Origin of the sequence: Photobacterium satsumensis, assembly GCF_050336935.1 — a bacterium.
In the GTDB taxonomy this organism is placed as follows: Bacteria; Pseudomonadota; Gammaproteobacteria; order Enterobacterales; family Vibrionaceae; genus Photobacterium; species Photobacterium satsumensis.
The window spans coordinates 1382532-1613217 of the sequence record NZ_JAKJSK010000006.1 but is presented as its reverse complement, the minus strand read 5'-3'; the positions used below and the strand labels follow the sequence as shown (position 1 = coordinate 1613217).

General features: G+C 45.9%; 194 protein-coding genes, 1 tRNA gene and 1 pseudogene (2 of these 196 only partly in view). 121 read left to right on the top strand and 75 right to left on the bottom strand.

Annotation, left to right across the window (positions count from 1 at the left end):
• Positions 1-1365, bottom strand: partial view of a metallophosphoesterase gene (locus L4D79_RS07435; RefSeq protein WP_428649422.1) — the 5' portion only. The gene continues 762 nt to the left of window position 1, outside the view; the window shows 1365 of its 2127 coding nt (coding positions 1-1365); it begins with the start codon at positions 1363-1365; the stop codon falls past the left edge of the window.
• Positions 1366-1659: 294 nt separating this feature from the next.
• Here L4D79_RS07435 and L4D79_RS07430 point away from each other — a divergent pair, with 294 nt between their 5' ends.
• The 8 genes from L4D79_RS07430 (at position 1660) to L4D79_RS07395 (ending at position 9392) form a co-directional block, all read left to right on the top strand.
• Positions 1660-2502, top strand: a complete 843-nt coding sequence (locus tag L4D79_RS07430) for an alpha/beta hydrolase (RefSeq protein ID WP_428649420.1) — start codon at positions 1660-1662, stop codon at positions 2500-2502.
• A 307-nt stretch (positions 2503-2809) separates the two neighbouring features.
• Positions 2810-3070: a chaperone NapD gene (locus tag L4D79_RS07425; protein ID WP_428649418.1), complete on the top strand. Its 261-nt coding sequence runs from the start codon at positions 2810-2812 to the stop codon at positions 3068-3070.
• A 1-nt stretch (position 3071) separates the two neighbouring features.
• A complete protein-coding gene (gene napA, locus L4D79_RS07420) occupies positions 3072-5558 on the top strand; it encodes a nitrate reductase catalytic subunit NapA (protein WP_428649417.1) in 2487 nt (828 codons plus the stop codon).
• 17 nt (positions 5559-5575) lie between these two features.
• On the top strand, positions 5576-6343 hold the full coding sequence (gene napG / locus L4D79_RS07415) for a ferredoxin-type protein NapG (protein ID WP_428649415.1): 768 nt from the start codon (positions 5576-5578) through the stop codon (positions 6341-6343).
• Entirely contained in the window at positions 6343-7200 is an 858-nt protein-coding gene (gene napH, locus L4D79_RS07410) for a quinol dehydrogenase ferredoxin subunit NapH (RefSeq protein WP_428649412.1), read from the top strand. The genes napG and napH overlap by 1 nt, the downstream gene beginning before the upstream one ends.
• Positions 7190-7624 carry a nitrate reductase cytochrome c-type subunit gene (locus L4D79_RS07405; protein ID WP_428649410.1) on the top strand — a complete coding sequence of 145 codons (435 nt, stop codon included), beginning with the start codon at positions 7190-7192 and terminating at the stop codon, positions 7622-7624. Before napH ends, L4D79_RS07405 begins: the two co-directional genes overlap by 11 nt.
• A gap of 8 nt (positions 7625-7632) precedes the next feature.
• A complete protein-coding gene (napC, locus tag L4D79_RS07400) occupies positions 7633-8229 on the top strand; it encodes a cytochrome c-type protein NapC (protein WP_428649407.1) in 597 nt (198 codons plus the stop codon).
• 170 nt (positions 8230-8399) lie between these two features.
• A complete protein-coding gene (locus L4D79_RS07395; protein WP_428649404.1) occupies positions 8400-9392 on the top strand; it encodes a helix-turn-helix domain-containing protein in 993 nt (330 codons plus the stop codon).
• A 57-nt stretch (positions 9393-9449) separates the two neighbouring features.
• Here L4D79_RS07395 and L4D79_RS07390 read toward each other — a convergent pair whose 3' ends face one another.
• The gene (locus tag L4D79_RS07390) at positions 9450-10574 is read right to left on the bottom strand and encodes a multidrug effflux MFS transporter (RefSeq protein WP_428649401.1); all 1125 of its coding nucleotides are present in this window, start codon (positions 10572-10574) and stop codon (positions 9450-9452) included.
• A 296-nt stretch (positions 10575-10870) separates the two neighbouring features.
• On the opposite strand from L4D79_RS07390, the gene L4D79_RS07385 reads away from it, so the two are divergent.
• The 7 genes from L4D79_RS07385 to L4D79_RS07355 all read left to right on the top strand — a co-directional run bounded on the left by L4D79_RS07385 (position 10871) and on the right by L4D79_RS07355 (position 22196).
• Positions 10871-13078 (top strand): bifunctional metallophosphatase/5'-nucleotidase, encoded by a 2208-nt coding sequence (locus tag L4D79_RS07385; RefSeq protein ID WP_428649399.1) that lies wholly within the window; start codon positions 10871-10873, stop codon positions 13076-13078.
• 137 nt (positions 13079-13215) lie between these two features.
• Positions 13216-14673: an ATP-binding protein gene (locus L4D79_RS07380; RefSeq protein ID WP_489685938.1), complete on the top strand. Its 1458-nt coding sequence runs from the start codon at positions 13216-13218 to the stop codon at positions 14671-14673.
• Between the two features lie 19 nt (positions 14674-14692).
• Complete coding sequence (locus tag L4D79_RS07375) at positions 14693-15367, top strand: response regulator (protein ID WP_428649393.1); 675 nt, start codon at positions 14693-14695, stop codon at positions 15365-15367.
• 74 nt (positions 15368-15441) lie between these two features.
• Entirely contained in the window at positions 15442-17013 is a 1572-nt protein-coding gene (locus tag L4D79_RS07370; protein ID WP_428649390.1) for an Lcl C-terminal domain-containing protein, read from the top strand.
• 213 nt (positions 17014-17226) lie between these two features.
• Entirely contained in the window at positions 17227-17982 is a 756-nt protein-coding gene (locus L4D79_RS07365) for an SDR family NAD(P)-dependent oxidoreductase (RefSeq protein ID WP_428649387.1), read from the top strand.
• Between the two features lie 715 nt (positions 17983-18697).
• Positions 18698-20947 (top strand): bifunctional metallophosphatase/5'-nucleotidase, encoded by a 2250-nt coding sequence (locus tag L4D79_RS07360; protein WP_428649384.1) that lies wholly within the window; start codon positions 18698-18700, stop codon positions 20945-20947.
• Positions 20948-21008: 61 nt separating this feature from the next.
• A complete protein-coding gene (locus tag L4D79_RS07355; RefSeq protein WP_428649382.1) occupies positions 21009-22196 on the top strand; it encodes a YibE/F family protein in 1188 nt (395 codons plus the stop codon).
• Between the two features lie 100 nt (positions 22197-22296).
• Here the strand turns inward: L4D79_RS07355 and L4D79_RS07350 are convergent, their stop codons facing one another.
• The 4 genes from L4D79_RS07350 to L4D79_RS07335 all read right to left on the bottom strand — a co-directional run bounded on the left by L4D79_RS07350 (position 22297) and on the right by L4D79_RS07335 (position 27782).
• Positions 22297-23613: a DUF1501 domain-containing protein gene (locus tag L4D79_RS07350; protein WP_428649380.1), complete on the bottom strand. Its 1317-nt coding sequence runs from the start codon at positions 23611-23613 to the stop codon at positions 22297-22299.
• A 2-nt stretch (positions 23614-23615) separates the two neighbouring features.
• Positions 23616-25568 (bottom strand): DUF1800 family protein, encoded by a 1953-nt coding sequence (locus L4D79_RS07345; protein ID WP_428649377.1) that lies wholly within the window; start codon positions 25566-25568, stop codon positions 23616-23618.
• 381 nt (positions 25569-25949) lie between these two features.
• Positions 25950-26747, bottom strand: coding sequence for a GGDEF domain-containing protein (locus L4D79_RS07340; RefSeq protein ID WP_428649374.1), 798 nt, complete (start codon positions 26745-26747; stop codon positions 25950-25952).
• A gap of 156 nt (positions 26748-26903) precedes the next feature.
• Complete coding sequence (locus L4D79_RS07335) at positions 26904-27782, bottom strand: LysR family transcriptional regulator (RefSeq protein ID WP_428649372.1); 879 nt, start codon at positions 27780-27782, stop codon at positions 26904-26906.
• A 102-nt stretch (positions 27783-27884) separates the two neighbouring features.
• Here L4D79_RS07335 and L4D79_RS07330 point away from each other — a divergent pair, with 102 nt between their 5' ends.
• The 4 genes from L4D79_RS07330 to L4D79_RS07315 all read left to right on the top strand — a co-directional run bounded on the left by L4D79_RS07330 (position 27885) and on the right by L4D79_RS07315 (position 30859).
• Entirely contained in the window at positions 27885-28193 is a 309-nt protein-coding gene (locus L4D79_RS07330) for a putative quinol monooxygenase (protein ID WP_428651738.1), read from the top strand.
• Positions 28190-29191, top strand: a complete 1002-nt coding sequence (locus tag L4D79_RS07325; protein ID WP_428649369.1) for a Gfo/Idh/MocA family protein — start codon at positions 28190-28192, stop codon at positions 29189-29191. The genes L4D79_RS07330 and L4D79_RS07325 overlap by 4 nt, the downstream gene beginning before the upstream one ends.
• A gap of 162 nt (positions 29192-29353) precedes the next feature.
• Entirely contained in the window at positions 29354-30313 is a 960-nt protein-coding gene (locus L4D79_RS07320) for a VirK/YbjX family protein (protein ID WP_428649366.1), read from the top strand.
• 126 nt (positions 30314-30439) lie between these two features.
• On the top strand, positions 30440-30859 hold the full coding sequence (locus L4D79_RS07315) for a GNAT family N-acetyltransferase (protein ID WP_428649364.1): 420 nt from the start codon (positions 30440-30442) through the stop codon (positions 30857-30859).
• Positions 30860-30941: 82 nt separating this feature from the next.
• Here the strand turns inward: L4D79_RS07315 and L4D79_RS07310 are convergent, their stop codons facing one another.
• A complete protein-coding gene (locus L4D79_RS07310) occupies positions 30942-31325 on the bottom strand; it encodes a hypothetical protein (RefSeq protein WP_428649361.1) in 384 nt (127 codons plus the stop codon).
• Positions 31326-31588: 263 nt separating this feature from the next.
• On the opposite strand from L4D79_RS07310, the gene L4D79_RS07305 reads away from it, so the two are divergent.
• The gene (locus tag L4D79_RS07305) at positions 31589-32227 is read left to right on the top strand and encodes a hypothetical protein (protein ID WP_428649359.1); all 639 of its coding nucleotides are present in this window, start codon (positions 31589-31591) and stop codon (positions 32225-32227) included.
• 82 nt (positions 32228-32309) lie between these two features.
• Here L4D79_RS07305 and L4D79_RS07300 read toward each other — a convergent pair whose 3' ends face one another.
• The 3 genes from L4D79_RS07300 to L4D79_RS07290 form a co-directional block, all read right to left on the bottom strand.
• Positions 32310-33110, bottom strand: coding sequence for an oligogalacturonate-specific porin KdgM family protein (locus L4D79_RS07300; RefSeq protein WP_428649356.1), 801 nt, complete (start codon positions 33108-33110; stop codon positions 32310-32312).
• A gap of 283 nt (positions 33111-33393) precedes the next feature.
• Complete coding sequence (locus L4D79_RS07295) at positions 33394-34026, bottom strand: winged helix-turn-helix domain-containing protein (RefSeq protein WP_428649353.1); 633 nt, start codon at positions 34024-34026, stop codon at positions 33394-33396.
• Positions 34023-35405 carry a sensor histidine kinase gene (locus L4D79_RS07290; RefSeq protein WP_428649350.1) on the bottom strand — a complete coding sequence of 461 codons (1383 nt, stop codon included), beginning with the start codon at positions 35403-35405 and terminating at the stop codon, positions 34023-34025. The genes L4D79_RS07295 and L4D79_RS07290 overlap by 4 nt, the downstream gene beginning before the upstream one ends.
• A 364-nt stretch (positions 35406-35769) precedes the next feature.
• Here L4D79_RS07290 and pstS point away from each other — a divergent pair, with 364 nt between their 5' ends.
• From pstS to ureG, 17 genes are all read left to right on the top strand, one after another.
• The gene (gene pstS / locus L4D79_RS07285; protein WP_428649347.1) at positions 35770-36816 is read left to right on the top strand and encodes a phosphate ABC transporter substrate-binding protein PstS; all 1047 of its coding nucleotides are present in this window, start codon (positions 35770-35772) and stop codon (positions 36814-36816) included.
• Between the two features lie 56 nt (positions 36817-36872).
• Positions 36873-37802 (top strand): phosphate ABC transporter permease subunit PstC, encoded by a 930-nt coding sequence (pstC, locus tag L4D79_RS07280; protein ID WP_428649345.1) that lies wholly within the window; start codon positions 36873-36875, stop codon positions 37800-37802.
• Positions 37799-38629, top strand: a complete 831-nt coding sequence (pstA, locus tag L4D79_RS07275; protein WP_428649343.1) for a phosphate ABC transporter permease PstA — start codon at positions 37799-37801, stop codon at positions 38627-38629. Before pstC ends, pstA begins: the two co-directional genes overlap by 4 nt.
• Before the next feature lie 20 nt (positions 38630-38649).
• A complete protein-coding gene (gene pstB / locus L4D79_RS07270; RefSeq protein WP_428651736.1) occupies positions 38650-39453 on the top strand; it encodes a phosphate ABC transporter ATP-binding protein PstB in 804 nt (267 codons plus the stop codon).
• 440 nt (positions 39454-39893) lie between these two features.
• Positions 39894-41177, top strand: a complete 1284-nt coding sequence (gene urtA / locus L4D79_RS07265) for an urea ABC transporter substrate-binding protein (RefSeq protein ID WP_428649340.1) — start codon at positions 39894-39896, stop codon at positions 41175-41177.
• 119 nt (positions 41178-41296) lie between these two features.
• Complete coding sequence (gene urtB, locus L4D79_RS07260) at positions 41297-42922, top strand: urea ABC transporter permease subunit UrtB (RefSeq protein WP_428649337.1); 1626 nt, start codon at positions 41297-41299, stop codon at positions 42920-42922.
• A 10-nt stretch (positions 42923-42932) separates the two neighbouring features.
• Positions 42933-44081 carry an urea ABC transporter permease subunit UrtC gene (urtC, locus tag L4D79_RS07255; RefSeq protein WP_428649335.1) on the top strand — a complete coding sequence of 383 codons (1149 nt, stop codon included), beginning with the start codon at positions 42933-42935 and terminating at the stop codon, positions 44079-44081.
• On the top strand, positions 44078-44929 hold the full coding sequence (gene urtD / locus L4D79_RS07250) for an urea ABC transporter ATP-binding protein UrtD (protein ID WP_428649332.1): 852 nt from the start codon (positions 44078-44080) through the stop codon (positions 44927-44929). The genes urtC and urtD overlap by 4 nt, the downstream gene beginning before the upstream one ends.
• A gap of 1 nt (position 44930) precedes the next feature.
• Positions 44931-45626, top strand: coding sequence for an urea ABC transporter ATP-binding subunit UrtE (urtE, locus tag L4D79_RS07245; RefSeq protein ID WP_428649330.1), 696 nt, complete (start codon positions 44931-44933; stop codon positions 45624-45626).
• Positions 45623-46552 (top strand): urease accessory protein UreD, encoded by a 930-nt coding sequence (locus tag L4D79_RS07240; protein ID WP_428649328.1) that lies wholly within the window; start codon positions 45623-45625, stop codon positions 46550-46552. Before urtE ends, L4D79_RS07240 begins: the two co-directional genes overlap by 4 nt.
• 26 nt (positions 46553-46578) lie before the next feature.
• Complete coding sequence (gene ureA / locus L4D79_RS07235; protein WP_428649325.1) at positions 46579-46881, top strand: urease subunit gamma; 303 nt, start codon at positions 46579-46581, stop codon at positions 46879-46881.
• A gap of 45 nt (positions 46882-46926) precedes the next feature.
• A complete protein-coding gene (locus L4D79_RS07230) occupies positions 46927-47265 on the top strand; it encodes an urease subunit beta (RefSeq protein WP_428649322.1) in 339 nt (112 codons plus the stop codon).
• Positions 47266-47306: 41 nt separating this feature from the next.
• Complete coding sequence (gene ureC, locus L4D79_RS07225; protein ID WP_428649319.1) at positions 47307-49010, top strand: urease subunit alpha; 1704 nt, start codon at positions 47307-47309, stop codon at positions 49008-49010.
• Positions 49011-49054: 44 nt separating this feature from the next.
• Positions 49055-49507, top strand: a complete 453-nt coding sequence (ureE, locus tag L4D79_RS07220) for an urease accessory protein UreE (RefSeq protein WP_428649316.1) — start codon at positions 49055-49057, stop codon at positions 49505-49507.
• Between the two features lie 35 nt (positions 49508-49542).
• Positions 49543-50115 carry a HupE/UreJ family protein gene (locus L4D79_RS07215; protein WP_428649314.1) on the top strand — a complete coding sequence of 191 codons (573 nt, stop codon included), beginning with the start codon at positions 49543-49545 and terminating at the stop codon, positions 50113-50115.
• A gap of 1 nt (position 50116) precedes the next feature.
• Positions 50117-50830 carry an urease accessory protein UreF gene (locus tag L4D79_RS07210; RefSeq protein WP_428649311.1) on the top strand — a complete coding sequence of 238 codons (714 nt, stop codon included), beginning with the start codon at positions 50117-50119 and terminating at the stop codon, positions 50828-50830.
• Between the two features lie 38 nt (positions 50831-50868).
• Positions 50869-51495 carry an urease accessory protein UreG gene (gene ureG / locus L4D79_RS07205; protein WP_428649307.1) on the top strand — a complete coding sequence of 209 codons (627 nt, stop codon included), beginning with the start codon at positions 50869-50871 and terminating at the stop codon, positions 51493-51495.
• Between the two features lie 86 nt (positions 51496-51581).
• Here ureG and L4D79_RS07200 read toward each other — a convergent pair whose 3' ends face one another.
• Positions 51582-53237, bottom strand: a complete 1656-nt coding sequence (locus tag L4D79_RS07200) for an ElyC/SanA/YdcF family protein (protein WP_428649304.1) — start codon at positions 53235-53237, stop codon at positions 51582-51584.
• An 889-nt stretch (positions 53238-54126) separates the two neighbouring features.
• On the opposite strand from L4D79_RS07200, the gene proV reads away from it, so the two are divergent.
• The 4 genes from proV (at position 54127) to L4D79_RS07180 (ending at position 58030) form a co-directional block, all read left to right on the top strand.
• Positions 54127-55314, top strand: a complete 1188-nt coding sequence (gene proV / locus L4D79_RS07195) for a glycine betaine/L-proline ABC transporter ATP-binding protein ProV (protein ID WP_428649302.1) — start codon at positions 54127-54129, stop codon at positions 55312-55314.
• Positions 55315-55318: 4 nt separating this feature from the next.
• Positions 55319-56404 carry a glycine betaine/L-proline ABC transporter permease ProW gene (gene proW, locus L4D79_RS07190; protein ID WP_428649300.1) on the top strand — a complete coding sequence of 362 codons (1086 nt, stop codon included), beginning with the start codon at positions 55319-55321 and terminating at the stop codon, positions 56402-56404.
• Complete coding sequence (gene proX, locus L4D79_RS07185; protein ID WP_428649297.1) at positions 56397-57404, top strand: glycine betaine/L-proline ABC transporter substrate-binding protein ProX; 1008 nt, start codon at positions 56397-56399, stop codon at positions 57402-57404. The genes proW and proX overlap by 8 nt, the downstream gene beginning before the upstream one ends.
• Positions 57405-57541: 137 nt before the next feature.
• Entirely contained in the window at positions 57542-58030 is a 489-nt protein-coding gene (locus tag L4D79_RS07180; protein ID WP_428649296.1) for a MarR family winged helix-turn-helix transcriptional regulator, read from the top strand.
• Positions 58031-58205: 175 nt separating this feature from the next.
• On the opposite strand, the gene L4D79_RS07175 is transcribed toward L4D79_RS07180, so the two are convergent.
• Complete coding sequence (locus L4D79_RS07175; protein ID WP_428649295.1) at positions 58206-59921, bottom strand: polysaccharide lyase family protein; 1716 nt, start codon at positions 59919-59921, stop codon at positions 58206-58208.
• A gap of 360 nt (positions 59922-60281) precedes the next feature.
• Positions 60282-61439 carry a DUF819 family protein gene (locus tag L4D79_RS07170; protein WP_428649292.1) on the bottom strand — a complete coding sequence of 386 codons (1158 nt, stop codon included), beginning with the start codon at positions 61437-61439 and terminating at the stop codon, positions 60282-60284.
• A gap of 106 nt (positions 61440-61545) precedes the next feature.
• Here L4D79_RS07170 and L4D79_RS07165 point away from each other — a divergent pair, with 106 nt between their 5' ends.
• Entirely contained in the window at positions 61546-61959 is a 414-nt protein-coding gene (locus L4D79_RS07165; RefSeq protein ID WP_428649290.1) for an OsmC family protein, read from the top strand.
• A 99-nt stretch (positions 61960-62058) separates the two neighbouring features.
• Here L4D79_RS07165 and L4D79_RS07160 read toward each other — a convergent pair whose 3' ends face one another.
• On the bottom strand, positions 62059-62541 hold the full coding sequence (locus L4D79_RS07160) for a hypothetical protein (RefSeq protein WP_428649287.1): 483 nt from the start codon (positions 62539-62541) through the stop codon (positions 62059-62061).
• Positions 62542-63087: 546 nt separating this feature from the next.
• Between L4D79_RS07160 and L4D79_RS07155 the strand changes: the two genes are divergently transcribed.
• From L4D79_RS07155 to L4D79_RS07145, 3 genes are all read left to right on the top strand, one after another.
• Positions 63088-63567: a hypothetical protein gene (locus L4D79_RS07155; protein ID WP_428649285.1), complete on the top strand. Its 480-nt coding sequence runs from the start codon at positions 63088-63090 to the stop codon at positions 63565-63567.
• Positions 63568-63720: 153 nt separating this feature from the next.
• On the top strand, positions 63721-65109 hold the full coding sequence (dbpA, locus tag L4D79_RS07150; RefSeq protein ID WP_428649282.1) for an ATP-dependent RNA helicase DbpA: 1389 nt from the start codon (positions 63721-63723) through the stop codon (positions 65107-65109).
• A 149-nt stretch (positions 65110-65258) separates the two neighbouring features.
• Entirely contained in the window at positions 65259-65510 is a 252-nt protein-coding gene (locus L4D79_RS07145; protein WP_428649279.1) for an HPr family phosphocarrier protein, read from the top strand.
• 80 nt (positions 65511-65590) lie between these two features.
• Here L4D79_RS07145 and melB read toward each other — a convergent pair whose 3' ends face one another.
• The 6 genes from melB to L4D79_RS07115 all read right to left on the bottom strand — a co-directional run bounded on the left by melB (position 65591) and on the right by L4D79_RS07115 (position 71749).
• Positions 65591-67018 (bottom strand): melibiose:sodium transporter MelB, encoded by a 1428-nt coding sequence (gene melB / locus L4D79_RS07140; RefSeq protein WP_428649276.1) that lies wholly within the window; start codon positions 67016-67018, stop codon positions 65591-65593.
• A gap of 248 nt (positions 67019-67266) precedes the next feature.
• Complete coding sequence (locus L4D79_RS07135; protein WP_428649273.1) at positions 67267-68613, bottom strand: alpha-glucosidase/alpha-galactosidase; 1347 nt, start codon at positions 68611-68613, stop codon at positions 67267-67269.
• Between the two features lie 313 nt (positions 68614-68926).
• Positions 68927-69730 (bottom strand): ferredoxin reductase domain-containing protein, encoded by an 804-nt coding sequence (locus L4D79_RS07130; protein WP_428649271.1) that lies wholly within the window; start codon positions 69728-69730, stop codon positions 68927-68929.
• Position 69731: 1 nt separating this feature from the next.
• Positions 69732-70319, bottom strand: coding sequence for a cyclase family protein (locus tag L4D79_RS07125; protein WP_428649268.1), 588 nt, complete (start codon positions 70317-70319; stop codon positions 69732-69734).
• A 127-nt stretch (positions 70320-70446) separates the two neighbouring features.
• Positions 70447-70791, bottom strand: a complete 345-nt coding sequence (locus L4D79_RS07120) for a DUF6559 family protein (protein ID WP_428649265.1) — start codon at positions 70789-70791, stop codon at positions 70447-70449.
• 49 nt (positions 70792-70840) lie between these two features.
• On the bottom strand, positions 70841-71749 hold the full coding sequence (locus tag L4D79_RS07115) for a LysR family transcriptional regulator (RefSeq protein ID WP_428649262.1): 909 nt from the start codon (positions 71747-71749) through the stop codon (positions 70841-70843).
• A 153-nt stretch (positions 71750-71902) separates the two neighbouring features.
• On the opposite strand from L4D79_RS07115, the gene L4D79_RS07110 reads away from it, so the two are divergent.
• Positions 71903-72274, top strand: coding sequence for a DoxX family protein (locus L4D79_RS07110; protein ID WP_428649259.1), 372 nt, complete (start codon positions 71903-71905; stop codon positions 72272-72274).
• Here the strand turns inward: L4D79_RS07110 and L4D79_RS07105 are convergent.
• Positions 72262-72720, bottom strand: coding sequence for a GNAT family N-acetyltransferase (locus L4D79_RS07105; protein WP_428649256.1), 459 nt, complete (start codon positions 72718-72720; stop codon positions 72262-72264). The genes L4D79_RS07110 and L4D79_RS07105 overlap by 13 nt on opposite strands.
• Positions 72721-72837: 117 nt before the next feature.
• Here L4D79_RS07105 and L4D79_RS07100 point away from each other — a divergent pair, with 117 nt between their 5' ends.
• From L4D79_RS07100 to L4D79_RS07090, 3 genes are all read left to right on the top strand, one after another.
• The gene (locus L4D79_RS07100; protein ID WP_428649254.1) at positions 72838-73533 is read left to right on the top strand and encodes an aspartate/glutamate racemase family protein; all 696 of its coding nucleotides are present in this window, start codon (positions 72838-72840) and stop codon (positions 73531-73533) included.
• A gap of 371 nt (positions 73534-73904) precedes the next feature.
• Positions 73905-74672, top strand: coding sequence for a hypothetical protein (locus L4D79_RS07095; RefSeq protein ID WP_428649251.1), 768 nt, complete (start codon positions 73905-73907; stop codon positions 74670-74672).
• A gap of 139 nt (positions 74673-74811) precedes the next feature.
• Positions 74812-75198 (top strand): nucleoside triphosphate pyrophosphohydrolase family protein, encoded by a 387-nt coding sequence (locus L4D79_RS07090; protein ID WP_428649249.1) that lies wholly within the window; start codon positions 74812-74814, stop codon positions 75196-75198.
• Between the two features lie 168 nt (positions 75199-75366).
• Here L4D79_RS07090 and tyrS read toward each other — a convergent pair whose 3' ends face one another.
• On the bottom strand, positions 75367-76554 hold the full coding sequence (gene tyrS / locus L4D79_RS07085; RefSeq protein ID WP_428649246.1) for a tyrosine--tRNA ligase: 1188 nt from the start codon (positions 76552-76554) through the stop codon (positions 75367-75369).
• A 212-nt stretch (positions 76555-76766) separates the two neighbouring features.
• On the opposite strand from tyrS, the gene L4D79_RS07080 reads away from it, so the two are divergent.
• The 9 genes from L4D79_RS07080 (at position 76767) to L4D79_RS07040 (ending at position 82210) form a co-directional block, all read left to right on the top strand.
• On the top strand, positions 76767-77660 hold the full coding sequence (locus tag L4D79_RS07080) for a LysR family transcriptional regulator (RefSeq protein WP_428649243.1): 894 nt from the start codon (positions 76767-76769) through the stop codon (positions 77658-77660).
• A 93-nt stretch (positions 77661-77753) separates the two neighbouring features.
• The gene (locus L4D79_RS07075) at positions 77754-78224 is read left to right on the top strand and encodes a DM13 domain-containing protein (protein ID WP_428649240.1); all 471 of its coding nucleotides are present in this window, start codon (positions 77754-77756) and stop codon (positions 78222-78224) included.
• Positions 78225-78249: 25 nt separating this feature from the next.
• On the top strand, positions 78250-78498 hold the full coding sequence (locus L4D79_RS07070) for a Rho-binding antiterminator (protein ID WP_428649238.1): 249 nt from the start codon (positions 78250-78252) through the stop codon (positions 78496-78498).
• 213 nt (positions 78499-78711) lie between these two features.
• Positions 78712-79482 (top strand): DeoR/GlpR family DNA-binding transcription regulator, encoded by a 771-nt coding sequence (locus tag L4D79_RS07065; protein WP_428649236.1) that lies wholly within the window; start codon positions 78712-78714, stop codon positions 79480-79482.
• Positions 79482-80072, top strand: a complete 591-nt coding sequence (locus L4D79_RS07060; RefSeq protein ID WP_428649233.1) for a DUF1349 domain-containing protein — start codon at positions 79482-79484, stop codon at positions 80070-80072. Before L4D79_RS07065 ends, L4D79_RS07060 begins: the two co-directional genes overlap by 1 nt.
• A gap of 26 nt (positions 80073-80098) precedes the next feature.
• A complete protein-coding gene (locus tag L4D79_RS07055; RefSeq protein ID WP_428649230.1) occupies positions 80099-80488 on the top strand; it encodes a VOC family protein in 390 nt (129 codons plus the stop codon).
• A 51-nt stretch (positions 80489-80539) separates the two neighbouring features.
• A complete protein-coding gene (locus L4D79_RS07050) occupies positions 80540-81184 on the top strand; it encodes an HAD family hydrolase (protein ID WP_428649228.1) in 645 nt (214 codons plus the stop codon).
• 122 nt (positions 81185-81306) lie between these two features.
• Entirely contained in the window at positions 81307-82002 is a 696-nt protein-coding gene (locus L4D79_RS07045) for a DUF4336 domain-containing protein (RefSeq protein ID WP_428649226.1), read from the top strand.
• A gap of 117 nt (positions 82003-82119) precedes the next feature.
• Positions 82120-82210, top strand: a tRNA-Ser gene (locus L4D79_RS07040).
• 44 nt (positions 82211-82254) lie between these two features.
• Here L4D79_RS07040 and L4D79_RS07035 read toward each other — a convergent pair.
• From L4D79_RS07035 to L4D79_RS06985, 11 genes are all read right to left on the bottom strand, one after another.
• Positions 82255-83178, bottom strand: coding sequence for a ParB/Srx family N-terminal domain-containing protein (locus tag L4D79_RS07035; RefSeq protein WP_428649223.1), 924 nt, complete (start codon positions 83176-83178; stop codon positions 82255-82257).
• Positions 83179-83187: 9 nt separating this feature from the next.
• Positions 83188-84201 carry a manganese-dependent inorganic pyrophosphatase gene (locus tag L4D79_RS07030; RefSeq protein WP_428649220.1) on the bottom strand — a complete coding sequence of 338 codons (1014 nt, stop codon included), beginning with the start codon at positions 84199-84201 and terminating at the stop codon, positions 83188-83190.
• Positions 84202-84296: 95 nt separating this feature from the next.
• Complete coding sequence (locus L4D79_RS07025) at positions 84297-85331, bottom strand: HlyD family secretion protein (protein ID WP_428649217.1); 1035 nt, start codon at positions 85329-85331, stop codon at positions 84297-84299.
• Positions 85332-85334: 3 nt separating this feature from the next.
• Positions 85335-86648, bottom strand: a complete 1314-nt coding sequence (locus L4D79_RS07020; RefSeq protein WP_428649214.1) for a glycosyltransferase family 2 protein — start codon at positions 86646-86648, stop codon at positions 85335-85337.
• On the bottom strand, positions 86635-87993 hold the full coding sequence (locus L4D79_RS07015; RefSeq protein ID WP_428649212.1) for a TackOD1 domain-containing metal-binding protein: 1359 nt from the start codon (positions 87991-87993) through the stop codon (positions 86635-86637). Before L4D79_RS07015 ends, L4D79_RS07020 begins: the two co-directional genes overlap by 14 nt.
• A gap of 104 nt (positions 87994-88097) precedes the next feature.
• Positions 88098-90299, bottom strand: a complete 2202-nt coding sequence (locus L4D79_RS07010) for a type I secretion system permease/ATPase (protein ID WP_428649209.1) — start codon at positions 90297-90299, stop codon at positions 88098-88100.
• The gene (locus tag L4D79_RS07005; protein ID WP_428649206.1) at positions 90280-92334 is read right to left on the bottom strand and encodes a bifunctional diguanylate cyclase/phosphodiesterase; all 2055 of its coding nucleotides are present in this window, start codon (positions 92332-92334) and stop codon (positions 90280-90282) included. The genes L4D79_RS07010 and L4D79_RS07005 overlap by 20 nt, the downstream gene beginning before the upstream one ends.
• Before the next feature lie 17 nt (positions 92335-92351).
• A complete protein-coding gene (locus L4D79_RS07000; protein ID WP_428649204.1) occupies positions 92352-93050 on the bottom strand; it encodes a transglutaminase-like cysteine peptidase in 699 nt (232 codons plus the stop codon).
• 27 nt (positions 93051-93077) lie between these two features.
• Entirely contained in the window at positions 93078-93698 is a 621-nt protein-coding gene (locus tag L4D79_RS06995; protein WP_428649201.1) for an OmpA family protein, read from the bottom strand.
• An 8-nt stretch (positions 93699-93706) separates the two neighbouring features.
• Positions 93707-95044 carry a TolC family outer membrane protein gene (locus L4D79_RS06990; protein ID WP_428649198.1) on the bottom strand — a complete coding sequence of 446 codons (1338 nt, stop codon included), beginning with the start codon at positions 95042-95044 and terminating at the stop codon, positions 93707-93709.
• Between the two features lie 21 nt (positions 95045-95065).
• Positions 95066-96466 carry an HlyD family type I secretion periplasmic adaptor subunit gene (locus tag L4D79_RS06985; protein ID WP_428649195.1) on the bottom strand — a complete coding sequence of 467 codons (1401 nt, stop codon included), beginning with the start codon at positions 96464-96466 and terminating at the stop codon, positions 95066-95068.
• 277 nt (positions 96467-96743) lie between these two features.
• Here L4D79_RS06985 and L4D79_RS06980 point away from each other — a divergent pair, with 277 nt between their 5' ends.
• Positions 96744-110822, top strand: coding sequence for a retention module-containing protein (locus L4D79_RS06980; RefSeq protein WP_428649192.1), 14079 nt, complete (start codon positions 96744-96746; stop codon positions 110820-110822).
• 272 nt (positions 110823-111094) lie between these two features.
• Here the strand turns inward: L4D79_RS06980 and L4D79_RS06975 are convergent, their stop codons facing one another.
• From L4D79_RS06975 to L4D79_RS06965, 3 genes are all read right to left on the bottom strand, one after another.
• Complete coding sequence (locus tag L4D79_RS06975; protein WP_428649189.1) at positions 111095-112114, bottom strand: Gfo/Idh/MocA family protein; 1020 nt, start codon at positions 112112-112114, stop codon at positions 111095-111097.
• 39 nt (positions 112115-112153) lie between these two features.
• Positions 112154-113116, bottom strand: coding sequence for a Gfo/Idh/MocA family protein (locus L4D79_RS06970; protein ID WP_428649186.1), 963 nt, complete (start codon positions 113114-113116; stop codon positions 112154-112156).
• Positions 113117-113428: 312 nt separating this feature from the next.
• A complete protein-coding gene (locus L4D79_RS06965) occupies positions 113429-114289 on the bottom strand; it encodes a helix-turn-helix transcriptional regulator (protein ID WP_428649183.1) in 861 nt (286 codons plus the stop codon).
• A 142-nt stretch (positions 114290-114431) separates the two neighbouring features.
• Here L4D79_RS06965 and L4D79_RS06960 point away from each other — a divergent pair, with 142 nt between their 5' ends.
• Positions 114432-114608 (top strand): hypothetical protein, encoded by a 177-nt coding sequence (locus L4D79_RS06960; RefSeq protein WP_428649180.1) that lies wholly within the window; start codon positions 114432-114434, stop codon positions 114606-114608.
• Positions 114609-114749: 141 nt separating this feature from the next.
• Here the strand turns inward: L4D79_RS06960 and L4D79_RS06955 are convergent, their stop codons facing one another.
• The gene (locus L4D79_RS06955; protein ID WP_428649177.1) at positions 114750-115952 is read right to left on the bottom strand and encodes a LacI family DNA-binding transcriptional regulator; all 1203 of its coding nucleotides are present in this window, start codon (positions 115950-115952) and stop codon (positions 114750-114752) included.
• Between the two features lie 179 nt (positions 115953-116131).
• On the opposite strand from L4D79_RS06955, the gene L4D79_RS06950 reads away from it, so the two are divergent.
• From L4D79_RS06950 to L4D79_RS06925, 6 genes and pseudogenes are all read left to right on the top strand, one after another.
• The gene (locus tag L4D79_RS06950) at positions 116132-117322 is read left to right on the top strand and encodes a glycoside hydrolase family 88 protein (RefSeq protein WP_428649175.1); all 1191 of its coding nucleotides are present in this window, start codon (positions 116132-116134) and stop codon (positions 117320-117322) included.
• A 30-nt stretch (positions 117323-117352) separates the two neighbouring features.
• A complete protein-coding gene (gene dctP, locus L4D79_RS06945) occupies positions 117353-118339 on the top strand; it encodes a TRAP transporter substrate-binding protein DctP (protein WP_428649172.1) in 987 nt (328 codons plus the stop codon).
• A 57-nt stretch (positions 118340-118396) separates the two neighbouring features.
• A pseudogene (locus tag L4D79_RS06940) lies at positions 118397-118891 on the top strand (TRAP transporter small permease); the annotation flags it as partial.
• A gap of 138 nt (positions 118892-119029) precedes the next feature.
• Positions 119030-120331, top strand: coding sequence for a TRAP transporter large permease (locus L4D79_RS06935; RefSeq protein ID WP_428651735.1), 1302 nt, complete (start codon positions 119030-119032; stop codon positions 120329-120331).
• Between the two features lie 18 nt (positions 120332-120349).
• A complete protein-coding gene (locus L4D79_RS06930; protein WP_428649169.1) occupies positions 120350-122095 on the top strand; it encodes a DUF2264 domain-containing protein in 1746 nt (581 codons plus the stop codon).
• A 95-nt stretch (positions 122096-122190) separates the two neighbouring features.
• On the top strand, positions 122191-123942 hold the full coding sequence (locus L4D79_RS06925; protein ID WP_428649166.1) for a DUF4955 domain-containing protein: 1752 nt from the start codon (positions 122191-122193) through the stop codon (positions 123940-123942).
• A gap of 153 nt (positions 123943-124095) precedes the next feature.
• Here L4D79_RS06925 and L4D79_RS06920 read toward each other — a convergent pair whose 3' ends face one another.
• The 3 genes from L4D79_RS06920 to L4D79_RS06910 form a co-directional block, all read right to left on the bottom strand.
• Positions 124096-124902, bottom strand: a complete 807-nt coding sequence (locus L4D79_RS06920) for a hypothetical protein (RefSeq protein WP_428649163.1) — start codon at positions 124900-124902, stop codon at positions 124096-124098.
• Positions 124903-124980: 78 nt separating this feature from the next.
• A complete protein-coding gene (locus L4D79_RS06915; RefSeq protein WP_428649161.1) occupies positions 124981-126096 on the bottom strand; it encodes an HBL/NHE enterotoxin family protein in 1116 nt (371 codons plus the stop codon).
• 71 nt (positions 126097-126167) lie between these two features.
• A complete protein-coding gene (locus L4D79_RS06910) occupies positions 126168-127307 on the bottom strand; it encodes a hypothetical protein (protein ID WP_428649158.1) in 1140 nt (379 codons plus the stop codon).
• A 352-nt stretch (positions 127308-127659) separates the two neighbouring features.
• Here L4D79_RS06910 and trpB point away from each other — a divergent pair, with 352 nt between their 5' ends.
• A complete protein-coding gene (gene trpB / locus L4D79_RS06905) occupies positions 127660-128883 on the top strand; it encodes a tryptophan synthase subunit beta (RefSeq protein ID WP_428649156.1) in 1224 nt (407 codons plus the stop codon).
• Between the two features lie 127 nt (positions 128884-129010).
• Here trpB and L4D79_RS06900 read toward each other — a convergent pair whose 3' ends face one another.
• Positions 129011-129982, bottom strand: coding sequence for a S8 family peptidase (locus tag L4D79_RS06900; protein WP_428649153.1), 972 nt, complete (start codon positions 129980-129982; stop codon positions 129011-129013).
• Between the two features lie 101 nt (positions 129983-130083).
• Here L4D79_RS06900 and L4D79_RS06895 point away from each other — a divergent pair, with 101 nt between their 5' ends.
• Together L4D79_RS06895 and gltS are read left to right on the top strand one after the other, a co-directional pair.
• Complete coding sequence (locus L4D79_RS06895) at positions 130084-131907, top strand: coiled-coil domain-containing protein (protein WP_428649150.1); 1824 nt, start codon at positions 130084-130086, stop codon at positions 131905-131907.
• A gap of 226 nt (positions 131908-132133) precedes the next feature.
• Positions 132134-133360: a sodium/glutamate symporter gene (gene gltS / locus L4D79_RS06890; protein ID WP_428651733.1), complete on the top strand. Its 1227-nt coding sequence runs from the start codon at positions 132134-132136 to the stop codon at positions 133358-133360.
• A 59-nt stretch (positions 133361-133419) separates the two neighbouring features.
• On the opposite strand, the gene L4D79_RS06885 is transcribed toward gltS, so the two are convergent.
• Positions 133420-134991: an EAL domain-containing protein gene (locus tag L4D79_RS06885; protein ID WP_428649147.1), complete on the bottom strand. Its 1572-nt coding sequence runs from the start codon at positions 134989-134991 to the stop codon at positions 133420-133422.
• Between the two features lie 260 nt (positions 134992-135251).
• On the opposite strand from L4D79_RS06885, the gene L4D79_RS06880 reads away from it, so the two are divergent.
• Both L4D79_RS06880 and L4D79_RS06875 read left to right on the top strand, forming a co-directional pair.
• Positions 135252-136235 carry a SphA family protein gene (locus tag L4D79_RS06880; RefSeq protein WP_428649144.1) on the top strand — a complete coding sequence of 328 codons (984 nt, stop codon included), beginning with the start codon at positions 135252-135254 and terminating at the stop codon, positions 136233-136235.
• A gap of 564 nt (positions 136236-136799) precedes the next feature.
• The gene (locus L4D79_RS06875; RefSeq protein WP_428649141.1) at positions 136800-137510 is read left to right on the top strand and encodes a hypothetical protein; all 711 of its coding nucleotides are present in this window, start codon (positions 136800-136802) and stop codon (positions 137508-137510) included.
• 19 nt (positions 137511-137529) lie between these two features.
• Here the strand turns inward: L4D79_RS06875 and yidA are convergent, their stop codons facing one another.
• Positions 137530-138339 carry a sugar-phosphatase gene (gene yidA / locus L4D79_RS06870; protein WP_428649139.1) on the bottom strand — a complete coding sequence of 270 codons (810 nt, stop codon included), beginning with the start codon at positions 138337-138339 and terminating at the stop codon, positions 137530-137532.
• Positions 138340-138814: 475 nt separating this feature from the next.
• On the opposite strand from yidA, the gene L4D79_RS06865 reads away from it, so the two are divergent.
• The 3 genes from L4D79_RS06865 (at position 138815) to L4D79_RS06855 (ending at position 144118) form a co-directional block, all read left to right on the top strand.
• Positions 138815-141271: a family 20 glycosylhydrolase gene (locus tag L4D79_RS06865; RefSeq protein ID WP_428649136.1), complete on the top strand. Its 2457-nt coding sequence runs from the start codon at positions 138815-138817 to the stop codon at positions 141269-141271.
• A gap of 253 nt (positions 141272-141524) precedes the next feature.
• Entirely contained in the window at positions 141525-143003 is a 1479-nt protein-coding gene (yfcC, locus tag L4D79_RS06860; RefSeq protein ID WP_428651731.1) for a putative basic amino acid antiporter YfcC, read from the top strand.
• 110 nt (positions 143004-143113) lie between these two features.
• On the top strand, positions 143114-144118 hold the full coding sequence (locus L4D79_RS06855) for a succinylglutamate desuccinylase/aspartoacylase family protein (protein ID WP_428651729.1): 1005 nt from the start codon (positions 143114-143116) through the stop codon (positions 144116-144118).
• 108 nt (positions 144119-144226) lie between these two features.
• On the opposite strand, the gene L4D79_RS06850 is transcribed toward L4D79_RS06855, so the two are convergent.
• Genes L4D79_RS06850 through L4D79_RS06840 form a run of 3 tightly spaced genes read right to left on the bottom strand, consistent with a single transcriptional unit; the run spans position 144227 to position 147559 of the window.
• Entirely contained in the window at positions 144227-146434 is a 2208-nt protein-coding gene (locus tag L4D79_RS06850) for an FUSC family protein (RefSeq protein WP_428649133.1), read from the bottom strand.
• 9 nt (positions 146435-146443) lie between these two features.
• Entirely contained in the window at positions 146444-147325 is an 882-nt protein-coding gene (locus tag L4D79_RS06845; protein WP_428649130.1) for an HlyD family secretion protein, read from the bottom strand.
• Between the two features lie 18 nt (positions 147326-147343).
• Entirely contained in the window at positions 147344-147559 is a 216-nt protein-coding gene (locus L4D79_RS06840; RefSeq protein ID WP_428649127.1) for a DUF1656 domain-containing protein, read from the bottom strand.
• A gap of 150 nt (positions 147560-147709) precedes the next feature.
• Between L4D79_RS06840 and L4D79_RS06835 the strand changes: the two genes are divergently transcribed.
• The 3 genes from L4D79_RS06835 to dkgB all read left to right on the top strand — a co-directional run bounded on the left by L4D79_RS06835 (position 147710) and on the right by dkgB (position 150452).
• Positions 147710-148606 carry a LysR family transcriptional regulator gene (locus L4D79_RS06835; protein WP_428649124.1) on the top strand — a complete coding sequence of 299 codons (897 nt, stop codon included), beginning with the start codon at positions 147710-147712 and terminating at the stop codon, positions 148604-148606.
• Entirely contained in the window at positions 148602-149486 is an 885-nt protein-coding gene (locus tag L4D79_RS06830) for a LysR family transcriptional regulator (protein WP_428651728.1), read from the top strand. The genes L4D79_RS06835 and L4D79_RS06830 overlap by 5 nt, the downstream gene beginning before the upstream one ends.
• Positions 149487-149645: 159 nt before the next feature.
• Positions 149646-150452: a 2,5-didehydrogluconate reductase DkgB gene (gene dkgB / locus L4D79_RS06825; RefSeq protein WP_428649121.1), complete on the top strand. Its 807-nt coding sequence runs from the start codon at positions 149646-149648 to the stop codon at positions 150450-150452.
• 76 nt (positions 150453-150528) lie between these two features.
• On the opposite strand, the gene L4D79_RS06820 is transcribed toward dkgB, so the two are convergent.
• Together L4D79_RS06820 and L4D79_RS06815 are read right to left on the bottom strand one after the other, a co-directional pair.
• Positions 150529-151224: a helix-turn-helix transcriptional regulator gene (locus tag L4D79_RS06820; RefSeq protein WP_428649118.1), complete on the bottom strand. Its 696-nt coding sequence runs from the start codon at positions 151222-151224 to the stop codon at positions 150529-150531.
• Between the two features lie 88 nt (positions 151225-151312).
• Positions 151313-151945, bottom strand: a complete 633-nt coding sequence (locus tag L4D79_RS06815) for a D-Ala-D-Ala carboxypeptidase family metallohydrolase (RefSeq protein WP_428649115.1) — start codon at positions 151943-151945, stop codon at positions 151313-151315.
• Between the two features lie 217 nt (positions 151946-152162).
• Between L4D79_RS06815 and L4D79_RS06810 the strand changes: the two genes are divergently transcribed.
• Positions 152163-152873 carry a murein L,D-transpeptidase catalytic domain family protein gene (locus L4D79_RS06810; protein ID WP_428649112.1) on the top strand — a complete coding sequence of 237 codons (711 nt, stop codon included), beginning with the start codon at positions 152163-152165 and terminating at the stop codon, positions 152871-152873.
• A gap of 256 nt (positions 152874-153129) precedes the next feature.
• Positions 153130-154131, top strand: a complete 1002-nt coding sequence (gene argF / locus L4D79_RS06805) for an ornithine carbamoyltransferase (RefSeq protein ID WP_428649109.1) — start codon at positions 153130-153132, stop codon at positions 154129-154131.
• A 109-nt stretch (positions 154132-154240) separates the two neighbouring features.
• Here the strand turns inward: argF and L4D79_RS06800 are convergent, their stop codons facing one another.
• On the bottom strand, positions 154241-155392 hold the full coding sequence (locus tag L4D79_RS06800) for an iron-containing alcohol dehydrogenase (RefSeq protein ID WP_428649106.1): 1152 nt from the start codon (positions 155390-155392) through the stop codon (positions 154241-154243).
• Between the two features lie 251 nt (positions 155393-155643).
• On the opposite strand from L4D79_RS06800, the gene L4D79_RS06795 reads away from it, so the two are divergent.
• From L4D79_RS06795 to L4D79_RS06780, 4 genes are all read left to right on the top strand, one after another.
• Complete coding sequence (locus L4D79_RS06795; RefSeq protein WP_428649103.1) at positions 155644-156564, top strand: AraC family transcriptional regulator; 921 nt, start codon at positions 155644-155646, stop codon at positions 156562-156564.
• Positions 156565-156725: 161 nt separating this feature from the next.
• Entirely contained in the window at positions 156726-157304 is a 579-nt protein-coding gene (locus L4D79_RS06790) for a porin family protein (protein WP_428649100.1), read from the top strand.
• A gap of 389 nt (positions 157305-157693) precedes the next feature.
• Positions 157694-158203 (top strand): porin family protein, encoded by a 510-nt coding sequence (locus L4D79_RS06785; RefSeq protein WP_428649097.1) that lies wholly within the window; start codon positions 157694-157696, stop codon positions 158201-158203.
• A 174-nt stretch (positions 158204-158377) separates the two neighbouring features.
• Entirely contained in the window at positions 158378-158842 is a 465-nt protein-coding gene (locus L4D79_RS06780) for a hypothetical protein (protein ID WP_428649094.1), read from the top strand.
• 157 nt (positions 158843-158999) lie between these two features.
• Here L4D79_RS06780 and L4D79_RS06775 read toward each other — a convergent pair whose 3' ends face one another.
• Positions 159000-160049, bottom strand: a complete 1050-nt coding sequence (locus L4D79_RS06775) for an AraC family transcriptional regulator (protein ID WP_428649091.1) — start codon at positions 160047-160049, stop codon at positions 159000-159002.
• A 205-nt stretch (positions 160050-160254) separates the two neighbouring features.
• Between L4D79_RS06775 and L4D79_RS06770 the strand changes: the two genes are divergently transcribed.
• The 3 genes from L4D79_RS06770 to L4D79_RS06760 all read left to right on the top strand — a co-directional run bounded on the left by L4D79_RS06770 (position 160255) and on the right by L4D79_RS06760 (position 162800).
• Positions 160255-160641: an MFS transporter gene (locus tag L4D79_RS06770; protein WP_428649088.1), complete on the top strand. Its 387-nt coding sequence runs from the start codon at positions 160255-160257 to the stop codon at positions 160639-160641.
• Positions 160634-161857: an HlyD family secretion protein gene (locus tag L4D79_RS06765; protein WP_428649085.1), complete on the top strand. Its 1224-nt coding sequence runs from the start codon at positions 160634-160636 to the stop codon at positions 161855-161857. Before L4D79_RS06770 ends, L4D79_RS06765 begins: the two co-directional genes overlap by 8 nt.
• Before the next feature lie 232 nt (positions 161858-162089).
• Positions 162090-162800: a hypothetical protein gene (locus L4D79_RS06760; protein ID WP_428649082.1), complete on the top strand. Its 711-nt coding sequence runs from the start codon at positions 162090-162092 to the stop codon at positions 162798-162800.
• 38 nt (positions 162801-162838) lie between these two features.
• Here the strand turns inward: L4D79_RS06760 and L4D79_RS06755 are convergent, their stop codons facing one another.
• The 4 genes from L4D79_RS06755 to L4D79_RS06740 all read right to left on the bottom strand — a co-directional run bounded on the left by L4D79_RS06755 (position 162839) and on the right by L4D79_RS06740 (position 166973).
• Positions 162839-164011 carry a cation:proton antiporter domain-containing protein gene (locus tag L4D79_RS06755; RefSeq protein WP_428649079.1) on the bottom strand — a complete coding sequence of 391 codons (1173 nt, stop codon included), beginning with the start codon at positions 164009-164011 and terminating at the stop codon, positions 162839-162841.
• A 313-nt stretch (positions 164012-164324) separates the two neighbouring features.
• Positions 164325-164735 carry a DUF2541 family protein gene (locus tag L4D79_RS06750; RefSeq protein ID WP_428649077.1) on the bottom strand — a complete coding sequence of 137 codons (411 nt, stop codon included), beginning with the start codon at positions 164733-164735 and terminating at the stop codon, positions 164325-164327.
• Positions 164736-165057: 322 nt separating this feature from the next.
• Positions 165058-165927 carry a UilS family quorum-quenching N-acyl-homoserine lactonase gene (gene uilS, locus L4D79_RS06745; RefSeq protein ID WP_428649074.1) on the bottom strand — a complete coding sequence of 290 codons (870 nt, stop codon included), beginning with the start codon at positions 165925-165927 and terminating at the stop codon, positions 165058-165060.
• A gap of 176 nt (positions 165928-166103) precedes the next feature.
• On the bottom strand, positions 166104-166973 hold the full coding sequence (locus L4D79_RS06740; protein ID WP_428649072.1) for a MurR/RpiR family transcriptional regulator: 870 nt from the start codon (positions 166971-166973) through the stop codon (positions 166104-166106).
• Between the two features lie 335 nt (positions 166974-167308).
• Here L4D79_RS06740 and dcuC point away from each other — a divergent pair, with 335 nt between their 5' ends.
• The 7 genes from dcuC to L4D79_RS06705 all read left to right on the top strand — a co-directional run bounded on the left by dcuC (position 167309) and on the right by L4D79_RS06705 (position 176041).
• Positions 167309-168670: a C4-dicarboxylate transporter DcuC gene (gene dcuC, locus L4D79_RS06735; RefSeq protein WP_428649069.1), complete on the top strand. Its 1362-nt coding sequence runs from the start codon at positions 167309-167311 to the stop codon at positions 168668-168670.
• Between the two features lie 10 nt (positions 168671-168680).
• Entirely contained in the window at positions 168681-170042 is a 1362-nt protein-coding gene (locus tag L4D79_RS06730) for a class-II fumarase/aspartase family protein (RefSeq protein WP_428649066.1), read from the top strand.
• Positions 170043-170162: 120 nt separating this feature from the next.
• Entirely contained in the window at positions 170163-171176 is a 1014-nt protein-coding gene (locus tag L4D79_RS06725) for a helix-turn-helix domain-containing protein (RefSeq protein WP_428649063.1), read from the top strand.
• Between the two features lie 119 nt (positions 171177-171295).
• Positions 171296-172750 (top strand): TolC family protein, encoded by a 1455-nt coding sequence (locus L4D79_RS06720; protein WP_428649061.1) that lies wholly within the window; start codon positions 171296-171298, stop codon positions 172748-172750.
• A complete protein-coding gene (locus L4D79_RS06715; protein ID WP_428649058.1) occupies positions 172747-173736 on the top strand; it encodes an HlyD family secretion protein in 990 nt (329 codons plus the stop codon). Before L4D79_RS06720 ends, L4D79_RS06715 begins: the two co-directional genes overlap by 4 nt.
• A complete protein-coding gene (locus L4D79_RS06710) occupies positions 173733-174878 on the top strand; it encodes an ABC transporter permease (protein ID WP_428649055.1) in 1146 nt (381 codons plus the stop codon). Before L4D79_RS06715 ends, L4D79_RS06710 begins: the two co-directional genes overlap by 4 nt.
• Complete coding sequence (locus L4D79_RS06705) at positions 174875-176041, top strand: ABC transporter permease (RefSeq protein ID WP_428649053.1); 1167 nt, start codon at positions 174875-174877, stop codon at positions 176039-176041. The genes L4D79_RS06710 and L4D79_RS06705 overlap by 4 nt, the downstream gene beginning before the upstream one ends.
• Positions 176042-176098: 57 nt before the next feature.
• Here the strand turns inward: L4D79_RS06705 and L4D79_RS06700 are convergent, their stop codons facing one another.
• The 3 genes from L4D79_RS06700 to L4D79_RS06690 all read right to left on the bottom strand — a co-directional run bounded on the left by L4D79_RS06700 (position 176099) and on the right by L4D79_RS06690 (position 178600).
• Entirely contained in the window at positions 176099-176731 is a 633-nt protein-coding gene (locus L4D79_RS06700) for a heme-binding beta-barrel domain-containing protein (RefSeq protein ID WP_428649050.1), read from the bottom strand.
• Positions 176732-177004: 273 nt separating this feature from the next.
• The gene (locus L4D79_RS06695; RefSeq protein WP_428649047.1) at positions 177005-177838 is read right to left on the bottom strand and encodes a hypothetical protein; all 834 of its coding nucleotides are present in this window, start codon (positions 177836-177838) and stop codon (positions 177005-177007) included.
• A 285-nt stretch (positions 177839-178123) separates the two neighbouring features.
• On the bottom strand, positions 178124-178600 hold the full coding sequence (locus L4D79_RS06690; RefSeq protein WP_428649045.1) for a CreA family protein: 477 nt from the start codon (positions 178598-178600) through the stop codon (positions 178124-178126).
• A gap of 221 nt (positions 178601-178821) precedes the next feature.
• Between L4D79_RS06690 and L4D79_RS06685 the strand changes: the two genes are divergently transcribed.
• Positions 178822-180591 (top strand): bifunctional lysophospholipid acyltransferase family protein/GNAT family N-acetyltransferase, encoded by a 1770-nt coding sequence (locus L4D79_RS06685; RefSeq protein ID WP_428649042.1) that lies wholly within the window; start codon positions 178822-178824, stop codon positions 180589-180591.
• Between the two features lie 50 nt (positions 180592-180641).
• Here the strand turns inward: L4D79_RS06685 and L4D79_RS06680 are convergent, their stop codons facing one another.
• The 6 genes from L4D79_RS06680 to ovoA form a co-directional block, all read right to left on the bottom strand.
• Positions 180642-181745 carry a hypothetical protein gene (locus L4D79_RS06680; RefSeq protein WP_428649039.1) on the bottom strand — a complete coding sequence of 368 codons (1104 nt, stop codon included), beginning with the start codon at positions 181743-181745 and terminating at the stop codon, positions 180642-180644.
• Positions 181746-181826: 81 nt separating this feature from the next.
• The gene (locus L4D79_RS06675) at positions 181827-182273 is read right to left on the bottom strand and encodes an META domain-containing protein (protein WP_428649036.1); all 447 of its coding nucleotides are present in this window, start codon (positions 182271-182273) and stop codon (positions 181827-181829) included.
• Between the two features lie 104 nt (positions 182274-182377).
• On the bottom strand, positions 182378-182614 hold the full coding sequence (locus L4D79_RS06670; protein ID WP_428649033.1) for a hypothetical protein: 237 nt from the start codon (positions 182612-182614) through the stop codon (positions 182378-182380).
• A gap of 228 nt (positions 182615-182842) precedes the next feature.
• A complete protein-coding gene (locus L4D79_RS06665) occupies positions 182843-183148 on the bottom strand; it encodes a DUF1289 domain-containing protein (RefSeq protein ID WP_428649030.1) in 306 nt (101 codons plus the stop codon).
• 176 nt (positions 183149-183324) lie between these two features.
• Positions 183325-184452: a carbohydrate porin gene (locus L4D79_RS06660; protein ID WP_428651726.1), complete on the bottom strand. Its 1128-nt coding sequence runs from the start codon at positions 184450-184452 to the stop codon at positions 183325-183327.
• Positions 184453-184673: 221 nt separating this feature from the next.
• The gene (ovoA, locus tag L4D79_RS06655) at positions 184674-186794 is read right to left on the bottom strand and encodes a 5-histidylcysteine sulfoxide synthase (RefSeq protein WP_428649028.1); all 2121 of its coding nucleotides are present in this window, start codon (positions 186792-186794) and stop codon (positions 184674-184676) included.
• 205 nt (positions 186795-186999) lie between these two features.
• On the opposite strand from ovoA, the gene L4D79_RS06650 reads away from it, so the two are divergent.
• Complete coding sequence (locus L4D79_RS06650) at positions 187000-187548, top strand: hypothetical protein (protein ID WP_428649026.1); 549 nt, start codon at positions 187000-187002, stop codon at positions 187546-187548.
• A 68-nt stretch (positions 187549-187616) separates the two neighbouring features.
• On the opposite strand, the gene L4D79_RS06645 is transcribed toward L4D79_RS06650, so the two are convergent.
• Positions 187617-187925 carry a hypothetical protein gene (locus L4D79_RS06645; RefSeq protein ID WP_428649023.1) on the bottom strand — a complete coding sequence of 103 codons (309 nt, stop codon included), beginning with the start codon at positions 187923-187925 and terminating at the stop codon, positions 187617-187619.
• 635 nt (positions 187926-188560) lie between these two features.
• Here L4D79_RS06645 and L4D79_RS06640 point away from each other — a divergent pair.
• Positions 188561-189052, top strand: a complete 492-nt coding sequence (locus L4D79_RS06640) for a GNAT family N-acetyltransferase (protein ID WP_428649021.1) — start codon at positions 188561-188563, stop codon at positions 189050-189052.
• A gap of 22 nt (positions 189053-189074) precedes the next feature.
• Here the strand turns inward: L4D79_RS06640 and L4D79_RS06635 are convergent, their stop codons facing one another.
• From L4D79_RS06635 to L4D79_RS06625, 3 genes are all read right to left on the bottom strand, one after another.
• A complete protein-coding gene (locus L4D79_RS06635; protein ID WP_428649019.1) occupies positions 189075-189623 on the bottom strand; it encodes a GNAT family N-acetyltransferase in 549 nt (182 codons plus the stop codon).
• A gap of 124 nt (positions 189624-189747) precedes the next feature.
• Positions 189748-190212, bottom strand: a complete 465-nt coding sequence (locus tag L4D79_RS06630; RefSeq protein WP_428649016.1) for an SRPBCC family protein — start codon at positions 190210-190212, stop codon at positions 189748-189750.
• A 1022-nt stretch (positions 190213-191234) separates the two neighbouring features.
• The gene (locus L4D79_RS06625) at positions 191235-191807 is read right to left on the bottom strand and encodes a hypothetical protein (protein ID WP_428649014.1); all 573 of its coding nucleotides are present in this window, start codon (positions 191805-191807) and stop codon (positions 191235-191237) included.
• 482 nt (positions 191808-192289) lie between these two features.
• On the opposite strand from L4D79_RS06625, the gene L4D79_RS06620 reads away from it, so the two are divergent.
• The 5 genes from L4D79_RS06620 (at position 192290) to L4D79_RS06600 (ending at position 199439) form a co-directional block, all read left to right on the top strand.
• Positions 192290-192916 carry an NAD(P)H-dependent oxidoreductase gene (locus L4D79_RS06620; RefSeq protein ID WP_428649012.1) on the top strand — a complete coding sequence of 209 codons (627 nt, stop codon included), beginning with the start codon at positions 192290-192292 and terminating at the stop codon, positions 192914-192916.
• Positions 192913-194847, top strand: a complete 1935-nt coding sequence (locus tag L4D79_RS06615; protein ID WP_428649010.1) for a monovalent cation:proton antiporter-2 (CPA2) family protein — start codon at positions 192913-192915, stop codon at positions 194845-194847. The genes L4D79_RS06620 and L4D79_RS06615 overlap by 4 nt, the downstream gene beginning before the upstream one ends.
• Before the next feature lie 549 nt (positions 194848-195396).
• Positions 195397-196605 (top strand): NupC/NupG family nucleoside CNT transporter, encoded by a 1209-nt coding sequence (locus tag L4D79_RS06610; protein ID WP_428649007.1) that lies wholly within the window; start codon positions 195397-195399, stop codon positions 196603-196605.
• A 196-nt stretch (positions 196606-196801) separates the two neighbouring features.
• Positions 196802-198172: a S8 family serine peptidase gene (locus L4D79_RS06605; protein WP_428649004.1), complete on the top strand. Its 1371-nt coding sequence runs from the start codon at positions 196802-196804 to the stop codon at positions 198170-198172.
• A gap of 784 nt (positions 198173-198956) precedes the next feature.
• Entirely contained in the window at positions 198957-199439 is a 483-nt protein-coding gene (locus L4D79_RS06600; protein WP_428649002.1) for a hypothetical protein, read from the top strand.
• A 96-nt stretch (positions 199440-199535) separates the two neighbouring features.
• On the opposite strand, the gene L4D79_RS06595 is transcribed toward L4D79_RS06600, so the two are convergent.
• Positions 199536-200417: an NAD(P)-dependent oxidoreductase gene (locus L4D79_RS06595; RefSeq protein WP_428648999.1), complete on the bottom strand. Its 882-nt coding sequence runs from the start codon at positions 200415-200417 to the stop codon at positions 199536-199538.
• A 310-nt stretch (positions 200418-200727) separates the two neighbouring features.
• Between L4D79_RS06595 and L4D79_RS06590 the strand changes: the two genes are divergently transcribed.
• The 5 genes from L4D79_RS06590 (at position 200728) to L4D79_RS06570 (ending at position 206065) form a co-directional block, all read left to right on the top strand.
• Entirely contained in the window at positions 200728-201267 is a 540-nt protein-coding gene (locus L4D79_RS06590; protein WP_428648996.1) for a hypothetical protein, read from the top strand.
• Positions 201268-201513: 246 nt separating this feature from the next.
• Positions 201514-203334: a protein translocase subunit SecD gene (gene secD / locus L4D79_RS06585; RefSeq protein ID WP_428648994.1), complete on the top strand. Its 1821-nt coding sequence runs from the start codon at positions 201514-201516 to the stop codon at positions 203332-203334.
• Position 203335: 1 nt separating this feature from the next.
• Positions 203336-204232, top strand: coding sequence for a protein translocase subunit SecF (gene secF, locus L4D79_RS06580; RefSeq protein WP_428648991.1), 897 nt, complete (start codon positions 203336-203338; stop codon positions 204230-204232).
• 149 nt (positions 204233-204381) lie between these two features.
• Entirely contained in the window at positions 204382-205569 is a 1188-nt protein-coding gene (locus L4D79_RS06575) for a cystathionine beta-lyase (RefSeq protein WP_428648988.1), read from the top strand.
• A 148-nt stretch (positions 205570-205717) separates the two neighbouring features.
• Positions 205718-206065 (top strand): hypothetical protein, encoded by a 348-nt coding sequence (locus tag L4D79_RS06570; protein WP_428648984.1) that lies wholly within the window; start codon positions 205718-205720, stop codon positions 206063-206065.
• 146 nt (positions 206066-206211) lie between these two features.
• Here L4D79_RS06570 and L4D79_RS06565 read toward each other — a convergent pair whose 3' ends face one another.
• Complete coding sequence (locus L4D79_RS06565; RefSeq protein WP_428648981.1) at positions 206212-206493, bottom strand: PDDEXK family nuclease; 282 nt, start codon at positions 206491-206493, stop codon at positions 206212-206214.
• Between the two features lie 372 nt (positions 206494-206865).
• Between L4D79_RS06565 and L4D79_RS06560 the strand changes: the two genes are divergently transcribed.
• From L4D79_RS06560 to L4D79_RS06525, 8 genes are all read left to right on the top strand, one after another.
• Positions 206866-207444, top strand: coding sequence for a DNA-3-methyladenine glycosylase I (locus L4D79_RS06560; protein WP_428651724.1), 579 nt, complete (start codon positions 206866-206868; stop codon positions 207442-207444).
• A gap of 138 nt (positions 207445-207582) precedes the next feature.
• Positions 207583-208506 (top strand): cation diffusion facilitator family transporter, encoded by a 924-nt coding sequence (locus L4D79_RS06555; protein WP_428648978.1) that lies wholly within the window; start codon positions 207583-207585, stop codon positions 208504-208506.
• A gap of 169 nt (positions 208507-208675) precedes the next feature.
• Positions 208676-209062 carry a hypothetical protein gene (locus L4D79_RS06550; RefSeq protein ID WP_428648975.1) on the top strand — a complete coding sequence of 129 codons (387 nt, stop codon included), beginning with the start codon at positions 208676-208678 and terminating at the stop codon, positions 209060-209062.
• A gap of 164 nt (positions 209063-209226) precedes the next feature.
• Entirely contained in the window at positions 209227-209559 is a 333-nt protein-coding gene (locus L4D79_RS06545) for an SMR family transporter (RefSeq protein WP_428651722.1), read from the top strand.
• A gap of 305 nt (positions 209560-209864) precedes the next feature.
• Positions 209865-211199 carry an N-succinylarginine dihydrolase gene (gene astB, locus L4D79_RS06540; protein ID WP_428648972.1) on the top strand — a complete coding sequence of 445 codons (1335 nt, stop codon included), beginning with the start codon at positions 209865-209867 and terminating at the stop codon, positions 211197-211199.
• A 257-nt stretch (positions 211200-211456) separates the two neighbouring features.
• Positions 211457-211837 carry a hypothetical protein gene (locus L4D79_RS06535; RefSeq protein ID WP_428648970.1) on the top strand — a complete coding sequence of 127 codons (381 nt, stop codon included), beginning with the start codon at positions 211457-211459 and terminating at the stop codon, positions 211835-211837.
• Positions 211834-213321: an LruC domain-containing protein gene (locus tag L4D79_RS06530; RefSeq protein ID WP_428648967.1), complete on the top strand. Its 1488-nt coding sequence runs from the start codon at positions 211834-211836 to the stop codon at positions 213319-213321. Before L4D79_RS06535 ends, L4D79_RS06530 begins: the two co-directional genes overlap by 4 nt.
• Positions 213322-213465: 144 nt before the next feature.
• The gene (locus L4D79_RS06525) at positions 213466-213987 is read left to right on the top strand and encodes a DUF2058 domain-containing protein (protein ID WP_255041852.1); all 522 of its coding nucleotides are present in this window, start codon (positions 213466-213468) and stop codon (positions 213985-213987) included.
• Positions 213988-214048: 61 nt separating this feature from the next.
• Here the strand turns inward: L4D79_RS06525 and L4D79_RS06520 are convergent, their stop codons facing one another.
• A complete protein-coding gene (locus L4D79_RS06520; RefSeq protein WP_428648963.1) occupies positions 214049-214966 on the bottom strand; it encodes an alpha/beta hydrolase in 918 nt (305 codons plus the stop codon).
• Entirely contained in the window at positions 214917-215888 is a 972-nt protein-coding gene (locus tag L4D79_RS06515; RefSeq protein WP_428648961.1) for a LysR family transcriptional regulator, read from the bottom strand. The genes L4D79_RS06520 and L4D79_RS06515 overlap by 50 nt, the downstream gene beginning before the upstream one ends.
• A gap of 280 nt (positions 215889-216168) precedes the next feature.
• On the opposite strand from L4D79_RS06515, the gene fabG reads away from it, so the two are divergent.
• From fabG to L4D79_RS06490, 5 genes are all read left to right on the top strand, one after another.
• Complete coding sequence (fabG, locus tag L4D79_RS06510) at positions 216169-216903, top strand: 3-oxoacyl-ACP reductase FabG (protein ID WP_428648959.1); 735 nt, start codon at positions 216169-216171, stop codon at positions 216901-216903.
• Between the two features lie 228 nt (positions 216904-217131).
• Positions 217132-218454 carry a serine/threonine protein kinase gene (locus L4D79_RS06505; protein WP_428648956.1) on the top strand — a complete coding sequence of 441 codons (1323 nt, stop codon included), beginning with the start codon at positions 217132-217134 and terminating at the stop codon, positions 218452-218454.
• 50 nt (positions 218455-218504) lie between these two features.
• Complete coding sequence (locus tag L4D79_RS06500) at positions 218505-219941, top strand: chromosome partitioning protein ParA (RefSeq protein WP_428651720.1); 1437 nt, start codon at positions 218505-218507, stop codon at positions 219939-219941.
• Positions 219941-220513 carry a sigma-70 family RNA polymerase sigma factor gene (locus L4D79_RS06495; RefSeq protein ID WP_428648953.1) on the top strand — a complete coding sequence of 191 codons (573 nt, stop codon included), beginning with the start codon at positions 219941-219943 and terminating at the stop codon, positions 220511-220513. Before L4D79_RS06500 ends, L4D79_RS06495 begins: the two co-directional genes overlap by 1 nt.
• 6 nt (positions 220514-220519) lie before the next feature.
• On the top strand, positions 220520-222220 hold the full coding sequence (locus L4D79_RS06490) for a hypothetical protein (RefSeq protein ID WP_428648951.1): 1701 nt from the start codon (positions 220520-220522) through the stop codon (positions 222218-222220).
• Between the two features lie 60 nt (positions 222221-222280).
• Here the strand turns inward: L4D79_RS06490 and L4D79_RS06485 are convergent, their stop codons facing one another.
• Complete coding sequence (locus L4D79_RS06485; protein ID WP_428648948.1) at positions 222281-223141, bottom strand: hypothetical protein; 861 nt, start codon at positions 223139-223141, stop codon at positions 222281-222283.
• A gap of 245 nt (positions 223142-223386) precedes the next feature.
• On the opposite strand from L4D79_RS06485, the gene L4D79_RS06480 reads away from it, so the two are divergent.
• Together L4D79_RS06480 and L4D79_RS06475 are read left to right on the top strand one after the other, a co-directional pair.
• On the top strand, positions 223387-225702 hold the full coding sequence (locus L4D79_RS06480; RefSeq protein WP_428648946.1) for a hypothetical protein: 2316 nt from the start codon (positions 223387-223389) through the stop codon (positions 225700-225702).
• Between the two features lie 400 nt (positions 225703-226102).
• A complete protein-coding gene (locus tag L4D79_RS06475) occupies positions 226103-227599 on the top strand; it encodes an oligopeptide:H+ symporter (RefSeq protein WP_428648944.1) in 1497 nt (498 codons plus the stop codon).
• Between the two features lie 468 nt (positions 227600-228067).
• Here L4D79_RS06475 and L4D79_RS06470 read toward each other — a convergent pair whose 3' ends face one another.
• The 3 genes from L4D79_RS06470 to rbsB form a co-directional block, all read right to left on the bottom strand.
• Positions 228068-229072 carry a substrate-binding domain-containing protein gene (locus tag L4D79_RS06470; protein WP_428648942.1) on the bottom strand — a complete coding sequence of 335 codons (1005 nt, stop codon included), beginning with the start codon at positions 229070-229072 and terminating at the stop codon, positions 228068-228070.
• 44 nt (positions 229073-229116) lie between these two features.
• Complete coding sequence (rbsK, locus tag L4D79_RS06465) at positions 229117-230037, bottom strand: ribokinase (RefSeq protein WP_428648939.1); 921 nt, start codon at positions 230035-230037, stop codon at positions 229117-229119.
• A 216-nt stretch (positions 230038-230253) separates the two neighbouring features.
• Positions 230254-230686, bottom strand: the 3' portion of a protein-coding gene (gene rbsB / locus L4D79_RS06460) for a ribose ABC transporter substrate-binding protein RbsB (protein ID WP_428648936.1). It continues 446 nt past the right edge of the window; the window shows 433 of its 879 coding nt (coding positions 447-879); the start codon falls outside the window, past its right edge — the gene reads right to left on this strand; the stop codon is at positions 230254-230256.

Genomic DNA, 230686 nt, shown 5'->3' with positions numbered 1-230686 from the left:
TTGGCTGTTAGGCTTGATCTCCAATACCTTATAGGCAGGAATGTAACCTGCTAGTGATGGCGCTTGGATGTTGAACAGGGTATAGGTCTCACCGTCGATGTTGTATTGCTTCAATCCCGTGTCGTTGAAGTGCATGTGGCCACCAACATGGATGCTCAATCCAGTTTGTGCCAGTGCTTTACTGGTGTCGTCTTCCGGTACGCGTTTAAGCTGGAAGTTGCCTTCACCGAAGATATCTTCGATTTCTTCCGATGCGCCGTTGTAGAAGTCAGTCATCGGGAAGTGGCTGAATGATAGCAGGACTTTGTTCTGCTCTTTCGCGGCTTTTACTGTGTCGCTGATCCATTCGATGACGTGCTCTTTATGGGTTAGCATCATGTTATAACCGGCGTTACTGGAACCTTCGTAATCATTTGGGTTATCAGTGCCACCTGTCGTATTTGCTTTGGGCTGATAGACATTGGCGTCGATAGCCATTAGCCATAAGCCTTCGACCGGCTCTACCAAATACGTGCTGTCAGGTACCATAGAGCAAGAGGTAAAGTCGTCTTCTTTGTATGCTCCGCCTGTACCTTCATGACAGATCTCGTACATACGGTTGGCATAGTTGGCTTCTTTCAATGCCACATCGAAGGAGTAATTTTCACGCGCTTCATCTGAGCTATAAGGCGTTTCGAAATACTGGTAATGCGGCTGTGGATCAAAGCCGTGGTGGCTGAGGATCCCCATGATTTCCTTGTAACCCCACTCTTTGACCTCTTCGGTACAGATGGTTGGTAGTTCATGTCCCGCGTTGATAATGGTCCAGTCACCTTCGTAACCAACACATTCGTTAGCCCCTTTGCTGTAGATGCGCTGTTGTTTACCGTCGTGACCAAGGTAATCCCCTTTGCCGTTTGGCCTAGCAAAAGGACGGACAGGATCATGGTTACCCGGGGCGGCGAAGAATTCTAAACCGTGCATTTCGCGGTACTGGTCAAAGATTTTTACCAATCCACGCATATGCACTGGTTGGCCATCGTCACTAAAGTCGCCGGGAAGGGCAACATATTTGATGCCGCGTGCAACGACATCATCAAGCGCAGCTATCATGGCATAATAGTTTTCGTTGAACAGGCGGGTAGACGTCAATTGCGACTTCATGGTGCGAATGGTTGCGCCTTGGCCGGTTTCCGAGTTGTATAGGCCATCAAAGGAGCCATCTTGGAAATCACCATAGACATCATGGAAATGGATATCGGGCATGAAGGCGACTTTTAGCCCCTCTACCGGAAGTGTTTTTCCATCATCATTGCTCGAATCTGAGTTACAACCTGCCAAAGCAAGCATAGTGAATAATGCCACTGCTGTGCGTTTAATTGTCATTTTATCCTCTGAATAAGGGGTTTATTATTGTTGGTGGCAGAGAATAAATATTCCACATGACAGAAATAAAACAGTTTTATTATTAAAATATGGATAGCTGTAAGGAAGTGTTATTAAGTCAATTTTTTCAGTGTGTTATAGGTATTGTTTTATGGTTTTTAATAGCACATTGAGAGACTAATAAATGCTTTCGTTTGTTTTTTTGATTTTATATTTATGTTTTTTGTTACTTTAGTCCAACAAATTATTTTATTGCCACTTTACAATGATTAAATCATCAGGTGGAGAGATTTAATGCAAAGTCAGTCGATGAGATATTCAGAAAGAGAGTTTGAATACTATTATTTAAATAGTCAGCAAGAGTCGGATCTCCCCCCTGTGATATTTATCCACGGCATTCTAAGCTGTGGACGGCTATTTACTCATCAGCTCATGCCTTATTTTTCTACTTGTGGTTTTTCTTCATACTCTCTGACGCTTCGCGGCCATGGGGAAAATACAGCAAAGCTATCATCACGGCCATTTGATGATCATATAGAAGATGTTGCTGCGTTTATTGAGTTTGTTTACCAACAAGAGAAAAAGCCCGCGGTTGTTGTTGGGTATTCTCTCGGTGGCTTGATTGCCCAGCATGTCTGCCAGCGTGAGGCCTTGGGGGCTAAATTGGCCGGAATGGCTTTGATGGCATCGGTGCCCCCTCAGGGTTTCGGCCAACTTAACCAAGCCATGTGGTTTAATAATCCTGTGTTATCTATGGTTCTCGGGCAGGTGATGGCGATGCCGAATATGGCGTTGCTCAATCCGTATTATCGGTACGCTATCATCGATGCATTGTTTGCCAGCAAGCCCAGTCAGCAACAATTGGATACGCTACTCTCTGAGTTGAAGGCTGAAGATATTCGGCTATTTCTAGAGCCGCATCCTGTTGGAGATAATTTCCTGCAGGATATCCCCGTCGCGGTGGTTGGCGCAAAAGAAGATATGTTGGTTCCTGTTTCACAAGTTGAATCTACAGCGGAATTTTATGGGGTTGAACCGGTGTTTTTCAGCCCAATGGGGCATGCCATGCCCGTTGAGAACGATGCGGTAACACTGGCGGCATATCTTGCCAAGTGGTGCAGTACGGTGGTGCGGTAAATTTTTTGCGGCTATGAGCCTTTAACCCATAACCTTTAGAAAGAACATTCAATATTCCTTTCACCGCTTCATACCTGAGGCGGGTAACTTCCTGATTTACATTAATGTGAGCTCGGTATTGCTGCTTTATTGATCTAAAACAAGCAATGTCACCTATACCCCTTTATGGGTATCCAAACTGTCCAGATTAGGCATAAATTAATCAATAACCACTGAAAAAGTAAGTGTATGTGCTGGCTCGATGCTAAAGCACACTTTTACTTTTTTAGGAAGGGTTCGGTGGTGTGCCTTGAAGGGGGGCTTTGTTGTGAATGATTTCCATGTCTGCAGTTTGATTGTTTACGTTGTGGCTGAGCAGCTTGAATCAATAAAAGAAACCATAGAAAGCCTACCGGGGGCTGAAGTGCCGATTTTTGGTGAATCAGGAAAATTGGTTGTCGTGCTTGAGGGCGAACAGCAGAACGACATTGTTGGTCACTTTGATTTGATCAAGCAATTGCCCGGGGTGATCGATACCACGCTGGTTTACCACCAAATGGAAGAACAATCTGAGCTAAAGGAAGCGTAACATGACAGTTACTAGACGTAGTTTCTTAAAGGCCAATGCAGCGATAGCCGCAGCCAGTGCAGCAGGATTAACCATTCCTGTGTCGGTGGCCAATGCTGCAGGCGACGATCAGGAAGTGAAGTGGGATAAAGCCCCATGCCGTTTCTGTGGTACCGGCTGTAGTGTGCTGGTGGGTACCAAAAATGGTCGAGTGGTGGCGTCGCAGGGTGATCCTGATGCGCCGGTAAACAAGGGCCTCAACTGTATCAAAGGCTATTTTTTGCCTAAGATCATGTATGGAGAAGATCGCCTGACTCAACCGTTATTGCGCAAGCGAGACGGTAAGTACCACAAAGAAGGTGAATTTACCCCAGTCAGTTGGGATGAAGCCTTTGATGTAATGGCGGACAAGTTCAAGCAGGCCCTGAAAGAAAAAGGCCCATCATCCGTTGGTATGTTTGGATCTGGTCAGTGGACAGTCTGGGAAGGCTATGCAGCAGCCAAATTGTACAAGGCCGGTTTCCGATCCAACAATATTGACCCCAATGCCCGTCACTGTATGGCCTCTGCGGTCGTCGGTTTTGCCCGTACTTTCGGTATGGATGAACCTATGGGTAGCTATGACGATCTTGAACATGCCGATGCCTTCGTGCTTTGGGGATCTAACATGGCTGAGATGCACCCGATCCTATGGACCCGCCTGACCGATCGCCGCTTGTCTTCCGACAAGGTGAAAGTGGCCGTATTGTCGACCTTTACCCACCGTAGCTATGAGCTGGCGGATAATCCAATCATCTTCAAGCCACAGACTGACTTGGCCATCCTTAACTTTGTTGCCCATTACATTATTGCGAACGACAAAGTGAATCAGGACTTCATGGATAAGCACGTTAATATCCGCAAGGGTGTGACGGATATCGGTTATGGTTTGCGACCTACCCACCCATTGGAGAAAGCGGCCAAAAACCCGGGCAGCGGCGATTCAACGCCGATGAGCTTTGAAGATTACGCCAAGTTTGTCTCAACCTATACCGCCGAATATACCTCTGAGCTGACAGGTGTACCGGTAGATCAGCTTAATGAATTGGCTGAGATGTATGCTAATCCTGAAACCAAAGTGGTGTCTTACTGGACCATGGGTTTCAACCAACATACCCGTGGTGTGTGGGCCAATAACCTGATTTATAACATCCATTTATTGACCGGTAAGATCTCCAAGCCGGGCTGCGGACCATTCTCGCTGACTGGTCAGCCTTCTGCTTGTGGTACTGCCCGTGAAGTCGGGACCTTTGCCCACCGTCTGCCTGCCGATATGGTGGTGATGAATCCTAAACACCGCGAAATGTGTGAAACCCATTGGGATATACCTGAAGGCACGATTCCGCCGAAACCGGGTTACCACGCTATTTTGCAAGACCGGATGCTCAAAGATCGCAAGCTCAATGCCTATTGGGTGATGTGTAACAACAACATGCAGGCTGGCCCGAATATCAATGAAGAGCGTTTGCCTGGCTATCGCGATCCGGCCAACTTCATTGTGACTTCTGACCCTTACCCAACAGTAACCGCAATGGCATCGGATTTGATTTTGCCAACGGCGATGTGGGTGGAAAAAGAAGGGGCTTATGGTAATGCCGAACGCCGTACCCAGTTCTGGCATCAGCAGATCTCTCCCCCGGGCGAAGCTAAATCTGATTTGTGGCAGCTGATGGAATTTGCTAAGCGCTTCAAGGTCGAGGAAGTGTGGCCGCAGGAGTTGATCGCTAAGAAACCAGAGCTCAAAGGTAAAACCTTATTCGAGGTGCTGTTCAAAAACGGCAAGGTCGATAAGTTCAAGATCGATGAAATCGCCGCTGATCAATTGAATGATGAGTCTCGCGATTTTGGTTTCTACGTTCAAAAAGGTTTGTTTGAAGAATACGCCTACTTTGGCCGCGGCCATGCCCATGACTTGGCACCGTTTGATATGTATCACCAATCCCGCGGCTTGCGTTGGCCTGTGGTTGATGGCAAGGAAACCGTTTGGCGTTACTCCGAAGGCTACGATCCGTATGTGAAAGAAGGTGAAGAGTACTCGTTCTACGGTAAGCCGGATAAGAAAGCGGTCATTTTTGCCCTGCCTTACGAACCTGCAGCTGAATCACCAGACAAAGATTACGACCTATGGCTGTCGACTGGACGGGTATTGGAGCATTGGCATACCGGTTCGATGACCCGCAGGGTACCTGAGTTATATCGCTCTTTCCCTGATGCGGTGTTGTATATGCACCCTCTGGATGCCAAAGAGCGCGGACTACGCCGTGGCGATGCAGTGAAAATTGTCTCGCGCCGTGGCGAAGTGCTGACTCATGTAGAAACCCGTGGGCGTAACCGGGTACCACAAGGCTTGGTATATATGCCTTTCTTTGATGCCGGGCAGCTGACCAACAAACTCACGCTTGATGCGACCGACCCAATTTCGAAAGAAACGGACTTCAAGAAATGTGCGGTGAAGGTGGTTAAAGCCTAACGATTGGAAACAGACTAATGAAGCGTTCACCTCTCAAATCATCGGAAAGCCGTCGCCGTTTCCTTCGGGATGCCGCGCGAACGGCGGTGGGTGTAGGAGCGGCTGCGACCGTACTCGGACTACAAAGCAAACAAAGCAAGGCTGACAGCAGCGGGGTGCCGATTAGGCCGCCCGGCGCATTGCCTGAGCCAGAGTTTTTACAGGCTTGTTTGCGTTGTGGCTTGTGCGTTCAAGCATGCCCTTATGACACTTTGAAACTGGCAGGTTTACTGTCGCCAGTGGCATCGGGTACGCCGTATTTTACCGCCCGAACGATACCGTGTGAGATGTGTGAAGACATTCCCTGTGTGGAAGCCTGCCCGAGTGGCGCGCTGGATCATGGCCTGACCGATATTGATGATTCCCGAATGGGGACAGCGGTATTGATTGACCATGAAACCTGCCTCAACTGGCTGGGTTTACGGTGTGATGTTTGCCACCGGGTTTGCCCGCTGATTGATGAAGCCATCACCCTTGAGCCGATCCGCAACCAACGTACTGGCTACCATGCCAAGTTTATCCCGACCGTGCATTCCGATGTCTGTACCGGTTGCGGTAAATGCGAGCAAGCTTGCGTACTGGAAGAAGCGGCTATCAAGGTTGTACCAACGGCACTGGCAAAAGGGGAACTGGGTCATCATTACCGGATTGGCTGGGAAGAGAAGGCCAAGAAAGGGGAAAGCCTGATCCCTGAGGATCTGACTTTACCTGCTCATAAGCCGGGTAACAGTGGAGGAGGTCAGTAATGGCTAAGCATTTGGCTAAAGATGCCGGTAAGGCGGCTACCGTCTCGCTGGGCTGGTGGAAAGCCCACCGCTTCTTGCTGCTGCGCCGCAGCTGTCAGTTGCTGATCATTGCCTTGTTTATGATCGGCCCGACACTGGGTGTGCTGCGGGGCAACCTGTCAGCGAGCACGCTGTTCGATACCGTTCCACTGACTGACCCGTTGATCTTGTTGCAGACCATTGCAGCAGGTCACTGGCCTGAACTGGCTGCCTTGCTCGGTGGTGCCATTGTGGTGGGGTTTTATGCCTTGCTGGCGCCACGGGTGTTTTGTGCTTGGGTGTGTCCATTGAACATGGTGACAGACTTAGCTGCATGGCTGCGCCGTAAGCTGGGTATCAAGCTCAGTTATCGTTGGCCTTCAAGCTTGCGTTACTGGTTGTTGCCCGTACTGCTGCTTGGCAGTGCGGTCTCCGGCACGGTGCTGTGGAGCTGGATCGATCCTGTTGCAGCGCTGCACCGTGGTTTGGTGTTCGGTATGGGCGCAGGCTGGGTACTTATCCTGCTGGTGTTCTTGCTCGATCTTGTGTTGGTCGAGCATGGCTGGTGTGGTCATTTATGTCCGCTTGGCGCGACATACGGGGTTATCGGCCGCAAGAGCTTAGTGCGGATCACCGCCACCAACCGGGAAGCCTGCAATAAATGCATGGACTGCTACAACGTGTGCCCAGAACCCGAAGTGCTGAGACAACCACTGAAAGGTGGGGATCGTAAGGTGATGAGCCAAGATTGCATCAGTTGTGGACGCTGTATTGATGTCTGTTCCGAGGAAGTGTTGGAATTTAAAATAAGAATTGGAGCCAATAAAGATGAAGGGTAAGTATGTTGTGTCTGCGCTGCTGGCGGCTGTAGTGAGCCTTGCCGCATTTGCAGAAGTTACCTCGCTGCGTGGCGCGCAGGATATAGCGGATACCAATACCGTTGCGCCAATCAAGCCGGTGCCCAAAATGCAAGATAAACTGGCATTGGAGTATGTTCATCAACCCCCTTTGATCCCGCACTCAACGGATATGGTGCAGATCAACCCGAGCAACAATGGTTGTTTACAGTGTCATGATGTCGATAAGTACCGAAGGACGGGGGCCCCTAGGGTTAGCCCAACTCACTACATGGATAGCAACAACAAGATCTTGAGTGACGTTGCACCACGCCGTTACTTCTGTTTGCAGTGCCATGTATCGCAGGCCGATGCAGCTCCATTGGTGGAGAACACTTTTAAACCGGCTGGTAAATTCGGCCAATAGGAGGGGCTATGGAGAGTCAACGACCTGGTATTATCCGGCGTTTTTGGCAGTGGTTCAGAAAGCCCAGCCATTTTGCGATTGGCACACTCCTGACCGTGGGTGTTGTCGCGGGTGTGATCCTCTGGGGGGGCTTTAACACCGCCATGGAGTACAGCAATCAGGAAAGCTTCTGTATCAGTTGTCATGAAATGGAGAATAACGTCTACCAAGAATACGTTGGTACGGTTCATTACAACAACAGCAGTGGTGTCAGGGCGACCTGTCCAGATTGTCATGTACCGAAAGAATGGGCACCGAAAATGGTGCGTAAGATCCAAGCCTCGAAAGAGCTATATGCCAAAGCACTAGGCATTGTTGATACGCCGCAGAAGTTCGAGGATCACCGGTTTGAAATGGCCTCCCGTGAATGGGATCGCATGAAAGCCAATGATTCGCAGGAGTGTCGTAACTGCCATAACTTTGAGTATATGGATTTCAGCACCCAGAAGTCGGTCGCTGCCGGTATTCATAGCCGGGCCATTGAAGACGGCAATACCTGTATTGATTGCCACAAGGGTATCGCCCACCAACTGCCGAAAGGCCATAAGATCGAAAGTGCGATTTAAGTACCTTCGATACTGATAAATTAAATCCCCAACAGAGTGATCGGTTGGGGATTTTTTTTAGGTTTTTGCCAACATAAATAGGATCACAAGTTGAAACAATCTTATCGCTATGCAGTACACTGAAATTTCATATGATGGCTCAATTGGCCCTTATTCCCCGGCAAACCGATATGAAATCAACTTCCACGACTACAGATATCCTTCTGACTTCCACCATGAATATCTGGCCATTCATCGAATACTGTGAAAAAAAAGGCTTTGATTGGAAGGTGGTCGCCGACGAGTGTGGTTTACCGGTTGAAATGATGGACAAGCAGCATTGGTTGCCGACTAAAGACATCATGCTTTTTTTGTTTGGCTTGGAAAGACGATATGGCTATTTAGTCGGGATCGAAATTGGCCGATTTGTTACCGTCAAGCAGCTTTCACCTGAGTTGGATAGCAAGGTGCAGCAATGCCATAGCTTTTCAGAGGGGATCCAACTGCTAGTTTCTGAACTGCCCAAGCTCAGCAATCACGTGATTATCTGGACAGAGGTGATTGATGGCCAATGGTGGCTGTGTCATCGCAGTGCCTATCGCGAATCGACCCCGGGATTTGAACAGGCAGAGTGGTTTAGAACGTTAGCGATGATTAACTATTGTCGTCGGTTTATCGAAGGTTTCTGGCAGCCTGGGCAAGCTAGGTTAGTATCGGCTAATACCAATGCAGACAAACTTCCATCGTCTTTTACTAAGACGCAGATTGAGTTTAGCCAAGCGTTTGGTGGTTTTACTGTTCCGCTCCCCGAAGACTTCACCCCCATTCCCGAGCAAGCTATCGATGCCAATTGGCACTATTCGGTGTGCAAACTCGTCGATACCTATGCACTGTTACCTTGGTTCAATATCAAGTGGTTTTCACAACTTCTGGGTATGACGCCCAGAACCCTGCAGCGCAACCTAAGCCTCAAAGATCTAACCTTCAGAGAATTACGAGACAACGCTAGGCGAGATCACGCAATAAAGCTCCTTGGTCAAGAAGGAGTCAGTACCCAAGAGGTCGCCTGGCGGGTGGGGTACGATGATCTCAGTAACTTCAACCGAGCCTTCAAAAACTGGACAGGCCATACTGCGCCGGCTTATCGAAGACAAATGATGGCGATTTGCAAAGAAACCGTTTAGTCAAAGAGCCCTCTTCAGCTACTGAAGAGGGCCTTATTACTAGGTGAAAAAATAGACTTAGGCATTTTTGCGAATGAGCAAAATGAGTACAGAAGCGAGACCGCAAGCGGTGAGTACTATTCCTAGGTTTTGCGCCATACCGGCCAGACCGAGTCCGCTACCTATCATCAGGTAATACATCAATCCGAACACGGCGCCCGCACTTCCTGCCTGTTGCTTGTAATCCACTAGCGCAGCGCTCAATACATTGGGGATAGCAATGCCGAAGGCCATCACCACCAGCACCATTGGCATAACAAACCAAATGCTATCGAGCATTAGTGTGACGACGATACCGCCTACTAACAGCAGTGTTGCAGATAGCCACAATAGTGTTTTTTGCTGCCACTTTCGTGTAATGAGGTGCTTGTTCAAAAAGCTTCCCATCAGAGTGCCAAGCCCTAATACAATGCCGCTGTAGCCAAATTGTTGGGCATTATAACCAAGCTGTTCAAAGGTAAAGGCTCCAAGTTGGTAATAGGCAAACAAAGCAATATTGAATAACGCTACGAGTAACGCTGATTGCCAAATTTGCACATCCTTAAACATGCGAACAGCCAGGGCCTTCAGTTGCAATGGTTGCTTGCTGTGTTGGGTTTCAGGTAACTTGGCCAAGTTGTACACAAACAACAGGACGGCCATTACGGTCAATGCCATAAATACCGCGCGGTAACCGCCGGATTGCGATAGTTGCCCGCCGAGTAACATGCCGAGTACAGGACTAATCGAAATCCCCATCCCCATGATGCTAAACACTTTTCCCAGCTCTTCGCCGTTGTAGCTGTCTCTTAGCATGGTCTGGGTAACCACTGAACCGACAGCGATACCAAACGCACTTAATGCACGGGCCAGCATGATGACAGAAAAATTATCAGTTTGTATTGCCAATAAAGTCGCTAAACCGTAGGTCAACAGTCCCAATAACATGGTTGGTCTTCTGCCGATTTTATCTGCCATGACTCCCCAAACCACCACACCAATTGCAAACGCAGAGAAGTAGATTGATAGGGTTTGGGCGGCTTGTGCATAGCTGACCGAAAATGCTTGGGCAATAGAGCCTAAAGCCGGGCTGTAAATGGTTTCCACTATTTGGGGAAACATCAGCATGATAACCATTAGTGATAAAGAAGGTTTTGTTTTCATTTTGGCGTCTCCGATGTCTTAACGTGGGGACATTATAGGGAGGAGAGTGGTGCAACCATTAGCAACATAAATACAAAAAACATCAAAATAAGGACAAAGTATATATTTACTAATTGCCCGTTGTTCAATTGTTGTTTTTTAACGAGTGTGCAGCATGAAACGGTTTACATTTAACCGCGCATTTATCCAACTTACTGAATTTACATTTCGCAACAGATTGAGTGGTTTTTACGTATTTATTCTATTTTTTCCCCTTATATTGCCTAGGTTTATTCCAATACTTTAGGCTCTTTGAGATGAAAAATAAAACCTTTAAGCTTGCGACACTGAGTGCCGCTATCCTATTGGCTTCGGCTGGAAGCTATGCGAGTGACTCAGCATCGATTACCATCGCTGAGTGTAAAACCTTTGAACCGACTCCTTCGGTGATCGTAAAAGGCGAAAATAATGAATTAAAAAGCCAGACGATCACCATCGGAGCGACGGGTGATATGCATGGCCGTATTTTTGCCTATGACTACGCGTTAGATGGTGTGGACAGGAATGCAGGCTTTTCGAAAATTGCGACCCTGCTGCGAGATGAGCGTGCAAGCAATGATAACTTCTTGCTGATCGACTTGGGTGATACGGTTCAGGGTAACTCGGCTGAGCTGTTCAACAATGACCCAGTTCACCCTGTGGTTGAAACCATGAACATTCTTAATTATGACCTGTGGGTACCGGGGAACCACGAGTTTGATTTCGAGCGTGCTTTCCTAGAGCGTAGCCTTGAGAATTTCAACGGCTCTGTGATTTCTTCCAATGTCATTTGGGACAAGAACTCGGTTGACTGTAAAGCCAACGAAGAAGAAGTCCCATTCCTACGCGGCTATCAAATTTTCGATTACAACGGCGCCAAAGTGGCTGTTGTTGGTCTAACACCTTCTTATGTCAAAGTATGGAACGCCTCTAACCCAGAGAACTTCCGTAACCTCGACTTCAAAGATGAACTGGAAGCGGTGACGGACACAGTTAACGCTGTTATTGACCAATACCAACCTGATGTGGTGATTGGTGCCTTGCACCATGGCCGCAAAGAGCATGGTCGTGGTGTGCATGAAATTGCTTCTGAGCTAGCCGATAAGTTCGATGTGATTTTCATGGGACACGAACATGCTCGATTCATCGAGCAAGTTGAAAAAGGTGCAGATATTACTGCTGAAATGCCAGAGATCTCTGTCGATGGTAACAGCGAGCAGGAAGATAAGGCCAAGTCGGGCGTGTACAACGCTGAAAACCGCCATGAAAAAGTGAAGATCATTGAACCGGGTAACTGGGGCTGGGCACTGGCTAAAGCAGAGATCGAGCTAGAGAAAGATCAGCAAGGTAAGTGGCAGATTGTTGATACCACGCTATCCAACCGTAAGGTTGAAGAGGTCGCAGAAGACAAGAGTCTTCAGGAGCAGATGCAGAACATTCATGATGCTTCTGTTGAAGATGCCAATATTATGATTGGTAAGGTGAAAGGTAACTTCACCAACTCTAAAGGTGGTTTTGCAGACGAAGCGGTACTTGAAGAACAAGTGCTGAACAGCGAAGGCCTACGCCTGTATAGTTCAATCCATACTGGCAAATTGTCAGATATGCCTATCACAGATTTGATCAACCAGATCCAAATCATGAACATTGAGCAGAAAGGCTCTGACGTCGAAGGCAACAGCATCAAAGTTGATGTCTCTGCCGCAGCGCTGTTCTCGGACGGTTCGAACCTGTTCGACGGTCAGGAATACCGTAAGAAAGACAGTGCCAACCTATACATGTACGACAACCAACTGGTTGCTGTCAGCATTAAAGGTGAGCAGCTGAAAGAATACATGGAGTGGTCTTACGGTTACTTCAACACTTACCAAGAAAATGACATTACGGTGTCTTTTGACCCTGCGATCCCTGCTTATAACTACGATATCTTCGACGGTTCTATCCAATACACTGTTGATTTGAGCAATGCGGTGGGTGAGCGAATTGATATTGGTGAGATCCGTGGCGGTGAATTCAACCCAGAAGCTGATTATGTACTCGCTATTAATGATTACCGCCTAGGCACCTTGCTTGGCCAAGAGTGGATCACCAGCGAGCAGGTAATTTGGGATTCTTCGAATGAGCCAGTTTATGCCGTTCGTGACATGATCACCGAATACGTCGAGAACGAAGGTGTGCTGGATCGCAGCAAGTTTGAGAATGTGAACTGGTACATCAAGCAATACGGTCCAGCAAATGCTGCAGGTGAGGTTGCGGATAAAGGTGACATCCTGTCGCTGCGTGAAGGTGAGGGTGCCGAGTTATGGAACAAACTACAGAATATGGAAATCTGTGTGATGCGCTCAGGCCCATCAGCGCGTGACTCTATCAATGTATCTGTAAACCTAGCTGATGAAGGTACATGGTTCGCAAACCCGAACTATTCTTCAGACGCGACTCAGGAAGCACTTTACGAAGGCTGTGCGTATAGTAACCAGCCTAAGTAATCGACTAGCTGGATAAACATAGTAAAAGGCGCTTCGGCGCCTTTTTTGTTTTAATTCATGTGTTCTTTAGCCCCTCTCCATATTTTCTCCCATTTTATCCTGTAGGCTTATTAAGTGGCTTTAACTTGGATTTGCCAATGCGGATTTCTTTGTTTCGAAAACTCTTTATATGTTTATTTTTCAGCAGTGTATTAGTGGCCATTGGCATGGGGTTGTTGATTAACTCAAGCTTCAAAGATGGTTTTCAGCGGTTTATTAACCAAGAAGAGCTCCTGAAAGTTGAGCTCTTAGCCGAAAAACTTTCTGTTTATTATTCAGAACAGTACGGTTGGACACGGTTGGTTGAGTCGCCCCATATTTTTGCTTCTATGCTACAACAGCTGGGGGAAATTCCTCCCCCGAGAGGTAGAGGGCATACAGACCCAAATCAAGTGGCTGATAGCGCTAAACCTGCTCTGCCGTTGGATAAGCCTTCGTCTGTGTTTATCCCCTTGGGGATGCGAGTTAATCTTGTTTCACTTACCAATGAACCTTTATTGGGAGCGCCTGAAAACTTACGCTTGCTGCCCAATGACTTTCGGGTAGAGAAAGTGGCGGTGATCTACAAGGGGGAGAAGGTCGGCTGGATAACGGTGATCCAAAGCCTATCTCTGTCGAATGCACTGGCTGAAAGTTTTTTACGTTCGCAAACCCGCAATATTATTTTTATTTCGCTGGCGACATTGGTTGTTAGTTTAGCTTTTGCCAGTGGATTAGTGGGGTATCTACTAAAACCACTCAAGGCTCTGCATCGGGGAGCGGAATCAGTCCAACAGGGGGATCTGGATCATTACATCCATTTTCGGGGCAATGATGAGGTCACCGATGTGATCCATGCTTTCAATCACCTTGTCGCCAACCTCAAGCAACAAGAGCAGATGCGGGAGCAATGGCTATCGGATATCTCCCATGAGCTGCGTACCCCTTTGGCTGTGCTAAGGAGTGAACTGGAGGCGTTGATTGACGGTATTCGCAAGCCTGAACCTCGTTATATCGAATCTTTACACCATCAGGTTCTCAATCTGACTAAGTTAGTGGAAGAGTTGCGTGTGCTTTCATTGGTTGATATGGCGGGCAGTAGCGCTATCGTTCCAGAGCCCCTCGAGCTCAGTGAGTTGCTAATCCCTTGCTTGGCGCGTTTTGAAGCAAGGCTAAAAGAAAAACAGATTGTTCTGCACCAACCCAAAGTGGCATCTAAGCCTATGATGATAGAGGGAGAGCGAGAAAAAATAGAGCAGGTTGTCACTAACCTACTGGAGAACAGTTACCGCTATACCGATGCCGGTGGCAATATTTGTGTATCTCTGGAGTTGCTTGAGCATGAAGTAGCACTCGTTATTGAAGATAGTGCTCCCGGGGTAACGGATGAAGCGCTCCCTAGGCTGTTTGAACGGCTATATCGGGTGGATCAATCCCGTAGCCGGGAGCATGGTGGATCTGGATTAGGGCTGGCGATTTGCAAAAGTATTATTGATGCTCATCATGGGCAGATATATGCAGCCCACTCAGAGCGGGGCGGGGTTAAGATGGTCGTGACCTTTCCGAGGCAAGGATGAAGGTAGAGGAGTTCGCATAGTGATTTTGATTGTTGAAGATGAAGCGGCATTAGCCAACGTACTGGGGGAGTACCTGTCCCACAGTGGCTACGAGAGTCATATCATTGAAGACGGCGGCCGAGTGATTGACTGGATTAAACAGCATACCCCTGAGCTGGTGATCTTGGATTTAATGTTACCCAATCGCGATGGTTTGGATATCTACCGTGAATTGCGTACCTTCAGTGAAGTGCCTGTCATTATGGCGACGGCCAAAGTTGATGAAATAGACCGTTTGTTAGGGCTAGAACTGGGCGCGGATGACTATGTGTGCAAGCCTTACAGCCCCAGAGAGCTGGTGGTGAGGGTAAAGAATGTATTACGAAGAGTTCAGCCAACACAGTCACTCACATCGGTATCCGTACTGAAAATTGATGAAGCCCAAATGAAAGCTTGGGTACATGACAAAGCACTAAGTCTTACTCCCGCAGAATTTCACTTATTGGCGTTTTTCTTCCAGCATACCGGCCAAGTGTTCAGCCGCAATCAATTGATGGATAAGATTTATGATGATGACCGGGTGGTGACGGATCGTACGATTGACAGCCATATCAAAAACTTACGTAAGAAGATCTTAGCGATAGACAGCGAGAGCGACTGGATCAAGTCGGTCTACGGGGTCGGTTACCGGTTTGAAATTGATGCAATCTCCTAGATTGCTCCATATTTCGCACACAATTACAGCGCATAGTTACCCCATCAACACATTAAAGCTTGATTGGGGTAACCATGAATAAGACTGAGTTTAAAAACGCTTTTTTCCGCATTTCGAAATTAACTGCTGCCATTGCAATCACTGGAATGACTGCTTTCTCTACAGTCGCAGCGACTAGCCAGTCCCCGCAATACAGCTACAGTATTGTCGATACCAACCAGTCATTTTGTACCGATGCACAGAGTGTATTAGATGAATGCCCTACCGAAGAAGGAAAAACTGGATTCGGTCAGGATGCCCAGTACCAGGGCAACGCTCCAAGTTATACCCGTAATAATGACGGTACAGTAACAGATAACAATACCGGCCTTATGTGGGCGCAAACCACGGATACCAACGGCGATGGAAAAATAACCGCAGCAGATAAGATGACTTATGATGAAGCCCTCGCCTATGCCTCAAACTTGGAATTGGCAGGCCACAGTGATTGGCGTGTGCCAACCATCAAAGAGCTGTATTCATTGATGATGTTCGATGGTGAGGATCCCAGCGGTTTAAATGGTGCTGGTACTTACTCTATCCGTCCATTCATTGATCACGAGTACTTCGGTTTCGAGTCTGGCGATCTAAGCGCTGGCGAGCGATTAATTGATTCCCAATATGTGAGTAGCACTAAATATGTGTCAACTACGATGAATGAAGATGAGACCGTATTTGGGGTGAATTTCATCGATGGTCGTATAAAAGGCTATGGTATGGAGTCTCCACATGGTGGGGAGAAAACCTTCTATGTCATGGTTGTTCGCGGTAACACCGATTATGGCATTAATGATTTTTCAGATAACAACAATGGGACGGTGATAGATAAAGCTACAGGACTGACTTGGCAGCAGGCTGACAGCGGTTCTGGTATGGATTGGCCAACTGCACTTGAGTACTGTGAAAACCTTGAACTAGCGGGTAACAGCGATTGGAGGTTGCCAAATATCAAAGAGCTACAGTCGATTGTTGATTACAGCAAGTCACCTGATACCAGTAACAGTGCTGCTGTTGACAGTTTGTTCGAGGTGACGCCATTTGTTAATGAGGGCGGCAAGCAGGACTATCCAAACTATTGGAGTAGCACGACTCACCTTAACCTAAAAAATGGGGAGCATGCTGCCTATATGGCTTTCGGGCGTTCACTGGGTTATATGAATGGTGAATGGATTGATGTGCATGGTGCAGGTGCTCAGCGCAGTGATCCGAAAGTTTACAAGGGGGTTGATTACCCTGAAGGGCACGGGCCGCAAGGCGATGCTATTCGCTATAGTAATAGCGTTCGATGTGTCACTGACAGCAATACAGTATTTGAAGTGCAGCCAGAGTCAACAGAGCGCGCAACCAAACAATACACGCTTGATAGCTCTGATACGTCAATGGATGCACATAAGCCTGGTAGTCAACAAGAAATGGGTAAAACAAAGCGCAGTAATGAGGGTGATCGCCAAGGCCACGATCCATTTACTCAAATGGATATAAACAACGACGGTAAACTTTCCCGTGATGAAGCACGTGGACCTTTAAAGCGTGATTTTGACCGTCTAGACACGAATAATGATGGCTATCTTACACGCGATGAACTGCCTAAAAGACCGGGTAAATAAATAACAAACGATGATTGCACAAAGCCTTGGTGAGCGCACCAAGGCTTTTTTTGTACCGAAACAAGACGAAGATCAATGTTGATCCCTTCTCATGGCTTGAATTTCATATTAAAAGTGTTATTGTAATACAATATTATTGATTGCTAAATGTCGAAGCGTACTTTTCCTCAGAGCTTCGGCATAGCCATTAACTAACTCAAAGAGAACATTGATATGTCTAATAAAGTTGCTTTTATCTCTGGTGCTACAGGCGGTATCGGTTTCCAAGTTGCTAAGCGTCTTGGTCAAGATGGTTACACTGTGATCCTGAACGGTATCGAAGACACCAAGGGTGCAAGCTGTGTTGCTGAGCTAACCGGTGAAGGCATCGAAGCGGAATACCGTGGCTTTGACGTTACTGATGAGAATGCTGTAACTGAAAACATCAATGCTATCGGTGAAAAATACGGTAAGATCGATGTTGTAGTAAATAATGCTGGTGGCCTAGGCGGCCGTAGCCCAATCGAAGGCATGGAAACTGACTTCTTCCGTAAGGTGATGGCACTTAACCTAGACAGCGCATTCTTTGTTTCTCGTGCGGCAATCCCGTTCCTGAAGAAGTCTGACAACGCGTCAATCATCAACTTCACATCTAACGCTGCTTGGAACGCAGGTGGCCCAGGTGCAGGTATCTACGGTACATCTAAAGCTGCAGTTCACACGCTAACTCGTGCTCTTGCAAAAGAACTAGCACCAGCAAACATCCGTGTTAACGCGGTATCTCCTGGTACTATCGACACGCCGTTCCACGCGCAAATCAAAGAAACTAAGCCTGAAGTATTTGCTTCTTGGGCTAACAGCATCATGCTTGGCCGCCTAGGCCAGCCAGAAGAAGTGGCTTCTGCTATTTCTTTCCTAGTAAGTAAAGATGCGTCATTCATCACAGCTGAAACTCTTCAGATCGGTGGTGGTCAGGCTCTGGGTATCTAATACCTTTGCCATATAAAGTGAAATATTAGCTTTATATCTTAGATAGTTGAACACGGCAGATATTTATATCTGCCGTTTTTTTTGTGCTCGTCGTTTTATTTTTCTTTGTATTGTTTTCCCTTCTTATTACTGCGTTCCCAATTCTAACGACATGATGTTTATCCTGTGGACGATGTATTGTTGTTGCTATAAACATGCACTTTGAAACGAGTGTAAAGAGGTGCTGTTATTAATTCATTTGCTTACACGGTATTACAAGTGAGGAGCTTATTGTTTTCTATACTCTTGTAAAAGCCGCAATAACGGTGGTTAATTGCTCTTGGTGGTCAAGAATGGAGCGAGGAGTTTCATTTTGTAAGTACCCAATTATCTAACTTATTCTGAGGCCTTCAGACTGAATCGTGCTTATATTGTGTGACATTCATCACTATTTTTAGGTTGTGACTATTTTACGTATCTAAGTATTTTGAGATCAGTATCACGCTTAGCAAACGTTTGCTTGCTCGTTTAGTAACCGTGTTTGTGTTGTGTGATTGTTGACGGTTAACGTTCATGCAGCATGCAAAGGTTTACAATTAACGACTCATTTATCAAAGTTACTGAATTTACATTCAGAAACAGTCTTAGTGGTTTTCGAGTTTTTATTCTATTTTTGGGGCGTATATTTGCTCGCGTTTCCATTTTTTATTTTTATTATTTTATTGATTGCCTAATTATGACTAAGAGTACAATTAAAGTAGCAGCGCTGAGTGCAGCGATTGTTACCGCCCTAGCAGGGTGTAATAGCAGTAGCAGTGATGATAAGACACAGCCATCGCGTCCTTCAATCGCTGAATGTAAAACCTATGAGCCAACCCAGCCAGTAATTGTTAAAGGTGACAACGAAAACCTTAACTTCCAAACCATCACAATTGGCGCTACGGGTGATATGCACGGCCGTATTTTTGCATACGACTACGCATTGGATGATGTCGATGTGAATGCGGGCTTTACCAAGATTGCTACGTTGCTGAATGAAGAGCGCGCTAATAACGATAACTTCTTGATGATTGACCTAGGTGATACGGTACAGGGTAACTCAGCAGAGCTATTCAACGACCTACCCGTTCACCCTGTGGTTGAGACCATGAACTTCATGGATTACGACGTATGGGTGCCGGGTAACCACGAGTTTGATTTTGAGCGTGCCTTCCTTGAGCGCAGCCTTGAAGGTTTCAATGGTTCGGTGATCTCTGCCAACATCATTTGGGATAAGAACTCTGCTGACTGTAAAACCAATGGTCAAGAAGTGCCTTTCCTTCGCGGCTACCAGATCTTTGATTACAACGGTGCCAAAGTCGCTGTTATTGGTTTGACGCCTTCTTATGTGAAAATCTGGAACGCATCAAACCCAGAGAACTTCCGTAACCTGGATTTCAAAGAAGAGTTTGAATCACTGGAAAACACAGTTGACCAAGTGATTGCACAGTACCAACCAGATGTTGTTATCGGTGCGCTTCACCATGGTCGTAGCGAATCACATGCACGTGGCGTAAACGAAATCGCTTCTAAGATGGCAGATAAGTTCGATGTGATCTTCATGGGTCACGAACATGCTCGTTTCATCGAGCAAATCGACTTGGGTGCGCCATTTGAAAATGGTATGGACGACATCACGGTTTCAGGTGATAAAGCCAACCAAGTAGAAGACAAGGCTAAATCGGGTGTTTACAACTCGCGTAACCGTGACTCGAAAGTGAAAGTTATCGAGCCGGGTAACTGGGGTTGGGCACTAGCCAAAGCTGAAATTGATCTGTTCAAAGACCAAGATGGTAACTGGAAGATCTACGATACCACGCTATCTAACCGCACGGTTGCTGATGTTGAAGAAGATGCCGCACTTCAGAATGAAATGCAGCATATCCATAATGAGTCTGTAGCGGACGCCAACGAAATCATCGGTGAGATCGTCGGTAATTTCACCAATACACCGAATGCAAATGAAGAGAAACAGGGCTACGCTGACGAAGCTGTATTTGAAGGCCAGGTGCTGAACAGCGAAGGTTTACGTCTGTACTCGACTATCCATAGTGCTAAAGTGGCTGATATGCCTCTTACTGAGCTTATCAACCAAATTCAGATCATTAATGTCGAAGACAAAGGCTCAGACTCTGAAGGTAATAGGATCACTGTTGACGTTTCAGCAGCAGCTTTGTTCTCTGATGGTTCAAACCTGTTTGATGGTGAAACATACCGCAAGAAAGACAGTGCAAACCTGTACATGTACGATAACCAGTTGGTTGCGGTAAACATAACGGGTGAACATTTGAAAGAGTACATGGAGTGGTCATATAGCTACTTCAACCAGTACCAAGATGGTGATATCACTGTATCGTTTAACGAAGATGTTGCTTCATTTAACTATGATATCTTCAGTGGCGAAATTGAGTATGTTGTTGACCTAGCAGAAGTAGTTGGTGAGCGTATCAAGAATATCAAGATTCGTGGTGCAGATCTGGATCCGAAGGCAAACTATGTTCTTGCAATCAACGACTACCGTTTCGGTTCTCCAATGAAGGAAAAAGGTTGGGTTTCTGACGAGAGTGTTATTTGGGAATCTTCGGCTGAACAGGTTTATGCTATTCGCGACATGCTGACGGAATATGTTGCTGATAACACGCGTCTGGATCGCGACAACTTCGAGACTTCTAACTGGTATATTGAGCAGTATGGCCGTCCTTCAGATGCCAATGGTAACATTGCCCAGCAAGACAAAGGTGCAATCTTGCTAGCGCGTGAAGATGGTGCTGAAGGCGAAGCCCTATGGAAGCGTCTACAGAAGAAAGAAATCTGTGTGATGCGCTCTGGTCCTGGTGCGCGTGATGCTATCAATGTGTCGGTTAACGCTGAAAATGATGACACTTGGTTTGAAAATCTGAATGCAAGCAACCCATATGAAGGCTGTACTTACGGTAACCAGCTGTAATTGAGATTATTTAAATAAAATAAAGAAGGCGCTTCGGCGCCTTCTTGTTTTGGAAAATGAAATGTTAAAACGATTATTATTTCCTTTTGTGGTCTTTCTTATATCGACGGCCATATTGTGGTATTCACCATCGGTGAGTGAATCATTTCGGCCGAAAGCGTACAGCAACCAGGAGTTTGTCCGTGCGAATGTGATCGACGTTTTAGCTGAGAGTACTCAGTCAGATCCTTTAGTGCCTTCAGTTAAGACAGGACGTCAACGCTTATTGGTAGAATTACGTGAAGGGGATGACATAGGCAAGCAAGTCGAAGTCGAGAACCAACTGAGCCGATTGCATAATGTGTATGTTACCGCAGGTGATAATTTCATTTTGCTGATCCGAGAGCAAGGCGGCCGAACTATTTATTGGCCTTATAACCATGACCGCTCCTCGGCGGTGTACTGGATGGTTGGGATCATCGTGTTGCTGACGGTACTCTTTGCTGGTTTGCAGGGGGTGAATTCGGTGATTTCTTTGTATTTCACTGGTGCGCTGCTAATTGGCGTACTGGTTCCAGCCCTGTTTGCCGGTTGGAACCCGATCCTCGTGACTATTGGCCTGATGGCGGTGAAGATTGTGGTCAACTTCCTGCTAGTGGCGGGTTGGAATAAGAAGTCGCTGGTTTCTATGCTGGGGACATTGGCCGGGGTCGTCATGGCTGGCCTGATGGCGCAGTTTTTTGGTGAAATGGCGCAGCTTAATGGCCTATATCTTGAGAAAGGGGAAGATATCCTCTATCTCGGTGGTGAGGCTCAGGTGCAGGTACGCTGGCTATTGTTTGTCGCAATCATGATCTCGGCGCTTGGTGCGGTAATGGATGTGGCGATCTCGATGGCGTCGTCATACCATGAACTTCGTGAGATATCGCCGGAGCAATCGGAAAAAGACCGTCTGTGGGCGACGATCCGTATCGGCCGAGATATTCTCGGTACCATGACCAATACGCTGGTATTGGCGTTTGCGGGTAGCGCACTTACCACGATAATGATGGTATGGGGGTTCCAGATGCCGTTGATGCAGTTTATGAACATTCCAGCACTGTCGCTGGCCATGATCCACGGGTTGGCGGGAAGCATTGGCTTGATTATGACAGTACCGTTAACCGTGCTGATTGCTAGTGCTGTCTACCAGAGAAATGCTGCATTACCAGTATCAACACGAATTACCGAATCAGCAACCTCTTCAGCAGCTGAACCAGTTAAAGAGTAGTTACCGACACTCTGAGGTATTAGTGAAAAAGCCACGATGCGTCTTTAATGCAACGTGGCTTTTTTTATTGGTACTAGTTTGTTGGTTCTAGGTTTGCGATCTAGACCATAAAGCCCAAGTTCATATTGCCGAGACCGAAGTTAGTGGATGTGGTAGGGAAAACGGTTTGAACCCCTGTATCACTGACCCCAAACCAATTGGCGAGGGTTGCCGCCATTTGCTCGTGGGCAAGAGTGGGTATCAGCCTTCCTTTACCATTGTCATCTGTACTGCCGACACTAAAGTCCGGGTAGGCACCGTAGCAATCTCCCAATACGCCCCCACCAATAACTAGCTGGTTACTGCCCCAACCGTGATCGGTGCCATCGTTGGCATTGTTGTGCATGGTGCGACCAAAGTCCGACATGGTAAAGCTAGTGACATTGGGTTGCAGTGACCCCAGTGCCAGCGTGAACTCAGTTAAAGCGGTATCGAGTTGGCTATACAGCGACTGGTGGCGCGGAACCTGGTTCTTGTGGGTGTCATAGCCCCCCTGGTTGACGATAAAGACCTGCCGCCCGACACTGCCTGAAGCCACAGAGGCATCAATGATCCGTTTAACTGCTGATAGCTGTGCGCCAAGCGAGCTGTTTCGGCTAATGGCCGGATCAAGTTCGGTGGAATCAATCAATGAGCGGAAGTTGTTATAAGGAGCCAAAAAGTCCCCGTGCTGCTTCAGGTACTGTTGGTGGAATGGTGAGAGATAGACCTCATCAACCATCTCGTTATATTCGCTCTCCAGTGTCCCCGAGGCGCTAAAAGCATTAACCGCTGCGACAGAGCCTTGGGTATTGGTACGCAGGTCGCTGACATTCATACCGCTTAACCAGCTATTGCCCCCCAGTGATACCAGTTCAGGAATCGCGCCACCCTGGGCGAGAAGATCCATCAACAAGCCCCCCCAACCATACGAGGCATAAGCACTGGAGTGCCAAGTACTCTCCCAGGCATATTGTTGTTTAGAATGATTGAACAAGCCGGTAGGGTAAGGGGCTCCTGAGCCGGCAGGGCCGACAAGGGTGCCAATGTTAATGAGCCCTGCGGCTAAACCATCTTGAAACAATGACTGGATCCCCGGCATATTGGGGTGCAGGCCGATGGGGACACCGTTATCATCGGATTTCCCCGTCATAAGCAGACTGGCTTTATCGATAGCAATATTTGGTCGGCGTGCTGCATATTTGCTGTATAAGTCGTCATCGCCGGCCATGACCATATTGAACGAGTCATTGCCTCCCCTTAGGAAGACGCACACTAACGCTTTGTAATCTTCAGCGGCATAGGCTTTGTTTGAAACCGAGAAGGCCATTGGAAGTGCCGTTGCGCCTGTCATCAGGGCGCTGTGTTGTAAAAATCGACGTCGCGATAATTTCATCATCATTACTCCTGAATCTGGAATTCGGGTGACATGGCAGCCATCCAGAACACTTTGTACATGTTGTCATGGTTGGTCTTCGGCATAGCGTCATAGACATCGCTTAATCGCAGTTCAAGTTGTGGACTGAGCGAACCATCAAACAGGGTGTTTGCCAGCAGGTCGAGGAAGTTATCTTTGTCATCCGTTGTCCAAAGCCCGGTAAAGGCGGAGTAATCGAGGATCAATCGGTTGTCGGCTAACCCTGCGACGTCGCCGGTTAGCGTATTATCGTCTTTTAGTTTGCGGAAAATGAGGTTAGACATGTTGGGTATTTCTGCTGAGGTGTAAAGCGCAAACTCAGGGCCAATCAAGCCGTTATCCTCCAGCGGGCCACTAGGAGTATAAGTGGCTGGGAAGAAGTTAAAGACTGATGGTGCGGCTAATGCCCCCTGCGAGAAGCGGTGGCCTTCCGGTGAGTATTGTGCATCGTAGCCATAGCCAAGGGTTGTATCACGGTGGTGTGGGTAATTGTCACCCATTTGGCTGTTGAATGCCCGGTAAAGGGCCGTCATGGTGACAATTGGCTCTCGCGCCTTTGACACGGTTATTGGGTTTGACTCGTACGGCTGGGGGTCGGTCAATATTGCGGTGATCACAGCGGCAAGGTCGCCTTGGGTGTTGTTGAAAGTACGGGCAACACGCTCAACATAATGTTTGTCAGGGTTCGAGGTGACGAGTTGTTTTATCAGGTGGGTACTGACAAAAACGGCGGTTTCGCGTTTAGCCACGAGGATATCAAGCAGTCTTTCTAACTCTTCCTCGGCGGTTTCGTTACCTGGAAAGTTGCGGCCAAGAATACGCTTTGGATTGGTATCATGATTACTTGTAGTGACGACCATCGGACTGAGTAAACCATTGTCTTCATCCCAACCGGTGAACAATCTCGCTAGCTCCTGAACATCTTCTTCTGTATAGGCAGGGATTGGCTGGCTGGTTTCTTGGTCTTTTCTAATCGCTCCTTTGTAATTCACTTTCCACTCACCCAATGAGAATAATTGCAGTAATTCACGGGCATAGTTTTCGTCGGGGTATTGGTTGTTTTCTGGATCAGGCGGCAGGTTTCCGGCCATGGTCAAAAAACGGCCCATGGCTGGGGAGTAGGTTACATCGCGGATCAAATCCTTGTAATTGCCAAAGGCGTGCTGGACTAATATATCGTAATAGATCGCCAACCCTTTCGCCCTGTCATCACCGGATAGTCCTGCATCGTTTTGCGATACCACGACCATTTGGCTCAGTGCGAAAGCAACGCGTTGGCGTAATTGATCGTCACTATTGAGCGCGATGCCCCACCAAGCATTGCTGCGGTAGTTTCTGTGCTCTTGGCTGCTACCATTGAGATCTGCCCTGATCGACTGGATCCGAAGGTACTCATCTAAATGATAAGAGGGGGCAATAGCAATTTGTGCCTCAACCCATTGTTCGGCTGTTAAGCCAATGGCAGCACTGATATCGGTTTGTGTTGGGCCAAACGTGCCGCGCTCCAGCAAGCGTGAAGCATTATGAAAGTCGAGTGGCTGCGGAATGTCAATACGCTCAAAGCTGAGGCTGTAATCTGCGGAAGCTGCCCACAGATTATTCTCAGTTTTTGATTTTATCGGTAGTATGGAGCCATCTTCTTGCAATTGACCTACAAGCACTTCATTACTAGCATTATTGACACATTGGCCAATGCGGTAAGGCCATTGTGCTCTGCGATTGTGGCTGCGCTTTGAAACTTGGCATTCAAAAGTTTCTGTCGGGGTGTTATTTTTTAATACAGTAACTTCGACAGTATATGGAAAATAGGTGTAATTAATGGCTTTTTGAACGCTACCATTATCTATCAAATCAACAGCGTATGCATTAAATGCAATAATTTGAAAGAGTACTACTACGATAGCCTTTTTCAAAAAACAGAGGTTTTTGAAAAACATCGAGTTTACTCCAAAGTTAATTGACTGATTATTGGGTTTGTTTGATTTAAATTAATACTACTGAGTAAGTCTATGGTTTCTAATAATTCCTTTTATTACATCTCCTGTTTTTTGTGTTTGAATTAGCTCTATGAATGGTAGCAAACAAATACAGGCTGTATATAAGCTCGGGCATATTAATCACATTTGATTTATATTTGTGATGAGTTTTGTGAGGTTAAGCCAAAGTCGTTTTGAAATAGTAATTAATTTTTTTTATTTATTTGAAGAGCAGTAAAGCTATACTAGCGTACTGATATTTTTTTGACGGATTGTTGAAAGTTTGGCAGTTAAATATGAAATCAGCATTGTGTTAATTATCAGCACCGTGACTCTGTCTTGCTATTTCAAAATGTGTGAATGGGTCGGTTGGTGTTTAAGGTGCTTCATTCGATAAAGCGCTTTGTCAGCGCTGTTGATAGCATCACGTAAATTACGGCGGTCACTATTGGGCGTGATTCCATAACTGTATGAAATCTTTAAGGCAGCAAAAGCTGCTTCGATATCAGACAGAAAAGAATTGGCCCGGTGGGGCTGGAGGATTGCGATGAACTCATCACCACCGAAACGAATGATCATTTCGTTTGGTTGGGTGTATTGCTTGAGCCCTTGGCTAAACAGTTTAAGCACACTATCACCAAATTTATGGCCGTATTTATCATTGAGCAGTTTAAACTTATCAAGATCAAAAAAGATCAAATCAAATTGCTTGAGAGGGATACTCCCCAGCGCTTTTCTATTAAAAACGCCCGTCAGTTCATCAATACTCTGATTACACTCGTATTTGGCGATGATGTGTTTTATGGCGAGGGCTAGGAAGCCAATACCAATCAGAATACATCCATCATCAAGAAAGAGAGCTATAGGAGAAGGAAGCGAATCGATTGCTTTTTCCAATGGGGTAATTTGCTCGATCATGTGATAGATATTTTCTATACCGATAAACATCATTCCGACAAGTGCTTTTTTTTCTTTTTTGAAAACAGGATAAGCACACACCGAGATGGAAACGATGGAAAGTAAGATCAAGTACTCGATTGCAAATTCAGCTTTGGAATAGAAAAACGACTCATCAATTTTCACGATGAGAATGAGGAGTACCATTCCTGTGCAAATAACTGTCGATACGGCCTTAACCATTGAATACCACCTTTTTTTCATATAGTTAATATGCACCTTTGTTCATTTATACTCCATGAGCATTGGTTTTGCTTGATGGGTGTCAAAAAAATGACAATTAGTAAATGATTGGAGTGAGTTGATTTATCAAGGCGTTAAAAGGATCACTGTATGTCATCACTTTAGGGTATGTTGTCCGAAAAAGAAGTCAATGAAAGTCCTGACTTTCAATGGCTGTGATTTTCCTTTATACAGCAGGTGGATAGGTTTTGATTCTGGGCGGTATTCCGCAAGACATTCTTGGAGTGAACCTTGTTCAATCTCGTTTTCTAGCAATAAGGCCGGTTGCAAAATAATCCCTGCATGGTGGAGGGCTGCGGTTTTGAGGACATCACCGCTGTTGCTGCTTAGCCTTGATTGCTGACGGCTGAAATAGTGCGACTCTTGCTCACGATGCTGAGGCTGAATATCTCCGTAGTCAAACCCTAAGCAATGATGGTTGCTTAGTTCCTTGATATGTCGGGGAGTGCCGAAGCGCTCAAAGTAAAACGGTGAGGCACAAAACAGCAGTTGGTAATTGCCGACATGCCTGGCGATAAGGCTGGAATCTTCCAACTCACCAATACGAAAAACCAAATCAAAATGGTCGTGGAGAGGGTCGATACGGTTGTTATCGAGAATAAGCTCTACGTTGATATGAGGATGCTGCTGGAGAAACTGAGCAACAAGCGGAGCCACAACGTTATTGCCATAGGTGACTGGGGCATTGACCCTGATCGTTCCCATCGGCGTGTTGATTAGAGTTTGCAGGTTCTCCTCGGCTTCCTTGATGTCATCAAGGATCCGTTGGCATTCGCGAAAATAGATCTCGCCTGCTTCAGTGAGTGATTGCCGGCGGGTGGTGCGGTTGAGAAGTCGAGTACCTAGACCTTGCTCTAACGCTTTGATGTGTTTGCCTACCATGGTTGATGTGACGTTGAAGTGAGCCGCCGCTTTCGCCAAGCTTCCTCGCTCTACGACATCGACAAACACCTGCATGCTTTTCAGTTTATCCATATTACAAACTATAAGTTGATAAATAGCGGAATGGATCGTTATTTATCAATCTATAGATGTCAATTAAATTGGCAATATATTGTGTTGTTACGAGTGAATAAGATGTTTGAGCAAGGGCTATTTATCACGGCTGAACTCCGTGTAAGGGATGAGGTTTCACTGGATGAGGCAAAAGCGGCAGTAGCGCAGTTTTGCCAAGGAATGAACAGTGAACAAGGCTGCTCTATGGCAGTAGCCATGCAAGATAATAGCGATCTACGAAGGTTCATCTTCTGGGAGCGGTATGATGATCAGGCGGCCTTTGACGCACACTTTAATGCAAAGCATACCCAAGATTTTATTGCTTTAGGCTATACCCAGTTAGAGCAAGCATTTGAAACCCACTTGATGGAAATGGGAGCAAACCAATGAGCCAGGCAAAGAATGAAGTAAAGCAGTGGGGCATCCTAGGGACCAGCTTTATCTCAGGTGTGATGGCTGAAGCCATTCGCCAAGAAGGTCAAAGTTGCATTTATGCGGTAGCAGGGCGCAGCCCGGAGCCTCGTGAGGCGTTGGCAGCCCAGTATGATATTCCAATGCAATATGATAGCTATGATGCGCTGATTGCCGATCCCAAAGTCGATATTATCTATATCGCATTGCCTAACCATCTTCATCATGAGTACGTGATCAAAGCTGCGCAAGCAGGCAAGGCAATACTGTGCGAGAAATCTCTGTCGGTAGATATGGAAAAAACCGAGGCGGCGCTAGCAGCGGTTGACCAGCATGGGGTCTTTTTTGCCGAAGGGCTAATGTATCTGAACCACCCGTTTACAGCCAAGATACTCGATGTGATCAAGGCGGGTAAAATTGGTGAGTTGCGATCGCTCCAAGGGCAATATACTGCAGCAATCTCTCAGTTTGTGAACCCCGACAGCAAAGGGGCATTATACAATCTCGGGTGCTATCCTGTGTCTTTGCTGCACCTTATTATGCAACAGTGCAGCAGCAAGGAGTGTGCTGAAAGTTACACCCTTTCTGCAATGGGGCGTCGAGGCCATGACGGTAATATCTGTGAGACTCAAGCTAACTTCCGGTTTGCCAATGGCGTGATGGCACAACTTCATACCGCCGAAGATTATGGCCTGCATGCGGAGTTTACTGTGTTGGGATCTACCGGCAGCTTGCAGGTAATGACCAATCCTTGGCTACCCGACACGCAAAACAAACTTATCATCACCCAATACGAGCAACAGCCTGAAGTGGTTGAAGTGACCGCTGATGGTGATGGCTTCTTGTATCAGGTTAGGGCGGTATTAAGTGCATTGGAAAGCCGTGATGCAGAGTTGAACCGACCTGCAGCAAGACCGGAAGATTCAAGGCAGATCATGAAATTGTTAACTGACTGGGAAAACGCAGTAACAGCGTAAGGTTTATATCGCCCAGACTGAGTAGGTTGATTGCTCTGGCGGCCCTTTCCCTGGTATGCTATATGGTCTGGGCATACAATTTCATACATTGTATGTGTGCATTTCGACAGATATTTCACAGATGTAATTGTACGCTGTTTAGAATTTTTCATTCGTCTATCAGTGTGGTTCTCTGTGCGTTCCTCTACCAATCAATTCGATTACTTTCGTCGACTTCCCCAATTAGCCAATACGGTGTACCCCAATAGCAAAGGGTTCAGAAAGATAAAGAAAAATGCACGCTTTTGCCTTTGGGGGGTTGTGAATGCTGATGCTGTAAAGGCGATGTCGGAAGTCTTTGCCCATCCTGAGCTGAAGCCTGTTCTACAGATGAATCCTAAAATATTCGAGAAGCCTCTTAAGCCCTATCTTTGTGTGAACTGGTCACGCAAGGAGAAAATTGCACGACTGCGTGAGCATTATCTTTTTATCAAAAACACGTTTGGCACACACACGCAATCTGTTCTGTCACTAAATGGCGTTACTATCTTGGAATTTACCGATAACCAAGATGTTGCCTACAAGGTACAACTCTGCCAAGGGATGAGTCGGGAAGGATCACTCGGCCTGTACTTGGTTGACGAAAACAACCGAAATATCTATTCGCTCACTTGCCACATTGCAACAGGTGAGAGAAAGACGCTGTATATTGGTGCTCTGCAGGGGCCTAGGGAAGACATTGAAGATCGCAACCAAGTCATCAAAACTCTGACGCGTTCGCTGCACGGTTTGCGTACCAAAGCGTTGATGGCTGAGTTGGTGTTGATTGTCGCGGGTACGCTAGGCATGGAAGAAGTACGTGGTGTCTCGAACAAAGGTCATGTGTATCAGGCACTGCGCTATCTTGGCTCGAAGCGAAAAGCGGTAACCTTTGACTACGACGACTTATGGCAAGAGTATGGAGCGACAAAAGAGGATGCATACTTTTATCAGTTACCATTGCAGCCACCCCGCAAAGATCCATCAGATCTCAAGAAAACCAAGCGACGTTTGTATACCAAGCGTTATCAGTGGTTGGAAGAGATTTCCTCAGAAGTAGAAGCGAATATTCAGTCACTGATGAAAACAGCTAGCCAGCCGTAAAATCACCGAATAATCAGCTTTTTACTCAAAAATTAACGCCCATCCTCGTTATGTCGGTATGTTGTCATAATCGGTGGGTACTATAGGCCCCAGTTTTTACCTTTAGTAGAATTGAGGTGGGGAAGCATGGAAGTCATTCTTGCAACAACGAATGAAGACATCGGTGAACTTGCGCAGATTATGCAGCAACTTCGGCCAAAATACACGCTGGAGAAACTGGTTGAGTTGATGAACCAGCAGCGTAAATCCGGTTACCAACTCGTTTATGTTTGTGACGGGGAGGCTATTTTGTGTGTTGCTGGATTTGTGACAGGCCATAAACTGGGCTGGGGGAGTTACCTGTATATTGATGACTTAGTGACCGACGAATCTCAGCGTTCAACCGGAGCCGGTAAGTATTTGATTGAGTGGTTTAAAGACTACGCCCACATCAACCAGATAGAGCAGATCCATCTTGATTCCGGTGTACACCGCTATGGCGCGCATAAATTCTATTTAAAAGAAGACTTTGTTATTGCTAGCCATCATTTTGTTTGCCAGTGCTGACTGTTTGTAGGGGCTTGCGGAAAGTTGTCGACTGTGCCTTTTGTTAGGGGCAATTTGGCACAGTCGATATCAAGTTGTTGCATCAGTGGCAGTAACTTGGCTCGGGAGTCTCTTCCATAAGAGATGCATGCATGATCTCTTCTATTAGCAACAAAGAGGCTGATTTTTGATCCTCTTGGCATTTAAAATCAATCGATAGCACTTCTAATAAATCCTTCAGCAAAAAGCTCATGTGCGAAGCGCTTTTGCTGTCAGTCACGTAGGGTTCAAGATCGAGGATGAGCCTTTCCACATCGTTCGAGATTGAACCCGCTGCATCGTTTTTCCATTGTGCTCCCTTCACTTTGAGAACACCATAAATTGAATCATATGTATTCATTGCTTCTGCGCCCTTGGTAAAGCTGCTAATAATAGAAATAACTAACTTTGTTGAGCTCACCCAAGTGGTTTCAAGCTGCTTGGGCATATCTTGAGGTGTGTCTGTTTTTTTTGACTTTATACCTCAGAGAATTCTATTCCTTACTGGCTGTATGGATTTTAATCTGCACCAACGAGAAAAACTAGTGGGCACTCCCTTAATTTGCTAGTGGTATAACAATTCTTATTTAAGATTTCACTCCATGACTAATGGATGTCGAAATAATTGCAAAAGGTTTGACATCAAACCTTAAGAAAAGATACTCTACCGCAAAATACGTTGTGTGGGTTTGAAAAGCGAGAGGCGGGAAGATGGATGAAAAAGCAAAACAGCAACTTGGGCAACTTATGGTTGAGCAAAATAAGCTGCTGGCCATATTGTCTACCAACCTGAGTGCGCTAGATGCATATCCTGAACTGCAACGACATATGATTGAGAAGAATAGCAATGCAATTGCCTACCGCCGTGCCTTGCGTAACAAACAATTATCCAAAGAAAAATTTCGTGATGCGATTTTGGCGCGAATTGATGAAATTAGCTACGATATGTGTTTGCAGATGGACTTGGACTTTCTTATCAACCGTGTAGCTAATAAGGTTGGTGATGATATTGAGGCGATTAAGGGATTATCCCTCAAGGACTTTGGTGCGGATACGCTGTCAAAGCTATTACATATGCTAGGCAATGAAGTGTATGGCCACCAGGAGGCTAAAGTGTCTTATCCTTGGATGAGTATGAAAGGCCAAGCCAACCCGAAGTTTTGGAAAAAAGCCAACAAGGCGTTTGATTTGATGGAAGAGGGCTACTCGACTCATTGGAAGCTCAACTCGGTTTTCAAAGACCGCTATGGCATTGCTGTGCCTCAGTCATTTCCCCGTTTCGTCCGTGCTTATGGCGATCCCAGAGATATCCCCGAATGGCGGGAGTGGGCTGAGTACAAAGAAGCGTGATTACTCATTAGCCATTGTAGAACAATGAAATAGGCAGCCAATGGCTGCCTATTTGTTTATATAAGAGGCTAGGAGTGGCGGTTTAAAAGTTAAAGCTTACGCCCACAGAGAATACGTTATCCACTGATTTCTTGCCCAAGCCTTTGATTTCGGCATCGCCTTTGTAGGTGTACATGGCGTATGGGTGGATGCTATCAAAGCCGATGAACTTCGCTTTAAGTTCAACTTCACTTTGATTACCTTCCAGTTTCGCATGCTCAGTTTTCTTATCACTGACTCCATGAGCATCGAATTTAGAGTCGCCACGTTTATAGATATAGTTGGCGGACAGATCCATGGTGTCAGCAACCACATAGCCCAGAGTTAGGTCCATACGGTGGATGTTGTTTGACTCTTTGATACCTGCTTTACGTTTGTTTCCGTCGCCATCTGTACCGTTTAAGTTAAGTTTGCGCTCGGCCATCTCGTAGCGGTATCGAGCGGCAGTATACAAGCCATTATCGAACTGGTAGCCCGTTTTTAGGCCAAATTTTGCGGTGTTGCTGATTCGCTGGCTAGCATTTACCTTGTCGCCATCAATAGTGAATTGGCCATCTGATCGGCTTCGAGAACCAGAAGGAACCGTCAGTTCAAATTGTGGCTGGATATACCAAGCATCAGTGACATCAAAGTTGTAGTCGATTCGCATGTTGGTTTCTTTATGGCGCTTTAGGTTATTCTCGGTCACGAATTCGATACCGCCACTGAAACCTAAGCCAATGTCATGGTAGACAGAGAATTTGCTCTCGTCATCATTGCCGTGCTGAATGTTGTATTGGGTATCAGCCATTACAGTGGCAGAGAAAAGAGAAGAAACAACTGCGGCTAAAACTAATTTTTTCATTATTAAAACCTATTTTGTATATAGAAATACAATCCATCGTCAGGTTTTGTTGTCCATTAACATCCTGATTAATCGGTTAATACCGTGCTAATCAGCGAGGACAGAATAGGGAAAAAAATGTTTTGAAAGTAATTGAATGGTGTTTGAAATGGTTGGAATAGTCAGAGATAGGATAAATAAAGAGGTTTTGGCTCCGGTTCTTTTGCGTTAAATTGAATCAGGCGCTATTTTTAAGCGCCTTTCTTTGGTCGCAAGGTCAACACGCCCTAGTGTCATCAATAGATTATTTCAACATACTGCCATGTACTTCTCGACCTTTTGCCGTCAGGGCATAAACGCGCCCGTCGCTCTTTTTTACCAACCCGCTGTTCACCAAATGGCGTAGGTGGAAATTGAACTTGGTATGATCTTCAATACCGACCAAGCGGCACAGATCCATAAACTTCAATTGTTGGTGCAGGCTAAGTTGTTGCATGACCGCACGGCGAATAGGATTAGCTAAGGCTGAGAATACCTGATCATTGGTGCGCTCTTCGATAGGCGATTTTGGCGAGCGTTGGGCATGGACTCGTTTGAGGGTCACCGATAAAGCGGCAAGGTTGAATGGCTTGGTCAAAAACTCATCGGCGCCTTTTTTCATCGCATCCACCGCCACATCGATCGTGGCGAATGCGGTGGTGATGATGATGCCGATATGCGGTTGCTGGCGGCGAATAGTCGTCATGGCTTCGATACCGGTTAAACCGCTCATTACCACATCAAATAAGGCTAAATCGAATTGATGTTCGCTGGCAAGTTCTAATGCACGCTCTGCACTTTCGCAGGCGCTGACATCAAAACCTTCGAGAGTTAATGCCTCTACTAACACTTCACGCAAATCATTGTCATCTTCGGCCAGTAGCAGGGATAAGTTCAAAATTGCTCCTTAGGTAGTTCTATTTCAACACACAAGCCATTATCGGTATTTTTAAATGATAATTGACCTTGGTGCTGGCTGGTGATCTGTTTGCAAATTGAAAGCCCCAAACCGGTGCCTTTCCCGGCCGGTTTGGTGGTATAAAACGGTTTTGTTGCCGCCGCTAGGATATCGTCGCTCATCCCTGGGCCATTATCTGTTACCCGAATCAAGATATGCTCGCCCATCGGGTTGGCACTGATGGTAATAGCCCCCTTAACGCCACAGGCATCGATGGCGTTGTTTAACAAATTGATAAACAGCTCTTGGACTTGGGTATGGTCGCCCTCAAGGCTAAGTTTTTCGGGCACACTCATTGTTATTGAAAAGTGAGCCAGTCGGTGCGACATCATATCCAATGTGTCTTTGACCAGTTCTGCAAGGTCGATGTTCGTGTAGTTAGGGGTACGCTGATGGGCATAATTGAGTACTTCGTGGCTGATATTGGCGGCTTTTTCCATCCCGTTTCGGATCCGGTTAAGTTGGCGGTGAGCATTGTCATTATCACTGGGAAGCTGCCGCTCTAGAAGATCGCAACTGACAATGGCGCTGCTGAGTGGGGTCTTTATCTCATGGGCAATGGCTGAGGTGAGTTCGCCCAACTCTTTGAATTTATCATGTTGTAGCGATTGTTGCAGTGTGGCTTTAATTTGGCGGAGGCGCTCTAAATCGAACACCATTAATGCTCGCCAGAGGGTAATAGAGATAGCAACCGCACACAATGTGCGTACAACAGGGACCCAAATTCCATAAGATGTTAATAACAAGCCAGCTGCTATACCATAAGCGACGACGGAAAAACCAGTGCGTTGAAACCATATCCCAGAATCAGGCTGATTATTATTAAGTTGTTGACCATAAATAAATAAACAATAGCCAGACAGTAAACTGGCACCAAATCCAAATATCCATCTTATTTGGTTGGCACTATTAAATAGGAAATCATTGCTGGGTAGAGAGTAATAGTTGTTAATTAAAAATAGAGAATATATAAAAATAGTACCAACAATGATACTTTTTACATATTGCCTATGTTTCCATTGAACAACCTCTAACATTTTCCAAGCAAAAGCACCTAAAGCAAGGAAGGATACCCAAAGCTTGGTAACTTTAAATATTTCTATTGGAATGACTTTACTCAGCGTTTTTTCGTGGAGTATGAGGTAAAGCTCGGACCATTCGTGCAAGCCATGGATGAAACCAAACACGGCTAAGGTAGGGAGGGCCGTCGCTATCTGTAGACGGCTGAACTTTAAGTTTCTGAATGTTATTGAAAATCCGATGGCAAAGAAAGCCAAGCCATATATGAGGTAGATGATAAATACAGATAAATTCTCCATTCGTTAATCTTAAGCGAGATGAGGATTTCAATCAATGATGTACCTATCAGATGGTATACCCAGTTACAAAAATGTGGGTTACAAAGAAAGCTGTGAATTTTTCTTCACAGAATATTCTGGCAATGATAATTCTTTTTTGTTTTTGGCTTGATAAAAGTAAAAGTAATAAAAATGAAATATTAAAAATCTAATCTCCACCCCACAAGTTTGATGACCATAATCCTTAAAAAGTTGTGCCAGTAGGACTTTGAATGAACACCTTAGTTTTTATAAAGCCAATTTCTTAAAAAGATGTTGCAAACAAAACTTGTGAATGAACGAGCTAACTCATTCGTAACCTCACAATATAATCGGAGATAAGATTGTGAAACTAATCAAAACCGCTGTGGTTTCTTCTGCACTGGTGGCTGCGTCATTTGGTGCTGCTGCAAATACGACTATCAATGGTGCAGGTGCAACATTCCCACACCCCATCTACGCAAAATGGGCTGAGGAATACAGTGCTGAAACCGGCGTGCAGATTAACTATCAAGCGATCGGTTCAGGTGGTGGTATCCGTCAGATCACGGCTAAAACCGTCGACTTCGGTGCAACGGATGCGCCTTTGACAATTGATCAGCTGAATGATGAAGCAATGCTTCAGTTTCCTATGGTAATGGGCGCAATTGTGCCTGTTATCAACGTACCGGGTGTTGACGCGGGTGAGTTTAAGCTTACTGGTGAAGTACTGGCTGATATCTACATGGGTAAGATTAAGCAGTGGAATGATGAGCGCATTGCTGACTTGAATGACGGTATCGACCTGCCAAGCCAAGCAATTTATGTTGTTCACCGCTCTGACGGCTCTGGTACCACGTTCAACTTTACGGATTACTTGTCTCTAGTAAGTAAAGAATGGGCAGAGAAAATCGGCGCAAACTCTGATATCACTTGGCCGCGTGAAGCAACGACGATCGGTGGTAATGGTAATGCAGGTGTTGCCAATTTCGTTGGTCGTACCCGTGGTGCAATTGGCTATGTTGAGTACGCATTTGCTAAGCAGAACAATATGGCTTACACCCAGATGGCAAGCGCTGATGGTAAATTCCTCCTGCCAACCATGGATACATTCCAAGCTGCAGCCGCTAACGCTGACTGGGCAAACGCGCCTGGTTTCCGTCTGCTTCTGAACAACCAGCCCGGGGCTGAATCTTGGCCGATGACGGCAGCAACGTTCATCCTGATGCACAAAGATCAGGTCGATGCTGAAAAAGCACAGGCTATTGTTGATTTCTTCCAGTGGAGTTACGAAAACGGTGGCGAAATGGCAGAGGGGTTGGATTACATCCCAATGCCTGAGTCTGTCGTGGAAATGGTAAACAGTGCATGGTCGCAAGGCTTTACGTCTAACGGCGCATCTTTCATCAAATAATTGTCTTCCACTTATTTTTTCGCTGTCCATTTCGGTGGGCAGCGGCTGTATTTATTATGTTAATGACTATCGCGAAGCCAAAACTGGATGGAGATTCACTCTTCAGTCGAATAAGCCTGTTCAGTGCGGCAATTATATTTTTCACCTTGGTAGGTATCGTTCTTTCCTTGATTGACGGTGGCTGGAAGGCGTTTTCTGAATTTGGACCGGGCTTTGTTTTTCGCAATGTTTGGGATCCGGTAAACAGTGAGTTTGGGGCCGCCTCCGCGGTTTACGGCACCTTGGTCACATCACTTATTGCCGTTGTTATCGCTATTCCTGTTGCTATTGGTACAGCCATTTTCCTCGCTGAGCTCGCACCACGCTGGATTGCAATACCCGTCAGTAAGGCTATCGAGCTGCTGGCTGCGGTACCGAGCATTATTTACGGTATGTGGGGCTTATTTGTTTTTGCACCGTGGTTCTCTGAAGGTTTCCAGATGTGGGCTGCCATGTACCTCGTTGGTTTGCCGCTGATTGGACCGTGGTTTGATGGGCCGCCGATAGGTATCGGCTTGCTTACTGCCGGTATTATCCTGTCGTTTATGATCTTACCGATTGTGACCGCACTGACGCGTGATGCACTGCAGTCAATCCCGAATGTACTGCGTGAAGCGGCTTATGGCGTAGGTGCCACCCCGTATGAGGTTATCACCCGTGTCCTACTGCCAAAAATTAAAAGTGCCGTGGTGAGTGCCGGTATTCTCGGCTTGGGCCGTGCACTGGGTGAAACCATGGCCGTTGCCTTTGTTATCGGTGGTGCCAACCGAATCGAAACGTCTTTGTTCATGCCAGCAAGTTCGATTTCATCGACTATTGCCCAGCAGTTCAACGAGGCCACTAACCCGATGCATATTTCATCCTTGATTGGTCTGGGGTTGGTGTTGTTCGCCATTACGCTGGTGGTCATGGGAGCTGCACGTTACCTAATGAGGGCGTCGAAATGAGAAAGCTAAAAAACCTATTGTTTAAGCTATTCTGTATTGCCTCTTCCATGCTGGGGATCGTTGTTCTGGCCAGTATTTTGTACACCTTGGTGTCAAAAGGCATTTCAGGTATGAACTTGGCGGTATTTACCGAATTGACGCCGGGGCCGGGTAGCCAAGGTGGCCTGAAAAACGCCATTTACGGTAGCTTGGTATTGACCTCTCTGGGTATTTTGATTGCAGCACCATTGGGCGTGCTGGCAGGCACCTGGCTGTCAGAAGCAGAGCCGGGCAATAAGCTGGCTGAAACCCTGCGATTCTTAAATGGTATGCTGGTGAGTGCCCCATCTATCCTTGTCGGTTTGTTTGTCTATGGCCTGCTAGTGGTTCCAATGGGATCGTATTCTGGCTGGGCGGGGGCTATTGCCTTGGCGATTTTGGCATTGCCTGTGATTGTCTCTTCAACCGAAGAAATGCTACGTCTGGTTCCGCCAACACTCATAGAAGCGGGTAGCGGCTTGGGTGTGCCGAAGTGGCGTGTGATCACCCAGTTGGGTTACCGTGCTGCGGGGCCGGGTATTGTGACTGCAATCCTATTGTCGGTTGCCCGTATCTCAGGTGAAACAGCCCCGCTGTTGTTTACTGCCCTGAACAGTAATTTCATGACGACAGATCTTGGCAAGCCAATGGCGAACCTACCTGTCACCATTTATCAGTATGCGATGAGCCCTTTTGCCTCATGGCAGGATCTAGCATGGGCTGGCGCCTTGCTCATCACCGGTTTCATTTTACTGGTCAACATTACCGCGACCGCATTACCAAAATTGATTAAAGCGAGAAAATCATGACAGCAACAGCGATTAACACCATGACAGCACCTGTAGATTACAAGGTTGCCAGTGCGGATGTAGCGCTGGGACACCGAATGGATGTGCGTGATCTTAGCTTCTTTTATAGCGCCACAAATGAGGCGGCCCTTAAAAACGTTAACCTGCCGATTTTCAAAAATCGGGTTACCGCACTGATCGGCCCGTCGGGGTGCGGTAAATCAACCCTTCTGCGTACCATGAACCGTATTTATGATCTTTACGGTTTACAGCGCGCGGAAGGCGAGATCTTGCTAGATGGTGAAGATATCCTAGGTAGTGTGGATCACAATGAGTTGCGTTCCAAAGTCGGCATGGTTTTCCAAAAGCCGACCCCATTTCCAATGTCCATTTATGACAACTTGAAGTTCGGCCTAAAGATGAAAGGCGGGCTGAGTAAAGAGGAAATGGATACCCGGATCGAGAAGGCATTGCGTCGTGCGCACTTGTGGGAAGAGGTAAAAGACAAGATGCACGCTGATGCCAGCGGTTTGTCAGGCGGTCAGCAACAACGTTTGTGTATTGCTCGTACTATCGCGTTGCAACCAGAAGTGATTTTGATGGATGAGCCAACTTCGGCACTGGATCCGATTGCGACTGCAGCGATTGAAGAGCTTATTACCGAACTTCGCGAGAAGTACACGATTGTGATTGTTACCCACAACATGCAGCAGGCGATGCGTATCTCCGACTATACCGGTTTCATGTACTTAGGTGAGCTGATGGAGTTCGGTAAGACAGACCAAATTTTCAAGGCGCCAAAAGAAGATCGTACCCGCCGTTATATCTCCGGCGATTTCGGTTAATACGCCCTAATATTAAGCCAGCTGTTACACGGTTTTTTACAGTACAAGCCCTAGTCGCGACTGTCTTATCAGTGACAAAGCGATTGGGGCTTTTTGTTTACCGAAATTAAATAGCCTGTTAAGTCTTAATCCACCAACAAGTTAGGGGCTTTTGGTTGTGGGGCGGTACTTTGTATTTAAATGCCTCGAAAAGACCACTTATTTCTCTTTTTTGCCCCGCTTTAACTCAAACTTAAATAGCTCGTCACTGTTTTGGGGCATACGGTGTTTTCCTGCACCAATATGTGCTCAGGGTATTATGCCGTTTTTAATTTTTATTATTTTCCATCTTCTTTTAGTGTTTATAAATCATGCTCTTAACGTGTGTTTGTTCTAGTTGCCTTTTCTGGCATTGATTTTGATTGGGTATAGATGAATCAAAACAAACGGAGATGTTAAATATGACCACGAAGTCCAAACTGAATCTAGCCACGCTTGGCCTGAGTTTATCGTTAATTTCTGCTGTTGCATCGGCCGAAGAGACGATCAAAGTAGGGGTTCTCCACTCACTGTCAGGCACTATGGCGATCAGTGAAACCACACTGAAAGATACAGTATTGATGCTGGTTGATGAGCAGAACAAAAAGGGAGGCTTACTAGGTAAGAAGCTGGAAGCCGTTGTTGTCGACCCGGCCTCTAACTGGCCGCTGTTTGCTGAAAAAGCCCGTGAACTAATCGAAAAAGAAAAAGTGGATGTGGTATTTGGTGGTTGGACGTCGGTTTCCCGAAAATCCATGCTGCCAGTATTTGAAGAGCTCAATAGTATTTTGTTCTATCCGGTGCAGTACGAAGGTGAAGAGTCATCGAAAAACGTCTTCTATACCGGTGCCGCGCCGAACCAACAGGCCATCCCTGCGGTTGAATACCTGATGGATGAGCTGGAGGTTGAACGCTGGGTATTGGCGGGAACCGATTATGTGTACCCTCGTACCACCAACAAGATCCTCGAGTCTTACTTGAAAGCCCAAGGTGTCGCCGATGAAGACATCATGATCAGCTACACGCCGTTTGGCCACTCTGATTGGCAGTCGATTGTGTCTGATATCAAGAAATTTGGTTCTGCCGGCAAGAAAACCGCGGTGGTCTCGACCATTAACGGTGACGCGAACGTTCCCTTTTATAAAGAGCTCGGCGCCCAAGGTGTCTCCTCTGAAGATATCCCTGTTGTCGCGTTCTCGGTGGGTGAAGAAGAACTCTCTGGCATGGATACCTCACCGCTTGTTGGTCACCTTGCGGCATGGAACTATTTCATGAGTGTCGATACCGATCAGAATGAAGAGTTCATTGATGGCTGGCAGTCGTTTATTAAAAGTGACAAGCGTGTGACTAACGATCCGATGGAAGCCCATTATATCGGTTTTAACATGTGGGTTCAGGCGGTGAATAATGCCGGTACCACCGATTCCGAAGCGGTACAAGATGCCCTTATTGGGATTGCAGTACCGAACCTCTCCGGTGGCTACTCTACCATGCTGCCAAACCACCACATCACCAAGCCGGTGTTGATTGGTGAAATCCAAGATGATGGCCAGTTTGATGTGGTATGGGAAACCACTGGGCTGGTGGCGGGAGATGCGTGGTCAAAGTATCTGCCTGAGTCTTCAAAGCTGTATTCAAGTTGGTCAAAGCCTTTCTCTTGCGGAGCCTTCAATACAGAAACTAAGAAGTGTTCCGGTGCTAATTAACGCACTGTTTTAGGGCGTTTTGCCTTTTATTGATGGCGCTTCAGGTTACGGCTGAAGCGCTATTTTCGGTGGGATTTACCCACATTTGAAGTGGTTAATTGTCAGTAAGGACACAAGAAATGACATCTTTAATGAAGTTCGTTAAAGCGCTCATTGTTCTCTTGTTGTGTACCCCCATGGCGTTTGCTTCGGTCAGTTCGAAGGATGAATTTGATCAGGTATTGATTGGGAAAAATAACAAAGATAAGGAAGTCGCCATTGAGTGGCTAGTTGATAACCAGCCTGCCGAAACGGCCAAGCCTATTCTTCGGGCATGGTTGGAAGGCAACCTGTTTTATTACAAGAACAAGAAGAGTGAAGACTTCCAGCAGCTCTATATTATTGCCGGTAGAAACGGTAAGCAGGCTGAGAGTATTTGGGAGTCGAAGCAATTGGTTGTTTCGCGTTCGCGGGACTTTGCCAAAGTGCGGGTCAATAATAAGTTGCGCAGCCTTATCCGGATCCAGCTGGCCTCGCTGGGACTGAACTCACCGGATCCGGCAATCCGTTTACAGGCAGTTGATGGGCTACTTGGCCAAACCGGTGAGGAGATCATCGAAAGAATCGGCGCGCAGTTGAAGGTTGAACCGGATACCAAGGTGCAGGAGAGGCTGCGATTAGCGCTGTCGGTCAGTATGGCGTTAGATAACAGCGCATCAACCCAAGCACGGACTGCAGCGGTAGACAGCTTGTCAGAATTCAAGCAAGCAATTGTGCTGCAAACCCTCAATAAATTGCATCCACAATCACTGGATCCCGAGCTTTCGGCGGCTGTCGACAAAGGCTTGGCTAAATATCACCAGAGTCAGCAGTTTTATTCCGGTGTTGAGACGGTCTTTTTCGGTCTCAGCCTCGGGTCGGTACTGGTACTTGCCGGAATAGGTTTGGCGATTACCTTCGGGGTGATGGGGGTCATTAATATGGCTCATGGTGAGCTAATTATGATTGGCGCATACACCACCTATGTGATGCAGCAGCTCTTCCCGCAACACGTCGGTGTTGCATTGCTGCTGTCTATTCCAATGGCATTCATCATTTCCGGGTTGGTGGGGATTGTGATTGAACGCAGTGTGATAAGGCATCTCTATGGCCGACCTCTTGAAACGTTATTGGCGACGTTCGGGATCAGTTTGATCCTCCAGCAAGCGGTACGATCTATCTTCTCTCCACTTAACCGCTCAGTCAGTACGCCCGATTGGATGGCGGGAGCTTGGGAGTTCAACCCAATGCTGTCACTGACATACAACCGGTTATACATCATCTTGTTCTGTGCGTTGGTGTTCATTTCGATGGTAATGATCTTGAAGCGGACGCCTTTGGGTCTGCAGGTGCGGGCTGTTTCTCAGAATAGGGCAATGGCAAGGGCAATGGGGATCCGCTCCGAGCGTGTCGATGCCTTAACGTTCGGATTGGGTTCCGGTGTGGCGGGTGTTGCAGGTGTTGCGTTGTCACAGCTGACGAATGTTGGGCCAAATATGGGCCAAGCGTACATCATCGATTCATTTATGGTGGTGGTGTTTGGTGGGGTCGGAAACCTGTGGGGCACCTTGGTTGCTGGTTTAGGACTTGGGTTGTTCAACAAGTTACTGGAACCTTGGGCGGGTGCGGTACTGGCGAAGATCTTAATGCTGGTCTTTATCATCCTGTTTATCCAGAAACGTCCTCGTGGGTTATTCCCACAACGTGGCCGCGCGGCTGAAAGCTAAGGAGCGCTTGATGCAGTCTAAATCAATTATTCTTTCGGCCTTGGGACAAGATCGGGGCGGCAAGATCGTCCTCGCATTGCTGATCTCTGCCGTCATTTTGGTCCCGATGGCAAATCTGTTATTGCCGGTCGGTCATCCGCTACATATTGAAACCTTCACGATTTCTCTGATGGGGAAATACCTCAGCTATGCCATGCTCGCACTCGCGGTCGATTTGGTATGGGGCTACCTCGGGATCCTGAGTTTGGGGCATGGGGCGTTTTTTGCTCTAGGTGGTTACGCCATGGGGATGTACCTGATGCGCCAGATTGGCGACCGGGGTGTGTACGGTAATCCCGTGTTGCCCGACTTCATGGTGTTTTTGAATTGGCAGGAGTTGCCATGGTTTTGGCAAGGGTTTGATCAGTTTTGGCTTGCCTGCCTGATGGTGGTGTTAGTGCCTGGTATCCTCGCCTATGTCTTTGGCTATTTGGCCTTTCGTTCGCGGGTTTCAGGGGTATACCTGTCGATTATGACTCAGGCTCTGACCTATGCCCTGCTACTGGCGTTCTTCCGAAATGAAATGGGATTTGGTGGAAATAACGGCTTAACCGATTTCAAGGACATTCTTGGTTATAGCTTGCAGCAGGATACGACCAAGGTTGCGCTGTTTGTGTGTACAGGACTGGCGCTGATCGTGAGCTACGTGGTGTGCCGAACCATTGTCAGTAGCCGGTTGGGGCGTGCAGCCTTGGCTATCCGTGATACCGAATCGCGGACACGTTTCATGGGGTATGACGTTGATGGCATCAAGCTGTGGATCTTTGTGCTGTCGGCCGTCATTGCTGGGATTGCCGGTGCGTTGTACGTACCGCAAGTTGGCATTATCAATCCGGGGGAGTTTGCTCCGCTCAATTCTATCGAAGTGGTGGTATGGGTCGCGCTTGGCGGCCGGGCGACGCTTTTCGGTGCCATTATCGGGGCCTTAATCATTAACTATGCCAAAAGCTGGTTTACGGTCGAATTCCCCGAAGTATGGCTGTTTGCTCTGGGGGGCTTATTTGTGCTTTCCACCATGTATTTCCCGAAAGGGGTTATCGGGTTTGTATCAGACATTGCGGCGCGTGTTAGCCAGAGGAAGCCCCAACAAGAGTGCGGCGCTAGTGAGGTGGTGTCATGACAGTATTGGAGACAGCAAAGAAGTTAGGCACATTTGCTCAGGAGATGACCAAACGGGAAGAGACATTTTCATTTCTTGTTCCCGATGAGCACCCTTTGATCGATACCAGGCATAACATCCTGCTTTATGTCGAGGGCGTCAATAAGAGTTTTGACGGGTTTAAAGCCATCAACGATCTCAATCTGTATATCCGTGAGGGCGAACTGCGCTGCATTATCGGGCCAAATGGCGCCGGAAAAACCACCATGATGGACATCATTACCGGTAAGACCAAGCCGGACTCAGGTCAGGTCTGGCTTGGGTCGAACATAAACTTGTTAACAATGAATGAATCGCAGATAGCCAATGCTGGTGTCGGTAGGAAGTTCCAAAAGCCGACAGTGATTGAATGCCTGACGGTTTGGCAGAATCTGGAATTGGCGATGTCGGGTGTCCGCACCGTGTGGGCGACGTTCAGGGCCAAGCTGACTGCTGAGCAGAAGGACAAGCTCGAGTCTGTTTTGGCATTAATCAACCTGGTGGATAACGCTGCGTTATTGGCAGGCAACTTGTCCCATGGCCAAAAGCAATGGCTGGAAATTGGCATGCTGTTGATGCAGAACCCAAAGTTGCTGCTGGTGGATGAACCGGTAGCGGGGATGACCCACCAAGAGATGGATAAAACGTCGGAATTGTTGAATTCGTTGGCAGGTAAGCATTCCGTGGTTGTCGTCGAGCATGATATGGATTTTGTTCGCTCGATTGCCAGTGACGTGACGGTTCTCCATCAAGGCCATGTGTTGGCAGAAGGCACCATGGATCAAGTACAAAACCACCCTGAAGTGAAGCGGGTTTACCTGGGAGAATAGCATGTTAGAGATCAAGTCACTCAATCAATACTACGGTGAAAGCCATACATTGTGGGATTTGGATATGCAGATCCCCGAAGGTAAATGCACCGTGCTGATGGGGCGTAATGGCGTGGGTAAAACCACGCTGTTGCAGTGCATTATGGGTCTGGTAGGCCCCAAAAGTGGTGATATTACGTTTAATGGGCGTTCAATCATTGCGGAATCAGCAGAATCACGGCCACGGTGGGGGATAGGGTATGTACCGCAAGGTCGGCAGATTTTTCCGATGCTGACGGTACAGGAGAATTTGGAAATTGGTTTGCCTATTCGTGCCCGGGGCGATCGCAAGGTGCCTGATTTTATTTTCGATTTGTTTCCAGTTCTCAAGGAAATGCTTCATCGCCGTGGCGGTGACTTGTCCGGTGGCCAGCAACAGCAGTTGGCGATAGGCCGGGCGTTGGTGGTTAATCCAAAGCTGTTGATTTTGGACGAACCGACAGAAGGAATCCAACCCAATATCGTGCAAGAAATTGGCGATATCATCAGGATGCTCAACGAAAAAATGGGCCTTACCGTGTTGCTGGTTGAGCAGAAATTGCCTTTTGCCCGCCGGGTAGGCGATCAATTCTGCATTCTCGACAGAGGACGCCATGTTGCAAGTGGAGAGATGGCAGAGCTTGATGATGCCTTGGTCAAGGAGTACCTCACTGTATGACGGATTATGTTTCACTTGGTGTGACCAACCCGACCGCAAGTCAAATAGACCAGCACACCCACCATGGGTGGCTGGCTGAGTTGAGCTTATCCTACCGTGACAGAGGCGATAAAACCGTACTGAAGTACCGGGAGCAAAAAGGCCCGCTAACAGTGCAACAAGCGCTCTACCCCGAGGGGGAGGTTTGCCACAGCTACCTGCTTCACCCTCCTGGTGGCGTGGCGGGTGGCGATACGCTCGATATTAGCGTCGATGTCGGCGCGGGTGCCAAGGTGTTGGTGACGACCCCGGGGGCAACAAAGTTTTATCGCTCTGAAAATCGTTTTGCTAAGCAGCTCCAGCAGTTGTCAGTCGCGGCGGGAGGTCGGCTGGAATGGCTGCCACAGGAGAATATCTTTTTCCCTGAGGCCCACGCTCAGCTCAATACCGTTATCCGCCTCGAGAAAGGCGCACAATTTGTGGGCTGGGAGCTGCACTGTTTTGGCCGCCCTGCACTAAAAGAGTGCTTTGATAGCGGTAAATTGATTGGAAAAACAGAGGTTTATATCGATGGTCGTCGAGTGCTGACTGAAGGTTTGCACATGTCTGGTGGTGATAAGGTGCTGATTAATATAGGTATGCAGGGATTCCCCATGATGGGGACCCTCTACATCTCCGAAATGGGGCAAGATTTCTATCAGTTGGTACAGGCCTTGCTACTAGATATTCAAAGAGAAATAACTATACAGAGCGAAATGGATATACAGAGTGGATCAGGTAGCAAAAAGCTAATAGTGGCAGCAACGCAGGTCGAGGGTCTCATTGTTGTCAGGGCGCTGGGGCATTGGAGTGAAGACATTCTGCATTGCTTTACCCAGATATGGCAGCAGGCTCGCAGTCAGGCGACAGGTGTTGTTCCTCATCCCCCACGTATTTGGGCCACTTAGTTATTTTGCAATAACGGGAGAGTGACATGGAGTTGACACCAAGAGAGAAGGATAAGTTGCTGATTTTTTGTGCCGGGATGTTAGCCCAGCAACGCAAGGAGAGGGGGATCAAGCTCAACTACCCCGAGTCAATTGCCTTTATCAGCAGTGCCATTCTAGAAGGTGCAAGAGAAGGAAAAAGTGTCGCTGAGCTAATGGACTATGGTCGGACACTGCTCTCCGTCACTGATGTGATGGAAGGGGTTGCGGCAATGATCCCGGATGTTCAGGTAGAAGCCACATTTCCAGATGGCACCAAATTGGTGACTGTGCACGAGCCGATTGTTTAGCATTTCTGGTTTGCGCAGGTAAACGCAGATAAATAAGGAGAAAAAATGGCAGGGAGTAGTGCGTTTAACACCTCCGCTTTTGTCCCCGGTCAAATTGAGACCGCAAGTGGGGAGATCGAATTAAATGTTGGCAGGGCAACCCTTACCGTTGTAGTTGAAAACTTAGGTGATAGGCCGATTCAGATTGGCTCGCACTATCACTTCTTCGAAGTCAACGATGCCCTCAATTTTGATCGACAGGCTTGCAAGGGCTTTCGACTCAACATACCGGCAGGGACAGCAACCCGTTTCGAGCCGGGTCAGTCCCGGACTGTCGAGTTGGTTGATTTCTCCGGTAAACGGGAAGTTTACGGATTCCAAGGCAAAGTGATGGGCAAGATCTAGCGCGTTCATCGCCTTCTCTAATACATAAACAAGGAATAGTCATGGCAAACATTTCACGACAGGCTTATGCCGAAATGTTTGGCCCAACTGTGGGTGATCGTGTGCGTCTTGCCGATACCGAGTTGTGGCTGGAGGTTGAAAAAGATTTCACAGTCTATGGAGATGAAGTGAAATTTGGCGGCGGTAAGGTGATCCGCGATGGCATGGGCCAGAGCCAGCGTCCCAGTGCCGAAACGCCTGATTTGGTGATCACCAATGCCATTGTGCTTGATTACTGGGGCATCGTTAAGGCGGATGTGGCGGTGAAAAATGGGCGGATTAGTGGCATCGGAAAAGCCGGGAACCCCGATATCCAACCGGGTGTCGATATCATCATTGGCCCTGGCACCGAAGTCTTGGCGGGTGAAGGTGCGATCCTGACCGCGGGTGGTATCGATTCCCATATTCACTTTATTTGTCCGCAGCAGATTGAAGAAGCACTGGCATCTGGGGTGACTACTATGATTGGTGGTGGTACGGGCCCTGCAACGGGGACCAATGCGACCACCTGTACGCCAGGGCCTTGGAATATGGCGCAAATGCTACAAGCGCTCGATGGTTTTCCTATGAACTTCGGCTTGCTGGGTAAAGGCAATGCCAGCCAACCAGAAGCGTTGCGCGAGCAAGTAGCCGCTGGGGCGGTAGGACTAAAGCTCCATGAAGATTGGGGTACGACACCGGCGTCGATCGATACTTGCTTGTCGGTTGCTGATGAGATGGATGTTCAGGTCGCGATTCATACTGACACCCTTAATGAGTCCGGTTTTGTTGAGTCGACCTTGGCGGCGATTGGGGATCGGGTGATCCATACCTATCACACCGAAGGCGCTGGCGGTGGGCATGCGCCAGACATTATCCGTGCGGCTGGCGAATCGAATGTCTTGCCGTCATCGACCAACCCTACTCGCCCTTATACGGTTAACACCGTGGATGAGCATCTGGATATGTTGATGGTGTGCCATCACTTGTCTCCGGCCATAGCGGAAGATGTTGCTTTTGCTGAATCCCGGATCCGGAGGGAAACCATAGCCGCAGAGGATATCCTGCACGATCTGGGGGCGTTTTCGATGATTGCTTCGGACTCTCAGGCAATGGGGCGGGTGGGTGAGGTGATCACCCGCACGTGGCAGACGGCCCATAAAATGAAGGTTCAGCGTGGTAGCTTGGCGCAAGATTCCAGCTACAGTGATAACTTCCGCCTCAAGCGCTATGTCGCCAAGTACACCATTAACCCCGCAATCACCCATGGTATGGCGCATGAAGTTGGCTCTATTGAAGTGGGTAAGTTGGCCGATTTGGTGTTATGGAAGCCGGCCTTCTTTGGGGTAAAACCTAGCGTTGTGGTCAAAGGCGGCATGATAGCGATGGCCCCTATGGGCGATCCGAATGCGTCTATTCCTACCCCGCAGCCAGTCCATTATCGTGCGATGTTTGGCAGTTATGGTAAAGCGGCGATGAATACATCCATGTTGTTTCTCTCGTCGGCTGCAGGTGAAGCTGGCGTGGCCGAGCAACTTCAGCTTGGCAGCCAGATTGGCATCGCCAAAAACTGCCGGACGATTAGCAAGTCAGATATGAAGCTTAATGATTGGCAGCCCCGCATTGAAGTGGACTCCCAAACCTATCAGGTGCGTGCCGATGGCGAGCTTTTAGTGTGTGAACCTGCGGAGGTACTTCCGATGGCTCAGCGCTACTTTTTGTTTTAACGCGGTTCAAATAAAAGCTTTTTAAAAAAACAAGGGAATTGTGAATGATTGAGTTGGTTGAAGTGAGTGCAGAGGCAACATCGCAGCCCGATGCGTATTTGAGTCTACCAATTGATAGCCGGATCAAGAGTCGGTTGAAGGTGGTATTGGATGATGGCCGCGATGCGGGCCTGTTTCTGCCTAGGGGCCACATACTTCGCGGCGGCGAACAGTTGAAGAGCCGCTGTGGTGAGGTGGTGGTGGAGATCAAAGCTGCCACCGAGCAGGTGTCGACCGTTTATTGCAACGATCGCCATTTACTGATGCGTGTGGCCTATCACTTGGGTAACCGTCATGTACCGCTTCAGGTTGAAGCTGGCTGGGTGCGGTATCAACATGACCATGTTCTGGATGAAATGGTCGTAGGGCTGGGTGCTCAGGTCACCGTTGAAAAGGCTCCTATTGAACCGGAAGGCGGTGCTTATGGTGGCCGTTCAGGTGGGCATCATCACCACTAAAAGAGATTTAACGTTTTTAGCAAAAGGATATGACAATGAAGACATCCCGTATTATCTCATCGCTGGCACTGCTTAGCCTTACATTTTCGGTTTCGGTACAGGCACACCCCGGGCATGACCATTCCTCATTTTTTAGCGGGCTTGTGCACCCGATTACCGGCGTTGACCACCTCATTATGTTACTTGCTTTTGGCGCCCTTACTTTCTTTGCCGCCAAGCAAACGGCAACACGGTTGGGCTTATTGGCTGCAGCGCTAGTTGCTATGGTGACCGGAATGATGGCAGGGCTAAATTTGGGTGCGATAAGCGGTATTGAGGGCGCGATTGCAGCATCGTTACTGGTTGTTAGTGCTGCACTTTGGCAGGTATTTACTGCCAGCAAAAATGTCACCCGAATGGCGGTAGCGCTCTGTGTAGCCCTTATCTTTTGTCATGGCTATGCCCACGGGGTCGAGGCGTCTGGAAATGTATCGATGTTTGCGGTTGCGATGGCAATATCGGCGTCTGGATTGATGCTGCTGGGACACCGATTAGCCGCATTTGCTTCAAGCCGTTGGGTATCTGCTGGGGTTGCTTCTGCCAGCCTCGTTTATTTGCTGGTGGCTTGATATGGCGGCAGAGGAGCTGAAGATACAGAAAGTCGAACGAGGTGATAGCTCCATTGCCACTTACCGTTTGTTTCAGCTAATTAGCCCCTCACTGCCAATTGGTGGGTTTACCTATTCGCAAGGACTGGAATGGGCCGTTGAGGCTGGATGGGTGAAAGATAGGGCGGCTATGGTTCTATGGCTTGAGAACATACTGCGTTATAGCGTAGCCACACTTGAGCTTCCTCTCATCGATCGGTTTTACCAAGCAATTGAAACACGGGATCGCCAAAGCATCGAGGCATTAAGTAACCTGCTGTGTTCAAGCCGTGAAACCAAGGAGTTGCGGGCCGAGGAAGTCCAGCGGGGAAAAGCGCTGAATGTGTTGCTGAAGCAGTTGGACGTTCCAGTGGATGAGTACCTCGGTAGCAACGCGGATCCCAACCAGTTGGTGGGACTCTGTGTCGCCGGCTATCTGTGGGGGATCAGCCCCGAAGCCATGAAACAGGGGTATCTCTGGAGCTGGGCAGAAAATTTAGTGATGGCGGGAGTGAAGCTGGTACCGCTGGGACAGACAGATGGTCAGCGTGCCTTGATGGAATTGACCGAAATGTTTCCCGAGATGGTTTCAATCTCGACGCAGCTCGATGAGGTCATGATTGGCAGTTTCACACCTGTTGTGTCGTTAGCCAGTAGCCTGCACGAAACACAATATACCCGTTTGTTCCGTTCATAAGCCGCAGAGCTTAAAGAGTTAAAGTAATAAGGATTGTTATGGAAACATATAAGCAGCCACTTCGCGTTGGGATTGGTGGCCCGGTAGGATCAGGGAAAACCGCATTACTTGAGGTGTTGTGTAAAGCGATACGCGATAAATTGAATATCGCTGTCGTAACCAATGATATCTATACCCAGGAAGATGCCAAGATCTTGACCAGGGCTGAGGCTCTTGAGCCAGACCGGATTATCGGGGTTGAAACCGGTGGGTGCCCCCATACTGCAATTCGTGAAGATGCCTCTATGAATCTGGCAGCGGTAGAAGAGCTAGCCAAGCTACACCGTAACCTTGATGTGGTGTTTGTCGAAAGCGGTGGCGATAACCTCAGTGCTACCTTTAGCCCTGAGCTTGCGGATCTCACCATCTATGTGATTGATGTCGCCGAGGGTGAAAAGATCCCCCGCAAAGGAGGGCCTGGTATTACCCGCTCAGATCTATTGGTCATTAACAAGATTGACCTTGCACCTTATGTCGGCGCATCACTTGAGGTGATGGAGCAAGACACCAAACGGATGCGTCCTAATCGCCCTTATGTCTTTACCAACCTAAAAGAGGCCCAAGGGCTAGAGACAATCATCGACTTTATCATTACCGAAGGGATGCTGACGCCGAAAGCGGAGTAAGTTAATTCGCTACTGGGTATACAAGTGCTAGAGTTCTGACAAAAAGCGCCCTGATGGGCGCTTTTTAATGGTATTTAGGGTTGGATTTAAGGGTTTTCGTTACGGCTGACGACAATACCTTCATCGTTGAAGCCGACGAGATCAGGAAGACCATTGCCAGTGATGTCGCCAAGTAGGCGGTAGTGAGTATTACTTGACCAGCCTGCTTCATAGCCGAAGTTGTTCCACTGCTCGGCAATCTCTTGGATACGACCAGTAAGCGTATAGACAGCTGTTACACCACCCAAGAACTCGAATCGCTCACCATTAGAGTGTGCAACCAGAAGGTCACGGTTGCCAATGTTCGCAAGGTCGGCGCGTCCGTTACCAGTCATATCGACAGCCATCTTAAGGTGGCGGTCATTCTGCCAACCGAGGAAATCAAGTACGTCACCCTCACCGTGGTCGTTATCAAGCCAACTTACTTGAGGGGCGAATGTGCCATCTTCTTGCTGTAGAGCGGCGTAAATACCGCTTCGGCCATAGACAACCACATCTGGTCGCCCATTGCCGTTAACGTCAGCGAGAAGGCGGTTAGTTAAGTTTAATTCGTTGCGGAAAATGCGGCCAGAGTCGTCATCTTCGATAATGGAATCCAGACCAAAGTTATCACTGACCTTAACGATTGGCGCGAACTCTTCGCCGTCAGAAAAGGCAACGTATAGCCCGTCATCACCGAATGCAGCGAGGTCCGTTAGACCGTTGTTGTTGAGATCAACAGCGACAAAATTATGGATGGAGGCGTTCCAATCGTTATCGGTTGAGAAGTCTTCGCCCCAAAGCTGCATTTCTTCGAAATACTTGCCGTTAGACTTGGAGACATACACGCCATCTGTAGTTACGGCGATCAGGTCGGCCATACCGTTGCCGTCAACGTCGCCAACCAAGCGAGTCATTTCATTGTCCCAGCCTTGCGCATGTTTTGGCAAGAAGTTAGAAGCCCACACTGTTTTCTTACCGAAGCGCTTGTTCTTCGACTCAGCGACATATACTTCGCTGCCTTTGAAGGCGACAATATCAGTCGTGCCACTGCCATTTACGTCAGCTAGATATACTTGACTGTTGGCTGGAGTCCATTCGGCTGCTCGGAACGAGTCGCCCCACATTTCGTCAGGTGAGAAAGCGCTTGAGGTGTAGCTGTTGTCATGGTCAAAGGTGTCATCACCAAAGAAGGTGTTAAAGTCACGGATTGCCGAACCGTCACTACCGTCAATGTTGCCGCGGTATATGTGGTAGTGGCTTGAAACGAGGTGCATCGAGCGGATTCGCACGCCATCTTCGCGCATGGCATCAACGATTTTGATGGCTTCCTCGGCGTTCTGGTAGGTGGTAGTCGAGTTCTCTTCTAAGATGATTTGATCTTCAGGAACGTCGTATTTCTCCATCAATATTTGCTGAATGGCGGCGGCTTCTGTTAGTCCGCCTTGCTCGACACAAGTCTGAACCGATGTTGGATTACCTTTACCCGTAGCCATAAAAACTGGGTTAGGTAGAGATTGCGCAACCTCGTAAACACGGTCAACACGATATTCCATTAACTGACGGGGGGTACAAGATTCATAATTAACTTGTAGGCCAAGGTTGATCACCAGGTCGATTGGGCGGTTTTGCTCATTTGCCGGTATATCAGATGCCACTGCATGAGCGGTGGTACCAATCAGGAGCGCACCCAGGATAGACTTTGCAATTACACTCTTTTTCACGTTAGAAACCTTTTTTAAAATATGTGGGAGGCTGTTAACCGCCTCTTATTCAGCGTTGGTTGGCTTGGCGTGAATATATCATTCTAGAGGATGTCTTTTGCACTCAGGTAGTGGGCCTTGATCGCATTATTCTCACTGCGAATAAAGTAATTTCCGAATAGGTGATCCTGCTTCAAATGGCTGGGGATGATGGCAGGAAGAAGAACAAAGCCTTAGTCTTAATGCGACTTAGAGAACGTTTGGTGGTGGTTGTCACAAATTAGTGCTCTGTTGTGTAAGGCCGCGATTAACTACTAAGTAGAGCGTTTCTATTTAAATAGCACCGATGTTGGTAATTGTTTTTGTACGAATATAACCAGCCCAAGTAAAGTCTATACTGTGATATCACCTCTTCGCGATACCCAAGTAAACTCTTCTTTTGTGGGAACCCATCAGGGCGCCCATTTCTACGTTATTTTTTGCTTGCACTATATCTATACGGAGCAATGTATTACCTCCTTGTAACTCGCGAGGCAATACAAAGTAAATGCACATATGTGCTTATCGGGCATAATCTGAAGAGTATTGAACTGTAATTATTTGTGGTCTAACTATTTGTCCGGGTGTTGGACACCGTTTCGAACTCTCATTCAGTAAGTCAGATTTACACTTAAATCATAAAATAATTATACATTTTTTCATGTGTCTATATTGCTTGTTAGCGTAATGATGCTTACTTGCTGTTAAATCATGTGTTTATGAGTGGTTTTTCTGATGAGGGTATGACGGTGTTTTATCTGTCCACAGGCCTGTTACTGCGTCTTTACATCATCAGTCCTCTTGAGATTGGCCTGTTATTTGTTTAGAGTGCGAAGCGTTTTCCGTTGAAGGACAAGAAGGGCAACAAATAATGGATCCCATTCTAGAAGTTAAGGGACTGTACAAAGTATTTGGGGATGAACCTGAGCGAGCATTCCCATTAATCGATAATGGTATCGATAAGAGCTGTATATTCGAACAAACCGGGTTAACGGTAGGTGTCAATGATGTTTCACTCTCGATTAATGAAGGCGAAATATTCGTTATCATGGGGCTTTCCGGCTCTGGGAAGTCCACTTTAGTCCGACTGCTTAATAGACTGATTGAACCAACGAAGGGTGATGTGTATTTCAAGGGGAAAGACATAGCTCATATCTCTGAAGATGAACTTCGAGAGGTTCGCCGCAACAATATATCAATGGTTTTTCAGAATTTTGCACTGATGCCTCACATGACGGTGCTGGAAAATGCGGCATTTGGATTAGAGTTGGCTGGTGTAAATTTACACGACCGCAATGTCAGTGCATTAGCTGCTTTAGAACGAGTTGGGCTTAATGCGAATGCAGAGTCCTATCCGGATGAGCTTTCTGGAGGGATGAAGCAGCGTGTAGGCTTAGCAAGAGCACTGGCTTGTGATCCCGATATTTTGCTGATGGATGAAGCCTTTTCAGCTCTAGACCCGCTTATTCGAACTGAAATGCAAGACGAGCTTATTCGCCTACAGAACGACGACAAGCGTACCATTGTATTTATTTCACATGACTTGGATGAAGCGATGAGAATAGGTGATCGCATAGCTATCATGCAAAATGGTGATGTCGTACAGGTCGGTACGCCAGACGATATTCTTCATAACCCTGTAAATGATTATGTCGAAGCTTTTTTCCGTGGAGTGAATGTCTCTAGTGTACTAAGTACCAAAGATATTGCTCGCAAAAAATACGCTGCTGTATTTAAAAAGTCGGAACATGATGGGCCGGGGTCTGCAATGCAGAGCCTCATGGATCATGACCGTGATTACGGCATTGTTATCGATAAATCGTCTCGTTACTCTGGCATTGTTTCTTTAGAGTCTCTCCGGCTTGCCCATAAAGAAAATCGCACTTTGGCCAGCGCACAAATAAAAGATGAGATCACACTAAAACCGGATCAGCCTATCAAAGATATTCTGGGGCAGGTTGCAGGAGTACCTTACGCTGTTCCCGTTGTGGACGATCAGGGTACTTACTTTGGTGTAGTGACTAAGTCACGCCTTTTACAAACCTTGGATAAGGATTAGTCTGATGTCTTCAGCGCAAAACGGCAATGACCCTTGGTCACAAACAGCTTCACCGCAAAGTGATCCCTGGTCACAAGATAATGACTTCTCAGCAAGTAATGATTGGTTGAGCTCGGGTGTTGTAGAGCCACAACAATTTGATATCTTAAACCCATTCCAAGAGGCTGTAATTCCTCTTGATAGCTGGGTTGAATCTGGCATTTATTGGTTAGTTGATCATGGACGACCAGTGTTCCAGGCTATTCGTACCCCTATTGATTTTATTCTTGTCTCATTTGAAACTGCATTGGTCTCCCCGCCTGCGCCGTTAATGTTGTTAGCTCTATTTTTAATAACATGGCAGCTCACCAATTTTAAGCTTGGAATCTCTACATTGCTATCATTGGTATTCATAGGCTTGATCGGCGCTTGGTCAGAGGCAATGACGACGCTGTCTCTGGTATTAACCTCTGTCTTCTTTTGCTTATTAATTGGATTACCAACAGGTATTTGGTTGGCAAGAAGCCATACTGCATCAAAGTTTATACGTCCTGTACTTGACGCGATGCAAACCACCCCTGCATTTGTATATTTAGTGCCGATTGTCATGCTATTTGGTATCGGTAACGTACCTGGCATTGTAGTAACCATTATTTTTGCTTTGCCTCCGGTAATCCGATTGACCATTTTAGGTATTCAGCAAGTTTCGGAGGAGTTAATTGAAGCAGGTCACTCCTTTGGGGCCAGTAAGAAACAAATGCTCTATCGCATTCAACTACCGCTAGCATTGCCAACTATTATGGCCGGTGTAAACCAAACCTTGATGCTTTCACTATCAATGGTAGTCATAGCGTCAATGATTGCAGTTGGTGGCTTGGGTCAAATGGTGCTTCGTGGTATTGGACGCTTAGATATGGGGCTGGCGGCTGTCGGTGGCCTGGGAATTGTGTTGCTTGCTATTCTACTGGATAGGATTACTCAAGTATTAGGTGAGAATACAAGCAACACAAAACTACGCTGGTACCAGACTGGGCCTATCTCACTGCTATTAAAACCAAAACATAATACCAATCTATCAAACATTAAAGTTAAGAGAATAAGTAATGCATAATTCATGGAAGAAACTTTTCACTGCCAGCATTTTAGCGACAGCAGTATATTCAGGCCAGCTATTGGCTGCGGAGTTACCGGGTAAAGGTGTACCTGTGGCACCTGTTCAGTCGACGATTGCAGAAGAGACGTTTCAGACTCTGATTGTCAGCCGCGCCCTAGAAGAGTTAGGTTATGATGTACAGCCAATTAAAGAGATCGATATCAACTTGGCTTACACTTCCATGGCGAATGGTGATGCGACGTTTTACGCTTCAGCTTGGTTTCCGCTGCACGCAGATAAATACACAATGTCTGGAGGCGATGACAAATTCTACCGTGAAGGGGTATATGTTGAAGGGGCCGCCCAAGGATATTTAATCGATAAAAAAACGGCGGACCAATATGGTATTACTAATATTGGGCAGTTAAAAGATCCTAAACTTGCTAAGTTGTTTGATGCAAACAGTGATGGTAAAGCTAACCTGGCAGGTTGTAATCCTGGCTGGGGCTGTGAAGGTGTGATCGAAACGCAGCTTGACGCGTATAAACTTCGCGATACTGTGGGGCACGATCAAGGTAATTATGCTGCTATCATTGCAGACACTATTTCACGCTATAGAAAAGGTGAATCTATTCTTTATTATGCGTGGACACCGCACTGGGTCAGTGGCGTACTCGTTCCAGGTAAAGATGTGGTATGGCTAGAAGTTCCGTTTTCTGCTTTACCGGGTGAGCGTAGTCATTTCGATACTACACTGGCTAACGGTAAAAACTATGGCTTTGAAATGAATGTAATGAGAATTGTTGCTAATAAAGAGTTTGCTGAAAACAACCCAGCGGCTGCGAAGTTATTTGAAGTGATGAATATTAATATTAATGACATTAGTGCCCAAAATATGATGATGAGTCAAGGTAAAAATAGCTCGGCGGATATTCAGTCTCATGCTAACGGCTGGATTGTAGCCCATCAAGATCTGTTTGACTCTTGGCTCGATGAAGCGAGAAAAGCAGCATTGTAATTAATTGGTATATATTGCTCATATGATTAAAAACCGTCTTCAATTGAGGGCGGTTTATTGTCTCCTCCTTCGATTTAAATTACTTTCCTACATTTTACTTATAAAAATAGAATAAATAGATTAGCAAAGGAGTTGTTTTGTATACGCATGAAGACGTATTGATCTCATTAAGACAGATTATCAAAGTTATCGATTTTAATTCTAAAAAGAATCATAAAAAAATAGGCTTAACTGAGCCACAACAGAACCTTATGCGAGCTATTCGCGATCTTGGAAAAGTCACACTAAAGCAACTGTCAATTTATACTAATGTTAGTCCTGCTACCGTGACGATTATTTTAGACCGATTGGAACGAAATGGACTTGTTGCTCGGATCAGAAGTACAGAGGATAAACGAAAAGCACACGCCGTTCTAACGGATAAAGGAATGAAGCTGTTAGATTCAGTACCCTTACCTTTACATGATAGCTTTATACATAAATACAATAGTTTAGATGCATGGGAGCAGGCTCAATTGCTTTCCTCGGTTCAGCGTATCGCCAGTATGATGAACACAGAGTCCATTGAGCCGGCACCAGTATTAGCTAGCCGTTGTGAATCTCATATGGAAAAAAGGGCGAGGTAGTTCTCCCGATCACCTGAGCCTGCCGATTTTCTCTCTTTCTATTTTATGCTATGTAATCGGAATTTTCGAAATACGGAAGGTTCAATATCTACTTATTGAATCTAAATCATAGAGTTTAGTATGAAGATTTAAAGCCATGAACAGCCTGTCAGCGGCTAGTTCATGGCTAAAAGGGCTATTGTTGTAGGTTAATCGTGTCGTAAATAAAGGCGCCCCCCAAAACTTCTAATTCAATATTATTTTCACCATCTATAAGCATATGTGCTGGAATATCTAGTTTCTCATTATGGTAACGCCCACTTTGCATTGCACTACGATAAACGGCTTTATCATTCTCATAATTGAGAACCGTCAGCAAAGAGCCATTAACGCGAATTGCCAGTTCAGGCTTCGTACTGTCAGCTCCCATTCCAAAATTACTCGCAGCAGCAATAGCAACGTTAAGTAGCGAGTCTGTTACTTTTGACAGTGTAAACTCAACACGCCAAGTGCCAGGAGTGCTTTGGACAAAGTACCAATCTTTATCTGGTTGACTTTGCCCAATAATATAAGTTAAGTCTGCCGGACTCTCAGTATGCCAAATGTAATTTCTCGGTTTGTTAGCTAAATAAAACTCATCCCCCCGTCGGTTTGCTTGACCGATATTCCATATAGTTTCTAGTTCATTTCTAGGTATTTCAAACGAAAGTTTAGTTGTATTGTGACCAATAGTAACGGGGTGGCTATAAAGCACCCCGGGTTCTGAACCAGTTAATGCGTATGCTGTTAGTTCATACTGTCCAGGGATAATGTTATCTATATCATAATGTCCTTTAGCGTCTGTGCGGGCGCTATAGTAATAGCCCAAGGTCTGTCGATCAAAGCTGGACTCTGCATCATTTGCTAGATTAATCATCAATGGTGCGTCACTACTCACCTGACCTTTTAATTGGCCACGTTTTATTGGGTAACGTTCATCAGTCACCCATTTATATGGCCACTGCTTAATCTCTTTCTCTGCTTGCAATCTAGCGTCATCAATGAGTGTAGAGTCGTTTTCGTGATGATTAATATATAGTAGCCAAGGGCCATAAACTTTGTGCCAGTCTGCTGGAGCAAACATGTCTGGAGATCCAAGATGGGCACCTGTTAAATAGTTCAACGCTATGCCATCTTGATGCACTAACAATTCCTGGTTGAGCGCACCGCCAGAAAAGTAGTCCGTTCCTGCTGAAATAACCCAAGCACCAAATCCACTACCAAGCACACCCCAGATATTCGTTTCTCGCTGATAATCTGCTAAATCGTATTTGCTATAGATCTCTCCATTATCGAGTAGCCATGTTTCATCCTGAATTTTCGTACTTGCTTCAAGCGTGGCATAACTTGGAGGTGTTGCTAATATTCTTCCGTTGTGCAAGTGAGGCATTAGCTCTGAATCGAATCTATATACTGTTCGAAGCTCGGCAATTTGAGTTGTTTCATCCTTTACATTATCTGCGACAACATAACTGTATATTCCACTTACATCGGGTTTCATTATGTAGTGGTATTCAAGTAAAATATGATCGTCGCTGCTTCCTATAAACTGAATGTGGATTTGTTTATTATCGTTACGTAGTATATTGACAGACGATGGATAGAAATTGGTAGCCCCCCCGGAGATACCCGTGTGGTAATCAAGATAAAAGCTACGATGCTTATTAGGGTCTGTACTGACACCCGATAGGTTGTCAACCATATTTACACCATCTTTATATAGAGAAACAGCATCACCATCCTTAGAAAGAGTTAGCTGAATTAATCCATTATCTAGGGTGTAACTATCGTCGTATTCAGTCAGATACAGAGCTCCTTGTGCAGCACTGATGGGCAAGAGTAACAATAGTGCAAGAGGTTTAATTTGCTTCATTTGAATCCCTTATCATGAATAGTCGCAAATATCTTGATTAATGGATCCTTTGCACACCTTTAGAATTTTACTTACTGATGAAATAATGTGGCGGGATTTCAAATATTATGATGTGTAACATCACAAATACGGAAAGATAGTAAAAGCGGATTACTATCATTATAAATAATGGAAGAGCAACATCATTGATAATGATACTCTTCCAAGTCTCTGCAAAATTTCGACAACCATGGGCGGGTATCCATTCTCTTTCAAGCTTCAAGATAAGCGCTCCATTGGGCTGTTATTTCAGTCATTTCCTCTTCGAGATAAACTATGTTTAATCTGTTATCGTCAAAGGTTTTGACTGACCTTCTCCGATCAGTGCATCAACACAATCACTTCACTCACTGTTAAGCCAACAAATGAACCTAGCATTGAACCGATCAGCGCCATGATAACGGCCACGGGGACCAGATTTTTGTCATAAGCGGCAGCAACGACGGCGGCTGATGGCGCACTACCGATGTTGGCAATAGAGGCCAACCCTATCAGGTGTAAGTTCATCTTCATCATTCGGCCGATAATGAGCATGAGGATGCCGTGAATGGCGAGGATCATGAAGCCGGACATGATGTACATCGGAGCTTGGCTAATCGCACTCAGGTTCACTTCAGCCCCAATCAGTGCCACGACTACATACAGCATCACACCGGAGACTTCATTGGCCCCGGCCATTTTACCTAGCGCTGTGGGGGCAGCGAGGATCCCTAACAGCGAGGAGATGATAATTGCCCATATCATTGGGTTCAAAAGGCCCATAGAGGCAATGGCTTGGCCGAGGTGGCGGCTGATTGATGAGATCACCAATGCTATTCCCAGCATCAGGAGAATTGCCTGTAGATCAGGTTTTTCCTTCTTTTCAAGCGAGCCTAGTTTTGACAGGATTTCATCCAAGCCGTTGTCATTCGCTTTTAGTACGCCGTTGAAGCGCTCCTTCATGGGCTTTAATGCCACAATCATGATCAGCCAGACGGTATAACACAGTGCTCCCATCAATAGGGTATAGGCCATGGCTGCATCTGTGACAGACAGTGCTTCTTTTACGGCAACGAAGTTTTGGGTACCGCCGGTCCATCCTGCTGACATCACACCGAATGTTAGCGGGGTTTCATCACTCAGGAAGCCTCCCATTATGCTATGGACAATAATAAAGCCGGCCATGATGGTGGCTGTGGAGGCGAGGAAAAGAATAATTAACCGGGCACCCAGTTTACGAATTACGCTGAGGTTAAAGCTGAGTGACATGAGAAATAACATGGCGGGGATCGCATTGTCTCGTACGGTGGCACGAGCAGATTTTACCTCGGGGGTCATCTCCCACATGCCGAAGGTGTAGAGGGCCATTGAGCCAAACATCACCAGTACAATACTGGGGAACCATTTGAATAACTGGCTGGGGTATCGCTGTTCTAGCCAGACGAGTAAACCGCATAAGCCGAACATCACGGCAATAAAATCAAATCCTTCTGTGATCATAATCTTCCTTTGATATAGAGTGTTGAATTAATTAGTCATAATTGATATTTGTAAGAAAAAATTTAATTTATTTATATCATTGTTAATTCGATAGGGAAATATTGAAATGAAGATTGAAACTCGCTGGGTTCACAGAAAATGCTTTGTCAGTACGGTAGAGCAAGGTCACGCGGTAATTACTGATGCCCCAGAACAATTTGGTGGAACTGACAGTGCACAAACCCCGATGGAGCTGATGCTAAGTGCAGCGGCAAGCTGTGCTTCAATTGATGTAACCAGCATTATGGCTAAACAGCGTCAGCCGCTTGATAGCTGTCGTGTTGTTGTTAGTGCTGAGCAAGCGCCGACACCACCTAAAGTTTTTACTAAACTGCACTTTGAATTTGAAATGTCGGGCAGTGATTTAACGGATAAAGCGATAGAAAAAGCCATCGAGATGACGTTTGAAACGCATTGCTCTGTATCTATCATGATTGCAAGGTCTGGTGCTGAGTTGAGTTGGGAATACAGGGTGTTATAGAGAGCATCGGTATTGGGTTGATATATCCAATAACTATAGCGAAAGCAATGGTTGTAATTGCAACCACTGCTTTTCGTCAATGCCCCAGCTCACCGAGTATTATGCATTGGCAGCGATGGCGTCATATTGCTTGGTGAGGATGTCAATGTGGCGTAGCTCTTCGTGGATTAGCTCATCAATGCGGTTTTTACCGAATGCTTCAGACACGAACTTTTTAATTCCTGAGTAAAAAACAATGCTGTCTTTCTCAATCATAATGGCATTGAGAAGAATTTCTTTCATATCTGTTAAATCAACATTTTTTTTGACGATGTTTTGCATTCTGGCGAACGATCGGCAATAGTCTTCAGCTTCATTATTTGGATCGAAAGTAAGCTCGGTCCTTTCTTTATCAGAAAGTTTCTCACGCATTTCAGAAAAAAGGTTTTGATGTTCAATTTCAAAGCTAGCCATTTTTTTAAAAAAAGTTTTATCTTCTTCATTCGGTGTTTCTGCAGCAGCTTTTACATAAAATTTATAAGCTTCAATTTCTATTTGTTCTGCCATAATGAAGATTTCATTGGCATTAAATTCTTGGTTCATAATTTGGCCTCTTTACATGGTTTTTATATGATATTGCTCCTTTTCAATAAATCATACGCCGCTTTGTTTATGATAAACAAGGAGACCAAAGCTGTTTTGAATGATCATTATTTCAAAATTATTGTCCATAATTACTGCGAAAAAATGATCGAAAAATGTATTTTAACAAGATTAAAACTCACTGTTTTTATACTCACTACATTTAAAGATTTCGACGCGATTTGACTCAAATAATTGTGAAATTTTCAAGGTAAGAGTTCGATATTTGTTAAAATACCAGACAGTAACACATGAAGTTTATTTATTTGTTTAGGGAATGGTTTTTGTTTTATATATAGATTGGCGAATGAAAGCATAATAAGAATAGCCATTGAAGAAAGCCTATCATAGTGCTTCGGCTGGGAACCTCGTTTGTGGCTAATGGCGTTACCTTGTGGCCGTTAAAGGTGAATTCGTTGCCTGATGGTTGCGCCTGCAATGGTTGTGAATGCAACTATTGTTGTGTAGTGTATATTCACACCTTACTTTATTGCCCTGGAAGCCATGATGAATACCCCAACGCAAAATATGAAACATGCAAAAAAACACATACTGGCATGGATCCACTGCCTTGCTGGTACTTTGGCTTTCCTGCTGATTGCGACATTTTTTACCAGCAGTGTGCTCGTTGATTTGCTTGGCGACAGTGTCCAAATCGCGGTGGTGAAACAGTTCATCCTCTATGGTGTGGGGTTACTTATTCCTGCAATGATGGCAATAGGGATCTCGGCCGCAAAACTGTACCCGGGGAAGGCGAAAGGGGTACTGGCAACCAAGCAGCTGAGGATGAAGTTTGCTGCTGCAAACGGATTGTTCATCTTGTTACCTGCTGCGGTAGTGCTGGCGCAATGGTCAGCAGCAGGCCAGTTTGATACGTGGTTCTGGCGGTTGCAGGGGCTTGAATTAATCGCCGGTGCGATAAATGCAACATTGCTGGGTTTGAATATCCGTGATGGTGTGCGATTGGCGAAAAAGAGACGAGTTTAACCGCTGAACTCTATCTTTTTTTCCGCAAGACTGATAGTGTCGCATCCCTTGCGACAACAGGGTGGGGTAGATGAATGTCTTACTGGTGTTGTCAGTGTTTTTTAAGCCTGTGAAATAGTCTTTCAACGTACAGGCGATGACAGGATATTACCCGTGAGCAAAAACGCGTTTTCAACTTTGAATCTAAAACCTGAGCTGGTCTCTAACCTAGAAACGATGGGCTATGAATCAATGACGCCTATCCAGAGCCAAAGTCTGCCACATATCTTGGCGGGCAAGGATGTAATTGCTCAGGGTAAAACAGGTTCGGGTAAAACGGCCGCTTTTGGTCTGGGTTTGCTTGACCACCTTAATGTTAAGCGCTTCCGTATCCAGTCATTGGTATTGTGTCCAACGCGTGAACTGGCCGATCAGGTAGCGAAAGAGATCCGTAAACTGGCGCGCTCTATCCACAACATTAAGGTACTGACCTTGTGTGGTGGTATGCCGTTTGGTCCACAAATCGGTTCGCTTGAGCACGGTGCTCACATTATTGTTGGTACTCCGGGCCGTGTGGAAGAGCACCTGCGTAAAGGTTTCCTATCTCTTGACGATCTGAACCTGTTGGTACTTGATGAAGCCGATCGCATGTTAGAAATGGGCTTCCAAGATGCCTTGGATGCGGTTGTTGATGCTGCTCCGGCTGATCGCCAAACCTTGCTATTCAGTGCAACGTACCCGAAGCAGATTGAATCTATCGCTCGTGAAATCATGCATAAGCCTGTGATGGTGAAGGTAGAATCTACCCATGATGAAAACACCATCGATCAGCACTTCTACCATGTTGACTCGAACGAAGAACGTCTGACGGCGCTTCGCCTGCTGTTGTCTCTGCACAAGCCAGAATCGAGCGTTGTATTCTGTAATACCAAGCGTGAAGCACAAGAAGTGTCTGATGAGCTGGAGTATTACGGCTTTAGTTCGATGGCGCTGCACGGTGATTTGGAGCAGCGTGAGCGTGACCAAACCTTGGTGCGCTTTGCTAACAAGAGTACCTCTGTACTGGTAGCGACGGATGTTGCTGCACGTGGTTTGGATATCGAAGCGTTGGATTGTGTGATTAACTATCACCTTGCCCGTGATACCGAAGTCCATGTTCACCGTATTGGCCGTACCGGCCGTGCGGGTAGCAAGGGTGTTGCTTGTTCTTTCATCAGTGATAAAGAGCACTACAAAGTGGCTCTGCTAGAAGACTACTTGGAAAGAGACATCGTTGGTGAGGCACTGCCTTCAGAGTCGTTGCTCGATCAACCGACTTACCGCCCAGCGATGACGACGTTGCAAATTCTTGGTGGTAAAAAGCAGAAAGTTCGCCCAGGTGACATCCTTGGTGCGCTAACCGGCGATAACGGTATCCGTGGTGACCAGGTTGGTAAGATCAATGTTTTCGATATGGTTGCCTATGTTGCTGTGAAAAGCGACGTAGCCCGCGTAGCACTGAAGAAGCTGGAAAACGGTAAGATGAAAGGTCGTTCTTTCCGAGTACGCATTCTTAATCGTTAAATAACGCTTTTAATTCTGCATAAAGAGCCATGACTGGATCCCACTTTAGGGAATGTCATGGCTTTTTTGTTTTTATCTTGGCCTCATATCCCAGAATTAGTTAGAAATTATCGGTACAAAAACAGATAGATATCTAAGGAGAGTGCTATATGTTTAAGAAAAATGCCCTGATTTCTGCGGAGAGTGGTCTTCATACCCGACCTGCCGCCCAGTTCGTGAAAGCGGCCAAAAAGTATGCTGAAGACATTGAACTTGTTTCAAATGGCAAAACAGCTACGGCCAAAAACTTATTCAAGTTACAGACTTTGGCTCTTGTTCAGGGGACACAAGTAACCGTGCAATCGACCAACCAACAAGCAGTTAATGAGCTGGCGACGTTTATCGAAAACGTCACTGGGTAGTTTGCTTAAATCATGCCTTATACTAAAAAGCCCGCTCAATTGAGCGGGCTTTTTGTTTATGCTAAGTACAAGTCTTGATTCTAGCGACTTTCTTGTGCCAGTTGTGGCTCTGGAGTTAGTGGCGAATCGCCTGCTTCTGGCTCTTCATCGCCGTATTTCTGCATCAGCTTGTGCTGAACGTCATTAAGCAGCGTACCGTTGAGTTTGTAGTAACGGAAGTAAATGTACAGAGCAATGGCAAAGAAGATGCTCGGTAAACCAATCATGATGCATTGCATACCAAAGACAGTATCGGCGCTTTGCTCGACGTTAGGCACATAATCGACGACTGTTAGGGCAATACCGATGAAGAAGGCTGCAAAAGCTGAACCGGCTTTAACCACTAGAGTCTGTACTGAGTAGGCGATACTTTCACAGCGCACGCCCAGTTTGTATTCACCGTAGTCCACGGTGTCAGCCACCATGATGACATTGAGCACCCAGAACAGTGCAGTACCGATTTGTAGCAAGATACCGGCGGTAGAAATCAGGATGATGCTCTGAGGGTCATACATACCAACGTAAATCAGTACCAGGCTGCCAAGGATAGGGAAGCCTGATGCGCCAGCCCAAAGTACTCGACGGGAGAAAATGCCGGCCAGTTTCGGGAATAGCACCAAGGTGATCAGGTTAGCGATACCGGCATAGGCCATATAGTACGGGAACAGTGCTTCATTACCGACCACATAGGTGAAGTAGTAGACCGCAAAGGCTGTAATGATATTGGTTGCTAGGTTGTACGCCAGTGCCATACACAGCACGCTGCTGAGCTGGCTGTTTTTGTGGATGAGGCCAACCATTTCTTTTAGCGATATTTTTTCTTGTACCGGGCTGCCTTCAAGAGAAGCGGTTGAGTAGCGCTCTTTGACATTGCGTAAAGTGATGTAGGTTGAGACGGCAAAGCAAGCAATGAGGAGTATTGTAAAGACTTGGAAACCATAGCCTTTGTCGTCGCCCCCGACGTAGTTGATGAACGGCATCGCAATGGCTGCGGTAACAATCCACGCAAGGCTGGCAAAGAATCGTGGGTAGGGAACTAACTCTTCGCGCTCGCGTTTGTCGAGTGTCAGGGTCGGTACCAATGACCAGAATGGAATATCCATTAAGGTGTAAGTCATGCCCCATAAAATGTAAGTGACTGCCGCGTAGGCAATAAGCCATGGGCCTTCAAAGTAGTGGGCATTGAAAAGCATATACAGCACAACAGAGTTGGCGATGGTACCGATTAAAATCCAAGGTTTGAACTTGCCCCAACGGCTTCGGGTGTTATTGACAAGCCAACCCATAATCGGGTCATTTACCGCATCCCAGATACGAGCCACAAGGAAAATTGTACCGACAATACCCGCAGAAATGCCGGCGACATCGGTGTAGTAAAACATCAGGTACATATAAACGATGGTGATGGCAAAGTCCTTGCCGAACGCACCAAAGCCGTAGCTTAACTTGGTGTTCATTGAGACGCTCATAAAAGCTCCTTTTTCCTTTTCCTTGTTTTATACCAATCTACAGAAATTTTGGTATTACTGCTTTTTTAGGAAAGGTAATTATTGTTGTTTCACGTAGAGTTAAACCCAAGTATTTTTAAGTACTTGGAGAATATTTGCTTCTTGTTTACCACCATCACGCCTTGGTTCAGTGATATACCGGGACCTTGGTCGTGATGGTGTTATTATTTTCGGTGTTGGTGGCTAAGAGTTAGTGACAGAGAGTAGGATTAAATCCACTCAGGCAACCAGTCTTGCTGCGCTTCAATCAACTCATCAACCAAGGCGTAGATTTCCTCGATACCAAGCACTGTTGCAGTGTGAGGGTCTAGCATAGCGGCGTGGTAAATACGCTCACGGTTTTCGGTCAGGATCGCTTCGGTTAGCAATGTTTGAACATTGATGTTGGTCTGCATTAAGGCCGCAAGGTGACTTGGCAGTTTACCGGCAGCCGTTGGCTGGATACCGTTGGCATCAACCAAACAAGCCACTTCGACACAGCAACCCTGTGGTAGGTTCTCGATAAGTCCTTCATTCTTCACGTTGCCGTAAATCACGCTTGGGGTATTGGTCCAGATGGCATTCATGATGGTACTGGCGTATTCGTGTGACTCTTTCTGCTCGATACGCTCGGCTTGCTTGAACTCTTCGAGATCTTTTTTCCAGTTGGCGATTTGCTCTACACAACGTTTCGGATACTCATCCAATGGCACCTTGTAACGTTCAATCAAGTCAGGGCGGTTAGGCTTGATGAAGTAAGGCGTGTACTCCGCAAAATGCTCGGAAGACTCTGTGACAAAGTAACCCAGTTTTTTGAACATCTCATAGCGGACAATGTTTTCACAGCGAGGGTTGCCGTGAATATTTGGCTTAGGCGCTTGTCCCATTTCGTAAGCTTTAAGCAGATCTGGGTAGATGCTGACGTACTCTCCGCTTTCGGTTTTCTTCTCCAGTGTCAGGTAGTAAGCCATGTGGTTGATACCGGCACACGTATAACGCAGGTCGCTGTAATCAATCTCCAAGTCACGGGCTAATTCTTCCGCGGTACCTTGTACTGAGTGGCAAAGGCCAACTTGTTTGATGTGCGGGTATTTCTCATACATCGCCCATGTGTTCATCGCCATTGGGTTGACGTAGTTCAGCATTGTCGCTTCTGGGCAGACGTCAGTCATGTCTTCACAGATCTGCCACAGGTGAGGAATGGTGCGTAGTGAACGCATGATACCGCCAGGGCCCAAGGTATCGGCGATAGTCTGCTCTAGGCCATGTTTTTTACACACTTCAAAGTCAATGACGGTGCAAGGCTCGTAACCACCAATCTGGAAAGCAACCACAACAAAATCAGCACCTTTCAACGCTTCTTTCTGGTCTGTGTAGCAGTGAATGTCACCGGTCGCACCTGCAGATTCCATCAGTTTGCTGACGACAATTTGTGACTCTTCAAGGCGGATTGGGTCGATATCCATTAGGGCGACTTCAGCCCCTTTGAAGGCTGGTTTATGGAAGACGTCGCCAAGGATGTTTTTGACGAAAATGGTAGAACCGGCCCCGATGAAGGTAATTTTAGGGTGATGCATGGCTGTTCCTTTGTATGCTTTGTTTTGATGGATACATCTTCATCGAATTCCATACTGGTATCTTCCCTATAGTGGGTAATTGTATCCCGTTTCCTAAGATTATCGTCTTAGCCTCACAGATCTGCTTTGGGCGCGAAGATTTAAACTCAAGGTGTTGGAGGTGGTTGGTGATGCAAAAGAATAGATTATGAATAAGAAAGGCGCTGAAGAGGACTAACGATGGAAGGAGAGAGTAAAAAATAGAAGCAAGGTAACGCCTTGCCTCTATTTGGCTACTGGATGTGGTTAAAAAATGACTGCGCCCCCAGTGTGCTTATGCGTGAGTTATCTCTCGTACACTTTGTGGCGGCAGTGCGTCGGAATAAACACGATTAGCTAACTCAGGGTTGGACGCCCATATTTTCCGGTAAGCCGTTTGAACCATTTGGTAGCGGCCACAGAGGTAAATATCTTGTTCTTCCTTCAACGAGGTGTTGGCAAAAAAGATATCAAGTAGCTTGCCTTGATGCAGCTTGGTAGCATCGCCCGCTTTCGCTTTGCTCTTGCTAGAGAGCGATTCAACAACCGGTACATACTCAAACTGCGGGTGTTGTTTGCTTAACGCCATCATTGCCTCATGCTCATACAAGTCGCCAAGGCTTTTGGCTCCCCAGTACAAGGTGATACTTGATGTATCTGGCTGTGACAGCGCCTCTAATACCACGCTTTTGGCATAGCTAAAGCCTGAACCACCTGCGATGACAGTTATTGGGTTATTTGTTTCTCGAAAGTAAGCGTCTCCTGCCGCAGGGCCCAGAAACAATGATTGTTGGTGAAGCCAATGCGACCGAAATTGCGCAATATCTAACGCCAAGTCAGAGTTTGGCAAAACTCCGCCAATTTGTATCTCGATAGCCGCGTTATCATTTCCTTTTTGACCCTCTACCAATGTCGGTTTACTTGCGATAGAAAAAGGCATGCTCTTTTGGCTACCGGGCAGGGGTAAGGTCAGGTACTGCCCCGCTCGGTAGGAATAAGGCAACTCGGGTTGCAGCCTTAGGCTCATTGTATGGGCATTGAGCCATTCCATACCGACAAGCTTAAAGGGGGTCGTTGATTGAGTAATTGTTCGTCCCATATTATTGACCGACTGACTTGAGAGTTGCGGTGACTTCACAGCGCTTGCCTGTTGAAGCACTGTTTGCGTCGAATGTAATGTCTAGTTCTATTAGGTTATCTGCCATTTCGCTGCTTAATACGACATTTTCAATAACGAAGCAGTTATTTTCTTCACAGCGTTTGTCAAAGTTGATGTGCTCTTCACCGTGGGCGCCAATACCGTAGCTATCAATAACAATGAAAGCGGGTTGCTTGGCCAATATGGCATCAAGTACCTCGCTACAAAGCGAGGTATCTGCTTTGCCGTACTCCGGAGTTCCGTAACTGTTGTCCGCAAGGTTTCCGGTAAACAGCACTAAAGACTTGCCTGTCATGTCTAGTGGCTCGATGTCTTTTAGGCAAGGCATCTCTTTTGTGCAGTCAAGCAACACGGTATCAGTGGTGTAGTGGTTATTGGCTGGTACTTTGGTATAACAGTCGATATGGGTGCCAATATGGCCAAACGCATTTACCGAATCAGATTGCTTTTTGGCCCACTGGTAGGCTGGGTGATCTTCCTCAATAAGCAGGCTGATACACTGACGTGAAAGTTTTGATTGGGAGGACATACAAAGGCTCCTGTTGGTTGTTGTTGATGTCGGGAGCCATTGTAGAGAAGGAAGGGGATGTCGATTACAAACATAAAGACTAAAAATATCAAAATAAGGACAGGCTTGAGATCGCCTTATTGATCAACTAGTACCGGCTGCTTTGTCCATAGTGGTTGGAAAGGGTATCGGTGTTGGTGCCACCTTTCCAACCCGAAGGTTGGGCTATCGCGATGACATGAAGGGCGTTAAAGGTACTGCCCTCAAACAAGTTATTGGCTAGCTCATGGTGTTTTGCAGGGTATTGAACACCAAAGAGTGCATGGGCATATTGCTGATAACGATGGCTAAGACCAGACCCTTTCAATACGGCAGCAATTTGGCCTTCGGTATAGGTTTCTCTTGGGCCATAGAATTTAAGCAGCATTGGGCTGAGCGTCTTTATGTATTGGCGGATAGCTCTTCGCTTGAAGAACTGGGTAATCACGAACATTGCTGTCCTCCTATGTACAAAACCCAATAATACGGTGTTCAATATATTTTTACAACCCAACTTGATTTGTGGGTTCACTTAAAGCGTTGGCAATAAAATCGATAAAAGCGCTTACCCTGAAAGGCTGAGTGTGGCTCTGTTTGTAAACAGCATAGAGCGGAATGGTTTGTTGTTGATAGTGAGTGAGCACCTGAATCAACTCACCTGCTCGAATATAGGGGGTAATCATCCACTGTGGCAGTGCAGTAATTCCTTGTCCCAGAATGGCCATCTTGAGCAGCATTTCCGGGCTGTCTGTTCGAAAAGACTCATCAAGGGTGACTTTTTCTGTTTGGCCTTCATCGTTGGTGAAGGTCCAGATATTGGATGGGTACACCAAGGAGTAGGTCAGGCAACGGTGGCTGTTGAGTGCATTGGCGTTTACCGGTGTGCCGTGGCGCTCTAGGTAGCCAGGGGATGCGCAATAGACCATGGTGTTGTCCATTAGCCGCTTGGCTTTTAGGCCTGAGTCCTTGAGATAAGATGCACGAAAAGCAATATCGATATTGTCGCGATAAAGGTCGATATGCTGATCTTTGAGTGATAAGTCGATGTCGATCTCGGGGTGTAACTTCATGAAGTCAGCGATAGGTTTAGCCAGAAGGTGAAGCCCAAGTGATGCCGGCATCGACAGAGCCAGCCTTCCTTTGGCCTTGAGTTGCTCACCTTTTAACGTGGCTTCAAAGTTGTCGTGTTCCTCAAGCAGGCGAAGTGCGTGATGGTAATAAGCATCACCGGCGTCGGTTAATGACAGTTGTCGGCTAGTGCGGTGTAGCAGGGAAATTGACAATTGATGCTCTAGCCAAGCCACTTTTTTGCTCACGCTGCCTTGGGTGATGTTTTGTGCATTGGCGACAGCGGTGAAGCTGCCGAGCTGAACGACACGGATAAACGTGCGGATAGAGTCGAGCTTGTCCATATCTATTCCTAGTTGGAATGCTTGGTAGTTGATTTTAGCTATATATCCGCCCATATGGGAATGTTTATGATCATATGCCCAAGTCATTCTCGCTGAACCAAGCGCCTTGATGTGACTTGAGTATATAAAGTTAAATTCTACGAGGCAGATTTCATGACAACCACCCAAACAATCATTACCACTCTCCTTGGCGCTTTCTTCGTGTTCGCTAGCTCCATTAAGCTTCTGGGATGGCAGAAAATGATTTTCTCCACCCAGCTGGCTTTTTTCGTCAAATATGGCCTAAATCGAAAGGTGATGTTTGCTGTTGGGGCTATTGAATTTCTAGCTGCGATGCTAATTCTATCCCCATTAATGCTTGACGCATCCTTAGCAAATACTGTGTCTTTGTTTGGGTATTTAGCTCTTTCCGCTGTATCACTGGGAGCGATTGCCTGCCATCTATGGTTTGATACCTGGAGGGATGGTGTGCCTGCGGTGGTAACTTTGACTTTGTCAGTTGCTCTATTGCTTCAAGGCCTGTGAGTGAACCTAAATATGAGCGGAAAGCACCCGCCCGGTAAATCCTTCGGCTTACCATTGGGGGCAAAGCCAAGTTTACGATAGAAATTAACGGCATATTTGGATGCATTGAGGAGAACCGCCTTCTTGGGGGAGCGGTCTTTACATACTTCAAGAGCGGCTGCGATGAGTTGGCGGGCAATCCCGCGATGATGATAGCGAGGATCAACAAACAAATTGGATAGGTTCCAGTATTCCTTGACCAGAATTGCGCCCACGATGTTGCCATCAATGCGATAGATAAAATGTACGGAGTAGTCGGGGTGAGTACGCCACCACATAATGCTGTCTGCGCAGCTGGCAATAATTCCATCTTGGACATCGGCTGGCTCATCAATACAGGCCCTAATTGCTAGTCCTGTAACGGCTATGATGTCTGCGGTATCCCTAAACTTTGCTTGCTGGATCACTTGATTACTTCCTTGTCCTAGCGTTAAGGCTTTTATCTTAGCGTGTTATCTGTTTTTTTCAGCCTAACGGTGGTAAAAATTTATCATGTTTGGCGAAGAATCACGGATAGAGGCACCATGAAAACGATTGGACTGTTAGGTGGGATGAGCTGGGAGTCTACAGCGAGTTATTACAAAGCAATCAATGAAGGGATTAAACAAGAGTTGGGGGGCTTACATTCAGCGAAAGTGGCACTTTACAGTGTAAACTTTGATGAAATAGAGAAACTGCAACATGCCGGGGACTGGCCCGCAACCGCTGACATTTTGTCAAAGGCCGCTAAATCAGTGGAAGCTGCAGGCGCGGATTTTCTGTTGATTTGCACAAACACCATGCACAAAGTCGCCAAGGATATTGAGCTGGCGGTATCCATTCCATTGCTGCACATTGCCGATGCCACAGCGCAGCAACTTAAAGCCGATGGCATCAAAAAAGTTGGATTGTTGGGAACGCGCTTTACCATGGAGCAGGACTTCTATATTAGCCGTTTAATCGAGCAGTTTGGTATTGAAGTCGTGGTTCCTGAGCGGCCTGACAGGGATATCATCCATACGGTCATCTACGATGAGCTGTGTAAAGGCATTATCAAAGAAGAATCACGAACAGAGTATGTCAGGATCACTGAAGCATTGGCCGGGCAAGGTGCAGAAGCGGTGATTTTAGGCTGCACAGAAATTGCGTTGTTGATTTCGTCGAAAGATACCGATGTTCCGCTCTATGACACAACCAGCATTCATGCCGAAGCGGCTGTAAAATTAGCTCTTGATGAGTAAAGTATTTTAATTACGATAGCTAAATGACTACCCAAAAATACTATGAAGCCACTTGGGTATATCACACTTTATAATAATTTTCACCTCTCTACTTTAGAGGGGTGTATGTCATTAAGGTATATTGTTTGTATGTGCAATAACACTCAAACGTATTTGATGTAAGTGATTACTTGCTAGCAAGTACATAGCTTAAAACAATTAGAAAAAAACATTAACGATTTTCCATACGAGACTTTGCTCTTTTACTTGCTAGTCCTCACTATTTTTAACTGGTTATTGATAGACTCTACATTATGGTTAACTGAAATATAAGAGCCTAAAGGGATATTCCACTTGGGAATTAATAGGCCTAAATACCATGGAGACGGTATATGAGAAATGCAGTTATTAATGAGAGCCCAAAGCTGTACGAGCCTGAGCTGGGTATAGGGTTACATGGTGGCAATTCTTCGAATTCTGGATATGATCTGCAAGGTGCACTTCGAGCAAGCAAAGTTAAATTCAATCGGCACCGGATTCGAATCAAAAACGTTGAATCACCACAACCGAGTTACTTTTTTCAGGTTAATCAAGAGAAAGAGAAAAATGTAAATTGGGTTGTGGGGTTAACGACAGCACATATTCTCTATGGTTTTAAAGCATCAAGTGATATTGATGTGATATTTCGAGAGCGGGAGTCACTAAAGCCTTTATCCGATGTCCTTTATGTTTTTGGTATTGAAGGATTATATAATCATCTTAATAAAGCCTCTGTTGATGATATTTATAATTGGCTATCACCGATATTATCTGAAACCAAGTCTGACTACTGTAATGGCTTTATAGATGATAATAACCCAGACTACTGGCTCCATCAACTGGTCGAAAAATACGATACTTTTGGATATCCTTTAGATGCTAATTTATTTAATGTTTATATGTTAAATATTATTAAGTTGCCAATAGGTCAAGCTCTTAAAATCAAAAGCTACTATATATATATGCCAATTAGTGGATCTTATTTAGAAGTGACAGATCATCAGCAGTCATTATGTGAATTTGACGTTGATGACTGGTTGTACAACAGAGAGTACGAAACGGATCTACTTAAATTTAGAACAATAGAGCTAGAAATTAAAACACTGAAAACAGTACTCTAGTCAATATCAGTGTGTGCTGTCTATGAGTAACCATGAGGCTGTGCAACGATAGCACTGCATGATTTAACATTGAACAAACTACTTGATTTGGTTTGATGTTAAACGTACTATGCCGCGCATCAAATTAACAGCGAGGGGTATGGAAGTAGTGCGTTTAAATATTGTTGATGAAAAACTGAAAGGCTCTCGTTACCTTGGCTACACCGGACACCAGAGAACCTTGGATTTTATGCTTGCCAAGTTAATGGAGGAAGTCGGCGAACTCGCGACCGAAGTGAACGTGGAATTGGGCCGCCTCCCGCAAGAAAAAGGCAGTGTCGACGGTGTGATGGGCGAAGCGGCTGATGTGATTAATTGCGCGGTTGATATCGCCTTTATCTATATTAAAAACCAGCATCCTAACCTTAGTAATCAGCAAGTTGCTCAGATGCTAGGCGAACGAGGAAAAGCAAAGTCAGACCGTTGGATTAATCGTCTTAAGTTACAAAGTGAACTGAAGCAAGAATCTACCTTTGAGCTGAAATAAAATACTCAGGGACTAAATTGAGGCTTTGTCTACAATGTAGCCTGTCTTGATCTCACTGGCTAGAAACGGGTTCAGCAAGAGGCTATGTTCGCGAACTGCGTAATAGCCAGTGATAATTTAGACAGTCTGTTAGTGAATACCTTCGACTGAACACATGTTGATTTAGTGTCAAACAATGTTGATTTTTGCTATGCGCCTCTTACCAACCTGGTAAACGCTTTCGCTTATAGGTGGCGTCAATGCTGGGTCTTGGACTTTGATTCCATCGATCTTGACTGCGCCTTGCTTGATCAAGCGAATCGCCTCAGAAGTCGATGCGGTTAGCTCCACTTGTTTAAGCAGTTGGCTAATGGTTAACCCATGTTGAATTTCAAGGGGCGCTAGGTTTTCTGGTAAGAGCTTTGCCGCGAACCTTTGATCGAACATTGATTCAGCCTCGTCGGCTTCTTGTTCTGAATGGAAGCGTGCGACTATCTCTTTGGCCAGCAGCACCTTAATTTCTTTAGGGTTACGCCCAGTGTCGATATCCTGCTTGAACTGTTCAATTTCAGTCATGCTGCGAAACGACAATAGTTCAAAGTAGTTCCACATCAAGTCGTCTGAAATTGACATCAGTTTGCCGAACATTTCTTCTGGCGATTCGGTGATACCAATGTAGTTAGCTGCTGATTTCGACATCTTCTTGCTGCCATCGAGACCAACTAACAGCGGCATGGTGATCACCACCTGCGGCTCCATATTGTGCTGCTTTTGGAGTTCACGACCCATTAGTAAATTAAAGGTCTGATCCGTACCTCCCAGCTCAATATCGGCCTTTAGCTCTACAGAATCATAGCCTTGAAGCAGCGGGTAGATAAATTCATGGATCCCAATCGATTGTTGCTCGGCAAAACGCTTTTTGAAATCTTCTCGCTCAAGCATTCTGGCCACTGTCTGGCTGGCGGTGAGTTTCAGCATGCCCTCGGCACCCAACTTGGACAGCCAGTGTGAATTGAATACTATCTCGGTTTGGTCTGGGTCGAGAATTTTGAACACTTGCTGCTGGTAAGTTTCGGCGTTTGCGAGGACTTGCTCCGTTGTCAGTGGGGGGCGAGTTGTATTCTTTCCGCTCGGGTCGCCAATTTTACCGGTAAAATCGCCAATCAAGAAGACAACCTTGTGGCCCAAGTCTTGAAATTGGCGCAATTTGTTAAGAATGACCGTGTGGCCAAGGTGGATATCCGGCGCTGTCGGATCGGCACCCAGTTTGACCACGAGTGGTCGGTCTTTTTTTAGTTTTTCAATCAATGCTGATTCAGGGGTAACTTGCTCTGCTCCTCGGTGGATAAGAGCAAGGGCTTGGTCAATATTCATCATAGCTCCGCCAGTCGTTAAGTTCAGAGCTTATCTATCATTTATCCTGATACTCTGATTGTTGGTAAGGTGTCAATTTGTGGCTCGGTGTACTAACATCCAACCATTATTATTGATGCCTCAGCGTATCAAAGAATATTTCAGGTGAAAGTTAGCAGCTATCACAGGTTGTGATGGCTTGTTTGTGTTAATGCTTTGGAAGTGAACGATCCGTTATGTACAGCTTTGAGCAATTGAAAATGTTTGTCGCCGTTTGTGAGTGTGGGTCATTTTCGGCGGCAGCAAGAAAGTATAAGCGAGCACAGTCTGGGGTAAGCCAGTCGGTGTCGAATTTGGAAATCGCTTTGAACCAAACCCTGTTTGACCGCTCGAGTAATATGCCTAAATTAACGACTCAGGGAGAAGCGCTATTACCCATCGCCCGTTCAGTGTTATTACAACAACAGCGGTTGGATCAGAAAGTGATGGCTCTGGATGCCGATGAAGAGCATGAGTTGGTGGTTGCGATTGAGGAAAGCCTGCTTGAACCTGAATTGCTTAGCCAGATTGTCGCTATTGGCGAGCAGCACCCGATGACCAATATTGAGTTAATTTCGGCATCAACTTTCGATATCAAAACCATGGTCAGTGAGGGAAAGGCGCATGTTGGTGTGGTCTATTCCGATGGCAAAATGCTGGAAGATACCGAGTTTGCTACCGTAGGTTATAACCGTTTTCTGACTTTGGCCGCGCCTCAACATCCGCTTGCTGACAAGGTTGCACTTAAAGATGGTGATTTACGCAACTATCGCCAAGTTGTTCAGCGGTCTTCCAGTGGTAAGGAATTGTGGTTTAGCTATGCCATTAGTACGCAGGTTTGGTACGCCAACAATCACAAGCTGTTATTGGAGTTGGCAGTTCAAGGGCTTGGCTGGGTGATCGTCCCAGAACGTTTGGCTGCTCCTTATGTTGAGCAAGGCAAATTGACGATATTGGATCTCGCCTTCGAACCCGACGGTTGGCTAACAACGGTTGATGTGATCCAAACACGCCGCCATACCGAGGGCCCTGTGCGCCAAGCTTTACTGCATATTTTAGAAACAGCACTAGCTTCTAAACAGAGGCTGTAAGTTTCTGTGCGTTAAACCTAAGCTAGTTTACTGTTTTTGCTATAGTTCAAATGTAGCGAGTTGGATTAAATCAGCAACAGCAAGGAGGCTGGTATGAAAAGAATCATTGGGCTGACATTTACCCATATTATTGCTGTCGGAGTCGGCTTTGCGCTTGGTATTTATGCCTTGCCGATATTGATTGCACCGGATGCACCACCTGCTTCTGTTATTCAATCGGTGGAGGCGAAAGCGCAGTTTACTGCAACGTTTGATAAAGACCGTCAAGACAGTGATTTCCTGCACTGGGGAGAAGGGAAAGTTTCACTGGCTGAAGATAGTATTAGTTTTATGGGGGAGTTAGCCCCAGGGCCAGATTATAAGCTCTATTTATCACCAGAGTTTGTGGAAACTGAGGCTGATTTCAATCGCCTTAAATCTTCTATGGTGAGGATCGGTGATATTAAAACCTTTAATCAGTTTATGTTGCCAGTGAATGAGAGCGTTGAGATTGCCCAATTCAATACGGTGATTGTGTGGTGTGAGACGTTCGGCCAGTTTATTACGTCTGCTCAATATCAGTAACGCATTTTAAACAACAGGAGTGCCAATGGTCAGCTGCCATCAAACCGATTATGTCGAGCTTGCCTGTATGTACCGCTATCCCGTTAAGCTGACCTTGAAGTCAGGGCAAGAGCTGAGTGGAACGGCGGTTGATACCAAATGGAATGCGAGTAAAGAGGAGTGTATTGAGATAAAAACAGAAAACGCCATCACAGAACTGGTTGTTTTGGAAGCCATCTCGAAACTCGAAGTCTTAATCGAGAACCCGCACTTCAGTCATATCGCCTTTGATTGAAAGACTTCTCCTGTAGGTGAAAGCGGCAGTTAACGGCTTTGATTCGCCATAAAAACACTGCCGTTGATGCAATATTCTGCAACAAACCCTCTCTAACATTAATGAATCTTGCTTTTTTATGCCTTGTACTGCGTTCTCTTACGTATTTTTGCATTGATCTGCATTTTTTTGCAGTTTACAATGCAGGCTATCGCATTCTTATGAGATTAGGTTATGGCAGAGTCATCGCTCGATTTGAACAACCCTATTACACGGCAAAATTGGCTGCTGGAGCAAATTAGCAAAGGTAAAGCCTTGATAGCTAAAGAGGCCGCTGAAGAGCTTGGTGTTTCACTTGATACGATTCGGCGCGATCTGATTGCACTGGAACAGCAAGGCGCCGTTAAGCGTGTTAAAGGGGGGGCCATAGCGAGATCTGTGCCTGAACGACCGTTTATTGACCGGGTTAAAGATGCCGATGTTTGGCTGTCTGGTTGCCAGTCAACTCTTCTGTCTTTGCTTGAAGGGGTACAGACGCTGTTCCTTGATGGGGGCACATCAATATTGAAAGTCGCCAATGCTATCCCTGTAAATAGTCCGATCACTGTGATTACACCGTCGCCGGTGGTCGCTACTGTATTGCTTGAGCGTAATATTGAGACCATTTTACTGGGTGGGAAGATCCACCCGTCAGGGGCTATTGCAACAGGGGCGACAACAGTGCGTGAGATAGAGAAAATCTCTGCGGATATGGCTGTGCTCGGTGTTTGCGGACTGGATAGTGAATTTGGCCTCACGGCTGATGATTTGGCAGAGGCAGAAGTTAAAACAGCCATGGCCAATCAGGCTACTCGTATTATTGCTTTGGCAAGTCAACACAAGCTCAATAGGCGCTCACCTTATAAAGTTGTTTCGACAGACAAGCTGGACATTATTGTGACCGATGCCGAGCCTGATAAAACCACTGTTTTTTCGCAACTTAACGTTGAGGTAGTGAGCGTGTGATGGCCGTTGCCCCTATTTCAGCTGAGTCGTTTCAATGGCATAACCCTCCGTTACGCTTTGACTTCTCATCCAATCAGATCATGATTGAGCCGCACGGTGAGACTGATTGTATCCGTTCTTTTGAATCTACCATTGCCGACTCTGCGAGTTTTCTATTTACCCCTATATCGGGTGATTTCACTTTCCAGGCCAAGATAAATTGTGAGTTGGTTGGGCTGTTTGATGCCGGTGCATTGATGGTGCGAGAAAGTACCGAGAGTTGGGCAAAGATATGTATTGAGAAATGTGCCGATGGGAGAGTGTCGATTGTCTCAGTGGTTACCGACGGCTGGTCTGATGATACCAATAACGAAGTACTTGAGAGTACTGAGGCTTTTCTTCGTATTACCCGTAAAGGCAACATGATTGGTATGCATTATAGCCTTGACGGCAAGTATTGGCGTTTTGTCCGAAAGTTTGGTTTGCCATGGTCGGAGCAACTACAGGTTGGTGTTGCGGCGCAAGCGCCCAGACAGGCTGGCTGCCGGGTGCATATAGAGCAGATGAAGCTAAGTGCTAAACCGGTCTCCAACTTTCGTAACGGCGAATAACGTTAATTTTACCATGAGGGTTTGCTATGAAGATTGAACATGTTGCCATGTGGGTACGTGATTTAGAAGCGATGCGTGCGTTTTACCAAACGTACTTCAACGCAACTTCTAACGATAAGTATGTTAATTCCAATAAAGGGTTCTCGTCTTATTTCTTGAGCTTTGACAAAGGGGCCCGTTTGGAAATTATGCACAATGATGCGATTCCAACGACAGCAGATGATCCTATGGCCCAGTTTACCGGGTTGATCCACATCGCGATGTCGGTTGGTACGGAGCAAGAGGTCGATGCATTAACCGCCCGTTTAGCCAATGACGGGTATAACGTTGTTGATGGCCCAAGACGCACGGGCGATGGTTACTATGAAAGTGTTGTATTCGATCCCGAAGGTAACCGGCTGGAAATAACGCTCTGACCATATAACTGTAAACAAGCGACAACTCACCCCCCCACTTTGAGGAAGGATATGAAAGAAGTAAAAGCGGTATTATTTGATATGGATGGCCTGATTTTTGATACTGAAGGGTTGTATAAGGCTTGCTGGCAATATGCCGCTGGAGAGCAAGGGTTAGAGTTAACAGACAACGATTATCTGTCCTTCATTGGGGTTCAAGATGTGGAGTGTGAGCGTCGTATTGTGGTTAAGTTTGGTGATGCGTTGGATCTCGAACGTTTTTGTAAGGTTAGGGATGCAATGTTTAATGCCGAACAAGATAAAGGGATCCCATTCAAACCGGGGTTCAGTGACTTGTTTGCAGAGATTAAGCAAAAAGGGTTGAAGTGTGCCCTGGTTACCTCTTCACCACTCAAAAAAGCCAAGCACCACTTTGCTGACACCGACTACCTCCCGCAGTTTGATGCCGTTGTCACGGCTGAAGATGTGGAGAACGGTAAGCCAGCGCCTGATTGTTACCTGATGGCGAGTGCCCAACTGGATATCGCCCCAGCTAACTGTTTAGTTTTGGAAGACTCAAATAATGGCATGCGCTCAGGGTTAGATGCGGGCTGTCAGGCGATTATGATCCCCGATTTGTTGGTGCCCGCGGGTGATGTTGCGTCAAGAGCAACGCTAATTGGTGAGTCATTGTTGGAAGTTAAGTCATACCTCTAGATTTCAACGAATTGAAAATTAGTGATTCTGTGATCCCCAAAGCATGTCTTTTCTGCAGCCTCTGGCACTATACTTGAGTGGAAACAGGGATTTAATGGCAGCGGATAACGAGCGGGGAAGGCATGCGACAGATTGGTGATGATATTTGGGTTCATGAAGACTCAATGAAAATGGTGGGAACTAAACTTGGACTGAGGATGACTGTTGTCCGCTTACAGGACGGTCGCCTTTGGATACATTCACCGACTGCCATATCGTCTTCTTTGCAGCAGGCGATCAATGAACTAGGCCCTGTTAGCTATCTGGTTGCTGCCAATAACCATCACAGTAAGTGGCTACAAGATTGGATTGATGCTTACCCTGATGCTGAGGTGTATGTCAGTGCTGGCATCCCTCGCAAGGTACCGTTATCGAATTATCATATACTGCAGCGTGGTATGGAGAATGTTTGGCAAGACGATCTTGAATGGCACACCATGCCGTCAGTGCCGATGTTTAATGAAACGGTTTTCTATCATCGCCGCTCTAGTTCGTTGATTGTGACGGATTTGGTGCAGAACTACCCTGAAAACCCGAATAAAACCGGTTTTGCCGGAGCGATGACCAAATACGTCTTTGAACCAATTGGCTTTAAAGGGTGTTGTGTCGCACCGCCTCTAAAAATGGGATTCACGCTAAAAGACAAACCGGCTTTCAGTCGATTTCTTCAAAGTGTGCAAGAATGGGACTTTACCAAGATTATTGTCACCCATGGCGACATTATTGAAGATGATGCCAAGGGGAAATTTGCCTCTCTAACGTCACGATTTGCTTCATAGATAGGATGATTGGCAGGTAATTTCAGCGCTCTGCTGTGATAGTGAACACTTAGCTGTTTGGGTGAGATTTTTTACTTTACACCCACCATAGAACTCCTTATTATTCACCGCACTTACGGAGAGATGGCTGAGTGGTTGAAAGCACCGGTCTTGAAAACCGGCATACGTTTGTAGCGTATCTAGGGTTCAAATCCCTATCTCTCCGCCACATTAGAAGAAGCCGCTGAGAAATCAGCGGCTTTTTTGCATCTGTTACTTCAACGTCGCTTTATAGCCCAGCATATAGTTGAGCTTGCTGGTCTCTTTGGTCATTTTCTTGAAATTATCTTCATCAAATGACGGGAACTGCCCCATATCCTGTGCTGAAAGCCCTGAACCACCAAGATTATCCGTTTTCATTGATAGGATAACTTCCGCAGCTTCTTGTACTGCCCGCATATAGCCTTGTTGGGAATCTAAATCAAACCGGTTTAAGTCAAATACTGGCTTGAGCTCTTTTGCCCAGTAAAACTCCAAGAATGGAACGGGTTGTTTCGGCTTGTTCCAGCTTACTCCGCGAGAAAAGTACATTAGTGAACGGAATGGGTCATTGGCAAAGTTTGACATTCCAAGACTTGAAGGTAGCTCGCTGCTGGTTATGGCTTGGTTGTTAAGGTCGAATAGCCAAGTGTTCTTGTCCATTTCGAGCTGCTGCCAAAACGTACCCATGTCTTTAAGGTGGCGATAATCTTTATCAACTAATACATTGACCTTAAAGCTACTTCCACCGCCAGCCATGTGCCAGAACGTATTGAATGTGTGGTGGCCATCAGTGAGGTAGAGCGTATTGTCAGGCGCAATGACTACCGTTTTCATGCCTTTACGTTTTTGACCAGCCCTTGCCTCGCATTTAAAGCTCTCAGGTACAGCAGGTTGTGATTCCTCATTGAAATCACTTATCCCTTTTTGGCCGTTAGCTTCACAAATCTCATCAAATTGTTTTTTGATATCATGTTGGTAGCGGCCAAGCTTGTAGTAAATTTGATCGTAACCAACTGATGGTTGAGTTGGCTTTAAATCCGCTAAGGTTGCCAGATATATATCCCCTTCACTTAGTGTCTCAACATCTTGCGCCCAAGCAGTTGGAAGCGCAAATGTGACAGTGAGTGCGAGTATAGAGGGACGTAACAGAGTCATATTTATTACCTACAAACTTTCAATCGCATTTTGAATCGCCGGGCCAATCTGGCGCTTACGTGAGGTCACGCCTTCCAGCGTTAGCATATCGTTCTCTATGTCTGTGTTGAAAGCGGCTTTGATAACGGTAAAGTCGTTGTTATCCACCCACAGTAAGTTGGCTTTTTTATCTTTGGTGTCGGTGATAGAGAAGAACAAGTGATCAAGCTCATTGGCTTGCTTATGTGCTTTCATTGCTGCTAGCAGATCTTCCTTACGGTCAATCAACTGTTGAGCGGTGAGGGTCTCTGCCACACCAATACCAACTTTCTTACCGCCGTATTCAAAGTTCTTGTAGTCCATGGTCAAAATAGTGTCGGCAGACAAGTGGCTGAGATCTGACTTGGCGATCAGCATTTGTTGACCGAAGTCTTCGATATCCTTGATGCCAGCAAGAGCTGCAAGTTTCTCGGCATAGTGCCTGTCATAGTCGGTGGTGGTGGCTGACTGGAAGACGACAGTATCAGATAGGATGGCACCTAAACCAGCACAGGCCAGATGCTTCGGTAAGGTAATATCAAGCTTCTCGGCATTGTCAGCCAAAATCGTTGCTGCCGAGCCCCAGCCACGGATATCCATTGCGACCAGCTGTGGTGTGTTGATAGGTGAACCACCGATGGCGTGGTGATCAATCACAGCAACAATAGATCTTTGGTTAATTGTTGGTGCCAATTGGGTGACTTGGTTGAAGTCGACAAGACCCACTTGGAACTTGGTGTAATCAGATTCGATGCGTGGCGCTTCGGCGTTGCAGTAGTTGAGAACAAACTCAGACTCAGGATTAATTTTTTCAGGTACGGTCGCAGTGCCACCATAGATATGGGCTGCCAGCAGGGCTGAAACGACGGTGTCGGTATCTGGGCTAAGATGTCCGGTCCAAACCAAATTATCCGTATTGTTGTTGGCTGGTTGCTGCAAGTCGAAAGCGTAGCTGGTTGAACAAACTGAAACGAGAGCGGCTGCAACGAGGGGTGAAAGCTTCACGGTAATTTCCCTATCTATTTAATCAAGTGACAGCAAAGCTACCCTTGTTTGTTTGCAGAAATATTTCAATGCGTTATATGAAAGCCACTCAAGAATTAAAATTGAACCTCGACTTCCATGCCTTCTATCCAATACTTCTTCTCAAGTGCTTCTTCGAAACGTAGGGTGACTTTTAAGTAAGCTGGCTGCCCCTCAAAAGGGCGCTGAAGTTCTTGAGGTAATTTATTAACGATTTCGACCGGTTTGCTGACGATGGCGCTCATTGTTTTTCCATCAGGGAATGTGACTTTAGCTTTGTTATCAATGTCGCTGTATTTCAAATGCTTGGGATTGAGGAAGGCAATAATGTCTGGTGCGTTGTTTTGTGCCACAGTGATAAGTGGTGTATCGACGGTAATTCTTTCGCCTTCTAACACATGAATATCGATGACCCGGCCATGAATTGGGCTTCGAATGGTAAGGTTATCTTGCTGGGCGCGTTTGACGACCAACTCTTGCATTAAAGCGCGATAGGCTTGGCTCACCGGGCCTGCCAACGCCATTTCATTTAAATGTCGCTGGGCTTCAATATAGGCCAATTTTTGGTTATATAGCTGATTGTTCAGTGAGCTGCTGATATTGATTATCGCGGCATAGTCAACTTCAGAAACATGCCCTTTTGCCCTGAAAGTGTCGTATTTTCGTTGAATTTGCCGGAACTTTTGGAGGTTTTGCTCTGATTGTGCAATCGCTGCCTGATAGAGTTTGTCTATATTGGGTGAGGGGGGAGAGAGTTTGAGTAATTCTTGCTCAATAAAGCGGGTTTCTTCATCAAGGGCAGGATCGAACAGCAAAATGATGGCTTGGCCTTTAGTGATCTGATTGCCAACAATGGTCGGGATTGGTGCGACAAGACTATTTTCAGCAGAGGTAATGGTGATTGGGTATGAGGTAATAATCGCAGGGGCGATAATCAAAACTTGCGTACGGAAAAGATAGTAGCCCATGATGAACAGCGGGCTGATTACCAAGGCAAGGATCAGGTACCAACGTAGCTTGTATCCCCCACGTTTGGCCTGCCCATAAACGACTTTCACGCCGCTTTCTGATTGGGGTTTCTGCTGTTTGTCGAGGTGAAATTTAACCTTCATCGTTTAGAATTTTTTCCCTCGTTTCAATACCCACCAAGGAGCCATGCTGGATTCTTCATGGCTACGTCGGACTACTTCATTGATCATGGCAAAAGCGGTTAGCAGGCGCATGAGAAATTGATATATAGGATAGAGAGGAAGCCACAGACCGGCTTTCCAATCACTTTTACGCTCAGAAACCAGTCCGTAGTACACCATAAAGAATAGCAATGAAAAGAGCAGGTAAACGCAGTACAACAGCATAGACAGTGCAAGTACGAAGCTCAGAGGGTAGCTAATACTAATATACAGGGTATAAGCAGCCACAAAGATAGGAAGTAGTACGTTTTGGATGACACCATAGGCTAAGGTGAAAATGAAGTTCCCCCATCCCAGTAATGATGGGGACAACCCTTCACTATGCTTGCGAAGAAAGAGAAACAGAAGATCCCCGTCCCATCGTAGACGCTGCATGATCAGTCCCTTCAAGGTATCTGGTACGTCAGTATGGCCTACCGCATGGGGGGTAAACTCCATGCGGTATGTTGGGTAGCGCCTCTTATATTGTTTTAGGCGCATGGTAAGGTCGAGATCTTCCGCGGTATGGGTGTCCCACCCTCCCACCTGTTTAAGCAGGTGGGTTCTAAATGCGCCAAACGCACCCGAAATATTATTTAATACCCCCCAGTTTGCCATGCCAGTCTTTCCCGCCTGCATTGATAACATGTATTCCAGCGATTGCATGCGGGTGAGAAGGTTTGTGGTGTGGTTCCTTACTCGTAAAGCGCCACCGCAGGCTAGTGAGTGCGGTGACGAAAAAATTTTTGCCATGTTATACGCCATATCATTATCAAATGATGTATCGCCATCAACATTGATAACGAGTTGGCCTTTTGCCATGGCTAGCCCTGCGTTGAGGGTGGAAACCCGCCCTCCGCGTTGCCATTTAGGGATAACTTTGACTCGTCGGTTTTTTCTTTTGGCGTGGTGTTGTTTACTTCGTATAGCGGCAAGGTAGGTATCGTGATTTTGGCTTGCTCCGTCAACCACCGCCAGTATTTCAATTTGTCCTGGGTAGACTTGCTCGACTAAGGTATCGATAGTGATTTGAATGGCATCGCCTTCTCCGTAGCAGGTAATGATGAAACTGACGCTGGGAAAGTGAACGGGGGCGGGGGAGGGTTGATTGAAGGCCCAACGGAAAATCCCCGTGATGACCAGCAAGTAGAGAGGTAACTCAACGACGAGTAACATCGGAAATAGCAGAAGCCATACTTCATGGTTATTTCGTAAGACAAGAAGTAGATACTCTAATATCGATATGCTATCTGGCAGCATAGATATTACCTATGGTTTCAGCTAGCCATACCTTAACGCCGTCGTTAATCCTAGGATCCGGTATTTTGAATGCAGATACATGCAGGGTAAAAAGATCGTCTTCAATCAGTAGGGTTAGCTTTTTAATTTTTTCTTGTAACACAGGCATGGTTGATATCTTGGTTTTAGGCATTAACACCAACAGTACATCTTGTTTGTACTGGCTGCAGATATCCGTATCGCGAAATAGGCCGTTTAGCCTATTGGTAATTTGGTCGAGCAAAGCAAACAGTTTACTGTCGCCATAAAGGTTGCTGTATTCTTCAAGCCTAGGGAGGTGCAAGCTGAGAAGCAGGTGCTCTTCATCATGGCGTAAGGCAACTTTGTTTACCCACAGAAGTATATTTTCAAAGTAACCGGCATCGACTTTGCCTTTAATCGACAACTCTGGTGCTTGTAGCATTTTACCGTGCTGGTAGACATACTCTCCAAGTTGACCCAGTTTAAGTTGATAGATTTTGTGGACAATCAGTTCAGCAATTTCTGTTTGTGCCTCACAGCTGAGGCAGTGGCTAATAGTTTCAGCTTCAACAAAAAAATGAGAGCAGTTATGGCAAACATGGGTTTCTAATGGGCGATCATAGTCAACCCCGATATGCCGCAACTGGGTCATGCATTTGGGGCATTCTAGTTTCCCTTTGCGTAAGAAACTTTGTTGTTCGCCGACGTGCCCACAGGTAAAGCAATGTAGTGAGGTTTGTACGTCGATGTCGATATTTTTGCAGTTAGGGCAAACCTCGACATAGTTAAGGTGCCCGCTATTACAGAGCTTGCATACTCTGATGCGATCAATGAGGGTTTCAGCTTCCAGCATTTCCCGTTTAGTTTCGGTTACGATAAAGCGATAGCTTGAATATAGATTAGGGTAGAGAGCCTCTATGATGGGGTAACGATAAATAGAAGGCGAATCGAGATGTTTAACCGGTTTTACCCTTCGCTGCCGGTTGATGCCAAGCCAGCCAATCAGTGGCTCAATTTTCTCTATATCGGGCAGTTTACGCAGTTTTATCTTGTTGGCTTGCCAGTGTTCAAAGGCGATCTTTTCATTGAACACACCGTCAATCAAACATTCACTATAGGGGTTGTTTTGCACGATGTAAGTTGACCAAGACCAAAATTTTGGATGGCTGAACATAGCATCAAGCGTTTTGTTTTGTTCTTCTGGATCATCAAGGTTGATACATAAGATCCCACCCCAAATATCAGGCAGGTCATCCACGGTACTGACAATCCCAACCTGTTCAAACAAAGTGGCTTCAGGGAAGTTATTTCCTAGCCAATATAAGCAGTTGTCTGTCGATGGCATATAACTGTCCCGATGGTTTCGAAGAATAGAATTACAGCCAAATGTTCATAAGGTTATATGACAAAGATAGCCAACCACGGAAAACTTGGGCTCCTAGAACGGCTTTATTTCAGTTGTTGTAAGACGCTTTCTTTTTCCCCATCGGCAATCACATGGCCCTGATCCAGAACAATCAGTCGATCAATGCACTCCAGCATGCTGGTTTTGTGGGTAAACAAAATCAGAGTATCTTGGTCATCCAATGACTGTAGAGTTTGCTTGAGGTGTTGCTCTGAGCGGTTGTCCATTTGGCTTGTGGGTTCATCAAAGACCAGTAGCTTAGGTTGGTTGAGCAGTGCCCGGGCAATAGTGATTGCTTGTTTTTGCCCACCGGATAAATATTGCCCGCCTTCTCCTACTTGGCGGTTGATGCCTGAAGGCTCCTGTTGGGTAAAAAAGTGAACACCGGCTTGAAGGCAGGCTTGCTCGATGTCATCGTCGCTAGCCTGCGGCGATCCGAGGGTTATGTTGTCGCGAATCGAACCGAAAAACAGGGCATTGTCTTGAGGCACGCAGCCAATTTGCTGGCGCAGCGTATGGGGGTGATATTGATTGATATCGGTATTATCAAAGCGGATAGCTCCCGAGCTGGGTTGGTACAGCCCCATCAACAGCCGTTGGAGAGTGGTTTTCCCCGAGCCAACTTTTCCGATAATCGCCACTTTCTCGCCGGATTTTATGGTGAGGGAAACGGACTTCAGTGCGGGCGTCTCGGCATTTGGGTAACTAAACGTGAGGTTGTCACACTTGATATTGCCGCTTAAAGGTTGGGTATGATCTGTTTGTTGGTTTGGCCGAATTTCATCCGGCATCGCCATAATATCACTCAAAATAGCAATGGCTGACTTGGCCTGGTGATAACGGGTGGACAGTTGTGATAGCTGGACCATAGGTCCGATAGCCCGGCTGGTCAGCATGGAGACGGCAATCAGCCCCCCGACGGTTAATTGGCCTGCCGCAATCAAGTATACCCCGAAGATAATCACTCCCACCGATACACACTGCTGGCTGAGGCCTGCCAGATTATGTACCGAGTCGGTCAGGCGACGAGATTTGACGCCCCAGTTAGCCATATGGGCGACGGCTTGTTCCCAACGGTATTGGTATTGGGGTTGGCTGTTAAACAGCTTGACCGTTTCAAGCCCTGCGACACTTTCGACCAAGTTGGCATGCTTTTGTGCAGCGAGCTGCGAGCCTTCCTCAATCGCTTTTCTCAGTGGCCGCTGCACCAGTAAGCTGTAGAGTGCCAACAGGGTGATGGCAATGATGGGAATAACCACCAGTGGCCCGGCAATGGCATAGATCACCAATAAAAAGAGCAATGCAAAGGGGAGATCAATCAAGGAAGTGATCGTTGCTGAGGTGAAAAACTCCCTGACCGACTCAAACTCCTGCAAGTGGCGGGTGAATGCGCCGACGGATGGTGGCCGGGCGGCGAGCTTTAGCCCCATGACCTTACGGTAAATATCAGCAGATAGCAGAATGTCCGACTTCTTGCTGGCGATATCAATAAAATAGCTACGCAGGTATTTCAGCAGCACATCAAAGCTAAAAATAATCACCATACCGCTGGTGAGCACCCATAAGGTATCAAAAGCCTGATTGGGGACCACCTTGTCATAAATCAGCCGGGTAAATAGCGGAATAGCCAACGCAAAAACGTTGAGTAAGGCGGAGGCGATAAGCACGTCACGGTACAGGGGTTTGGATTGCCACAGTGTTTGCCAGAACCATGCCTGGCTAGCACCAGATGTGCTGTGCGGAGGGATATGGTCTGAGGTTTTGCTGGAGTGCACATTGGCATAGCTTGTTGCTTGTTCGCTTCTGGCATCGAATTGAAAGGGAAGCTTCAGCAAAAATACCCGGTTGAGAAACTGTTGCTCCAGCTCATCGAAGCTGACCCAGCTTTTATCCGTTGCCGTGCTTTCAATTTCTGCTGTTTCGGTGTCCTGAGCGGTATTCTTCTTGGCTGACGCACAGGGAAGGGCAATTTCAGCCCGTTGCTTTTCCTGATCAATATCGAGCAGTACACAGGCACGATTACTGTCGAGCAAGGCAATTACCGGTAACAGAAGCGGGGAGAGCTGGGGCAGGCTAAGCGTCGCTTCCTCGGCTTGGAAACCCGCATTGCTAGCCGCTCTTGGCAGTAAATGTGGTGACAGCTGACCATCTTGCAAAGGAAGCCCTTCCAACAAGCTTTTCACCGAGTGGGGGTGGCCGTAATGCTGGCACAGGTAGTGGAGGGCACTAAGAAGAGGATCTGCCATGGTTGGCCTCCTTCTGGTTGGTGATGTAGTGCCCTTGAAAACCTTCAATGCCCAACGTTTTTAGCGCTTGATATTGAGGCTGGTGTTCGACTCGGGTGGCAATGGTTTTGATATCGCGGTGACGGGCTGTTTGGAGCAGTGCGCGTAGGGCATCTTGCTGGACATCATCGATTGGCTGTCGGGTAAAATCGGTGTCGATTTTGACATACTGGGGCTGAAATTGACGCAAATAGCTCACGGAGTCGAAGTGATGGCCGAAATGGTCAATGCCATAAGTAAAATGGTGCTTGTCGAGAACCATACAGAGTAACCGGGCTTGTGCACTGTCTTCGAGAAAAGCGACTTCTGGCAGCTCGAAGATGAGCTGTTGGCTGACAACGGGATGCTCTGCCAATAAGCTATCTAGCCATTGGATAAACCCGGTATCGGCCACGGAGGTCGGGGCGATGTTGATGGCCAGAAAGGTCTGGTGTAGAGACAGGTAATGAATGGCTTTTCGGATAATATGGCGATCTAATTCTGTGGTCTGCTTCAAGGCATTCAATGCCGGAATAAACAGATGGGCAGAATAGCAATGCTCGTGGTGCTTGAGTATGGCAAAGACTTCTTGGTGAACAGGGTGATGCTGGCTGTCCCTGACCATTTGGAAGGACAGGGTAATATTGTCATTCTCAATGGCGGATTGGCACAGCTCCAGCCATTGTTGTTTTCCCCACAGTAGATGCTCGGGTTGATACATTTGTCGCTCATGCAGTTCTTGCTGTTTCCTTTGTCGCTGAGGGCTTAGCTGTTTTCTATCCTCTTGGGCTTCACTTTGTTGTAGCTGACCATTTTGATGGTAAATAGCTGCAAATCGATGGGGGCTGTGCTGGGCTTTGGACAACACGTTATCACACTGTGCCAGCAGCGCGGATACACCAAGGGAGCTTGGGATGTGTCTGATAATCATACCGCCATAGACAGGTTGGTGGCTTTCTGGAGAGCAACTGGCTTGGATGTGACTAAGCTGATCAAGCAGCGTCAGCATGGCACTGGTGCTTTGCTCTTGGTCGGTGGCGACTGTATGTTCTGGCCGGATGATAACAAACTCACTGTGGCTTAACCGTCCCAGCTTTTCTGATATTGAAGCCTGATTTCTTAAGTGGTGGCCCACCTTTTCCGCCAACAGGGCTGCCCGTTGGTACTCTTTCTTGCCCCGTAACCGGCTGATTGCTTCTAATTTGACAATGACGATAGCCCCTGCCGAATCTTGCTCTAGCCAATCTTCCATATGGAGTAACAGCCGTCTTCGGTTGTTGAGTCCGGATTCAGGGTCTTGATAAGCCCTTTTTCGTAATAGGTCAGCTTCTTGGGCTTGCTGATTGAAGTGCTGCTCTATTTTGGCTGACATTTGGTTGAAGGCGTGGGTCAGGGGCACAAACTCCTTGGTTGATGGCATAGGGAGCGGCTGACCAAAGTGTTTATCGGCAATGGCGTGGGCTTTTTGCTGAAATTGCCTCAGTGGCTTTTTGACAAAATGATCAAGCAACAGCTTCAGCACCAAGACGCCAATAACGAAGCCAACGATGAAGGTCGTGAGTAGCTGCCAGCCGCTTTGCCATAGTTTGCTGTAGGCCAGTGTCGGCGAGCTGGTTACCGAGATTTTTCCATACTGAAGCCAGCCACTGGTCAGGGTATTCTGCCGGGTGACGGGAGGAATCTTGACCCATTGCCTAAACCAGTGCGGGACATCGCTTGGCTGGGCGGGGTAGGCTCGTTCAATAAGGGTGTTGTCTTCCAGCAGCTGTAGGGTGACTTTTTGGTACAGGCTACCGTCGAACATCGCGTTTATCACTGACTCGATAGCGACAGTATCGTCTTGCTTAACGTAGGGGGAAATAGCCAATCCGACAGCATGGATAGCGTTGTCTATTTCGATGGTTTGTTGTTCAACCAGATAGCTACGTGTGGTGGTGAATTGGCTGAAGGCTATGCCTGTTAGCAGCAACAAGAACAACAAGCTCAGCCCTATAAACAATTGGCGATAGAGTGACATAGTTAATTCATTGCCTCCTACTCGCTATCCAGCCACAGAACGGGCTTGGCAAATTGATAGTGCTGTACTCGCTGCTGCAAGGACTGCCAGTGTTTGATTCGGCTGGCGTCACCGACAAGTTGACCTTGCCCCCGCTGTTTCATCAGCCATAGCTTGCTACCGTTAAAGCTATAAATAGGCTGGAGATCGGGCCGTTGGCTAGCTTGTAAAATGTCTGGGCTCAGGTTATCGAGCAGCAAAGGAACAGCGCTAGGGGTTGGGTAGTAGGCCAATACCATATGGAATTGGTTCAGGGTAAGTGCCTTGACATATATCAGGCGCAGCTTCTCATCTTCCACCCCGAGTTCGCGCAAAGAAAGGTACTTAGCGATACTGAACTCCTCGCAGTCACCAGCCCCGGCACCTAAAAACTCCAGCGGCGTAGCCCAATAGTCTTCCTTTCCCCAAACATCGATATCATCGAGAAACTGTAGCTGGTTGAAAAAATCATTGATCTGTTTCAGCTGTACAAGTTCGTCTTGTTGGCTAGATGCCTTTAACAATTGTCGCCAAGCCGTCACCCTCATCGCCGCTTGTTTGCTGTAACTGCGTTCGATGCGTTTCACAATCTCTTGTTCTTCAGTACTTAACGGTAGGGAGCCGGAATGGGCCTGCTCGGCTGCAACCTCTGACGGGTTAAACCAACCACTGCTGAGCAATAGCGAGATCAATAGCATCCGAATCTCCTTCATCGTCATTGGCGGTTAGTCGGCGCGTAGCGAAAAAATGGTCCACTCTTCCAATACGTTCCCTTTTTCTCCCCGAACCCGAGCGGTGACACGCCGGCTTAATGCGTTGGACTGTTCTTTCGAGCTAGCCGTAACCGGTTCACTGTCACCAAAACCAAGGGTTTTTATCCGGTTTGGGCTGACCCCGTAGTCGATGAGCTGTTGGCGGACCACTTTGGCACGGCGCTTTGACAAGCCGAGGTTGTATTCTGAAGCCCCCACTGGGCTGGCGTAGCCTTTGAGCTCGATCCTTGCCTCTGCGTAGGTGGCCAGAAAATCAGCCATTTTCTTGATTTGGGGGGAGAACTCATCAGGTATTACGGTGGAGTCATTGGCAAACAAGATATGCAAGTCATTCGATTCGGAACGCTCGACAAAAGTGGGGCAGCCGTCGTTATCGACAATGGCCGAGTGAGGGGTGCCTGGGCATTTATCACGGGCGTTGATCACGCCATCACCATCAGCATCTAGCAAGTCCCGTGATTGGTCGGCGATCGGGGGCGCTTCGGCCTCTGTTGAGCACCCCGATAAAGCGAGAAGGGCAAGCAGGCTGGCGAACGGTAACCACAGCAGTGGTTTGGTGCAGACTCTTTTCATGGTTCCCCCTAGCGTACTGATTCCGACCACTGGTTAGGTACATCAATCCGCATCTCTTCCAGTAATTGCCCGGTTGAGTTCAGGACCCGGTATTTGGCAAGGATGCCGGCATAATGGGCGTCAAGGTACGCCTTCCTCGCTTCAAATAGCTCATTTTCGGTGTTGAGAACATCCAGCAGGGTACGTTTGCCGATTCTAAATTGCTTTTCATAGGCGATAACTGTGCGGGCCGAGGCATCGACATGCTGTTGCAGGTAGAGGATTTGATTTAATGCCAGCTCCATTCCACTCCATGCAAGCCGGGTGCTTTCTTCCAGTAAACGGTATGCGCGGTCTCGTACATCCTTCGACTGGCTCAGCTGATAGGCGGCGCGGCGGCTCTCGGCCAAATCCGAACCGCCGTTGTACAGGTTGTATTCCATCTTTAGCATGGCTTTGAATTCATCAGTGTGGCCCGGGGTGCCATCCAAGTCTTCCCCCCACTCTTGCGATGCTTCGATAGAAAATGTGGGGTAAAAATCCCCTTTGGCCTGTTTGTATTGGTAATTCGCGGCATCGATATCATTATTAGCCACAAATAACACTGGGTTGCTGTCTTTGGCTTCACTGATCGCACTTTCAAGTGAGGTGGGGATATAGTTTTGGTCGACTTCGGGTTTTTCCAAGTTTACCGGTGCGCTGCCGACTTCGCGGTAGAACTCGGTGATCTTATCCTGCAGGTTGTTCTCGGCCGCAATCAGGTTGGAGCGTGAGCGGGCAAGGCGGCCTTCTATTTGGGCCAAGTCAGCCGTTGAGCCAATGCCAGAATCGGTCCGCTTTTTGATATCGGTAAAGATGCGCTGGTGGACGGTGAAGTTCGTTTGCGATAACGCCAAGACTTCCTGGGCTTCAAGAGTGTCGAGATAAATCTCAGTGACCCGAAGGGCTTTGTCTTGGGCATCAGCCAGAAGCTGGTAGCGCTGTGCTTCGGCTTCCGCTTTGTTGCGCTGGATATCATGGTAGGTGATAGAACCATCCCAGATAAGTTGGCGCAAGCTGATGCTCGCATCGAGTGGTTCATAATCTCCGGTGCTGTTGGTGGTGTTGTCGTAATCCTCGTACCCAGCGCTGGCCTCTAGATCAATCGAGGGTAAGTAATCGCCAACAGAAGAGCGGGTGGATTGGTTGCGGCTCATAAACTCGTTGTAAGCCCGTTTGATTTCCGGATTGGTCGCCAAAGTGTCAGCGACAGCCTGCTCTAGCGATTGGCCCATCACCAAAGGGCAATAGAGCAGAGTTGCGATCAGCGTGAGCTTTATCCTGCGCTGGATGAGAGGTTGTAAGCAGCGTTTGTGTAAATGCATCATGGAAAGCAGCCCCTAAAATAATCACTCTCTGAGTGCTGTTTGCTGTGCTTTCAGCACTGGGTTGAGTAAATACTGCAAGACGGTTTTCTCGCCCGTAATAATATCGGCTACCGCATTCATTCCCGGAATGATGGGCAGCCGGTTACCTGCCGGATCGGTAAATTCCGTTTCATCCGTTCGGATCCGGATTTGATAATAACTATGCCCCTCTTCATCAAGCTGGGTATCGGCGCTGATATGTTCTAACGTGCCACTCAGGCCGCCATACTGGGTGAAGTCGTAGGCGGTAAACTTCACCACCGCGGTTAACCCCGGCCTGAGAAAGCCGATGTCCTTGGGCGATATTTGTGCCTCGACCAATAAGCTGTCTTCGCTGGGGATCACCTCAATAAGATCCATGCCGGGTTGGATAACGCCGCCGAGGGTGTTGATATGGATTTTCTGTACCGTGCCATTGACGGGCGAAATGACGAGAGTGCGTACAACCTTGTCCTGTAAGCCAAGGTGAGACTGACTCAGGGCATCAAGTTTGTCGGAGGTCTGATTGAGTTCCGATTGAATATCAGAGCGGAAATTGAGGGCAATATCGAGTCGTTTGAAAATTGCCTCGTTCAAGGCTGCTTTCATTGCCGGGATTTGCAATTCCGTCGAGGTCATGTCGCGGCGGGTTTCATTGACCTGCCGTTGTAGCTTAAGCAGTTCAACCTTGGGGACGACGCCTTCATCGGCCAGTGGTTTGGTGATCCGGTATTCTTCACTGGTCAGGTAATAGCTCTGTTTTTGGTTTTTTAACCTTGCTCTCGCTTCTTCTAACTCTCGGCTTTTTTGCTGAATTTGCTGGGCCATCAGGGTTAATTGATTATCTAAGCTGGCCAGTTGATCTCGGTACTCGTTTTGCTGTCTTTTCACCAAACCAGCGTTTTGCTGGTGAAAGTGTTCTGGGAAATCGAGGTTAGCAGCTGAGACGGTAACGGATTGACGCCACAGTGTGCTGGGTGATTTGTCGGGGGATAGGGTGGTGATGCTGTTTAACAACGCATTCAGGCGGATACTGTCGGCTTTGATGCCCAGTAAGTCCTGATTCTTTTCTTCGAAATCTGCTTTGAAACGGGTGTCATCAAGTTGGATGAGGGGTTGGCCGATGGTGACTTGTTCCCCTTCGCGCACCAAAATGGCCTCGACAATACCACCTTCAAGGTTTTGCACAATTTGCCGTTGTGAAGAAGGGATCACCTTACCTTCACCGCGGGTGACTTGTTCTATGGGGGCATAAGCAGCCCAGACGATTGCAGAGATAAAAAACAGTGCGACAAGCCATAGCAGCAAGCGTGATCGGCCCGATGCCTCAAGCAAATAGGCATAGTGGGACTCTCGAACATAGTCGAGATGCTGTGGTTTGATTCGCTGTTCTTTATTTGTCATGCCTTCGTACTTAACCTCGTACTGAAAGACACGTTAGCCAACTCACGTCCATATAGTGGTAACGAAAACAATCGTTTACCTGCTCACAGTTTGTTTTTAGTGATTTTTTAAGAGCAGACACCTGCTCAAAATAATAGAGCACGGCCCGATGTACTGGCGTTGCGAGTTTGGGAATTCTAAAACCTGAGATCCGTTTAGGGTTTGTGCTGGGTGGCTCAAATACGAGACTAGACTTGAAAGGAGTTTATTTCTTATCTGACAGTCAAGAGTAGTGTGTATGGCTGATTCATCGTCGACAAATACTTCACTCAATGCATCATCAAATCGTTTGGAACCCAGTGGGGAAGAAGTTGCTGAAAACACTGAAGTGACGGTGAATCAGGGAGAGGTGTATGTCGTTCAGCCCGACGGAGCAACCCAGGCTGTTGGTGCCGGCGAAACGGTTAAGGTTGCATCCGGCCAGATGCTTTTAGCAGATAGCAATGCGAAGTACGTGGTCATGAAAAATGGTGAACCGGTTTTGGTTGACTGGCCCTGTCCGACCTGTGTGCTGATTGCGCCTTCTAGTTATACCGCTCTTTCTAGTGATACAAATGACAGTTTAGAAGTCTTCCCTGAAAGTTTGGTTATCCAACCGCTGGGACAATTTTCGGATGAGGCATCCTTTGCCCAGTTAGGGTTAAGCGAGCAAGAACTGGCAGCCATACAGGAGCAAATTCTAGCCGGGGCTGATCCAACAGATATTTTGGCACCGCCAGCAGCGGGTTCGCCCGCTAGCCCTTCAGGCTCCAGTGGCGAAACGGCAAATGGGGGCTTTGTTGTTATCAACTATGACGGCGATTCGACCTTGGCCGAGGCCGGTTTTGACACCCAGTTTGAGCGTGGGGATATTGCTGCTGACGATGATACCCCACCATTATTCGCTGCTGCTGGTGGCGAAACCGGTGCAATGCAGTTAACCGAAGCTGACTTTGCACCGAATACCTATCCTTCTGAGGCTTCTACCCAAGTGATAGTGAGTGCTGGCTCGCTGCCGCTGGATCCTGATTCGTTTACGTTCGATCCCGCACAGCTGGCAGATTTGCTTGCAGAGCTTAGTGCCGAGGTAACCTCCAGCGGACAGCCCGTTGTTTTCAGTTTTGACCCTTCCAGTAATTCGATTATTGGGGTGAGCAATGGCAGCCCAGTGGTGACCTTTCAGGTATCGGCGGAAACGGGTGGAAGGGATGCCACCGTTACTGTCACCACGTTGCTCGAGCGGCCGATAGACCATATACCTGACACTACTAGTGGCGGCCGGATCACCAATATTGATGATGTGCTGACGGTGCAGTTGCCTTTGCAAGGTGCTGACTTGGCCGGCAATCCGCTTGATGTGCCGTTGCAGGTAAGCGCAGCTATTCTCGATGGTGACAACCCGCTATTTGGTATCGATGAAGGCACCGTTATTGATGAGGCCGACTCTTTAGGCGTTGATCTTACTGGGAAGGTCCCTTTAGATGTCGGCAGTGATGAAATAAGTACTTTGGTGTTTGACCCGGACCAGCCTGATCTGGAAGGGTTAACCAGTAATGGCTTTGAAACTACCGTCTCGATAAATGCTGGCCAGCTTGAGTTAGTGGATAGCAGGGGAGAGTTGGTACTGACTATTTCAATCGACACCGATGGCACTTATGTTGTGAATCTGATGCAGCCGTTGGATCAGCTGAACAGAGCGGAGTTGGTGTTTGAGTTGGCAGTAACAGCGACTGACTTCGATGGTGATAGTACTGATGGTTTGGTGGTGTTGGTAACGATAGATGGTAATAGCCCACCGGGAGGTGAAACCGGCGAGATCACCTTTGTCGAGCCCGACTTGCAACCCAATGATTATCCAGGAAGTGGACAAGATACCATTGAACTGAAACCGGGTGTCGACCGTTTGGATCCCGATACGGTCACTATTGATGAGTTGGTATTGGCAGAGCTTATCAGCGAATTGAATCGGGAGCTTAGCTCAGGCGGCGATGAGCTTACCTTTAGTTATGACGATGCAACCGATGTATTGACGGGTGTGAAACCTAATGGCGAGGTTGCCGTTACCTTGACATTGACCTCGGTCCAAAGCGCCGATGGGCTAGGGATCACGATTACTGCCGAGTTAGTTCAATTGCTGCCGCTCGATCACCTCTCCAGCGGAAACAGTGACGGCTTTGTCTCTGTCAACGGCGAACAGATTGCCGTGATAGTGCCTATCCAAGCCAATGATACAGATGGTGATTTCCTTGATACAGCTGCGATATTAACGACCACCATTATTGATGGGAATATACCGGTATTACTGGAAGATAATGGTATAGATATAAATGAGTCGGCAGATCTTAATGTTCCGATAGGCAGTCAAATAGGTGTTGATGTTGGTAGTGATGAGATTGCGGCGATTAATTTTATTCCGGATCAGCCCGGTTTTAATAATTTATTCAGCGATGGCCAACCTGTGCAATTCGATGTCGTTGGCGGCAATACCATCAATGCTTATATCGACGTGAATGGAATAAGGGAGCCTGTATTTACTGTTGTAATGACGCCGACGGGTGAATACACATTTACGCTCAACAATAACCTAGACCATATCGACAGCGATGAAATCACCTTGCCTCTGGGTGTTATGGTTATCGATGACGATGGTGATACCAACACCGGCACCATTTCTTTGACCATCAGAGATGGTGACGATCCTGAATTTGGTGGTGATACTGGATTAGCGCTCAACGAAGGCGAGCAGGGGATTACTTCTGGAACGGGTAATATTGAAGTCATTACAGGGAGTGATGATGTGGTCTCCGTGGTGTTCGCTACAGACCAACCGACTTTAACCGGGCTAACCAGTAACGGTTTTGCCCTGACACCAGCCGTTATCGGTAACCAAATTACCCTCGTTAGATCCGATGACCCCAGTATTGTTGTCCTTGAGGTGAGTATCGGCATTGATGGCAGCTACAGCGTATCCCAACTCCAGCCACTGGATCAGATAGATGCCTCCGATCTCAATACATTCATCTTAGGTGTCGTAGCGACAGATCGGGATGGGGATGTCGCGCAAAGTACCATCACTATTACGATTGAAGACGGTACTGACCCTGCCGGGGGAAATGCGGGTAATATTATTTTTACTGAAGGTGATTTAACCCCTGAACAGAGTGAGGAAGGCTATCCGGTATCTGGTACTCACACTTTAACCATTCCTGCAGGCGTGGATCGTCTTGACCCAGATAGCTTTGAATTGGACGCAAATCAACTGGCTTCACTATTGAGTGAGTTGCAGGATGAAGTTACCGCTGGCGGCTTAGCGGTAATAGCCAATTGGGATGAAAATACCGGTGAGTTGACCCTTACCGCAGGTGGAGAGATCGTACTGACGGCAGTGTTAACCGCTGTTCAGAACAGTGATGGTGAACAGGTTGATATCATTACTGAAGTGACCCAGTTTAAGCCCTTGGATCATAATGGTACCGACAATACTGGCTTGGTTCGCCAGCAAAACGATTCCATTGTGTTTGACCTACCTATTCAGTTACAAGATACCGATGGGGATTTCCTTGAAAACCCAGCAGTGTTAACCGCAACCATCACGGATGGTAATGATCCTGAATTGGAACAAGGGGTCGGTATTAGCCTCAATGAAACGGATAATGCCAATCAAGTGGTCAGCGGGGCGATAGGGATTGATGTCGGCAGTGATGAAGTTGCCTCACTGCTGTTTGCTGATACCCAAGCGGTGCTGAATTTCACCAGTGATGGCAATCCAGTGAGCTTGGTGGTTGGCGGGACGCCGGTTGGTAGTGAAATTACCTTGGTTGATTTGCTGGGTAATACCATCTTGTTGGTGACTATCAATAATGATGGGACGTTTGAAGCAACACTCAGTGGGACGTTGGATCATATCGGTAGTGACAGTTTGCTCATACCGCTTGATGTGGTAATCACTGATGAGGACGATGATCAGGTCTCCGGTCAGATTAGCATTACCATTACCGATGGTGTCGATCCTGATGGCGGGGATGAAATAGCGGTTGCTATTATCGAGCCGGATCTAGACCCCAATAACTACCCTGAGACTCAACAACAATCTGTAACCATAGCTGCAGGATCTGATCGCTTGGTACCGGGATCTGTGCAGATAGATCCTAGCCAATTAGCTGCGATTTTAGCTGAGCTCAATAGTGAATTGACCTCTGGTGGCGGAGAGGCGCTGACATTTAATTATGACCTAGCTACCAATGAGATCGTGGGGAGCTTAGCAGATGGCACCACAGTGCTGACTATTGAGTTTACCTCAGTGCAGGCAGCTGATGGACAGGGTATCGACTTAACGATGACAGTGACCCAGCTGGCCCCGTTAGACCACAATATCAATGGTAACAATAATGGGTTTGTATCCATCAGTGGGACCTTGATATCGATAACCTTGCCATTGCAGGCCGAGGATGTTGATGGCGATAACTTTGTGACTCCAGTTATTGCTACAGCTGACATTTCAGATGGTGATATACCCGCTTTTGGTGCTGATTCAGGCGCTGATATTAGTGACCCTGACAATACCCCTCCGGATCAGGTGAATACGGCAACTGGCGCGATTGCTTTGGATGTAGGTAGTGATGCGATAGCCAGTGTGGTGTTTGTTGATACTCCCGGGCTTTCGGATTTGATATCCGGTTTTACCAGTAATGGCGAACCAGTTAGCTACCAAGTTGATCAGAGCCAGCTACAGATTTTCAATAGCCAAAATGAAGCCATTCTTACTGTTACCATCGCTAATGATGGCAGTTATACGGTTGAACAAAGTGACGCGTTTGATCAGCCTTTGGATAGCAATCAACTTCAGCTGGTAATCAATGTACTAGTAACAGATGACGACGGTGATACTGACGATAGTCAAATTGTCCTGACCTTAAATGATGGGTCAGATCCTGCGGGTGGCGGGGGCGTTTCTGTCTCCATGACTGAACCGGATCTTGATCCTAATAACTACCCGGAAAGCGTTGAAGCAACATTGGATATTGTGGCCGGAGCCGACCGCCTCGATCCAGATTCTATATCCATAGACCCAGCTCAACTTGCAGACGTGATTGCTGATCTGCAATCAGTGCTGAGTTCAGCCGGTGAGCTGCTGACGGTCACATTTGATGAGGGTAGTGGTCTACTAGAGGCGCGGTTACCTGATGGTAGTTTGGTGCTAACCGCTGCGATTAACAGTGTACAGGCGGTAAATGGTGACGATTTAGTTGTATCTGTCATTACCACCCAGCTACAACCCCTCGATCATCTCGATACGACGGTGGACTCGCCCTATATCACGAGTAATGGCGAAGAAATCGTTCTCACCTTACCACTGATGGCAACGGATACTGATGGTGATGACTTAGCCCAACCAGCCAGTGTTTCTGTGACTATTGTGGATGGTGAGTTTCCGGCCTTAGGGAGCGGAGCTGGAGTAAGCCTCAACGAAACCAGTGATGCCAATCAGGTCGTCGAAGGGGCTATCAGCATCGACAAAGGCAGTGACGACATCGCCTCTTTATTTTTTGCCAATACCCAAGCTGCCCTGAATTTCACCAGTGATGGTAACCCGGTCAGTTTGGAGGTTGGTGGTACGCCTGCTGGCAGCGAAATTACCTTGGTTGACTCCCTTGGCAATATTATTTTGCTGGTGACTATCAACACTGAGGGTGAGTTCGAGGCCACACTGAGTGGCACACTCGATCATCTTGATAGTGAAAGCTTGATAATACCGCTTGATGTGGTGATAACCGATGACGATGGTGACCAAGCCCCGGGGCAAATTGCCATTACCATTACTGATGGTGATGATCCGGCTGGTGGCGGGGCTATCGAGGTCGATTTTACCGAGCCGGACCTCGCCCCACCCAGCCAAGCTCCGAGCGAATACCCGCTGACCGAGCAGCAACTTCAAGTGATTGTTGCAGGCTCTGATCGCTTGGTGCCGGAATCCGTGCAGATCGATCCTGACCAACTGGCTACGATTATCGCAGAGCTTAATAGCGAGCTTACTTCCGGTGGCGGAGAGATCCTGACATTTAGCTATGACCCGAACACGAATGAATTAATTGGTGCGCTAGGCGATGGCACACCGGTGCTGACGATAGTGTTCACCCCGTTGCAGTCCGGTAATGGTCAGGATATCGATTTGACTATGACGGTGACGCAATCTGCCCCGCTGGACCACACAGTCGGTGGTAACAGCGATGGGTTTGTGTCGGTCAGTGGTGAGTTGATAACGGTGAACCTGCCATTGCAGGCCACAGATGTTGATGGAGATAACTTAGTAACCCAAGTTACAGCGATCGCTTCCATTACTGACGGGCCGATACCTGAACTGGTCGAAGGCAGCAGTATCACGGTCAACGAAACCGCTGATCTTAACGTACCGATACCGGGTCAGGTTGGCGTTGATGTCGGTAGTGATGAAGTGGCATCGATTACTTTTGTGGCTGACCAACCTGCTTTCGCAAATTTGCTTAGCGACGGCCTTCCGGTGCAGTTTGAAATTGTGGATGGCAATACCCTTAACGCCTTCATCGATGTCAACGGCAACCTACAGAATGTGTTTACAGTGGTAATGACACCGTCTGGTGATTATACCCTGACCCTTAACAATAACCTTGACCACCTTGACGGTGACAACATTTCACTACCGCTAAATGTTCTGGTTACCGATGATGACGGCGATACCAACACCGGTGTTGTTACCCTCAATATCGAAGATGGTGATGATCCTACTTTTGGCAATGACTCAGGTCTGGCACTTAATGAAGGTGATGACGGCATTTCATCGGGAACTGCGAACATCGAGGTTATTCAAGGTAGCGACGATGTTATCTCTGTCCTTTTCTCTGCGGTGCAACCTGCTCTAGAAGCACTGACCAGCAATGGATTTGCGCTGACATTTACCGTAACAGGCAATCAAATTACGGTTGTTAGGGCCGATGACCCGAATATTGTGGTGCTGGAAATTTCGATTGATATCAACGGGGGTTACAGTGTCACTCAGTTGCAGCCACTAGACCAAATTGATGATTCAGATCTCGCTACGTTGGAATTAGCGGTAGAAGTAACAGATAGAGATAGTGATACAACACAAGGTTCTATCACTGTAACGATTGAAGACGGGACAGATCCTGTTGGCGGTAACACTGCACAAATTGCCTTTACTGAGGGGGATCTCACGCCTGATCAGGGTGAACCTGACAACGAGCAGGGTTATCCTGTTTCAGGAGATGCCGCGATCACAGTTGCCTCCGGGGTAGATCGGTTAGATCCAGATACGGTTGATCTTGATTCGATCCAGCTTGCCACGCTACTGGCAGAGCTAGAGTCCGAAATTACCGCGGGTGGACTACCGACAACCGCGGTGTGGGATGTGAATACAGGCACCCTTACGCTTTCGGCGGGCGGGGAGGCTGTACTGACAACAGTGATCACTGCTGCACAAAACAGCGATGGTGAGCAGGTTGATATCACTACCACGGTGACCCAGCTTAAACCCTTGGACCATAACGGCACTGACAATACAGGCTTGGTACGCCAGCAAGACGATACCATTGTGTTTGACTTGCCCATTCAAGTACAAGATACCGATGGCGATTTTCTTGAAACACCTGCGCTTATCACGACCACCATTACTGACGGGGCCGATCCGGAAATCGAAACCATTGCCTCGGTAACCGTGCTCGAAAGCGATATAGATGAGGGAGGGGATTTCCACCCCGGTTCAAATCCAGATGGCGATGGGCAGACGGCAACAGGGACGATTACCTTTGATTCCGGCTCCGATGAAATCGTTAATTACGAGGTTGATGTCGATGCGTTCAATACCGCGAATGCAGACACGCTAACGGCTGGCGGGCAACAGGTCACCTTGGTTTTCAATACCACCAACAACACCTATGAAGGCCAAGTTAACGGTGTGGTGATCTTTGTATTAGCGTTTATCGCAACCGGCACCTCAGCCGATGATAGCTATAACTTTACCTTGTTGGGTGCACTGGATCATATCCAGCCAGATAACGATACCGAGCTGACGATTGAGTTCTCAGCTACCGCGGTCGATCAAGATGGCGACGCTAGCTCTGCCGTGACGTTTGCGGTAACCATCGAAGATGATATCCCGCAAACTCAAGATGCAGCCTTCCAACCAATAGAGGAAGGGGAGTCAACAGAGACTTTGGATGTACTCACCGTGCCGGAAGAAGGGGCCGATGATGCCGAAGTAACCGCGGTCATTATTGAAGGCGTGCGCCAAGAGCTAACGGGGACGCCGGATGCACAGGGGTTCTTCAGTTTTGATGTTAACCAAGACGGCCAGTTACTGGGTCAATTACTGATCAGTGCCGAAGGGCAGGTGTTGTTCAATTCTCTGCCAAATCTCGACCATGGTGCCGAGCCGATTGTTGCCAATATTGATTTTGAAGTGACCGATGGCGATAGCGATCTTAGCCAGAGCACCCTGACAATTACTATCACTGACGAAGAACCGACCTTGGTGGTACAGCCGTCAGAGGGTGTTGAAGATCAGGGGCGAAACCCCGACGAGTCCTTGGGTGATCCCACCACCGGGATCCCGATCAATATGTCGATTGATATTGGTGATGCGGATCGGGGTGAACAGATCGGTGATGTGTTCATTATTCTTCCTTCCGATCCCCATGGCCAGTTTTTCCTCAACGGTGTCGAGATAGTGCCTGCTGGAGGGCAAGTCCAAATCGACCCTGCTGCTTTTGTCGATCCTGATGGCGATGGGGTGTTTGAGCTGCAAGGTGTAACTTTCGTACCGGAGCCTGATTATTCGACCTTGTTTGAGCCAAACAACTTGCTGGATTTCACCGTGACAGCCGAGGTCGTGACTGACGATGGGGTAAACCAGCCCCTGCAGGACGGCACATTATCTATCAGTGTGCTGGGCATTGCCGATCAACCGGCGTTTGCCGAAACCGCCGTGTTTTATTACGGCGATGGCGTGGAGGACGGTGACAACATTAGCCTCAGCGAATCGTTCCAAGCGCTGCTGCAAGATACCGACGGCTCTGAAGAGCTGGCGTATTTTATTACCATCACCGAAGGGCAAGCCCAGATTATTGGCGAAGGGATCTTCGAGGTCGAACCGGGAGTGTTTGAGGTGCCGATCTCGGCGATTGATATCATAGAAATTGACCCTATCGATAATTTCAGTGGTGATATTCGCCTAACCCTGACTGCGCAAAGTACCGAGCTAGGGCACTTTGTTCCCGGCTCGGAAACCGCGCAAATTAGCGAAGAAATTCTGGTGAATGTCCTGCCTGTTGCCGATGACGCCCAGCTTAAAGTCAGCCGGGTCGAATCGCTTGAAGACGACCCTATCGCTCTGGCTCCGCTTATCGAGCTGATTGAACTGGACGATCTTGATGACGACTTCGGTGTCGAAACCTTGTTTGTGCGTATTTCTGAACTGCCTGATGGTGCGCAGTTGTCACAAAATGGGACTGTCCTGACCCCAGATGGCGATGGCGTGTATGAAATTCTCTATGAAGAGCTGGATCAGGTAGAGCTTATCCCAGTACCGGAAAGCAATGTCGATTTCCAAATTAAAGTGGAAGGTGTCGTCAAAGATGTGGTCGATATTACCCTTGAGGACGGCACGGTAGAAACTGTTGAAGATGTGTTGGTCACACCCGCGCAGTTTATTGAAGTGGCATTAACCGGCGTGGTTGACGAGCCTGAATTTGAACTCGGTGGCAGTAACTGGACTGAGATTGTCGGTAGCGAAGTACCCGGTATTGAAACCACGGTTGATGAAGATACCGATGCGGTACTTGATTTCAGCTTGGTCTCAGGGGAGTTTGCCAATGCGCCGTTGGATGAATCTGAAACCCTGACCTTTGTGGTGTCCAATATCCCTGAAGGCACTCAGATTTTTGATGCTGAAGGCAATCAACAAACACTGGTTTTTGTCGGTTTTGACGACGACGGCCTACCTCGTTATGAAGTGAAGTTGACCGGTGAGGATATTGGTGACCCCGATCAGCCCGTGGCAATCAGTATCCGTCCTCCGGAGAACAGCACGGAAGATATTGTGCTCGATGCCAATATTGTGGTGACAGAAAACGATGGTGACCAAGGTGAGTTCGTATTCCAGCTCGTTATTCATATCGAGCCCGTGGTCGATGCCGAGGATTACACAAGGCGAAGTAATGGATTGGAAGATGAGCCGATTAATCTAAATTGGCAGCCGGTATTGACCGACAGCAAAGAGCAAATCACCGGATTGGTGGTCAATAATATCCAACCCGATTATGGCTTGCAGATTAATGATGGCGGCACGATTACCGCATTGACTGTCGATGCGGCAGGTTCAGTTACCTTGACGGAAGCACAGTTGGCTCAGTTACTGAATGGGGCTCAGCTGCAATTGCTGGCTCCGGAAGACTCTGATTTAAATCTTACTGGTGCAACGGCTATTAACACGCAGGTCACTGTTACGGAAGTAGATGTAGATTCTCCAGCAACCGATGTTCAAGTCGTCAACGGCACCTTGAATGTCATTATTCAGGCTGTGGTCGAGCCGGATGCTGAGATAGGCGTGATCCCGGCGGGCTCCACGGATTTTGTCGATACGATTGTCTCGAACGATGGCAGCTTGGATCTTGGTGGCGGGGATGGTTCAGATGGGCAGATCGTGTTTGAAGATCTCGATCCCAGCAGTGATGAGATCATTTTGTCTATTGTGATCTCCTTCCCTGATCCCGAAGCCGATTTTGTTGTTATTGGCGGTATTAACAACGGCGATGGCAGTTGGACGGTACCGCAGGGGAGCCTGGATGATATCCAGATCCTCGCCCCGGCAGATTTTATCGGCACAGTTACTGTCGCCATTGCTGCTGAGGTGCAAGATCAGAGCGATGATGTTGACCCTAGCACTGTTGAAATCGTTAACAGCACGCTGACTATCGACTTCCAAAACAATGCACTCAACGACCAGCTTGCAGCCGATATTGTGGTTGATGACAGTATTATCGTCACCGGTGAAGAAGATACAGCAGTTACACTCGGGACCTTCCTCAACCAAATTGTCAGTCTCAGTACTGTTGGTGAGAATCAGGGAGATGATGAGTTTTCCCTGGTGATCAGTGCCGCTAGCCTGCCAAACGGAGCCACAATCTCCGGCATGGATTTCAATTTTGTCACTGGTGAGTATGTTATCAAAGTGCCTGTTCAGGGAGATGGCAGTGTTGATCTGTCCGGTATTAATTTGAGCCTTCCGCAGGACTTTGCCGGTGACTTCTTGCTTGATGTGAAATACGTCAATACCGATACCGCCAGTGGTGATTTCAACGAAGTTACCGATACCATTCCGGTGCGTATTGACCCTCTCGTCGATGTGCCTGAACAAACCGGTGACAATGAGCGGGTACCAGATATTGGCGTGTCGGTGGTGGAAACCCAAGGACTGGATGCAGATCGTCAGCCTATTGAAGACGGTGAGTCGGAGGTGATTTATCCAGATATTGCCTATGAGGATGGCACCATCATTTTGGACGTAACTGCTACGGTTGCCGATATCAGCACCACAACCTTGGAAGGTCTCGAAACCATCGATCAAGCGGTGATCAGTGTGGGCGCTTCCGGTGGTTTTTTGCTCAATGCCGCAGGCGAGCAGGTTACCAGTTTGACGATCACTGGTAGTAGTGAGTTAAGCGCTGTTCGTTACATTCCACCACAAGACTTCAGCGGTGATGTGTCGCTTGATGTCACGGTGACGATTGTCGATACGGCTGAATATGACGAAACCACAGGAGCAGCGATTCAAACCGATACAGCTAACTTCGATGGCAGCATTAGTTTCGAAGTAATTGCGGTTAACGATGAGATTAATTTTATCGGGATAGAAACACCGGTGGAGGGTGATGAAGACAGTGGGTCGATTAGCTTTGCCGGGATCAGCGGGAATGTCGTCGATATAGACGGTTCTGAATCGATAGTGTCGCTAAAAATCGTCAACGTACCTGAAGGGTTCATTATTGATGGCGCGGATAACAATGGTGGCGGGGAATGGAGTGTCGCTGTGCCACCGGGTAGCGACTCTTTCGATTTGAGCAGCCTTGGTTTGATCCCACCCAAAGATTTCAGCGGGTCGGTAGCGCTGGATCTTGTGGTGTTCTCCAAAGAAGACAGTTTGGAATTACCGGTTGAGAATACCGCGACCTTTACTGTGGTTGTTAATCCCATTGCAGACCGGGTAGATATCGATGTGACTCCAACGGGCGAAGGCACCGAGGATGACAATATCGACCTTATCCTCAACATCGAAGCCTTTGATGACAGCGATAGCTATACAGGCACTGGAACTAACGTGTCAGAAAATCCCCCGGAAACTCTGCAAATTCAAATCAGTAATGTACCTGATTCGAGCCAAATCGCCTTGCCTGATGGTGTAACAGGCACGGTAACGGATCAGGGAAGTGGTGTCTGGTTGGTCACGGTTGATAACTCGGATTTGGACTGCCTGGTGTTTATCCCCGGCGATGCCAACAGTGATAATTGGAATGGCCAGCTGGACTTGGAAATTCGTGCCGTCGATCAAACCGATGTAGCAACCGATGATATTGCCCAATTGGTCACAATTAATTTGGACATCGAAGCGGTCAATGACGCCCCGGTGAACCAAGTACCCGATATGCTTGAAGTCGATGAAGATACTTTACTGCTCATCAACAGTTTACAAGTCACCGATGTTGATGTTGATGAAGTCAGCGAAGGGACAATGACCGTTGTGCTTGAAGTAGGAAACGGTCTGCTATCACTGCCTGTGGGTTCGCCGGTCGGGAGTTTGACTATCACTGGCGAAAATAGCCAGACGTTGACACTTGAAGGCTCCATCACCGATATCAACACCTTGCTCTCCTCAGGAGTTAACTATCAACCTGACGCCAACTTCAATGGTGATGACAGTTTGCAAATAACCACTGATGATCAGGGTAACACCGGTTCTGGCGGCCCACTGCAAGATACCGATACCGTCCCTATCACGGTAAATCCTATTAATGATGCCCCTGAATTGCCGATTATTGATGACCAGACTGTAGAGGAAGACTCACCGCTTGTGCTCAATGGCTTGCGTGTCTCTGATATCGACTTTGATGAGGCGGGTAGTAGTGGGGTGATGACAGTCACCGTCACGGCCAATAATGGTGGCTTGACGGCCGTTGAAACCGCTGGTGTCACAATAACGGACAACGGAACAGAAGTGGTTACGCTCGAGGGTAGCCTTACAGATATTAATATCGCACTTGCCGCTGGGATCACATATCAGGCTAACCCTGATTTCAAAGGTGATGATGTGATTTCGGTTGTTGCCAACGATAACGGCAATGTTGGCGCTGGTGGACCACAGCAAGCAACGACCACTATCAATGTTACCGTTACCCCTAAACCTGAGCCACCGACACTAGAGCTAACGGTGCCCCAACTGGCAGATACACGTGCCACCTTGAACACATTGGTCCCATTACTCGGGCTGGTGGTGATCCCCGCTGATGCCGATGAAGCCTTGTTTTTGGAAGTGCGAAACCTAGGAGCTGGGCGGTTGGTCGATAGCTCCGGGGCTGAAATTGGTACCGATAACGGTGATGGTAGCTGGCGGGTAGCAAGCAGTGATCTTGATAATATCTTCGTGGCAGATCTCCCCGAAGGCGCGAACAGCTTGACCTTAGTCGGCATATCGCAAGAAATCGATGGCAGTGAAGCCGAATCGACCGAACTGTTGATTGGAGTCCGTATCGATGACTTAGCCAACACCGGTAATGAAGTCGGCGCGGGGGACAACGACGCCGAAAACCTTGTGCTCGGTAGCGATGCCGATGAGCGTTTGTTCGGCGGTTTGGCTGACGACATCTTGGTTGGCGCAGGAGGCAGTGATGAACTGTTTGGCGGCGCAGGTAATGATGAGCTTTGGGGAGGCGATCTAAATGGCACTGGTGATGGTGCCGCTGATGTCTTCACGTGGCAGGCGGGTGATGTTTCGACGTCAGGGACGCCGTTTACCGATACGGTAAAAGACTTTGAAATCAATCTCGATCAGATCAATATTGCTGATATCTTACCGGATAACGGCGAGGAAGCGCTTGATCGTTTGCTCAATAATATTGTTGCTGATATCGATGCCGAGAATACGGTGAACTTAGCCATCTCGGCGACTGAAACCTTACAGCAAAATATCGCAGTGGAAAATATCGATGTCGCCGCAATAGGGCTAGGGACGGGATCCACCTCGAATGAAATCATTAACGAGCTATTCAACAATGGGGTGTTTATTGTGGATTGATCTGTTTGGTACTTCTTAATTGAGTTGTTTTGAATCACGTAGTAAAGCCTTCATCCATGAAGGCTTTTTATTGAGTGTCAGCGACCTTTATGCCAAGGGGGGGAACACTCGACAATTAATGACATCATCGTATTATCTCACCTCTAATGTAATTTATTAGAAATAAAACTAATTACGCCTGAATATTTCTATCTTCATTTAACTCAGTGGTATCCTGTTTTGGTGCAGAGCACGGCTGGGGCTAGAATATGGGAGATAAAATGGTCGATAGCTTAGTTCAGACGAACAACTTCACCTGTTTCAAGAGAGCGATGAACGGCATCACAAATTTCTGTTGATTTAAGTCCGTCCATACCAGTTGCGAGGTAAGGTGTGCCATTAACAATCGAGTCGACAAAGTCATGAATTGGTTGGATGCCATAGCCTGAAGCTAAGCCATTACGGTAGTTGATGAAATTGTAGTTTGGGGTTGATGCTTTCTCTTCACCAAAAATTTCATATCCACGCTCTTGAGCATCAGCTCGGAAATACTTATTTTCAGTAATAATGAAGCTTCTCCCATCATTAGCTTTCGGGAAAGAGCTTGGTAAAACCCAACCTGTTTCAACTGTCCACTGGGAACCATTGTCGAACTTAAGGAACGCTTGAATACTGTCCCAAGTCTCCACGCCTTTTTCATCAAGGATACCGCGAGTTCCGATTGCATATACCTCAACCACATCGGCACCATCCATGTAGTAACGGATTTGGTCGTAGCAGTGTGAACCAAGGAAGTAAACAGGAGAGCTGTCTTTTGCCCAGTACAGCCAGTTTTCTGGTACATCAATGATGTCGTCCATCGATACGTAACCACGTACAACTTTACCCGTATCTTCTTTTTTTAGTTCGTTGTGAATATGTTGAGCCATACCATCCCAACGTTTGTGGAAATCAACACCAACTAAGACATTATGCTTTTCTGCTTCGTCTAGAATTAGGCGACATTCTTCGACATTGGTCGACAGAGGTTTCTCAACCAAAATATGTTTTCCTGCACGTACAGACTGGAGTGAGGCTTCTACATGGAATGGGTCTGGCGTTGCAATCGACACTAAATCAATATCGTGTAACTCAAACAGCTCCGTCAGCGTTTCATAACCCGGAACTCCCTCTTCTTTTTCTGTTTTAGCGCGTAACTCTGGGTTTAATTCACAAAATGCAACTAAATTGCTGTCAGGGTTATATTTGTAAGCGTTCATGTGATGGCGACCGTAGATACCAACACCGACAACGGCAACATTAATTTTTGACATATTAACTACCTCTAATTTTGAATTTTTTTAAAGTGACAACTATTTCTTTAACACCACGGTGTTTTGGATGTTTTCCATCAGATCTAAAGTTGCAACTGACATTTCTTGATTCATCACGGGGCTCTCTAATAACCCTTTCGCCAAGCATTCATGAACGTGCTGAACCTCGTAAACAAGCTCGTGCTGGCATGGGAATTCGATCTCTTCAACTTTCCCTGTGTGGAAGTGAATCGTTGCTTTACGTGCTTTCCAGTAATCCGGAATCTCGATGTAACCTCTTTCGGCATAGATAAAGGCCTTGTTAATCGCATTGACACGTGTAGAAATTTTACTCACAACTAAAATGTCATTGGGCAGCTTTAGGTTTATTACGGTTTGAACGTCCGCCCCCTGTTCTCCTAATACCGATAGGCCAGAATAGTCTTCGATCTTGCAGTCAAACAGGTGCTGGATGAGATGAAGGGAGTAACTTGCATTGCCATATAAACAGCCACCCCCAGCTTCTAGAGAACCTAGCCAGTTGTTGTAAGTCGCTGCGCAAGAGCTGGTGAGATCCAGCATATGAACTCGGCCAAGGTCGCCTTGATTGAGTCGCTGTTTGATTTGGTTAATGGTTGGCAGGAATACCACCTTTTGTGCCTCAAACATGAAGCAGTTCTTCTCTTTGGCAAGTGTAAACAGATGCTTTGTTTGAGCACTCGTCAGAGTTAAAGGCTTTTCACAGACCACGTGCTTTCCAGCGTTCAAGGCCAGTAAGCAGTTACTGTAGTGTTCACTGTTAATGCTGGCTATGTAGACAACATCAACGTCGCTATCCTCTACAAGCTCTTTGTACGAGGCATAGGCTTTAGGGATATGGAGTTCATCCGCTTTTGCTTGTGCGCGTTCTAAACCTCGAGAGGCAATTGCAACCACCTCACCTTCTGCGGTTTCACGCACAGCATTAACGAATCTTGGAACAATAGAAGCGGTACTTAAAATGCCGTATTTGACTATTTTCATCTCATCTCTCCAGCCCGTGTGGTGGGGCTTATGGCTCATTGGCGTTACCTGATGGAAAGAAGTATATGGAGAAGCGATAGTCCTATGTTGTAGCCTTTAAACACAAATCAATACTATCTCTCCAATAATGAAGATTTTTATTGGCAGTATGCAAAATATTCTGTGTATACCCGATAAAACTAGAGTTGGAGCAAGTAAGCTCAGCTGATGGTTAGCATATCCGCTGGCAGTAAATGTGGGATCCGATTGATATGGGGGGTGAAGAACTAAATAGTATAGGTGGGGATATTTATGAGTGCTTGTTGCTTAAAGCTAAGCATGCTGGGTAAAGTACTTACGAAACTCTCTGGGAGTTCGATGCCGGTACTGCTTAAACTGACGGTTAAAGTTCGACTGATTGGTATAGCCTACTTTTTCCGCGATCAAAGCGATGCTCATATCACTATTAATAAGTAAATGGCCAGCTTGACCTAAGCGATACTTTTTCAAGTGTGTTGAGAAGTTCTCTTTAAAGTGGTGTTCAAAAAGTCGATGAATCGAGGTTTGGCTTGTACATACATAATTTGCCAGTTGTTCTAGCGTGATGGGGTACATGTAGTTTTTCTCGATGAACTCACACGCTTTTTCTACTTTACGTAAGTTACTAATACTGTCTTCTACTGTTTCGATGCCGCGCGCATGGAGGCTGGTTTTGTCAGGCGTTACCACCAACTCGTTCAACACTTGAAATAGGCGGTTCAGTTGAGCTAAGGGGCTACGGTCTTTAGGTAGGCCGTCAATCAGGGCAAAGACTCGTTTAGCCACTTCTTCGGAAAACGTAATGCCTCGTTGAGCTTGTTCAAAGAGCGGAATGAGAGCTTCAAACTCAACACAATTGTCCACCAGCCCCATTATCCACTGATGGCTAAACCACAGATTATGAATATCCAAAAAGCCATCATTATCGGTTGTGCAGTGTAGCTGGTGCGACGTTTTGGGAGATAGAAGATATAGCGTATTTTGCTTGATTGGGTGCATGTCTTCTGCGACAAAGTAATATCCTTCTCCCTGTCGGCACAGTAATAGCTCATACTCCAGGTGATAGTGCCAACCAGTACTATGAGGCTGGTCGAACTGCTTGTAACGCCAAGAAAACCCAGCTCTTTTGGTTATATTTTCGACACGACTTTTCATTACTTAAATTTATTCAACATGCAGATATTAATTGTAAACCATACTCTATATTACTTTTCTGCTTACGCTGTTGGCTAGAAAAAAATCTTAACAATTAGTAAGAGTACTTGGTTGGTCTATCTAGGGTAAGTGATTACAATTAATGGCTTTTTTTGATAGCTCACATTTATCCCAAATGTTCATCTCGGTGACCGATACTTCGCAGCAGAACATCATCGTTGTAAACATTGATGTCGCCGCAATAGGGTTGGGTACGGGATCCACCTCGAATGAAATCATTAACGAGTTATTCGACAATGGGGTGTTTATTGTGGATTGAGTCCGGGTAGCTTCTATTTAACTTGCTCTCTATGTCAAGGAGAGTTAACCAGTTGATTAACTCTAGATTGGAAAGCTTTTTCAGAACAGTTGCATAAGCCGTATAGTACTGTGTCTAGTTTAAAACCCCATTGACCGTTAATTAATTTAAAAATTTGACAGATTTACGTTCAACCAAATGCACTTGAGTACTTAACCTAACACTATAATCATGGCCTTGACCGATTTCTGTTACCAGAAGGCGTACCGCAGACTTGGTCAGGGCATCAAAATTGGTCCTGATAGTGCTTAAAGGCGGCTCGGTTAATGAGGATATTTCAAGATCATCAAAGCCAATGATTGATAGTTGGGATGGTACACTAATGCCTGCGATCTTAAGACTATCCATTAATGAAATGGCAACCATGTCGCAAACACAAAAGGCAGCGGTAACACCTTCAAGCTCACCGTTGGCAATGGCATGGGGAAGGACTGCTGAAGCACCAAAGTCCATGCCTGCTTTATCAGAGGAAATAAGATCTGCCAACGTATTGTCGTTCATTATCCTTCGGGCGTATTCTTCTAAATCTAATATATGCTGTTTGGCATCAAACTCTATACCGGCATCTTCCAGTGCACGGATAAAGCCAGCTTTTCGTTCAAAAAGCGAATAGCGATAATCGGTCATAATTAGCTTGATGTTTCTGTGCCCAGCATCAAGCAAGTTTTGGGTGGCCATAAGCCCGCCCAATGTGTAGTCAGGAGATACTGAGGACGACTGGAGGCGTAAGTCTGAGCCGTTAATAATCACCATGGGGGTTCTATGAGCTTGAATGGCACTGATCACTTCTGGAGTATCTAGTCCCAGCAATAGAATGGCTTCGCGCCCTTCAACCTGGTTCGTCACCATTTCGGTGTTAGTAACATCTTTGAGAATAACTAAATCAACGGCTAAGCCGAGCCCTTTAGCTTCTTCTTTTATCTGGCCGATAAGACGGGTGTAGAAGCCTGATGACATGCCAAGGTAGTCACCCATCACTAGGGTTATTCGGCTGATTTTCATGCCTATCTGCAGTTTTGGGGCACTTTTCTTATAGCCTGTTTCTTCAAGGGCTTGCAATACCTTGTCTCTAATCTCAGGTTTAACGAACTTGCTGTTGTTGAGCACCCGTGAAATCGTACTTTTCGATACACCAGTTAACGATTCAATAGTTGAAAGCGTGACTTTTTTGGCTTTGTTCTCTACTTGCATTTTGTTCAATTCCGCATGCTGGGGAAAATATTTCCCTGTGAGCAAGAAGTTTGAACAAATTCTATGTCTCTTACCGAAAATTATCAATCTATCTCTCGTTATAAAAAAGATCATATTACGAAATCATTCTAATTTGTTGATTTTAATTGAATTTCTATTGGTGTGTCTCTTTGGGAAACTTTTCCTGGTGTGAAAAATTTCATAATGAGAAATTTATCACAGTTTGAAACGACGTTTCATTGATAACATATTTTCAATTCGCAAAGACCATAAAGAGACAAACAGGAAATTCTATGAATGCTAATCTCCGCCCCATAACCGCTTCGAATACTTCTCAACAAGTACATAGCAACCCAATTTGTTATGAGCAGGCATTACAGCAAGTTTGTAGCGCGATTATCCGCAATGTAAGAAAGGTGGGAGATAGAAATCCAAAAATAGGTGTGCCGGGAACAAATAAATATCAATTTTGCCCCCCAAGCGACTGGGTGTCCGGCTTTTGGTCTGGCCAGCTTTGGTTGGCGTACAAAGTTACTGGGGATGCGACGTTAAAAAATAGTGCTTCTATGCGACGTAGCTATTTCAAAACGTTGCTAGCTCATCCTGACTGGCTCGATCATGACTTAGGTTTCCAATTTAGTCTGACCAGTGTCGCTGAATATAAATTACTAGGAGATGAAAAATGCAAAACTTTGGCTTTGCAGGCCGCTGATGCGTTACTCAGCCGTTTTCGTCGAGTCGGTAAATATATTGTCGCGTGGAATGAAACCCATGAGCTGGGGCTGGAAAAAACCCAAGGGCGTACCATTATCGACTCGCTGCAAAATCTTGCCTTGCTGTTCTGGGCTTCTGATGTCACTTCCAATCCGGTGTATCGCGAGGCGGCTATTCAACATGCCGATACCCTCAAGAAATATATCATTCGTGACGATTACAGCACTTATCACTGTTTCCTATTCGATCCGACAACGCAGCAACCGTTGCGTGGTGAGACCTTCCAGGGGTATGCCGATGAGTCGTGCTGGGCACGCGGCCAGTCATGGGCAATTCATGCGTATGCACAAATTTTCGAACATACAGGAAATAGCGAATACCTAGAAACGGCGAAGAAGCTTGCTGATTACGCTATCGAACAGCTACCTGATGATGGTATTCCGCTTTGGGATTTCAATTTGCCAAAAGAGGAGATTCAATATCGAGACTCTTCTGCAGCGGCAATAATTGCTGCGGGTTTGTTACTGATTGCGGCTCATTGTGAAGACGGGGTAGAGCAAACACATTATCGACAAGCCGGGCTCGATATCCTAGCTGGGCTTATCAAGCAGTGTGACCTGTCTAGTGACCCCGGGGCTGAAGGCTTACTTAGTGAAGGGGCCTCTTTTGTTAAAGCAGGGCTTTGTAACAACATGCTTCCGTATGGCGATTACTATTTTGTCGAGGCACTGATGCGTGCCAATGGCTATACCGATTTTTTCTGGAAATAATCTAACTCCCCGATTTTGAAGGAATATAAAATGAAATACAAAAAACTACTTGCTGCGTTATTAATGGCATCTATGGCTTTCGGTGCACAAGCCCGTGTCTATAAGTTGGCAACGAATACCCCGGCTGACAGTCCGGCAGGTGAAGTACTGCAGGAGTTTGTTGATACGGTAAAGGAAAAAACGGATAACCGCGTCAATATCCGAGTTTACTGGAGCGGTGCACTTGGCGGGCAAACTCAGTATGTATCACAGATCCAGAGTGGGGTAATCGATATGGGTCTGCTTAATAGCGGTATGCTTGAGAACTTGCAGCCGGCTATTGGGGTAATCAACATGCCTTACGTGTTCCGTAGCTTGGATGAATACCAGATAGTAATGAGCAGTGACTATATGAATGAGGAACTGCTAGCCAAAACTAATCAGAATGGCTTTGAAGTTTTGGGCTACCTAAGTAATGGTTTTCGCAGCTTGCATACATCAACTCCGATCAATTCTATTGAAGACATTCGTGGTCTGAAAATTCGTACGATGGCAACTGATACCTATATTGAAATGTTACAAGGATTAGGTGCAATACCAGTGCCGCTGGAGTTCACGGAAACTTACACCGCATTGCAGCAAGGCATGGTTGATGGTGCTGAAGGTAGCTTAGCTGGCTTATGGGAAATCAAATTCGGTGAAGTGACTAAATACGGTATACGAACAGAGCAAACTCGACTGACCGACTTTATTGTTCTGAGTAAAAGAGCGTCGAGTAGGATGTCTGAAGATGATCTGGCCACCTTACGAAGTGAAATGAAGATTGCTTCTGAGCGTTCAATAGATGTAGTCGACACTGCCCATGCAGAATCAGAGCGACTAGCAATCGAACAAATGGGGGTTCAGATCACTGATATTGATAAACAGCCATGGATCACCGCTATGCGTCCACTTTACGAATCAGCGGCAAAAGATGCAGATAAACGTGAAGTTCTAGAACGTATCTTCGAAATTCAAGGTCGTGAACTGAATCTTTAATCTACACCCGGTATGCGTAGGGCTACTACGCATACCATTTAACTCGATGGTCACACTATGCTTAGTCATACAGAAACAATACCTAAAGAAAAACTGCCTATTCATTCATTAAGCCTAGTAATTAAATTAGAAAGATTGCTGTCAGTCTGTTTGAAAAGTTTCATTGTAACTTTGCTAGCTTCAATGAGCATCGTTATTGTCTATAGCGTTATTACTCGATATATCTTCCAATCGCCTAGCAGTTTTTCAGATGAGTTCCTCCGTTACTCCTTGATTTGGCTGGGGCTTATTGGTGCAGCGCTTTGTTTTTCCAGTGATAAGCACCTGAGCCTACCTATTTTATTTGATAAGTGTACGCCAGGGGGGCAGCGTTGGTTGATTATGATCAACAATACTTTGGTGATTGCTTTTGGTCTCATTATGATGGTTGGTGGCTATCAGGCGGTACAAAATAATGCTCTATTGATTACGCCAATGCTTAAATTATCTGTTGGTATACTTCACCTATCGGTACTGCTGTGTGGGCTGTTAATAGCAGTCAATCGTATCTTTCACACTGTGCGGGAGCTGGGTGTGAATAAACAGACCCTGTTTGAAGGGCTAACATGTTGGGCGGGGCTTATCGTCGTAACTGTAATCGTTCTATGGTTTTCTACAACCGAAACGTATGAGTGGCTAGTCTATGAGCATATTGAAGCAACGTCTACTGTAGTTCTATTTGGTGCTTTTTTTCTGTTTCTCGCACTTAATACCCCTATTGCTATTGGTTTAGCATTAGCTGGCTTATTTACACTTTCTCTACAGATTGAACCTGTTTTTTTACTCACGGTAGTTGGAGAAAAAATGTTTTCTGGTCTGGATAGCTTTGGTTTCCTTGCTCTGCCTTTTTTCATTCTTGCAGGAAATATAATGAACCAAGGTGGTATCGCCCGTCGCTTGTTAGATTTGGCCTTACTAACAGGTAAACGTATACCAGGAAATCTTTGGCAATCAAACGTTATAGCAAATATGATGTTTGGATCAGTTTCCGGCTCAGCAATTGCTGCCTCGACTGCTATCGGTGGGATCGTTTCGCCAATGGCGAAAGAAAAAAACTATGATATGGCTTTCACAACAGCTGTAAATGCAGCTTCTGCGCCAACAGGTATGTTAATTCCGCCAACTGGTGTATTTATCATGTACTCTCTGATAACTGGGGGCAGTGCCTCAATTGCTGCGCTGTTTCTAGCCGGTTATATTCCAGGGATTATGATGGGGTTGGCCGTTATGTCCGTTGCATATCTCTATGCTAAGCGGTACAACTATCCGATAGATAAAACGCCGTATACCCTCCATGAAACATCACGAGTATTCCTACGCGCATTGCCCAGTCTATTTCTAATTGTTCTGGTTATCGGTGGTATTATTGGTGGGGTATTTACTGCAATAGAAGCATCTGGGGTTGCCGTAGTATATAGCTTAGTACTGGGGTTGATGTATCGTACGCTGACTGTAAAAAAACTACTCAAAGTTATGAATGACTCGGCAATAACCTCGGCAGTCATTCTCTTTCTTATCGCTTGCTCAGGGTTAATGAGTTGGTCTATGACCTTTGCTGATATTCCCGATACTATCGGAAATATATTGGTTAGCATCAGCGATAATAAATATGTAATCCTACTGCTAATCAATATTACCCTACTGATAGTAGGTGTCTTTATGGATATGACACCTGCAATGTTGATCTTCACTCCAATTTTCTATCCCGTCGTGACAGCGTTGGGGATGAGTCCGGTGCACTTTGGAGTTCTTATGACCTACAACCTTGCGATAGGAATCGTCACCCCACCAGTAGGTACTGTCCTGTTTGTCTCTTGTAGCATAACTGAGGAAAAGATAACCAGAGTAATTAAGCCTCTTCTGCCTATTTTTCTATTACAAGTCATTGGATTGATACTAATTACTTACTTTCCGTTCTTCAGTTTATATTTACCAAGCCTGTTTGGCTTGTAATCTCAGGATACATTAAGAATGGCAAAATACGCTAAGTTTGATGAGAACCCGCTTGAATCTAAAAATGATTTTCAGAAGCTTGCTTTAGACCTTCTAGAGCCACTGATGAGAAAAATGGCAGCCCAAGGAGCAGCATTAGACCTTCACGAGGGCGCTGCAATTTTTGATATGAAGTCCTCCGCATTAGAAGGGGTCGCAAGGCCACTTTGGGGAATTATTCCATTAGAAGTCGGCGGTGGTCATTTTCCCCATTGGTGTGTTATCCACCGTGCCATCGCCGAAGGAGTCAACCCCAACCATCCACATTACTGGGGTGAAACTGGTGATCGTAACCAGCGCAGTGTCGAAATGGCAGCTATTGGTTTAATGTTGGCGTTGACCCCTGAAAAAGGCTGGGATCCATTACCCCAATCAACAAAAATTCAACTTGTTCAATGGCTGGCAAAAATACAGCAACATGAGATGCCACAAAACAACTGGTTGTTTTTTACATTACTGGTTCAGGCCGGGTTGGCAAAGGTGGGGTACGAAGATGAAGTCGATCATGATTTGAAAATAAATCACTTAGAAAAAATAAAATCTTGGTACTTAGGTGATGGCTGGTATGGCGATGGAGACGTACAAACCATAGATCATTATGGTGGCTTCGCTATGCACTACTACGGCCTTATTTACGCCTTTCTTATCGACAATCCGAATGACGAGTATGCGGAGTTATTCAGCCAACGTGCCATTGATTTTATCAAGCCCTTCGCATACTGGTTTGCTGACTCTGGGGAAGCACTGCCGCTAGGCCGCTCTCTTTGTTACCGTTTTGCCTGTGCTGGTTTTTGGGGGGGCGCTGCTATGTTGCCTCTCCAAACCGATGAAATAGCAAAAATTAAAGGGTTGTGGGCCCGGCACATTCGTTCTTGGCAATCTAATCCCATTTTTAGCGATGGCGACATACTAAGCCGTGGTTATTTATATCCAAATTTGGTAACAGCAGAATGTTATAACTCACCAACATCACCCTATTGGGCGATGAAAGCATTTTTACCTTTACTATTACCAGATGATCACGTTTTTTGGTCTGGTAGTGAAGAGGCTTATCTATATGAGTCGTCTGTTATCGCAATGCCAAGCGCTCAGTCTATCGCACAAAGAGTTAATGGCCAGAGCATTGTTCATTTTTCGGGATATATTGAGCCAAAATTTCAATTAGATAAATATAACAAATTTGCCTATTCCACTGCCTTTGGCCCTGAAATGGATGCAATAACGCAGGGTCATCGTCTTAATTTTGGTGATAATATTTTTGCGTTTAGCTTTGATGAAGGAAGTAATTGGCAAATGAGGCAAAACAATGACTCGGTCAATGTAAACAATAAACAACTTTGTGTTCAATGGACTACGGGGTCGATCACCGTTAATACGGAGATTGAAGTACATACTCAAGGCAGATGTATTCGTCGGCATAGTTTCAAACTTGAAAGACCTGCATGGGTAATAGAAAGTGGTTTTGCTGTACACCACTGGTATAGCGAACCTACAACTCATAATAAAAGTGATAGCGTTTGTGCCTCTATCCTCATTGAAGGTGAAAATGGTAAATCCAGCATAACAAGCTTGGATCTCTATGAAAAACAGACATACAGTTGTCCGCGCGTTCATTCCAATCTAATTAGCCCACGTAGTCAGGTGCCTTTTCTGCTAACAAAATTAGAGGCAGGTGAGCACATTCTAGAAAGTGAGTTCACGGCAATACCAAATATTAAAAACTAAAAATAATTGATATGGTGACTTTTCGATTAACGAACCGTTATATCGCCATATAGCTTATTTCCATATGATCGTATTTAACAGAATAGGACTTAGGTATGAACACTCGGTTATGTCTATATATATTAATACTGTTATCAATATTAACCACAGGATGTAATAGTTCGGAACAACCAATTGATGATAAGAGGGGTAATATTTCATTATATTGGACAAATTATATAAACAGCAGACAAAACGATTCCGATCTGAAAGACCCTAATTTTGAACCGCAACAAGGTTTTATTCCGCCAAACTTCTCATACGTAGGCTATCGCTGGGGGGAAGAACCACTTCCTGATAATGATAATATGGCTAGCTATAGAATCTTTGATGTAACAGAGTATGGAGCGGCTCCAAATAATGATATTAGTGATAAAGCAGCATTCAAAGCCACAGCTGAAGCGATAAAGGTTTATCAAAATGAAAACCCTGATCAAGGAGCCATTTTTTCAATTCCAGAGGGTGAGTTTATAATTAACACACAATCAGATAATGATTTAATTGACCCTGATGATATCGACCAGATTAAAAATGATCAAATTATCTTTATTGAGGGAAGCAATATTATCGTTCAGGGGGCTGGGCGCGGAAAAACAGTCCTAAAAATGGATCAGTATTTAATCCCTGAAGATGAAAGCAAAATGTGGACAACGCCTTATATATTGGTTTTGGGGACTAAGAACAGCCAAACCGCACTTTCAACCCCAATTACAAGTGATGCCATATCGAATGCTACATATAGTATTGAAGTTGAGAGCAGTGCAAATTTTTCGGTCGGTGATTTTATTGAGTTGAGTGCAAATATTAAAGATCGCACAAAAATCGAAGCCGTTGTGGCTCCTTACAAAATGGAGCGCGATAGTAATGGAGGCTATATTTGGTCAAACATCAATATATCGCTCGACTTAAAAGAGAAGCATCAAATAGCTTCAATTGACGGTAACACCTTGACCTTTAAAGAGCCAGTGGCACACATGATCGATGCTGATGATAACTGGCTAGTTAGTCATATCGAACCAGCTGTTGAAGTTGGTATTCAAGATCTCACCTTAGCAGGTAGTTGGGATGAAGAATTTGTTCACCACGGCAGTGTTGTACATGATAGTGGTTATAGCTTATTGAGGATGAACCGTATTGCGCATGGCTGGGTACAGAATGTTGAAATTATGGACTTTAATCAAGGCATTCAGGTGTACGAATCTTCAAATGTTACTGTTAAAGATGTTGAGCTGAATGGTAATCCTGGCCATATATCAGTCGCGTTTTTGTACAGTAATAATATTATAAGCAATAATATTCGTGATAATGCAGACACTTGGCATGCCCCAGGTCTATCCAAATTCTCTACGCATAATGTTCACCTTCATACACAATATTCAGCCACGAAGGCGCCGGATATCCATGGCGCTCAAGCAATCAATAATTTGTTTGATAATTTCCAAGGGGGGTGGGTTGAAGGGCATTGGGGAGCATCCCTTGCCGATCAGCCGAATCACTTACAGGGGCTGTACTTTTGGAACGCAGTCAATACAGGAGAGGCTAATCATAACTTGGAGTTTATGGATACTAAGTCGCGCTATAATCGTTTGATTATGCCCCATTTAGTCGGTTTGCATGGAAAACCGCTTGATGTGCGTAGCCAAGCTTATTACATGGAAAAGGCCAGTGTAGAAGGGTGGGCTGAATACAATGTGTTACCGCCCGAATCAGAGAAGCAAGCATACATTGAGTCATTGGGACAAGCAGTTTACCCTGAATCACTCTATGAGGCACAGTTAAATTATCGATTGAATATTGAGACTAACTAAATAATCTAATTTACTCTGTAGGGACAAATTTAATGAGCTTATGTCATAGTTAATTTTAAATGTTTGGTTTTCGCAAGCACGCTTATTTTGGATAGGTGACACTTGTTGCCAAGTGTCGCCCATCTAAGAACCTAGCGTGCAACTTTCACTGCACTAAGCCGCGTCATGAATCAACTCTTCGACTTGTGCCAAAGCTGCGTGGATGTGTATTGTTAATACGGTATAATTTATTGGCGATTGAGAAACGTCCTGCATAATATTTTCTAAATCGCCTCGAATCAGGCCAACCCCATTGGAAAGGCTTGAAAGAGAATTTAGCAGATTGCCGACCTCCTGACTTAATGTATGAAGTGAAGCCTCCATAGTTTTCACCATATTTAGTCTATTAGATAACTGCTGCGCCTTACCTGCCAACTCATTCTCCTCACCTTTAAATTTAGTGTATAAAGCCAAGGCAGTAGCCAGTCCGACAAGGCCAAACGGGCCCAGCGCTAATAAGTAATAATACTTTTTCTTAGCAGACTCCAATTCACTTCTCTTAGAGTCTAATTGGGCATTGATGCTCGCTTCTTCTTTGCGTAGTTCGCTGGTTATATTGGCAATTTTTGACACTGTGTTATCGATATTTCGTGCATGATTCTGGATATCCGTCAAAAGCGCGCTGTATTGTGTCTGGTGGGCTTCAGTGAGCCCCATTACCTGCTCTTGAAGTGGCATGATTACATTAACGGGAGCTTGTTTTTCGGCTAGCGATAGCATTTCATTAAGCTGTGGCCTTACTTTTTCAACATAAGGAACGGTACCAGATTGAATATGCTTTACATCACTAATCAGTGTATCACTGGATTGTTTGAGCTCTTGAGCAATAGTTTGGGCATCACTGGGTAAATTAGGGATGTTAACGATATGCTGTGTGACGTTTTCTATATTTGTTAGTGATTGAGATAATCTGCCGGTCATTTTGGAGTCCTTTTATCCATCTAGAGTTTGGCTCCGGAGAAGGATATCTCCGGAACCAATTAGCGCGACTATATCTACTTACGCCGCCACTTCCATTGCTTTTAACTCACGTACAGCAGCTTGTGAAGCCGTCTCGCCTTTAGGCGCATCAATCATACGGATATTGGTCATCTGACCTTTGATAATATCAATATCATGTTTAACCACTTTTAACTGTCCATCAGCCGCAGTTAAGAACAAGGTGCGGAGTGTGTCGGTAGAAATAATGCCCTTATTCAAGTTATCTGCTAAATTACCTAGGTCTCCTGAGAGTAATCCCCAAGCATTTTTCATGGAGTCTGTAGCTGTAATAGCATGGCTTAATTGACCATTTAAGCTATTAAAACCACTGTCTATTCCTTGAGCGAGTTTCAACTCATCTTGAAGTTTGTATTTTTTCTTCAGAATCGACGCTTTCTCATCAGACAAGTTGTCGATAGCAATACCTGAAGCTACGGCTCCACCAACACCAGCAGCAACAACTACGCCACCAGCTACCGCCAATGGTGCTGATGTACCAGCAGTTAAGAATGAACTGACCGTCCCTGCCACGATCATTATAGAGCCACCGACTACAGCCAACCCACTTAGCACTGCGCCAGCTATCGCTCCATCAATCTTGCTTTGAATATTATCTAAATCGTCATTTAGACTTTTAATGATGCCATTATTTCCGTTTATCACCTTGTTCATACCAACAACAGTCGTATTAAATGCCTCGGCATCGATATGGAAGTTTCTCTGTAAAGTGACCAGTCGTGAGACTACAGAATCAGCAGATTGTTGATACTTAACAGTTTCCATATAAATAGCATTCAACGCATCTAGCCACTGCTGCTTGGACGCGCCTTGGGGGATTGCTGCTGAAATGGCTTGTTGTAATGAGTAATAGTTACTCATATTAGTGATGTTCGTAATTATCATGGGTTGAACATCTTCTAAATAGGCTCTGGCATGATTTTTTGCATTACATAAACCAGTGTTTGCATTTGCTTCATATTCTTTTAAATTATCAAACCCACTTAAATCTAATTTAGGTTGCTTTAGTACACTGTTGCAATAATTCTGTACTAATAAACTTTGATTAGAAGAGGCAGCATTCGCTGAATTCATACCGTTTAGCTTTTCATTTAAATTATCGATTGCTTGAGTCATTTATATATCCTCTGCATTTAATTTAGCCATGTAATTTGGCTGATAAAGTAACTGGGGAGGGTAGAATTAAACTACTTGACTAAAACTTCCCGTTGGTAAATAAGCTCTTCTCGAACTTCCTTCCACCTTGAAGCAGCATTACGTAACTGAGATTGAAGAGATAAGGCAACAGATTGGTCGGCAATTTGTCGGGCAGCAGATGCGTAGTTAATGTAACCTTGAGTTATACCACTACTCTCACCGTCAAAAACCTGTTCCCCCCAAACCTTGGCAACTTGACTTACTGAAGTGTCTAATTTAATCAGTGAATCACAGAATAGTTTATTTTGGGTTTGAGTGACTTTTGCAAGCATCGTCGAAATACTGGCAGCTGCAAGCTTTCGATAAGCCATGGCTAATTCTTCATTGTACTTATGCAAGTTTGCTCTTGCCTCTGAAGTTTCTGCCGCCCCATCTCTAGCGCTGTTGATGGAGCTAACAGCAAAATCAGAACTTATTGGTTTGGGGGTGTCATCTCCCGTCTTTTTTTCTTTATTATTAACTTTTGATTGTTTATCTTTATTTTGGTTATCTATATCTATGCTAGTAATTGTACCAACTATAAGCTCTTTTATCCCACTGCCAACTTTATCTGAACCGTCGACAATACCCTGGATAGAGTCACGGATATTCTTTCGGAGCGTTTCTATTTGTGATGATAATAATTTCACTTCTTTGCCGAGAGATTGAATGGATAACTCTAATGCGTTGTCCAAATCTTCTGATACGGATAAAAGTTCACGTACAGAGAGTGAGACAACTTGAGCTAAGCCAGAGACCTTTATGTTTACTTCTGACGACTCATCACTTAGTGCAAGTGATCGAGCGGCAATTGCTTCTTTCATCTCATTATTAGAAGAGGCTGACGCAAAAAGTGGATTAGACGTAGTATAAAAAGAGTCTACCAAGATACAGAAATTGTCGAGCATAGATAGAGAGGTTAAGTATCGAGGTATTACACGGCTATCTAGGTCACGTGCTTTTTGCTTTAAGTTGCTTTGTAATAATTTAACTTTTGTTGCAAGGCCGATGTCCGCTGTAATATCAACATAAGCTTGCTGTTGAATCATTGCAGAGTATTTTTGGCTTAACAGTAAGTTGTCAGTGGCTAATGCATACTCTGCCAGTAAATTACCTGGGTTGATTGATGCGTTGGGTTGAGAAGTTGTCATGCTCGCTCCTTAATGGGGTCAATCCTATTCTGAGCAAAATCCAACTACCAATACTCCATTGTTTGGTATCTTAGAGACCAATTCTTTGGTAGTGCGAGATAAAGCTAGACACAACAATAATATGCAACAAGTTTGTTAGTGTGATTTTGAGACATTGAGCACATAGCTGGCTTATTGTTTGACTCAATATTATTTACCTTTGTTTGCCATGGCACACAATGAAACGTACATTACGTGAAATAGAATTTTCGAGATCACATTTATCCCAAATACTCATCCTGTCACTATTCAACCTTGGCATATAAGTCTTTATGATTGCTGAGTGTACTCATTGATTAGGACAAGGATAGCCATGAAAAACTCGTTTGATCACGCTTTACCCAATGCGCAGGGCTACTTTGGTGAATATGGCGGCAGCTTTATTCCTGAAGAGCTACAAAAAGTGATGGAAGAAATCACGGCAGCCTATGATGAATGTCGCCAAGACCCAGCGTTTCAGGAAGAGTTAGCGCGTTTATATAAACACTTTGTTGGCCGTCCAAGTCCTATTTTCCATGCTGAGAACCTGTCAGCGAAATACGGTGCGCCAATTTATCTGAAACGTGAAGATCTCAACCATACCGGCGCTCATAAGATTAATCATTGCCTTGGCGAAGCCTTGGTTGCCAAGAAAATGGGCAAGAAGAAACTTATAGCCGAAACAGGAGCAGGCCAGCATGGCGTCGCGCTCGCTACCGCTGCCGCTCTGGTTGGTTTGGAGTGCGATATCTACATGGGTGAAGTGGATATCGCCAAGGAGCACCCGAATGTCGTTCGGATGCGTATTCTTGGCGCTAATGTGATCCCTGCGACTCATGGTCGAAAAACCTTGAAAGAGGCGGTGGATTCAGCGTTTGAAGCTTACTTGAAGGATCCGATTAATCAGCTTTATGCCATTGGCTCGGTGGTTGGCCCACATCCTTTCCCGATGATGGTACGTGATTTCCAGTCGATTATCGGTAACGAAGCCCGTGTCCAGTTTAAGGAAATGACCGGAAATCTGCCACATAACTTGGTGGCCTGTGTGGGTGGCGGTTCGAATGCAATGGGGCTATTTACTGCGTTTTTAGATGATAAGGATGTCGCGATTCATGGTGTTGAGCCAGCAGGGCGGTCATTAACGGAAGTGGGTGAGCATGCGGCGACCTTGTCACTGGGTGAGCCGGGCGTAATGCATGGCTTCAAGTCCTATATGCTAAAAGACGGGCAGGGCGAGCCTCAGGAAGTCTACTCGGTCGCCAGTGGTCTGGATTATCCATCAGTAGGGCCACAGCATAGTTATCTGAAAGATATTGGCCGAGTGAACTACGGCACAGCGAATGATCATGAAGCGATCGATGCTTTCTTCGAGTTATCACGCTGTGAAGGCATTATCCCGGCCATCGAATCTGCCCATGCATTGGCTTATGCCATCAAGCTCGCTGAAAAAGGTGAAACAGGTTCAATCCTGATTAACCTATCCGGCCGCGGTGATAAAGATATCGACTTTGTGGTCGAGAATTACGGCAAGGAATATGGTATTGAATCGCTGATTTAACTTAGTGATATATACCCAAGCGACTTATTTTATTAGTGAGTAAGCCAGCGAAGTTATCGCTGGCTTTTATTTTTTTCGAGTAGATTTTGTCTGTTGCAATGAAGACTTCTATGGTTATGCTGTTGGATTAATAGAAGTACCTAAATGGAATAAGTGGGCCGTAGCCTGATTGGTTGTCGTGGTAACCAGGATGTGTGGCCATGATTAGAAGGTGATTTTTTAGGTCTTCATTGTTTTGCAATGGTGTCTTATTTCCATGCGTCAGTTTATGTTTGGCAGTAATTAGAGCTGCTAAACCAGCAACAAATGGAGTTGCCATAGATGTTCCGCTTAACTCTTTATACCCTCCGTTTATATATGTAGACCATATTCTGGAACCGGGGGCCATGACATCAACTTCTCCACCTTGGGAGGAGAAGCCTGATGGATTACCATTTATATCGTGACTAGCTACGGTGATAACACCACCATATCTGGCAGGGTAACCAATAGTATTTTGCCCCAGGCCTCCTTCATTACCAGCAGCACAAATAATAAAAACACCATGGTACAGAGCGTATTGTATTGCTTTATATAAGTCCGGATCTGATGTTGGGCCTCCAAGCGACATAGAGATGATGTCAGCTCCATTTTCGACAGCCCAGTAAATCCCTTTAGTGACCCAAGAGTTAGCTCCTTGTCCATTATTGTTCAAGACTTTTGCTATGAGTAATTCTGATTTTGGAGCAACACCTACAAAGCCAATATTATTAAGTCTTGCGCCAATAATTCCCGCACAATGAGTTCCATGTCCATTAGTATCTTCGATTCCATCACCAGTTAAATCGACGCTATCTTTTATTGCAGATTTAAGATCCGGGTGGTCGATATCGATGCCGGTATCTAATACAGCAACTTTAACCCCTTCACCCTTTGTAATCCCCCATACTCTTGGGATATCGAGAATAGAGCCAGCCCAATTAATTTGCTCTGAAGTGTGTGTCTTGAGCTTTTCCAACTTGCCTTGGTCTAAAGCTTCTCTGTGCTCTGTATACCTCGGTAATTTTAGGGGGGTAACTTCTATAGATTCGGTTTTGATTAGCGGTGGATGCTTACTCATAGTGTTCTTCTTAGAAAAATAGACATAAATGTCTAGTTATTATAGGTATAACTTTTTACTTGGTTGTCTTGTTATTGATACATCAAGGTCAACTTTATTGAATGTCATTTTGGTTAAAAAATAAGACAGGCTTGTATGAAAAATTAGCTAAATTTGAATGGGTTTATAAAGTGGTACTGTTTATGAAACTGTCAAGAGTTCAATTATCTATTAATTTGTATTTAACGGGGTTGTTTTCCTCTCTTAAACGGTTGTTTTTTCAGGGGACGGATTACTTTTCTATTAATATGACGAAAAATAGCAGTCTTAGGTTTTTGTTAAATAAGAAGGGTAAATATTCGGATGGTATGAGAGCTGCCAGTGAAAAAATACAATTAACTAATGATAAAATTAAACAGCTAAATAAAGATAGAGATGATTTGTTAAATAAAATATCATCGCAAAAGGTAATAAATGAGGTGGAGTCTAATTTAAATGAAAAGAAATTAAAGCGGATAGAGGGTGATATTAAAAGCAAAAATAAAGAGTTGGCACGGTTAGTTGATGAGAATAAAAACCTCGAAGACAATGTTAATGTTTGCAACGATATTCTAGATAAGTACACGAAAGTAAAAACAGATGAAAATGAAATTGACGAATATTCTTATTTTGTGAAAAACAATGAAAATAGAATTTTAAGCAATGTTCCGTTTTCGAATATGGATATAGTGCTTATATCTATTTCATTCGTTGCTGTTTTTACTGGTTTTTCAATTAAAAATTCATTTTTCAGGGTAGTGTTCTATGATGATTTAATGACGCACTTTCCTATTCTTTTTTTCTATTTGATTATAGTGGGAGTATTTATACATTACGTTCTAAAAGTCCTTTTTTTAAGTGATGTACAAATATATTTTTTGGAAAGGATGTATTATGATGTTTTTGGTGTTAAATCAAGAGCTAAAATTTATAAAGCTATCGTACAGGTTTTTCTTTACTCAGTTTCAATATCCTTTTTTTTCTTCATACCATTAATTGCAAATTCTAATGAAACAGTAGGTGTCTGTTATAAAAATGAAATGGATAAAACAGCATACCTACCATCTCACCCTATATATAAAACAAGAGGGTTGACTTTAGTTAATAATAGTGGTGAGAATGGAGACGGTTATCTTCTCATTAATAACAGTAGAATTTTAAACTATGGCCTTGAATCTGAATGTAATACAAACGGTAGCAAAGATGTTGTAATAGATATTACAATTGATAGTGATATACCCCCAGAACGTAGTGGTAAGAAGTATTTAAATGTTGTTGAAGAATTTTCAGAGTGTGAAGTTAATCAAGATAAAGTACTTTTTGATGCTAAGTTCTCTTTTGAGCGAGCTGAGCCTGTCATTCATACGAAATATCAGAAATCTATTGAAGGTTCCGATGAGCTTAATCCCGAGTTCAAGCCTTGGAAAGCTTCATTAGTTCGAGCTCGTAAAACCACTAGTCAAGTCCTGATATCTTTGAATGGAGAAAGTCCGGAAGAATATAAATTGCGAAATAATGATCAAGGAGAGATTGCTAGTCCAGATCATGTTTCAATAATAAAAAAAATGTCTAAAATATTCCATGATGCTTTGGAATTGTCTATTAATGACAACTCAAAAAGATTAAAACTTTTTGTGGTTGGTTTTACAGATCATCTAGGATCATCGTTGGATAACTTATCTTTAGCCGATAGAAGAATCGAATTTGCAGAAAAGGTTCTAGGTATTAAGTGTGATAAGAAATCAGATGATAACTGTGAGAATTTAAGAAGTATGATAAAGAATATATATTACTATCCAATCCCATTTTCTGAGATTAGCTATCTTCGACTTAATCCAAATGATAGCTTAACCCAACAACAGGTAAACCAAGGGCTGAGGGTAACCAGAGTATTGCTTTGCAAATGAGGATTGTTCAGTTGAGTTGTAAGTTATGCTGATATGAGGTTGTTGCATACCTTACTTTCCTATAGGTTCTCCTACATTGTAGGGGGACCTTTCATTGTCACAAATTCCATAACACTGATTATTGCGAGCCAGTCAGCTTTTGTTGACCTTGAAAACGCTATTTTAAATAAAGATTTGCTAGGGTTATTGAAAGCAGTAAGAACGTTAAGGATATAGCAACATGGAAATGGATTGGGTTAATGGTATTTTGAGGTTTGATTCCTTTTTTGCCGTCACCATTGGGATTTTGGTGCTGTTCGTAGGTCGCCAGCTCAATAATGTGTTCAAGCCGCTCAAAGAGTTCAGCATCCCTGAACCGGTTACGGGCGGTATTTTGTTTTCTGTATTGATTGCAATTGTTTACAGCGTGTCTGATATCGCCATTGAGTTTGATTTGGTCGCCCGTGATGTATTGTTGGTGTACTTCTTCACCACAATAGGCATCAATGCCAGCTTGAAAGATCTTCTCAAAGGTGGTTTACCGCTGGTCATACTTTTGGCTATCACCATCGCTTATATGATGGTGCAGAACTTTACCGGGATTGGTGTGGCAAAAGCCTTTGGCCTTGATACTCCGGTGGGTATGTTAGGTGGCAGTGTTTCGCTAATTGGTGGTCATGGTACAGCCATCGCTTGGGCACCACGAATTTCTGAAGGGTTCGGTATCAGTAATGCCATGGAAATCGGGGTAGCCTGTGCCACCTTTGGTCTCATCCTGGCGAGCTTAATGGGGGGACCTATTGCCAAGTTTCTTATTACCCGCCATGATCTTAAACCAGAGAAAAAAGAAGCGCTTGATGTGGGGGTCACGGACGATAAATCAAATGGCCATATCACAGGGTTTGATTTTCTCGATGCCATTTTATCCATTCATATCTGTGTGATTCTGGGCTATATACTCAACGAGTCGATTGCCGAGATGGGCTTGCAATTGCCGCTGTTCGTCACTTGCCTGTTTGCCGGTATTGTGATGACCAATATTGTGCACAATATCGGTTTTCGTCGTATTACAGGTACCCGTTGGCCAGCAAGAAAACCTGCAATAGCTCTGATTGCCGATATTGCCTTGGGGACTTTCTTGGCGATGTCGTTGATGAGTATGCAGCTATGGACCCTGATTGATTTGGCTGGGCCGATTTTCGCTATTCTTGCTGCGCAGTTTATCGTTGCTGTATTGATCAATATCTTTATTGTTTTCCCTGCGATGGGGAAAAATTACGATGCAGCGGTGATCTGCTCAGGATTCGGCGGGATTTCGTTAGGATCAACACCGACGGCGATGGCCAATATGTCAGCGGTCTCCCAGCGGTACGGTAATTCCCATCTTGCCTTTATTATTGTGCCTTTGGTGTGCGCGTTTTTTATCGACTTGGTCAACGCTCTGATGATCCCGTACTTCTTGGCGAATTTCTAAGGTTAAATAAGCTTTCAATTTAGAAGCAGCCACCCAGCCCATAGTGGGCTGGGTGGCTGTTATTGTTGATACTCTCTAACTAAACCCGCATAGTCATTAATACTCAGGGGTTTACTATGCAAATAACCTTGGCTGAAATCTATTTCAAGCTGGCGTAAGAAATTCAATTGCTGCTGGGTCTCTACCCCCTCGGCCACGATGCTGAGCCCCATGGATTTGGCGATGCTAACAATGTGATTGATAAGGCTCTGTTTGAGCGATGGCGTTTCTGCTCCCCACACAAAGCTTTTGTCAATTTTCAAGGTGTCGACGCTTAGCTCCCGTAAGCCTTCTAAGTTAGAGAAGCCAGTGCCGAAGTCATCGATAGCCACGTTAAATCCAAGGCCCCTTAACTGGCGAACGCCTTCTTGGAGTTCAGAAAGGTTACTGATCTGTTGTTCGGTCAATTCTATAGTGAAGAGCGAATAGGATTTTACTGGCAGATGCTGGCACAAAGTACGTATTAGGTGGCCTGATGCAATATCATCAGGAAATGCATTGATTGCGACTCGGTATTTACCGAGTAGGTTTGCACTTGATAGCTCCTTGATACATTTTGTCACGACCAAGGTAGTCAGCTCTCGTGTCTGGTTATTTTGTTCGATGGCATGGAAAAACTGATCGGGCCAAAGCACTTCGCCTTTTGCATTGCTCCAACGGCAAAGTACCTCACAGCCGACCAATGATAAGTCGTTCATCTTGAAGATGGGCTGGTAGTTTAATGTTAATTGCTCGTTTGTCAGGCCGACACGCACTTGACGGGAGAGGCTGTACAACCATGCATGCAAGCGGGTCGAGTAAATGGTTGTCAGCATAAGTATGGTTATGACGAGCATCGATATAATGAAAGTGATATTTCGTTCACTTTCAAAATACTGTTGGATATCGATGGCAATCACTTTGCATTCGGAATTTGTCTTATTGCTACAGCTTTTCGAAAGCCAATGGCCAGATTCGTACCACTGTCGCCCAGACGGGTGTAGGGTGTGGTCGGTGAGCTGGAAGCCTCCTGTGCCATAGCTGTACGTGGTTTTGCCGTTGACCAAGCCATATACGCGGTACTTCAACCAAGGAAATTCAGTTTGGCTTTCCCCGCGTTGGTAATCAAGGAAGGCTAAAAAATCCCCTTTTTGTACAGTGTGACCGGTTCTATCACCGCCAAAAATAGGTATGTCTTGGTCCAAAATAACCTTCACTCCATTGTCGGTGATCCAGTTTGGCTTTTTTAGCGCTAACGGAGAGGATAGTGTGCCCATGTTTGTTGTGCAGATGATCTTGTTATTTTTAACCAAGGCAAAATTTGTCAGGTTTTTTGCTTTAAAATCTGACTTTTGCATTTCTACGATCAGTGCGCTGTTACATGTTTTTGTACTGGACGGCAGCAAGTTTAGTGGCTCTAAATGCGTTGTAATGTCGTGGTTAAACCCTTCAGACATTGCATCTATTTGTTTTGCGGTTGAATCAAAGTCATTCTGCCAGCTTCGAATGACCGACAAGGCAATGAGAGGTATGACGATGGCCAGTATTATCAGCCAACTGAGTAATACAAAATAAGGCTCTTTGATATGGCTAGGCCCCTTAAGTCGTCCCACTGTTATTTCCTCTCAATAGAAGCGCATTATTAAAGCGGGGGATCATAAGTGCTGTGAATGTTTTGTCTATGGATATTTCGGATATATTGATAAAAGGTGTGCAAACAAAGACTCCAAACTTTTTTATCGAGAAAAATGATTGGAGGGAGCGTCAGAGGGTGAATATGACTTCTAGGAGGTTGTTGTCTTAGCCGTAAAAATAATGTTTTCTTAATTGTCATCTATATTTCAATCTATTGAGGGTGTTAGGGATATCTTTTATGCGCGCCATGTCGGCAAGCTGCTGTTATAGGTTGAGCTTGGCTTTATTGCCATTCGCTTTTTTGGCTATGGGGACGTTCACTCGCCCAGTGATAGCCGAGGAAGGTGCAAGTGGTCACTATCAGCCTGGTAGCCTGTCATCAAGGATAAATAAAATCCCGCCCAGTAAATCGGTCAATGCCTATGTCGATTTGAGTGAGTATGACGGAAGCTCCTTGAGCGGGCTTTCAATGCCGCTGGCCGGCTTGGTGTTCACTGATGTCGATGTTAAAGCCCAGACGTCATCTTTGAACCTGATCTGGAATCCGGGCATTGAATTGAAAGGTGGCTGGCAGTACGCAATGGCTATTGCTTTGCCGTATAGTTCGGTAGACGTTTCTGCGATTAGACCCAATGATGCTGAAGGGCATCGCCAGCGAGACAAAGACAGTGGCCTTGGTGACATCATGGTTTCACCTTTGATGCTCGCTTACGCCATATCCAAATATTGGCAGTCGGAGTTGCATTTTAATATATATGCCCCGACGGGGAGCTTCGAGGCAGGCAAACTGGCTAATGTCGGCAAGAATTATTGGAGCTTTTCTCCTGTTGCTTGGCTGCAATATATTGAGCCGGTAACCGGACAGGAGTTTACGCTATCGGCTGGGATTGACTGGAATAGCAAAAATGATGATACCGACTATCAGAGTGGTACTCAGATCCATATCGACTCCACGGTGATCCAATATGTACCGCTGCTATGGGGGTTCACGGGACTTGGCTTGTCTGGATACTGGTACCAACAGATTAGCGCTGACTCTGGAAATGGTGCGGTACTCGGCGGTTTCAAGGCCAAAGCCGTTGGGCTAGGGCCTGTATTGAGCTACCAAACAAAATGGTCTGGGCGATCTGTTCGTGCCGAGCTAAAGTGGATCAATGAGCTGGAAGCTCGAAACCGTCCTGAAGGCGATATGATTTCGTTGAAGTTTTCTGCTCAGTTTTAGGTTTTTTATCTACTTAGCGCGCTGAGTTGCTTACCATGACACGCTGGTGAAAAATGTGTATCACATCTAAGACATATCAAGTATTAGAGTCCTAAAAGTATTCGCAATCACTAAGCTGTGAGTATTATACCCAAGTTACCTCAAGGTGCAGGATTCAGAGGGTTGTCAGCCCCTTCAATCCAAGGCGAAGGTTTGCAGGAATGGCAGTCCCTTTCAAAAAGCTTCAAAGAAGGAGTGAATGGGCTGACACCCTCCCAAAGGGCGAGTTTTCTAAGCTCATATACAGCGTTATTGTTTCTTGATTTAGAGCCACTAGATCTTCAAAACAATGACTTGTCTATAAGCTTATAAATTCTCGCTGAACCTGCATATTGAAGTAGTTTGGGTATAAAACCCATCCCACCGGACGGGATGACGTTTCTTGTTACATCCCGCTGTAAAGTTTGGCAGTTAGGCTGTAGCAAAGTATTTACTGGCCTATAGCTGTTATGCATGCTTTTTCCCGTTATCACGCAGCAAAACCGTCTTAGGCGTTTTCAATTATTCTATTGAGTTGATGTAGTTATGGCAGCGATGATGTATCAGCCGACGTTCGATCCTATCGAGTCGCTGAGTGATGAGCAATTGCAGCAAGCAATTGCTGACAGGCTTAACAAGCAGTTGAACAATAAGGATGTTGCCAATCAAACTGCTCAGTTTTTTATGGACTACTTGCTGAATTGGCAGGCTGAATCTGTTCCGGTTGAACTGGTGGAGAGTATTCTCGCCTTTTCGTTTGGCAATCGAACCGCCCAGAATGGTAACCAGCACCCAGGGCCAATGAATGAAGCGATTGCGGATACGGTGGTTTCCCTATATCGGCGTACAGGCGTGCCTGTGTATGCCCAGTGGGAAGTGGCCGAGGCGATTGGTAGCAGGATCCCTGTACATGATCTTAATGCGATTTATCCCCGTTTTTCCGGTAAAGGCACGATGAAATACCTCTGTACCATGGGGGTCGCTGAAAAAGCAGTCTTCATGGCAGGGAGTGTTGCGAATATGGGAAAAACAGCCGTTGTCGCTTTTTTCGAACATAGCTTGCGTACTGTCGATACCGCGCGTGATGCAGGCATTGATGCCTTTCTGCCACAAGGTCTAGAAATGCCGCGTCAGTTTGATCCTGACTCCGGCCAGGCGTGGACACGTGATCAGCAAACTTATGTGATGCATGAAATCCGCACCCGTGCAACCAATGAGCGAGATCGGTTGATTAAATTAAAGAAAAGCGAAGGGTAGACCTTCGCTTTTTTATTGGTTATTTACTGAGTACAAACTCTTCAATCACTTTGGCGACACCGTCGTTGTCGTTGGTATCGGTCACGTGGTTGGCAATCGCTTTGATATCGTCAGTGGCATTACCCATAGCAACACCAAGGCCGGCGTATTTGATCATGTGGTGATCGTTGCCTGCATCGCCCATGCAAATCACTTCGCTGGCATCTAGGCCTAAATGCTCGGCAAGCATGGCAACGCCTGTGCCTTTGTTGCTATTCGGGTTCATCAGTTCAAGGAAGAATGGGGCACTCTGGACAACCGTGTACTGGGAGTACAGGCTTTCAGGTAGTTGGTTGATAGCCGCAGTAAGAACGTCAGGATCGGCGACCATCATCACTTTGATCACTTCTTCGTCATCTGCAAGCTCAGCAAAATCAAGCACTGTAGTTGGTACGCCATTGATCACAGATTCGTGCTCGGTGTATGGGTTGTTCTGTGGGGTGATCAGGCCACGCTCCGGCGTGAAGGCATGGATGAAAGTACCGAAGTCATTGGCTAGGCTAGCAATGTTCTTGGCATCACGGCCTGTCATGATCTGCTTGCGGATCACTGTTTTGCTTTCTACACGTTGTACCAATGAGGCGTTGTAGCTGAGGACGTAATCATTTTCGCCAGTCATACCCAGTTCATCAAGGTATTTGGTCATGCCTTCTAGTGGGCGGCCTGAGGCCAACACCACTTGCACACCATTGTCGCGTGCGGCCTGAATAGCTTGTTTGGTTCGTGGAGAAACGGCTTTTTGCGAATTAAGCAATGTGCCATCCATATCAAGAGCAACCAGTTTGTACATTGATTCGTCCAATCAGTGAAAAATTTTAGAACCCGCATACTAATCAATTTTTGTGATCAACTCGACACCCTTTGATGATGTTACTGTGACATTTCAACGTTAGGTTGATATGTGTCAATCACATAAATAGGGCGTCAAACATTAAGGGGGCCAGCGTTACAGTTTGTTACTTATCTGGAAATGGGACAAAGGTATAAGTTTTTGAATTAAATCATAAAACACCTTTATTTCGATCTTGGTTTCTAACATGTAATAAGTGATTGTTTTATCAGGTTATATCACCATTTCCATCCATGAAATGTGTGAAACTATCAAACAACGTACGGGGATTTGTGGTTTTTCTCACTGTTTAATTCGCTTGGCGAATTTAATATTTCGGCATCTGACAAGGGGTGAGTGTGAATGGTATCCAGTCCCCCAATACATGTGGATACCAGCCCCAATAAATAATGATGAGTATGTCTGAGGAATGATCATGAAAAAAACGATCTTGTCTGCGTTGGTAATGGGAGCCATGTTGTCGCCAGCTGTGAATGCCGCGGCTCCGAATACCGATTTGAATCTAATGCCCTACCCGCACTCTGTTGAACTTCGTGAAGGCAAGGTCGAAATTGACGGTGATTTCAAGGTATTCATTAAAGGTTATCAGTCTGAGCGTGTTGCGTTTACCGCCAAACGCCTGCTGAAGCGTTTAGAGCGCCAAACCGGTGTACCAATGCTAAACCCGTATGTGGATAGCGAAGATAAAGCGACGCTGGTGATTGATATCCAGCAAGCACCGAAAACAGCAGTCCAAACCGTTGAGGCGGACGAGTCATATACACTGACGGCTAAGAACGGCAAGATTGTGCTGGCTTCCGAGCGTCCTTACGGTGCAATCCGTGGTATCGAAACTTTGCTTCAGCTAGTCGAAACCAACAGCACGGGTTACTTTGTGCCGGAAGTGACCATTGAAGATACCCCTCGCTTCCCATGGCGTGGTGTGTCATACGATACGTCTCGTCATTTTGTTGAAATCGATGTGATCAAGCGTCAGTTAGATGCGATGGCGTCGGCGAAGATGAACATTTTCCATTGGCATATCTGGGATGATCAGGCGATCCGTATTCAGCTAGATAGCTACCCGAAACTATGGCAGATGACTTCGGATGGCGATTACTACACCAAAGATGAAATCCGTGGTGTGGTGGAATACGCGCGTAACTTGGGTATCCGAGTGATCCCTGAAATCTCGCTGCCGGGCCATGCTTCGGCGGTTGCTCATGCCTACCCAGAACTGATGTCTGGTGGGGAAGGGCAAAGCTACTCGCACCAACGTGAGTGGGGGGTATTTGTTCCTCTAATGGACCCGACTAACCCAGAACTATACACCTTCCTAGGCAAAGTCTTTGATGAAGTGGTTGAGCTATTCCCAGATGAGTACTTCCACATCGGTGGTGATGAGCCAAATTATGCTCAGTGGACTGAGAGCGAAGAGATCCAGGCATATATCAAAGAAAAAGGGCTAGACGGCAACCACGGTCTACAGTCATACCTCAATTCACGCGTTGAAAAAATGCTCGACGAGCGTGGTAAGAAGATGATTGGCTGGGATGAGATCTGGCATAAAGATCTACCGACCTCGATTGTGATCCAGAGCTGGCGAGGGCATGACAGTATTGGCCGTGCAGCAAAAGAAGGCTACCAGGGTATCTTGTCGACGGGTTACTACCTCGATCAGCCGCAGCCAACCAGCTACCACTATCGTAACGATCCAATGCCAACAGGTATTACGGTGGATGATAAGCTGCACGCCGGTGAGACATTCGCGACTTACGAGTGGCAGAAACCGCGTACCAAAGGTGGACCACGTAAGGGCCTAATTACGATTATCGAAGATACAGACGGCAACTTCCGTGCGTTTACCGATTATAACGGTAAGTCACGTGAAGAAGTCTACATTCTTGAATACGTGCCGGGCAAAGTGTTCCGTGGCCATTTCGATAACTTCATGTCTTATACCGAGTTCAACCTTGCCTTTGATGGCGGTGAGTTGGCTGGCAACAGCTACCAGCTTATCGGCAACGTGCGTTGGCCGACCACAGGTAAGTTGATTGCAGGTACCGAGATTGAGGACTCAGTGATCCCTGAGCCAAATGGCGGTTACCCTGCTGATTTGACCGAGGAAGAGCAGAAACTGATCTTAGGCGGTGAAATTACGGCATGGGCAGAGAACTACGACTCGATGACGGTTGAAAACCGTCTCTGGCCTCGTAGCTATGCGATTGCCGAGCGATTCTGGTCACCGGTTGAGCTGACAGATGAAGACAGCATGTACAAGCGTATGGCGGCTATTGATAACTGGTCTGAAATTTCACTTGGCCTGCAGCACCACAACAAAGCCATGATGATGTACAAGCGTCTGGCAAATGGTCAAGATGTTCAGCCGCTGGTGGCATTGGCTGAGTACACCGAACCTGCTCAATACTATGCACGTAACTGGGAGAAGTGGATCCAGACACCGAACCATGGTGATTTGTATAACCAGTACGAGCGTCTGAACCGTTTTGTCGATGCGCTGCCAGTTGAAAGCCATGCCGTTTACGATATGGTAAAACTAGTCAACCAATATGCCGAAGGTAACAGTGAGGCACTGGAAGCCTTGAAGGGGCATTACGAAACGGTGCTGCAGGCAGCCCAGCAAACTAAGCCGATTTTTGCTGCAAATGTCGCCTCGGTAGACAGTGTGATCATTGCGGAGAAGACAATCGAAGTGGCTGAAATGGGTCTGGCGCTTATCGCTAAACTGGAGCAAAACCAGTCTGTCAGCGAAAAAGAGCAAAATGAATACCTAGTTAAATTGAATGATGCTGCAAAAATTTACGATGAAGCGATTGTGGCGATTGTTAAACCAACAGAAATGTTAGTGATGCAATCTAACAGCGGCAAATAATGAGCGGTTAGTTCATTGTATTGAAATGTAATTTGAAAACGCGCCTCTAAGGGCGCGTTTTTTATTAGTGTGGAGTTTATCAAAAAACAAATCATTCATAGCAGTGATAAAAGTGGCAAGTTATCAATTATGAAAAATATAATTGACATTATATGCAAAATTAACGATATTTTATTCTTCATTTTTAAGCGGTAGATGAAGAATAATAATGAGCGATACAACATCGGACGTTGTCCAAAACAAAACCTGGAAAATGCCAGATACCCTGGTATTGATCTTTTTTATTGGCCTGTTGGCGACGGCAATCACCTATGTCGTACCGGCAGGTATGTTTGAAACCCAAGATATCTCCTACATAGCCGACGGGGCAGAAAAGACCCGTACGGTACTGGATCCTGAGTCGTTCACCTACGCAACCGATGAGCAGGGCGAACTGGTCTACAACAGTGTCGGATTGTTTGCCAGTGGCGGTGGAATTGGCCTAATGAACTTCGTGTTCGAAGGCTTGGTGTCTGGTTCGAAATGGGGCTCGGCGATCGGCGTTATCATGTTTATGCTGGTGATCGGCGGTGCGTTTGGCATCGTGATGCGTACCGGTACGATTGATAACGGTATTTTGCGCCTGATTGACCGGACCAAGGGCAGCGAATCCCTATTTATTCCTGTGTTATTTTCCCTATTTTCACTGGGTGGCGCTGTTTTTGGTATGGGTGAAGAGGCGGTCGCGTTCGCGATTATCATCGCCCCGCTAATGGTTAGGATCGGCTATGACGGCATTACGACCGTAATGGTTACGTACGTTGCGACCCAGATTGGTTTTGCTGCATCATGGATGAACCCGTTTTCGGTCGCAGTAGCCCAAGGGATCGCTGGTGTTCCTGTGTTGTCTGGTGCATCTGTACGTATTGGCCTTTGGATCATGTTTACCATTATCGGTATCGCCTTCACCATGTGGTATGCCAATGGGGTGAAAAAAGATCCAACCAAGTCTTTCAGCATCAAAGGTGATGTCCACTTCAAAAATCAAGATGCGTCTGTAACCTCATCTCGCTGGAACTTGGGTGATACCCTTGTCATGTTCACTGTTGTAGCGACCATGGTATGGGTGATTTGGGGCGTGGTAGCACATGCTTGGTACATTCCTGAAATTGCCTCTCAGTTCTTTACCATGGGCTTTGTCGCCGGTTTGATCGGTGTGATCTTCCGCCTCAATGGTATGACGGTCAATGATATGGCCGATGCGTTCAAAGAGGGCGCAAGCATCATGTTGGCACCTGCACTATTGGTTGGTAGTGCCAAAGGGATCTTGCTGATCCTCGGTGGTGGCGGTGATGCAACCGAAGCGAGCGTTTTGAACTCTATCTTAAGCAGTGCAGGTAACGTTATCGGCTCACTACCGGAGGTCATGGCAGCCTGGTTGATGTATGTGTTCCAGTCGGTGTTTAACTTCTTCGTGACTTCTGGCTCTGGCCAGGCTGCACTGACGATGCCGCTGATGGCACCACTCGCGGATTTGGCTGGTGTTACCCGTCAGGTTGCCGTGTTGGCCTTCCAGCTCGGTGATGGCTTCACCAATATCATCGTACCGACGTCAGCTTCTCTGATGGCAACGCTGGGTGTATGTCGTATTGACTGGGGTGACTGGGCGAAGTTCGTTTGGCGTTTTATTGCCCTGCTGTTTGTACTGTCGAGCGTGATTGTTGTAACGGCACACATAACAGGTTTTGCGTAACAGCAGAATAATCGATTAGAGTGAATGGGCAGGAAACTGCCCATTTTTTTGCAAACTATTTTTTGTAGATTATAAATTTCGTACACATGGGGATGGAAAGTATGGCGGAAATGAAAACCCAATATACCGATGACGTTTTGCAGGGACATCAGGTGATCACTCGGTTGGATGTCGACGAACTGCCTGTGGGTTGCCATCGTTTTTGGTTTCGTCCCCAAGAAAATGGTATTGGCCAAAGCTGGCACCTACCTGTAGTGGTTTACCGCGGCGAGCAGACGGCCAACGCGCCGAAAGTGATGATCACGGCAGGGGTGCATGGTGACGAGCTAAATGGGGTCATCACTGCACAAAAAGTGATCCAGCACCTTGCTGAGCAAGTGGTGGTGGGGACGGTAGTGATAGTCCCGACGGTGAATGTGTCTGGCATGTTGATGCATACTCGCGACTTTATTATGTCCGATCCTGATGCTTCACCGACCAATTTGAACCGGATTTTTCCGGGCAACCCAGAAGGGGATGCTGCCCAGCGTTATATCGCATCAATATGGTACGACTTGCTCGCTCACAATGCTGATATCGCGATCGATCTGCATACCCAAACGCGTGGTGCAGCCTATCCGCTTTATGTTTTCGCAGACTACCGTATTCCGCAAACTGTCAAAATGGCGCGTTTGATGAACCCTGATTGTATTTTTGATGATCCGGGTGATGAGGGCGTACTGGAAACTGTATGGAACCGCAGTGGTATTCCGTCTATTACTGTCGAGGTAGGTGCGGGTAAGGTGCTGCAGCCTGACATGATCGCCCGCTCGCTCGATGGGGTGCTCAATATTCTTAAGTCGGAAGGGATACTGGAAGGGGAAGCTAGCCAGCGACAACATGAATGTTATGAGGGCAAGCAGATCTTCACGGTACGTGCGACGCTCGGTGGCTTTGCCTTGCCGCAGGTAGAGATAGGTGATTGGGTTGAAATGGGCCAATTGGTTGCGGTTCAGTACGACAGTTTTGGTGATGAGATACAACGCTACCACGCACCGACTACTGGCTATGTGCTGAGTGTCAATCTCGATCCGATGCGCGAGCCGGGCACCTTGCTAGTGAGGCTGGTTCAGTAACAGCCTAACGAGCCCTAACATTAGCCAATATTAAACGCACCAAATCGTCAGTATCGCCACCGAGACCTTTACATTATAGGGAGGCCCGGTGGCTTTTTCATACCGGCGCTATATGGCAAATGGCTGCAGGCGTAGGTGGTGGATTTGGCTGTTTTGCACATTAATCCCCAGCGTCTTCAGTGAGTCGATCAGTAGCTTCAAAGACGTAAACAGTCGGTAGCTGGCATCAACATCCTCTGGAGTCAGGGCAAATTGCAAAACCGACTCCCTGTCCAGCCCGAGCAAGTAGCGCTGCAGTTCACGTAATAAGGCATCAAGCTTGTGCTGATGTGACGTAATTTCCTCGCTAACCGTGGTATTGGCTAAAATCGCGCTCAGCGTAGTGATGGTGCTAGTTATCAGCACGCCCAACGCATGGTGGTGTGATGAATGCTGCCATTTTTTATAGTTATCCTCGAAAGCACGAAGCAGAAGACAGGCTTGATAAGCATTGGTGATCACCGCTTGTACCCTTATTGCATCAACTTCAGGGTAAACCGTCCAGTTAATCCTGTTTGCTGCGTTTTCTGCCATCGCCACTGCCCGCAGTGGATCCACTCTTATCACACCCCCCTTCCGAGCTGGGCAAATACCTTGACTGCCATGTGTAACGTCAGGTTGGATGTATGTTTGGAGATCACGTTGTAACCCTGTACGGAAACGGCTTAAGTCACGCAAGAACGTCGACTCAGGTGTACCGGGAAACACAACGTGGTGCACGAAGAAGACAACGAGCATCACGATACCGATCAGCATTAACTGCAGCAGGCCGGACTGAATATCGTAAACCGGGGTGAGTTGCATCGCACCGCTGGTCATCATTATCAATAATTGGGTTCCCAGCATACGTTGCAACGCTTGCTGAGGTTGGTTCAACAGATACCAAATCCCAAATGCATTGATGAAATAAAACGCTGACAGTTGCCATACCTCTGTCAACATTGGCATCAGCAATACATATTGGGCCAAGACAAACATTGACCAACCGAACATCGAGAACAGCAAGGTTCGGACATTGGCAAAGGGCAGTGACAGAACAACGCTGCTGAGTATGGCGCCGAGCAGGACGATCATTGCGCCACCGGGCATGGGGACATATATCCACAAAGCGATACATATCCAGATCACCAAGCAGGCTTTGAGCGCATTGATCGCACTGTCAGGACGAAAAGACCAAGTAACAAGTGGACTGCTATCACCTTGATTTCTGGCTTGACGAGCACCTTGTTTAACATTGGTGGTTACCTCGGTCAGTGTTGCCAGTATATCGAATTGGAGTTGATCAATCTCTGTAAGCAACGCGCCTAACATCATCGTTGCACCATGTTGGTCATGGCTATAGCTAGCGAGTTCGCTATCGACCGGTGCAAAACCAAGCAGTGATATTTCCTGAGGTGTTAATGTACTATCTGCTCCATCACTGGCTGGTATATCTTCGAGCCTTGCCAAGGCACTCCTTGCCCTCGTGTTTAACCGCTCCAGTAATGAAGCGATAACGGCACATTGTTCAGGCGTCATCTTATCTTTTGTCAGGGTGCTGACTTCGGCTAAATGCCCACACAGTAAGGCCCATTGATGCAGTTTGTTGAGCAGTGTTTGCCATTGCGGGAGATCACGGGCGATATGGTAGCTATCAGCACTGGCCGCGTAGAGGAGATCTTCCAAACGGGTTAACTGTTTCAGGCTATCGCTGAAGGTGAGTTTTTTGGTAAAGGTACTGTGCTCATCCAGTTCAGCCATGGCCGTTTGTAGCTGTTTGGATTGATGTTCAAAGTACAATTTAAGGGTTGATATAACGACATGGCGGCTGGAGCTCGGCCATAGCAGGCTGAACACTAAGGTAAAGCAAAGAATACCCAGTATTGTTTCCTGTACCCGCAGTACGGCCATGGAAAAGGTCAGCTCGGGGAGTAATTTCCCCATAACGACCACCAATGAACAGACCATCAGGCAAATCGTCCATATATAACCATTGCGAGGGTGGCCTTGAAGATAAACGCAAATAGCAGCAAACACGCTATAGCTAATCAAGAATGCCGGTGGCTGTTGGGCAAAAAGCCCAACGAGCGTGAAAGCGGCCAATACACCGAGCAAGGTACCGAAAAGTCGGTGTCGTCCCTTTTTCAAAGAATGCCCAGAGGTTTCGGTTGCGGCCATGACAATGACAGCAAATCCTGCCCAATAAGGGCGTTCCCAGCCCAGCCAAAGTGCACTGACAATGGCCAGAGTCAGGGCAGTGGCCACTTTAAGTGGCAAGATACAGCGCTGATTGAGCATAGCGGATCCTTACAGGGTATCTTGTGGTTGGGATTTGTTGATCATGATGGATGCGGTCGCCCCAACACGCAGCTGTATAGCCTCAGGTAAATCATCAAGCGTAATTTTGACCGGAATACGCTGGGCTAGTCGGATCCATTGGAAGTTGGGGTTTACATTGGGCAGCAAGGAGACGCCAGTACTACCATCTTTATGGGCAATACCGTACCCGATGCTTTCAACGTGCCCTTGCAATGGCTGATCACCATAGGCCATTAAGGTGACAACTGCATTTTCACCGACTAACACATCTTCGATATCGGTTTCTTTAAAGAAGCCTTCTATCCAAAAGCTACTTTTATCCACTAAGGCGATGACGGGTTGATTAGCAACGACCTGGCTGCCCACTCTTAGTGTGAGGTTGGTAATAAAACCGTCTACCGGTGCGGTTACCTTGGTAAATCCTAGGTTGAGTTTGGCTTCTTCACGGGCAGCTTTAGCCACCATTACGCCTGCCTGGGCTGATTCCACCGCATTGCTTAGCTGATTGAGCGACAACTGGGAAATAGAGCCAGGCTGACGACGGGATAAAGAGCGGCCACGCTTGGCTTCATCTTGTGCTTTTTTTAGCACGGCTTGCGCCTGGCCTACGCTTGCCTCAGCTTTGGCAAGGGCTGCCTGATAGGTGCGGGGATCGATTTCGAACAACAAATCACCGGCTTTCACTTCGCTGTTATCAGTGGTTGGCAGCGTAATAATAGGGCCAGTTACTCGAGGGGTTACTTGGATAACCTGCGCACGAATTTGGCCGTCCCGAGTCCATGGGTTTTGTATATATTGTTGGTACTTCCAGCCTATAGCAGTGATAGCTAAAAGGACTAAACAAATAGTGACGCTGAAACGTTTGATCAAAGTAGGCTCCGGGTTCAATTAAGAAGGAAAAACATAGGTACCGACAATCACGGTGTAGATGACCGTCAATGAGAGCTCTACCAGCGGTGGGCTAGCAACATAGCGGAACCAGCGTAGCCGGTTAAGCAAGCGCACAGTCAGGGAGGTACAAACTAAACCCAGTAAGGCGGCAACTAGCAGTGGGGGAAGGTAGAGATCGCCAAAAGCAATCTCTTTGGGAACAGCAAACGACACAGGTTTTTCTCTTGGTACTTGAAAGCGATAGTGAATCTTATGGGTTATTGGGTTTGTGATAAATCGACTAACAGGGAATACAATCGAAACTGTTGGTTTCTAATGGTGATTAAAATAGAATCTACTAATTGGTAATAATGGAGCAAGCTATTGGACCGCTTAACCAGTATCGAGATTTTTGTCCGGGCAGTAGAGTTAGGCTCATTTGCTGCTGTTGCAGAAGAGCGCGGGATCAGTGCTCAAATGGTGGGCAAGCATGTCAGGGGGCTGGAGTCATCCATTGGTGCAAAATTGTTGGCAAAATCCACCCGATTTCAAAGCCTGACAGCGGCAGGAGAGCAATATTATCAGCGATGCCAGATAGTACTGGCGGAGTTGAAAGCGGCTCAGGAAGATATCTACCGCAATATGAGCGAGCCCACCGGTAGCTTGAAGATTGCTGCTGGGGTGAATTTCGGCATCAAGGCATTGGCACCGATAATTGCCCAGTTTCAGCAACAGTACCCAAAGCTTGATATCGACCTTACCTTGGATAACAACCCACCGGATATGAAGAAAGAGGGTTACGACATTATCTTTCGTGAGAGATTAGAAGGTTATGACTATTTAGTCGCCACTAAATTGCGAAGCTACCCAATGATAGCATGTGCTTCACCAGGCTACTTGCAGCGATATGGTACCCCACGACATCCGGATGAACTTGAGCACCACCAATGTCTACAGAGTAATCTCTCACATGCTCCTCATAAATGGCGTTTCTTTGATGGTGAGAAAATTAGCACACCCAAAGTCACCTCTCGCTTTACCATGAACAGTGGGCAGGCAATGCTGGCAGCGGCTCAGGAAGGAGCCGGAATTACTTTGCAGCCTATATTTCAAGTCATTGACGTGCTAGCTGAGGGTAAAATGGTGCCAATTCTACAAGAGTATTCATTACCTGCTGTTGATTTGTATATGCTATATCGCCCCTCATTGCGCAATACGGCAAGGCTGACAGCGCTGTTGGCATTTGTCCGTCAGGCTTTGGAGAATCACTCCGATGATTAAATCGAAAACCGAAGAACTAGAAGTCTTTTTGGCCGTCATTGATTGCGGGGGCTTTTCTGCTGCCGCTAACCAGCTTGAAATGCAGGTAGCCAAAGTTTCCCGCCTCGTCGCCAATCTAGAAAAGACCGTGGGCTGTAGTTTATTCCACCGCACTACGCGCCGGGTGGAACCTACCCATGAAGGATTGATGTTTGCGCAAAGTGTCAGGGCGGGGTTAATGCTGATTAAAGATGCACAGGAAAAGTTGATCATGCAAAAATCGGCGCCGACAGGCCGGCTAAGGGTCGATGCATCAACAACCATCATGCAGCATCAAATTGTCCCGTTGGTTAAGGCGTTTCAGGTGGCTTATCCGGGGATTGAGCTGGACTTGGCCACCAATGAAAGCATTATTGATTTACTTGAGAAGCGAACGGATGTCGCTATTAGGGTCGGTACGCTCAAGGATTCTAATTTACATGCGCGAGTATTAGGGCGAAGCCCATTGCGACTTGTTGCTTCGGCTGAATATATTGAACAATATGGTGCCCCGCACGATATCCATAGCTTGTTGTCCCACAAGCTGATCGGCTTTTCAGGACAGCCTCACCTCAATAGGTGGCCATTATTTGGGGAGAAGTTAGAGCCCTCTTTTTCTAACCTTGCGACCAGCGGCGAAATCATTCGTCATCTCTGTTTAGGGGGAGTAGGGATCACCTTGCTATCACAGTTCACGGTTGGAAATGATATTGCTGAAGGTCGCTTGGTCAGCTTGTGTGAAGGAGCAATAGCGACTCCTCATCCCAGAGAGCTGGTACAGGCGGTGTATTACCAAAACTCAGCGCCATCGCCGCGCATTACCGCGTTTCTCGACTTCATCCAATCGCGCCTTACTTTGTAAATCAATCCATTAGAGAGTCGGTACGTTACCAAGTCTAAGGCTAGATAATACAAATACTTTCTCAAAAAGTGAGAAAGTGTTTTGTTAACTGTTGTCTTTTTTGGTGGTAATAAAAGCGTAAACTAAGGAGCAGTTTTTCATACACCAGAGAGTTGAACGATGACAATTGCAATGCCAGTATTGGGGGCTGGGACCTTTCGCCTGAAAGGTGAAGAGGCATATAACTCAGTGGCTATGGCACTAGAAGCCGGTTACCGCCATATTGATACGGCGCAGTATTACGCGAATGAGGAACAAGTCGGCGCTGCAATAGCCGATTCTGGTATTGCTCGCGGTGAGATCTTTCTGACCACCAAAATTTGGATGGACAAATTTGGCAAAGATGTCTTCCTGCCGAGTATCCGCCAGAGCTTGGCTGATTTGCAGGTTGAGTATGTGGATTTGCTATTGATCCACTGGCCGCTGAAAGACAATAAAGTGGCAATGAGTGATTATTTGGCCAGCCTCAAAGAAGTAAAAGCCTTGGGTTTGGCCAAGCAAATCGGTATCTCAAACTTTACGGTTGCACAGATGCAACAGGCGATTGATATTTTAGGCACCGACGTTATATATACGAATCAGGTTGAGGTTCACCCTTACTTGCAAAACCGTAAAGTGGTCGATTTTTGCCGTGATAACGGCATCATTGTGACTGGCTACATGCCGTTTGCTTATGGTGATGTGCTAAAAGATGAAGCCATTGTGCGTATTGCTGACAAACACCAAGCAACACCGGCGCAAACGGTACTGGCTTGGATGCGCCAGAACGCGTTTGTGACAATTCCATCTTCGACTAAGCGTGCCAATATCGAGAGTAACCTGAAGGCTTCAGAAGTCGTGCTTGATGGTGAAGATATGGCGGCAATCGCAGAGCTTGACCGAAACCATCGTTTGGCAAACCCCGATTTTGCTCCAGAGTGGGACTGATCAGTATTTGATGTGATGGCTAAGCCAGCTGGGAATATCCTGCTGGCTTTTTTATTGCCTAATTTTCACGACAACATTAAACAATGATCGAGGCGGGTGTTTTGAATAACTGTTCGGGGATGACTGAGAGCCAACCGCTACATCGGGCATATTCGATTAATGAAGCACGGTTGGTTACACCGATATCAGAAAAGCGCGCTATCAAGTTGGCGATTTGTTTTTCCACCGCTTTGGGGCTTCGGTGAATCAACTGAGCAATCTGCTTGGTTTGTCGACCGCGCAGCAGCCAAAACAGCACAATTTCCTGGGAAGGTGTTAGCCGCATACGCTCTGGTTTAATGGTGCTAAAAGAGGTATGGGTACTACTGAGTGCCATAATTTCTGCAAAAGAAGCCAAATTGACCAATTCCCTTAAGTTGGTCGCGCTGAATTGGATTCCCCAAGGCTCACCATTAATTATGACGGGGCGTTTTTCGAAAGTGTAAGCATCAAATCCATGCGCGTACTTATGCACATCAATTGTTATCACTGTCTTGTTTTCTGTAATTGCCTGTATGTCTTGCTGTACAAAGGCAGATGCAAATTGGGCTGTCTCACATGGTAGGTCACGATCAGTAAGGCCCGCTATATCGACAGGTGCATTGACTAAGTCACGGTAAGCTTTGTTAGCAAAGGCAAAAATACCATCCTTAGACTTCAATCCTGCAGGATATGGGCTGTGCTCTAGCATGTGAATCAGAACGGATAAATATGTATTTTGATCTATATTCACACACGCATTTTATCACTCCGATCAAGGAATGAAAGTAGGATAAATCCCCCTTTTTGATTGGTTTGTCAAAAGCAGCATATTGGCAAACCTACCATTGTCGGTGGCCGCAGGTATCGATATGAAAGCGCACACCACTGTAGAGGCCAAGGCCCATCTTATTTTTCTTACCAACCGAGTTGTATACGCTCTTGAGGATTTTATGTAGTTCAGCTCGAGAGATATTCCGTATTGGGACGAGGTCGAGTGCGCAAAAATCGAGGTGAGAACTGCGAGGCGCCCCTCCGGCATGTTGGTTGTACTCTTTACTTCGGTCGCCAGAGACAGGAATGAGTAAGCCTGTTTTGGGCATCACATGCTCTTGGATGAAAAGCAAGGTACGAACCATGTTATCCCAGTTCTTCTTGTCCGGCAGGTTAAATACAGTGGTATTGCTAAGTCGCCAATCAGTACCCTGCAATAGGATTAAATGAAGGGGTATGCCTTCTTTGACTCCCTTGTCCAGAAAGTATGCATATCCCTCCTGAATATCTTTTTGCTTCTTGTTCATCAACACCCAGCCTCGGAATGCTGCAAGGGTCGGCACCTTGAATCCTTGCACTTCAATGACTAAATCACCGTAGTCAAAATCAGTGTGAACCTCATAAAGCTTTGATAGATCAACAGCTTCAGCTTTACTGTGGTTTGAAAACACTAGAAAAAACGACAAGATAATCCACTTCATTAGTCACCTCATATCACTGCTTGCAGGATATACATCGACATGATCGTTTAAGTGTAGGTTATCTACCTGATAGGGATTTAGTTGTTTCTTGAGCCTTCATTTGTAATTTTTTATGAAAATCTGTCTGAATTGATGAGATAAAAAAGCCATTGCCAATTAATCTGTTAAAATTAGACAGGTAACCCCGTCGTAAAAAATTCGCTTTTTGTTAATGCCTATGATCAAAATATTACTTTCAATTTTGCTTTTTTCTTCCTTCGTACAGGCTGGTTCTGTTGAAGAACACATTGAGGATCTTGCTAGTGAAGTCTACACGAGGGCTTCGTTGGATGGTGTGATGGACTATGCTCTCCTCAAAGAGGGAATCGAAGCGTATATGACCAAAGGCACTGGGGCTAATCCGAATTTGGTGATTATTGATTACCGCCGTCCTTCTCATAAGAAGCGATTTTATGTGGTTGATTTAGCAAATAAGAAACTGAAGTATCATACCTACACCACCCATGGAATTGAAAGCGGTGGCACTTATGCCGAGCGTTTTTCCAATACGGTAAACTCCAAGCAGACCTCTTTGGGCGTGTTTAAAACAGCCGAGACATACTACGGTAAATATGGCTATTCACTCCGTCTTGATGGGTTGTCTGAGGGGGTAAATGACAATGCACGACGCCGTTATATCGTGATCCACGGTGCAAAATATGCGTCCCCCGACTTTTTGGCATCCAACAATTTCATTGGCTGGAGTTGGGGCTGTCCTGCTTTACCACCAGAAAAAAATCGGGAAATTATCGATTTAATCAAAGGGGGGAGCATTATCCTCGCTGCCAATGACGAGATGGTAAGGCAAGACTCATCCCCGTCCTTGCTGGCTTCCAATGCTTATCATGAGCCTGTTGAAGGCAAAAATCGCATGGTGATTAGCCGATAAAACGATAGATAACAATCACTTAATGTATGGAAGGCCGATGATGCATTCATCGGCTTTTTTATTGGTGAAAACTGCGTGGTTATTCGTTCTCTTTAGTATTTTATGCCCTGTTAAGGAATGCTGAATAAAGGATTCAGGACAATCAACTAGACGGTTTGTCCGAAAGTCTGGATATTCTAGCCATAGGCAACAAGACAGCAGTGATGATAAAACTGCGTTAATTATAAATTATATTACTAAACAGAGAGATACGAATATGGCTTTTAATCTACGTCACCGTAATTTCCTACGTCTACTTGATTTCACTGGTAAAGAAATTGAGCACTTGATTGGCCTTGCTCAAGATTTGAAAAAGGCGAAATACAGCGGCACTGAGCAACCTAAACTTAGCGGTAAGAACATTGCGCTTATTTTCGAAAAAACGTCAACCCGTACCCGTTGTGCGTTTGAGGTTGCTGCCTATGATCAAGGTGCAAACGTGACATACATCGGTAGTGGCTCACAGATGGGCCACAAAGAAAGTGCCAAGGATACCGCTCGCGTGCTAGGCCGTTTCTATGATGGTATAGAGTACCGAGGCTTTGATCAGAACGTGGTTGAAACCCTTGGCGAATTCGCCGGTGTGCCTGTGTGGAACGGACTAACAGACCAATGGCACCCAACGCAAATCATCGCTGACTGGATGACCATGCTCGAACACGGTAATGGTAAGCGTCTCAATGATATGAAGCTGGCCTATATGGGCGATGCCAAGAATAACATGGGTAATTCGCTAATGGTGGGTGCTGCAAAAGTCGGGATGGAAATCCGTCTGGTAGGCCCTCGAGAGTACTGGCCTGAACCTGAGCTCGTTGCCCAGTGTCATGAACTGTGTCAGATCTCCGGCGGTAAAATCGTCATCACTGACAACATCCAAGAAGGTGTAGCTGGTATCGACTTCATCTACGGTGATGTATGGGTATCTATGGGCGAACCTGCAGAGCTTTGGACACAACGTGTACATGACCTATCACCGTATCAGGTCAACATGGATGTAATTAAGATGACCAATAATCCAAATGTGAAGTACATGCACTGTCTACCAGCGTTCCACAACAGTGAAACGAAAGTGGGTAAAGAGATTTCCGAGCGCTTCTATTTAGAAGGTTTGGAAGTAACAGAAGATGTATTCGAATCACCATACAACATCTGTTTCGATGAGGCTGAAAACCGCATGCATGCGATAAAAGCTATCATGGTTGCGACCTTGGGCGATTAATATACCCAAGTTACTTCAAGGCCTTGAATCCTGCAACTTGAAGTCTGGGTATAAAACTAAGGGAGGCTATTGAGCCTCCCTTTTCTTTTATTTCATTTTCGGCGGAATCTTACAGTGCCGCTTCCAAAATGGCTCGGCTGTCATTGATAGTGATGTTGCCACGCTCACCGAGCAGTTTCATACCGTGCTTCTCAAGGCTAGTCACGAGAATATCAATATCGACGCTGCCAAGTTCAACGTCGCTCAAGCTGGTCGGTACTTCCATTTGCTTGAAGAAAGCGATGGTCTGGGCAATAGCTTGTTCGATACGCTCATCTGTAGACCCTTCAGTAATACCAAATACGCGCTCTGCGTACTGTAGCAATTTACCTTCTTTGTCTTCACGACGTTCTCTCATAACGGCTGGTAGCACAATGCTTAGCGTGCGTGCATGGTCGATACCGTAGTTACCGGTTAGCTCGTGACCAATCATATGAGTGGTCCAATCTTGTGGAACGCCGACACCAATCAAGCCGTTCAGCGCTTGGGTTGCTGTCCACATAATGTTGGCACGCACATCGATATCGTCAGGCGTTGCAAGAGCTTTAGGCCCTTCTTCGATGAGATTAAGCAGCAGGCCTTCGGCAAAGCGGTCTTGCACTTTAGCATTTGCCGGGAAAGTTAGGTATTGCTCCATAACATGGACATACGCATCAACGACACCGTTGGCGACCTGACGTGGAGACAGGCTTAGCGTTGTCGTCGGATCAAGCACGGCAAACAAAGGCTGAACTTTTGGCGTCATGAACGCCAACTTGTCTTTACCACGGGAAACCACTGCGCCCATATTACTTTCTGAGCCAGTCGCTGGAAGAGTCAGCACGCAACCTAGTGGCAGGGCGCTTTCAACAGGGTGCTGTTGGGCCAAAATGTTCCAAGGGTCTTCGCCCTGGTAAGCCGCGGCTGCTGCGATAAATTTAGTACCATCAACCACTGAGCCACCACCAACGGCAAGCAGGTAGTCAAAACCTTCGGCTTTGATTTTCTCAACTGCTTTCATCAGTGTGTCGTATTGAGGGTTAGGCTCTACACCGGCAAATTCACCCCAGTTATGTTCGCTCAACGCCGCTTTCACTTGCTCATATACACCGTTTTTCTTGATAGAGCCGCCACCGTAGATCACCAATACCTTTTTATCTTGCGGGATATCGTTGGTAATGGCTGCGATTTGGCCTTCACCAAAGTGGATACGGGTAGGGTTCTGGTAAGTAAACTTGTCCATGAGGTATCTCCAGTGTGTGTTGTTATTGTGTAGCAATGTAATGACAACAGTCTATGCCAATGGGCTGGAAATTGGCGTGCTCAAAACTGTTTAATACTTGCCTAAATCTACTTTTTTTTTCAAGGCGAGAGTGACGTCGTCTTGTGATTTACTTTACAAGCTGAGTATATGAGCGCTAGTATTTCGTGGAAACCTGTGCTTTGATCTGTGCTTGTATATGATGGGTAGGTATAAAAAACAAGGTAAGTGTTATGGATTCTTCTACGGGTTCAATTTCCAAAATATGTGTACAAAAAGGTGAAGAACTCTGTTCTTACTATGGTTTAGGGGCAGAATCAGGCATTGTTGAGTTGGAAGTACCGGGGATCCGGTTATTTAGGATCAACCAGTACCATAAGATGACGCCACAAATGTATCAACAGGGAGTGGTGGTGATCTTACAAGGAAACAAAGTTGGTCACCTTAATGATTACCGGTTTGATTATGATACGGACCATTGCCTGATTGTTGCAACGCCTTACCCTATTGCATGTGAGACTTTTGCCTCGCCGGAAGCGCCTTTAATCGGATTGGATATTGAGTTTGACTTAACCATTATCCAAGAGCTTGTTGATACCCTTGAGCAGCACCAGCATAGCGAAATACCGAAATCACAAGATAATGGTCGTGGCGTGGCAGTGACTCGAATCACCCCGGATATAAGAGACAGTATTTGCCGCCTTTTGGGGTGCTTGAAAGATCCATTGGATGCCCGCGTACTAGGTAAGCAGTTATTGCGTGAGTTTTATTTTCATTTACTGAAGAGTGAGCAAGGGCATTTACTCGCCCAATACTGTAAACAAGACAGTGCATTGTCGAGAGTGTCACGGGTGATCACCCATGTCCAATCGCACTATGACCAGAAGTTAGCGATTAATGACTTGGCCGATATGGCAGGGATGAGCGTATCTGCCTTTCATCGAGCCTTTAAGCTGGTCGTTACTGATCCGCCTTTGCAATATATCAAGAAGATCCGCCTAAATAAGGCAAAAACCATGATGTCGCAAGATGGTATGTCGGCAAGTGTCGCCGCCTTGAAGGTGGGGTACGAGAGTCCAACCCAGTTCAGCCGAGAGTTCAAGCGTTACTTTGGAGTGCCGCCAAGCAAGGCTTCATATATAGGATTAACTTAATCAAGTTAATCATTTTCTTGCCTTTTGAAACATAAAATTACAAATAAAACAGTGTTTTCTATTTTAAGGTTGCGTTCAGCTTTATTGTGTACAGTGTTCATTATCAAAACGGCAGCGAGAACAGCTGCTAAAAAAATAACACTTAATCAAGGAAATCACACATGAAAAAGTATGCTGTAGTATCAACCCTTATTCTTTCTACTTTTGCGGCAGCTCCTGCATTGGCTAATACTACTGATTGGTTTGTCGGTGGTGGTATTGGTTACCAGAATGATGCTGTGAAGCAAGATTTTGGTCTCTCAGCTCTTACGTCATCTAAAAATGCGGAAGACATGACCTATCAATTACGCGGTGGTGTAGTCATTAATGATCAGCACCGTGTGATGGGTACTTACAGCTACTTTAGCGACGACATTAATGGCTTGTTTGGTGAGCGTAAGCAAACACAAAACATGTTCCTTGCCTCTTATGATTACTTGATCCCTGTTCACCAGAAGATCAACCTATTCGCTGGTGTGTCAGCTGGTTTTGCTGACAATGAATTTAAAAACAAGATTAGCGGTGTCACAGTAGACTCAACTGATTTTGTTTGGGGTGGCCAGGTAGGTGCACAATATAAGATCAGTAATAATTGGTCGACAGATCTAACTTACCGATTACTTGACCAAGACTATGACAAGCTAGGTAATGAAGTTGATTATACTCAACAAGTTGTTTGGTCTGTAGATTACAAGTTTTAATTTAAGCTGAATGAATGTTTAAAAAGAGGACAACTTGTCCTCTTTTTTTATTTTCAACAATTATATTAAATTTATTCAGTGTATGTTTTGCTTTTCGTTAATATTCAATATTTACAGTCTGTTAGCGTGTTTATGTAGATTGTTTATGATAGGGAATTAATCAAAAATATTAAGTTTGATTAATTTCTTTTTAATGTGTCAGTGATCTTATTGAGCGTTTACATTATTTGTTCAGCATAGATTAAGTTAAAAAACAACGTTTTAAATCTTAAGTTTTCGTTCAGCAAATAGTTGTATAGTGATTAACGAACAGAACATATTATATAAGACTTATCCGGCACATTAGAAAATAACCTAATAATGAAGCTTGGGAGTCCAAGGAGATATACATGAAAAAGATCACAGCAATCTCGACTTTGGCATTAGCAGTAATGGCAGCATCTCCAGCATTTGCCGCAGACACACAGTGGTTTGTCGGTGGTGGTGTAGGTTATCAAGAAGATAATGTGAAAGGTGCCAATGCCCAAAATGGTGAGGATGCTACGTACCAGCTTCGTGGTGGTGCGATTATGAATGACCATCACCGTGTTATGGGTACGTACAGCTACATGGACAAGTCATCGCAGAACATGTTTTTAGCCTCTTATGATTACCTTGTACCAGTACATCAGAATGTAAACCTATTTGCGGGTGTATCTGCAGGTGTAGCAGACAACAAGATCAGCGGCAGTAGCTCAACAGATTTCGTTTGGGGTGGTCAAGTTGGTGCGATGTATGAAATCAATGACAACTGGTCAACGGATTTGACATACCGCTACCTAGATCAGGACTACAGCAAAAACGATACTAAACTCGACTACTCTCAACAAGTTGTTTGGTCGGTTGATTACCGTTTCTAATCGGCTTATCAAGAAAGATTCAGTTGAATATTACAAAGGGAAAGCAGTTGCTTTCCCTTTTTCATATTCTATCGCCGTTGAGCAGTAAAATAGGTTAAATATAAATTCACTGTCTTGTTAATCTAGATACTGCTATAACTAATTGTATTAGATTATATAAGTTAGGATTCAAGGATGAGGCTACAGGTCATAGGGTTAATGCTAGGTAGCTTGTTGGCAGCGCCGACTTTCGCGACCCAATTGGAGGGTGGCACTTGGTTATGTAAACGGCCAGATACGCCGGAAAATATGTGGGAGACCACCTCTTATCAATTCATGCCTGATGGCACGATTCACTCCGAAGAGTGGCTAAGGCGTTCGGAGAACAATCAAGTACAGCTGGAATTTAAGCTGGCGGTAGACTACAGCTTTTTCCATAACGGATTAGATTATGTTTTGAGGCCTGTTAATCTGAGTCGAGATATCGTGGTCGATAAGAATAATGTTAATCCGTTCGATAGCGATGCCAGACGCGATCTTCTTGGCTACCGTATATTCTTTCAGCCTCAGTTCGAAAGTGTTAATCGCGCAGAGTTTGTAATGCGCCATCATATTACCCCCGACCAGCGCTTTACCCTGAATTGTTCACGTCAAACATAGCTTTTTAATGACCATATAAATCAGTATACCCAAGCACTTTGAAGTGACTTGGGTATATACCCAAGCTACTTCAAGATGCAGTTTCAGCGAGAATTTATAAGCTTTTAGACAAGGCTTTGTTTTGAAGATCTAGTGGCTCTAAATTGAAAAATATAGCTTATAGTGGACTGCATCGACTGCATCGACTGCGCTCTAGCAGCTTTTCTTTATATTGAGTGGGTGTTTGTCCCCTTTGACGCTGGAAGGCTTTGCTAAAGCTCTGGACATTTTTATAGCCAAGCTCTTCGGCAATCTCCTTAACACTCAGATCTGCCTGCATATATTTTATTGCTTGGTTACATAAGACATAGTTGGTAATCGAACTGAAGCTCCAGCCAAATTGGTGGAGGCGACGCTGAAGTTGCTGTCTTGATAAATTGAATTTCTCCGCAACAAAATTCAAGCTGGGGTAGCCATAGAAACGGGAGTAGTTGATCATTTCATACATCATTTTCGCCGCATCATGAGCCTGTGGCATATTGAGAAATTCATCTAACTCGAGGTTCGATAGCATCATGGGCCGTGTAAGCTCGAATGGGAAATTATTGCCATGCTCAAGAATAGAAATATCTAGCCATACCCGGGTTGAGGGACTGTTCCAGCGAATATCACAGCCAAAGAATTGCTCAAATTCCCCGTTACCACAAGGTGGTCCGCTTAACTCAATAGTGAGTGGGTGGTAATTCTCCCCCATAAAATAGCGCAGGGTATTGGTGAACATGATAGCCATACGTACACTGTCGTGAAAGCGCCCTCTGCCAGATGAAAAATGATTGTCATACGTCCACTTGATAATATTGCCTGATAGCTCACCGTGGAATGTTGCCCCTGACTGTAGGCAGGAGGTGCCATAATTTATCCTCCTGAAGGTAAGTGCTAACTCAGGGGTAGAGAGAAACCAGCCGCCAAGCTTGTCCATATTATTGAAGTTAATATCTTTCGCCATCTTACTGAGATAGGCCTGATCGCCAATTAAATGTTCGAGCTCCTCCAACCACTGATTGAGATCAGAAAAGGGTACCAAGGTCATTGGCTCTTCAATCAGCTTTTGCGGTACACCTAAATCAGCCAAAGTGATCCCATAATGCTTTTGTAGGGCGCGAACAAACGGCTGGAAGAAAATCGATCTTACAAAAGCAGCATGGAATTGGGATTCTGGAAATGGCATAGGCAGTTATTTGCTCTCTTGCGGTCTAATTATATTAAAATTTCAACTTAATTGATTCAATCTATCCGATGTTGTGATGCTTGTCACTATTCCTTACATAATCTCACCAACAAAAATAAATTGAAAAAAGCCGATACTTTCCAGTTTTTTATGTGTGATTGCGTATTGGCTTATTGATTATGCGTTAGTGAATTGGAGAACTGTTATGAGTCTCGTCAGCATGCCTTTCGTCGACAGCGGGGTTGATACCGCGCTTCATGTCGTCGCAGCCGTTATTTTGTTTGGATCCATTGCTGCGGCGGCTTTCGGGTTTTGGCGTATCCATGAATTACCGATACAAAAAGCCCACAAGAGTGAGCATCATCAGTTGGGGCTGATAACTGCCCTGACTTGGATTGGTTTTATCTGGCATTGGGTCTGGGTTGTGGCGGTGATTATCGCTTTCGTTGATGGTGAGCAAGCGCTTCGTCATATCCGTGATATCTGGAAGGAAAAAGAAACGCCTGAGCCTACTAAGCCTCAACCTGCTGCGAGTCACGCTTCAGGCGCTGAGGCAGTGATCATGACCGAAGAGGAGGCTGAAAATGCTTGAGGGTTTGGCGGTATGGTCACTGTTTATCTACCTGCTTCGTTTGGTGGGGATGCCGTGGAATAAGTTCACCAAGACATTTTCCTATTTAGGGGGTGCCGGTTGGTTGATATTTGTCTGGATAGGTTTGATTACCTTTGCACCGATGGACATGTCCGGTGGCTCGGTCGTTCAATCGCCGCACATTCAGCTGCGTCCGGGGTCGACCAAAATTAAAGGCCATGTCGACGAGATTCTGGTTCGCCCGAATGAAAAGGTGAAAAAAGGCCAGCTGATTTACACACTGGATGACGAGCAATACCAGATCGCACTTAAAAAAGCAGAAACTCAGTTGGACTCTGCAAAAGTAGCGCTGTCGATTTCGCAGGAAGATGTCCTTATTGCCAAGCAGAATCATCACGCGGCGTTAAAGGATATTGAGATTGCAAGCAACGAAATTGAAGCGGCCAAGGAAGATTTAGAGTGGAAAGCAACCACATTACGCCGCTACCAAGAGCAGAATAGGGTCGTTAAGCACACCATTACCGAAACACAGATGGATGAGCAACAAACGGCGGTGGATGTTGCACGGGCTAAACAGGTGACACTTAAGTCCCAGTTGGATAAAGCTCGGGTGTCTGCTCATCGTGCGCAGTTGGACTTTGAAAAATCTGAACTGTCCGTAGAAAGCCGCAGAGTCGATGTTGCCAACAAGAAAGAAGATGTCGCCCAAGCACAGTGGAACTTGGACAATACGCAGGTCTATGCGCCTGCTGATGGTTATCTCACCAACTATATTATGCGAGAAGGCCAGTATGTCGGCGTGATGCCTCGGATCCAGATGTATACCGACGAAAAGTATGTCTTGATGCGAGTCAACCATCAGGCCATCCGCAATGTAAAAGTAGGGCAGCAGGCTGAGTTCGCGTCGCCGGTCTATCCGGGTAAGGTATTCAGTGCCGAAGTTGAAGGCATTATTGAAGCCACAGGTGAATCTCAGGGGAGCTTGCTGGCAAGGGATGACAATGTCCGTCAGACCACAGGTCAGAATGCACTTAACAAACACCACTTTGTTCGCTTGAAGCTGACGGAGCCTGGTGATTATGACATTCCGGTTGGTTCTGTCGGTCTGGCGTGGATCAGTGCAGAAAAGCCAATTGATTTCTTGGCATTTTTAGATGTGATCCGCGGCATCATTATCCGCATGAAGTCCCAGATTTACTTCATCTGGTCGATGTAGGCATACCTGTAACTCGAAATGGGTTAAGTATCGATTACCGCTCTGGGATAACAAGGTTCTCCGAAGCTGAGTTATCCCATTTTTACTACGATAATGCTGACCGTAGTGGCTGCAATTCTGCTAGGCTAAGGAATTGCAGCCTTTTTTTTATCTACAAAGCCCTGTCTTTTTAGTCCAGCCTTCTAAGTCCTTCAACTTGATATATAATCGTGGATCACAAGGAGTGTTAATTATGCCTTTTGTTTTCCCGAGTTCTCAGTTCTACTTTCGAGCGTTTTCCTGTTCCAAATTAGCGCACTGCCTGTTTGTCTTCAGTGCGATTGCTGCGTTGTTTTCCCCAATTTCTAGCGCAACGGCGCTTCTGCAGGAGGTCGATTTTGGCGATTCTGTCGATTACGTCCGAACATTGCCTGATGGATTTGATTGTTCGGCCCTATATCAAGCCGATATAGAAGAAGGTAGTGAGCAAGAAGGTATTGCATTTTGTTTTGACCAAACGCGCTTGTTCCATACCGAAGGAGGAATGCTGACCGCTTTTATGGCTGACGGTGTGGTTGATAAAGTGGAATATACCCTTGATATGTCGCTGGCCAACTATAATGCAGTGCTGTCTGGCTTGCGCCGTCAGAACTACGTCTTCACTCAGGTTACGGTTGGGGATGAAACATTGGATGTATTATCCGGGCTTAAACTTTTGGACAGGCAAACGCTCGATGACCAATTGTTTACCTTGGCCAATCAAGCTGATTTTTCTTCCCTACGAGAATTTATCTTGCTTGATCACCGCAGCTTTAAGCGGGCGCTCAAGGCCGATATCAAGAGTGTGGAGAGTTGGTTGAACAGCAAGGTGGTTCAGCGGGGATTTGAGCGGTTGACGATGGTACGCGTTAAGGTCAACGGCGATGAAATCCTGCTTCAGGCCAGCCAACCATTTGCTGGGTAGATATACGAAGCGGCGCATAGCTAAGAAGTCAGGGGAGATTAATCCTTGCGGAGTTTCTTGATTGTTGAGATTGGGGTTGGAAAGCGGTTCACCACCCAATAGGTCGAGATGATAAACGTCGTGATGGTTGCCATTTGAATAAATAGGGTCGCTTCCATTGACAGTGACCCACTGATCATGGCGGCATAGGCAACTAAAAAAGAAAACTCACTGGCTTGGCTGAGCCTAGCACTCAGTTCATGCTGCATGGTAGGTTTTTCTTTGGCGAGTTTTAGCGCGAAAGAGAATCCCCAATATTTGATCACAACCAGTACCCCGCCGAATGCTATGCCAAAGAAGGTATAGATATTCCATTCACTGAAATCCATCCTTGCCCCAATCGCAAAGAAGAACAAGATCAAAAAGAATTCACGCAGTGGTTTTAAGTGTACTGAAATAGCTTGTGAGACCCGGCTGGTGGCAATTGAGATCCCTGCAATAAAGGCCCCACTTTCGTAAGATAATCCCACCTGATGGCTCAATTCGGCCCAGAAAAAGCACCATGCGAGGGTGGCGAGAAAGCTGTATTCCTGAATGACATCAAATCGTTGGAAGAGGGGTAAGATAATATAGCGCACACCTATAAACGCTAAAGTACATATCGCCACAAATTTACCTAACATCAGCAGAAATCCTACCAACATGGCATTGCCACCATCCATATTGAGAAAGATGATCACACTGATCGCGATGACGTCTTGTACCAGCAAAATACTGGTGATCACTTCCCCCATTCGCTGATGGTGAAGCGTTGTTGTTGGGATAAGTTTTAAGCCAATGACGGTACTAGAAAACATCAGTGCTGCCGCACAGATCAGTGCATCAATAACTGACAGTTGGATAGCCAAGCAAAATAAAAGAGTAATGGTAAAAAAGAAGGCACAGGTGCCAAGGGTGATAATGGCACTCTCTTTGAATAGGCTAAGTAACTTGTTGGGCTGTAAGTTCAAACCGATAAGGAACAGCAACAAAATCACGCCAACATTGCCAAATTGGGTGATGTGTTCGGTGTTAGGGATCAGGTTGAACCCGTAGGGACCAATAACCACTCCGGCGGCAATGTACGCGAGGATAATCGGCTGGCAGGCATATAAAAACAGCGTACCGAGGATCGCTGCGCTGATAATAATCGCACACAGTTCAAAAATGATCGGCGCTAAATCAATCGGCATAGCGGTACAATCCCATGTGATAACCCCTATAACATGGTGTCACATAAGTTTGGCCTAAGTTGCTATGTTACGCCTAAGCGCTTAGTTGCATTAAGCGTTGATGTCTCGAGGCGGCCAAAATACCATTCAGTAACAAGCGTGATCTGCATCACGATTTGGCGTATGGGGCGTTGTCCAGCACTCATACAGAATGGTATTCTGTTTAATGTAATGGTTCTCAGCAATATGGATGTTGCTTAATTAGGCTTATTTGCAGCGGGCTGATGCCCGCTTTTTTTTATCTACGTTACCTGGATGAGTTCTAGTAACGTTATTAACGCCTTCTGGTTTGAATCTCAACAATACCTCGTTTTGTAATCCCAGCTTGCTGGGTATTTTGGTTTCCTACACTTTTGTACTTAAAGGTAATATGCCGTAGGTTTCGGGCTTGATGGCGTGGAACAGGAATAGCACGGCTGGTTTTTCCTTTGAAAAGAATTCCTAAGTCATCTGTAACTATTTTGCTCCCATCTCGAAAATGTAAAGTGATAGAGTCCATATTAATAATGCCTTGTTTTGATTTTAGGCGTACTTGACGAATATCTCGGTTATGCCTGTTAATATTGACTCTATCTGTATCTTCTCGATAGGTAACACGGCGCTCCGTTAGTTTCTCCCAATCCTTAGCAAATGCTGGTTGTGTAAAGGTTAGAAGCACGGCAACAAAAACAAATAAATACTTCATTGAAAACACCTCATTGCTTGCATGTAAAATTATGATTTCATTAGGGAATATACGGGGTGCGTTCACTCTATAATTGTTACCTAGCTTTGAACAGGCTACTATGTCAGCGTTTAGTTAAACCATCTTGATTTGTATTTTTTATTGCCGGCTTTGACTTTAAAGCGTGTATATTTGTGCATTTAAAAGCACGAAATACCTTTTTTTCGGGATGGAATGTTATAGAGAATAAGGCTTGCGGATTAATCTTGCGTACGCTGGGTTTCAAATCGCACTGCTTGGTCTGCAGTGCGATTGTTAGTAAGAAGGGGGATATCAGAGGTAATCAGAGATATCGATCAAACCAATTGAGCTCTTGTTTTACGACCGACTCAAAGTGTTCACCGGTATAAACTTCATAATGAGTTGCTTGCTCCTCAATATAAAGAGCTTTGGGCTCGTTAGCGTGGGCAAATAACGCTTCTGATTCCGAAACCGGATTGACCCCATCGTTAGCGGCTGCGACGATCAACAAAGGTGCCGTCAGGTTTTTTACAGCTTCAATCGGTTTGTGGTTCATGGTTTCCCATACGGTTAAAAATGGGATTTTAATCGAAAGAGCCGGGAAGTCATTTTTGTATTGATTGAAAAACGCGACAGACTGTTCATCGCTTAATACTTTAGCGATTGGAACCATCATTTCTTTGCCAGTCTTGGCTTTTTTATCACGCATCCGCTCAAGCGTTGATAAAAACTTCTCTTTTTCCGCCACTGCCATATCCCCGGTAATTACAGTCTCTCCATCAGCGAAAGTTAATTGTGCAATCACACATTTCACCGCTTCAGTCTGGCTGGCTGTAATGATGGCATTAGCACCACCGAATGAGCTTCCCCAAAGAGCGATTCGCTCAGGGTCTAAATTTGGCTGCTCTTGTCCCCACGCAATAGCAGCATGAATGTCTTCAATTTGTAATGCTGGAACCAAGCGTCCTGCTTCGCCTTGGCTTTCGCCAAAACCACGGTAATCAAAGGTAAGTGCGGCATAGCCTTGTTCAGCGAAGCGCTGGGCGAAAGCTGGGATCAGTAGCTCTTTAACCCCGCAAAAGCCATGACAAAGAATGATGAGAGGCAATGGGGCCGCAGTATTATTGTCAGGCAGGTATAGGTGACCTGCAATGGTGGCGTCTTTTGATTTGAATTCAATCTGTTGAGGCATTATCTGATTCCCTTGGCCAATGTTAACGAACATTGGGTTTTATACAGCATGTTGCATTATCTACTGCTCTGACCTATCGCCTACCCGTAACTTCTTGAATCCAGCTCACCTTTTATCAGAATCCGGTTGAAAGTTCTGTTTTATGACCACTGGAAAGCTATTAGCCACGTAGCTTGTCAAAAATCAATTGATGAGAAAGTGCCAAAGAATTTAAATAAGCTTTCCAGTTCTTCAAAGTTATCATCACCATCAGCTTGTTTTTGAACCAAGAAAAGCAGTAATTCTATAAACAAAAAACCTATGGTTCGGCTATGGAAAATCGAGTCAACATCACTGGGTAGGACATATTGCATGTTGCTGTATTTGCCGTAGGGATTGGATTGCGTGTTGGTGATTACGGTGACATGGGCTTGTTTGTTGTTGAAAAAGCGCGTGATATCGATAACAACAGGATTAAAACGGTAGTAGGAAAATGCGATCAGTATATCTTGCTGTTTAACCCCGAGAAGCGCCTTAGGCAACTCACCTCTATCGAGCGGTAGCAATACAACCTCTGCCCGGCTGTATTTCAACAGGGTTGAAAAATGAATTGCTAATGCGCCCGAAGAGGCTGGCCCAACAACATATATCGTTCGGTTTTTGTCGGCGATTAAAGTTGCCAACTTCTCAAGCTCATGAATGTTGAGATCATGTGAGAACTGTTCGATAAGTCCGCTGACATTGCCGATATAGCGTTTGACGTCATCCTTAGTATCTGTTGGATTCGCTGACGCTTTTGATTTATTCGCTTCAATGGGCGCGACCATCGTCTGTGAAATGAGGTCTTTTTTGAGTGCTTTTTTAAAGGCTGCATAGCCAGTAAAGCCGAGTTTGTTTAAATAGCGACCAATGGTGGCCTTACTGATCTTCGCTTTTTGGGCGAGATCAATAATGCCGTAGTAGGAAAGCTCTTCAAAATGCGTGACTATGTAATGATGCAGGTTTGCTTCTGATTCGGTAAAAGGTTGAAATTGCTCTGCAAGCTGTTTGTATGTTGCCAGATCCAAGTGGTCTTTCATCGTGTCACTACAAAAAAGAAATCAATGGGAAATGACATTTCACATCGTTTCTTGTCACGATGCAAAGGTGGCGTTGATATCAGTCAATCTTACGGTATTTGTGTGATCTGGATAGCAATAACTGGGTCGGTCCCGGTGGTTTGAAGGACCCAAGTAAGCCGCTTTTCCCTCTATGCCGAGTTATGGAGCGTACAAGTGTCGGTATTGTGGGAAGACTTTTAAAAGCTTCACACTTTTTATTGAGAATATCGGCTTCCCATACAGCTTTATTTTGTCTCGCGCCAAGATAACCGCAATTTAAAACATCAATAAAGGTTATTTATATGGTCGCTCTGCTTGCACTGCCCATCGTCTTTGGCGCAGGCTGTTTGATTGTGAAGAAATACAACACACAGGCTGTGCTATTTGGTTCTGGCATCTTGATGATGATTGTCGGCGCTCTGGCTGGTGGCTCTGAGTTTTTGCCAAAAGGGGTGAATACTTCTGGCGCCACTGTTGTGGACTTTTTCTTGGTTATCCAATCCATAAGCTCGTCCACGTTGGCCAAGCTGGGTTTGATTATTATGGCCGTGGGTGGTTTTTCTAAGTACATGGGGCATATTGGGGCGGCAAATGCATTAGTGACGGTAACGACCAAGCCATTGTCGGCTATCAACAACCCTTATATTATTCTGGCTCTGACGTATATTTTGGGCCAGTTCTTGAACGTCTTTATTCCAAGTGCGGTTGGCTTGGCGATGCTGCTGTTAGTTGCTTTGTATCCAGTATTGGTTGGTATTGGTTGTACGCCAGCATCTGTTGCTGCCGTGCTGGCAACTACTGCTTGTCTTGACTTAGGGCCGGCTTCAGGCGCATCAAATAAGGCGGCAGAAGTGATTGGTATTGATGCTGCGTCTTACTTTATTCAACATCAGCTATTTGTGGGTGTGTGTGCGGCTTTGGTTATTGCGGTTCTGCACTTTGTCTGTCAGAAATGGTTTGATAAGCGCGATGAAAAAAATGGGGTAACTTACGAGCTGAACGCGAAAGAAGATACCGCTCGAGAAGCGCCGATGTGGTTTGCGATTTTGCCTGCACTTCCACTGGTTTTGCTGCTGACTTTCAGTAAGTTTGCCATTACTGCGATTAAAATCGATGTTGTGACGGCTATGTTCATTAGCCTAGCTGTTGCGATGCTGTGTGACTACATCTATTCAAAAAATGGTAAAGCGGTAGCAGCCTCGCTCAAGGTATATCTTCAGGGGATGGGGGATGTATTCGCAGGCGTGGTGTCACTGATTATTGCCGCTCAGACATTTGTTGTTGGCTTGAAGGCTATCGGTTTTATCTCTGGCCTGTTAGGCGTAGCTGCGCATCTTGGTTTTGGCTATACCATGATGGTGAGTATGTTGGTTGTTATTATCGGTATTACGGCGTTGATGTCAGGGTCTGGTAATGCCGCGTTCTTTAGCTTCTCTAACTTGGCCCCGGATGTTGCAACGCAAGTCGGCGTGTCTACTGCGGCTTTGGCGCTACCGATGCAGCTTTCAGCCGGTATCTTCCGTTCATTCTCACCGGTAGCGGGTGTGGTTATCGCTTGTGCTGGTGTCGCTGGGATCCCTCCAATGGAACTTGTTAAGCGTACAGCAATCCCAATGATGGGAGGATTACTGACAGTTCTTCTTATTACATTTATTGGCGCTTAGGATGATAGTTATGCCCGGTTCAAATGTCTCAGTTTTCGACTCAACGCTCTATTCTCCGTTATTTACTCAAAAAGAAATGAAGAGAATATGGTCAGACGATAACCTTATCCAATCCTGGTTAACCTTCGAGGTTAGTATTGCCAGAGTACAGGCTGAGCTGGGACTGTTTCCTAAGCAAGCCGTCACATCTATCGAGACGGTCTGTGATGCCAACAATATCGATTGGGTTCGTTTAGCACAGGATACTCAAACGGTTGGCATGGCGATTAAACCTTTGGTCGATCAGTTGACAGAGCAGGGTGATGATCACGTCAAGAAATACCTGCACTGGGGGTGCACGACCCAGGATTTATTGGACACCAGTTTGGCGATGCGGGTGAAACAGACCCTTGATCTGGTGCGTGGGCAGCTAACCGCCTTGGGTGATCAGCTTGAAACGATGGCTCTTGCCCATAAGCAAACGGTGATGGTTGCACGGACAAATTCGATGGATGCACTGCCGACAACTTGGGGCCTGCAGGTGAGTAGCTACCTTCAGGAGGTTACCCGGCATATTGTTCGCCTTGATGATTTGTACCCACGGGCAACCACTGGCATGTACGGTGGGGCGGTGGGGAACTTGTCATCAATAGGCCCACAGGGGCTGGCTGTGCGTAAAGAACTGTTTGCTGAGCTTGGCCTGACAGAGCCAAAAGGATTGGGCAATGCGAGCTTGGATCATATTGCCGAGCTGATCCAATTTTTTGCCTTGATCCATGGCACTTTGTGCCGAATCGCCAACGATACGGAGACTATGGGCCGGGCACCTATTGCTGAAGTGCGAGAAGGCGAGTCAGGTGGCGGTTCGAGCACCATGCCGCATAAAGCCAACCCACGAGCCGCCAACATGATCCAGACCCTGTCACGTATGGGGTGGATGTATGCCAGCAGCGCCCCGAATTTGATGGATCAGCACGATGTTCGATCCGCTTCAATGCGGGTGCTGAACTGGAGTTTAGTCCCTGAATCATCATTGGCGGTGTCTACTGCATTGGAGCGTGCTCAGAGGTTATTGGCCAATCTTGTGGTGAATAAAGGGCGGATGCAAGACAACTTCGAAGCGTCACGCAATTTCATCATGTCGGAAGCGGTGATGATGAAAGTGGCCGAAAAAGCAGGCCGGGGCGAAGGCTACAGCAAGGTTAAAACGGCCATTGCCCATGCTCCTAATAAAGGAAGCTTGGCGGATGTGCTCAAACAGGACTGCGAGGTTTCAGCCATTCTGTCACCAGACGAGATCGATGAAGCGTGTAACCCACTTAACTACCTCGGCAGTAATGATGAGTTAATCGATGAGACAATTGCGCTATACAGAAAGGTCAACACGCCCTAGCGTGCATTGAACCTATCTTTAATGTTCCTCAGAGCTAGTGTTCGCACTAGCTCTGATTTGCCATATCGGGACTACGCTCTACCCTTAATGTTTATGGCATAAGATGTTGAGCCCAACCGTATGACAAGTGGCAAAGATCCTGTTGTTCCTTTGATTAAGTCAGGCTACGCACGTTTAATCGTAGAGATTTTTTACGAATACAATCATGATCCCCACCAAGTGATCAAAGACTCCGGGCTACCACCGGACCTCTTTGATCTAGACCAAGAGTTCCTGCCCCAAGAACCAATGAAAAAGCTGATATACCTATTGGCTAACCAGCTAGGGATCACCCAGTTCGGCGATATATTACGAACCGCTATCCGTAGAAAAGCGATACCCCGGCTGATCGGTGAATTTGCCGATTGTAAAACAGTAAAAGAAGCCCTTGCCTTGACTCAAACCGTGTTTCAGCATGACTCGACCGTTGTAAACGTTGGTCTGGAGGAAAGCCATGGCAGAACTTGGTTCTGGTGTAAGCGCAGCGTTGATGAAAGTGCACATTTTTTATGGTCCGAAGTGTGGGCTGTGGTATACGGGGTGGAGTTTGTCCGTGTGCTTACCCATAGTGACTGGTTACCGAGTCAAATAAAGATCCAATCCAATAATTCGGATATATACAGCGCCATTTTGGGCAACTCAATTCAGTATTTTGTGGGGAATGAGAGGATTGAATGGCTCATTGATGATGATGTTTTAGCGCAGCAACCGCGGATCACCGCCAAAGACTCAGAGACCAAAGCGCCTTTAATCAGCTGGCATGCCAATTTTACCGACCGTGTTTTTACCTCTTTGCTGCCTTACGTTAGGGAACGTAACTTGACCCTAGAGGAAGCGGCTGAGCTGCTCAGTATGAGCCCTCGAACGTTACAAAGGAGACTGACTGAAGAGCGAACCAGTTTCCGGCGGCTCAAAGATAACCTCCTCTATACCGTCGCGGTAGATATGATGGGAGAAGATTTATCACTGACGCATATTGCAAGCCAACTGGGGTATTCAAATATCGCTCATTTTTCCCGATCTTTTAAGCGTATCAGCGGCCTCACACCAAAGGTGTATCAGAAAGTTATCCTGAGCTTGGATAAAGAGTCTTAGCCAGTACCTAATTTCCCGTTTCTATTTGCGTGACTTGCACCACAGTTATTGATTTTTAGAGTTATTACTCTAAAATTAGCGAATCAAGCCAAATAGACAGGCATATAGGTATTTTCACAATGAAATTAACGCCAGCTGCAGTGCTCACCTGCTGGGCGATGATAGTTATACCGGCATCTGCGAGTGCCAATAACATTATTGTTAATGACCCACATAACGCTTCCTACCGTGCCGTAACTGCATCTGCGGCTCAACATCCGGTCAGTTTTCTGGATGCTTGGCAGGCGGTTGTCAGCCAAAATGATGGCCTCGCTGCTGAGCGGGCCAATATTGAGCGCAGCCAAAACATGCAAGATGCTGCGAGAGATCTGTATCTACCATCAATCAGTGCGACGGCGAAATATACCCGGCTTGATAAGCCGGTAGAAATTAAGCCTTCGGACTTAATCGACAGTATGCCCATTGGTGGTGTTGTTCCCTCGTTACCACTTGTTGATCAGCTCTTTACATCCCAGCTGACCAAGCGTGAGGTGTTTACCAGCTCAATTCGTGCGGTATGGCCAATTTTTACGGGTGGCCGTATCACTGCGGCGCAGGATATAGCTAAAGGCCAAACGGAAGAAGCAACCCAACTGCTTGCCATGAAGCAGCAGGCGACCTTTGAAGATCTATCCAAATTCTATTTTGGTGTTGCTTTGACTCAGCAGGTACTGGACACGCGTATCGAAGTTGAAAATGGCCTGAAGAAGCATTTTGAGCGTGCGCAAAAACTGGAGCAACAAGGCCAAATCGCAAAGGTTGAGCGTCTGCAGGCACAAGCCTCTTACGATAAAGCCAGAGTTGAGCGCCAGAAAGCCCAACGCGATATGGAAATTGCCCAGGTTGCGTTGACCAAGCTATTGAAAGTAGAGGCACCAGCTGTGCCAAGCTCTTCACTGTTTGTTAACGAGTCTCTTCCTCCTATGTCGGCGTTTATCGAAAAGACGCTAGCGGGCTATCCCGGCCTGCAACTTCTTGATGCCAAGAAAAAACAAGCCCAAGGTTTGATGGCAGCTGAAAAGGGTAAGTATTACCCGGAAGTGTACCTCTACGGTAATTACAACCTTCATGAAGACGATACGCTTGCCGCGAAAACAGCGCCGGATTGGGCTGTTGGCGTAGGGGTGAATATTCCACTGCTCGATAGCTCTGGTCGCTCCGGTAAAGTAAAAGCAGCACACAGTGCCGTTACCCAAGTGAACTATCTACGTGCACAGGCAGAGCAAGATCTTACGGTGCTGGTAGAGAAAACCTACCGTGAGGCGATGCAGTCTTTGGAAGAATACAACGGATTGGCATCAAGCTTGGCGCTTGCCAAAGAGAATGTCAGTTTGCGCGAAAAAGCATTTAGCCAAGGCTTGTCGACGTCATTGGATGTTGTAGACGCAGAGCTATATCTGGCCAGTGTGAAAACTCAGCGTGCAGGTGCAGCTTACCAATATGTCATTTCTTTGGCTCGTCTGTTGGCGGTCAGCAGTGAAATCAACAGTTTTAAACAATATCAGCAATATCAAGGGTTAGAGGTACAGTCATGAAAAACGGCAAATCAAGTGCGAAAGTGATCGCCGCTGCAGTGTCAGTCACCGCTGTGATTGGATGGCTGGGCTATCAATTTTGGTCGGCCTATCAACCCGCTCCTATTCGTATGCAGGGCCAAATTGAAGCCCAGCATTACAATATTTCTTCTAAGGTCCCGGGCCGTATCGAGCAGGTACTGGTTCGTAAAGGCGATAAAGTTGCAAAAGGGGATTTGATTTTCACCCTATCTAGCCCGGAAATTGATGCCAAACTAGAGCAGGCCCGGGCGGGTGAACAGGCTGCCGACGCGATGTCTCAACAGGCAGAAAGTGGTGCTCGAGAGCAGGAGATTGCGGCTGCGCAAGACCAATGGCAAAAAGCCAAGGCGGCAGCAGCCTTGATGCAAAAGACTTATCGCCGCGTGGATAACCTCTACAAAGAAGGGGTGATGGCAGAGCAGAAACGTGATGAAGCTTATACCCAATGGCAAGCCGCACGTTATACCGAGCAAGCGGCCTATCAGATGTACACCATGGCCAAAGAAGGGGCTCGGGTGGAAACCAAGCGTGCAGCGGCAGAAAAAGCCCGTATGGCTGCGGGGGCCGTCGCTGAAGTGGAAGCCTATGCGGCCGATACCCAGATCTCTAGCTGGTTTGATGGTGAAGTAAGCCAAGTGCTGTTGCACGAAGGTGAGCTTGCTCCCCAAGGTTTCCCGGTCGTCAGTGTCGTCGATATGGAGGATGCCTGGGCACTGTTCAATGTTCGAGAAGATAATCTTAAACACTATCAGCAAGGCATGGAGTTCAAAGCGAAGGTGCCGGCACTGGGTGATCAGGCGTATACCTTTAAGGTGACTCACGTTGCCGTGATGGGTGATTTTGCTACTTGGCGTACAACGGATGCTGCTCAGGGTTTTGATATGCGTACGTTTGAGGTAGAAGCACGCCCGACTGAACCGGTTACTGGGCTTCGTGTTGGTATGAGTGTGATTGTAAGCGAATGATGATGCAATTCGCTCGTGAATGGCGACTGATCCGCAATGAGCGCTGGCTGTTGTCGATGACAACATGGCTGCCCTTGATGCTGTTTGCAATTATCTGGGGCATTTTCTCGGCAGGTATCGCAAGAGATTTACCCATTGGTGTGGTCGATTTAGACCACAGCCAAGTGTCGCGGCAGTTGGTGCGTTATTACGATGCAAATCCAACACTGGCTATCTCTGACACCTATACATCTGTTGCAGAGGGAAGCCATGCCCTCCGAGGTGGTGATATATATGCGCTGGTGGTGATCCCAACGAATTTGGAGCAAGACACTAAGTTAGGGAAGTCACCGACGGCCACTGTGTTTTATAACAGTCAGTTTGTGCTGATTGGTAAATTGGTGAACTCAGCGGTTGTGCAGGCCCAGGGAACCCTCAACGCGCAAATCGATACTATGAGAAATATGCTCTCTGGCAGTCGTGTACCCCAACAAGCGCTAGGTCAGGCCGTTCCGGTCACAAACCAGATCACACCACTGTATAACGCCAATAGCCACTATGGCCAATTCTTGGTGTCGGCCACGATTCCGGCTATATGGCAAATCGCGATAGTGATCACTACCATTATCGCTTTATCGGCTGAACAGCGTCGTGGAGGAGTTAACGCTTGGTTAGGGACTACTCCGATAAGTAATTTTATTGGCAAACTTATCCCTTACACACTGCTGTTCTTTATCCAAGGGCTTATGTTCCTTGTTGCCTTGTATGGGTTACTGGATTGGCCAATGCACGGGCAGTGGTGGATTCTATTACTTGCACAGTTACTCATGGTTCTTGCCTGCCAGGGTGTGGCCTGCTTGTTCTATTTGTTCACCCTTGATGCAACCAAAGCAATGAGTTTGGCGGCAGGGTTTACCGCTCCGGCTTTTGCTTTTGTTGGGGTTACCTTTCCTGCTTCAGACATGCCTAATTTTGCGCTGGCATGGCGGGCTATGCTGCCAGCGAGCCATTATTTGGATGTCCAACTGCATCAGGTCAACCATGGTATGACCGCTCTACAGGCAATGCCGCAATTGCTTTGTTTGTTGGCTTTTCTAAGTACTTGGATAGTGGCGGCTTGGCGAGTCAATAAATTAAGCATAAAGCTAGAGGGGGGCGTATGAGTTGGCGTTCATTGTTTAAGTTTGAACTTAAGGCCATTTTTACCAATCCTTCGATTTTATTTACAGTGTTTGGCGGGGTATTGATTTACTCGTTTCTCTATCCGCTACCTTATACCAACCAGTTGCCGCGAGAGCAGCAGATCGTGGTGGTAAATTTGGACCAGTCGGAATTAGGGCGCAAACTGGAGCGTATGGTTGATGCGACGCCTCAGGTGATGATTACCACCCGAGCCGAGTCGATTGATGCCGCCAAAGCGTTGGTGAATAAAGGCACGGTACAAGGGGTGTTGGTGATCCCGAAAGACTTCCAGCGAGATGTCTTGCTCGGCAAAAGTCCAACCTTGGCCTATGGGGGGGATGCTGCTTATTTTCTTGTGTATGGCACTATTGCTGAAGGGATAGTAACGGCAGCGGGTACATTGGGCGCAACGGTAAAAGTGACACGCATGGTAATGGCGGGTAGCGACATGGCATTGGCCGCTGAGCATTACACGGCGATTAAACTCAATGCCCAGCCGGTGTTTAATCCGACAATGGGCTATGTGAACTATGTGGTACCGGCAGTCTTTGTATTGATCCTTCACCAGACATTACTGATTGCAGTCGGTTTGTTGGGCGGCGGGCAAAATGAGTACTTGCGAGCAGGCCAAAGTGGCTACTGGGTACACTTTCCAGCTAGGCATGTGGTACTCGTTCGTGGCATTGTATTCACCCTTATCTACCTGCCTTTAGTTATGTATTACTTTGGGTTCAGCTTCAGCTATTACCATATTAGCCGATTAGCTTCGATCATGGATTTGGCTTTGATCACTATGCCATTTTTGTTAGCTGTGATCTTTTTGGGCATGATTTTAGGGCAGTTGATCCCAAGGCGAGAGCTAGCAACTGTGGTGGTATTGCTAAGTTCACTACCGTTGGTTTTTTCGACTGGATTTATTTGGCCGGTTGAAATGATCCCGGAACCTATATTATTGCTGTCGCAGTTTGCTCCATCAACCCCGGCAATTAATGCATTTCTGCGAATTAACCAAATGGGAGCCGACTTTGACCAAGTGTTGTCCCTATGGGGGCAGTTATGGTTACAGGCCGTTGTCTATGGGGTAATTGCTGCGAGGATGATGCTAAGAGTTAAACGCAAAAATAAGCTACCTATTAAGCGATAGGTAAAAAAGTGCGACTACCTTGTAGTCGCACTTTTTATTTATAGGGAGTCTTTTCTATTATTCAACTTTTACCAAAATACTTGAGTCAGTGTGAGAAACGGACTGACCATAAATATCCAATATCGTAGTCTGAGAATAGGTCATCTTGTCATCTTCAATTTGAATACTCATCGTGAAATCAGTCGTTTTTGCATTTTCTGTCATGTAATTTGATTCAGCAATTCCACGGTCAGACGCAACCAGTGTCATTTGATCGCCGGCAGCCCCTTCGGCGGTTACACAGGTATTTCTTGGGACACAGAAAGAGTTATAAACTTTTTGGTTGGCTTTATCATAAACAAAGTAGCCACGCTGATCATGGAACTTTGAATCGTCCGCTTTGCGGAACACTTCCTGCTTGTAATATAGCGCGACAAGGTATTGATCGCTGGCATTGGTGGCATCAGCGGCAACTTCAAAGGTGATGGTTTCGTAGAAAGGTGTTACAGCGGGTGAGCCCGCCTGAACATCTAAGTTTTTCTGGGCGGGGGCAATATCGACACCGCCAGCATCGGCAGAGATCCAAGTCCCGACCAACTGGGCGAGTGGGCCGAAGTCCATACCATCAATGATAGTGCTGTCATTATCATCAGCAAAAACGGGTAGAGATAATGCCGCCGATACGCCAAGAGCAATAATTGTGTTTTTCATACTGAGCTTCCTTTTTATTTTCAATTTAAGATGAATTAATTATTGTTATGGCGGCTACTTTACATGAACTAATGTTGGTGAATTATTGATCTATGTTAATTATTGTTTTTGTAAATGATATTTTATTTTTCACTATGTGATAAAGGAATGCTGTAAGAATAAACCCTTACACTTTGAATTATGGAGAAATACTTATAGCGAATGGGGGTAAATTAATGCTTGGGTGTAAATAAAAGCCACCAGAGCAATAGATGGCTTTTATTGTTGGCGTGATTAGAATAATTCAACTTTGCTTAGTTGTGTCGAAATAGGAAAGATAGAAATATTCTTGCTAGATAGAACTCTATTAATAGTTTCTGATTCAGAAACAAAATCAACGTCAACAGAGCAGGTACTGAATTCTGTTTTCAAACTGTCTATAGTTATGTCGAAAAGTTGTTCTAAATTCTTGTGGTAATCGCCGGTGAGCATTCCTTCACCATTGCGAGAGTCGATACTTTTTACTAGCGCTGTTATGTCATCAACATTATATTTACAGATGAGATGTTCCGAAATATATTCATAAGTATGGTTGGCGCTCTTATCTAGGGTAATTGCAACATCTTCACCATTTATCGTACCTGAAACCCCAAAAGTTTGTGGTAGAGAGTCCAAGCTTCCCTCTGATACCAGTTCGCCATTTCGGGTATACATGAATTCATAACTACTGGCATTATTGGGCAGTGTATAACTGTAACTGGTACCAAAATCAGTTGAGAAATCCTCAGTCAGCGTGATCTTTTTCCCATCAGCCAATAACTCAATCTTATCGTGATGATCAACGAATAGCCCTACTTGAGGGTTTGTATAGTTGTAAATCTTGGTCGTACCGCTAACTGAGAGATCACTGCTGTCGACAATGATGTTTGTATTGAAATTCAATTGGCTGGTGTTGTGGCCGCTGCTAGCATCTGAATTTTGGGTTGTGGCTGGAATACTGATGACATTGCCAGTGTTTGCTGTGCTGTCGTTATTACTTGTACCTTCGCTTCCTCCACCTCCGCCGCCACAGGCAGTAATGAATAAGACCGGTAATGAAGCAATTAAGCCCTTTGATAATGTTCTCATCTAAATCCCTTTTTTTTGATGGTGTTATCAGAGTTATCAATTTTAACAAACACTTGAATGCATTGAACTGCTTGCAATATATTACGATTGGATTTTATGAAGTGCTTCGACATTTTGCGAAATCTCAGCATGAAGTGGTGAGTGGACTTCACAAATCAAGCAGAGCAGAGGCAGGGATTGAGTGTATTTTGACTGAATGAACAAGGGCTGCATGAAGGGTGAAAACGCGCTCATTCACCCTCCATCCTATATATCTAAGCAATTTGAAATCACTTGGGTATAAATCTATTGTGCTGCAGTTGGGGCCTGATAAGCTTTTGTTCCGTATAGTGGAACGGTCGACAGACTATGCTTGAAGCTACCTTCTGTCTCTTTCGTTGTGTAAGACAGGTACAGTAGTGTTTGGTTCTCAGCATCATAGATACGTCTGACTTTCATTGTTTTGAAGAAGATGCTTTTTGACTTTTTAAAGACCACTTCACCTGACTTAGACTTGTCAATCTGTGCGATCATTTCTGGTGTAATGTCACCCGTTTGACGGCAGGAAATGGAGCTATCACTTGGGTCGGCAAGGCTTAAATTCGCTTCGACAGATGCGATATGGCAGGTTACTCCCGTGACGACATCATCTTTTAAATGGCCGATTTTTATATCCTTCATGGTGAACATACCAAGACTCACATCACCGACTTCATCATCCGAGCAACCACTTAACACTGTAGAGGCAGCAAGCAGACCCGCAAGCAGTAGTTTTGATTTCATTATTATTTCTCCATCATTTTTCACCATGATAGCAGTAACTTGGCGCTAATTTCTAATTCCTGCATGACAAAGCTGTAATTCTTCAAATCGTAACATGCGAGTTTGTGCGTCATCATACCGTCGTATTTCGCTCATTTTTTTGCCGTAAAAGTGCCACGGTTCGGTCATCTACCTGTTTCATAATATTAATTCACTTGTTGAATAAATAGGCAGGAAACAACATGGAAGTGACAAGCCCTTTCCGGCTCCCTCGTAAAACGCCATTCGGTGTGGGAGAGCACGTTACTGAGTGGGCGACGGGGTTAAAAAAGCTCGATCAGTTTTACGCGGCCCGCCCTGTCGGCGGCGATGTGGCTGTTTTTCTCCGTTACGCCCTAGATACCCTAGGGATTCAATACTCGATAAAGCAAGGTTCGCTTGCCCAGATTCCTGCTCTTGGGGCGACCGTTGTCGTGGCTAACCATCCGCTGGGTTGCGTCGAAGGCGTCATACTGGCGGAGTTGCTGCGTTCAGTTCGTAAAGACATTAAGATTTTGGCTAACCATTACCTGAAAACGGTTCCTGAATTAGACGAGTTGTTTATCGGGGTCGATGTGTTCGAAGGCCCGCAAGCTGTGAAAGCCAATATCAAAGCGCTCAGAGAAGCCCACAAGCACCTTGCGCATGGCGGGTTGCTGCTGATGTTTCCGGCAGGGGAAGTATCAGCATACGATAGCAAAACACGCAGCATTACCGATAAAGACTGGAGCCACTCTGTTAGCCGTTTAATTAGCAAAAGCAAGGCGACAACAGTGCCCGTCTATATTGATGGCAAAAACAGCCAGAAATTCTATATGGCAGGCAGGGTTCACCCGTTGCTAAGAACATTAATGTTGGGGCGTGAGTTGCTCAACAAACGTGACCGGCAAATTCAGCTCGCAATTGGTGAAGCGATTAGTTTTAAAGAGATCAAAGGGTTTGAGGACAACAAGCAGCTGGTGAATTACCTAAGGCTCAATACGTATTTATTGGGTAGCCAGCTGAAAAGCTCGAAAAGACCGAAGGTCACGACGTTTGGTATTGACGCGGAGCCTATAGCACCACCTGTAGCTACAGAGGCCCTTTCCAAAGAAATTAGCCTGCTTGGCGAGGGTGAGCACCTCCTTTCATCAGGCCAGTTTGATGTTTACTGTACGTCGGCTGCGCGTATCCCTTCGGTGATGGCTGAACTGGGTAGGGTCAGGGAGATGAATTTCCGTGCGGTTGGGGAAGGGACAGGAAAAGCGGCGGATATTGATGAGTTCGATCAGTATTACCATCACCTTTTTGTCTGGGATCGTGATCAACAATGCCTGGTTGGCGCGTACCGGTTAGGTTTGGTAGACAGGATTTTGGCCTCTGAGGGGATTGGCGGGCTTTATTCCCGCACTTTGTTCAACTACGACGAGCGGTTTCTTCACCAGCAGGGGGATGCGATAGAGTTGGGACGCTCGGTCATTGCAGCCGACTATCAAAAGAGCCTCAGCGCCTTGATGTTGCTTTGGAAAGGCATCGCGACTTTTGTCTCCCGTCACCCTTGCTACACCCATTTGTTTGGGCCTGTGAGTATCAGCAATGATTACAGCCCAGAAGCACGTTACTTACTGGCTGAGAGTATGGCTGTGCATCACTATGACATGGAAAGCGCCGAATTGGTTTCTGCAAGTAACCCTTTAGCGCAGAAGGGGCCGAGGTTCTGGCAAACCGAGATGCTGTCGTCGCTGGCAGATATTCAGTTACTGTCGAAGGTGATCTCACGCCTTGATGGTGGTAAAGGTGTTCCTGTACTGCTGAGACAATACCTCGGGCTGAACGGCAAGTTGGTGTGTTTTAATGTCGATGCCGATTTCAATGATGCACTGGATGGTTTGATCGTGGTGGATTTACGCCGGGTGCCAGTCAAAACGTTAGGTAAGTATATGGGCAAGCCAGAGGCGCAAGAATATTTAGCACAGTTTGAATCCGCCCAGTAGGCATAGAGGCAAGGGAAGCCGTATGCTTCCTCCTGCCAAGAGCTTGAAGCTTACGCTTCCTCGTTTTCCTTGATATGGCTTAATTGCCATAACTTTTCAGCTTTGGTGCCAATTAGCCAGAAACTCAACGCCAGTAGGGCAAAGAAAACTGTCTTATGCATGGCGTCCCAGAAATACTCAAAGTAACGGGTGTAGAGGTTGATCAGCAAGAAGGTGATACCAAAACCACGGGTGAGTTTATCGGCATGTTTGATACCGTGATAGAGCAAACCTACGCACACCAAGCCTGAGAGCACTGCCCAAGGTAAGAATGATACTTGCGAAACCTTTGACCAGGTCGATGCGCTGGTGTGGTTACCAACCAATGAAACCAGCCATAACGCGAACATGAGGTAAAACAAGCCAATGAACCGCGTAGGATCTTGTAAGTAGACAAATTTATTAGCAGGAGATAATGTCTCTGCTTGGTTGCCGCCCGCATCTGCCACTGTGGATTGTTTGTGTCCGAACCACCAAGCGATAGCCAGTACAAACAAGCCGATCACGACAAGGCGCCATGGCATATTAAGACCCAGGAAGTAACCCGACGGCTCGGCAAAATAACTTGATTGTTCCAGTCCCCATCCGGCAAAACTCAGCAGAGCGAAAATCCAAACCAGCATGCTGGATAGGCGGAATCCGATAGCACCGTATACCAGTGTCAATATCAACAGATAGATAGCATCATGGAATTCGCTAAACCATACGGTTTCTCTTAAGAATCCAACGGATACCGCTGTCCATAATACACCAAAGAAATACATGGCTTCATTACTGAAGTATTTCTCTGGATAGCGACGCCGGCGTTTAATGCCGAAGGTGAATGACGCGGCGGCTAACATAGCGCTGATGACGGACAGAACACTGGCTGGTGTATCAATTAAGGTTGCTAATAGAGCCATCAGGTAGTCATCGGCTAGCAATATGCCGATGGAGATAATGAAGCAGGTAATGGCAATCCAAAACGAGTAGACAGCCAGTAACTTCCAGTCAAAACCCACGACCTCGTAGCTATTACGAAGTGATTTGGCCGTATCAGCAGTGATTTGGTCATCTTTCTCCCATTGGGTTATCGCCTCATTGAGAGTTTTGGCTTGTCGTTTATTAATTTTCATAACTAGACACTAGACATATTCGGTTCATGCAAAACAACGCGCAGCCAAAAGGCTGCGCGAAAAGGGAAACTGGGCTAGTAGCTATTGGCTATCTTCGCCAGCCACTTCTTCAGGCGTGAAAGTTAAAATATGCTGTTCTGACGTCAGGGTTAGAATATCGTTTTCCAACGCTGCGTTATTCCACTCTTGAAGAGACTGGGTCATGATAGCTTCGACTGTTGCCTGATCATCTTGGATACAGGCCATTTTGGTAGAGCCCATGCCAGCAAGGCGAATTCGGTTACTGTCTGCTAACTCAATTTGGCCGAAGAACCGGTTACACCCACCAAACCCAGAGACTTTCAGGTCAGCATCGATAGCCATGCCCGGTACAGTGCGTGGTTCAGTAATGGTAATGTCTTTACCGTCGACCTTAGTCAGCACCCAGCTTTGTTGTAGGTTCTTGGCTGAAAAACCTTGCTCTGAATCGGTATCACAACCAGTTAGCGTAAATAACAAGGGTACCAAGATGAATAGCCACTTTTTCATATACATTACCTCAAAGGTTTGCCGTGTTAAGGGCTTAAATCAACGATATAGTTAAATAGTTGTTTTGAATTATAGTAGCACTACCAAGCAGTTATCTTGAAATATCAATAGTGGCTCCGGCCAAAAAAGTTGACTTCGCCTTGCTTGTAATGGAAAGCGCTTTCATTTTCGTCATCAAATCGCTGCAGTGCTCGCTGCGCGTCACAATAGCTGCCATGTTGAGCAAAAGCTTCACGGCTACTATCTATGGCTCTTTCAGCGTGTCGGCGCGTCTCAGGTGTAGCCTGACTATCGCTGAACAATATCTGTTGCTGGCTGAGTAAGGTTTCTACCGTCTTCATACATATCTGCTCATTGTCAGGAAGTACGTTGCTTGCTGTTGCAAGTAGGGGTAATGAAGTAGAAACAAAAAGGAATAATACTCTTATTACAGTCATCTCAGTGCGCCGGATATTGAATAGATGATTATAATACACTGTTCAATAAAAACAAGCCAACATTTAAGTGGTTGTTTTTATTGGTATTGGCCTGCCTGATGGATGGGGTTGTCAGATTGCTTTTGTTAATGATTAAAGCAGTGGTAGTTTTTCTAGGCAGCGTCGGCATAGGCAAGAGCCTGATGGGATCCCCGATGTATCACGCTTTGTAAGCTCGAAGCACCAGCAAGTTTGTTTTCCCGCACTGATCTCGCAATAGGCCGGTTGGCCACACTGGTTACAGGTATGTGTGGATTGCAGCCCTTGGATCTCTTCTATCTTTTTTTCTTGTTCTGAATCATTCATGGTACGCCACGCCGTTAGCTCAGTCATCGTCCGGTGGCATCCACTACAGATACCTTCATTGTTTTTACATTTTGCCACGCAAGGGGTTTTCACTGCTGGTACTACTTCGTTGTTTACTTGATGCGCACAACATAACATATACCCAAGCGACTTCAAGGTGCGCCAGACACAGCAATAACGAAATCGGTGCTGAGTGATAGCGGCTTTTTGATCTGGTGTAGCATACGATTTATGTTCTGTGCTTATCTGACTCGTTGAACAAGTTGAAGTTACAGGAATAGCCGAGTTCTTAAGCCAAATACGAGTGCACTGTCTTCACTGGATGCGGCTGGGTTTTTGATGTATTGGATATCTGGTGTAATTTGCACATGCTTACCAAGTTGCATGTTGTAATATAGCTCTGCTGTGTATTGTTCGTCACCACCAAAAGCGACTTCATTTGTTTCTGCCCAGTTCACCGCCAACCCAAGGGTGTTTTCTGGCTTACCAAGCCCATAATAGCCAATTCCAACACTGATAGATTTATCATAAATTGCGACATCGCCATCTGAAAATCCGCCTCGGATAAATGGCATTATGTTATCGGTAGCAAACCAACTGGCAGAGAAGTTGATCCCTTTCCCACCTTCACCGGTTGCATTGCTATGTCGTGTGTCTTCCCCGAAGCCCCAAAGTGTAATATGAACATTATCGGTATAGATTTGCTCTTGTGAGGCCGTCCATCCAAGCTCAATGGTTGTAAAGTATGCACCGTCATTGAATGCGGTATTGAAGCCATCGAAAATGTCCTCAGACTGCCCATTTGCATCAGCGATCGAGCCAACAACATAATAGTTATCAGTAATCATATGGCCTGCTGATATTGCTAAAACACCTTCATCTGGAATTCCCATAGAGCCAGAGCCGGTAGAGAAAACGAGGTTATTAAAACCGTCTACAGGGTTTGCTAGGGCGTAAGCATCAACATAGTCAGTAACATCTTGCCAGCCGATTTTGACCGAGGTATTTCCGCCGTTAAATCTTTGCATCCAATGAAGGTTGGAGACAAGAAAACCGACATCCGTATAGATAGAGCCAATTGATCCTACGTATCCGATCCCTTCGGGGCCGCCTGTTAGATCATCGGCAAAAGAGAGATCAGAGACGGGGGTGTCAGTGTAGCTATGGCGATGTCCGATCTTGAAAATGATGCCACCATCACCGTCAAGCAAATCCCATTCACCATAAAATTGGACCAGACCTGAAGCTCTATTAACGCTGTTGCCGTTTGAGCCATTAGGCGATATTACACCAACAGAAATGTACTCGAGGCCAAAGTTAGCGGACTCGTCTGCTAATCGGTTTTCAACAGCGCTTGGGCCACCAAAGTCACCGCCAAATGCCGGGTTGATGGTTATAAGTGTTGAGGATAATAGGCAAAAATTTGCAAAGTTACTGTTCACTAATGGTGCTCTGTCATCTATGTAAAATTGGCAGAAGTGTACATTCCTGTGAGTCTCAAAAATTATCATTTCACGACAGGCGGGCACCAAAACAGGAAACGCCCAAAGTTAACTCGACTGTTAACAATGAGCGCATGAAAATCGAGGAGAGGCTGGCGATAGAAGCGCATTGATCCCTACGTTGTTCTAAGACGCCATATCGTCATCTCTGAGAGTGAATGCTGGAACTTGCGTTTGGTCTCCCTGATCACGAACGGGATTTCCTTCACGGCGATCAGCTCGAAATGGGGAATGAGGGTTTCGGTTAAACCATCCAAGGTGGTGAAGTTTTCCCCGTTTACTTTTATCCCGCCAAGCCAGTTTTCTTTGTCTGTGTATTCTTCCAGCCAGGTGTAAGGCGAGGTGATAACGAGGTAACCACCATGATTGAGACGCTCATGAATAGTGCTGAGAAATTGCTTGGGATTGCCTAAACGGTCGATCAGGTTTGACGCGTAGATCAAGTCATACTGTGAGAATTGCGGTTTGAGGTTACAGGCATCCCCTTGCACAAAATGGATTTTGTTGGCGACATTCTGGTAGCCCATTTCAGCCAAGGTGACACATTTGAACTCGACCAAATCCCCTTCAGTCTTGATGGTATATCGTTTTTCCCCTTGCTCGGTAAGCGAGTAGGCTTGTTGAATAAAACGCGCCGAGAAATCAATGCCATCAACATGATCAAAGGTTTTCGCGAGCTCAAAAGAAGCTCGCCCGACAGAGCAGCCAATATCGAGCGCTCGGTGGTGCTGAGTCAGTTGGATTTCCTGCAAGCAGGCTTGGACACCATGGGTACAGAAGTTCGGTACTGCAAAATATTCAGGGCCGTAATGAAATTCAAGGTACTGTGAGATCAATTCGTCAGTTTCATAGATATTCAAGCTAGCCATTGTCTCGGGGGCCTGCTGGGACTCCACGTACCTGAACCCTGCATGTTGGTAGAAATGCCGTCGGAAGGCATATCGGGAGGCTTTGATTGATTCGTTGCCTGTCGAAATCCACGATCCGCCTTTGATTAGGTTGTGTTTGCCATCAAATGTGGGAGTGGAAAAGTCATCGTACAGCGGATGGACTGTGAAGCCCGGGAAGCCGTCGATACTGGTTTCTGTCCATTGCCAGACGTTGCCAATGATGTCGCAAAAATCCTCATGTTCAAAGCGATCGATAGGGCAGGAAGAGGCATAGTAGCCAAGTTCTATGTTGCCAGGAGCTTCGTCCCATTGTGGTGAGTCAGTCTCGATGTTCTGTCGTAGTAGGTACCACTCTGCTTCGGTGAGTAAGCGGATAGGGCGTTGGGTCTGTTCTGCCTTCCAGTTGCAAAATGCTTTGGCCTCAAGCTGGTTAACTTCGACAGGCCAGTTTAGCGGTAATGGTACTTCAGCAGTGAGGTTTCGCTGGTACCACTGTCCGTCTTCTTCTCGCCAAAAGCGGGGCATTGCCGCTTGGGTATAAGTTAACCATGCTTTGCCTTCATCATCCCAGTAGCGCTGGTGTCGATAACCGTCTGCTTTGACAAAGGCGAGAAACTCTTGGTTCGAGACAAGATACTTGGATGCCTTGAAGTCCGCCACCTGATAGCTTTGGGTTCCGTACTCGTTATCCCAACCATAGGTGGTTTCATCTTCACCTTTACCTAGAACAATGTGGCTGCCTGCCACACTGAGTAAACAGTTTTCCGGTGCGTTGTTGGTATCACGACAGGCTGGCCAGAGGGGGGAAGGGGTAACATCTTCAAGAGGCAATTGGCGAATGATGACTGATGAGGTTTCAAGGTGGATCCGCTCGTGTTCTATTCCCATCAGAATGATCCACGCTGGGTCTTCCTGATTGATTGGAAGAGTGAGCGGAAGTTCGTCAATCACTTGATTGACCAGAGCTCTTACATCATCTCGGTATTGTTTAACCTCAGTGACACTTGGCCATTGGTAGTGGGTGTCATCAAGGTCATCCCATGACATTTCATCGACGCCAATGGCGAACATGGATTCAAAGTGAGGATTGATCCGATGCTCGATGTATTTACCTAACTTGAGTTTGTTTATATAGAAGGTAGCAGTGTGACCGAAATAGAAAATCAATGGGTGGCGCAGAGGCTCGGCTTTGACAAAATAAGCCTTGTCATTATTGATCACACGAAAAAGAGACTCATAGAGCTCCCAGGTGTGATTAAAAGCGAGTTTAAGTTCATGGCGTTTTTGTTCGGAGTCAGCGCCCGTAAGGGAGAGGGTGCGGGTAGCATACATTGGAATCTTATCCATTGAATCGCTTTCCTTTTCTATTATTTTTAGACAGCTTAAAAATAAAGATAGTCAAAGAAACAGTCAGCCATAAAGATAAAATAAGCTAATGTAAGTTATTGTCTTAGTAAGAATACTTGGAGCTATTTTAGCGACATAAAAGTGCAAATAATTTGCCATAATGATTAGGTGATTATGTTTATTTGTCGGCAAATTGGATGATTAAATGGGGCAGGTTTCTAAGAAGTGGCAGGTACCGACTTGGACACTGGTCGCTATCGGTTTAATACTCAATATTGTTTCGGCTTTACTGACGAATTTTTATATCGATGACTTAACGAGACAGTCGAATGATATCGTTCAGCGCCAGCAAGGTAATGAAAAACTGATCCAGTTGATTTGGCAGCAAGTTGAAACGGTCGAGCGTAAGCGAGAGCATGTTTTGGTGATTTTGAATGTTGCCGACATGATGCAGTCTTCGATACCAAGCGAGGTAGCGGCGCAAATTGAACATGATATTGCGTATTGGCTACCTGATACGCCGGTTGAACTATCCATTGAGAATATTCCTAGTTTGATGTTAGCGCTTAATGATGTGCAAGCTGAGCAGAGAGAGAAAATCAATAACTTATACTTGGCTAACCAAGAGTTGATTAATAATAATGCTGAGAAAATGAAAGCGATCTCTCGACTGAGGAACCTAGCGTTGTTCCTTCAGGTACTTGGTTTAGCATTTGTATTAGCAAGGGATCTTAACCGGAAGGATTATCGATAGTTTTGTGTTGGTGCTCACAAAAGTAAAAGCCCTCCGAAGAGGGCTTTTGCATATTAGGTTTTATTCAACTATTTGTTAGTGGAGTGGAAAGCGAAACGAGAAGATTGTTTGCCACCCTCAGTAGTTGCTTTGTATTTGATAGAACGAGAGTTTTCTAATGTTAATGGAATGAAAACTCGGCCGTTTTCGTCAGTTTTGTAGCTCTGACGTTGTTGAGGAACGTTAGCAACAGAAACGGACGCGTTAGCAGCTGGCTGACCATTTTCAGTTACGGTTACCCATGCCCCGTTGTGGGTATCTGCCACACGGATATCAGCAAAGGCTGAAGAAGACATTACAATCACAGCGGTTGCAGTTAGTACTTTCAAGCTAGACATAATCTTCACCTCGTTATCTATGGCTTCGGCCATATTGTTGTTTGTGTACTTATGAGTGTTACTAAGTTCACGTTCAACCTATAAGACCCGCCTTTAAATCGTATCTTTCATCAAATTTATTATTTTTTTTCTTATCGATTAAAATCAGTGCGTTAATCGTTCAACTTTTTTACCATGAGCATTAAATGTAGCCTGTCGCAAAAGTTAGTTTGTGTTGCTTATGCGAATTAGCCCATTTACCTCAATATCAGTATAGCTATTGGATTTGATTAAAAGGCACAAAATTTATACTGTTTTAACCTATAGCTATGACATATAAGGAAAAAACTAAGGAAATTCGCTATTTGTGAAGTTTCAGTATGCTAAATATATTCCTTATACATAGTGAAATATCAAAAGGATCAGTTTAATAATTCAATTATAAAATAAACTCGAAATGGCTGAATTTTATAAAAATTACAGATGAGAGTACTAACTGAGCACAGGAAGTGAGGTGCTAGCCTATCACTGATGAGCAGTGTTTTTCCTTGCGTGATGAAAAGTGCTTGTTTTTCATTTGTTTGTGTGTTTTTTTTGAATGAATGCCCAAATACCTAAAGGTGCTGAGGGAAGATTTGTAAACAAGGAGGGAGCAAATGGCGATTACAATCAGGCATGTCGAAAAAGGGGATATCCCTGCGATTCGTGATATCTATGCTCAGCGTAATGCATACAGTGGTACTTTACAGTTGCCTCACCCGTCATTGGAGGTGTGGCAGCAACGTCTCGAAAACCTACCCTCTAATGTGTATAGCCTCCTTGCTGAAGTCGATGGTCAAGTCGCTGGGCAGGCAGGTTTTGCGGTTGAGCAAAACCCTCGTCGTCGTCACGTCGCTGGATTTGGTATGGCGGTACATGATGATTATCAAGGGAGAGGAGTAGGTACCCAATTACTTACAGAGCTGATTGACCTAGCTGAGAATTGGATCGGGGTGACTCGAATTGAGCTAACGGTGTATACAGATAATGCATCTGCCATTGCGCTCTATGAGAAACTAGGCTTTGCTATCGAAGGGACATCGAGAAATTATGCCTTGCGTAATGGTGAATATGTTGATGTGTACCATATGGCAAGGCTAAGGGAGTAATGGGCAGGAGTGCCGCCAGCGGTTAACTGACAGGAAGTGCTTGAGGGGACTTCATTTCGTAGTACTCCATGTTTTCTGTAATCATGTTCACCCTTACTCCGTTGTTTTTGGTCATGATATGTCTCATACCAATTTTCTGCATAACCTTTCCGGGGTTATTTTCGCGGCTGAAGTGTTGGCCGTAAATGGTCTCTAGCTTCAAACGCTTGAAACCGAATTCAACAACGCGCTCAGCGGCTTCGGTACAGTATCCCTGTCCCCAGTAAGGCACCCCGATCCAATATCCAAGTTGTGCTTTACCTTCTTGAATATTGTGCAGGCCAATGCACCCGATGAGTTGTTGGGTTGTTTTGAGAGTGATGGCATAGATGGCTGAATGTCCTTGGTGCCAACCGGCTAAGTGCCTGCCGATCCATTGCCCTGCAACTCCATCGGTATAAGGGTGGGGAATATTAATTGTACCATTGGCTATTTGCTCGTCCCCCGCTAGTGCTTGTACCCGTTTTGCATCAGAAAGCTGCAGCGGACGAAGTAGTAATCGCTGAGTGGTTAACAATGGCTGGTGCTGCATAGTCATCCTATTGGTTAAGTGTCTGTAAGGTATTAGTAAAACCTTAAAAGACCATCTTGGATAGCGACCAGATCAAATTAGAGGATATATATTAAACAATTAGAACATTCATGTGATAATTCGGTTATTCGGAGGAAATACTGTTTTCAGGTTGCCAGTTATCCTCACCATAGCTCGCTAAACTGTCGAGTGCGCGTTTGATTCGCTTTTCAAACAGGTACTTTATTATCCAGCCTGTCCCTTTAACCTTGGGTGTGAACATGATGCGGTAGTGAATCATGCTATCGTGAGCATTTAAGCTATTAAATTTTATCCACCCTCCGTGCTCATTGATTGGCACACCCTGTATGATTTTGTAGTGTAAATGCTCATTTTCTTTGTAATCAATGACTTGCTCTTGGTAGGTAAGTAAGCCATTTGACACTTCTCTGATCGCTCCGATCCCATTACATTCCGGTTTACCTTGTTTGATCAAGCTGTATTGGCCATCAAAAAAACGGCCGAGGTTATCGTGGTCAGTAAGTAATTGAAATAGAACTTTCCTTGGAACTTTTGCGGTTTTCTCTAGCGTTATAGTGTACATACCCATGGTTACCACTCCTCATGGACTATTATGCCAGTTTATTCAGTGTTTCCAACTTGTCAATATGAGGTTCTTGTTTTGTTGCTGGTGGTTTCTTGTTATTGATTGGGATACAAATTTCTTGTTTCAGATAAATTTCCGATTGAGGCATTACATTAAGGCTGTAGATTTAAGTTAGTTAAATCAATGCACTGGATTAGAATATCTAAAGGAAATGTATGTGAGGATAAAAATTAATGATGTTTATCACAAAAAAAATGCCAAAGACTATTGCAAAAGGTTTGGTACCCTCTTATATTGGAATCTGTTGATTGCAATACAGAGGCAGAATTCCATACAAGGCTCCTTAAACCGTTATTTAAGGTCAAGTCACTCTCCTCTAGCTATATCACAGTTCTTTAAATTCTCGGTTACTCCAATGTTGGTATGAAATTAGCCTTAAAAAACAGGCTGTTCACTTATTGGAACACAAAGAGAATTGACGTTTTTCTTTTACTAAAGTGTCATAAGGATGTCACAGGCTTTAGTTTAAAGTAAAACGGTTGGGATGAGTAAGAACGGTATTATTAAAGAGAAATATCAACCTTACTCGTTTAGGAAAATGAGAGGTGTATTATGTCAAATAGAAATCGCCGTCAGTGGTTTTACCACCAGGCACAAACAAATAACCTGAAATCAAAATCTAAGTAATTCCGTTGCTGCGCAATCGCGCTAATTACTTGATTATAAATAGGTTAAAATAGAAGTACAGCCAGAGGCACAAGTGATCCAGTGTTTCTGGCATATATCCCCCCTTTCTTGTTAAATTATTTTCTCGTAACTTATCCATTTGTATTTTTACGCAAACGATTACCTTGCTTGCAAAGCGTCACTTCTAGATCATTAATATTACTATATCTACTTTAGCATTTTTTTATCTTAAACAGATTTAATATACTTATGCCCAAGTTACTTCAAGGTGCAGGATTTAGAGTCACCAGAGCCTTCTCATTTCATTGTCTGCCGACAGATATGATGTCTCTAGATAACTACTGGAAAATAATCCCATCAATTTGAGCATGTTCAGGAATATATGTAATTCCAACGCCGCCAAGGTAAATGTTGCCCTTTACAACTAGGAACTCAGGCAGTTCGGTTATGCTTGAGTTGGCAAGGTAAAGATCGCCACCCACATAAAGTTGTGCCGGAAGCTTAGTGAGCTTTGTTCCCATCAAGCTAAGGTCGCCATGTACCTGTAACCCTTCGTTGATCGCAGCAATTTTCGAGTGGGCCAGATTAAGGTAGCCACCGATACGGATCTGCGCGGGTAAATATTCGATGTCGCTGTAGGCGAGATTCAGATTGCCGTTTACATTAAGGGTATTGGGCAGCCGGCGTATCTGGCTATTTTCGAGATTCAGGTTTCCCTCAACGACCAAGGGATCGGGTAGCACGAGCTCGGCGGAATTGCGCAGCGAAATATTGCCGTAAGTATCCATGTGGTTGAGCAATTGTTGGGGTATAAGGATAGATTGAGCGGCACTTTGGCTAAGTGGTAGTGAGGCGAAGAGTAGCCATACCGCTGTGCGACGTAGTGTAGTCTTTGTCGAATTTCTTTTCATAACCCGCGCCGTTTGGATTTCCTTCTGAGCTATCGTGGTGCACTGTGCACGCTTTGTAATCATTTGAATGATATTAATGACAATGTACCCCAATAAAAATGGTAATTGCTAGCCCCAAACCCTGTATTTCAAGCTCAATATGCAGCGACTTCTAAGGATTAAGTAAGGTAAGTCATCTTTTTAAAAGTTGGCATACCCATTGCTACATTAACTATGCGTATCGGGTAACAAGCTCTTTACCTCCCCTGGGGCACTGTGTCCTTTCTTTGGGTGCTGAGCTTGTAAACGATGTAAGCAATTAGCACAACTTCCTTTTGGGCGCTCTTCCAGGCGCCCTTTTTTTATTTGTCAGTCTACACTTAATGCAAAACAGGTATAGCTGCATCTTGAATGTAGGGCATTGTCTTATCACTGTTTTATGTGTTTTTTAGGACACGATATATCCGCCGCTTGTCGTTTTCATTCCCAGTGTGAGGAGCTTTATGTCAGGGATTAAGAACAAAGTACTCATTCTTTTCGCCCATCCGTCAACCAATCGTTCTGAAATCAATTGGCCTTTGTTTCGATCTTCCCAAGGCATCGATGGTGTGACGACTGTCGATCTCTATCATGAGTACCCAACCTTGCGTATTAATATCGACAGGGAGCAGCAGCGACTCCTAGAGCATGACATTGTCGTGTTTATGTTTCCAATGTATTGGTACTCAACCCCAGCCATCTTGAAAGAGTGGCAGGACTTGGTATTGGAATATGGGTTTGCCTATGGTGCGGACGGAACCGCCTTGCAGGGAAAACGCTTTATGTGTGCCTTGACTGCTGGTGGGCCCGCGAATGCCTACTGCGATGATGGCTTCAATCATTACACCATTCGCGAATTGCTGCATCCTCTGGAGCAAACAGCGGTATTAACGGGCATGCACTATCTTGCTCCTTATGCTTTATTTGGCGCGCGGACGGCGGCAGAAGAAAAGCGGATAGGGAAGCACATAGAAGGTTGGCAGAGGTTGCTGTTGGCACTTCGCGATGACCGGGTTGATTTCGAGCAGGCAGGAGATGTCGCTAAGCTCAATGATCACCTTGATGTATTGATCCGGGAGAAACAAGCATGACCATCTACTTTATTCAGGCCTTCGTTTATCTCTGTGCTGCAGTAGTTGCTGTGCCGATTGCCAAACGGCTTGGTCTTGGGTCGGTATTGGGTTACCTGATAGCCGGTGTTGTTATTGGCCCTGTGGTCGGCTTGGTGGGCGAAGAGACTCTTGCCATTCAGCATTTTGCTGAGTTCGGTGTTGTTATGATGCTGTTTTTGGTTGGGTTGGAATTAGAGCCCAGAATGTTGTGGGATATGCGTCATCGCTTGATTGGTTTAGGGGGGCTCCAGGTAGGGCTGACAACCGTCATTGTCATGGCGATTGCGATGCTGTTTGGCCTGGGCTGGAGCATAGCATTGGCAATAGGGTTGATTTTTTCTTTGTCGTCAACGGCGATTGTTTTGCAAACCTTCAATGAGAAAGGGTTAGCCAAAACAGAAGGGGGGAGGAATGCCTTCTCGGTGTTGCTCTTTCAGGATATTGCCGTTATCCCGATGTTGGCATTGATCCCGTTGTTAGCGTTACCGGAATTGGTTGAAAAAGCCCAGCAACTGGCTCAGCAAGCAGCTGAACATCACGAAGAGCTGAGTCTTGTTGCAGGATTGCCGGGCTGGGGATATGCATTGGTCGTAATTGGTGCCATTTCTGCCGTGGTAGTAGGTGGTCACTTCCTTAGTCGCCCGTTATTTCGTTTTGTTGCCAGTGCGGGATTGAGAGAGATCTTTACAGCTACCGCGCTGATGCTTGTTATTGGTATCGCCGCCTTGATGAGCTTAGTGGGATTGTCCCCGGCACTGGGGACCTTCTTGGCTGGCGTTGTGTTGGCAAACAGTGAATTCCGCCATGAGCTTGAATCAAATATTGAGCCGTTTAAAGGGTTATTGCTCGGTTTGTTCTTCATTACTGTCGGCGCCGGTATCGACTTTTCAGTGTTGATGAGCAATGTGAGTCTGGTACTGGGTATTACCTTAGGGGTTATGCTGATTAAAGCGGCGGTGTTGTTTTCCCTCGCGTTGATTTTCAAAGTAAAGGGAAGCGATCGCTATCTGCTGACATTGAGCTTGGCGCAAGCCGGTGAGTTTGGATTTGTATTATTGAGCTATTCAATGCAAAACCATGTGTTGCCAGCTGGCATTGCGCAGGTGTTATCTTTGGTTGTTGCCATTTCTATGTTCCTGACCCCTGGCTTGTTTATTTTCTTCGATAAAGTGGTTGTGCCGAAATTTGAAGCGCAAAGCAATGAGCGAGAAGCAGATGAAATTGATGAAACAGGAACGGTGATCATCGCAGGGATTGGCCGCTTTGGGCAAATTATCAACCGTTTATTGGTGGCCAATGGGGTGAAGACCGTCGTACTCGATCATGAAGCTGGACAGATCGATAACATGCGAAAAATCAACATTAAAAGCTACTACGGTGATGCGACCCGTCCAGACTTGCTACATACCGCCGGTATTGAAGATGCAAAATTGCTGGTGATTGCCATTGATGATCAAGAGCGGGCAGTAGAGTTGGCGAAGTATGTGAAACAGACCTATCCCCATGTGCGGGTTTTGGCAAGAGCTTACGATCGGGGGCATCATTATGCGCTTCGGTTTGCCGGCGCAGATTTTATCATTAGCGAAACGTACCATTCCGCATTGACGATGGGGACCCAAGCCCTGAAAGACCTCGGGATCCACCCATTCAGGGCAGAGCAGTTGCGGCAAACTTTCGTGGAAACGGAGACCAAGAGTAAAGAGGTGCTCTACCAAGCATGGAAGGACAATACTGAAGAGAGCAAATTTAATGCAACTTATCGTGATCTGTTTATGCAGCTCGAGGAAGCACTAAGCAACGAGATGAAAGCAGACAGACATGATAAACACGCCTCATCCGAGCGGGGATGGACACCGCCACCGAAAGATTATATCGATGTCGTCGCTAAAATGAACAAAGAGCAAGATTAGTTTTTATCGAGATCAGTGCAAAGCCGTTAAAGATAAGCGCAGTTAGGTGAGTTTCCCCCTTAACTAACGGCGCTATTGTTATTCTCGATTACCAGAATAGAAAATAGAAAGAAAGAGACAGAATTTTAGTAATCGTTTGCTTTTTTACATCAGAAATTGACACTTGGAAATTATTTCTTACATTTGACCAATCTTTGCTCGATTAAACCCAGATCACAAAAAAAAGACCATTTCGGGTTTTTAATGTGATCTATATCTCTATATACTCCGCTTCCGGCCAGAACCATAGAGTTCAGCCACCTTAGTTACAAGCTGTCACCATGGACATGTGAATGACCCACGGAGTTGGACCGGCATTACTTAGCTTGTTAATTAGGTGACTTGTATGTTTTACAAATGGACGGACAGTTCCACATTTTCTGGGCAATATTGCTCGGGACCTTCCTGTTTAGCTTTCTCCCCGAAGGCGATGTCCCCATTGGTATTGCAGGCAGTAACACCTTCATTTTTCGAATTCCCAACACATAGACAAAGCAACAGGACGAAATAATGCAGTTGTTAATTAGTTTGGCCGGTATTTTGATACTGGTATTGTGCGCGTACGCGCTATCTGAAAACCGTAAAGCAATCAACTGGCGTACGGTTGGTGGGGCGTTGTTGTTACAGGCCTGCTTTGCCGCTTTGGTCTTGTATATTCCCGTTGGGCAAAAGATGCTGGGGGCAATGAGTAGTGGTGTTGCTAGCGTATTGGGTTTTGCCGATGAAGGGATAAAGTTCCTGTTTGGTGATCTAGCGACTTCCGGTTTTATCTTTGCTGTTCGCGTCCTTCCTCTTGTTATCTTCATTAGTGCTCTTATTTCCCTTCTTTATTACCTTGGCGTGATGCAATGGATCATCAAAGTGATCGGTGGTGGTATTCAGCGTGCGTTGGGTACAAGCCGTGCTGAATCCTTGGTTGCTACAGGTAATATCTTCCTATCACAAGGTGAATCTCCACTGCTAGTGAAACCATTTCTACCACAAATGACTCGTTCAGAACTGTTTGCAGTGATGACGGGGGGTATGGCATCGGTTGCCGGTAGTGTACTCGGCGGTTATGCTGGTTTGGGTGTGGATCTGAAGTACCTAATCGCTGCAAGCTTTATGGCGGCGCCAGGTAGCTTGATGATGGCGAAACTACTCGTACCAGAGCAGAGCGTTGCGGTTGAGCAAACCGATATTGAAATGGCGAAAAGTGATCACAGCAATGCGATTGATGCTCTAGCTGCAGGTGCTATGAACGGTATGAAAGTGGCAGTGGCTATCGGTACCATGTTGATTGCTTTTGTCAGTGTGATTGCGATGGCTAACGCGGGACTAGAAACTGTAGGCTCTTGGGTAGGCTTCGAACACCTAACCCTGCAAGGTATGCTTGGTTACCTATTCGCACCGCTAGCGTTTGTTATTGGTGTACCTGCTTCTGAAATGCTTCAGGCGGGTGCGTTCATTGGTCAGAAAATGATCCTGAATGAATTTGTTGCCTTCCTAGATTTCGTAAGCATTAAAGAGACGCTATCTCAGAACAGCCAGGTAATCATTACTTTTGCTCTGTGTGGTTTTGCCAACATCGGTTCAATCGCTATCCAGATTGGCTCTATCGGTGTGATGGCACCAGAACGCCGTGGTGATGTTGCTAGCTTGGGCATTAAAGCGGTACTGGCAGCGACACTCGCTAACTTGATGAGTGCAGCTTTGGCAGGTATTTTCATTAGCCTGTAACGCCTAGCCATAAGTTAAATACAAGGCCGCCCAAAAGGGCGGCTTTTTTGTATAGGTTGTTTTGCTGACTGCCAAGTGAGTGTCTTAAAACTGAGAGCCCAAGACAAAAAATTATACAGTTGTATATATTTAACCTTTTTGCAGATGCCGGCCGAATACGACTAGCTACACTCATCATGTCGTTTAGGAGATCATCATGCAGAATATTTTTGACAAGTCATGTCACGTTGTCGTTATTGGGGCTGCATTCGGCTTTCATTTGGGTGTGCATGCCAGTGAGCAAGGTGCTCCGTTTCGAGCCGGCGAAGTGGTTGTTTTGGCCTCACCTGAAGAGTTAAGTGGAGAAAGGCTGATTCGCTACTATCCCAACTCGGGGCTCTCGGTTATTCGGGCAGAAAAGGGAAAGGAGTCAGATAAAGTCAAACAGCAAAAATCAAAAGGCAGAAAGGCAGGAAAAAACTTAGTTGCTGAACATTTTGTGTATTCGCCTAACGATCCTTTAGCAAGCTATCAGTGGCATTTTGATAAAGTTCAAGCAGACACGGCATGGACAATAAGTGCAGGTGCCAATGTCGTCGTTGCTGTACTGGATACTGGTCTTACGGAAAGTAACGAAGATGGTATTGGGTGTACTGACTCACCTCGAGATATTGTCAATAATGATGGCCTTCCGGTTGACGGGGATGGGCACGGAACCCATGTCGCAGGTACGATTTCCCAACGTACCAATAATTCAATCGGTGTTTCAGGGCTAGCGTATGAGAGCTGCATTATGCCGGTTAAAGTATTGGATGATTCTGGCTCGGGTAGCTTTGCGGATATTGCGGAAGGTATATACTGGGCTGTTAATAATGGCGCCAAGGTCATCAATATGAGCTTGGGCGTTAATGCAAAGCATGGAATAACTAATGATAGTGTAATGGATCCTGCATTAGACTATGCCGCAACAAATGGGGTCGTTGTTGTTGCCGCTGCGGGTAATGATGGCTTTAGGAAAAATGTCAGTTACCCTGCGATTTATCCCACTGTCATCGCTGTCGGGGCGACGGATTATAATAATGGGTTGGCGAGTTATTCCAATAGAGGTAAGGGGTTAGATATCGTTGCTCCTGGTGGCAATACTCGAGCAGATGCTAACAATGACGGTTATGCTGATGGAGTCCTGCAAGAAACCATTATTGATAACACGAGCGGCTATTATTTCTTCCAAGGTACCTCTATGGCGGCGCCGCATGTGAGCGCGATTGCCGCGATGCTGCTTGCTAGTGGAAAGGCTTACGACGAGGTTATAACGGCAATGCAGGCGTCTGCCTTAGACTTGGGCAGCAAAGGGTATGACAGTAGTTTTGGGCATGGTCTCGTGCAGGCTTACTCAGCATTGCAATGGATGCCGGGTAGTGAAGAAGAACTCAATCCCGTTTGTACCGATAATGATGGTGATGGTTACTGTTTAGAAGTTAATGATTGTGATGATGAAAATGCACAGGTTAATCCCTCTCGAAATGAAAAAGGTCCAAGGCGAAATGACGGTATAGATAACAACTGTAATGGCGTTATCGATGGTTAAATAGAGAAAAAACCTCGTTCTTCTGAATGAGGTTTTTGCTTGATTGCTAATTAGTCACTACTCAAATACTTCTGACGATATGAAGAGGCTTGACTGAATAAGATGACCATAATAGCAACGAAGAAGAGCCCCAGTCCGAATGTTACTTTCTCATTCACGAGTAGTTGGTAACAGCAAAAAGTAAAAAAAATAAATGTTGAAGTGACATTGAACAAGTGGAGATATGGCCGTTTTTGAGATAAGTAAGCGTACGCCCTAATCATACTGTCCTCATTTTTATAACAAAATTCCTTTTTTAACAATCCTCATTATTAGTGGTGTTTTTAATTTATGAAAGCATGAGAATGCTAAATTGTGAATTCAACAACAATAATTTAGAGCGTTACAATAAATAAGTTGATTATTATACATGCATTATTAATCAACGACTTATGTTGCTTGGTGTTAACTTTGAATTTTGTGTGAATTGTAATGAATCTAGACTCTGGATTATTGAGTTATTTAAAAGTTGTGCTGGAAGTATGCTTATTATCTTAATCGGAATATATAAGAAAAGTCATCAATGATGAGTGTAGTCGCATTGTAGTTCGTAATGATACGCTCAGGGTATTTTATATTTATTGGTTATGTATCTCTATGATGCCTTGATGATTTTTTAGTTCTTTACTGCCCAGTCCCCACTTAAAATTAATGTGAATTAAGCAAGATTCACTACTACTTCTGTACTCTCATCAGTATCTTGATAATCAGTTTTGAACGATGTTTTTTATCGATGAGGTACAAAATGAAAAAGTTAGGTTTAATTGTGACATCTGCAATTTTGTTGTCTGGTGGTGTATCCGCTGCGGAGTACGAGAGCTTTGTCGGGCTGGGAGTCAGTGACGGCACAATGAATCATGGAGGCTATCAGTTTGAGCCTAACTTGCGTGCGGGTGTCATCATTAACGACAACCACCGAGTAACCGGTACTTATGCCTATGCAACGGATTCTGAGGCATCAAATCTGTTTGCATCTTATGACTATATGGTTGGTATTTCAGACAACCAAAAATGGAATTGGTTTATTGGCGGTAGTGCGGGCTACAGTGTTTTCAAAGGGGCAGATAATGACTGGAACTTGGGAGCACAAACGGGGATTCAGTATGTACTGGGTGACCAATACAGTATGGAACTTGGGTATCGTGTGATTGATACTTGGGATGAATGGAAAGATCGTAATATGTCTCAACTCGATTCATTCTACTTAGCGGTAGATATTAAGCTGTAAAATTGAAATGAACAAAAGCATGTGGCTGGATAGCCCCATGCTTTTGTTGGTATTAAGTTAATCGCATTTCATTAAGACAAACATTGGCTCTGTATATTAGCGTTTATCATTATCAAATTGCTTGATGAGTACCGATGTATCAGCACGCTGGTAGCCGCGGGCTTGTAATTCGGCATACTTTTGGTCCACTTGCTTAGCGAGAGGTAGCTCAACCCCCAGTTTTTCCGCTGCTTCAAAGCAAATACCCAGATCTTTTCGCATCCAGTCAATCGCAAAGCCAAAGTCGAATTTATCTTCTGCCATGGTTTGAGCGCGATTTTCCAACTGCCAAGAACCTGCCGCGCCATGCTTGAGCACGTCGGTCATTTGGTCGATATCAAGCCCGGCAGATTTCGCTAACGTAATAGCTTCCGATAACCCTTGCAGCACGCCGGCAATACAAAGCTGATTAGCCATTTTGGTAATTTGGCCGTAGCCGACCCCACCCATCAAGGTTGTTGCTTTGGCAAAGCAGTCCATAATCGGTCTGGCTTGTTCAAATACCTTGCTTTCTCCGCCGACCATGACGGTAAGGCAACCATTTACAGCGCCAGCCTCGCCACCGGATACAGGCGCATCAAGGAAGCTAAGCTGACAATCACTGGCATATTCAGCAATTTCTTTGGCGACTTCTGCAGAGGCCGTGGTGTTATCAATGAGTACGGCTCCCGGTTTTGCTGATGCGAGGATACCATCATCACCACAGTATACTTGGCGCAAATCATCATCATTACCGACGCAGGTAAATACAAAGTCAGCACCTTCTGCTGCAGCCGCTGGCGTTAAGGCGTAGCTGCCAGCATAAGTCTCTACCCATTTTTCCGCTTTGGCGGTGGTCCGGTTATATACGGTCACATGATGGCCAGCATTGGCAAGGTGGCCAGCCATCGGGAAGCCCATGGTGCCCAGCCCGATAAATGCAATTTTATGTGATGTCATGATTTGCTTCCCTTAACATAAGCGCTACTGAGTAACGGTGAAGACGGATAGTGAATATGTGGTTTTTGAGTATCTTAGAAATAGGCTAGAAATACCATTGAATTGCTTCGATATATAGCACATATAGACTTGTCAAAAAATAACTAAAAAAATGTGGGCAAACGCAATATTTTCTTGTGAATCACTGGCTCAGCCCCTATGATGCGGAAAGTTATTCTGTAATGGCTGTTTTATGCTGACTTCTGTGCTAAGAGTTTTGATGTTGATAGTATGTTTGGGATTTGTATGGCCTAGCCATGCAGGCTCAGTCATGCCTGTATCAAACGTTACCGCAGGACAACAGCATAGCGTTTATAGCGGTGTCGACAGTGATGCCAATCGTTATATGCCGACGGCGTTTTCACAGCAATTGGCGCAATCCGCCTCTTTTGATCGTTTTTTTGCCACAGGAAGTCACAGCTTACCGCTTCAGGCTTCACAAACAGAGCTCAATGCGCTGTTTAAGTTGGATCAGATCGATTTAGTTGATGCGATAGACGTTCACAGCAGTTCCCAATCCAATAGTAACCAGCACTCCAATCATGACCGTAGTCTAGACCTCGCTATTGTCACCTCTAGCCGTTTTGCTAGCCTGCTGCGCCATGATCCAGAAGATATTGAACCTGCTTATCAATTGGCGATTGAGTTGCCGATCGAACCGGTCCCGAGCTTTGCCAAGGACTACCGGGTCGATATGCAGCCAGCGCTAGATTGGACACTGAACACTTCTCCCCCTTCAGGCCGTATTTCCGGCTGGAAAGAATCAAACCTTATATACACCGTTTACCACCACCGCCTCCCGTTGGCTTAGTCTGACATCGATCTATTCCTTACCTGTTAAAGGCTAGGATTATTAAACCTTGCTTGTTATTGCTTTGCCTTGGGTATGACTACTTTGAGTATTGCTACCTAGAGTAATGATGCTTTGTGTATTTAGCTCATGGCTCGAAGCGATTAACGGGTGAGGGCGGTATTGAGACTGTTTTTCAATGTGATTGGAGAGCAGTGTGTTGTGCTTCTATCTACTGGGGGTGCAACCAAAACAGTGGTAAAAAATATGAGAAAAAAAGCCCCTCAGCGGTTATTGAACCATTATCCCGCTTGGAAATATGTCGTCCTTCTCGTCACCTTGGTTGTGATGATGCTAAGTGCAATCCCGACTTGGTACGGTGAAGATGCAGCCGTACAAGTTTCAGCTAAAGGCGTGCCAGTACCTGATGTGGTTCAACTGCAAAACACGTTGAAGCAGCATGATATTGCGGTTAAGCGTATTGATCAGCAGCCTGATAGTACGTTGGTTGTGCTTGTCGACGAATCACAGCAGACCCAAGCCCGTACGGTTCTAGCGGAAAAAATGGGACCTAACAGTGATTCGCAATTAACGTTGGCCATGACACCTGCAGCACCTGCATGGTTGCAGGGTATGGGGTTTGCGCCGATCAAGCTTGGTTTGGACCTTCGTGGCGGCGTGCAGTTCTTGCTAGACGTGGACATGAACCAGGTCTATCAAGCTCAGGGCGAATTGCTTCAAGATGAATTGCGTCAGGAATTTCGCACGGAAGGCATTCGAAATACCCGAATTGAAGCAGTGGCTTCAGATACCTTGGTCGTGCGTCTACCTAATAACGAAGCCAATGGTAAAGTTCGTCAGTTTATTCGCAAAAACTACCCTCAATGGCAAGTAACCAATGATGCTGGCTATGGTGTTAAGCTGGCTCTGAGAGCCGATGAGCAAACTCAGCTTCGTAACCTAACTGTTCAGCAAAACCTGCAAACTATGCGCAGCCGAATTGAAGAGTTGGGGATCACCGAAGCTTTGGTACAGCGCCAAGGTGAAAATCGCATCCGTATCGAATTGCCAGGTGTTCAAGACCCTGCGGCAGCTAAAAGTGTTATCGGTGCAACAGCCAGCTTGGCTTTCTATCCGGTTCGTGAGCTGGGTAGTGGCAGCACAATGATCATCAATGATGAGCGTGGGCAGCCTGTACGCGTAGCACGTAAGCCTATTTTGAGTGGTGATCATATCGTTGATGCCCGTGCCAGTTTTGGTGAGATGGGTATGGCTGAAGTGAACATCAACCTTGACAGTGCTGGCGGCAAGATCATGTCTGACTTCTCACGTCAGAACATCGGTAAGCCAATGGCTACAGCTTTTAGCGAGTACAGCCGTGACAGTGAAGGCAATGCGGTACAAGAGAACAAGATCATCAGTGTGGCAACGATCCAAAGCCAATTGGGTAACCGCTTTAGAATCACTGGCGCGGGCTCAATGCAGGATGCCCAGGAGTTGGCACTACTACTGCGCGCCGGTTCACTAACAGCTCCTGTGACCATTGTTGAAGAGCGAACTATTGGTCCAACACTGGGTGCAGAAAATATTGAAAACGGTTTTGCCGCATTGGCATTGGGTTTGGGCCTGACATTGATATTTATGGCATTGTGGTATCGACGCCTTGGCTGGGTAGCGAATGTCGCGCTGGTCTTCAATATGGTGATGCTATTTGGCCTGCTTGCTATGATCCCTGGGGCGGTACTGACGTTGCCGGGTATTGCCGGTTTGGTGTTGACTGTCGGTATGGCAGTAGATACTAACGTACTTATTTTCGAACGTATTCGCGACAAACTAAGAGAAGGCCGTAGTTTGGCTCAGGCAATCGACCGGGGCTTTAGTAGTGCCTTCAGTACGATTTTCGATGCCAACTTCACCACCATGATCACCGCCGTTGTTCTCTACGCGATTGGTAATGGCCCTATTCAGGGGTTCGCCCTGACATTGGGGTTGGGACTGATGACCAGTATGTTTACCGGTATTTTTGCTTCCCGCGCCATTATCAATTTGGTGTGGGGTCGTGATGCTCGACGTGAGGTGCGAATTTAATATGTTTATCACTATGAAAAATGCAACAAAATGGCGCCATGTCACGAGTGTCATTTCTATTATTTTACTGATTTGCTCCATAGCGGCTATTTCGGTTAAAGGCTTGAACTGGGGTCTAGATTTTACGGGGGGTATTGTTACTGAGGTGCAAACCAACAGTGCGTTAACTAGCCATGAAATCGATCAGCTGCTGGACGACAAACTGGGTCAGGATGCCAGTGTGATTGCTGCCGGTGAACCGGGGCGCTGGGTATTGCGCTATGCGATACCAGAGCAAGGAGATGCGCCGGATATTGCTGCAGCGCTTCATACTATTGATGCACAAGTGCAGGTGCTCAATACCAGTATTGTAGGTCCGCAAGTGGGGCAAGAGCTGGCAGAGCAGGGCGGATTGGCACTGCTGGTCGCTGTGCTGTGTATTCTAGGTTACCTGAGTTACCGATTTGAATGGCGCTTGGCGTCGGGCTCCGTTTTCGCTCTGGCGCATGATGTGATCTTTGTCCTGGGCTTCTTTGCGCTTACTCAGATGGAGTTCAATATGACGGTGCTGGCGGCTGTGATGGCTATTTTGGGTTATTCGCTGAATGACTCAATCATCATTGCTGACCGTATTCGTGAATTGCTGATATCTAAACCGAATAAAGCGATTGAAGATATTAACAACGAGGCAATTGCAGCGACGATTTCCCGTACCATGATCACATCCGGTACGACGTTGCTGACCGTTGGCTCTCTATGGTTATTAGGTGGTGGTCCGCTGGAAGGATTTGCCATTGCGATGTTTATCGGTATTTTGACGGGGACCTGGTCTTCGGTCTCTGTGGGTACGGCCCTACCAGAGCTATTTAAGCTTGATTCGTCACACTACAAGTTGCAGCCGGTTTCACAAGAGCCGTAGACGACTGCAGCTTGACGTTACTTGGATATAAAAGGGCCTCTGGGCCCTTTTTTTGTTGTTTTATTTCGTTATTACCCATTTGGCGGCCAACTGTGATAACGTCAAATGAATGGAGACTAGCGCCGAGAATGAAAGGAAAGAGACGCAACATGGGAAAGAAATCATTAGAGACCAAGATCGTTACGGCAGGGCGTTCTGCAAAGTGGACACAGTCACTGGTTAATCCGCCAGTTAGCCGGGCTTCGACCATCGTGTTTGAATCGGTGAAAGAGATGAAGCAGGCCACTGCGAACCGAAAGAACAAAGCCCTGTTCTATGGCCGCCGTGGTACAAATACTCACTTCGCTTTCCAAGATGCTATGGTGGAGCTAGAAGGTGGTGTGGGCTGTGCTGTGTATCCATGTGGGACGGCTGCCATTACCAGCGCTATTTTGTCTTTCGTCAAAGCGGGTGATCACATTTTGATGGTCGATGGTGTTTACGAACCGACCCGTGACTTCTGTGACAAAATCCTCGATAAGATGGGCGTGGAAACTACCTATTACGATCCTATGATTGGCGAGGGGATCCGTGATCTCATCAAGCCGAATACAACAGTATTGTTTCTTGAGTCGCCATGCTCAATCACCATGGAAGTTCAAGATGTCCCTACCTTGTCTCGTATTGCCCATGAACATGACTTGGTGGTGATGCTAGATAACACCTGGGCGTCCCCTGTAAACTTCCAGCCTTTTGAACACGGTGTTGATATCTCGATTCAGGCTGCGACCAAATATATTGTGGGTCATTCCGATGTTATGTTGGGGACTGCAGTAGCCAATGAGCGTTGTTGGGAGCAACTACAAGAAAACAGCTATTTGCTTGGCCAATGTACCTCTGCAGATGACATCTACCTCGCCATGCGAGGGCTTCGTACCCTCGGCGTACGTTTGAAGCAGCATGAGCAGAATAGCCTTAAAGTCGCGCAGTGGTTGGCAGAGCGGGAAGAAGTTGATCATGTTCGTCATCCGGCTTTTGAAAGCTGTGAAGGCCACGAATTCTACAAGCGTGACTTTAAAGGTTGTAACGGACTGTTTTCTGTTGTGTTGAACCGCGGTAATACCGAGGCGCTGACGGCATTGCTTGATGGCATGGAACACTTCAGCATGGGTTACTCTTGGGGTGGCTTTGAAAGTTTGATCCTCGCAAATGAGAATATCAACTCTTTGCGTACGGTTGCCAAGAAAGATTTTGCAGGTCCGCTATTGCGACTGCATATTGGCTTGGAATCAGCGGACGATCTCATTGCTGATTTAGAGCGCGGCTTCGAGCGTTTGAATGCGGTGCTGAATAAATAATCCGCGTTAAATCAGTACCAAAAATAAGGCTAGCCGTGCTGGCCTTTTTTTCATTCTGCCATTGTGCGCCTGTTTAATTATCTTTCTTGAGCACCGGTATGCGCGGTTTTAGCTACTATTTAGTAAACGCCGTACAAGAGGGGCAGTTATGAAAAAGACAGGGTATTGGGCCGCTATTGTCATACTCCCAATGACAATGTTGGGTTGTTCAAGCTCAGATCTGGAAAACTACCAGCTTTTTCCTGATGATTACGTTTACGATGTGCCTTACGACAGTATCTACCATTATGGCTATAACCAAGGGTGCGATAGTGCGCTGGGTATTACAGGCAATTATGGCAAAGTCTTTGGTAAGGATGAGACTCTGGATGGTAGTGACACAAAATTTAACCAAGGTTGGGATGAAGGCAACAAAGCCTGCCAAGCTGGTAGGCGAGTGCTGATGCAGACATCTTTTATTAACCCATATCAGAGCTTTAGATACAGTTACGAGTGATAGAAGAGTGTTTTGGGTGCTGTTCCATCCATAAAAAAACAGACCATAGCGGTCTGTTTTTGGTTAAGTCACTATCATTTTGTGTTTAAGATTGACCTAGCCATGTATCGTTCTTAATCGTTAGTCACAAAATGCGATGGCTTATTTTAGTTTGGTCGTGTCAGTGATTGTACCTGGCCGTCTCGAAACGACACAGGCACAACAGCATGAACCTCTGGCAGTAATAAAAATGCATCTTCATCCGATGGATTATTCATCTCTACCACAACTTGAAGGTACCTGTTCAACGCACGCTGGAGAGCCGGAGTTGAAATCTTGTTACCTTGCTTGCCGAACTGACTGTATTGACCTTTACTGGAGTATACCCAGACATTAAATGGGTCATCCCCTTTTTCTAGTTGCTCGATAAAATCGGCGATATTTCTCATAAAAGTCCTTTTCCCTAACCAATAACGACGTATTGATTTTCCCATTATGGAACGAAGTTGCTATTTTTCAATTTGATTTACATGACCCATCTGGGTTTATGTGATGTTGTTGGCAAAAAATTGAAACTTGAATGCATACTTTAAAATCAATTTAACATTACTTGTCTTTTAATTCTAAATAATCGATAAGATTGTCAGTAACTGTTCACAGATTAATTCTCTAATGGAATATTATCAAGGGAAAAATGCTCAAAACTAACCCTAAAGAGGTATGCCTGTTGAGATTTATTTATGTTTATTGTGTTGGGTGGAACGGTCATTGTTACAATTGAATTTTGTGGTGGAAAAATGAGCGATATTAAAGAAGAGACAGTGGAAAAAAGTGTATGTGCTTGGGCAATAAAGCATCCCATTGAGCGGGATTACCACGATCAGGAGTGGGGGAGGGTTAATAGAACAGATACATATTTATTCGAGTTCCTGACACTTGAAGGTGCTCAAGCTGGATTGAGTTGGTATACCATTCTTAAGCGGCGTGACGCCTACCGTGCTGCATTTGAGAATTACGACCTCGATATTTTAGCTTCATACGATGATTGCCAGGTGGAAACAATTATTTCCAATCATGATGTCATTAAGCACCGAGGAAAAATTAGCTCGGTATTTAATAACGCGCGTGCTGCCCAGCAGCTAATTAATGAATATGGCAGTTTAGAAAACGCATTGTGGCAATTTGTCGATCACCAGCCGATAACTAACCACTGGCAGACAATGGCCGATATCCCGGCTTCCACTGAAACGTCAAAGGCAATGAGCCGTTTTCTCAAAAAGAAAGGTTTCAAGTTTGTCGGGGAGACTATTTGCTATGCATTCATGCAAGCCGTTGGCATGGTTAATGACCATTTAGTGACCTGCTATTGCTACCAAGAGGTAATAGAAGAAAATAGATAGTCTCTGTCTGATAGTCTTTATCTATTATTGTGATAGCGGAGAGAAACTGGTTTGTCAGAGTGATGAAGCGTATTATTTACTTTTTCCCTCGTATGTTGAAGTAGCGAGGGCATTTTAACCTTGTAAGAAGTTGGGATAATGGCAGAAAACCCGGTAAAAGTAATCCATCGAGCAACCTGGATTGGCTCAATCGCGAACGTCAGTTTGGCGGTCTTAAAGATCACGGTAGGTAAAATCACCGGCAGTCAGGCGTTAGTTGCCGATGGTGTCCACAGTTTTTCGGATCTGATCACCGATACCGCTATCTTGATTGGTTCGCGTTACTGGACTGCCCCTGCCGATAAAGGTCACCCCTATGGTCATGGGCGTTTCGAAACATTTACCAATATATTTATTGGTATTTTGTTGTTTATTGTCGGTATAGGAATTGGTTGGGATTCACTATCGGCATTGGGACATGAATCAACCGCTGTTCCTGGGATGCTGGCTTTCTGGGCTGCTCTTGCATCGATTGTGGTGAAAGAGGTGCTGTATCGATGGACTGTTATCCAAGCAAAGAGAATCAATAGTCGCTCTCTCCATGCCAATGCTTGGCACCACCGAAGTGATGCGTTGAGTTCTCTGCCTGTTGCTATCGCGGTTGTGGCGAATTTTGTGTTCCCTGATTTGCACTATCTTGATCAAGTGGCAGCATTGATAGTAACGGCGATGATCTTGAAAGCGGCGATTGAAATTTTGTGGCCGGCCATTATGGAGTTGACCGAGGCGCAGGTTGATGAAGATATTGAGGCAAAGATCCAAGGCTATGCCAGTGAGATGCCACAAATAAAAGAAGTGCACGCTATTCGCAGTCGTCGTACGGGGAGTACTATTTTATTGGACTTCCATATGTTGGTTGATCCTGACATGCGCGTTGAAGATGCTCACACCATTAGCGAAAAATTCAAGTCGCATATCTTGGCCCAGATTGACGAACTGGTTGATGTCGTTATCCATATTGAGCCTTATACCTGCGCTGAACGTGTTATCAATCCATGTTGCGAGGATAAGAGCTGTGATTAATTTATACCTAAGTCACTTGGGTATACGCTTAGGTAAATGACAAAAAAGTTAAAATTCTCAATATTGAGAAGGTGTAGCAGCAACGCACTTAGCTATCTTCTAGAAAGTGACCGAACTATTTACCTAGTAGCAATCTAGCTGCTAGGTAAGGTCATAGAGGAGAAGCGCCATGCCGTTAATTAGAATCAAGTCTTTGCCTTTTGCTCAGGAAGTGAATATTCCTGCCACCTTGGATGTGCTTTCAAAATCGGTTTCAGAAACCAGTGAGATCGAGTTAAAACATGTCATGGCGACATGGGATTACCTTTCTCCTCATCATTACGCCCACAACGGTAAAGTGGTTGATTGCCAGCCAGAGAAAACACACCCGCTGTTGGTTCACCTCATCGCACCAAATTTCAATACCGAAGAGCAGATCGCCAATATGTTGGAAGTCATTGCTAATACTTTGGCTGACGTCTTGCCGGTTTCGAAGGAAAACATCTTTATTAATTTCTCTCCAGCCTACAGCGATGGCATTTATGATGCGGGGCACGTAGTCGAGTGGGATGATTAAGTTTATACCCAAGCTACTTCAAGATTCAGGTACCTTGAGGTAATTTGGGTTATGGGTTTACTTAGTTAAAATAATGCCAGATTTCATGACATATTCATGAATCTCGAATACGATTGGCGCTTTCTCCCAGCTAAGAGTGCCTGATGTTCAAGTTGATTGCGTCTATGCCGCCTATGATGGCATTGTCTATTGCGATTGTTTGCGAAGTTATTGCAACGTCAATGTTGCCTAAAACCCAACAGTTTACCCAATTCATGCCAACCCTGATCACCCTGTCAGGGTATGCTATTGCTTTCTTTATGTTGTCTGTCACGGTGAAGGCCGTTCCGATTGGTATTGCCTATGCGATATGGTGCGGTGCGGGGATTGTATTGGTCGCGATGATTAGCTGGCTGTGGTACGGGCAGCAACTTGATTTACCTGCCTTGATCGGCATGTTACTCATCTTGTCTGGTACGGTTGTTATCAACGTCTTTTCTCAATCAGTAAGCCATTGATTTAATTTCTCAGCGGTGTTCCATGATGATCCAGCGCACAGAATAATAAAAAGCCTGCTTCCAATAAGCAGGCTTTTTCTGATCATGAAACGCGTAAATATGTGTTAGACCTAAGGTCGCTCAGGTATTAACCCAGCAGTAGTATGAACGATTAAGCCATCAGCATTACACGACTGCTGCATAGCCATGCTATAACAAGTCATTTCTATCTTGCTCTCTGCCAAAATCAGATAGTTGTACCAAGCTTGTTGTAAATGTAGCGAATTTGTTATTGTGTTGGCGTGGTAATCAAACATGGAATGTCTATGAGCGCACTTGAAGCAAACTTTGACGGCCTAGTTGGCCCAACGCACAACTACAGTGGACTGTCTTTCGGTAATGTCGCGTCGGCGAAGAATCAGGCTAATCCTTCTAGCCCTAAACAGGCAGCTTTGCAGGGATTAGCGAAAATGAAGGCACTGTCAGATATGGGAATGGTGCAAGGTGTGCTTGCCCCGCAGGAAAGGCCGGATATTGCGACGTTACGCCAGCTGGGTTTTACCGGCAGTGATCAGACTGTTTTGGCTGCAGCAGCGAAGCAAGCGCCGCAGGTGTTGGCGGCTTGCTGCTCAGCTTCAAGCATGTGGACGGCCAATGCGGCAACTGTCTCGCCTTCGGCAGACACAAAGGATGGAAAAGTCCACTTTACGCCGGCCAATCTAACCAATAAATTTCATCGCTCTATCGAGCATGAGGTGACCGGGCGAATTTTAAAGGCCACTTTTGCTGATACTAACCACTTTGTCCATCATCCGGCCCTGCCCAGCGTCGAGCACTTTGGTGATGAAGGTGCAGCCAACCACACACGTTTTTGTGTCGACTATGGCCAGCAAGGGGTTGAGTTCTTCGTCTTTGGCCGCCATGCCTTCGACAGCCGCTTTCCTGAGCCGAAGAAGTTCCCTGCCAGGCATACATTTGAAGCATGCGAAGCGGTTGCAAGATTGCATCAGTTGGATAATGACAAGGTCGTGATTGCCCAGCAAAACCCGGATGTGATTGACCAAGGCGTGTTCCATAACGATGTTATCGCTGTCGGTAACCGTAATGTCCTTTTTTGTCATGAACAGGCATTTCTGAATCAGCAGGCCGTTTATGATGAGTTAAACCTGAAACTATCGGGTGAAATGCGCATTATCGAAGTGCCAACGAAGAGCGTCACAATCGAAGATGCCGTGACCAGTTATCTGTTTAACTCGCAGTTGGTTACCATGCCTAACGGCGACAATGTGTTGATCTTGCCTGAAGAGTGCCGAAATAACCCGAGGGTATGGGCATACTTAGATCAGCTACTCGCCAACAAGCAGGGCATCGATGATATTAAAGTCTTCGATCTGAAACAGAGTATGGCGAATGGCGGGGGCCCTGCGTGCTTGAGACTGCGCGTCGCGTTAAACCAGACTGAGTTGGCAGCAGTAAACCCGAGTACCTTAATGTCAGATACCTTGTACAGCCAGTTAACAAGCTGGGTGGAGAAGCATTACCGCGACCAATTGTCAGAGGCCGATCTGGCTGATCCTTCTTTGCTGATGGAGTCCCGTACGGCTCTTGATGAGTTGACTCAAATTCTCAATTTAGGCTCTGTTTATCCTTTTCAACAATAACTACCCAGAAAGCAGCACAAGCAAGTGCTGCTTTCTCTTTTTTTGTTATAAGGCACGTCTCATATTTTTGTTAAGCATTGATTACTAGACATTTTATTCATTATGAGATGTTCATTTTGCATCTTCTTTTGCAGCAAATTAGTGAAATTGCGAGAGCAAGCTTTTCTTAAATTAATAAGTTACTGATATATAGAGCAAACCATGGTTGGCATGAAACGTGGTTGTATTGCCCTGATGTTTTTAAGGGGTGAAATATCATGAAGCATTGCTATTACTTGTTAGCTTTATTATTACTGGTTGGATGTGGAGGAGGAGAGGGTGGTTCGGCATCACAGCCTCAACCTGAAAGACCGACTACAACCTTGCTAGGCGAAAATACGGTGCCTGCCGATGCAAGGTTTCAGCAGTTTGAAAACTATTTATTTGAAATAAACCCTTCTGATTTTAATTTCTCTGGTAACAGGCTGTACCTTAAGGTTTATCTGTCTTCCGGCAGCATTTTGTTTCTCGGTAAAATTGATAAGCAGACACTTTTTGCTTTCCCGATTTCGATCCCCCTGAAGGACAAAGCAGTCAGATTCGATTTGTTTAGTGACTTTATTGGTGATGACGCGGTGACAGGGGAGGTGACTTTATGATTAAGCCAGTATTGGTATTTGTTGTGATAATGCTGACAACCTTATCTGAAGGAATCGCTGCAGAGCAGTCTATCTTGCTCAAAGATACGGTGTCTACACAGGGCAGTGGCAACATCGATTTGTTTAAGGCCAGACAGCAAAAGAACAATCCAACGGCAGCAATGTTGGAAGCGATAAGGGTAGAGAACAGTAATGCCATAGTGCTTGCCGTTGATGTCAATGAAGCCGCGAACGGCACAGAAAAAGCCTCTAGCCAAGGGGTTGCAGTAGAGTCCGTTACTTTGACTGTGGTGACTGGAGGAAATACCTTTACCTTCACCGATTTTTCTACGCCAACTCAGTCTCTCTTAGCGAAGTCTGGCGAAACAGAACGCTCACTCTTCTATACCTTGATAGGAAGGACTGGATCTTCTTCATTGACGCCAAATAGCGGTTGGCAAGGCACTTCATTTGACGCCGTGTTGACGATTCCGGTGAGTATCTCACTTGAGAGTGCGACTTCAGTCGTCGTTGATATCACTTTCTTGGAAACCAATACCGCTTTGGGTGATCCTGAAGCATTTTATGATTTTACCGCCGGTCCCGAAGATCTCGCTTTGCTGAGTCAGCTTGATGCAACCACATTGGCTCAAGAAGCCCCTGGACAAGATGAAGCTCCTCTGGTGATCACACAAAATCAAATTGAAAATGATACCGACTCATGGGTATATTTTCCTTCATCAGTTGAGTACTACGTTGCTGCCTATGAGGATAACTACCCAGTAAAAAGTGACTATGACTTTAATGATTTGGTCGTGGGTTATCGTGTCGGTTATGGGATGACTGGTCAGCAAGTGACCTCGCTGATTATCTATGGTTACATGATTGCGAGGGGGTCAGGCTTTACACATGATTGGCATTTGCATATTGGCCTACCCGACACGGCATCTGGTACAGGGACCCTGAATTTATTCAAGCCAGACTCTACCGAGCAAGAAAGTGGTTTCCCGCAGACGTTCTCGTTGACGGGGAGCTTTGACAAGCGCTTGTTACAGGGGACAAAGTCTTTGATGAATAACCCTAGTTCTGAATTTGCCAATACAGAAACCAATATTGATTTGGTAAAAGGGCACAAATTCAGTGTAGCGTTTGATTTTGATACACCGATTGAGCTTTCAAGTATTGCCTTGCCCCCCTATGATCCCTACCTCTATGTGCAAAACACCGGTTATGAAATTCACTTACCTGAATACGCTTCCCGGTTAGGCAGTTCAGTTAATAACGCAGAAGTTGCTGGTGGGTTTAAAAATGAACAGGGGTATCCTTTTGCTATTATTATCCCGGAAGATTGGGAGCCGCCACTCGAGCGAGAAGACTTAGGAGGGGCCTACACTACCTTCTTGGGCTTTGTCACCAGTAATGGTGAACAAGAGGATTCTTGGTACACAGCACCATCACAGAACAAGATTAAATCAATAGGTAAAGCTTTCTGGAAATGGGACTAGCACAATCTATCGCCTTGTAAATCGCCCAATGACTTGACCTAAATCTTATTGCACAGGGATAATATGGCAAACCAATAGGCTAGGGCTTTATTTTGGCTTATTGGTTTACCTGTTTAATTTAAGATTGCCCGTGACGGAGTCGATATGGCGAAACTATCCCTTCAAGAGCAGATGCTAAAAGCTGGTCTCATTGATAAGAAAAAACTAAAGAAAGCGGGCAAACAGTCCAAAAAATCCCGTACACTGCGCAACGAAGCTAAAGCGGCAGTAGAAGCTAACAAGGCTGCCCAGTTGGAGCAGGATCAAGAGCTGAACCGTCAAAAGCAGGCAGAAGCCGACAAGAAAGCGATCACATCTCAAGTCAAGCAATTGATTGAAATGAACAAAATTGATATTGCGGATGGAGACATCGGCTATAACTTTACCGATGGCACATTGGTTAAGAAAATTTATGTTAATAAGCAGACACAAGATCAGCTTGTCAGCGGTCGTTTGGCGATTGCACGTTACCTAGAAAGCTACGCAGTGATCCCGGGTGTTGTGGCCGATAAAATCAGCCAGCGTGATGAAGAAAGCATTATTGTGAACAATACGTCTTCAGAACAAGAGATTGATGAAGACGATCCGTATGCCGATTTCCAGATCCCTGATGATCTAATGTGGTAAACCGCCACCTGTAACATTGTCAAAGCCCAGCACTGCTGGGCTTTTTATTACCTGCCAAAAATCATGGATTGAGGAACTCACCAATATAGCGATAGGTTGTATCGCAGCTCTCCGGGACAAGATTTTCCAAATTGAGAAAAGCATGCGTCATGTTGTCGAGGTGATGGTGCGTGCACAGGATCCCTAGTATCTGTAACCGCTCGAAATACCTTTTACCCTCATCTTGTATCGGATCAAAACCTGCCGTTATGAGCATGGTTGCTGGATGGTTACTGGGTAACGGCCCAAACAGCGGTGAAGCCTCTCGGCGGTTTCCTACCTGCTGGAAATATTGATCGAAATACCATTGGATCTTTGTCGTCTCCAAGATATAGCCTTCGCGGTAATCAACTAAAGAGTCACTGGAAAAGGTGTAATCGAGGCTGGGATATATCAAGACTAACTGGTTGATGCTATCTGGGTGACGTTGGGCAAGCGTTGTTGCCAATGCCCCCCCTGCAGAGTCACCGGCAATCGATATAGTCGGCTGGAAAGCGATAGGTTGTCTTGTCAGCGTACTTACTATCTCCTCAAGGCTCATAATACAGTCAACGAGGCCTCTTGGATAAGGATGCTCGGGGGATAGCCGGTAATCAACTGTGACGACGATGTGGTGGCTGTGATGGGCAAGGCGACGACTTATCGGGTCGTAAACCTCGATACTGCCACACATATGGCCGCCTCCATGGAAGAATAATAATATCGGTAATTTATTGCCCGGAGACGGGTGGTAAATACGGCAAGGAATTGAAGTCCCATGGATATGTGTATCGATGACTTGCTCGATGTCGACTGGGGTTGTGACAAACTGCTCCGTGATGCTCGACAGCCCTGCTCTGGCCATTTCAGGCGTAGGAGGGATCCCCAGCACCTTTGCCTGTGCTAGGGCATCATTGAATTGTTTTAGCCATACCTGCAGGCTTGTTGGCATGTCGGCCATGCGAGTTTCCTTGTCGCTTCAGTAGTTCAATTTCGGGAACGCGTTCAATGAGATAATCTTTGAAATTGGCACAACGCGCTGGCATATACTTACGGGGTTTGAAATAGAGGTTAAGCTCAAACTGGCTGCTGACGTAATTTTCTAATACAGGCTGCAAGGTTTTTTTATCTAGCTCGTTGGCAATCAAGCTGTGTGGTAAATAGGCGATTCCTCCACCATGCACGGCAATATTCTTGAGAATTTCACTGTCATCGGCCTCCACGGTCTGTGTGATCTCGACAGTGGAGTATTCTCCATCCAACTCGAAAATCCAGCGATTGCCACCCACTAATGTACTGGCATACAGACAGCGGTGGTGTTTGAGATCATCGGGGATAATGGGTTTGCCGTTTTTTTTAATATAGGCCGGGGAGCAACACGCCATTAATGGTTCCCGCAGAAGTGAGCGCTTAACCAGCAGGCTATCTTTGTCTTGAAAACCTCGGTAGGTGGCATTGGCTCGTATCGCAAAGTCTACATCATGGACATGATCGACCTCGAAGGCCGTTTCAAGTACCACAAAGTTAATTGATGGGTGGAGCAGCAGGTACTCGCCGATGATTTGGCTCAGATAGTGCTTGGCAAATAGCGGGGTACTGGCAATTTTAATGGTGCCTTTGTCTTCACTGCTCATGTTCTGGACTTCATTGAACACATCGTCAATTTGGGTATATAGCAAGCTGAATCTGTCGAATAGTCGTTGTCCGGCTTGGGTTGGGGTGATTTTACGCGTTGTACGCTTAAGTAAGCTGACCCCCATTTTTTCTTCCAACTCATTAAGCCACCGACTGGCAGCGGAAGGTGAGATATTGTTGTGCTTTGCCGCTTCGCTGATCGAGCCGGTTCTCACAACGTGAAGAAAGAAGACAACCTTGTCCAACATGAGTGCACCCTAAAATCCATTTACCCTCATACAGTTATAGCAAGAAAAAACAACAAAATGATGAATAAATGCTATGGGTGGCAATGATCACGGTATGTTGAGGGTATATCGTCATATTAGCAAAGCTGATTTGCATTAATGTGAGTAATCTATTGGGGTGAATCTTCTAAAATACCAGAATACAGTGAGTTGTGTTGCCCGTCACAACTGCAGGCACTCGCTAATACCAGTTCTAACCGTTTTTAACTCAACAGTTTGGTATTCATATAGGGGAATTAAAATGCTAAATAACAAAGTGTGTATAGTGACAGGGGGTGCCCAAGGGATTGGCCGCTGCATCGTCGAAACCTTTGCTAAGAATGATGCAATTCAGGTGTATGCGTGTGATATGAATGCAGCCGCCATGACGGACTTAGAAGCCAAGTATCCTAACGTTACAGCCATTGAGCTGAATGTGTGTGATCGAGAGAATATTGCAAATTTCGTTAAAAAAGTGAAATCAGAGCACGGTAAGATCGATGTGCTCGTTAATAACGCCGGTGTGACACGGGACAACCTGATTGAAAAAATGACAGAGGAAGATTGGGACTTGGTTTCCGATGTTAACTTAAAGGGGGTCTTCAATATGACCCAAGCCATTGCGCCTGTTATGGTTGAAGGTGGCTCTGGCTCGATCATCACCATGTCTTCAGTGGTGGGAACCGACGGTAATATTGGCCAGTCAAACTACGCGGCAACCAAAGGTGGTGTCATAGCCATGACGAAGAGTTGGTCGAAGGAGTTTTCTCGTAAAGGGGCCCAAGTCAGGGCCAACTGTATTGCCCCTGGATTCATTGAAACACCCATGACGGTTGGACTACCTGAAAAAGTGTTGGATTTCATGAGGCATAAAACGCCGTTAGGCCGAATGGGCAAACCGCAAGATATAGCCAATGGGGCCTTGTTCCTAGCAAGTGATAACTCAGCATTCATTACCGGTCAAACATTGAAGATTGATGGCGGGCTAGTTATTTAAAACTATCGTTTCGTCATTATTTTGACGGCTGCTTTGGCAGCCGTTTTTTATTGAACACTGGTTCATTAGTTATGGTTAGCTAAATTTACTTATACCGAATGCAATATTAATTATAAGTTTTTTATATTGTGATAATTATATCGAAAGCCCCTAAAGAATACCTTTACAAGCATATTGTGACTTTAGTAGATTACACGCCATATTTATACATAGAATAAAAAGAAAACAGTGCAATCAAGCTCAACAGCCACAGAGATATTTTATCAACTCCTCGACGCTAATGATGAGGAAAAGAATTTTATTCTGTCCCAAATAGCGAGTGAAAACGCCAAGGTTTATAACGAGCTTCAACAACTACTTGAAGCTAGCGATAAGCAGCATTTAACATCAATTCTTGGTTTTAACGCTCAGCATGCGATGGGGTCTGAGCTCGATTTTTCGGGGCAGATAGTAGATAAATATCAGATTACTCATGAGCTTGGTCGAGGTGGTATAGGGGTTGTTTATGCCGCTCACCGGGCGGATGAAACATTTGAACAGCAGCTAGCGATAAAATTTATCCAGCCGCAATTAACCCAAATTTTGGGTAAGCGTGCTTTATTTTCTGAAGCGCAATTATTGGCTCGATTGAATCACCCTTGTATTGCCAAAGTTTTTGATGGTGGTGAGCATCAGGGCTGCGTTTATATCGTGATGGAATGCGTTGAAGGCGAAACATTAGACAGATATGTTCAGAAAAACTTATTGCCTGTCGCCAATAAATTAAAGCTATTTAAAAATATTTGCTTAGCAATTGAGCATGCTCATCAAAATCATATACTTCATGCGGATATAAAGCCTGAAAATATTTTGGTTGATAGCCAGCGACAACCTAAACTGCTCGACTTCAATTTAACCCAAGTAATCAACAATAACGCGGGTAAAAAGGAAAGTGAACTTGTGGCTTTCAGCCGGGAATTTGCAAGCCCTGAGCAGCAGTGCGGAGGGTTCCTTACCCAGCAGAGTGATATTTACTCTTTGGGTAAAGTGCTGTTGTTTTTATTTCCTCAGTCACCAGCTGATATCAAAGCGATCATTGAAAAGGCTACCCAAAGCGAGCCCGAACAAAGGTACAGCGGTATGAGCGAGCTGCGTAATGACGTAGAAAACATCTTAGCTAACCGCCCCGTTTCAATGAAGCAGGGCATGCCACTGTATTGTATGGGCAAGTTTATTCAGCGTCGCCCTGTCCCGTTCATGTCTGGGATTTTACTGATAGTGACAGTAGGGGTGTTTACAGCCACTTTGGCCGTTCAAAATCAGCGGTTGGTGGCTGAAAAAACCATTGCTGAAAACATGATGTATGAAGTGACTAGCATGATGTTTCATTCAAAAGGCAGTGATCAAGCCCTGATGTCGGTTGGTGCGATGCTGGATATATCCCGCCGTCGAATTTTATCCAACCCTGATCTTCCGAAGCACATCAAGCAAAAGCTCTTAATGATTATGATGACGCCAACACCGGATAAACACGAGATGGAACTGACGAGCAAGCGAAAGCCAGAACAATAATAACAATGTAAAGATGCAAATTTTAAGGAAGAAAAGTGATTAAATTATCGATGTTGGCTGGTCTCGCTATTGTTACTGTGTCTACCATGTTTACTGAATCTGTTTATGCTGCCGAACCGCATACGGGGTACTTCATTGATGCGCCTGTGACAGGACTATTCTACGTTACAAGCTCCGATATAAAGGGCTTTACCAATAAAGGAGCGTTTCAATACCAACCCGGCGATGTGGTGAGCTTCTTTTTGGGAAACAATGAGAAAGGCTTATTACTCACTAAACTCTCTGGCCAACAGGTGATTACGCCAACACTCTCTTCAACCAGCCCAAGCCGAAGTACTAACTTAACGCGGTTGCTACTTTCTTTGGACAGCACCCCACAAGACCGAGAGGAGATCTTATTGCTGAGCGATATGTTGGCTGACCCCAAGTTCCAGCAGCAGTTACGTCAGCTTGATTTGAATATCATCGACAGTATTAAAGATACCATTGATATTGATTGGGTTTCTGCCGAGGAAGCGGTGGAGCATCTTAATCAAAGCCAGCAGTACATTGAGTCCCATTTTACTTCTGATGAGGTCGTTTATTCACCGCTTAACAAGCGCTTTCGTAACATAGTGATTAAGAAAAAGGACCCACAGGGTAGAGCGTGTTTGGTGGATTTACGTTATATCGACCGAGCTAACTACAATACACCGATCGGTGAACTCGATTATAAAATTACACCATCTCATTTAATCCAGTACCCCAGTACCGGAGACTATTTCCGTAATTGCTATCTTGACCGTTCAAAGGGGCGAGAAGCGGTACTTGAAGAACCGATCGCGCTTTTTGTTAACTTCAAGGGACTGGTGGGTTGCAGTATTCAAGGTTGTACTCGCAACGATTTAAACGGATTTGCGATTGATGATCACGATGATGAAGGAGATTGGAAGTACCGAACGATGGCGATCAACTTCGATCCCACGACCGAGCTGCTGATGGAGAAAGTACAGGGACTAGGGCCGAAAGATGAGGTCCGCCATGCTAATCGGGGTGAGATGCTCTGGTTTACCTATCCTGAAGAGTTGGGGCATCAGATTCCCGTTGAAGGAATATGGAAGCAGACTACGTATATCGATTCCGATATAAAGCAGCGTTGTTTGAGAGTTGATGGCAACCAGGTTTGGTTGGGGCCTGAAGGGGCCGAGGACTGCCCTAAGCAACGCGCTGAGTATACCCAAAATGTGACTGCGGAATTTGCGGATATGTGGTGGCTGAATAATCCATCTGCGAAAGCAGAGCTGGCACAGATGAACGTGATGGTTCGTTGGTATCCGGCAGGGCAGCCCCCAAGATATACCACATGGGAGTACTTGCCTGCTGGAAAGGGGTGGGATCAGGGGATCCTATATCGTTTCCAGCAAACCATTACACGTCATCAGGATGGTTCGGATCAGATCCAAGCCTATGCGATATCAGAATTTAAGAAAGTGTTCGGAGAGATCTAATGCAACCAGGAAGCTCAGAAATCACGGAGATCATTCAACAATGGCAGGCTGGAGATAAGCAAGCAGAAAGCCAACTGTACCAGTTTGCTTATTTGCAACTGCGTACTATTGCCAAGCAGGAAAGGGATCGCAGTGCGGAGAAATATGGCCTTGAGAATGATGTCTTGATAGATAGCGTCAACAGCACGACAGCACTGGTTCATGACGCCTATTTAAAACTGTCGAATACCGATATGGCGGATGTTGATAGTAAGCGAGAGTTTTACCTGATGGCCGCTAAAGTAATGCGCCAGATCTTGATAGACAATGCGAGGTCGCTGCAGGCGCAAAAACGCCAGCAACTGACTATGTTGCCTGAGTCTAACGAGGACAAATTCGAGCAGTTTATGATTATGGATAAAGCGATTGAGCGCTTTAGTGTGCGCTACCCACGTCAGTCAAATGCGCTTAAGCTGAAGTACTTAATGGGGATGCGTACTCAAGAAATCAGTGACTTGCTTGAATGCAGCGCAAGCCTGATTGAGAAAGACCTGAAGTTCTCCCGCTGCTGGCTTCAGTCTCGGATGGCATAATCAAAGATGAAATCGGTGGTATCAAAAGTTGCGGTCAGCGTAATGCTGGCAGCAAGTGGCTGGTGGCTGTACCAAACACCGGCCGTTGCGTTTTTTGGCCTAGAGCCAACAGTTAATGAATTGCCCAAAAATTCTGCCTCGTACTCCTTGTTAGGCCCGACTAACTTTCCGGGAATCTCTGCTAGCGATAAGACCATAGCTGGCATTGTTGAAGTGGGTGCCAGTAAGCAGCAGGTCGATACCGAGCAATCACAAATTGATCAACATAGGCTGTATGAAAATAGACCGCAGATCGGGCAACAACCCCTTTCATCCAATGAATGGCAGCCGGAAAGTGGCGCACAGGAAATACAATCAGCAACTCCTTTGCCTACACCTGCTTTGAATATCTCAGCCTTGAGTGCAGAGGCTGGAAATCGCGCAGGGGTTTATGAGGCAAGCAATATAGAGGTAAGGTCGGAGGATGTTAACCTTGAAGCGGCAGGTGGCAACCATAAGCCGCGTGTTAACCCCGAGGTAGTTAAGCAATTGCAGGCAATCGTCAACCAATGGACCTTTTCACAAGACGTGCCAGCACGCTATAGCTTGTCGCTAAATGGTCTGTTTACTGATCCTGAAGGGGATGCTCTGACCCAGCAAGCCAGCATTAACGTTGCTGGATTAGAGGTCAGTGGCCACAATAGGCTAATGATCCAGGGGATACCGCAATCTCCCGTGTCCACGCCAGTGCTACGATTGGCGGCAAGGGATGATTACCACGGTACCAGCCAAGCAGCATGGGCAAATGTCAGTCTCTCGCTGCCTGCGGTTGAGCCGCGAACCGACGAGTTGCTCCATCCCTTAGAGGGAGAGACGTTATATCGGCTTGAAACGACTCAACTGTTAGCCGGGGTTTATTATAACTATGAGGTTGTGTATTGCGAAGCGTGGCGATTTATTGATGGTATCGCCTATTTTGCGGCATCGGAAAGCCGAACACAGTGCCCATTGGATGCCCAGTTGCGGGAGATTGGCTACTACAACCTTGCAGATAATAATGACTTACTCCTCAGTAGTAATGCAGAAGGTATGCGGCTGCAACGTTGGGAGTTGAAAAAGGAGTACCCATCAGCATTGCAGCCAGGGGTAACTAACTTTTTTACCACTGTTTATGGCCATGCCGGTAACGAAACATACACCTTGCAGGAGAGCAAAAGTGCGATGGAAGCAAGGTTGAATGTCAGGACCGGTGAATATGTGTATCAAATGAGAGAGTTTGATTACCTTTATCCGCAAGCCAACGGACAATATGTCTTGGGACAAGTTGGAAACTATATTTATGATCGCAGCGTGATGGATGATCCATACGTTGTAATGGATTCCGATTTGAATATGCAATCTTGGCTGACTGATTTGTCTTGTGCACAACTACTTCCTTATTGGCAGAGCAATACGTTAGCGGGTCAAGGTGAAACCGGGGACATTGTGTCTATGTCTGATAATCCTTGGGGCGAAAATATGGATCCTATTCAATGTGGAGAAACGAAGCATCCTGATTGGCAGAAGGAATATTTATACATGGGGCTGCACTATAATGACTATGACAAATTTGTTCCGGGTGAAATTTATAGTTATGTATTGAAGCCAAAGCCTGAGTTTTCCCATATAGTCGAGGAAATAAAGCTTAACTTGCATTATCACGAGCCTTGGCCGTGGCCTCACAAATAACAATAAATCATCAAATACAATGGCTTGGGCGGTCGAAGGTCGCTCAAGCTGTGCGCTTTGTTAAAAATGCCACAATGCCTGAATACCGGTATTGAAGCTGTAGGTTTCGGCATCGGGTAAGATAGCTAGTCCTTGTTTTTCTTCCCCTTGATTGTCAATGAAACTGACAGGCTCTGGGTCTGATTCAAAACGTTTTTCATATCCCGCCATGACATACCAGCCCAAGTGCAATCCAGGTATAACTTCATAGCTTAGCGTGCCCTCTAGCGACGTGCGGAAGCCAAGGTCATCAAAGGTTGTATCTACAAACTTGGTATTTTCCGTCTTGCTCCAAATAGGAACGCCAATTATCCAGCGACCGCTGAGCTTCCATCTGTTGTCACTAAACAGGGTGCCATTATCATAGGCTACACCTGCATCAATGAAGATATCCGTTGATTTCTCTTCCCAGGTATCTCCTTTTCGGAATACTGGGTTTTCATATCCATTAAGCCCCTCAAGACCATACCGTTTGTAAGATTGGTAAGTGAGTGATGGCCCTGCCACAATTCGCCATTGTGGTGTCCACTTATAATGAAGCAAGATATTGGTAGAAGTCTTGAGGTATTCAAATTGGTTTTTCTGATATGCCTGTCCTGTCTTTCCGTGCCAAGTTTCGGTTGAACTGATAGGCGAAAAAGTTGCCAGTGCATCAATCGAGAAATCAAATTTTTCGTTGATGTGATAAAGACCCCCGGTATTTAGCATCGGGCTAGATGCTGAAACATCCGAGTTTGCTACCCCTTGGCCTGAGTAAGACTCTTTATAAGTGATATTCTCAACACCTACCGTTATATAGGAATAACCATCTTTATCACTGGCAAACGATGGAATCGCCAGCGAAATGGCTGGGAAGAAACCAAGCCAATACCAATTACGCATTATTTTTTGTCCATGACGGAATGTTGGCCGAGGATATTAACGGACAGATTTTATTTTCCAACCTTTGCAACGCAAAAAAACAAAAATAAATTTTACGGTTTTTTTTTTGTTTTTCGTTTCTTGAAAGAAAGAAGTAAAGCCATGAAAATGCAGACCTTTCCTTGTACTGCCAATGATTTACAGGGAAGCGTGTTTATAAAACAAAATGACAAAAGTTTAATCATATCCATCAAGGGACGTTATTCATGAAAAAGGTTACTTTACTTGCGGCATCTGTTGCTATTGCCTTAACTGGTTGTGGTGGTGGCTCTGATAGTAATTCAAACACAGGCGGTAATACGGGCAATCCGGATATTCCTGCACCGGGTGGTGCAGTCGTTATTACCGGCTTTGACGGCTATTTTAAAAATGCTGTACTTTTTGTTGATACTAACAATAACGGTGTTTGGGATAAATCTGAAAACGCCCTTGGTGTAACTGACGGTGATGGGCAAGTTGAGCTAAAAGAAAAACCAGAGGGCGTACTTGCTCTGCAAACGGTTGTTCCAAACAGTGCCATGCAAGAGCGCTTAATTGCCATAAACCCTAAAGAATATGCAGGCGCTTACACGGTTGATATGGACCACCCTTCTCAGCCAATGGCGCATGAGCTAGTGTTCCGTGCCCCAAATTCGTCTGATGTTATTTCGCCAATCACCGACTTGGTCGCGATTGAAATGGCGAAAGATAGCTCTAAAACTGAAGAAGAAGCCAAGCAAATTGTCAGCGAAGCGCTTGGTGAGAGTTCTGTTGATGCTTTGTATACCGATTTTGTCAAAGGTGAAGATGCGGATGCTAAGCTGCACAAAACAGCTCAGATCCTGACAGAGTCAAAAGCCGCTAACACCAGCTATGAAGCTAAGGCGATTGATTTTGCTAAGCAGGCTGACACCATTGTAGATGAGATGGTCGAAAACGGTGAAGATATTACCGATGAGGACATCAAGCCTGTAATTAAAGATGAAAACCCTGAAGGTGATACCTTAGAACCCGTTGTTATCACCAACAGCAAGCTGATTGTTGATAAGGGTGTGTTTGATCAGACGGAAGCGGGTATCCCTAGCCTAAAGGAAAATGATAACTTCAGCGGTGTAACATTGGACATTGCAGGTTTGTTTACAGATACCGATCAGACTGAAGCTATTGTTCCTAAGCTACAGCACAGCCTTGATGGCACTGGTATCGAAGTTAAGCTATCTGTAGACGGCAAACAGCTTATTCTTGAGCCTGCTAACCCAGTAACGCAGCCGGGTAATTACACAATCACGCTGACTGCGGATGACATTAATTCAGATAATGCACAGGTTGGTACGTCTAGCGCTGTGTTCAAAGTTGAAGTTGCGGCGAACAATCTAGCGCCAGAAGTCAATGAAGCTGAACAGGTTGCGCTGCAAGCAGAAGTCGATGCTTGGTATCTTCAGCAGGGTGAGGTCTTCGAGCAATCACTAAGTGTGTCTAACTTGTTCTCGGATAAAGACGGCAGCATTAAAGGCTACGAGGTTAGTGATCTTAAAGTCTCTGGCCTGACTGCCAAAGTGGAAAGCGGCAGTGTGGTTATTGCGGGTACACCAAAAGAGCAATATGCCGCAGGCCAAACATTCAAGGTGACTGCAACAGATGACCGTGGTGCGACAAATTACGTTCAGTTTACCCTTCCGGAAGTTAAAGAAGGTGTAACACCACCCCCAGCTTCGCATCCTCTGGAAGACCAAACATGGTATGTACTAGAGCATGGTAGCGATGATGGTAACGATAATGATGACCTAGATTACAGCCGTGTATGGTGTGATTCTTACCGTTTTGCAGATGGTCTAGTTTATTGGGGCGGCCGCAGTATTGAGAACAAAGATCAGTGTTCTGAAGCAACGATCCTAGAGGAAGGTGCTAGCTACCGTATCGAGAATGAGCAATTTATTGTGACTTTCCCGAGTGAAGAAAAACCAGGGCAAACCGAAGAGTATCTATACTCGATTGCTCATGATGCTGACTACCTTTCCCAAGGCGCGAAAGTCGTTCTGTTCTCAGATCTTAACCAAACCGAAGGTGAGCGTTACTCGTGGTATAGCGATAAGCTCGATGCTGAAGCGCGTTTGAACATTCAGTCAGATGCCGGTTCAACCGGTCGCGACTTCCCAATGTATGTCCCTGCGAGCAAGGATGAAACATACGCAGAGGGTCAAGTTAGCCTGCAGATGACTAATATTGATGGTCAAAGCAAAGTGAGTATTTTCATCGATACGGCTGATGATCAGACTTTCTCTTGTGAAGACCTGAGTGAATTCTACAGTAGCTTCTATGTCTCAGCTGACAGCATTGAAGGAAACTATGCCTTCGCAAATATGCAGTGGGGATGCTGGGATGAAGAGTCACCACAAGGTGCTTCTATGGGCATTGAGTTGCCGAACGGATTTGTTGATGGTGAGAAATACAGCATTATAGGTGCAGTAAAAGACAGCCAAACTAAGTACATCGAAGCTATCAAGTTCAACATGGTGTGGACTGGCGAAGGCAACAACGACTAATTATAACGGTTTAGTTATTAATAAAGGTCCCCTGCTTAACGGCAGGGGATTTTTTTGTCTCTCATTTATTAATGAACCTATTTATTAACAGAGCTATTTATTAACAGAGCTATTTATTAATGAGTTTGTTAATTTCCAAGTGATAGATTTTTCGATAAGCATAGGATTTCCTCGGGATCTTTAAGATCTAAGTCACTATTGCTGCTAGAAAAAAGATATAAGATGTTTGGTGAAACGTTAATTTTAAATTAAAAAGGAGTGACGTATTAATTGATAAATTAGTCAGGGAACTTTACTAACAAATTAGAACGTGCTTCATCGTATTATTAAGGAATATTTTTATAAGTCTTATTGAACCATAGACTTCAGACACTCATGTCTGAATTACGAGGAAAGTTTTATGTCAATCGCATTTTCCCGTCAACCCTCTGCATTTAAGTTGATGTGTATCATTATTTTGCCCGCTATGCTTTCAATGTATGGGTTGGTGGCAATCGTTACAGTTTTCATGGTTAATGAATTAGGTATGTCAGAAAGTGATGCCTTTTTAATTAATGGTGCCGCTTCTGCTTTTTCGACAATCATTTATGCCATTGGTGGATATCTAGCTGATAAAGTAATTGGTGTTAAACGGTCATTGATTATTGGCAACCTAGGTATTGTGATTACCTTACTGCTATTGAGCTATGCTGCAGCCATAGGCAGCATTCCGTTAGCCATGATAGGGCTTGCCGGGGGAGGTGTCAGCCGGGCACTGGCTAACAATTGCCCTTCTAATTTGATCTCAAAAGCCTATAAAAAAGATGATATTCGAATAGATAGTGCTTTCACCCTCTACTATATGATGATTAATATTGGTTCGTGTATTTCCCTCGTTATCACACCAATTATCGCGCATAAATATTCCTACTCAGCTGGCTTCGCTATTGCAGCTATTTGGAATGTCATTACGATTATAATTTATCTCTATAATAGAAACTGGGTTAGAAATATAGGTGCCGATGCAGATTTCAAAGTGATTAAGTTAAAAACGTATGCTCTATTATTGATTGGATTAACGGCTATAACATTATTAGGAAGTTGGTTAATAACGCACTATAAGCTGATGCAACTACTATTAGTTATCGCTTTGGGTATTGCCCTTGCATGTTTTATCAACTATATGCGAAAAGAATCCTGGGCCCAACAGAAAAAGATGATTGTCAGTCTGGTATTATTAGGCTTCTCAGTAATATTTTTCATCCTGTATAAGCAAATGCCAACGTCATTGACTTTCTTTGCTATTCATAATACCCGCCATGAATTTCTAGGTATTCCTTTTGACCCAGTCTCTACCCAGGCACTGAATCCATTCTGGATAATTATTCTCAGTCCGCTATTGGCTATTTATTATGAGAGAAGCAGTGCTAAAGGAAAAGGTGCCTCACTTCCCCTTAAATTTGCCATGGGGATGTTGTTCTGTTCAATGGCGTTCCTAAGCTTAGCGTATGGCGCTAGTTTTATGGCAGATGAGACTGGCCGAGTGTCAGCCTTCTGGCTAATTCTAACGCATCTATTCCAAGGTTTAGGCGAGTTACTGATCAGTGCACTGGGTATTTCGGTGTTGGCGCAATTGGTTCCCAACCACATGATTGGTTTTACGTTGGGCTTCAGGACGTTGACACTGGGGATTTCGTCGATGGTTGCTGCCAACCTCGCTGTTTATATTGCGGTGCCTGAGTCATCTGGGAGCGTGGATTCTCTGCAAACATTGCCTGTGTATGCCGGTTACTTCCTCAAAATCGGTATAGGTGCGTGTATTATGGCTGTGATCATGTTCATGACGGCAAGGAAGTTGGATAGCCTGATTGAAGATCGTACCAAGGAAGACAAAGAGCAGGTTGAAGCTGCGAATTAAGCTGCCTCTAGAATAGAGAGCACGACAAAAAGAGCCTATAAGGGCTCTTTTTGCTAAGAGAGAGGATCAAAAATGATTAGAAAAGAAATCATTCTCCCATTGAGTAGATAGGGAAGAGCCGAGTAAGCGAAGTTTAATCCAGTGCGTAATGCTATCTAGCATGATGCTGTCCTTTAGCCAGGGTATGACTGGCTGTGAGATTGAAAGCCAAAGGTATATTACGTAAATTCAGCTTACAGTTGTACGCTGAATTAATTGTGCGGTCAATAGAATAGTGTTCATTATTTATGAATAGGCCATTTAGATGGGTTTAATAGCCAAAAGATTTTGTAACGATATATGTTTAGTGCCTAGGACTGGAAATCTCGAGCTTCTGGCTTTGCGACTTTCGGGGGCAGTTAATTGGGTATGCCAGAAATAAAAGAGCCCGTGTATGATACGGGCTCTAGTGGTCGTGCAAAGTTCACACTAGTGAATGCGCTTCACGCTATCGCGCTCAACCAGCGTCGGCTCTAGCTGGATCACCTTGTTGGTTTCATGTTTATTCTGGATCTTCTCGAGCAGAATATCGACCGCTTGCTGGCCCAACCGGTGCTTAGGCTGGTGGATAGTGGTCAATGATGGGGTAATGTACTTTGCCAGTTTAATGTCATCGTAGCCGACAATAGAAAGATCTTCGGGTACACGAATGCCTTTTTTGCTGGCGGTGTTAATGACACCCATTGCCATCATGTCGTTACAAACAAAGAGTGCTGTCGGTAGTGGGCCTCTGTCTAAGACGTCGTTAAAGGCGATTTCTCCACCTTCACACTCGAAGTTCCCTGAGGCAATCCACTGTTTGTTGACCTCTAAACCAGCCTCTTCCATTGCCTGCACATAACCCGACAAACGCTGCTGGGCGGTAAGCTTATCAAGCGGCCCAGTAAGGCAGCCAATTTGGGTATGGCCTTGTTCAATAAGGTGCTTGGTTGCAAGATAGCCGCCATGGTGTGAGTTATCTTGGATCTTGTCGCTTGGGAAATCGATCGGGCCCCAGTCCATGACCACTGTAGGTACGGGCTGGTGACGGGAAAACAGGTCGAATGCCTGACCATCGACCTCACTGCACATCAGCAGCAGACCGTCGACACGCTTTTGCAGCAGGATATCAAGGCTGTCGCGCATTCGGGCAAGATCACCCTCGGTGTTACAGAGGATCAGGTTATAGCCTTGTTCATAACAGCGACGCTCGACCCCTTTTACCACTTCACCAAAAAATGGGTTGGTGGAGGTGGTGACTAACATGCCGAAAGTACGGGTGTGGTTAACCTTTAGGCTGCGCGCTAACGCCGATGGGGCATAGTTCAGCTCTTTCACTGCCGCCATCACGCGTACAGAAATGTCTTCACTGACAAAGCGGGTTTTATTCAGGACGTGGCTAACGGTGGAGGTCGAGACTCCTGCATGTTTTGCTACATCTTTGATTGTCGCCATAGGTTCTCCCTGAACCGTGCCGCGGTGGGCACGGTATCAATTACTTACTGATGCTCAATAAGAAAGCGTTCCACTTCACGACGATGTGGAATAGAAGTTTGAGCACCCATTCGGGTGACTGAAATTGCAGCAGCTGCATGGGCAAAGCGGATAGCATCGTCCATCGCCTTGTTTTCCTGCAGACCGGTCAGCAAGGCACCGTTGAAGGTATCACCAGCGGCGGTCGTGTCTTTGGCATCAACACGATAGCCTGGGACTTGACGGCTTTCGCCGTTTGCACTGATCCATACCCCTTGGCTACCCAAGGTGATCATGACCTGCTTGATGCCTTTGTTGTGAAGGGCATCGGCGGCCTGTTGTGCGCTGGTGGTATCGGTAACCTTGATACCTGTCAGCAATTCCGCTTCAGTCTCGTTAGGTGTAATCATATCAATATGTTGCAATAAGTCATCCGATAATGGCTGGGCAGGGGCTGGGTTGAGTACCACACGAGTTCCCGCCAGTTTGGCCACTTTAGCCGCGGCTTCAATAGTGGCCATCGGTGTTTCTAGTTGCATCAGTAGTGTATCGGCATGTTTGATCAGGTTGTGGTGTGGCTCGATACGAGCTGGACTCAGGCAGGCGTTGGCTTCAGCCGAAATGGCGATGCTGTTCTCACCCGTTGCTGCTACTTGAATCATTGCAATGCCGGTTGGCATCTCTTTCTCAATCATTACGCCATCGGTATTCATGCCTTCTTTGGCAAATGCTTCACGCATTTCATGGCCGAAGCTGTCATCGCCAACACAGGCGATAAAGGCAATGTCTGCGCCTAGGCGAGCGGCTGCTACTGCTTGGTTCGCTCCTTTACCGCCAGGAATCACACTGTAGCTATGACCATGCAGTGTTTCCCCCGGACGAGGAAAAGATGCTACTTGCAGAACATGATCGGCGTTCACGCTGCCAAGAACGACTAATTTATTCATATTGGGACCTTTCTCATTCTCATTGGCCAAAATGTATGGCTTAGCAGTTAGCAAAGTGGTGGTATGTTGCTAAGCGATAGACTCTGATTACTTTCTTGTTGTTGGGGGACAGGATATAACCAGAATTTCAGTTATATCCTGTCGGTTATTGGCTATTGGCTCTACACCCTTTGCCTATTGCCTATTGCCTATTGCCACACGCCTCGTGCCCGTCTATTACTCAGAAATCACTTTCAGAGGAACAGGGATGCTCGCTTCAACCTGCTCGCCCTTTAGCATCTTGTCGGCAGTCTCAACACCCAAAGCACCAATCAAATCTGGCTGCTGAGCGATCGTTGCGCCAAGCATGCCACGTTCAACCGCTGCGATGCCGTCTTCAGTACCATCGAAGCCGACGATTAGGACATCTTTGCCAGAAGCCTGAACGGCGCGAAGGGCACCCAGTGCCATTTCGTCATTCTGGGCAAACACAGCTTGTACGTCTGGGTTAGCGGCAAGCATGTTTTCCATTACGTTCAGACCCTTAGTACGGTCGAAGTCAGCAGGCTGGCTTGCTAGCAGTTCCATACCGCTACCATCAACTGCTTGCATGAAGCCTTTACCACGCTCACGGGCTGCAGAAGTACCTGCAATACCTTCTAGCTGGATA

Coding starts and splice junctions, on each gene's coding strand:
- L4D79_RS07430 (WP_428649420.1), top strand. CDS start 1,660: ATGCAAAGTCAGTCGATGAGATATTCAGAAAGAGAGTTTGAATACTAT.
- napA (WP_428649417.1), top strand. CDS start 3,072: ATGACAGTTACTAGACGTAGTTTCTTAAAGGCCAATGCAGCGATAGCC.
- napG (WP_428649415.1), top strand. CDS start 5,576: ATGAAGCGTTCACCTCTCAAATCATCGGAAAGCCGTCGCCGTTTCCTT.
- napH (WP_428649412.1), top strand. CDS start 6,343: ATGGCTAAGCATTTGGCTAAAGATGCCGGTAAGGCGGCTACCGTCTCG.
- L4D79_RS07405 (WP_428649410.1), top strand. CDS start 7,190: ATGAAGGGTAAGTATGTTGTGTCTGCGCTGCTGGCGGCTGTAGTGAGC.
- napC (WP_428649407.1), top strand. CDS start 7,633: ATGGAGAGTCAACGACCTGGTATTATCCGGCGTTTTTGGCAGTGGTTC.
- L4D79_RS07395 (WP_428649404.1), top strand. CDS start 8,400: ATGAAATCAACTTCCACGACTACAGATATCCTTCTGACTTCCACCATG.
- L4D79_RS07390 (WP_428649401.1), bottom strand. CDS start 10,574: ATGAAAACAAAACCTTCTTTATCACTAATGGTTATCATGCTGATGTTT.
- L4D79_RS07385 (WP_428649399.1), top strand. CDS start 10,871: ATGAAAAATAAAACCTTTAAGCTTGCGACACTGAGTGCCGCTATCCTA.
- L4D79_RS07380 (WP_489685938.1), top strand. CDS start 13,216: ATGCGGATTTCTTTGTTTCGAAAACTCTTTATATGTTTATTTTTCAGC.
- L4D79_RS07370 (WP_428649390.1), top strand. CDS start 15,442: ATGAATAAGACTGAGTTTAAAAACGCTTTTTTCCGCATTTCGAAATTA.
- L4D79_RS07365 (WP_428649387.1), top strand. CDS start 17,227: ATGTCTAATAAAGTTGCTTTTATCTCTGGTGCTACAGGCGGTATCGGT.
- L4D79_RS07360 (WP_428649384.1), top strand. CDS start 18,698: ATGACTAAGAGTACAATTAAAGTAGCAGCGCTGAGTGCAGCGATTGTT.
- L4D79_RS07355 (WP_428649382.1), top strand. CDS start 21,009: ATGTTAAAACGATTATTATTTCCTTTTGTGGTCTTTCTTATATCGACG.
- L4D79_RS07350 (WP_428649380.1), bottom strand. CDS start 23,613: ATGATGAAATTATCGCGACGTCGATTTTTACAACACAGCGCCCTGATG.
- L4D79_RS07345 (WP_428649377.1), bottom strand. CDS start 25,568: ATGTTTTTCAAAAACCTCTGTTTTTTGAAAAAGGCTATCGTAGTAGTA.
- L4D79_RS07340 (WP_428649374.1), bottom strand. CDS start 26,747: ATGGTTAAGGCCGTATCGACAGTTATTTGCACAGGAATGGTACTCCTC.
- L4D79_RS07335 (WP_428649372.1), bottom strand. CDS start 27,782: ATGGATAAACTGAAAAGCATGCAGGTGTTTGTCGATGTCGTAGAGCGA.
- L4D79_RS07330 (WP_428651738.1), top strand. CDS start 27,885: ATGTTTGAGCAAGGGCTATTTATCACGGCTGAACTCCGTGTAAGGGAT.
- L4D79_RS07325 (WP_428649369.1), top strand. CDS start 28,190: ATGAGCCAGGCAAAGAATGAAGTAAAGCAGTGGGGCATCCTAGGGACC.
- L4D79_RS07315 (WP_428649364.1), top strand. CDS start 30,440: ATGGAAGTCATTCTTGCAACAACGAATGAAGACATCGGTGAACTTGCG.
- L4D79_RS07310 (WP_428649361.1), bottom strand. CDS start 31,325: ATGCCCAAGCAGCTTGAAACCACTTGGGTGAGCTCAACAAAGTTAGTT.
- L4D79_RS07305 (WP_428649359.1), top strand. CDS start 31,589: ATGGATGAAAAAGCAAAACAGCAACTTGGGCAACTTATGGTTGAGCAA.
- L4D79_RS07300 (WP_428649356.1), bottom strand. CDS start 33,110: ATGAAAAAATTAGTTTTAGCCGCAGTTGTTTCTTCTCTTTTCTCTGCC.
- L4D79_RS07290 (WP_428649350.1), bottom strand. CDS start 35,405: ATGGAGAATTTATCTGTATTTATCATCTACCTCATATATGGCTTGGCT.
- pstC (WP_428649345.1), top strand. CDS start 36,873: ATGTTAATGACTATCGCGAAGCCAAAACTGGATGGAGATTCACTCTTC.
- pstA (WP_428649343.1), top strand. CDS start 37,799: ATGAGAAAGCTAAAAAACCTATTGTTTAAGCTATTCTGTATTGCCTCT.
- pstB (WP_428651736.1), top strand. CDS start 38,650: ATGACAGCACCTGTAGATTACAAGGTTGCCAGTGCGGATGTAGCGCTG.
- urtA (WP_428649340.1), top strand. CDS start 39,894: ATGACCACGAAGTCCAAACTGAATCTAGCCACGCTTGGCCTGAGTTTA.
- urtB (WP_428649337.1), top strand. CDS start 41,297: ATGACATCTTTAATGAAGTTCGTTAAAGCGCTCATTGTTCTCTTGTTG.
- urtC (WP_428649335.1), top strand. CDS start 42,933: ATGCAGTCTAAATCAATTATTCTTTCGGCCTTGGGACAAGATCGGGGC.
- urtD (WP_428649332.1), top strand. CDS start 44,078: ATGACAGTATTGGAGACAGCAAAGAAGTTAGGCACATTTGCTCAGGAG.
- urtE (WP_428649330.1), top strand. CDS start 44,931: ATGTTAGAGATCAAGTCACTCAATCAATACTACGGTGAAAGCCATACA.
- L4D79_RS07240 (WP_428649328.1), top strand. CDS start 45,623: ATGACGGATTATGTTTCACTTGGTGTGACCAACCCGACCGCAAGTCAA.
- ureA (WP_428649325.1), top strand. CDS start 46,579: ATGGAGTTGACACCAAGAGAGAAGGATAAGTTGCTGATTTTTTGTGCC.
- L4D79_RS07230 (WP_428649322.1), top strand. CDS start 46,927: ATGGCAGGGAGTAGTGCGTTTAACACCTCCGCTTTTGTCCCCGGTCAA.
- ureC (WP_428649319.1), top strand. CDS start 47,307: ATGGCAAACATTTCACGACAGGCTTATGCCGAAATGTTTGGCCCAACT.
- ureE (WP_428649316.1), top strand. CDS start 49,055: ATGATTGAGTTGGTTGAAGTGAGTGCAGAGGCAACATCGCAGCCCGAT.
- L4D79_RS07215 (WP_428649314.1), top strand. CDS start 49,543: ATGAAGACATCCCGTATTATCTCATCGCTGGCACTGCTTAGCCTTACA.
- L4D79_RS07210 (WP_428649311.1), top strand. CDS start 50,117: ATGGCGGCAGAGGAGCTGAAGATACAGAAAGTCGAACGAGGTGATAGC.
- ureG (WP_428649307.1), top strand. CDS start 50,869: ATGGAAACATATAAGCAGCCACTTCGCGTTGGGATTGGTGGCCCGGTA.
- proV (WP_428649302.1), top strand. CDS start 54,127: ATGGATCCCATTCTAGAAGTTAAGGGACTGTACAAAGTATTTGGGGAT.
- proW (WP_428649300.1), top strand. CDS start 55,319: ATGTCTTCAGCGCAAAACGGCAATGACCCTTGGTCACAAACAGCTTCA.
- proX (WP_428649297.1), top strand. CDS start 56,397: ATGCATAATTCATGGAAGAAACTTTTCACTGCCAGCATTTTAGCGACA.
- L4D79_RS07175 (WP_428649295.1), bottom strand. CDS start 59,921: ATGAAGCAAATTAAACCTCTTGCACTATTGTTACTCTTGCCCATCAGT.
- L4D79_RS07170 (WP_428649292.1), bottom strand. CDS start 61,439: ATGATCACAGAAGGATTTGATTTTATTGCCGTGATGTTCGGCTTATGC.
- L4D79_RS07165 (WP_428649290.1), top strand. CDS start 61,546: ATGAAGATTGAAACTCGCTGGGTTCACAGAAAATGCTTTGTCAGTACG.
- L4D79_RS07160 (WP_428649287.1), bottom strand. CDS start 62,541: ATGAACCAAGAATTTAATGCCAATGAAATCTTCATTATGGCAGAACAA.
- L4D79_RS07155 (WP_428649285.1), top strand. CDS start 63,088: ATGAATACCCCAACGCAAAATATGAAACATGCAAAAAAACACATACTG.
- L4D79_RS07145 (WP_428649279.1), top strand. CDS start 65,259: ATGTTTAAGAAAAATGCCCTGATTTCTGCGGAGAGTGGTCTTCATACC.
- melB (WP_428649276.1), bottom strand. CDS start 67,018: ATGAGCGTCTCAATGAACACCAAGTTAAGCTACGGCTTTGGTGCGTTC.
- L4D79_RS07135 (WP_428649273.1), bottom strand. CDS start 68,613: ATGCATCACCCTAAAATTACCTTCATCGGGGCCGGTTCTACCATTTTC.
- L4D79_RS07130 (WP_428649271.1), bottom strand. CDS start 69,730: ATGGGACGAACAATTACTCAATCAACGACCCCCTTTAAGCTTGTCGGT.
- L4D79_RS07125 (WP_428649268.1), bottom strand. CDS start 70,319: ATGTCCTCCCAATCAAAACTTTCACGTCAGTGTATCAGCCTGCTTATT.
- L4D79_RS07120 (WP_428649265.1), bottom strand. CDS start 70,791: ATGTTCGTGATTACCCAGTTCTTCAAGCGAAGAGCTATCCGCCAATAC.
- L4D79_RS07115 (WP_428649262.1), bottom strand. CDS start 71,749: ATGGACAAGCTCGACTCTATCCGCACGTTTATCCGTGTCGTTCAGCTC.
- L4D79_RS07110 (WP_428649259.1), top strand. CDS start 71,903: ATGACAACCACCCAAACAATCATTACCACTCTCCTTGGCGCTTTCTTC.
- L4D79_RS07100 (WP_428649254.1), top strand. CDS start 72,838: ATGAAAACGATTGGACTGTTAGGTGGGATGAGCTGGGAGTCTACAGCG.
- L4D79_RS07095 (WP_428649251.1), top strand. CDS start 73,905: ATGAGAAATGCAGTTATTAATGAGAGCCCAAAGCTGTACGAGCCTGAG.
- L4D79_RS07090 (WP_428649249.1), top strand. CDS start 74,812: ATGGAAGTAGTGCGTTTAAATATTGTTGATGAAAAACTGAAAGGCTCT.
- tyrS (WP_428649246.1), bottom strand. CDS start 76,554: ATGATGAATATTGACCAAGCCCTTGCTCTTATCCACCGAGGAGCAGAG.
- L4D79_RS07080 (WP_428649243.1), top strand. CDS start 76,767: ATGTACAGCTTTGAGCAATTGAAAATGTTTGTCGCCGTTTGTGAGTGT.
- L4D79_RS07075 (WP_428649240.1), top strand. CDS start 77,754: ATGAAAAGAATCATTGGGCTGACATTTACCCATATTATTGCTGTCGGA.
- L4D79_RS07070 (WP_428649238.1), top strand. CDS start 78,250: ATGGTCAGCTGCCATCAAACCGATTATGTCGAGCTTGCCTGTATGTAC.
- L4D79_RS07065 (WP_428649236.1), top strand. CDS start 78,712: ATGGCAGAGTCATCGCTCGATTTGAACAACCCTATTACACGGCAAAAT.
- L4D79_RS07060 (WP_428649233.1), top strand. CDS start 79,482: ATGGCCGTTGCCCCTATTTCAGCTGAGTCGTTTCAATGGCATAACCCT.
- L4D79_RS07055 (WP_428649230.1), top strand. CDS start 80,099: ATGAAGATTGAACATGTTGCCATGTGGGTACGTGATTTAGAAGCGATG.
- L4D79_RS07050 (WP_428649228.1), top strand. CDS start 80,540: ATGAAAGAAGTAAAAGCGGTATTATTTGATATGGATGGCCTGATTTTT.
- L4D79_RS07045 (WP_428649226.1), top strand. CDS start 81,307: ATGCGACAGATTGGTGATGATATTTGGGTTCATGAAGACTCAATGAAA.
- L4D79_RS07035 (WP_428649223.1), bottom strand. CDS start 83,178: ATGACTCTGTTACGTCCCTCTATACTCGCACTCACTGTCACATTTGCG.
- L4D79_RS07025 (WP_428649217.1), bottom strand. CDS start 85,331: ATGAAGGTTAAATTTCACCTCGACAAACAGCAGAAACCCCAATCAGAA.
- L4D79_RS07020 (WP_428649214.1), bottom strand. CDS start 86,648: ATGCTGCCAGATAGCATATCGATATTAGAGTATCTACTTCTTGTCTTA.
- L4D79_RS07015 (WP_428649212.1), bottom strand. CDS start 87,993: ATGCCATCGACAGACAACTGCTTATATTGGCTAGGAAATAACTTCCCT.
- L4D79_RS07010 (WP_428649209.1), bottom strand. CDS start 90,299: ATGGCAGATCCTCTTCTTAGTGCCCTCCACTACCTGTGCCAGCATTAC.
- L4D79_RS07005 (WP_428649206.1), bottom strand. CDS start 92,334: ATGTCACTCTATCGCCAATTGTTTATAGGGCTGAGCTTGTTGTTCTTG.
- L4D79_RS07000 (WP_428649204.1), bottom strand. CDS start 93,050: ATGCTATTGATCTCGCTATTGCTCAGCAGTGGTTGGTTTAACCCGTCA.
- L4D79_RS06995 (WP_428649201.1), bottom strand. CDS start 93,698: ATGAAAAGAGTCTGCACCAAACCACTGCTGTGGTTACCGTTCGCCAGC.
- L4D79_RS06990 (WP_428649198.1), bottom strand. CDS start 95,044: ATGATGCATTTACACAAACGCTGCTTACAACCTCTCATCCAGCGCAGG.
- L4D79_RS06985 (WP_428649195.1), bottom strand. CDS start 96,466: ATGACAAATAAAGAACAGCGAATCAAACCACAGCATCTCGACTATGTT.
- L4D79_RS06980 (WP_428649192.1), top strand. CDS start 96,744: ATGGCTGATTCATCGTCGACAAATACTTCACTCAATGCATCATCAAAT.
- L4D79_RS06975 (WP_428649189.1), bottom strand. CDS start 112,114: ATGTCAAAAATTAATGTTGCCGTTGTCGGTGTTGGTATCTACGGTCGC.
- L4D79_RS06970 (WP_428649186.1), bottom strand. CDS start 113,116: ATGAAAATAGTCAAATACGGCATTTTAAGTACCGCTTCTATTGTTCCA.
- L4D79_RS06965 (WP_428649183.1), bottom strand. CDS start 114,289: ATGAAAAGTCGTGTCGAAAATATAACCAAAAGAGCTGGGTTTTCTTGG.
- L4D79_RS06960 (WP_428649180.1), top strand. CDS start 114,432: ATGGCTTTTTTTGATAGCTCACATTTATCCCAAATGTTCATCTCGGTG.
- L4D79_RS06955 (WP_428649177.1), bottom strand. CDS start 115,952: ATGATCTTTTTTATAACGAGAGATAGATTGATAATTTTCGGTAAGAGA.
- L4D79_RS06950 (WP_428649175.1), top strand. CDS start 116,132: ATGAATGCTAATCTCCGCCCCATAACCGCTTCGAATACTTCTCAACAA.
- dctP (WP_428649172.1), top strand. CDS start 117,353: ATGAAATACAAAAAACTACTTGCTGCGTTATTAATGGCATCTATGGCT.
- L4D79_RS06930 (WP_428649169.1), top strand. CDS start 120,350: ATGGCAAAATACGCTAAGTTTGATGAGAACCCGCTTGAATCTAAAAAT.
- L4D79_RS06925 (WP_428649166.1), top strand. CDS start 122,191: ATGAACACTCGGTTATGTCTATATATATTAATACTGTTATCAATATTA.
- L4D79_RS06920 (WP_428649163.1), bottom strand. CDS start 124,902: ATGACCGGCAGATTATCTCAATCACTAACAAATATAGAAAACGTCACA.
- L4D79_RS06915 (WP_428649161.1), bottom strand. CDS start 126,096: ATGACTCAAGCAATCGATAATTTAAATGAAAAGCTAAACGGTATGAAT.
- L4D79_RS06910 (WP_428649158.1), bottom strand. CDS start 127,307: ATGACAACTTCTCAACCCAACGCATCAATCAACCCAGGTAATTTACTG.
- trpB (WP_428649156.1), top strand. CDS start 127,660: ATGAAAAACTCGTTTGATCACGCTTTACCCAATGCGCAGGGCTACTTT.
- L4D79_RS06900 (WP_428649153.1), bottom strand. CDS start 129,982: ATGAGTAAGCATCCACCGCTAATCAAAACCGAATCTATAGAAGTTACC.
- L4D79_RS06895 (WP_428649150.1), top strand. CDS start 130,084: ATGTCATTTTGGTTAAAAAATAAGACAGGCTTGTATGAAAAATTAGCT.
- gltS (WP_428651733.1), top strand. CDS start 132,134: ATGGATTGGGTTAATGGTATTTTGAGGTTTGATTCCTTTTTTGCCGTC.
- L4D79_RS06880 (WP_428649144.1), top strand. CDS start 135,252: ATGCGCGCCATGTCGGCAAGCTGCTGTTATAGGTTGAGCTTGGCTTTA.
- L4D79_RS06875 (WP_428649141.1), top strand. CDS start 136,800: ATGGCAGCGATGATGTATCAGCCGACGTTCGATCCTATCGAGTCGCTG.
- yidA (WP_428649139.1), bottom strand. CDS start 138,339: ATGTACAAACTGGTTGCTCTTGATATGGATGGCACATTGCTTAATTCG.
- L4D79_RS06865 (WP_428649136.1), top strand. CDS start 138,815: ATGAAAAAAACGATCTTGTCTGCGTTGGTAATGGGAGCCATGTTGTCG.
- yfcC (WP_428651731.1), top strand. CDS start 141,525: ATGCCAGATACCCTGGTATTGATCTTTTTTATTGGCCTGTTGGCGACG.
- L4D79_RS06855 (WP_428651729.1), top strand. CDS start 143,114: ATGAAAACCCAATATACCGATGACGTTTTGCAGGGACATCAGGTGATC.
- L4D79_RS06850 (WP_428649133.1), bottom strand. CDS start 146,434: ATGCTCAATCAGCGCTGTATCTTGCCACTTAAAGTGGCCACTGCCCTG.
- dkgB (WP_428649121.1), top strand. CDS start 149,646: ATGACAATTGCAATGCCAGTATTGGGGGCTGGGACCTTTCGCCTGAAA.
- L4D79_RS06815 (WP_428649115.1), bottom strand. CDS start 151,945: ATGAAGTGGATTATCTTGTCGTTTTTTCTAGTGTTTTCAAACCACAGT.
- L4D79_RS06810 (WP_428649112.1), top strand. CDS start 152,163: ATGATCAAAATATTACTTTCAATTTTGCTTTTTTCTTCCTTCGTACAG.
- argF (WP_428649109.1), top strand. CDS start 153,130: ATGGCTTTTAATCTACGTCACCGTAATTTCCTACGTCTACTTGATTTC.
- L4D79_RS06800 (WP_428649106.1), bottom strand. CDS start 155,392: ATGGACAAGTTTACTTACCAGAACCCTACCCGTATCCACTTTGGTGAA.
- L4D79_RS06795 (WP_428649103.1), top strand. CDS start 155,644: ATGGATTCTTCTACGGGTTCAATTTCCAAAATATGTGTACAAAAAGGT.
- L4D79_RS06790 (WP_428649100.1), top strand. CDS start 156,726: ATGAAAAAGTATGCTGTAGTATCAACCCTTATTCTTTCTACTTTTGCG.
- L4D79_RS06785 (WP_428649097.1), top strand. CDS start 157,694: ATGAAAAAGATCACAGCAATCTCGACTTTGGCATTAGCAGTAATGGCA.
- L4D79_RS06780 (WP_428649094.1), top strand. CDS start 158,378: ATGAGGCTACAGGTCATAGGGTTAATGCTAGGTAGCTTGTTGGCAGCG.
- L4D79_RS06775 (WP_428649091.1), bottom strand. CDS start 160,049: ATGCCATTTCCAGAATCCCAATTCCATGCTGCTTTTGTAAGATCGATT.
- L4D79_RS06770 (WP_428649088.1), top strand. CDS start 160,255: ATGAGTCTCGTCAGCATGCCTTTCGTCGACAGCGGGGTTGATACCGCG.
- L4D79_RS06765 (WP_428649085.1), top strand. CDS start 160,634: ATGCTTGAGGGTTTGGCGGTATGGTCACTGTTTATCTACCTGCTTCGT.
- L4D79_RS06760 (WP_428649082.1), top strand. CDS start 162,090: ATGCCTTTTGTTTTCCCGAGTTCTCAGTTCTACTTTCGAGCGTTTTCC.
- L4D79_RS06755 (WP_428649079.1), bottom strand. CDS start 164,011: ATGCCGATTGATTTAGCGCCGATCATTTTTGAACTGTGTGCGATTATT.
- L4D79_RS06750 (WP_428649077.1), bottom strand. CDS start 164,735: ATGAAGTATTTATTTGTTTTTGTTGCCGTGCTTCTAACCTTTACACAA.
- uilS (WP_428649074.1), bottom strand. CDS start 165,927: ATGCCTCAACAGATTGAATTCAAATCAAAAGACGCCACCATTGCAGGT.
- dcuC (WP_428649069.1), top strand. CDS start 167,309: ATGGTCGCTCTGCTTGCACTGCCCATCGTCTTTGGCGCAGGCTGTTTG.
- L4D79_RS06730 (WP_428649066.1), top strand. CDS start 168,681: ATGCCCGGTTCAAATGTCTCAGTTTTCGACTCAACGCTCTATTCTCCG.
- L4D79_RS06725 (WP_428649063.1), top strand. CDS start 170,163: ATGACAAGTGGCAAAGATCCTGTTGTTCCTTTGATTAAGTCAGGCTAC.
- L4D79_RS06720 (WP_428649061.1), top strand. CDS start 171,296: ATGAAATTAACGCCAGCTGCAGTGCTCACCTGCTGGGCGATGATAGTT.
- L4D79_RS06715 (WP_428649058.1), top strand. CDS start 172,747: ATGAAAAACGGCAAATCAAGTGCGAAAGTGATCGCCGCTGCAGTGTCA.
- L4D79_RS06710 (WP_428649055.1), top strand. CDS start 173,733: ATGATGATGCAATTCGCTCGTGAATGGCGACTGATCCGCAATGAGCGC.
- L4D79_RS06705 (WP_428649053.1), top strand. CDS start 174,875: ATGAGTTGGCGTTCATTGTTTAAGTTTGAACTTAAGGCCATTTTTACC.
- L4D79_RS06700 (WP_428649050.1), bottom strand. CDS start 176,731: ATGAAAAACACAATTATTGCTCTTGGCGTATCGGCGGCATTATCTCTA.
- L4D79_RS06695 (WP_428649047.1), bottom strand. CDS start 177,838: ATGAGAACATTATCAAAGGGCTTAATTGCTTCATTACCGGTCTTATTC.
- L4D79_RS06690 (WP_428649045.1), bottom strand. CDS start 178,600: ATGAAATCAAAACTACTGCTTGCGGGTCTGCTTGCTGCCTCTACAGTG.
- L4D79_RS06685 (WP_428649042.1), top strand. CDS start 178,822: ATGGAAGTGACAAGCCCTTTCCGGCTCCCTCGTAAAACGCCATTCGGT.
- L4D79_RS06680 (WP_428649039.1), bottom strand. CDS start 181,745: ATGAAAATTAATAAACGACAAGCCAAAACTCTCAATGAGGCGATAACC.
- L4D79_RS06675 (WP_428649036.1), bottom strand. CDS start 182,273: ATGAAAAAGTGGCTATTCATCTTGGTACCCTTGTTATTTACGCTAACT.
- L4D79_RS06670 (WP_428649033.1), bottom strand. CDS start 182,614: ATGAAGACGGTAGAAACCTTACTCAGCCAGCAACAGATATTGTTCAGC.
- ovoA (WP_428649028.1), bottom strand. CDS start 186,794: ATGGATAAGATTCCAATGTATGCTACCCGCACCCTCTCCCTTACGGGC.
- L4D79_RS06650 (WP_428649026.1), top strand. CDS start 187,000: ATGGGGCAGGTTTCTAAGAAGTGGCAGGTACCGACTTGGACACTGGTC.
- L4D79_RS06645 (WP_428649023.1), bottom strand. CDS start 187,925: ATGTCTAGCTTGAAAGTACTAACTGCAACCGCTGTGATTGTAATGTCT.
- L4D79_RS06640 (WP_428649021.1), top strand. CDS start 188,561: ATGGCGATTACAATCAGGCATGTCGAAAAAGGGGATATCCCTGCGATT.
- L4D79_RS06635 (WP_428649019.1), bottom strand. CDS start 189,623: ATGCAGCACCAGCCATTGTTAACCACTCAGCGATTACTACTTCGTCCG.
- L4D79_RS06630 (WP_428649016.1), bottom strand. CDS start 190,212: ATGGGTATGTACACTATAACGCTAGAGAAAACCGCAAAAGTTCCAAGG.
- L4D79_RS06625 (WP_428649014.1), bottom strand. CDS start 191,807: ATGAAAAGAAATTCGACAAAGACTACACTACGTCGCACAGCGGTATGG.
- L4D79_RS06620 (WP_428649012.1), top strand. CDS start 192,290: ATGTCAGGGATTAAGAACAAAGTACTCATTCTTTTCGCCCATCCGTCA.
- L4D79_RS06615 (WP_428649010.1), top strand. CDS start 192,913: ATGACCATCTACTTTATTCAGGCCTTCGTTTATCTCTGTGCTGCAGTA.
- L4D79_RS06610 (WP_428649007.1), top strand. CDS start 195,397: ATGCAGTTGTTAATTAGTTTGGCCGGTATTTTGATACTGGTATTGTGC.
- L4D79_RS06605 (WP_428649004.1), top strand. CDS start 196,802: ATGCAGAATATTTTTGACAAGTCATGTCACGTTGTCGTTATTGGGGCT.
- L4D79_RS06600 (WP_428649002.1), top strand. CDS start 198,957: ATGAAAAAGTTAGGTTTAATTGTGACATCTGCAATTTTGTTGTCTGGT.
- L4D79_RS06595 (WP_428648999.1), bottom strand. CDS start 200,417: ATGACATCACATAAAATTGCATTTATCGGGCTGGGCACCATGGGCTTC.
- L4D79_RS06590 (WP_428648996.1), top strand. CDS start 200,728: ATGCCTGTATCAAACGTTACCGCAGGACAACAGCATAGCGTTTATAGC.
- secD (WP_428648994.1), top strand. CDS start 201,514: ATGAGAAAAAAAGCCCCTCAGCGGTTATTGAACCATTATCCCGCTTGG.
- secF (WP_428648991.1), top strand. CDS start 203,336: ATGTTTATCACTATGAAAAATGCAACAAAATGGCGCCATGTCACGAGT.
- L4D79_RS06575 (WP_428648988.1), top strand. CDS start 204,382: ATGGGAAAGAAATCATTAGAGACCAAGATCGTTACGGCAGGGCGTTCT.
- L4D79_RS06570 (WP_428648984.1), top strand. CDS start 205,718: ATGAAAAAGACAGGGTATTGGGCCGCTATTGTCATACTCCCAATGACA.
- L4D79_RS06565 (WP_428648981.1), bottom strand. CDS start 206,493: ATGAGAAATATCGCCGATTTTATCGAGCAACTAGAAAAAGGGGATGAC.
- L4D79_RS06555 (WP_428648978.1), top strand. CDS start 207,583: ATGGCAGAAAACCCGGTAAAAGTAATCCATCGAGCAACCTGGATTGGC.
- L4D79_RS06550 (WP_428648975.1), top strand. CDS start 208,676: ATGCCGTTAATTAGAATCAAGTCTTTGCCTTTTGCTCAGGAAGTGAAT.
- L4D79_RS06545 (WP_428651722.1), top strand. CDS start 209,227: ATGCCGCCTATGATGGCATTGTCTATTGCGATTGTTTGCGAAGTTATT.
- astB (WP_428648972.1), top strand. CDS start 209,865: ATGAGCGCACTTGAAGCAAACTTTGACGGCCTAGTTGGCCCAACGCAC.
- L4D79_RS06535 (WP_428648970.1), top strand. CDS start 211,457: ATGAAGCATTGCTATTACTTGTTAGCTTTATTATTACTGGTTGGATGT.
- L4D79_RS06530 (WP_428648967.1), top strand. CDS start 211,834: ATGATTAAGCCAGTATTGGTATTTGTTGTGATAATGCTGACAACCTTA.
- L4D79_RS06525 (WP_255041852.1), top strand. CDS start 213,466: ATGGCGAAACTATCCCTTCAAGAGCAGATGCTAAAAGCTGGTCTCATT.
- L4D79_RS06520 (WP_428648963.1), bottom strand. CDS start 214,966: ATGGCCGACATGCCAACAAGCCTGCAGGTATGGCTAAAACAATTCAAT.
- L4D79_RS06515 (WP_428648961.1), bottom strand. CDS start 215,888: ATGTTGGACAAGGTTGTCTTCTTTCTTCACGTTGTGAGAACCGGCTCG.
- fabG (WP_428648959.1), top strand. CDS start 216,169: ATGCTAAATAACAAAGTGTGTATAGTGACAGGGGGTGCCCAAGGGATT.
- L4D79_RS06500 (WP_428651720.1), top strand. CDS start 218,505: ATGTTGGCTGGTCTCGCTATTGTTACTGTGTCTACCATGTTTACTGAA.
- L4D79_RS06495 (WP_428648953.1), top strand. CDS start 219,941: ATGCAACCAGGAAGCTCAGAAATCACGGAGATCATTCAACAATGGCAG.
- L4D79_RS06490 (WP_428648951.1), top strand. CDS start 220,520: ATGAAATCGGTGGTATCAAAAGTTGCGGTCAGCGTAATGCTGGCAGCA.
- L4D79_RS06485 (WP_428648948.1), bottom strand. CDS start 223,141: ATGCGTAATTGGTATTGGCTTGGTTTCTTCCCAGCCATTTCGCTGGCG.
- L4D79_RS06480 (WP_428648946.1), top strand. CDS start 223,387: ATGAAAAAGGTTACTTTACTTGCGGCATCTGTTGCTATTGCCTTAACT.
- L4D79_RS06475 (WP_428648944.1), top strand. CDS start 226,103: ATGTCAATCGCATTTTCCCGTCAACCCTCTGCATTTAAGTTGATGTGT.
- L4D79_RS06470 (WP_428648942.1), bottom strand. CDS start 229,072: ATGGCGACAATCAAAGATGTAGCAAAACATGCAGGAGTCTCGACCTCC.
- rbsK (WP_428648939.1), bottom strand. CDS start 230,037: ATGAATAAATTAGTCGTTCTTGGCAGCGTGAACGCCGATCATGTTCTG.